The following is a 230686-nucleotide window of genomic DNA, read 5'->3' on the forward strand; positions in this document are numbered from 1 at the left end:
ATGGAGGGCTTCGTCCGCGTACCGGGCGACGCCTTCTGAGGTCCGCCGGCGCCGAGCCAACCCGCGCCCCCGTTGCCGACCGGCAGCGGGGGCGTTGCGTTTCCGGCGGCTAAGCTTTCTTCCGGCCATGCTGGAGGAAGCCCCGATGTCCGCCACCTTCGATCTCAACGTCCGCCCCGACTACGACCGGGTCCTGCAGGACATCGCCGACTACGTGCTGGACTACCGGGCCTTCTCCGCCGAGGCGCTCGATACCGCGCGTCTCTGCCTGATGGACAGCCTTGGCTGCGGCCTGCTGGCGCTGCGCTTTCCCGAGTGCATCAAGCACCTCGGGCCGCTGGTGGAGGGTACGGTGGTGCCGCACGGCGCCCGCGTACCGGGCACCAGCTTCCGTCTCGATCCGGTCAAGGCCGCCTGGGACATCGGCGCCATGGTGCGCTGGCTGGACTACAACGACACCTGGCTGGCTGCCGAGTGGGGCCATCCGTCGGACAACCTCGGCGGCATCCTTGCCGTCGCCGACCACCTGTCGCAGTTGCGCCTGTCGCGTGGCGAGGGGGCGCTGAGCATGCGCACGGTGCTGGAGGCCATGATCATGGCCCACGAGATCCAGGGCGTGCTGGCGCTGGAGAACTCCTTCAACCGCGTCGGCCTCGACCATGTGATCCTGGTCAAGGTCGCCTCCACGGCGGTCTGCGCTAGGCTGATGGGCGCAGACCGCGCGCAGTTGCTCGCCGCGCTGTCGCACGCCTTCGTCGACGGTCAGGCCCTGCGCACCTACCGCCATGCGCCCAACACCGGCTCGCGCAAGTCCTGGGCGGCGGGCGACGCCAGCAGCCGCGGCGTGCGCCTGGCCGACATCGCCCTGCGTGGCGAGATGGGCATTCCCGGTGTGCTGAGCGCGCCGCAGTGGGGCTTCTACGACGTGCTGTTCAGCCATACCAACAAGGATCTGGCGACCAAGCCGGTGGAGCTGCGGCAGTTCAGCCTGCCGCAGCCCTTCGGTAGCTACGTGATGGAGAACGTCCTGTTCAAGATCAGCTTCCCGGCCGAGTTCCATGCACAGACCGCCTGCGAGGCGGCGCTCAGGCTGCATCCGCAGGTCAGGGATCGTCTGCACGAAATCGAGCGTATCGTCATCACCACCCACGAGTCGGCGATCCGCATCATCTCCAAGGTCGGACCGCTGGCCAATCCGGCCGACCGCGACCACTGTCTGCAGTACATGACCGCGGTGCCGCTGGCCTTCGGCAGCCTGGTGGCCGAGCACTACGAGGACGACTTCCACGCCGCCCATCCGCTCATCGACGAGCTGCGCGCCAAGATGGCGGTGGTCGAGGACGCGCGCTACAGCCGCGAATACCTGGAGGCCGACAAGCGCTCGATCGCCAACGCGGTGCAGGTGTTCTTCAGCGACGGCAGCTCGACCGGGCAGGTGGCGGTTGAGTACCCGCTCGGTCATCGGCGCCGCCGCGCGGAGGGCATCCCGCTGCTGGAGGAGAAGTTCCGGGCCAACCTGGCGAGCCGTTTCCCGGCGCCGCGCTGCGCGCGGATTCTCGCCCTGTGTCGCGATCAGGCGCGTCTTGAGGCCGCCGCGGTCGATCGCTTCATGGAGTTGTTGGTGATCTGAGCACGGCCGCGAAGCCGCGGCCGTCAGTGGTTGCTGACGCCGATCAGCGCGCCGCCGGCGCCGATGAAGAAGGTGCCGGTGGTCTTGTTCAGGCGGCTGACGCCCTTGGCGGTTCTAACCAGGCGGCGGATCTGCATGCCGAACAGCGAATAGGCCAGCGAGCCGACGCACAGCTCCATCAGCAGGTAGGTGCTGCCCAGGTAGAGGAATTGCTCTGCAGTGGGTTGGTCCGGCCGGATGAACTGCGGAAAGATGGCGGCGAACAGCAGGATGGCCTTGGGGTTGCTCATGCCGACCAGGAACTCGTTGCGCATCAGGCGCAGGATCGGCGCCTTGCGGCGGCCGGAGCCCTCGGCCGACTCCGGCTGCGCTTCCAGGCCGCTGAATTCGCTGCTGCGCCAGGTCTTGATGCCCAGGTAGACCAGGTACAGGGCGCCGGCCCACTTGATCGCGGTGAAGGCCTGCTCCGAGGCGAGCAGCATGGCGCCCAGGCCGACGGCCGAGATGAACAGGAAGATGGCATACGACGCCAGGCGCCCGAAGGTCGCCAGCAGGGCGGCACGGACGCCGTAGTTGATGCCGTTGTTCAACGCGCAGAAGTTGTTCGGCCCCGGCCCGAGGGCGATCAGGGCGGCAATCGGAGCGAAGAGTACGGCGTCCATCAGCGTCATGGTGGTCACCAGGGGGGCGAGGGTTATTTCAAGCGGCGTTCGACACCCTTTTCCACCAGGATCTTGGCGGCGATCTCCTCCACGGAGAAGTGCGTGGAGTTGATGAAGGGGATGTTTTCGCGACGGAACAGGTTTTCCACCTCGCGCACTTCGAACTCGCACTGGGCGTAGCTGGCGTAGCGGCTGTTGGGCTTGCGCTCGTTGCGGATCGCCGCCAGGCGGTCGGGGTCGATGGTCAGGCCGAACAGCTTGCCCTTGTGCGTCTTGAGCGGCAGGGGCAGCTTCAGCTGCTCCATGTCGTCCTCGGTCAGCGGGTAGTTGGCGGCGCGGATGCCATACTGCAGGGCCATGTACAGGCAGGTCGGCGTCTTGCCGCAGCGCGACACCCCGACCAGGATCAGGTCGGCCTTGTCGTAGTAGTGGGTGCGGGCGCCGTCGTCGTTGTCGAGGGCGAAGTGCACCGAGTCGATGCGCTCCATGTAGTTGGGGTTGTGCGCGATCGAGTGCGACTTGCCCACCGAGTAGGAAGAGTGCGCCGACAGTTCCTGCTCCAGCGGCGACAGGAAGGTGGAGAAGATGTCGACCATGAAGCCGTTGCAGTGGGCCAGTACGTCGCGGATTTCACTGTTGACGATGGTGTCGAAGATGATCGGTCGCACGCCGTCCGCCTCGGCAGCAGCGTTGATTTGCTGTACCATCGCACGGGCTTTTTCCACGGTATCGATGTACGGTCGGGTCAGCTTGTGGAAGTTGATGTTCTCGAACTGAGCGAGCAGGCTCTGACCCAGCGTCTCGGCAGTGATGCCGGTACCATCGGAGATGAAGAAAGCGGTGCGTTTCATGGGCGCCCTGGCCTTGGGGGAGTGATTCCCGGCGAGCATGGGCGAGCCATCGCACACCCAGTGCCGTTTGCCGGCATTGTTACTGATTTTGCCGGGCCCGGCCACAAGCACGGGTCCGACCGAGAAGCTGTATCCGCACACACATAGGGGAGAGGTCACCTTGGTAGAGTACGTAGTTTCCCTCGATAAGCTCGGCGTCCACGATGTAGAGCACGTAGGGGGCAAGAATGCCTCGCTGGGCGAGATGATCAGCAATCTCGCCGGAGCGGGCGTTTCCGTACCTGGCGGCTTTGCCACCACCGCCCAGGCCTACCGCGACTTCCTCGAGCAGAGCGGTCTGAACGATCGCATCCATGAGGCCCTGGACGCGCTGGACGTCGACGACGTGACCGCCCTGGCCAAGACCGGCGCGCAGATCCGCCAGTGGGTGATGGACGCCGAGTTCCCGGCCCGTCTGGATGCCGAGATCCGCACCGCCTTCGCCGCCATGGCCAATGGCAACGACAACATGGCCGTGGCCGTGCGTTCCTCCGCCACCGCCGAGGACCTGCCGGACGCCTCCTTCGCCGGCCAGCAGGAAACCTTCCTGAACATCCGTGGCGTGGACAACGTGATCCGCGCGGCCAAGGAAGTGTTCGCCTCCCTGTTCAACGACCGCGCCATCGCCTACCGCGTGCATCAGGGCTTCGACCACAAGCTGGTCGCCCTGTCCGCCGGCGTGCAGCGCATGGTGCGTTCGGAAACCGGCACCGCCGGCGTGATGTTCACCCTGGATACCGAGTCCGGCTTCCGCGACGTGGTGTTCATCACCGGCGCCTACGGCCTCGGCGAGACCGTGGTGCAGGGTGCGGTGAACCCCGACGAGTTCTACGTGCACAAGCCGACCCTGGAAGCCGGCCGTCCCGCCATCCTGCGCCGCAACCTGGGCAGCAAGGCGATCAAGATGGTCTACGGCGACGAGGCCAAGGCCGGTCGCTCGGTCAAGGTGGTCGACGTCGACCTCGCCGACCGCGCACGTTTCGCCCTGTCCGACGCCGAGGTCACCGAGCTGGCCAAGCAGGCGCTGATCATCGAGAAGCACTACGGCCGCCCGATGGACATCGAGTGGGCGAAGGACGGCGACGACGGCAAGCTGTACGTCGTCCAGGCGCGTCCGGAGACCGTGAAGAGCCGCGCCAACAACGTGATGGAGCGCTACCTGCTCAAGGAGAAGGGCAAGGTGCTGGTGGAAGGCCGTGCCATCGGTCAGCGCATCGGCGCCGGCCCGGTCAAGGTGATCCACGACATCGCCGAGATGGACAAGGTACAGCCGGGTGACGTGCTGGTCTCCGACATGACCGACCCGGACTGGGAGCCGATCATGAAGCGCGCCAGCGCCATCGTCACCAACCGCGGCGGGCGCACCTGCCACGCGGCGATCATCGCCCGCGAGCTGGGCATTCCGGCCGTGGTCGGTTGCGGCAACGCCACCAGCGTGCTGAAGGATGGTCAGCAGGTCACCGTGTCCTGCGCCGAGGGCGATACCGGCCTGATCTACGAAGGTGCGCTGGGCTTCGACATCCGCCAGAACTCGGTGGACGCCATGCCCGAGCTGCCGTTCAAGATCATGATGAACGTCGGCAACCCGGACCGCGCCTTCGACTTCGCCCAGCTGCCCAACGCCGGCGTCGGCCTGGCGCGTCTGGAATTCATCATCAACCGCATGATCGGCGTGCACCCCAAGGCGCTGCTGAACTTCGCCAGCCTGCCGGCGGAGATCAAGGACAGCATCGAGAAGCGTGTCGCCGGCTACGGCGATCCGGTGGACTTCTACGTCGAGAAGCTGGTCGAGGGCATCAGCACCCTGGCCGCCGCCTTCTGGCCGAAGAAGGTCATCGTGCGCATGTCCGACTTCAAGTCCAACGAGTACGCCAACCTGATCGGCGGCAAGCTCTACGAGCCGGAAGAAGAGAACCCGATGCTCGGCTTCCGCGGCGCCTCGCGCTACATCAGCGAGAGCTTCCGTGACTGCTTCGAGCTCGAGTGCCGGGCGATGAAGAAGGTCCGCAACGAGATGGGCCTGACCAACGTCGAGATCATGATCCCGTTCGTGCGCACCCTGGGCGAGGCTTCGCAGGTGATCGACCTGCTGGCCAGCCACGGTCTCAAGCGCGGCGAGAACGACCTGCGCGTGATCATGATGTGCGAGCTGCCGTCCAACGCGCTGCTGGCCGAGGAGTTCCTCGAGTACTTCGACGGCTTCTCCATCGGCTCCAACGACCTGACCCAGCTGACCCTCGGTCTGGATCGCGACTCCGGTATCATCGCCCACCTGTTCGACGAGCGGAATCCGGCGGTGAAGAAGCTGCTGTCCAGCGCCATCCAGGCCTGCCGCAAGGCCGACAAGTACATCGGCATCTGCGGTCAGGGGCCTTCGGATCACCCGGACCTGGCCAAGTGGCTGATGGAGCAGGGCATCGACAGCGTGTCGCTGAACCCGGACTCGGTGCTCGATACCTGGTTCTTCCTCGCTGAAGGTCAGGACTGATCCAGAGCCTGAGCTGATGCGGTGAAACGAGAGGGCGGGGCAATCCCGCCCTTTTTGTGCGTCCAGAAAAAGAACGGCATGCAAAGCAGTAGCAAACTCTTTCCCGTCGCGCTGATCAGTGCGGAACTGCGCGGCGATCTCACCGAGGACGTCTATCTCCTCAAGCCCAACAACAGTCCAGACAGCTCGGTCGAACTGGCGCTGACCCGCCTGGGCCGCGCCGATGCCCCGTCACGCGCCGTGCCGCTGGTGCTGGTGCATGGCGGTTTCGCCAACCGACGCTTCTGGTACACCAGCAACGGCCACGGTCTGGGCGCCTGGCTGGCGCGCGCCGGTTTCGATGTGTGGCTGGCGGAGATGCGTGGCCACGGCCTGTCGCCGCGCAACCGCGGCTATCGGCACAACAGCGTGGTCGACTACGCACGCCATGATCTGCCTGCGATCGCTGCATTCGTCGGTGAGCAGTGCGGGCAGCCGGTGCACTGGCTGGGGCACTCGCTGGGGGGGCTGTCTCTGGTTGCTGCACTCGCCGGCGGCCATCTGGCCGCTGATGGGGTCGCCTCGCTGACCCTGGCGTGTTGTCAGGTCAGCCGCCTGCACTGGGCGCTCAAGGTGCCGCCGCTGAACTGGGCGGTTCGTCTGAGACTCTTGCGCGCGGAGGCGGTCGCCCCGGGGTGGCTGGGGCAGGGGCCCGAGGAGGAGGCGGTTGGCGTGGTGCGCGAGGCGCTGCGCTGGTTCGGTCTGTTCGGCCGCTTCGGCGGCGGCGGACAGGACTGGTCCGCCGGCCTGGCCGCGGTCGAAGTGCCGGTGCTGGCGCTCGCCGGCGGCGGCGACCTCACCGCTCCGCCCGGCGCCTGCCGGCAGTTGCTCGAGCGTTTCGGTTCGTCGCGGCGCGAGTTCGTCCGGCTTGGCCGGGCGGAAGGTTTTGCCGAGGACTATGGTCACGTCGAGTTCCTGCAGGGCAAGAATGCCCAGCGCGAGGTCTGGCCGCTGCTGGAGGGCTGGCTGCGACATGGCCGCCTGGACCTTCCGCGGGCGGAGCTTGCCCCTACGTTTGCCTAGTTTCCCGTCGGTCGGCTTGCGGCTAGGATCAATGACGCGACGAAGCTGTGCGTCGTGCTGCCGGGCGGCAGGCGCGCGGTCTCGCGGAATGGCAGTGCCGGGCGTGCTTCCGGTGCTGTCTGTGCGCCGCTGATATGGCGGTCGCGGCTTCGCCGCGGCCACTCCGGCGCCGACCTCCAACTGCAAGGAACCTGACATGCAATACGTTACCCCCGATCTGTGCGATGCCTACCCCTACGTCGACGTGGTCGAGCCGATGTTCAGCAACTTCGGCGGCCGCGACTCCTTCGGTGGCCAGATCGTCACCATCAAGTGCTTCGAGGACAACTCGCTGGTCAAGGAGCAGGTCGAGCAGGATGGTCGCGGCAAGGTGCTGGTGGTCGATGGCGGCGGTTCGCTGCGTCGCGCCCTGCTCGGCGACATGCTGGCCGAGAAGGCGGCGAAGAACGGTTGGGAAGGCATCGTGGTGTATGGCTGCATCCGCGACGTCGACGTGATCGCCCAGACCGATCTCGGTGTGCAGGCGCTGGCGGCCCATCCGATGAAAACCGAGAAGCGCGGTATCGGCGACCTCAACATCCCGGTTACCTTCGGTGGCGTGACCTTCGTGCCGGGCGAATACCTGTATGCCGACAACAATGGCATCATCGTCTCCCGCGAAGAGCTGAAGATGCCCGAGTGACGGGCCTGCGCAGCCGTCCGACCGTTGCCGGTCTGGCGGCTGCGCATCGCGGATTGCGGACGGGGCTGGGAATGCAGGCGTACGAAGACGACAACGAGCGCGGCCTGGTCTATGGCTTCGTTCTGGATGGCGAGGGGCGGGCGCGCAGGATCCAGCGCAACGAGCTGGAGGTTCTCGATCTGCGTCCCGGGGAGTGTCTCTGGCTGCACTGGGATCGCAGCGTTCCGCCGGCGCGCCAGTGGCTGCGTGAGCTCAGCGGGCTCAACGCCTTCGCCTGCGATCTGCTGCTGGAGGAGGCGACCCGCCCGCGGCTGGTGTCGTTGGGCAAGGATCGTCTTCTGCTGTTCCTGCGCGGGGTCAATCTCAATCCCGGCGCGGACCCCGAGGACATGGTGGCGTTGCGCATCTATGCCGATGAACGGCGGGTCATCTCCCTGCGCATGCGCCCGGTCCGGGCGGCCGGTGCCCTGTGCGAAGCCTTCGAGCGGGGCGAGGGGCCGAAGACCGCCTCGGAGCTCGTGCTGTTTCTCGCCGATGCGCTGACCGACGGCGTCGACCGGCTGGTGGCGGAGCTTGCCGAGCAGATCGACGAGCAGGAGGAGTTGCTCGACCTCAGCGAGAAGCGCACGCCGAGTCGGCAGCTGCTGCTCGCCATGCGGCGGAGGGCGGCCAGCCTGCGCCGGTACCTGGCGCCGCAGCGGGAGATCTATGCCCAGCTCGGGCGCAGTCCGTTGCCCTGGTTCGCGGGCGACGACACCGACTACTGGAACGAGCTGTTCAATCGCCTGACGCGGAATCTCGAGGAGCTCGACCTGGCGCGCGAGCGGATCAGCTTGCTGCAGGAGGCCGAGCACCGTCGCATCACCGAGCGGATGAATCGCACCATGTACATGCTGGCGATCATCACCGGTTTCTTCATGCCGATGAGCTTCGTCACCGGCTTGCTCGGCATCAATCTCGGCGGTATCCCCGGCGCCGAGCATCCCTACGGTTTTGCCCTGGCCTGTCTGCTGATGGGGGCGATCGCACTGTTCCAGTGGTGGTTGTTCCGGCGCTTGCGCTGGTTGTGATGTGACCCGCCGGCGTGCCGGCGCGTCTCGGAGTTAGACACCGCGGAGGCTGGTATGCACGATCCCTTCGAAGAATCACTGCGTGACCTGCTCAGGGGCGCTCCGACCGAAACGGCCGACAGCGCGCGCCTGGATCGCGTGCTCAAGGCGGCCAATCGCCAGGTGGGTGCTGGCGATCTGTTCAATCTGCTCGGACACTGGTTCGAGGCCCTGATGATCGGCCTCGAGAGCGGTGCCGTCCGCAAGGTGCCCGTCACCCGTCGACTGAATCCCGCTGCGCGGCGCGCGCATGAGGCTGACTAAGCATGGAATTCGATATCTGGACGCAAAGTCTGCTGACGGCCATGAGCACCCTGTGGGGCAAGCTGGCTGGCTTCATTCCCAACCTGCTCGGCGCGCTGGTGGTCGTGCTGCTGGGCTTCGTGGTTGCCAAGCTGCTCGATACGCTGCTCTCCAAGCTGCTGGCCAAGCTCGGTCTGGATCGCCTGATGAGCGGGGCCGGCCTGACGCGCCTGCTGGAGCGCGGCGGGGTTCGCGTGCCGGTGTCGACGTTGGTGGGCAAGATCGTCTACTGGTTCGTCCTGCTGGTATTTCTGGTGTCGGCGGCTGAATCGCTCGGCCTGCAGCGCGTCTCGGGGACGCTCGATCTGCTCGCCCTGTATCTGCCCAAGGTCTTCGGTGCGGCGCTGGTGCTGCTGGCCGGTGTGTTGCTTGCCCAACTGGCCAATGGCCTGGTGCGGGGGGCCGCCGATGGGGTCGGCCTCGAGTACGGCGGCAGCCTGGGGCGGATCGCGCAGGGGCTGGTGATCATCATCAGCATCTCGGTGGCCATCGGCCAGCTCGAGGTGAAGACCGATCTGCTCAATACCGTCATCGCCATCGTGCTGGCCTCGGTCGGTCTGGCGCTGGCGCTGGCGCTGGGGCTGGGCAGTCGCGAGGTGGTCGGGCAGATCATTGCGGGCATCTACCTGCGAGAGCTCTACGAGGTCGGGCAGCAGGTCCGCATCGGTGAGGTCGAGGGGGTGATCGAGGAGATCGGCACGGTGAAGACCATACTGCTCACCGAGGATGGCGAGCTGGTGACGCTGTGCAATCGCCTGCTGCTGACTCGTCGGGTCACTAGTCGCTGAGGCGGGGCTTTCCCGCGCGGTTTCTGCTAGATTATCCGGTCATCTTCGCAGGCTGCGTGTTGCGCAGTCTGCTTCCCTCTATCCGATCGCGATCGGTCTGCCTCGCTTGAACAAGCCGCACTCACTGCCCCAGCGCTACGATCCGCACGAGCTTACCGACGAGCAGTTGGTGGAGCGGGCGCACGTTGAGCTCTTTCATGTCACGCGTGCCTACGAAGAATTGATGCGTCGCTACCAGCGCACGCTGTTCAACGTCTGTGCGCGCTATCTGGGCAACGATCGGGATGCGGATGATGTCTGCCAGGAAGTCATGCTCAAGGTGCTCTATGGTTTGAAGAACTTCGAGGGCAAGTCGAAGTTCAAGACCTGGCTGTACAGCATCACCTACAACGAATGCATCACCCAGTACCGCAAGGATCGGCGCAAGCGGCGCCTGATCGATGCGCTCAGCCTCGACCCTCAGGAGGAGGCCTCCGAAGAGAGAGCGCCGAAAGTCGAGGAGCGCGGGGGGTTGGATCGCTGGCTGGTGCACGTGAATCCGATCGACCGGGAAATTCTGGTGCTGCGCTTCGTGGCGGAGCTGGAGTTCCAGGAGATCGCCGACATCATGCACATGGGGCTGAGTGCCACCAAGATGCGCTACAAGCGGGCGCTTGACCGCTTGCGTGAGAAGTTCGCTGATCCAAATGTGGACTGATTCTCGCCGGAAATGTCTGGCTCGGTGGTCTTGTGTTAAACTTTTGGTCTAGCTGCATGTCCAATGTAACGCTGCAGCTAAACTTTTCTTGCTGGGGATTTAACGGATGAAACTGAAAAACACCTTGGGCTTTGTCATCGGCTCCATCGTTGCCGCTTCCTCTTTCAGTGCGCTGGCGCAAGGCCAGGGTGCGGTCGAGGTCGAGGCTTTCGGCAAGCATTACCTGAGCGACAGCCAGCGTGGCTTCGAGGATGAGGGTGAGCTGTACGGTGCTGGTATCGGCTACTTCCTGACCGACGACGTTTCGCTGTCCCTGTCGCACGGCGTCTACAGCGATGTGACCTCCGATGATCCGGTGGGTGCCGATGGTCACAAGGACATCAAGGGCAGCCTGACTTCCCTGGATGCCGCCTATCACTTCGGCGCGCCGGGTGTCGGCCTGCGTCCCTACGTTTCCGGCGGCGTTGCGCACCAGAGCATCGGTCAGGCTGACCGCAGCGGCCGTAACAACAGCACCTTCGCCAACGTCGGTACCGGTCTGAAGTACTACTTCACCGAGAACGTCTTCGCCAAGGCCAGCGTCGATGGCATGTACAACATCGATCAGGGTGATTCCGAGTGGATGGCTGGCGTTGGTGTCGGTCTGAACTTCGGTGGCGGCAGCGCTCCGGCTCCGGCCCCGGTTGCCGAGCCGGCTCCGGTCGTCGAGCCCGCTCCGGTTGCTGAGCCGGTGCCGGAAGTCGTGCGCGTCGAGCTGGATGTAAAGTTCGACTTCGACAAGGCCCAGGTCAAGTCGGAAAGCTACGGTGATATCAAGAACCTGGCTGACTTCATGAACCAGTACCCGCAGACCTCCACTACTGTCGAGGGTCACACCGACTCCGTCGGTACCGACGCCTACAACCAGAAGCTGTCCGAGCGCCGCGCTGCTGCCGTGCGTGACGTGCTGGTCAATCAGTACGGTGTTGCCGCCGGTCGCGTGAGCTCCGTTGGTTACGGTGAGTCCCAGCCGGTGGCCGACAACGCTACCGAAGCCGGTCGCGCCGTGAACCGTCGCGTCGAGGCTGAAGTGGAAGCCCAGATCCAGCAGTAAGCTGCTGCGGTCTGTCCAAGAAAAACCCGGCGAAAGCCGGGTTTTTCTTTTTCTGTGCGCGCTGTTTGCGTCGGCTGAGTGGGTATCTCAGTCGTGCAGTTTTTCCGCGGCGTACAGGGTGTTTTCCAGCAGGCAGGCGCGGGTCATCGGGCCGACGCCGCCGGGTACCGGGGTGATCCAGCTGGCGCGCGCGGCTGCCGGCTCGAACTCGACATCGCCTACCAGGCGGCCGTCGGCCAGGCGATTGATGCCGACGTCGATCACGATGGCGCCGTCCTTGATCCATTCGCCCTTGACCAGTCCGGGCTTGCCGACGGCGACCACCACGATGTCGGCCTGGCGCACGTGGCCGGGCAGGTCACGGGTGAATCGATGGGTCACGGTGGTGGTGCAGCCGGCCAGCAGCAGTTCGAGGGCCATCGGGCGGCCGACGATGTTGGATGCGCCGACGACCACTGCGTGCAGGCCGTGGAGATCTTTCCCGGTGCTGTGCAGCAGGGTCATGATGCCCTTCGGAGTGCAGGGCTGGAGGACAGGCATGCGCTGCGCCAGGCGACCGATGTTGAACGGATGGAAGCCATCCACATCCTTGTCCGGGTGGATGCGCTCGAGCAGCTGGGAGGCGTCCAGGTGCGCGGGCAGGGGGAGCTGGACGAGGATGCCGTCAACCGTCGGGTCCGCATTGAGGTTGTCGATCAGGCTCAGCAATTCGCTCTGCGAGGTATTGCTGTCGAGGTCGTAGGCGCGGGAGATGAAGCCGACTTCCTCGCAGTCCTTGCGCTTGTGGGCGACGTAAACCTGAGAGGCGGGGTCGCTGCCGACCAGAATGACGGCCAGGCCGGGGATGCGCTGCCCCTGCTGGCGACGTTCGGCCACGCGCTGGGCTATCTGTTGGCGGAGGCGGGCGGCGATGGCTTTGCCGTCGATCAGTTGTGCGGTCATGACGCTTGGAGAACCGTAAGAGTCAGTTAGGAAGGTGCGCTATTCTCGCACGGGGCGGCAGTGGGGCAAAGGCGGGCACCGGGCAAATCCGCTCGAGCGTCCTATGTGTTTGAAAATTTTCAGAAAAAAGGTTGACGGCTGCTTCGGCTATCAATAACATGTGCCTCGCTTGACCGGCACAGCCCAGGCAGCGATAGCTGAGCAAGGTTGGTTCGGTGGTTGGCCAACTTGCAGGCGATCGACAGATCGCTTCGAGATCCGGCTAGAGGGTTGCAGCCACAAACGCGCCCGTAGCTCAGCTGGATAGAGCATCCGCCTTCTAAGCGGATGGTCGCAGGTTCGAGTCCTGCCGGGCGCGCCAGTACGGCGCTTTGGCAAGCATAAAATATGGTGGGCGTAGCTCAGTTGGTAGAGCACAGGATTGTGGCTCCTGGTGTCGTGGGTTCGATTCCCATCGTCCACCCCATATTCCGAATCGCCAGGCCTAGCCTGGCGTTTTCGTTTCTGCACCGGTCGCGCGGACGTGGTGAAATTGGTAGACACGCTGGATTTAGGTTCCAGTGCCGCAAGGTGTGAGAGTTCGAGTCTCTCCGTCCGCACCATCTCTCGTTGAAAGTGCTTCCTCTTGTTGAGCGTCGGTCTCGCCTCGCGAGCTCTGCGTTCGTTCTGTCCGCATCCGTTTTTCGGCAGGGTCTTTTCTGTCGCCGGGCGGGTGACTTCTCCGGAATCCCCTACTAGAATGCACGCCTTATTTGTGGGCCGGTAGGGCCGGCTTTGTCTGTGCAACGAGGATTACCCATGCAAGTTTCTGTTGAAACCACCTCCGCTCTTGAGCGTCGCATGACCGTTGGCGTGCCTGCCGAGCGCATCGAGACCGAAGTCAACAAGCGTCTGCAGCAGACTGCCCGTCGTGCCAAGATCCCTGGCTTCCGTCCTGGCAAGGTGCCGATGAGCGTCATCCGTCAGCGCTACGAGGATTCCGCTCGCCAGGAGGCTCTGGGCGACCTGATCCAGGCGACCTTCTACGAAGCCGTGGTGCAAGAGAAGCTGAATCCGGCAGGCGCGCCTTCCGTTGAGCCGAAGGTGTTCGAGAAGGGCCAGGCGCTGGAGTACGTCGCCACCTTCGAGGTCTTCCCCGAGTTCCAGGTGGCTGGCTTCGAATCGATCGCCGTCGAGCGTTTGCAGGCCGAAGTGTCTGACGCCGATGTCGACAACATGCTCGAGATCCTGCGCAAGCAGAACACCCGTTTCGAGGCGGTCGAGCGTGAAGCGCAGAATGGCGATCAGCTGAACATCGATTTCGTCGGCAAGATCGACGGTGAAGCCTTTGCCGGCGGCAGCGCCAAGGGCACCCTGCTGGTGCTGGGCTCCGGTCGCATGATTCCCGGCTTCGAAGATGGCCTGGTCGGTGCCAAGGCGGGTGAGGAGCGCGTGCTGAACGTGACCTTCCCCGAGGACTATCAGAACCTGGATCTGGCCGGCAAGGCTGCCGAGTTCGCCGTGACCGTCAATGCGGTCGCCGAAGCCAAGCTGCCCGAGCTGAACGAGGAGTTCTTCGCCCTGTTCGGCGTCAAGGAAGGTGGTGCCGAGGGCTTCCGCGCTGAAGTGCGCAAGAACATGGAGCGCGAGCTGCGTCAGGCTGTCAAGTCCAAGGTCAAGAACCAGGTGATGGAAGGCCTGCTGGCCAGCAACCCGGTCGAGGCTCCGAAGGCACTGATCGGCAACGAAGTGAATCGTCTGCGCGTGCAGGCCGTCCAGCAGTTCGGTGGCAACATCAAGCCCGACCAACTGCCGGCCGAGCTGTTCGAGGAACAGGCCAAGCGTCGCGTCCTGCTGGGCCTGGTCGTGGCCGAAGTGGTCAAGCAGTTCGAGATCAAGCCGGACGAGGCGCGCGTGCGTGCCATGATCGAGGAAATGGCTTCTGCCTACCAGGAGCCGGAGCAGGTTGTGGCCTGGTACTACAAGAATCCGCAACAACTGGATGAGGTTCGTTCGGTTGTTCTGGAAGAACAAGTCGTGGATACTGTCCTGCAAAAGGCTAATGTCACGGACAAGCAGGTCTCCTACGAGGAAGCGGTCAAGCCGGCAGAAGCACCCAAAGCCGAGTAAAGACTTCCTACTTGATAGGGTCCTACATAAGCCAGCCTCGTGCTGGCTTATGTGTCTCAGGACATAATTAATGGGGAGTGACCAGGAATGTTCCGTAATTCGTTCGATTCTAAGCTCGATGTGCAGGCCGCTGGCGGCCTGGTGCCCATGGTGATCGAGCAGTCTGCGCGCGGTGAGCGTGCATTCGACATCTACTCGCGGTTGCTCAAAGAGCGGGTGATTTTCCTGGTTGGTCCGGTCGAGGACTACATGGCCAACCTCGTGGTGGCCCAGTTGCTGTTCCTCGAGGCGGAGAACCCGGACAAGGACATTCATCTGTACATCAACTCGCCGGGTGGCTCGGTCACTGCCGGCATGTCGATCTACGACACCATGCAGTTCATCAAGCCCGATGTGTCGACCATCTGCATCGGTCAGGCCTGCAGCATGGGCGCGCTGTTGCTGGCTGGCGGCGCCGCCGGCAAGCGCTACTGCCTGCCGCATTCGCGCATGATGATTCACCAGCCGCTGGGCGGCTTCCAGGGTCAGGCTTCGGACATCGAGATCCATGCCCGCGAGATCCTCACCATTCGCGAGCGTCTGAATCGCATCCTGGCCGCCCATACCGGTCAGCCGATCGACGTGATCGCCCGTGATACCGATCGCGACAATTTCATGAGTGGCGAGGAGGCGGTCAACTATCGTCTCATCGACCAGGTGCTGAGCAAGCGCCAGCTGCCCGTCTGACCACCCGCATTACCCGGCCGGCGTCGCCGGCCTGTCGCGGGGTTGAAAAACCCCGCGATAGCCTTCATCTTGTGTTCATGCCTACCGGATTGGATTGATCGAATGACAGACACCCGCAATGGCGAGGACACCGGCAAATTGCTCTACTGTTCCTTCTGCGGCAAGAGCCAGCATGAAGTACGCAAGCTGATTGCCGGTCCCTCGGTCTTTATCTGCGACGAGTGCGTCGACCTGTGCAACGACATCATCCGCGAGGAGGTGCAGGAAGCCCAGGCCGAGAGTAACGCCAACAAGTTGCCGGCCCCCAAAGAAATCAGTGCGATCCTCGATCAGTACGTGATCGGTCAGGAGCGTGCGAAGAAGGTCCTGGCGGTTGCGGTGTACAACCACTACAAGCGTCTCAGCCAGCGCGAGAAGAAGGACGACGTCGAACTCGGCAAGAGCAATATCCTGCTGATCGGGCCGACCGGCTCGGGCAAGACCCTGCTCGCCGAGACGCTGGCGCGCCTGCTCAACGTGCCTTTCACCATCGCGGATGCCACCACGCTCACCGAAGCCGGCTATGTCGGCGAGGACGTGGAAAACATCATCCAGAAGCTGCTGCAGAAGTGCGACTACGATGTGGAGAAGGCCCAGATGGGCATCGTCTACATCGACGAGATCGACAAGATTTCCCGCAAGTCGGACAACCCCTCCATCACCCGGGATGTCTCCGGTGAGGGCGTGCAGCAGGCACTGCTCAAGCTGATCGAGGGCACCATCGCCTCGGTTCCGCCGCAGGGCGGTCGCAAGCACCCGCAGCAGGAGTTCCTGCAGGTCGACACCCGCAATATCCTGTTCATCTGCGGTGGTGCTTTCGCCGGGCTGGAGAAGGTCATCCAGAATCGTTCGACCAAGGGCGGCATCGGCTTCAGCGCCGAAGTGCGCAGCAAGGACTCCGGCAAGAAGGTCGGCGAATCGCTGCGTGAGGTCGAGCCGGATGATCTGGTCAAGTTCGGTCTGATTCCCGAGTTCGTCGGTCGCCTGCCGGTGATCGCCACCCTTGAGGAGCTCGATGAGGCGGCGCTGATGCAGATCCTCACCGAGCCGAAGAACGCGCTGACCAAGCAGTACGCACGGCTGTTCGAGATGGAGGGCGTGGAGCTGGAGTTCCGCAGCGACGCCCTGCATGCGGTGGCGCGCAAGGCGCTGGAGCGCAAGACCGGTGCCCGGGGGCTGCGTTCGATCCTCGAGGGTATTCTGCTCGACACCATGTACGAGATTCCCTCCGCCACCGATGTCAGCAAGGTGGTGATCGACGAGAACGTCATCGAGGGCGCCTCCAAGCCGCTGCTGATCTACAAACGCAGCGAGCAACCCGCCAAGGCTGCGCCAGACGCGTAAGCATCTTCAAGGGGCCCTCGGGCCCCTTTGTTCTTTCTGTGCGCCGCAAAAGCTTGTTTTTTCCGGGCGCGCCCCCCATCTTGGATCCATGTCCAACGCCCGTGCGTGGTTAATGCGGGCCCTGCAAGAGTTGAAAGCATGAAGACGATCATCGAGTTGCCCCTTTTGCCGCTGCGCGATGTGGTGGTCTATCCGCACATGGTCATCCCGCTGTTCGTCGGGCGCGAAAAGTCCATCGAGGCTCTCGAGAACGCCATGGCTGCCGACAAGCGGATCCTGCTGCTTGCCCAGAAGAACCCGGCCGACGACGATCCGGGACAGGATGCCCTCTACCAGATGGGGACCGTGGCCAGTGTGCTGCAGCTGCTGAAGCTGCCGGACGGTACGGTGAAGGTGCTCGTCGAGGGTGGGCAGCGTGGCCAGGTGACACGTTTCATCGACGCTGGCAGTCACGCGCGCGCCGAGGTCGAGCTGATCGAGGAGGGCGGGATTCCCGAGCGGGAGTCGGAGGTGTTCTGCCGCAGCCTGCTCAATCAGTTCGAGCAATACGTCCAGCTGGGCAAGAAGGTGCCGGCCGAGGTGCTCGGCTCGCTGAGCGGCATCGACGAGCCGGCGCGATTGGTGGATACCATGGCCGCCCACATGGCGCTGCGTATCGAGCAGAAGCAGGAGATCCTCGAGATCACCGACCTGCCTGCGCGTATCGAGCACGTGCTCGGCCTGCTGGATGCCGAAATCGACCTGTTGCAGGTTGAAAAGCGCATTCGTGGTCGGGTCAAGAAGCAGATGGAGCGCAGCCAGCGCGAGTACTATCTGAACGAGCAGATGAAGGCCATCCAGAAGGAGCTGGGTGAAGGCGAGGAGGGCCACAGCGAGGTCGATGAGCTGAAGCGGCGGATCGACAGCGCCGGGATGACCAAGGAGGCACTGCAGAAGGCCAATGCCGAGCTGAACAAGCTCAAGCAGATGTCGCCGATGTCGGCCGAAGCCACGGTGGTGCGTTCCTACATCGAATGGCTGACCAACGTGCCGTGGCAGGCCGAGAGCAAGGTGCGCCTGGATCTGAAGCGCGCGGAGGAGATTCTCGATGCCGACCACTATGGCCTGGACGAGGTCAAGGAGCGCATCCTTGAGTTCCTCGCCGTGCAGAAGCGCGTCAAGAAGCTCAAGGGGCCGGTGCTCTGCCTGGTCGGCCCGCCTGGCGTGGGCAAGACCTCGCTGGCCGAATCCATCGCCCGCGCGACCAATCGCAAGTACGTGCGCATGGCCTTGGGCGGCGTGCGTGACGAGGCCGAGATCCGCGGGCACCGGCGTACCTACATCGGCTCCATGCCTGGTCGCCTGATCCAGAAGATGACCAAGGTCGGCGTGCGCAACCCGCTGTTCCTGCTCGACGAGATCGACAAGCTGGGCAGCGACATGCGCGGCGATCCGGCTTCGGCCCTGCTCGAGGTGCTGGACCCGGAGCAGAACCACAATTTCAACGACCATTACCTGGAAGTCGACTACGACCTGTCCAACGTGATGTTCCTGTGCACGGCGAACTCGATGAATATTCCGGCGCCGCTGCTCGATCGCATGGAGGTCATCCGTCTGCCCGGCTATACCGAGGCCGAGAAGATCAGCATCGCCACCAAGTATCTGGTGCCCAAGCAGGCGGCGGCCAACGGCCTGAAGAAGACCGAGCTGAGTGTCGAAGAGGACAGCCTGCGCGACATCATCCGCTTCTACACCCGCGAGGCCGGTGTGCGCAGCCTGGAGCGCGAGATCGCCAAGGTGTGCCGCAAGGTGGTCAAGGAGCACGCCCGCGAGAAGAGCTTCCACGTCACCGTCAGTCCCGACGACCTCGAGCACTACCTGGGCGTGAAGAAGTTCCGTTACGGCAAGGCCGAGCTGCAGGATCAGGTGGGGCAGGTGACTGGCCTGGCCTGGACCCAGGTGGGTGGCGAGCTGCTGACCATCGAGGCTGCGGTCGTGCCGGGCAAGGGGCAGCTGATCAAGACCGGTTCGCTGGGCGACGTGATGGGCGAGTCGATCACCGCCGCGCTGACCGTGGTGCGCAGTCGTGCCAAGAGCCTGGGGATTGCCCAGGACTTCCACGAGAAGCGCGACATCCATATCCATGTGCCCGAGGGGGCCACGCCCAAGGATGGTCCGAGCGCGGGCATTGGCATGTGCACAGCGCTGGTTTCGGCGGTGACCGGGATTCCGGTGCGTGCGGATGTGGCCATGACCGGCGAGATCACCCTGCGTGGCCAGGTACTGGCCATCGGCGGTCTGAAGGAAAAGCTTCTGGCGGCTCACCGCGGTGGTATTACCACGGTGATCATCCCCGAAGAGAACGTGCGTGATCTCAAGGAAATCCCGGAAAATATTAAGCAGGATTTGCAGATCAAACCGGTCAAATGGATTGACGAGGTCCTGCAGATTGCGCTGCAATACAAGCCTGAGCCCTTGTCTGACGCGGCCCCCGAGCGAGTGGGCGCGGATGACAAGCGGGATGCTGAGGCCCAGGAGCGAATCAGCACGCACTAGCTAAGAGGCTTCCTTGACACTGTTTTCGAGCGCTTGCTATAAAGCGGCCCTTACGTGTCGGCAAGCCCAGACGTACGCAGAATTAGCTGTAGTGAATTCAGATACGAAATACGAACTCAACAGGAATCAAGGGGACTTAGAGTGAACAAGTCGGAACTGATCGATGCCATCGCCGCATCTGCTGATATCCCGAAAGCTGTTGCCGGCCGAGCGCTGGATGCCGTGATCGACTCCATCACTGGTGCCCTGAAGGACGGTGATTCGGTCGTGCTGGTCGGCTTCGGCACCTTCGCCGTCAAGGAGCGCGCTGCCCGTACCGGCCGCAACCCGCAGACCGGCAAGCCGATCGAGATCGAAGCGGCCAAGATCCCTGGCTTCAAGGCCGGCAAAGCCCTCAAGGATGCCGTCAACTAAGCGTCTTTCTGGCTTGTGTTCCCGGATCGCAGGGCGATCCGGTTGCGGAGCGAGTGGGAGAGGCCGAACTGGCATTCCCGCCTGCCAAGGAGAGGGAACGAGATTCCCGCTCCATCCGCCAGTTCTCAAGAAGGCGCATCCTCGGATGCGCCTTTGTTTTATTTCACTGCCATAAACCCACGCTGGTACTTGCCTGGGTAGGGTGCCGGCCACGCTGGGGGGCTGCATGCTTCAATCTATCAGGGACAATTCGCAGGGGTGGATCGCCAAGACCATCATCGGCGTGATCATCGTACTCATGGCGTTGACCGGTTTCGACGCCATCATGAATGCCACCAGCAATAAGGAAGATGCGGCCGAGGTCAACGGCGAGAGTGTCAGCAATGCCGAACTCAACCGCGCCGTCGACATGCAGCGGCGGCAACTGGCCCAGCAGCTGGGTGGTCAGTTCGATGCCTCCCTGCTGGATGACAAGCGTCTGCGCGAGGGCGCGCTCAAGGCTCTGATCGACCGCAAGCTGCTTCTGCAGGGGGCGGACGATGCCGGTTTCGGTTTCTCCCAGCAGGCGCTCGACCAGTTGATCCTGCTCACCCCCGAGTTCCAGCAGGACGGCAAGTTCAGTCCTGACCGTTTCGATCAGGTGATCCGCCAGATGGGTTACAACCGTCTGCAGTTCCGCGAGCTGCTGCAGCAGGAGATGCTGATCGGCCAACTGCGCGCCGGTCTGTCCGGCAGCGGTTTCGTCACCGATGCGGAGGTGCGTGCCTTTGCCGCCCTGGAGCGCCAGACCCGTGACTTCGCGATGCTGTCGATCAAGGCTCGTCCGGAGCAGATCGAGGTCAGCGACGAGCAGCTCAAGGCCTACTACGACCAGCATGCCGGCGAATTCATGACGCCCGAGCAGGTGGTGGTCGAATACGTCGAGCTGAAGAAGGAGGCCTTCTTCGACCAGGTCAAGGTGTCCGACGAGGACATCCAGGCCGAGTACGAGAAGCAGATCGCCAACCTCGGCGAGCAGCGCAAGGCTTCGCACATACTGCTGGAGACCGGCGACAAGCTGAGCGACGAGCAGGCCAAGGCCAAGCTCGAAGAGCTGGCCGGGCGCATTGCCAAGGGTGAAGACTTCGCCGCGCTGGCCAAGGAATTCTCCAACGACCCGGGCTCTGCGGCCAGCGGTGGCGATCTCGGCTTCGCCGGCAAGGGTGTCTACGATCCGGCGTTCGAGGAGGCCCTGTTTGCCCTCAAGGCCGGTGAAGTATCGGCCCCGGTCAAGAGCCAGTTCGGCTGGCACCTGATCCGCCTGGACGACGTGCAGGCTGCCGAGATCCCGGCGCTTGACAGCATGCGTCCGCAGCTGGAGCGCGATCTCAAGGCCCAGCAGGTCGAGCAGCGTTTCGTCGAAGTGAGCAAGGAGCTCGAGGACGCTGCCTTCGAAGCGGCAGACCTGAGCCAGCCGGCCCAGGAGCTGGGGCTGGAGGTCAAGCAGACCGCGGCCTTCGGACGTGAAGGCGGCGAGGGCGTGGCGGCCAATCGCCAGTTCATCCAGGCGGCCTTCAGCCCGGAAGTGCTGACCGAGGGAGCCAACAGCAACGCACTGGAGCTGGATCCGGACACCGTGGTGGTGCTGCGCGTCAAGGAGCACCGCAAGCCGCAGCAGCAGTCCCTGGAGCAGCTGGCGGACAACTTGCGCGAGCGGATCCGCCAGGAGAAGGCCGGCGAGGCCGCCAAGGCGCGTGGCGAGGCACTGCTGGCCGAGCTGCGTCAGGGCAAGACTCCGGTGATGCAGGCCGAGTCGGGTGAGTCCTGGCAGGTGATCGAGGCGGCCACGCGCAGTCAGGACGACGTCGATCCGCAGGTGCTGCAGGTGCTGTTCCGCATGCCCAAGCCGAGCGCCGCCGACAAGCCGACCTTTGCCGGTCTGTCGCTGCCTGGCGGCGACTATCAGGTCCTGCGCCTGAACGGCGTGAGCGCGTCTGAGGCCGAACTGTCGACCGAGGAGCTGGCCATGTACCGCCGCTTCCTCGCCTCGCGCAGTGGTCAGCAGGATTTCCAGTCCTTCATGCGCCAGTTGCAGGCCGGGGCTAAGATCGAGCGCTTCTGATTCGCGCGGTCGAGCCGGTATGACGCAACGCCTCCGCAAGGGGGCGTTGTGCATTTCGGTTCGGGGAAAGTGAGCAGCGGGGAGGAGGGGGCCGACCCGCGCCCAGGCGGGTCGGCGAGGAGCGCTTATTCTTCCAGCGCACCCATGGCGGTGGTGTTGAAGCCACCGTCGACGTACATGATTTCGCCGCTGATACCCGAGGCCAGGTCCGAGCACAGGAAGGCCGCGGCGTTGCCGACTTCCTCGATGGTCACGTTACGGCGCAGCGGGGTCTGGCGCTCGTTGGCGGCCAGCATCTTGCGGAAGCTGGCGATGCCGCTGGCGGCCAGGGTGCGGATCGGGCCAGCGGAGATGCAGTTGACGCGGGTGCCTTCCGGACCGAGGCTGCCGGCGAGGTAGCGCACTCCGGCCTCCAGCGAGGCCTTGGCCATGCCCATCACGTTGTAGTTGGGCATGGTGCGCTCGGCGCCCAGGTAGGACAGGGTCAGCAGGCTGCCGTTGCGGCCCTTCATCATCTCGCGGCCGGCCTTGGCCAGGGCGACGAAGCTGTAGGCGCTGATGTCGTGGGCGATCTTGAAGCCCTCGCGGGTGGTGACTTCGGTGAAGTCGCCGTTGAGCTGGTCGCCCGGGGCGAAGCCGACCGAGTGGACGATGCAGTCCAGGCCGTCCCACTTCTTGCCCAGCTCCTCGAACACGCGGACGATGTCGTCATCGTTGGCGACGTCGCAGGGGAAGCACATCTCGGCGCTGGAACCCCAGCCGGCAGCGAACTCCTCGACGCGGCCCTTGAGCTTGTCGTTCTGGTAGGTGAAGGCCAGTTCAGCGCCTTCGCGGTGCATCGCGGCGGCGATGCCGGAGGCGATGGACAGCTTGCTGGCGACGCCGACGATCAGCACGCGCTTGCCGGTCATGAAACCCATTGTGTACTTCCTCTTGCTGGTTAATCGGCAGTGCCCGGCGCCATGAAGGCGGCTTCGAGCAGCTGCTGTGTGTAGGGGTGCTGCGGCGCGTGGAAAATCGCGCCGGCCTCACCCTGTTCGACCACCTTGCCGTGCCGTACCACCATCAGGTGGTGACTGAGAGCCCGGACCACCGCCAGGTCATGGCTGATGAACAGGTAGGTCAGATTGTACTTGTGCTGCAGGCTGCGCAGCAGCTCCACCACCTGACGCTGCACCGTGCGGTCGAGCGCCGAGGTCGGCTCGTCGAGCAGGATCAGCTGCGGCCGCAGGACCAGGGCGCGGGCGATGGCGATGCGCTGGCGCTGGCCGCCGGAAAACTCGTGAGGGTAGCGGTGCCGGGTCTCGGGATCCAGCCCCACTTCGCCCAAAACGTCGATGATCGCCTGTTCGCGCTCTGTCGGCGTGCCGACACCGTGGATTTCCAGGCCCTCGCCGATGATCTGACTCACCGACATGCGGGGGCTCAGGCTACCGAACGGATCCTGGAACACCACCTGCATCTGCCGGCGCAGTGGGCGCACCTCATGCTGGCTGAGGCCGTCGATGGCCTGGCCGGCGAAGCGGATTGCGCCTTGGCTGCCGATCAGGCGCAGGATCGCCAGCCCCAGCGTCGACTTGCCGGAGCCGCTCTCGCCGACGATACCGAGGGTCTGGCCCTGCGGCAGGCTGAAGTTGACCCCGTCGACCGCCTTGACGTGGTCGACGGTGCGGCGCAGCAGGCCCTTCCTGATCGGGAACCACACGCGCAGGTCGTCGACTGCGAGCAGCGGCTTGCCGGGCGGGTTGTTCGCCGGCCCGCCACTGGGATCGGCACTCAGCAGTTCGCGGGTATAGGGATGCTGCGGCGCGGCGAACAGCTGCGCGCATTCGGCCTGTTCGACGATGCGGCCGCGCTGCATGACACACACGCGGTGGGCGATGCGTCGGACCAGGTTGAGGTCGTGGGTGATCAGCAGCAGGGCCATGCCCAGGCGCGCCTGCAGCTCCTTGAGCAGCTCGAGGATCTTCAGCTGCACGGTGACGTCGAGTGCGGTGGTCGGTTCGTCGGCGATCAGCAGTTGTGGTTCGTTGGCCAGCGCCATGGCGATCATCACCCGCTGGCGCTGGCCGCCGGACAGCTCGTGCGGGTAGGCCTTCAGGCGCTTGGCCGGATCGGGGATGCCGACCAGCTCGAGCAGCTCCAGCACCCGTGCGCGGGCTGCCTCGCCGGTCAGGCCCTTGTGCAGGGCGAGCACCTCGCTGATCTGCTTTTCCACCGTGTGCAGCGGATTGAGCGAGGTCATCGGCTCCTGGAACACCATGGCGATGCGGTTGCCGCGGATGGCGCGCAAACGGCGCTCGGGCAGCTGCAGCAGGTCCTCGCCGGCATAGCGGATGCTGCCGCTGGGATGGCTGCTGCTGCGCGGCAGCAGACGCAGGATGGAGTGGGCGGTCACCGACTTGCCGGAGCCGCTCTCGCCGACCAGGGCGAGGGTTTCCCCGGGCTGGATGTCGAAGCTGACGCCGTGCACCACGGTCTGCGGCGCGGCGCCGTGGTTGAAGGCGACCTGCAGGTCGTGGATCTCGATCAGGGGTTGGCTCATCGCCTCACTTCCTCGGGTCGAAGGCATCGCGCGCGGCCTCGCCGATGAACACCAGCAGGGTCAGCATCAGCGCCAGCACGGCGAAGGCGCTGATACCCAGCCAGGGCGCCTGCAGGTTGGACTTGCCCTGGGCGACCAGCTCGCCCAGCGACGGCGAGCCGGGCGGCAGGCCGAAACCGAGGAAGTCCAGCGCGGTGAGGGTGCCGATGGCGCCGGTGAGGATGAACGGCATGAAGGTCATGGTCGAGACCATGGCGTTGGGCAGGATGTGGCGGTACATGATGGCGCCGTTGCCCATGCCGAGGGCGCGGGCGGCGCGCACGTACTCGAGGTTGCGCCCGCGCAGGAACTCGGCGCGCACCACGTCGACCAGGCTCATCCAGGAAAACAGCAGCATGATGCCCAGCAGCCACCAGAAGTTCGGCTCGACGAAGCTGGCGAGGATGATCAGCAGGTAGAGCACCGGCAGGCCCGACCAGATCTCCAGGAAACGCTGGCCAACCAGGTCGACCCAGCCGCCGTAGAAGCCCTGCAGGGCACCGGCGGCGACGCCGATGAGCGAGCTGGCCAGGGTCAGGGTCAGGGCGAACAGCACCGAGATGCGGAAGCCGTAGATCACCCTGGCCAGCACGTCGCGGCCCTGGTCGTCGGTACCCAGCCAGTTTTCGGCCGAGGGTGGCGCCGGTGCCGGTACCTTGAGCTCGAAGTTGATGCTGTCGTAGCTGAAGGGAATGATGGGCCAGAGCATCCAGCCATCCTTGGTCGCGATCAGTTCGCGCATGTACGGGCTCTTGTAGTCGGCCTCCAGCGGGAATTCGCCGCCGAAGGCGGTTTCCGGATAGCGCTTGAGCACCGGTACGTACCATTCGCCGTCGTATTTGATCAGCAGCGGTTTGTCGTTGGCGATCAGCTCGGCGCCGAGGCTCAGGGCGAACAGGCCGAGGAACAGCCACAGGCTGTACCAGCCGCGCTTGTGCGCCTTGAACAGGGCGAAGCGGCGTCGGTTGATGGGCGAGAGGGCCATCGCTCAACCCTCCCGGCTTTCGAAGTCGATCCGTGGATCGACCAGGGTATAGGTCAGGTCGCCGATCAGTTTCACGATCAGTCCCAGCAGGGTGAAGATGAACAGGGTGCCGAACACCACCGGATAGTCACGGTTGATCGCCGACTCGAAGCTGAGCAGGCCGAGGCCGTCGAGGGAGAAGATCACCTCGATCAGCAGGGAGCCGGTGAAGAAGATGCCGATGAACGCCGAGGGGAAGCCGGCGATGATGATCAGCATGGCGTTGCGGAACACGTGGCCGTAGAGCACGCGGTTCTCCGACAGGCCCTTGGCGCGTGCGGTGATCACGTACTGCTTGCCGATCTCGTCGAGGAAGCTGTTCTTGGTCAGCAGGGTCAGGGTGGCGAAGTTGCCGATCACCAGCGCGGTCACCGGCAGCGCCAGGTGCCAGAAGTAGTCGGTGAGCTTGCCCCACAGGCTCAGCTCGTCGAAGTTGTTCGAGGTCAGGCCGCGCAGCGGGAACCAGTCGAAGTAGCTGCCGCCGGCGAACAGCACGATCAGCAGGATGGCGAACAGGAAGGCGGGGATGGCGTAGCCGACGATGATCGCCGTGCTGGTCCACACGTCGAAGTGGCTGCCGTGGCGCATGGCCTTGGCGATGCCCAGCGGGATGGATACCAGATACATGATCAGCGTGCTCCACAGCCCCAGCGAGATCGACACCGGCATCTTCTCGGCGATCAGTTCGATCACGGTGGCGTCGCGGAAGAAGCTCTGGCCGAAGTCGAAGTGCAGGTAGTTCTGGATCATGATCCAGAAGCGCTCGCTGGCCGGCTTGTCGAAGCCATACATGCGCTCGATTTCCTTGATCAGTTCGGGATCCAGGCCCTGGGCGCCGCGGTAGGCGTTGCCGGCCGCCGCCACTTCGGCGCCGCCGCCGGCGATGCGGCCTGTGGCGCCACCGGCGGCGGCATCGAAGCCTTCCAGCTTGGCGATCATCTGCTCCACCGGACCGCCGGGGGCGGCCTGGATGATGATGAAGTTGATCAGCAGGATGCCGAACAGGGTCGGCACGATCAGCAGCAGGCGCCGCAGGATATAGGCCAGCATCCGGCGTTACTCCTTCTGTCCGGCGTCAGCCGCGGACGCTGCGGCGGCGGGCTTGGCCCACCAGGTGTACAGGCCGATGTCGTACAGTGGCGCCACCTGCGGATGCTCGAAGTGGTTCCAGCGCGCCACCCGCCAGGTCTTGATGTGCCAGTTGGGGATCACGTAATGGCCCCACAGCAGCACGCGATCCAGGGCGCGGGTATGGGTGATCAGGCTATGCCGGCTGTCGGCATTGATCAGCCCTTCCACCAGTGCATCGATCACCGGGTCCTTGAGGCCGATCAGGTTGCGGCTGCCGGGGTTGTCGGCGCTGCTGGAGTGCCAGTACTCGCGCTGTTCGTTGCCCGGAGAACTGGACTGGCTGAAGCCGCCGACGATCAGGTCGAAGTCGCGCGAGCGCAGGCGGTTGATGTACTGCGAGACGTCGGCGCGGCGGATCTGCAGCTCGATGCCGAGGCTGGCCAGATTGCGCTTGAACGGCAGCAGCACGCGCTCGAACTCGACCTGGGCGAGCAGGAACTCGATGGTCACCGGCTTGCCGCTGGCATCGAGCATGCGGTCCTTGTCCAGGCGCCAGCCGGCCTGCTGCAGCAGCTCGAAGGCGCGCCGGCGCTGGTCGCGGATCACTCCGCTGCCGTCGCTCTGCGGCGGCTGATACTCGCTGGTGAACAGCTGCGGCGGCAGGCGCTCGCGCCAGGGCTCGAGCAGCTTGAGTTCGGCCTTTGATGGCAGGCCGCTGGAGGCCAGCTCGGAGTTTTCGAAGTAGCTGCGCGTGCGGGTGTAGGCGCCGTAGAACAGCTGACGGTTGGTCCACTCGAAGTCGAACAGCAGCCCGAGCGCCTCGCGTACGCGCGCGTCCTGGAACAGCGGACGGCGCAGGTTGAAGATGAAGCCCTGCATGCCGGCCGGATTGTGGTTGGCGATCTCCTCCTTGAGCAGGCGGCCTTCCTTGATCGCCGGCGAGTCATAGGCGGTGGCCCAGTTCTTCGCGCTGCTTTCCACCCAGAAATCGAACTGACCGGCCTTGAGCGCCTCGAGCGCAACTGTGTTGTCGCGGTAGTAGTCGACCACCATGTTGTCGAAATTGTACTGGCCGCGATTGACCGGCAGGTCCTTGGCCCACCAGTCCCTGACCCGCTCGTAGCGGATGCTGCGGCCGGCCTGCACTTCGGCGACCCGGTACGGACCGCTGCCCAGCGGCGGCTCCAGACTGGTACGGGCGAACTCCCGGCCTTGCCAGGCATGTTTCGGCAGTACCGGCAGCTGGCCGACGATCAGCGGCAGCTCGCGATTGCCGTTGTGGCGGAACACGAAGCGCACGCGATGCTCGCCTTCGGCCACGGCCTTTTCCACATCGGCATAGTAGGCCTTGTACTGCGGCGCGCCGTCCTTCATCAGGGTATCGAAGCTGAACACCACGTCTTCGGCGGTCACCGGATGGCCGTCGTGGAAGCGCGCAGCGCGGCGCAGGGTGAAGCGCACCCAGCGGTTGTCCGGCGCCTTCTCGATCTTCTCGGCCAGCAGCCCGTATTCGGTGAACGGCTCGTCCAGGCTGCGCCGGGTCAGGGTGTCGTAGACCAGGCCGATCTCGTCGGCGGCCACGCCCTTGTTGATGAACGGGTTGAGACTGTCGAAACCGCCGAAGCCGGCCTGGCGCAGGGTGCCGCCCTTGGGCGCGTCGGGGTTGACGTAGTCGAAGTGCTGGAAGCCCGCCGGATACTTGGGCGGCTCGTCGTACAGAGTCACCGCATGGCGCGGGGCGGCCACGGCCTGGCCGGCGAGGCTGATCAGCAGGGCGCCGGCGGTCAGACGGGCGCTGCGCAGGAGAGCAGTCATCGTGGAGCCTCCGAGGTCTTGAGCCACCAGGCACGCAGGCCCAGGGTATAGGGCGGTGTGGTGGCGTGCGCGAAGCGGTTGCGCCAGGCCAGGCGATGGCGGTCGATGTACCAGTTGGGGATGCTGTAGTGCTGCGCCAGCAGCACCCGGTCGATGGCGCGCGCGGCCGCCACCTGCTGGTTGCGGGTCTGCGCGGCGAGCAGCTTGTCGAGCAGCGCATCGATCACCGGGCTTTTCACCCCTGCATAGTTCTTGCCGCCGCGGACATCGGCCTGGCTGGAGTGGAAGTACTGCCACTGCTCGAGACCGGGGCTGAGGGTCTGCGGCAGGGTCATCAGGATCATGTCGTAGTCGTAGCCGTCGATGCGCTGCTTGTACTGGGCGCGATCGACGGTGCGCAGGCTGGCCTGCACGCCGATGCGCGCCAGGTTGTCGCGGTAGGGCTGCAGGATGCGCTCGAGGCTGGGGTTGACCAGCAGGATCTCGAAGCGCAGCGGCTGGCCGCGACCATTGACCAGGCCCTCGGCGGTGAGTCTCCAGCCCGCGGCGGCGAGCAGGTCGAGCGCGCGGCGCAGGGTCCGCCGCGGCAGGCCGTGGCCATCGGTGACCGGCATCTGCGGCGGCCGGGTGAACAGCTCAGCCGGCAGGTCCTTGCGGTGCGCCGACAGCAGCAGCCACTCCTCACCCTCCGGCAGGCCGGTGGCGGCGAACTCGCTGTTGGGGTAGTAGCTGGCGGAGCGGGTGTAGGCATTGTTGAACAGGGTGCGGTTGCTCCACTCGAAGTCGAACAGCAGCCCCATGGCCTCGCGTACCCGCACGTCGCTGAAATGGCCGCGGCGGCTGTTCATGAACAGCGCCTGAGTCTGCGTCGGGATACGGTGAGGGAGCTCAGCCTTGACGATCTCGCCGCGCGCCACGGCCGGTATGTCGTAGCCGTTGGCCCAGTTCTTCGCCTGGTTCTCGAGATAGAAGTCGAACTCGCCGGCCTTGAACGCCTCGAAGGCCACATGGTTGTCGCGGTAGAACTCCACCTCGACGCGGTCGAAGTTGTACTTGCCGCGATTGACCGCCAGATCCTTGCCCCACCAGTCCTTGACCCGCTCGAACACCAGGCGTCGTCCAGGGGCCACTTCCTTGATCCGATAGGGGCCGCTGCCCAGCGGCGGCTCGTAGGTGGTGGCCTTGAAGTCGCGCCCGCGCCAGTAGTGCTCCGGCAGCACCGGCAGTTCGCCCAGCCGCAGGATCAGCAGCGGGTTGCCGCTGCGCCTGAGCACGAAGCGGATGCGCTGCGGCGAGAGAATGTCGACGCGCTCGACCTCCTGCAGGGAGGTGCGGTACTGCGGATGGCCGTCGCGGATCAGCACGCGGTAGGAAAAGGCCACGTCGCTGGCGGTGATCGGGTGGCCGTCGTGGAAGCGCGCCTCGGGGCGCAGGTTGAACACCACCCAGCTGCGATCCTTGCTGTATTCCACCGACGCGGCGATCAGGCCGTAGCTGGAGGTGGGTTCGTCGCCCGACGGATCGTAGGCGCCGGTGCCGACCATCAGCGGCGCATTCAGCTCGGTGATGCCGTACTGCAGGAAGTTGGCGGTACCGCTGGGGCTGGTGCCCTTGAGCGTATAGGGGTTGAGGGTGTCGAAGGTGCCCGAGGCCATCAGGCGAACGCTGCCGCCCTTGGGGGCATCCGGGTTGACCCAGTCGAAATGACTGAAGTTGGCCGGATACTTGAGGGAACCGAACTGGGCATAGCCATGCCGTTCCATGACGGCGGCAGCGGCCGGCAGGCAGGCAGCCAGACCGAGCAGCAAGGCGAGGAGACGACTCATCGGGCGAGGGTCCGGTCCGTGGCGATCTTTTAGATTGAGAAACCTACAGTAACAGCTTGTATCCGCAGGAAAAAGGGCAGGCTGGGAGGTGCGTCGCAGCTCAGCGACGCCCGAGGTACAGCGTGAGGGTCTGGCCCGCCTTGAGCGTCTTGCCGAGGCTGGGATTCCACTGCTTCAGGTGGTGGGTACCGACCGAAAAGCGGCGGGCAATGACCGATAGCGAGTCACCGCGGCGCACCTTGTAATAGGTGACCGCTTCGCGCCCCTTGCTGCCGGTGGAGGGCGCTTGCGCGCCACCCCGGATGGTCAGGACCTGGCCGGCATGCAGGGCCTTGCCCTTGATGTTGTTCCAGCGCTGCAGATCGGCCATGGTCACGTCATGGCGCTTGGCGATATCCCACAGGGTATCGCCACGGCGCACGCGGTAGCTGCGCGCGGCCGCCTCGGCGCGGGGCGCCGGGGCGGCCGCGAGGGGCGGCGCGCTGCGTTCGTACAGGGGGCCGGCGGGCAGGCTGCCCGAGGTCTGCGGGATCAGCAGGGTCTGGCCGACGCGCACGCTGTTGCTCGGCAGCTTGTTGATATCGCGCAGGGTGTTGACCGTGACGTGGTGACGGTTGGCGATGCCATGCAGGCTGTCGCCGCTGCGCACCTGGTAGCGCTGCCACTGCACCAGGCTGGCCGGGTCGAGGCGGGACAGGCTCTCGTTCAGCTCGTCGGCCTTGTCGACCGGCACCAGCAGGTGGCGGGGGCCGTCGAGGGTGATGCCGCGCTTGAAGGCAGGATTGAGCTGGTACAGTTCGTCCTTGTCGACGTCGGCCATGTCGGCTACCCGCGCGAGGTCGAGCTGGTGGCGGATGACGACCTTCTCGAAGTAGGGCTCGTTGGCGATCGGCGCCAGGGTCACGCCGTAGGCGGTCGGGCTCTGCACGATCTGCGATACCGCCAGCAGCTTGGGTACATAGTCCTGGGTTTCCCGCGGCAGCGGCAGGTTCCAGTAGTCGGTCGGCAGGCCCTGGCGCTGGTTGCGCTCGATGGCGCGGCTGACCGTGCCTTCGCCGGCGTTGTAGGCCGCCAGGGCGAGCAGCCAGTCGCCGTTGAACATGTCGTGCAGGCGCTGCAGATACTTGATCGCCGCACCGGTGGAGGCGGTGATGTCGCGACGACCGTCGTACCAGTTGGTCTGGCGCAGGTTGTACAGACGGCCGGTGGAGGGGATGAATTGCCAGAGTCCGGCGGCCTGGGCGGGCGAATAGGCCAGCGGGTTGTAGGAGCTCTCGATCATCGGCAGCAGGGCCAGCTCCAGCGGCATGCCATGCTCTTCCAGCTGCTCGACGATGTAGTGGATGTAGGGGCTGCTGCGTTCGGCGATCTGCTGGATCGATGCCGGGCGGCTGGCGAAGCTGAAGCGCTGGCGCTCGATGCGCGGATTGGTGCCGATCTGGTCCTGCAGCTTGTAGCCGGCACGGATGCGCTCCCAGATATCTTCGTGGCGCTCTTCCTTGGGCGCCTGCAGCTCCTGGTTCCACTCGATCTGCTTGCCGACGCTGACGGCGCGGTCGGTGTCGCGCTCGGTATCGCCGCCACCGCGGGTCTGACAACCCGCGACAACCAGCAGCAAACTCACCAGAACGAGCCGGCAGGCGCGCGTCAAAACGTCTGGAGCGGGGCTCGGTGGCGTCGGCTGGGGCATCGGCTGGTGACTTTCTCGGATAAAAAGTCGGGGGATTCTAGGAATCGAGGTCCCGACTGGTCAAGTTTTCGCCAGCCGACATTTGTTACCGAAATGTGTCCTTCCAGCTACGCAATGCCGCGAACACTGCGCTGGGCGTGGCCAGCGGGACACCCGCATGTCCGGCGCACTGGTCGCGGACGGTCGACTCGCTCACCCGCAGGAACGGGTTGGTCGCCAGCTCCAGGGCCAGGTTGGAAGGCAGGGTCGGCAGATTGCGTTCGCGCAGGGCGCTGGCCTCGGCCTGGCGCTGCCGCAGCGCAGGGTTGTCCGGTTCGACCGTCAGGGCGAAGCGCAGGTTGCTCAGGGTGTATTCGTGAGTGCAATAGATACGGGTCTGCTCGGGCAGTCTGGCCAGGCGCTGCAGAGAGGCGTGCATCTGCTCGGCGGTGCCCTCGAACAGGCGACCGCAACCGGCGGCGAACAGGGTATCGCCGCAGAACAATACCGGCGTGCTGCCATCCGGTTCGCCGAACAGGGCGATGTGGCCCGCGGTGTGCCCGGGAACGTGCAGCACCTGCCAGTCGCAGCCGAGGAGGGTGATCGACTGGCCGTCCTCGAGGGCGACTTCGCGGGCGGGAATGCTCTCGAGGGCCGGGCCGAGCACCCGGGCGCCGGTCCGCTGCTTGAGCTCGTCGATCCCGCCGGTATGGTCCGGGTGATGGTGGGTCACCAGGATGTCGCTGAGCTGCCAGCCGGGATGGGCATCCAGCCAGGCCAGCACCGGGGCGCTGTCGCCGGGGTCGACCACCGCGCAGCGGCGGGCAGAGAGGTCCTGCAACAGCCAGATATAGTTGTCGGTGAAAGCGCGCAGGGCATCGATCTGTATCATGGGCGGATGAGCCGTTATGCTGAAGTGATCGGCCATATTAGGGCGCCAGTCGCGTGTGGCGCCAGATGAGGGGAGGAGTCATGAGCGAGCAGTCGTTCGGGGCCGCCACCGGGGCCTGGCTGACCTTGCAGCGAGATGCCCGGGCCTGGTTCGCCGGCCCCTTGGGTCGCCAGTTGCTGGATTGCCAGCAGGAGCTCCTCGCCGAGCAGCTCGACAAACTGTTCGGCAGCTTCCTCCTCCACTACGGCATTGCCGCTCCCGCATTGCCGCCCCTGCAGCAGATCAGCCACAGTGTCTGCCTGGGGCCGCCGCTGCCGGGGGTGGAGATCGCCTGCGAGGAGGGGGCCTGGCCGGTCCTCGAGCATGCCGCCGATGTGGTCCTGCTGCAGCATGCCCTGGACTTCGCCCACTCGCCGCATCAGCTGCTGCGCGAAGCCGCGCGCTGCGTGCGGCCGGGCGGACACTTGCTGGTGGTCGGCATCCATCCCTGGAGCCTGTGGGGGCTGCGCCGCTACCTGGCGGGCGACGTGCTGGCGCAGGCGCGTTGCATTTCGCCGTCGCGCCTTGGCGACTGGCTGCACCTGCTGGGCTTCGCGCTGGAGAAACGACGGTTCGGATGCTATTGTCCGCCGCTTTCCTCGCCGCGCTGGCAGGAACGCTTGCGGGGCGTCGAACCTTGGGCCGAGAGCCTGCAGTTGCCTGGCGGCGGCATTTACCTGCTCGCAGCGCGCAAGCTGGTTGCCGGACTGCGGCCGCTGCCGCAGCCCAGGCGAGCGGCGGTGACCCAGCTGCGACCGGTTCCCGTGGCCAAGGTCGGCCGTCATCCAGGCAGCAAGAAAGAAACATGACTGATAGTGTCGAGATCTATACCGATGGCGCCTGCAAGGGCAATCCCGGTCCCGGTGGCTGGGGCGCCCTGCTGATCTACAAGGGCGTCGAGCGCGAGCTGTGGGGCGGCGAGCCCGACACCACCAACAATCGCATGGAGCTGACCGCGGCGATCCGTGCGCTGGAGATCCTCAATCGCCACTGCCGGGTGCAGCTGACCACCGACTCCGAGTATGTGATGAAGGGCATCAAGGAGTGGCTGCCGAACTGGAAGAAGCGCGGCTGGAAGACCGCGGCGCGCCAGCCGGTGAAGAATGCCGATCTCTGGCAGGCGCTGGATGCCCAGGTCAGTCGTCACGAGGTGCATTGGCACTGGGTGCGTGGGCACAATGGCCACCCCGGCAACGAGCGTGCCGATCAGTTGGCCAACCGCGGTGTGGCCGAGGTCAACGGCGCGCGCCGGGCCGTGTAAGCCAGCCCTCTATTTTCTTGGATCCATTTGCAGGCCATTTCCCATGCGTTTTGTCATGTTGTTCTGCCCACTTGTCAGCAGTGTAAACGGGCATCGAGTGAGTGAGTGACAGGCCTCAAGGCTTGATGTAGTGGGGCTTTGCAGTCTAGGTGGGGGCTGAGTCTTGATTCCTCATGATGCCAAGGTGTAAACGGTGAGCTGTTTTGGGCCTCCACCGTTTACATCTTGAAATCAGGACGTGTTTGATGGGGCGAGACGCTGACCGCCGCTGTCTCAAGTCTCGACCAGATACAGCGAATCCCCAGAGAGGAGACCGAGGCGCTGCACTATGTCGGCAGACAGGTGCGAGGCAGGTATGTTATCCCTGTCTGCGGTCGACTGATGGGCATGATTGCCTCTCGCTCACTGGTGGGCATGAGGTGTGCTCGGGGGCATGATGGCATTTCTTCAAGTTGCTGAATTTTGAACTGGATGGCAGCTTTCGGCCAATAGCGGCCCTTGGCTGCGGGCGCGCGGTACGCGACTCGGTAGCGATACAGTCGAATCGCACCTACCATGACGCACTAGAATCAGTAGATTGGTTTCCGCTAGACAAGGAGGGTCGAAGTGCATCTTGTGCGTGTTCGCGTCCGGAACTTCAGAGGCATCGCCTACGGTGAGGTCCACCTCGATGGACACACTGCTTTTATCGGTGACAACAACGCCGGCAAGTCCACATTGCTGGAAGCGGTGGACTTGGTACTTGGCCCGGAGCGCCTGAGTCGTCGCCCTGTAATCGATGAGCACGATTTCTATGCCGGTACGTACGTAGACCCGGCCAAGAACGAGGTCGTCCCGATCCAGGTCGAGGTTATTGTCGCGGGACTCTCTGATGAGCAACTGCGGCATTTCCGGGACCATATCGAGTGGTGGGATACACAGACCAAGGCATTGCTTGTAGGGGCCCCCCCGGAGGGAACAGACGCGCCCCATGTCGGAGCGGCAATACGCGTCTTCTTCAACGGTTGGTATGACGTAGACGAGGACGACTTCGCTGGGGATACCTATTACGCCACTCCCGAAATGCCGGATGGCTCCTACCCCCGGTTCTCTGCGCCCGACAAACGAAAATGCGGTTTTCTTTATCTGCGCACGCTGCGGACCGGAGCTCGCGCACTCAGCCTGGAACGAGGCTCTTTGTTGGACGTGATCCTTCGGCTGAAGGAAACACGACTGACTATGTGGGAGGATTTGCTCGACCAGCTGAGGGCACTGCCAGTTGGAGAGACCGAGGACATCGGCGAATTGCTTGTCGCAGTCCAAGATGCAGTACGGCACTACGTACCATCCGACTGGGCAGAGCAACCCCACATGCGGGTTTCGGACCTCACTCGCGACATGCTCCGTCGAACCCTGACCGTCTTCATGGGTACTGGAGCGAAAAGGCCGGACGGCTCAGTCTATTCCGCCCCATATCAGCACCAAGGCACTGGCACGATTAACACGCTGGTATTGGCTTTGCTTTCGATCATCGCCGAACTCAAGCAAAGCGTGATCTTCGCGATGGAAGAGCCAGAGATCGCGCTTCCGCCGCACACCCAGAAACGAATCATCAATTCGCTGCGCCAGAAGTCGGCACAGGCCATCTTCACCTCCCACTCACCGTACGTGCTGGAGGAGTTCGAGCCTGCCCAGGTAGTGGTTCTCAAGCGCACGGCCGGTGTTATGACCGGGGTTCCCGCTACATATCCGCCAGCAGTCAAGCCCAAGGCCTATCGCACAGAATTCAAAGCACGGTTCTGCGAAGCCCTGCTGGCCCGCTACGTACTTGTACTTGAGGGCCGTACGGAGTTCGACGCATTGCCTGCCGCTGCCCGCCGGCTCGCCGAGCTGGATCCCACGCGATTCAAATCGCTCGAAAACCTAGGAGTGGCTATCGTCGACGCCCGCGGCGAGACCAATGTCGCGCCACTGGGTGCATTCTTCCGCTCACTCGGCAAGGTCGTGTTCGCCGTATTTGACAAGCAAACGCCGGAGGCGCTCGCAACCATCACTGCCTCGGTCGATCATGCCTATGAGTCTGCGACTAAGGGCTTTGAAAACCTTGTCTTGTATGGTGCCTCTGAGGTGGCGCTCCGCAGCTATGCTGCTGTTGTGGTTGTTGGCGGTGATTGGCCGCAGCATCTCGCGGCATACACACCAACACCCGCAACGCCTCTGGCCAATCTGCAGGTAGCTCTGTCGCACTATTTTGGCTGGGCCAAAGGCGGTGGCGACGCCGGCGACTTGCTCGCCTCCTGTCCAACCGCCAATGACATGCCCGAATACGTGAGAACCACGCTGGCAGCCATCAAGAACGTCATTGAGCCACCTCAGCTGCCTCCATTACCTCCCCAGCTAGCCGGCGTGCCTCCTCTCCCAGAGGCTGCAACCAAGCCACCGCCATTGGCAGCAGCCTATGGGAAGTTCCAACCGTCCCCGCCCCAGCCTCTGGCATGACGGAAGTGTGGAGCGATCAGAAGCGCGGCTTCCTGGCGTGCGCCGGGCACACCTTGGCGCTAGGTGGTCCTGGTGCAGGCAAAACACACGTCGCGCTGGTCAAAGCTCGTGATGAGATTCGCTCAGGGGTACTCAAGCCAGGCCAGAAGATCCTCTTCTTGAGCTTCGCCAGGCCTACCGTAGCGCGCATCATCGAAAAGGCTTCTGAGCTGATTTCTCGCGAGGACCTGAAGCAACTTGAGGTCAGCACGTACCACGGTTTCGCTTGGAGCATTCTCCGAAGCCACGCCTATCTGTTGAATGGCAGGCCGAGCTTGCAGCTTCTGCCACCACCCGAGGCAGCAGCGCATTTGGCAGATATCGATAAGGCCCAGCACGAAAATGAGAAGCGACGCCTATTCGAGCACGAGGGCCGCCTGCATTTCGACTTGTTCGCAAGCTTGGTCAGCGAACTGCTGAGCCGCAGTGACCGGCTAAGCGCCATCTTCTCCGACGCCTATCCCATTATCATCCTCGACGAGTTTCAGGACACAAACAGTGATGAATGGGCTCTGATCCAGCAGCTTGGAAAGCGTAGTCGCCTCATTGCTCTGGCCGACCCTGAACAGCGGATCTATGAGTTTCGAGGCGCTGATCCTAGGCGGGTTGGCGAGTTTCTGGAGATCTTCGGCGCCGTCCACTTCGATTTCGCTGGTGAAAACCACCGCAGCAGCGGTACCGATATCACGACCTATGGGAATGACCTGCTCACTGGCGCAAACAAGGGCAAGGTCTATCAGCAGGTAAAAATCACGCGTTACGGCTTCATGTATGGAAAGAGCCTGCACTTCAATGCCAAGGCCGCAGTGCTCTCGGCGTTGGATCGTCTCAAGGCAATACCGGACAAATCGATCGCGATCTTGGTGCCATCCAAGCGGCTGATGCTCGAGCTTTCTGATTACCTTTCTTCTGCAGCTGATGGTCTGCCAGAGCTACATCACGACGTTGCAATGGATGCTGAACCGCCGGCTCTCGCCGCTGGCGTTATCGCCACGTTACTGGAGGGGGGGCGGCTGGCGATGTGGCGAGCCGCATGCTTGGTGCACTTCACTCGCACATTCGTGGACGCCGCGGAGGCAAGCCTACCCCCCAGTCCGAGCTGGACCTGGCAGGTGCTCTTAGCGGATTCCTCTCCTCGGGAAAGATCCGCGGTGCCAAACGCCAGCTGATTGTCAGCGAAGTTCAGCGTATCGCAGAGTTGCGGCAGCAACTGCAATTAACGGGCGACCCTGCGGAGGACTGGTTGCAGCTGCGCGGCCTGTTGCAATCATCCGCTGCGGTAGCCTTGAAGCAAGTAGCAACAGATGCTCGCTACCTTCGACTTCTTCATCGTGGCTCGGTACTGCGGGCTAACTTGGGTGCGCTGTGGCGTGCCCAGGGAGAGTACAAGGGGGCTGAAGAAGCAGTCCGCAGTGCCTTGATGCAGGAGCATTTCGCTGCAGCTCAAAAGGACTGGCGCGGCATCCACCTAATGACGATACATAAGTCCAAAGGGAAGGAGTTCGACGAGGTCATCATCTACGACGGCCTATACCAGCGCATTGCCAAAGCCCCGCAGGATCCAAAAATCTGCGCTCAGGATCTTTTAGTGCTGCGGGTGGGAGTGACTCGGGCGATACGTCGAACCACCATTCTGACTCCGAAGCGCGATACCTGCCCTTTCCTGTGAATCAAGACGTCCCCTGCTTACACCTCTCCCTATTGATCCGGCCGCAGCTGAAAGCGGTCGTAGGCGCGCCTATCTGAAGAGGTAAAGAGCTTCTCAGTCTCAAAATTGCTAGCACAGAATGGTTCACGTTAAGTCCGCTTTTGGCCGATCTCTGCCGTTCCCCACCAGCAACCTCGGGTCGGATAGCGATGGTCTAGAGTCGACCGTCGCAGATAGGGGGCACACCTCAGTAACCGTCCGGGCATCCCGTCTGGTTTGACCCCGCCAAGCTAAGAGATGGTGTCCACCTATTTATCGTGGACACCATCTCAAGGCTTTCAAGCGGGAAATCATGCAGCGACGTTCTTATTCCAAGGCCTTCAAGGCGCAAGTCGTGCAGGAGTGCAGCCTGCCTGGCAACTCGGTTGCCAGCGTGGCTCTGAGCCACGGCATCAACACCAACGTGGTTCATCGATGGCGAAGACTGGCGGCGGCCTGCCCATCGTCGACCGAAACACTGCCCGCATTTCTCCCGGTGATGCTGGAGCCGCCCGCTCAATCGGTGGTTTCCAATCAGGCAGAGATCCGCATTGAGATTCCCCATCGCCGCACGACCGTGACCATGCACTGGCCGGCGGCAGATGCCGAAGGCTGTGCCCGGTTCATGCGTGAGCTTTTGCAATGATCCGCATTGATCGCATCTGGCTGGCCACCGAACCTCTGGACATGCGCGCCGGAACGGAAACGGCTCTGGCCAGGGTGGTGGCGGTCTTCGGTGCGGCGCAGCCGCACTGCGCATATCTGTTCGCCAACAAGCGGGCCAACCGCATGAAGGTGCTGGTGCATGACGGCTTCGGCGTCTGGCTGGCCTCGCGCCGGCTGAATCAGGGCCGTTTTGTCTGGCCGGGCAACTGGCAGGGCACACAGATGGAGTTGAATCCCGAGCAACTTCAGGCGCTGGTGGTCGGACTGCCGTGGCAGCGGGTCGGTGCCGGAGCCGAAATCCGCCTTCTGTAGTGAGTCCTGCGGTGGTGCTTGCTGCGCAATTGACCGAACGACCTATCGTCGGTCGCCGTCGAGGCCGGCACAATCACGGCCATGGCTTCTTCTGCTTTCGACCACCTCACTCCCGAGCAACTGCGCGTACTGGCGGCGCAGTTGACGGAGCGTGTCGCCAGCCTCGACCAGCAAGTCCAGTATCACCGGACGCGCAACGAGCAGCTGGCTCACGAGATTGCCATCCTCAAACGCCACAAGTTTGCCCGGCGCAGCGAGCAGCTCAGCCCTGACCAGATCAGCCTGCTGGACGATCTGCTCGACACCGACATCGCGGCCATCGAGGCCGAACTCAAGGCGCTGAATCCCGCGCCGGCACCCGCCGAACCCCGCCAGCAACCCAAGCGCACCGCCTTGCCGGCGCAGTTTCCGCGCACCCTGATCCATCACGAGCCGGATACCACGCAGTGTGCCTGCGGCTGTCAGCTCAAGCGCATCGGCGAGGATGTCAGCGAAAAGCTCGACTACACCCCGGGCGTCTTCACGGTGGAGCGGCATATCCGCGGCAAATGGGTCTGCGCGCAGTGCGAAACGCTGATCCAGGCACCGGTACCGCCCCAGGTGATCGACAAGGGCATCCCGACCGCCGGCCTGCTGGCCCAGGTCATGGTGGCCAAGTACGCCGACCATCTGCCGCTGTACCGCCAGGAAAAGATCTTCGGCCGCGCTGGCCTGGCCATCCCGCGCTCGACCCTGGCGCAGTGGGTCGGCGGCTGTGGCGTACAGCTGCAACCGCTGGTCGATGCGCTGCGGGACATCGTGCTGGAACAGCGCATCGTCCATGCCGACGAAACCCCGGTGCAGATGCTGGCTCCGGGGATGATAAAGACCCAGCGCGCCTATGTCTGGGCCTACGTTCCCAGCCCGTTCGCTGATCTGCGTGCGGCGGTCTACGACTTCAGCCCCAGCCGTGCCGGCGAGCATGCCCGCGCCTTCCTGGGCGACTGGAAAGGCCAACTGGTCTGCGACGACTTCGCCGGCTACAAGGCCTGCTTCGAGCAGGGCGTGACCGAAATCGGCTGCATGGCCCATGCCCGCCGCAAGTTCTACGACCTGCATGTCGCCAACAAGAGCCAACTGGCCGAACAGGCCCTGCGCCACATCGGTCAGCTATACGACATCGAGCGCGAGGTACGCGATCTGCTGCCCGATGAGCGACAGCGAATACGCCAGGAAAAAGCCAAGCCCATCGCCGCCGCCCTGCACACCTGGATGCTCGCCCAGCGCCAGTTGGTGCACGAAGGCACGGCCATCGCCAAGGCGCTCGACTACAGCCTCAAGCGCTGGACGGCCCTGGTGCGCTATCTCGATGACGGCATGGTGGCCATCGACAACAACTGGTGCGAAAACCAGATCCGCCCGTGGGCCATCGGCCGCTCGAACTGGCTGTTCGCCGGCTCGCTACGCAGCGGCAAGCGTGCGGCTGCGCTGATGACGCTGATCCAGTCGGCGCGACTGAACGGGCATGATCCGTATGCCTACCTGAAGGACGTGCTGACTCGGCTACCGACGCAGAAGGCCAGTGAACTCAGCGAGCTGCTGCCGCACAACTGGATCCCCACCAGCAAGGTGTGATGCCCGCTCGCTTACGAATTATCGCCCTCAGCCGCCAGTTTCATGAGGCGCGCCTTGCGAGCCGTGACCAGCGCGATTTCGGACATGGCGAAGAGGCCGTTCAGTACGACCAGACCGATCAGAATCAGGATTTCCATTGCTGGCCCCGAGCGTTGGCAGAGAGGGGAAGACGTGCACACCTGGAGGCCAACGGGTGTTTGCCGAGAGCAGTGGTGTGGGAGGTACAGCAGGGAGGGAAAACGGTGAGCGCGACTGACGGCGAATGGGTTCGCCAACTATGACTGTCCATAAATGAGCCGGGAATGCCCGGATGCTCCTCGCATGACAAAGGGCCATCATCCTACAAATAGGGCGAAATAGCGTCAAACCACTTCATTTGGGCAGCTGGTTGCCAGTTGTTTCTGTTCGACTGAGGGGCTGTGTCCTGCTCTCGCCTCATGGACGCCAGAGCGAAGCCTAACTGACTCCGACACCCGCACGCCCAGGACGGTCATCCTGCTTCGCTCGACTCATAACCACTGCAACCCACCCAGGGTTAGTCCTGTCAGAACCAAATAGCGGCCAGCCTTGGCCACGGTAACGATGGCGAGAAAGCTCCAGAAAGGCTCTTTCATCACGCCCGCCATCACAGTCAGTGGATCACCAATGACTGGAACCCAGCTCAGCAGCAGAGACCAGCGCCCGTATCGGTGATAACCAGCTTGGGCCTTGGCCAGCTTTTGCGGACTCACCGGAAACCAGCGTCGATGACGCCAATGCTCGATGTAGGTGCCCAGCCACCAGTTGACGGCTGAGCCGAGCACATTCCCGAGGGTCGCGATGACCAGCAACGCTGCAACGGAATACTCGGCCTGAAGCAGCAGGCCAACCAGTACGGCTTCGGATTGCAGAGGCAGCAAAGTCGCTGCGCCGAAAGCCGAGAGGAACAGCCCGGCAAATGCCATCAACTCCATTTAACAGTCGGCCAGATCACAGTAGCTCGATGCCGAAGCGACGCACCGCAAGCGCGAACAGGCCGAAGCAGACGACCGTGATGACCACGCAGGCCAGCAGTGTCAGCCAGAAACCCAGGCGCGGCAGCAGCGCCGGGAAGGCCAGGAACATCGGCAAGGTCGGCAGCACGTACCAGAAGGTGTACCAGGCGTGGTTGGCGATCTTCTCCGGCGATTGCTTTTCCAGATAGAGCCAGATCAGCGTCAGTACCGTGATCATCGGCAGGGCAGCGATCAGTCCGCCAAGCCTGTCGCTGCGCTTGGCGATTTCCGATACCAGCACCACAACGGCGGCGGTCAGTGCGTATTTGGTGATGATCCAGGTCATGGATTCCCCCAGGGGGCAGGCCTCAATGGCGGTAGCGCAATTGCGCTGGAGCTTTCCCGCTCTCCTTCGGACAGGCCAGCCCTGGCGGGCTGGCCGTCGCCAGATAGACGACCAGAGACCCTTGGCACTTTCAGGTATCTCGTTATCTGCTATCCGGTCGTTTCCAGTTAGTCGTGCGAATGCCCATGGCTGTGGCCATGACCGTAGTCGAGACCGTTGCTTTGGTTCTGGCTGCTCGATTGGACTTCCTTGGCGTCCTTGACCTCTGTTACTTCCTTGGTTTCGACGGCTACGTTGGACGCTTTGCCTTCAACGGCTTTTTCGCTTTCAGCAGCGTAGGCCGAAAGAGGGCCCAGCAGGCAGGTCATCAGCAGGGCGCGGCCCAGGGTAGTGGTGGTTTTCATTGGATAGTCCTCAATCGTTGAATTCATGGTGGGGGTGAAGCAAATGCCCTCCCACCGCGTGGTGGGAGGGGCGGAGCTCTTACATCATTCGTTTGAAGCTCAGGTACTCGCCTGTGGTCTTCAGGGTGATGGTCACGTCCTGATTGCTGCGGTTGCGCCAGAACCAGCCGTGAGTACCGTCAAAGATGGCACTGAACTCCCCCTTGTCGCCTTTCACCTGCTTGCCTTTGCTGTAGCTGTGGAAATAGCCGTTGGGGCCGTTATAGGGCTCGCCGTGGGTGTCGTGATTGACCGGCACGCCGTTGGTCGACCACTCATAGCTGACCGTTGCCTTGTTCAGCATTTCCAGCTTGACCTCGCTGGCCTCGCCCGGTTTCAGGGTCAGCGTCAGCTCGTCGGACTTCAGCGTTGGTTTGGCTTCTGCAACCGGCTCGGCAACAGGTTCTGCCACTGAGACAGCCGCGACCTGCTGTTGAGGGGCTTGCTGCACCGGGGCTTGGGCAGGGGTGGTCGCGACCGGTTGAGCCGCTTCCTCTGCCGCAGCTTCCTGCGCCAGGGTTGCCTTCAGCTCACCCATTTGCGTCAGCCCGAGGACACGACCGACGCCCGTGGGGTCGAGAGCGTATTCCGACGGCATGACCACGGTGACCAGCAGGACGCCGGCAGTGATCAGGGCGATGACGGTGGAGCGCAGCAACTGGGTGGTGCTGGGCAGATCGTTGGTATCAGGGCGTTGGTTATTGAACATGAAGAAAATTCCTTACTGGGACACGATCAGGCCGGTGAGCTGGTAACCCATCAACAGGAAACCGGCGCTCATCATGGCGACGTTGGCGGTGTAGGCGTGGCGCCAGAAGCCGGCGGTGCGCCGCCAGTAGCCCATGGCGATCAGAATGGCGCTAAGGGCCAGCAGCTGGCCGATCTCGACGCCGACATTGAAGGCGATCAGGTTGGGGATCAGGCCATCGGCGGCGATCTGGTAGTCGAGGATCTTGGTGGCCAGGCCGAAGCCGTGGATCAGGCCGAACACCAGGGTGGCCGTGCGGGTATCCGGCTGGTAGCCGAACCAGCGCTGGAAGGCGCCCAGGTTGTCGAGCGCCTTGTACACCACCGAGAAGCCGATGATGGCGTCGATGACGTAGGCACTGACACTGATCTCCATCAGCACGCCGAGCAGCAGGGTGACCGAGTGGCCGACCGCGAACAGGGTGACGTACAGGCCCACGTCCTTGAGCCGGTAGAGGAAGAAGATCACCCCGAAGAGGAACAGCAGGTGATCGTAGCCGGTGATCATGTGCTTGGCGCCCAAGTAGATGAACGGCAGCAGCATCACCCCGGAGCTTTCCTGGATGAAGCCCTTGTCGCCCTCGGCCACGCCATGGGCCAAGGCTTCGGGGGCGGCCAGGAACAACAGGGCGCTGAGCACGGGCAGCAGCAACGAGCGACGCAGGCGCGCGACGAGCGCACCTACCCCGCGCAGGGATTGCGAATGCATGGATAAGTCCTAAGTTGCAGTGGTCTTGGGCCGCCGTGGGGGCGGCCGATGTCAGAGCACGAAGCTCGGACGTGGTGGGCGCTCGATCAGAAAGACCGGGCTAGCGGGCAGGAAATGGTGAAGTGCGACTAGCGGTTGGCTGCGCTCAGCCAATGTGTGCACCTTGATCAGCGAGGTTGGGTATGGCGTTTCGTGCAGATGGTCGGCATTCAGCGGGGAGTGCTCATGCTGCAACTGGCACAGGGCGCAAGCACCGACTTGCTCATCGCCCGCATATTCATGCTGGTGGTGATGGTCGGTAGGCTCGAACGCAGGATGAGACGAGTCCGTCAGCCAGGCAGCCGCATGCCCACCCCATGCCACGACCATGGCCAGGAGCAGCGCAACCACCAGCTTGATCTTGAGGGCTTGGCTGAACATATCAATCTCGGAACGCCTGGAGGCAGCATGTGGGCCATTAAGCGGCTTTGAACCATCCTCCCCCAGGGGATAGGATGCAAGCCTAGATCATACGGACAGTGGGCTCAAGTCATGCATGAAGGCCATCACCACCATGAGAGTCACGGCGACATCATCAAACGGCTCAAACGCGCCGAGGGCCACCTGCGCAGCGTCATCGCCATGATCGAGGATGGCCGTGCCTGCGTGGATATTGCCCAGCAGCTGCATGCGGTGGAAAAAGCCGTTTGCCAAGCCAAGCGCACCCTGATTCAGGATCACATCGACCATTGCCTGGCACACACGTTGAATGACGTCCCGGACGTTGGACATGTTTCGCTGGACGAGTTCAAACAGATCACCCGGTATTTGTAGACCGGGTCATCCTGAGCCTCGGCAAGCAAGCCGAAAATAGGACAAGGGCGGGGGAAGCCTACTGCCATGGTACGAGTCACGTATGGCGCGCTTTCATCTCCCCCCAATCGATTGTGGTTGGCTATAGCCATGTTTTGGGGAGCGCTACAACTCCTGCTGGTGGTCGGGACAGGGATAGCCCGCAGGATTTGGAGAAAATCGTACGCTCAGCTCAGGCGCGTCATCCCTCCCGTTGCGTGTGAGCGTTCTCAGGAGCATCTACCGCGTAATGTCGGAAGCCACGCCAGAGCGCCAGGTCATAGGCGATCTTGAGCAGGCCGCATGCCACCAGCGGCACGGCCAGCCAGCCGGCGGCGAACAGTGCCCCGCCAATGGCCGGGCTCGCCGCCGCCGCAAGGCTCCTGGGCACCGCGGTGAAGCTCGCGGCGGCGGCGCGTTCGGCCGGCGTCACCACTGCCATCACGAAGGCTGAGCGCGTCGGCACGTCCATCTGCGACAGCGCGCTACGAAGGAACAGCAGCGAGAGCGCCACTGGCAGGCTGTCGGCGAAAGCGGCGAGGATAAGGCAGATGCTCGACGGGATATGGGTGAACACCATCGTGTTGACAAGGCCGATGTGGCGCGCCACCCATGGCGCGGCGAGCTGGGAGCCGGCCGACAGCAGCCCGGCCCAGAAGAAGAACTGACCGGCGGCGGCGAGCGAAAGCTCGAAGCGCTCGAACAGCCAGAGCGCGAGCAAGGTGTTGACGATCAGCCCGCCGGCGAAGGCGTCGATCGAGAACAGCGCGGCGAGACGGACGACGATGCCGCGCGAGGACCCCAGGGGCGTGGGTGGCGTCATCTGCTGAGGTAGGGTGTGATCCGGCAGGGCGCGATACAGGAAGAAGATCGCCACGCCGGTGATCCCATAGGCAACGAACATCAGGCGCAGCGCGTCGAGCTGTGCCATGCCGGCGTCCGTCAGGGCTTGCGGGATGGCCGTCGCCAGCGCACCTACTGCGGCACAAAGGGCGCCGACGAAGGTGTAGCGCGCGAAGAGGTAGGTGCGCGCCTCGCCTTGTGCCGCCTCGGCCAGCCGGCCATGTTCCAGCGGCAGGAAGACGCTGACGTCGCCGGAGCTGGGATTCATCGTGCCGACGAAGGCGACGAGCAGTAGCGGCCAGAATCCGCCAAGGCCGGCCAGCAGTAGGCCGGTCAGGCACATCAGGCAGGCGGCAGCCAGCAGCAGCCGGCGCTGAGGGAAGCGATGCCCCCAATAGCCGACCGCCAGGGTCATCAGCGCCGAGCCGAGCAGCGTTGCCGTGCTGATCAGCCCGACCTCCCACTTGCCAAAACCGATGGCCAGCAGATAGATCGGCAGCAGGATGGCCACAAATCCGTCGGTAAAGGCCCGCAGTGCCCGGCCGATCAGCAGCAGGCGTGCTTCGGGCTCGACACCGGCGGGCAGCAGCATCACTTCATACCAGGCAGGCGCTCGACCTTCTTCAGCGGTGTGTCGGCGCACCAGGCGTAGAGCGCGTCGTACACCACCATGCCTGCCTTCAGCATCTCGTGGTCGTCTGCGAAGTTGAGCGATAGCCCTTTCGAGATAGCGAGCAGGCCAGCTGCCTCCTTCGCTAGTTGCGGCTGGCTGCAGTCGGCGGCCCGCACGATCAGCGCCAGCTTGTTCAAGGCCGGATCGTCGAGTTTGTATTTCTCGATGAAGGCATCGAAGCTGCAGCGGTCGCCGTGGTGGCCAAGTTCGACATTGGGCACATCGTAGGGGATCGCGCCGGTGTCGGTGGCGACCTTCAGGACGTCGTCAGCCGGCACGTAGAGGAACTCGGGGTCCTCATCGATGAAGCGCGCCACCAGCCAGGGGCAGGCGATGCGGTCGATCTTGGGCCGTTCGCGGGTGACCCATTTCATGGTCAGCCCTCCACTTTGACAAATGCAGCTTCGGCAGCCGCCCAGGACAGGTTCTGCATGAAGGCGTCCACATAGGCCGCAGCTTTGGCCCCGAAGTCCATGTGGTAGCTGTGTTCGTACATGTCGAGGGCGATGAGCGGCGTGGCGCTGGCGAGATTGTGCGCGTGGTCGGCGGCCCAAGCGTTCACAAGACGCCCTCTGCGCTGGCTCCAAACCAGCACGGTCCATCCGGAGCCGCCGCCTTGGGCCTTGCCCATGGCCGTGAACTCGGTACGCCAAGCGTCCATGGAGCCGAAGTCCCGCTCGATGGCCCGCTTCAGCGCCCCGCCGGGGTCGCCTCCCGTGCTGCCGAGAGAATCGAAGTACACCTCGTGCAGGATCATTGAGCCGCTGGCGATCATCTCCTCGCGCTTGAGTCCGTTGATCTCGAACACCGGGGCGCTGGCCCAGTTCAGTTCGGCCAGGCGTTGCTCGATGGCATTTAGGCGCTTTACCGCCCCGCCGTAGTTATTTTCCCAGTGGCTGACGAGCAGCCGCTCGGACAGGCCATTCAGCTTCGCCGGATCGAAAGCAAGGGGTTTCACTTGGTAGGGCATGGCTCTCTCCTCACGCGAGGTAGGTGTAAACAAGGCCGATGACGGCGCAGGCGCCGATTACTTTCATGATGTCCTGCTTGTACTTCCACAGAGCAATGAAGGCCACCACAGAGACCAATGCGTAGAACCACTCGAAGCCGCCGGAGAATGGCGCGGTCTCGGTCGCCCTCGGGAAGATCACATGCCAGCCGAAGAACAGGGCTAGGTTGAGCACCACGCCCACCACGGCGGCGGTGATGCCGGTCAGCGGCGCGGTGAACTTCAGGTCGCCGTGGGTGGACTCCACCAAGGGTGCCCCGGCCAGGATGAAGACGAAGCTGGGCAGGAAGGTGAAGAAGGTAGCCACCGAGGCACCGGCGAAGCCGGCGAGCAGGAGCGCATCCGGGCCGAAGACTTCCTTGGTCCAGGCACCGACGAAGCCGACAAAGGACACCACCATGATGAGCGGCCCCGGCGTGGTTTCCCCCAGCGCCAGGCCGTCGATCATCTGCGTGCCGGTCAGCCAGCCGTAGGTCTCGACGCCGCCCTGATAGACATAGGGCAGCACGGCGTAGGCGCCACCGAAGGTCATGAGTGCCGCCTTGGTGAAGAACTCGCCCATGTCCCTCAATACCGGGTTATCCAGCAAGGCCATGGCCGCGCCCCAGAGCGCCAGCGCCACCAGCACGAGGGTGATGAGATAGGGCCAGCGGAAGCGGGTATGGGCGATGGGCGGGGTGTCGTCGTCGATCAGGGCGGGCCCGTAGCTCTTGTCCGAGGCGCCATGCCCGCCGCCTACCCTGAACTTGTCAGGCATCAGCTTGCCGCCGATAAAGCCGAGGATGCCGGCTGCCAGGACGATGTAGGGGAAAGGCACATTGAACACAAAGATCGCCGTGAAGGAGGCCGCCGCCAGTGCCCAAAGGACGTTGTTCTTCAAGGCCCGCGAGCCGATACGCCAGGCGGCGAAGACGACGATGGCCACCACCGCCGGCTTGATGCCGTTGAACACACCCTGCACGAAGGTCAGGTCGCCGAAGGCCAGGTAGACGTAGGTGAGCGCTGCGAGGATGAAGAGGGACGGCAGCACGAATAGCACGCCGGCGACTATGCCGCCCCAGGTGCGGTGGAGCAGCCAGCCGATGTAGATGGCGAGCTGCTGCGCTTCCGGGCCGGGCAGCAGCATGCAGTAGTTGAGTGCGTGTAGGAAACGGTGCTCGGAGATCCAACGGCGTTTCTCCACCAGCTCCTGGTGCATGATGGCGATCTGCCCGGCGGGGCCGCCGAAGCTGATGAAGCCGAGCTTTAGCCAGTAAACGAAGGCCTCCCAGAACGAGGGATGGGCGGGCCGCAGCTGCGGCGGGGTCTGGGCGTTCATGTCGTTTTGTCCTCGTAACTCTTCAGTAGCCAGTCAAAGACTTCGCACGCGCGGGCGAGCAGCGTGTCATCGTCGGGTTCGGATTCGCGCAGGCCGGCGAGCAGGGACTCAATGCCCGGCGCCTGTGCCACAGGCAGTCCACCCACATCCAGGCAATGCACGAGCTCGCCCAGGCGCACCAGTGCAGGGGCCGACTCCAGACCAAAGCTCGCCAGCAGGGTCTCGAAGGTGACCTTGGTGCCGACGTGGCTGAACGCTGCACCATCGAAATCGAAGCCGAGCCAATCGGCTTTGCAGTCGGAGGGACTCGCCAGCCAGACGATGCGGGCATCCGGGTCGATGAACCGCCGGATCAGCCAGGCCGAGGCGAGCCGGTCCACCCAAGGACGTGCCCGCGTGGCCCAGACGCGGCCCTGATAGTCGTCGCGCGCCAGTCTGGGAATGTCGGCCTGTCGGGCAGTCGGTTCGTCGGGAGACATGCGGCGGGTGAGCGCGTCGCGCAGTTCGTCCAGCAGGCCCAAGGTCTGCCGCTGCGCCTCGCCGGGGAAGAAATCGATGCGCACCACCTGCTCGAAGCGCCGTACGAGCGGTTGGAGTTTGCGCGCAGCGGCTGCGCCATCCAGGGATGCCAGGCTCCGTCCAAGCTCCTTGATCTCCTCGGCGAGGCCGGCGTATTCCTCGCCCCGGTCGAATAGGGCGCGTAGCGTAGCCTCTTGGGCATCATCACAGCCCGACAGGCGATAGACCTCGCCGCTGCCTCCGGCCTCCGCCGCTTGCGCCGCCACTTCGCCCAGCGTCGCAGCGCTGTTGGCCGAGTCGGGTAGCAGATAGACCCCGTCGCGTAGCGTCGCGCAGCCCAGCGCCTTGACGGAGCGCCAGACACGCATGCGGCCGGTCGATGCCTTGGTGGGCAGACTCACGAAAAGAGCGAGAAAGCTCAAGTGCGGGCTCCTTGGTCAGCAAGAGATTGTCTGTGTAATAGATAATACACAGCGTTATAGATAAAACTTCAATCGCATGCAATCACATGTGGCTAGTCAATTTGAGGCATACCCTATCCATACACGCCGGAAGCCCACTCCCGAGTGTATGGATAGGGTCATTTTCTGCATTGTTTGACATATGTCCAGCAGCTCTTTAAGGTTCATCCATACACATTAACCCTGGAGGCGGCATGCACGGACAGCGTATCGGCTACATCCGGGTCAGCACCCTCGACCAGAATCCTGATCGACAGCTCGAAGGCGTCCAGGTAAGCAAGGTGTTCACCGACAAGGCCTCCGGCAAGGTCATCCAGCGTCCCCAACTCGACGCGCTGCTCGGTTACATCCGCGAGGGTGACACCCTAGTGGTGCACAGCATGGATCGTCTCGCCCGTAACCTGGATGACCTGCGCCGCCTGGTGCAACAGCTCACCGGTCGCGGTGTGCGCATCGAGTTTGTTAAGGAAGGGCTGACCTTCACCGGCGAGGATTCGCCGATGGCCAACCTGCTGCTGAACGTCATGGGTGCCTTCGCCGAGTTCGAGCGCGAGCTGATCCGCGAGCGGCAGCGCGAGGGAATTGCCTTGGCCAAGCAGCGCGGCGCCTATCGCGGCCGAAAGCCAGCCTTGAACAGCACCCAGGTCGCCGAGCTGCGCCGACGAGCTGAGGCCCGCGAGCCGAAGGCTGCCCTGGCCCGCGAGTTCGGCATCAGCCGGGCCACCCTCTATGAGTACCTGCGCGCCGGCGAGTAGGTGTCCGCATCCAATTTGATTTCGTTACAAAACCAAAGGAGATGAAATGTCCAAACTTGCCGAATTTCGCCGCGTCGAGCGTGAGCTGCAGGAACAGCTGGCCCTGCTGGAGAAGCTCCAGGCAGACGCCGGCCTGCAGAGCGAAATGGAGTTCGAAGAGAAGCTGAAGGCGCTCATGGATGAGTACGGCCTGGATCTGGCGAAGGTGGTAGCCATCCTCAATCCGCAGCCGGTCGAGCTTGAGCCGGTTGCCCCGGCTTCCGTGACGCAGCGCCGCCCCCGCCAGGTGAAGGTGTATGTGCAGCCGGTTACCGGCAAGCGCATCGAGACCAAGGGTGCAAACCATGCCCAGCTCAAGGCCTGGAAGGCTGAGTTTGGGGCTGAGGTCGTCGAGGGGTGGCGGCAGGACTGATGGTGGGTCTTGGTGGGTAAACAAATGAGTCTACCTACCAAGGCAATTGCTGAGTATCTGACTGCACGCCTAGGCTGAGCTCTGTGCAGGTGGCTTGGGGGGAGCCTCCCTCTGGCTGAGCTCAGTGCGAATACGGGAGAAAAGCTCATCCAGCGTGAGCTTCTCATCCAGGAGCAGGTAGCAGTCAGCAAGGATCGTCAGGGGATGCACGTCCATGGCAGAGGCTATAGCGTCGAGCTTTTCAAGTGTCGGCCTTTTGGCGCCGCCCTCCAGCATGCTCAGGTAGGTCTGGCTGCTGACGCCTGCCAGGTCCTCTTGGCTGAGCTGCTTGGATTTCCTTGCCCTTCTCAGGGCCATGCCGAGCGCCGTCTTCAGCTCCATCTTTTTCATCATCCCCGGAAAAGAGATGATGAAGCCGTCTTGAACGTCGGATCGCCATTAACTATAGTTAATATTTTTGCAGGAAAAGCCATGTTCATGACGTATCGACACGCGGAGCTGCCTCTGGGCACGCTTTTTGGTGACACCCGCGTGCAGCATTGGCAGTTCGTCGAGCAAGACGTCCACTGGCCGTGGTTTTACATAGAGTTCATCCGGGAAGTGGGTGACGACAGGATAAGCAGCATGCTGATGATTCCATCAGTACCAGCGCTTCAGCGCTTGCTCGACGAGCAAGATGATCGCTCTTGGTTGGCACAGGCATTGCTGGTCACGCCGGGGCACTTGAATGGCAGTCAACGCTGGCTGATGGAGCCCTTGGTGGAGGTGAGCGTGGCTTCAGATGAGAAAGACAACCAACTAGGCTATGTCTACAGAGTTGAAGGGGGGCGAAGCTACAGTACCCATCCCTATGCAGAGGATGCCGACCTGCAAACCTCTCACGTCATATTTTCCGCAGGCGAGCATCTTCGCAGCAGCTGAACCGCGAGAGTTTTCATGGAAGAGTTGTGCCGTAAAATAGATCGCTCAGTCATTGAGCAGAATAGATTTCTGGATCATTGTCTGGCACATGGAAAGCAATTGACAGTTTTCCTTGAATCAGGGGTGCAGTTCATCGGTATCGTGCGCGAGCATGATCGAAAATCAATCCTGCTCAGTGGGCGAAGCCGGAACAAAGAGCCACGGATGATCCTCAAGAGCTGCGTTGCTTATATTCGAGCCGAAGATAACCTCGAACTTTTCCTGCCATACAGAGGGTTGGGGACGGCGCTGCAGAGGCGGAGGCGTAGACGTTTACAGCTTCGGAGCCCAAGGAAAGGAGTTTGACAGCGCACACTGACTCTTTTCAGGAAGGAGTATCTCGAGCTGAGCGGGATTGCAGGCAATCCGGACGCAGAGAAAGGCCTGTCGGCTTTCTCAGGATGCACTCGCGCTGGCCTGCAGCATCGACCGCAGCTATATAGGGCTCATCGAGCGTGGCGATGTGAACATCACCGTCGAGAAGCTGTACCGCATCGCCAGCCTGCTGAGCTGCGATCCAGCTTCCCTCCTGCCTCCAGTGTCGGAGATACAGGGCTAATCGATCCTGGAGCTCAGGAAAACCCACGGCAGGCCGTCTCCGCGCTGCTCCTCCATCTTCCCGGCAAGCAGCACTTCATCGGCGGCCGGGTAATGGCGCAACAGGCGACGCGCCTCAGTGCGCACCGCCTCAGGTAGCGCCTGGTCACGAGACAGGTCGACCAGAAACTCTCGGGTTTGAATGATTGCGCGGGTGCGCTCACTCGGCATCGTCATTCCGTTCTCCTTGTATCAATCTCATCTGGCCAAAGTGCTCTGCCTGACCATGTGTGCATGGAGTCAGACCGGCGGAGGGCCGGCCAGAGCCTTGCTCATCCAGGCGGGCATTTTGCAGGCTGCCAACTGCTTGAGTTCGGCCGGGGTCAGCTCGCTCTTGATCTTCGCCACAGAAGTCGGATTCACGCCATTCCTGCCCAGGTAGAAAAGCGCTACTAGGGCCAGTCCCACCTTGCTTCCGGCATGCTGCAACTTTCCTGGGGAAACGTGCCGGAGCCGTATCGTCAGGGCTCCGATTCGAATCTCTCGACTGGAGCCGCTCGTATACAGCACGGGCTGTGTTTGCATCTGGGTGCTCAAATGAAATGCCCTTGCAGCCTCGGCACCATGCACCTGGATCGTTTCGTGATTCTGCTTGGCGATGACCCGGATCACGGCCAAGGCACTGGGGCGGACACGGCCGACATGCGGACTGATCTTCGGCCGCATGTAGATCCCGCGCGTGACCCGCTCCAGCTCGCCAGCGCTCACCAGCCGGGCTATCGCCTTGCCGACAGCAGAGCGTGACCCCAGCCCTGCAAAACGTCGAGAGCTGAACGGTCGCCCCTTGGGCAGGTATTTCACCTGTTGCCAGAGGGTGGAGGCTATGGACATGGTGCATTCGTGCCATCAGAAAGCGTGCGGCTCATGGGGGGCCAACCGACGCTACATACCAAACTTGCCGGTGTTGTCGCCGCCGCCCAACCCTCCCGCCGTCGTCAGCAGCTTGTAGATCACCCTGGCGAACGCCCGGCTCTTGACCACGTTGTCGAGCACTTCCAGCGACAGCTTTTCGTGGTCGGTCATGGCGTCGAGCACGATGTCCTCCACGCGCTTGGGGAACAGGCCGTGCATCACCTGTTCGGCGGGTTGGCTGTTGACCTGGGCCATGACGTCTTCCTCGCGGCTGATGCGCTGGGCGATGCCGGTGAGGAAGTGCAGCTGGTCCTCGTCGCTGACTTCGGCGCCGAAGATGTCGTTGAGCGCCTCGATGATTTCCGAGAGCTGTTTCTTTTCCGGGTCGTGGGGCTTACCGCTGCCCACCGCGCTGGCCGGGTCGAGGCTGTAGTCGCCCTGTTCATCGCTCAGGTGCAGGTCATGCTCGGCACGTTTGGTCAGGCGGTAGTGGGTCAGTTGCAGTTCGCTGACGTCCACGTCGTCCCGATCCAGGCGGTCGACACGCAGCAGCGGGTGCAAGTGCTTGGCGAACACGCAGAGCTGCTCCAGCTCGCGATCCTCGTAGGCGACGATCTGCGACAAGAACTCGTACAGGCGCACGAAGCTCAGCAGGTTCTTCCTGAACAGGTCGAGCTGGTCGATCTGCTCGCCGGCCTCCTTGAGGGCATGCTCGGCCTTCTTCAGGCCGGCGCTGTCGCCGTTCTGCTCGGCCGTGCGCTTGAACTCCAGCGCCTGGCGGCGCGCTTCCTGGCCGAACTGGTAACGCTTAGCGAAGCGCTCGCGGGCCGGCTTGCTGTAGTAGCTCAGCTTGCTGGCTGGTGCCTTGGGATCGAAGAACGCGGTGGCGAAGGCCTCGACCTCTTCCCAGTGGTAGATACCCTCGGCGTCCAGCTTCTTCTGCACGTCGTAGACGATCTGCGGATCGGTGACATCGCTCAGCTCGGCCTTGGTGTAGTAGGGCAGGAAGGCGTCGAGGATGTCCTGGGCGTCGTTGAAGAAGTCGAGGATGAAGGTTTCCTTGCCGGGGAAGGTGCGGTTCAGCCGCGACAGGGTCTGCACGCAGTCCACGCCCTGGAGCTTCTTGTCCACGTACATGGCGCACAGCTTGGGCTGGTCGAAGCCGGTCTGGTACTTGTTGGCGGCGATCATCACGTTGAAGTCCGGGCTGTCGAGCGCCTCGGCCAGGTCGCGACCATTCACGCCGGCATTCAACAGGCTGCTGCTCTCGGTCACTTCCTCGGGGATCACCGCGTCCGGCAACACGCTGCCGGAGAAGGCCACCAGCGGATGCACGTCCTGGTAACCCTGGGCCTTGATGTAGTCCTTCATTGCCAGCTGGTAGCGCACCGCCTCCTGGCGGCTGCTGGTGACCACCATGGCCTTGGCCTGCCCGCCGAGCAGATGGCGGATATGGGCGCGGAAATGCTCGACGATGATCTCGACCTTGCGGTCGATGTTGTACGGATGCAGGCGCACCCAGCGGGCCAGCGCCTGGCGAGCCTTCTTGCTGTCCACTTCCTCGTCGGCGCCGTCCGGGTGGGCGATCTTCCAGGCCGTGCTGTAGGTGGTGTAATTGCGCAGCACGTCGAGGATGAAGCCTTCCTCGATGGCCTGGCGCATGGAATACAGATGGAACGCCTCGGGCTTGTTGCTCGCGCTGGCCGGCAGCTCCGGCTCGGGGCGGCGGCCGAAAAGCTCCAGAGTCTTGGCCTTGGGCGTGGCGGTGAAGGCGTAGTAGCTGATGCGCTGGTTCGGCTGGCGGGCGGCCACGGCGGCATCCAGCAGCAGTTCGGCGCTGATTTCCTCGCCCTCGTCCGGCGCGTCGCTGCCGAGGATGGCCTTGAGCTTGCTGGCCGAGGAGCCGGTCTGCGACGAGTGCGCCTCGTCGGCGATCACCGCATAGCGACCGCTGGCCAGCTTGGGATGCTTGTCCAAGGTATCGAACAGCGCCGGGAAGGTCTGGATGGTGACGATGATGATGCGCGTCTGCGCGGCCAGGGCCTCGGCCAGTTGCTCGGACTTGCTCTGGCTGCCGATGTCGCGAGTGATCGGCCGCACCACGCCCTGGGCGTGCTCGAACTGGTAGATGGTGTTCTGCAATTGGCTGTCGAGCACGGTGCGGTCGGTGATGACGATCACCGAGTTGAACAGCTTGTTGCCGTCCGCGTCGTACAGCGCTGCCAGTTGGTGCGCGGTCCAGGCGATGGAGTTGGACTTGCCAGAGCCGGCACTGTGCTGGATCAGGTAGCGCTGACCGGGGCCTTCGCTGCGGGTGCTGTCGATCAGCGTGTTGACCACTTCCCACTGGTGAAAGCGCGGGAAGATCAGGGTTTCCCTGGTGGTCAGCTGGCCGTCGAAGCCCTCGCTGGTCTTGCGTTGCAGGTGCAGGAAGCGGCCCAGCACCTTGAGCCAGGCATCCGGCTGGAACACCCGCTGCCACAGGTAGCCGGTGGCGTACTGGCTGTCGTCGGCCGGCAGCGGGTTACCGGCGCCGCCTTCCTCGCTGCCCATGTTGAAGGGCAGGAAGAAGGTGTCCTTGCCGGCCAGCTGGGTGGTCATCGCCACCTCTTCCTGGCTGACGGCGAAATGGACCAGCGCGCCGCGCTTGAAGGTCAGCAGCGGCTCGGGCTTGCGGGTCAGCGGGTCTTTCAGCGGGCGGTCGTGGCGGTACTGCTGCTTGGCCTTCTCCACCGACTGCTTGAACTCGCTCTTCAGCTCCAGGGTCGCCACCGGCAGGCCGTTGACGAACAGCACCAGATCCAGACGGGGGTTATAGTTCTTGCCAGAATCCTGGACGTGCGGCGAATAAGACACTTCAGCCACCACGCGCAGGCGGTTGCACTGGTAACGGTGCAGGGAATCCGGGTTCATGCCGTGGTCGGGCTGGAAGCTGCACAGCTCGACCTTCACCCCCGGCAGCTTGAAGCCGTGACGCAGCACCTCCAGGGTGCCGTCCTGCTCCAGGGCGCGCACCACCTTCTGTACCAGCACGCCGTCCGGGTCGTTGGGGTTGGCCTTGGCGAACTTGTCCCAGCGCTCCGGCCAGGCCTCCTTGAAGTAGGCCAGCAGGTCTTCGGTGTACAGCGCACTGCGCCGGTCGTAACCGCTGGCCGGGCCGGTGAGCCAGCCCTGGGCGGTCATGGCCTTGATGATGTCCTGTTGGAATTGAGCTTCCTTGCTGTCGGCCATTACGCGGTCTCTTGTACTCGGATGGGGTCGGGCGTGCTGGCTGGCGGTTGCCAGCCGCGCAGGTCGATCTTGCCGGTGACGGCGGCGGAGATCAGGGCGGAGCGGCGTTCTTGGAGCAGGGCGTTAGTTTTCTCAGCCTCGCCTAGCAATTCATCAAACTGAACACTTGCGTCAGCCACATAAGCGGCAATCTGAACCTGTTCGTTAACCGGCGGCAGCACAATCTTCATTTGGCTGAGATGTGTCGGCCCAAAATGCTGGATTGTCGAGCCTGCCTTTAACAAATCAATCTGAGCATAGAATTGGTACGAGCCAACCACCGACCGAATAAAATCCCGAACCGAGATTTTCGCTCTAGGCTTGAGCTTTATCAGCCCCGTATAGGCCACCGCTCCGGCAACATCCTCTCCCACTTCACTAACCAAGCCCATACTGGCACTTCCACTTATGATCAAATCCCCCTTGTCCAGCCGGAAGTGGGCCCACTTTCCCTGTACTTTAGATGGCTCTAAATAATTGCATCCATCTAGCGTCACCCATCTACCTTGGATGCCGGAGATTCTAATTAGGGGGACGCCCTCATCCCTAAAATCGACCGCCATGATGCCGGGGCCTTCCTGATATTCAAAAGCGAGTCCAAATGGGACGACTGGCCAATGCGCCGGCACCTCACCCAGCCACTCCACCCCGGAATCTTTCATCGGCACGCTCGGGTCGAGGCCCTTGGTCACGGCATGGGAGATCACCGTCTGACGCTTTTCCTTGAGCAGTTCGATCAGGCGCTGCTGCTCCTCGATCAGCGCGTCGATGCGGGCGGTTTCGTGGTCGAGGAAGCGAGCAATCTGGATTTGCTCCTCACACGATGGCAATGCCACAGCAAGGCCTGCCATGTCTTCCCAACCGACCCGGGGCATTTTGGCCCCAATGGTAGATGCATTGAGGTCGTCGATTACAGAGGGAGACAAGATGTACTTGTGCAAAAACTCACAATTGATCGCGTTAGGACGGAGCACGAAAAAATCACCAACCGCCTGCCCTGATCTGTCAGCCAACCAGACCTTTGCCAAGTAGGGTCTCAGCTTTCCAAATAGGACATCTCCCTTTTGAAATTCGACCCCATCGCCCGAAAACTCCGCATCAGTTTCAATAAAGCGGCCAGTCCAGCCTTCTATGTTTTCCAGCCCAACCTGAAAACTTGATGTGATTGCCTTCTCAGTAATCTGCTCAACAAGCCACTTTAAAGGCCTAACATCCCAATGCTTCGGTACTTCACCCAGCCACTCCACCCCGGAATCCTTGTACGCCGGATACTTCGGAAAGCTCATGCCGACAGCTCCTCGATCATAAGCTTGATCCGGTCGGTGCAGGCCTTGAGGTCGCGGTCGATTTCCTCCAGCGGGCGCGGTGGCTGGAACACGTAGAAGTGGCGGTTGAATGGGATCTCGAAACCGACGATGCCGACCTCGCCGTCCTGCTCGTCGCGCTTGCTCTCATCGATCCAGGCGTCCGACACGTGGGGCTTAACCTCGCGCTCGAAGTAGGCGTACACCGATTCGCCAAGCGGCACGTTCTCGAAGTCGCGCAGGCCGCTGTCCGCCTCGGGCTGACCCTTGGTCAGGCAGATATCGGCCTCGGGGTCACGCTCGCCCAGGGCGTTGAGCAGGGCCTTGAGCTCCGGCGTGCCGGGGGTGACGCCTTGCAGCATCAGGGTCTTTTTCAGCAGCTTGCTGAACTGCTCGCGGTTGCGGTGCAGAGCGCTGGCATCCATGGACTGCAAGGCCTCGACCAGCTTGTGGCGGGCGGCGGCGTCGAGCTTCTGGATGGCCTTTTCTTCCGTCACCTTGACGATGCGCTCGGCGCTGGTCTGGAAGCTCAGGCGCAGCGGGCGCTCGACGGTGATGCGCCGGTAGCCAAAGGCGTCGATGTGGAAGATCTTGCTCTGCGCGTTTTCCGCGAAGCTGCCGTACAGGCGCACCAGGTCGCGGATCTGTTCGTCGTCGAGGTACTGGCGCTTGCTGCCCAGTGACTTGCGCATCTTGCTGGCGTGCTGGCTGCCATCGATCAGCTGCACCTTGCCCTTGCGCTCGTCCGCCTTGCAGTTGGAGAGCAGCCAGACATAGGTGGCGATGCCGGTGTTGTAGAACATGTCGGTGGGCAGGGCGATGATCGCCTCGACCAGATCGTTCTCCAGCAGGTAGCGGCGGATCTCCGACTCGCCCGAACCGGCGCCGCCAGTGAACAGCGGCGAGCCGTTGAGGATGATGCCGATGCGCGAGCCGCCGTCGCGCGGGTCGCGCATCTTGCTGACCAGGTGCAGCAGGAATAGCAGCGAGCCATCCGACACGCGCGGCAGGCCGGGGCCGAAACGGCCGCCGTAGCCCTTGACGGTGTGCTCGTCGGTGATCTGCTTCTGCACCTTCTTCCACTCCACGCCGAACGGCGGGTTGCTGAGCATGAAGTCGAAGGTGTTGCCGGCCAGCTGGTCGTCGGACAGGGTGTTGCCCAGCTTGATGTTGGCCACGTCCTGGCACTTGATCAGCATGTCCGCCTTGCAGATGGCATAGGACTCGGGGTTGAGCTCCTGGCCGTGCAGGGAGACGGTGACCTTGTCGCTGATCGACTGGATGTACTCGTCGCCCTCGGACAGAAAACCACCCGTCCCCGCAGTCGGGTCATAGATGGTGACGATGCTGTTGGGCTTGAGCTTGTCGCCCTGATCGGTCACCACCAGCGAGGTGGTCAGGTGCACGATGTCGCGCGGGGTAAAGTGTTCCCCGGCCGTTTCGTTGGAGCTTTCCGCGAACTTGCGGATCAGCTCCTCGAAGATGATGCCCATGCCGAAGTTGCTGATGTGGTCGGGGCTCAGATCGGCAACGGCGAAGCGCTTCACCACCTCATACAGCAGGTTGGCGCTGTCGAGCTGCTGGACGAAGTCCTCGAAATGGAAGTGCTCGAAGATCTCGCGGGCGTCCTTGCTGAAGGACTGCACGTAGCTCATCAGGTCGGTAGCAGTCTGCTGCTCGGACAGAGTGGCCAGGGTCAGCTTGGAGGCGTTGAAGAACTGCTGGCCGGCAGCGCGCAGCAGCAGCTTCTCGCGCACCAGATCGGGCTTGTTCCAGTGCTCCTGGGCCTGCGCCAGAACCGCGTCCTTGGTCGGGGACAACACGCACTCCATACGCCGCAGCAGGGTGAACGGCAGGATGATGCGACCGTACTGCGACTGCTTGAAATCGCCGCGCAGCAGGTCGGCGATGGACCAGAGGAAGGCGGCGGTCTGGGAGTGATTTTCCGTGTTCACGGGGGCGTGTCCTTGGCGGGGCAAAAGGGGGAGTTTACCCGCTGGAGACGCTCCGGAAGAGCCCGATGTGCTGGGCTCCTATGTATGCAAGCCACTGGGGCTTTTTCAGACCCTCAGCATCTCGCTCAGCCCCACCTGACGGCCGAATGCTTTTGGCGGCCGGGCAACGGCATCCCTGACCGCATCCTCATTGCCCACCAGGATGACTTGCACCTGAGCCCTGGTGACGGCGGTGTAGATAAAGGTTCTGTCCAGCAGCCGCGATTTGCGCACCGGCACGATCACTCGCCGGAACTGGCTGCCCTGGCTCTTGTGGACGGTGATGGCGTAGGCATGCTGCATCACATCCACGTCGCCTTCGAAGATGTAATGGTCAACGCCCTCGTAGACGGCGCGGCCCAGCGCGGCACGCATTTCCGGTCGTTCATCGTCGCCGATATTGACCTTGACCGGCTCGTCGAACACTTCCAGCAACCGGCCCAGACAGCCGTTTTGCAGGTTCCTCTGCCAATCATTGGCGGTGTAGAGCAAGAGGTCTCCCACGCAGAAGCCCGTTGCTTCGACTTCGCCGGTTTCCTCGTTCATGGCCATCAATGGCCTGCCCGTACTCGCATAGCGGCCATGGCAGACACGGTTTAGGGTCTCTACACCGGCAAAGTGGCAGGAGCGGGTGGCACCGAGAATCTGCGTATTGTCCCGGTCCAGTTCGTACAGCCTGAGCACGGTTGGGATGATCTGTTCGTCAGCACACGGCAGGAACACGACCTCGCCACTGTCATCCGTGGCGAATGTCGGCCATTGACCCTCGCGGATAGCTAGGGAGGCCGCAGGAATGGCCGACTCCCTGGCCTGACGTTTGACCTCGGTGAGCTGCGTTGTCGGGATGTTCGGGAGGTCGCAGAGCACATGCAGGACCAGACCCGCGCCGATAGGCGGCAGTTGGTAAGGATCGCCGACCAGGATCAGGTGCGTGCCGGATGGCAACTTGCAGACCAGCCGGTGGAAGGTCACCAAATCGAGCATCGAGGCCTCGTCAATGACGACGACCGGCGCTGGCCCCATTTCTTCGGCGCTGACATTGCGCAGGAAGCCGGCAATAGTCGTGGCCGGCTGCTGCGTAGCCTCGATCATGCGGGCTGTAGCGCGGCCCGACAGCGCCATCTGGAAGCGGGGGCGATCCAGTGTGTCGAGCGCTCGGTACAGCGCCTTCAGTACCGTGGTTTTGCCGACACCGGCACCGCCCGTAATGATGCTGAAACGGTTCTCGAACGAAACCTTCACCGCCCGGCGTTGCGCGTCGTTTAGAGCAAACTCGGGGATGCCCAAGAGCAGGCGTTCCTCGCGCTCGAAGCCTGCGATCAGGGCATCGATATCGGTCGGGAATAGTTGCTGCTGGGTTTCCGGATTGCGTAGCAGCGCCAAGATGAACTCGGCGCACTGCCGCTCCATGATGTAGGTGCCTGGTGCATGGAGCATCAGCTCGCCATTAGCCACTTCACGGCTGATGAACTGGCCCGTAGCCTTACCCTGGAGCAGAGCCTTGGCCAGGGCTGCAGATGGAGCCGAATAAGGCTTGACCAGCCTGCCGACCGTATCCTGAAGGTCATTCAGGGTTGCACAAGTATGGCCTCGCTCGGCCACCCGATACAGCGCCTCTTCAAGAGCCGCAGCCAGTCGCCGAGGATCGCCCAAGGCAATACCGAATTTGTCTCGAGCGATGCCGTCCACGCGCGCCCAGCTACCCTCGAAACTCAGCAGCCGGTACGGGTCTTCGGTCAGGGCTGCAATGGTGTTCTTCTTGTGAAACCGGACGGCCTTGCGGGCGAGATCGAGCGGAATGTCGCGCTCCTGCACGAAGCGCAGCGTCTTGGCGTCGCCGTCCTCGGCCCACTTGTCGAACAGGCCATCACGTATCTGTTCGGACGGGATGATCGATCTGATCGCTTCGTGATCGCGGTTGTTGAGCACGTCATACAGGTACTCGCCCAGGGCGTCCCACAGCTTGGTTGCCTTGACCTCGCGGATGCCTGCCACCTGGTCGGCCAACCACTGGATCACCTGGCTGCCGGAAGGGCGAACCAGCTTGATGTCCTGCACTTCGATCTGCGTTTCTGAGGCGACGTAGGATCCGTGGGCGCGCTGGATGGTGAGAGCTTCGCCATACACATCATAGATGCCACCAACCGCAATTTTCGTGGGCTCGGCAATAGCGACGGGCACCCTGACGACCAACGCACTCGACCTGTCGTTCAACCTCGTTGACAGCTCAACCTTGTGGCCAAAGGCGATGCAGCAGTAGCGGTTCCTCACGCGAATTTTAGTGATGCGAATGGTGGTATTGATCAGATCCGGAGATGGGGTGTTCATCGTGGTAAGCGTCCCGTTTCCTCCATGAATGAAGAGAGCAGCCTGTAGCGATCCAGCATGGCCTTGGCCTTGGCCAGTTCGGTGCGCAGAGCCGCGTTCTCCTGTTCCAGCGCGTTCAGTCGTTGGCTGTCCTGGCGACGTTGTTTGGCATCTTTGTCGCGCACAGGCGGCGCGGCATCCCTCGCTGTGTCGTTATCCAGCGGCAGGATGCCGCGCTTCCGCAGGCCGTCCTCCAGCTCCTTCAGGGCGCTCTTGATGGCGGGGTTCTGAACCAGTGCGCTTTTTCCGAAGCCGCACTCAGCGGCGATCTCGGCGCGCTTCAGCTTGGCTCTATGCACGTACTCACGGAAATCGTCATCGGATTTCACAGAAGCCCAGGCGAGAAAGGCTGCATGGTTCTGTTCCGAAACTTGTTGCCCGTTGGCCATGGCTCAAATCTCCAGGAGACATTCCGGGGTATCGTTCACTGTTTAGCCCTTCCTGAGCTTTTGCTGCGGCTCACGGACAGTTGGGAGAGGAGCCATCAGACGTTCTCGTGAAAGGCCTGCCAAGGACGCGTTGTGGATGAATCGGTTAGCTACTTCGGCCATTTTTGCAAGTTCTTCCCTCAGTTCGTCGTTTTCTTTCTGAAGTCGAGAGATCTTTTTCATTGCATCCAGCGTGCTTCGCGGCTTGGGAATACCCTGGATTTTTTGTTTTTCAAGCCTCAGTTGCTTCTTCTTGGTCTGGTAAGCGACCTTTATCGCCACTTTTTTGTCGAGTGCCTGACGTGTCGGCGGTTTGCTCCACCCCAATATACCTTGCGCGCCGAGGCATACCGCATTCCATTCCAGAGAGTGTTCGGCCGACCAGTTGCGGATCATCTGGGCGATTTTTCTTTCATGCTGGTCAGTGATCGTTTTAGTCATCATCGGGACTCTGCAGTAGATCCAGGCAGGCGAGCAGGTCGTCGCCGTAGGTGATACTCAGTTCACTCCTGTCCAACAGCCTCACACCTAGCGCTTCGGCCTTCTCGGACACAATTATTTTTTCATGGCTAAAGTCTGCTCCGGCTATTTCGATAGGGCTGCCGTTAGGAATGTCAGGGTTGTGCAGGATGACCAACAGTTGATCGATTCGTTCGATCTGAGGTCCTGCTTTTTCCGTCCAGCGCGATGCAGCTCGCTCGCCGTTTGCAATCGCTTGCTGGGCTGCTGTGTATGTCCGAACGAGGTTGTTGCGGTCCTGCTGGATGACTTCAGCGGCGAGTTTGTCACCTTTGCACATCAGCAGTTCTGAGCAATTGAGGCAGTCGGCAAATTTGTTGCACGGCCCGGCACGCCAGCTACGGCGACAAATACCATAGCGGCTGCGATGGTACGGGCCTTGGCCGTAAAGTGCAGCTTCTTCGTTTGTGACCGGATCTTGAGGCTCTTGCTCCTGGATTGTCCCGAGCACGACAGCTCCTTTGGCGGCAGATTTGGCCGGGTCATCGTGCAAATAAGTACGGGTCTGCTTGGTGGTGGCGCGACCGCTCCATTCAGTGAGCACGCCTATGGGGATGCCGCTGCTGCGCCCAAGCCTATTTAGCAGGTGGCGGAAGCTGTGGGATTTGAGCCTGATAGTCTCGTAGCCGTTCCGAGCGAAGAAGTTCATGGACTCCACTCTGTGATTGCCGGTCTTCAAGCGGCCAGAATAATAACCCCCGTCGAAGGGGGCCAGCAGTACGGGGCTTGTGCTAGCCCGCGTTCCCAGCTGGAAGCGACGAAAACATAAAAGGGACTCAGACATTTTGAGTGGTGGATGAAGCGAGCTTTCTGGGGATTCCTGATAGGGGAAGTACGGGTTGAGTGCACGGTGTTCGGTTAATACCATTTGCCACAAGTCATTCAGCGTAAAGCCTGTCAGTGAATGGTATCCGGTATGCCTCTTAATGAAGCTTTCGCAGCTGCCCAAGCTGGAAAGCCCCAGTGCTTGCATCACCTGATCACGCATTAGTTTCTGGTCTTCAGGAACATTAGGGCAGTTCGCGTGGCGGTAAAATTTCGTTGGATTGGTCTCGAAGTAGTGCGCCAGGCGACGGCCTTCCTCGGTTATGTAAGTTAGTCGCTTGATCGACTCTATCGTGACCTCAACCATTGATCTTGGAATGGCCTTGCGAGTGAATTGCTGGATCTTCGGTACCCAGTACGCCAAGTAGTGCTGGATTTCACTATTCTTGTCGTAGTCATCGCGCAGACAGTCGGTGCGAAGGCGCAGGGTCTCGCCAATACGCGTGGGTGCGCTTAGCAGAAGTCCAGTGATGCAACTAACCATGATGTCAGCGTCTTCGTGCGTTTCACTGGCGCCTCGTGAGAAAACCTCGGCAATGGCCAGGAGTGCATCCTGATCGGGTATTTTCGCCGCCTTGGCTTCATTCGGTGCACCTGCACCGTTAATGGCTTCGTAGCTGTGCCGCCCCACGTAGGGATGCCTCCAGAACCGCGGATCGACAGTGAGGATGCAAAGGTCTGCTAGCATTTTCAGTATGCCCAACAAGATAGTGCAAATTGTTTGGCGGGATGCGATCGGCTCAACGGCGCTGACAGCAATATTCCAGTGCCGCTGTTTGAACTTGGTGATATCCGGCACGGCCATTTCTTGGCGCAAGGCAAACTCTATTATCCGAAATGCGCGAATTTCATGGTTGATGCCCTTGTGTGGGCGCAGTGTATGTTTGTAGCGCAGATAGGCCTTGGCAATCTCGGTTAAGGCTGGGTGAATCAGTTGATGAGGCTCGGGAGACTTACTGTGATGGAGGTCGCTGTGTTCAAAGTTGACGAAGCGGATGGCACTGTGCGTCGTTGGCCATTTGTTTGCGTGCCAGGCAAAACCCTCCAGATCAGACCAAATCGACAGGTGATCGCGAGCTAGGGCAATGAAGGCGTTTAGGTTTTGCTGAGCAGACAACTCTCGCTTGGGGATGAACTCGATAACCTGGCTCATGGGATTCTCTCTAGTTCGGCTTTGCGGGCGTTGCAGCGCGCAATGCAATTTTCGACTGCACGAATGTCAGCCGTGAGGTCAATGGGTATCAGCAGGTTTCGCGGACTGCCGATTTTCAGCGCCTGGTCCTCGGCAGCCTGTCTCTGCAACAGTGCTTCTAATACCTCTTGGTGGGGTGCGTCGAGCAAAGGTTCGAATCTATTGCAGCGGTAGCAAGGAATGGGCACCGAAGTTGTGGCGCAATAACTGTGCTTTCCACAGTGGCCGACGCGCTTGAGTTCACCTGCTCGGTCGAACTCCAGCTTGCTGGTCGGGTCGCTGCACCTCGTTGCCTGATCCTCTGAGTCGATTAGCGTTCCGGAAAAAGCCATGGCCAGTGGTGTCAATGCTGGGGCCATTGCTTCATCGAGTTGCCGCGCCTGCTCGGCAGGATCGTTGTAGTACGCATCAAGCGATTTCTCAGATGTATGACCCAGCCAGTGTGAGAGCATGTGCTTGGGCACGCCCTGTCGGGCGAGCTGGCGCGCCCGCGTATGGCGCATCCGAGTTGCAGTGACAACCATTGTCTTGCCGGTGCGGGGGCTAATCGGGGGCTTTGGTCGCAACGAGCGCTGTGGGTGATCTGATCCATAGCTACAATTAGGGGTGTTATTTTCCCATCTGATAATATTTCCAATCTGAATTTTTCGTAGATGAAATAGCTCGCTGTCTAGGTTGTCAACAAAATTTTTTTGGTAGTGTTTTTCTATTATTTTGATGGCTTCTTTTATTCGCGCTTCGCTGCAAAAGAGTGGTAGCTTTTTAAATTGGTCGTTCGATAGCGAAAATCCAAAAGTGCATTCGTAAAGCACTTTTACTTCATGGAGCTGTAGTTTGGATAAATCCCACAGGTGATCGGGTAGTAGGTGAGGCTCGAATTTGCTGTCACGAAAATCGGATTCGGAGTTTATGTCTTTGATGCCCGGGAATTCGATAATTCGCCCTGTGAGTCCTTGGCTATCCGAACCATCAGCTTCACGAATATCACCAACTTTGAGAAGGGCGATCTGTCGAGGTCTTCTCGAATATTGCATCGATAACAACTTTATGAGTGTCACTTGTGTGCCGGATTTTTCGCTGTCGTAGTTGTTCCAGGCGGCGCTCAGCAAACTCTCATACTCCTCATCGGTGAGCCAGCTTTTTTCCGGGTCGTCCGATAGCACATTTCGCGGTGCCAAAGGGTGTGCAGATGTATCATTCAGCAGGCGCAAAGCATCATGGTTAATAGCAGAGCTGTCGCGCTCCTGCCAGTGCAGGAAAAACTGAGTGAGCCCGCTCTTGTATCTATGGAATGAGGAGTTAGTCAATGCCTGTGCTATCCACTTGGTGTCAAAGGTGCGGGTGGGGTATTTCTTTAGTGCTACATTTAGCGCTGCGAAGAATGCGAAGTAACTGTTTGGTGAATAGTTTCCTTGCTTTGAGAAGGAGATGAGATGCTGTTTGAATGACGCCTTGATCAAGGGGCTTAACGGTGACATGGCTTTTGCCATTTTGGATCGCCCTTGGCCTGTATGAACAAGAGAATCGCCGTCCCAATAAAACGTCTCGTTCTGTTGGTCTGGACGTTCAGTCCGCTTGAGGTCAACCTCAAACAGCGCGGGCGCGCTTGGCAAGGATTCTTCGGTGTTCATTCGATTGTCCTTGATGTGTCGGAAGCCAATTTTCGGCAAAGTTCATGAGATTTTTCTTCAATATGACGACGGTTGTAGATTCTTGACATAGGCGAGTCTGGCACCCAGCCCATCAGTTGCTCCCTCGTAGTGCGTTCCTCCTCAATAGACATGCCTAAGCTGTCTGCAAGTTTTGAAAAACGGTAATTCCAGTCGTGTCGCAACAGGTGGGGGTGAGTCGGCGCGAGGGCGCGAAAGGATTTCTTGAGGTTTTTAAGTCCTGAATCAAATGCCTTTTTGGGGAGTGCTCGGCCCTGGCTGCGCCCGCCACGGTGGACGACGAAAATGAAATCCTCATCCGAGAATCCGACCCTGGGCACCTCTGCACGCCACTTGTCTAGATATTCCTTCAGTTGTTCTTCGAGGGTTTTCGATATCGGAACAATACGCCCCAGTGTTTTGGCGACGGGTTGATTTAACCTAGTATCAAAAGCATCATGGTGATTGCGCTCTATGACTAAGTAGGCGCTATCATCGCCACCAGCTTCGATAAAGCTTTTGAGCTTCAGGCTTAGTATTTCGCCGATTCGCATGCCTGTGTCATAAAGAATGCGAAGTATCAAAACATTGCGCAGTCTCGGTCCAAGGTCTTGTGGTTGCCGAAGATCCACAAATGGCTGGTTGAATAGATTAAGCAACTGGTTGCAAGCCTCGTTAGATAGTCTCGCTGACAAAATTCGTTGTTCGTTTGCTGACTTTGAGCCGGCTTTGCGTATCTTTTTTCTCCGCAGCATGGCATCTTGCGCTGAAATCCCATCCTTTACATCGGGCGTATTGGCGTCGGTGATAACCTCTTGCGCGAGCCAGTGCAGATATTCGGCGGCATAGACTACATAGGTGTTATACTTTGAGTTGCTGATGACGTCCCCCTTGGCGCCCAACTTTTTGGCGCGCAGATAGTTTGCTAGGTCGTCAATCTGCGCAGCACTGAGAAACATGCGCCGATGGAAACTCAGGGCAAGATCGATTTTTCTGCTGGATTCCCATTCGCAGACTCGCTTTATCGCCGCAAGATAGACCTTCTGAGTCTCGTGCGTAACGGAGCTTCGGATTGAGCGGGCGATGAAAGCGGTTGGGTGGAACAGGGGGAAGCCGGGTTCGCCCGCTTTGTAGAGTTGAGATAAACGTTCGCCGCTACTCGTAATGAAGGTTTTTGTTGTGTAGTTCATGGGGCGATGTTCCTCTAACTGAAAATGCCATACAGAGACCGGCCGGCACGTTGGGCGAAGAGAGTTCTCGCTTGTCGCGATAATTTGCATAGTTGAGATGAGTGGGCGGTCAGTTGGTTTGGCGCTAACTAAGGGGCGCAGAATTCTGGGTGGTAAGGGAGAATATTTGACGTACCCCAAAAAAGGCGAAAGGTTGCAGTATTGGATCTTGTGCATCCCCTTTGCTTAGTTATGGTTCAGTAATCATATGTCGATCATATAAAAAACTCTTCTAGCCAGTTTTATTATAAGGAGATTTTTACTCTGGTTGGTCTTTGGCTAGCTTCGCAAAAATACCCGGAGAGCTCAGCCGCTGCCTGGCAATCCAGGCAGCAACATCCCTGGCTAGGGCGAATCGGCCGCGACGGTGTTCTACCTCAAACACTGGCAGATCCAGGGTTCCTCGGAGCAATGCTTGGCGGAAGGCATTTGCTGAGCGATAACCAAGTTCCCGCCACAAGTCCTTACTGGCTAGCATCGTCCCGTAACGAGTGGTCAGTTGGTGCTCCAGATCGGTAGATAGGGCGAGGAGGTCGTTCTGTAGGGGCATGATGCGCTTCGTTTCGTCTGGTTGCGCACATGGTAGGGAAGATTTCTGAGGCTGTCGTAAGTAGAATTTGGCTCCTAGGCTACTGTAAAAATCGGCTTTGGAGTGAGCTAAGTGACTGATATAGAAAGAATTACTTCAATTTTCGAAAGTGTAGAGCCGTTTTTGCGGAATTTTTTTTCAACACCGGAGTGCCTGTTCTGGCGGGAGCCACTGGACGGCATACGCACCCGCTGCTGGTATGAATCGCTGAAGCAGCGATTCGCCTTTTCGGGGCCGGCTGAGATGGAACGCCACCTCGAGCCGGACGCAGTCAAATGGCATGCTGACGGTCGTTTCAATTACAGCTCGAACAAGTGGCCCCGCTTCCGAGATGGCAGCCCACCAGGGGCGAGGACCTTGGAGAAGGTGGAAAAGAATGCGCCAGGCTCAATGCGCATTTTTTATCACCCTCTTTGGGATGTGCTTGATTTTGATAATAAAGACGTTATGGAGGGGCAGGCGCTGCTGCGGCGGTTGTCCACTGAGGTTCAGGCTGTTCTGTTTAGGTCAGAGCGAATTGGAATTTTCAGCTATGTGAGGCGGGCTCCTGTTAATCGATCACTCCTCAAGAAGCTCGAATTAATGGCTGATCTAGATGTATTGGCCTGCCTGACCTGGCTGCTACGAGAGGCAGTGGAAAATAAATGCAGTGGCGTCCAAGCGATTGGGCGTAGCTTGCACAAGGTGCTTACGATGATGGCTTTGGAGCTTCATGCTCTGAAGATCGGTCTACCTCTGCTGCAGCGATTCATCGATCTGGTCCTGCCGCTGGCTTTACCCCGTCATCATCGAATAGCAAGCACGCCGCTCGACTACATATGTGATTCTGGTGTGCTGAACGAGCTTTCCTTTAATATAAAAGGGGAGCCCAAAACGCTCGATTGGAAGCGTCGAGTTAAAAATATGGAGAGATTGTTGGAGGGGTGGCGTGGGGTTGATGTGCAGTTTGCCTTGGGGCTTAGGACTGCGCTGGATGATAAGCATCCTTGGGTGCCTTTCAATGTGGTGAAGGAGATAAAGAGTTTCGCGTTTATGCGAAATTATGGCTGGGCGGAGATTCTTTTTAAAAGCCAGGATGGGCCAGGTTGCTGTAGAGGGTTGCGGATGTCATATATGTGGTCAAGGATTGCATTTTCAGACCCTCGCTTGTTAAGGTTTCAGCCAATTATTCATAAAAAGGGTAATTGCCGATTGCATCCGTATGTCAGGGTTGCCTCATTTGGTATTGTCAAGTTGGCTAGGGGTGGTTAGCTGGTCTTCGAGTGGAATAGAAAATTTGAGCGCGTCGTCATCGTCAGTCACTATGGGTATTTTCACTGGCAGCCCATGGCTAATATTTCATGGCTGCGGTGGGTACGTTTACTTTTTGACGTACTTGAAGAGAATGCTCGGCGCTGTTTACACCTGATCATCGGTCATTGCGATGGTTTTCGGCCGGTATGTTATGATTTGGCGCGCATTTGCAGGGGGGAGAATCGATGACGGTTTACAAAAAAGCTGCTGACAGGATGGTAGTCCTCGATACCGAAACCACCGGCCTCGAGCCTCGCGAGGGGCACCGCATCATCGAGATCGGTTGCGTCGAGCTGATCGGCCGGCGTCTCACCGGGCGTCATTTCCACGTCTACATCAACCCCGACCGGGAAGTCGACGAGGGCGCCATCGCGGTACACGGCATCACCAACGAGTTCCTGGCCGACAAGCCGCGCTTTCGCGATGTGGTCGATGAGTTCTTCGAGTTCATCAAGGGCGCCGAGCTGATCATCCACAACGCAGCGTTCGATATCGGCTTTATCAACCACGAGTTCGCCCTGCTGCGCGATCGCCCGGAGCTGGGCGAAGTGCTCGACCACTGCAGCGTGCTCGACACCCTGCTGATGGCGCGCGAGCGTCATCCGGGGCAGCGCAACAACCTGGATGCTCTGTGCAAGCGCTACGGGGTGGACAACTCGGGCCGCGATCTGCACGGCGCGTTGCTCGACGCCGAGATCCTCGCCGACGTCTACCTGGCGATGACCGGCGGGCAGACCAGCCTGTCGCTGGCCGGGCAGAACAGCGAAGGCGAGGGTGGCAGCGGGCCGCAGGTGTCGGAGATCCGCCGTCTGCCGGTCGACCGTCCGCGTACCCGGGTGATCCGCGCCAGTGACGAGGAGCTGGCGCTGCACGCGGCACGCTTGGCCGCGGTGGCCAAGTCCACGGGCGGGCCGGCGCTCTGGCAACAGCTCGAGCAGCCAGCCGAGGATGAGGCACCGACCGTGCATTGAGGCACGGGCCGATTTCCCCGATCGGCCGCAGCAACTACCCTGAAGGCAGGGATGGTTGGCCCATGCGGCTGCGGGGGAAGGCACATGTACAAGGATCTGAAGTTTCCCGTTCTCATCGTCCACCGCGACATCAAGGCCGACAGCGTGGCCGGCGAGCGGGTGCGCGGCATCGCCGCCGAGCTTGAACAGGACGGCTTCACCATCCTGTCCACCGCCAGTGCCCGCGAAGGGCGGATCGTCGCCTCCTCGCAGCACGGGCTGGCCTGCATCCTGGTCGCCGCAGAGGGCGCCGGTGACAATCCGCGCCTGCTGCAGGATGTCGTCGAGTTGATCCGCGCCGCCCGGGTGCGCGCGCCGCAGCTGCCGATCTTCGCCCTCGGCGAGCAGGTCACCATCGAGAATGCGCCGCCCGAGGCGATGGCCGAGCTCAATCAGCTGCGCGGTATCCTCTATCTGTTCGAGGACACCGTGTCCTTCCTCGCCCGTCAGGTGGCGCGGGCGGCGCGGGGCTACCTAGATGGTCTGCTGCCACCGTTCTTTCGCGCGCTGGTGCAGCACACGGCGGAGTCGCACTACTCCTGGCACACGCCCGGGCACGGCGGTGGCGTCGCCTATCGCAAGAGCCCGGTGGGGCAGGCTTTCCATCAGTTCTTCGGTGAGAACACCCTGCGCTCCGATCTGTCGGTATCGGTGCCGGAGCTGGGCTCGCTGCTCGATCACACCGGGCCGCTGGCCGAGGCCGAGCGCCGCGCGGCGCGCAACTTCGGCGCCGACCACACCTTCTTCGTCATCAACGGCACATCGACGGCGAACAAGATCGTCTGGCAGGCGATGGTCGGGCGCGACGACCTGGTGCTGGTCGACCGCAACTGTCACAAGTCGGTGGTCCATGCCTTGATCATGACCGGCGCCATCCCGCTGTACCTGCATCCGACGCGCAACGAGCTGGGCATCATCGGCCCGATTCCGCTTTCCGAATTCAGCCCGCAGGCCATCGCCGCGAAGATCGCCGCCTGCCCGCTGGCCGCTGGTCGCGAGGCCCGGGTGAAGCTGGCGGTGGTGACCAACTCGACCTACGACGGCCTGTGCTACAACGCCGAGCTGATCAAGCGCGAGCTGGCCGGCAGTGTCGAGGTGCTGCACTTCGACGAGGCCTGGTATGCCTATGCGGCGTTCCACGAGTTCTACGCCGGGCGCTTCGGCATGGATACCTCGCGCGTGGAAGGAGCACGCGAGCCCCTGGTGTTCAGTACCCACTCGACCCACAAGCTGCTTGCCGCCTTCAGCCAGGCCTCGATGATCCACGTGCGCGACGGCGGCCAGCGCCACCTCGACGTGGCGCGCTTCAACGAGGCGTTCATGATGCATACCTCCACCTCGCCGCAGTACGGCATCCTCGCCTCACTGGATGTGGCCTCGGCGATGATGGAGGGCCCGGCCGGGCGCTCGCTGATCCAGGAGACCTTCGACGAAGCCCTGGCGTTCCGTCGCGCCATGGCCAACCTGCGCCGCAACCTGCCGGAGAGCGACTGGTGGTTCGCCATCTGGCAGCCCCGCGATGCCGAGGCCTCGGCGCAGATTCATACCGCCGACTGGCTGTTGGCGCCTGAGGCCGACTGGCATGGCTTCGGCGCGCTGGCCGAGGACTATGTACTGCTCGATCCGGTCAAGGTGACCCTGGTGATGCCGGGGCTGTCCGCCGACGGCAGTCTGGCCGAGCAGGGCATTCCGGCCGCGGTGGTGGGCAGGTTCCTCTGGGAGCGCGGTGTGGTGGTGGAGAAGACCGGCCTGTACTCGCTGCTGGTGTTGTTCTCCCTGAGCATCACCAAGGGCAAGTGGAGCACCCTGGTCACCGAGCTGCTGGAGTTCAAGCGGCTCTACGATGCCAACACTCCTCTGGCAGAGGCTCTGCCGTCGATCGCTCAGGTCGATCCCGCGCGCTATGCCGGCCTGGGGCTGCGTGACCTGTGTGCTCAGCTGCATGCCTGCTATCGCGACAATCGCGTGCCGCGCGCCCTCAGCCGGATGTACGGCCAGTTGCCGGAGCTGGTGCTCAAGCCGGCGGACGCCTACGACCATCTGGTGCGCGGCGAGGTCGAGGCGGTGCCGCTGGATGCGTTGGAGGGGCGCGTCGCCGCGGTCATGCTGGTGCCCTATCCGCCGGGCATTCCGCTGATCATGCCGGGGGAGCGCTTCACCGCCGCGAGTCGACCGATCATCGACTACCTGCGCTTCACCCGCCGCTTCGAGCGGGACTTTCCCGGTTTCGATTGCGAGGTGCACGGCCTGCAGCCGGCCCCTGGTGGCGAGCCGGATCGACACACGGTCGACTGCATTCGTCTCTGAAGTGCAGGTGCTCGTGATCTGGGTCACTCAGGTCGGATTCGCCTTTTGCCTGCGGCTTGTTATAGTGCGGTACCCAAAGGCTGCGCCGCTCAGGTGCCGCCACCGAATAACTGCCAGGAGGCGCGCCCGTGTCGCGATGGCTTGAGGCGATGGTTCTCAGCAGCTTTCAGGAAGATTCTTGCATGTACAGCGCAGGGTTTCAGGATGTGCCCCGGCCGCTGGATTCGTACTGCGCGGGAGGCGTACAGAGCGCATGGTAACCGGAGCCACTTCCCTCGGTCTGGTGCGCAACGAGCTGTTCGCGACCATCGAGCAGGCTGAGCAGAGCCTGGAACAGTTCATTGCCGAACGACTCAATGTCAGTCTGCTGCAGCAGGCGGTCGAGTATCTGCAGCAGATCCGCGGCATCCTCAAGCTGATCGAACTGGCCGGTGCCGAGCTGCTGGCCCAGGAGGCCCTGCTGCTGGCCACCGACATTCCGGCGGGCGCCGGACAGGAGCGCGACGGCCAACTGGCCGCGCTGGGCAAGGCCCTGTTCGTTCTGCGTCGCTATCTGGAAGGCATCGACAGTCATCGCCAGGAAATCCCCGAGCTCCTGCTGCCGGTGATCAACGAGCTGCGCCAGTCGACCGGCCAGCCGACTCTTCCGGAGTGCTATTTCTTCAGCGTGCGCCTCGATCAACCCCGCCCGCTGCGGCGCAGCGTGGAGATTCAGCCCGGCGTGGCCAATCGCGATGCGAGCCGACTGCGCCAGATGTACCAGCTGGGGCTGACGAACGTGCTGCGCGAGCAGAATCTGAGCGCCGCGCTGAAACTGATGTCCCGCGCGCTGGGACGCCTCGACGATCTGCTGGGCGGTCGCGAGCGTTCGCGCATGTGCTGGGTAGGTGCCGCAGCGCTGGAGGCCATGGCCGATGGCCAGTTGCGGCCGACCAAGTCGCGCAAGCAACTGCTCTCGCGCCTCGACCGCGACCTGCGTCAGCTGCTGACCAACGCACAGTTCGAGGCCCCGCGCAGCCTGCTCAAGGAGCTGCTGTACCTGGTGGCGCTGGCTGGAACCCGGGGCGAGCGTGCCAGCGAGATGCAGCGGGTGTTCGGTCTGGCCCCGCTGCCCTTCACCGATCACCTGTTGGGCGAGGAGTCGCGTCGGCTGTCGGGGCCGGGCGAAGATGTCATGCGCTCGCTGTCGGTGGCTATCCGCGAGGAGCTGACCGGCGTCAAGGACATTCTCGATCTGCTCGAGCGTGGCGCAGCCACCCCCGAGGGCAGGGTCAACCTGCACGCTCAGATTGGCAGGCTGGCGAAGACGCTGGGCATGATCGGCCTCAGTTCGGCCGCCAACACCCTGCAGGCGCAGGTGGAGCTGGTCGGCGGCTGGTGCGAGCGCAGCGACAACCCGCCTGCCGCTGAGCTGCTGCGTCTGGCCGATGCCCTGCTGTACGTGGAAAGCATGGTGGCCAACCTCGAGCAGAACGAGAGCTTCAAGCGGCAGATGCGCAACGCCGAAGCGGCGGGCGCTCCCGCGGCGAGCGGGGATACCTCCTACGCTTCGCATCAGCTGGTCGAGGCTCGGATCGTCGTGATGGACGAGGCCCAGGCCGGTCTGGCCCTGGCTAAGCGCGCCATTACCGCCTACCTCGAGTCCAGCGGCGACAAGCTCAACCTGGCCAACGTGCCGACCAGCCTGCAGGCGGTGCGCGGTGGGCTGTGGTTCCTCGGTCTGGAGCGCGCGGCCGAGCTGGTCGGCGCCTGTGCCGACTACATCCAGGCCAACATGATCGAAACCCAGCAGATTCCCTCCGAGCAGATGCTGGAAACCCTGGCCGACGCCCTGACCAGCCTCGAGTTCTTCCTCGAAGGTGGGGCCAACCTGCGGCCTGAAGGTCAGCAGGATGTCCTCGACCTAGCTGCCGACAGCGTGCGTGCCCTGGGTATGCAGGTCGCCGCCTGATGGCCGACAGTTCCTGGCAGCCGGCGGTCGTCGACCCCGCGCAGCCGGGGGGCTGGGCGCTGGCGCACTGCCGGCAGCGCTTTCTTGCCGACGCCAACGGCGTCCTCTTTCCCCGCGAGTGGTTGAAGGCGCAGCTGCCCGAGGCGCTCGCCGAGCAGGGCATCGGCTGGCTGCAGGGGCAGCCGGTATTCGTGCTGGAGCTGGCGGATGCGGTCGGCGAGCCTGCGCCCGGCTGCACCTGGAAGGGCCTGCGCCAGTTCCTGCTGGAAGGCGATTTCGCCACTTTCCGCCTGTTGGGCTACGCGGCGCAGATCGGTACCTGGGCGCGCCAGAACCGTTTTTGTGGCAGTTGCGGCGGACCGCTGCAACCCTTGGCCCATGAGCGGGCGATGGCCTGCAGCGCGTGTGAACTGCACCAGTACCCCCGGCTTTCGCCGAGCATCATCGTGCTGATCACGCGTGGCGACGAGCTGCTGCTGGCGCGCTCGCCGCGCTTTGCCGCCGGGATCTACAGCACGTTGGCCGGCTTCGTCGAGCCCGGCGAGTCGATCGAGGCCTGCGTACACCGCGAGGTGCGCGAGGAGGTGGCGATCGAGGTCGGCAACCTGCGCTACATAGCCAGTCAGAACTGGCCCTTTCCCCATTCGCTGATGCTCGGTTTCCATGCCGACTACCAAGCTGGCGAGATCGTGCCGCAGCCGGAGGAGATCGAGGATGCCCGCTGGTTCCGCGTCGATGCCTTGCCGGCGCTGCCGCCGCAGGGCTCCATCTCCCGCTACCTGATCGAGCTGTACCTGGCACGCCGCTCAGGCGCCACCGAACCAGTGTTGCCAGGCTAGCCGCAGGGTCAGCGCCAGTACCACCAGGATGAACACCGGGCGGATCAGCTTCGAGCCGCCACGGATGGCCGTGCGTGCGCCGAGAAAGGCGCCGAGCATCAGCGCCAGGCCCATGCAGATGCCCAGCAGCCAGGACACCTGGCCGCCCAGCGCGAATACCGTCAGGGCCATGGCGTTGCTGATGAAGTTCATGCTGCGCGCCACGCCGCTGGCGCGCAGCAGGTCGAGCGGGTAGAGCAGCAGACTGCTAACCGTCCAGAAGGCCCCGGTCCCGGGACCGGCGATGCCGTCATAGAAGCCGAGCGACAGTCCATGCGGAAGCTGGCGACGCCTGCCGAGCGGCCGCGTCGTGCCGCCCGCTGCCGGTGTCGGATTGAACAGCAGATACAGCCCGCAGCAGAGCACGACCACCGGCAGCATGCGGTTCAGCCAACTGGCCGGAAGCAAGTGGGCACCCCAGGCGCCGAGCAGCGCGCCAATGGCGGTCGCGAGCAGGGCGCCGCGCCATTGCATCGGGTCGAACAGCTGGCGGCGGTAGAAGGTCCAGGCCGCCGTGGCCGAGCCGAAGGTGGCGCACAGCTTGTTGGTTCCCAGGACCAGATGAGGGGGGAGCCCGGCAGTCAGCAGCGCCGGAATGGTCAACAGGCCGCCGCCGCCGGCGATGGCGTCGATGAAACCCGCGGTAAAGGCCACGACGATCAGCGCCGGGAGGAGGACGGGGTCCAGGGCAAGCTCGAAAGGCATACAAACCTTGATCTGTTAGTGATTGTGCCGCGCGCGTACTGGCCGCCATTCGCGGGGTGTCCGCATAATGCCGGCGATTTCGTCAGGAGGAAAATCCCATCATGCAATACAACGGACTGACCTGGGCAATCGCCCTGCTGGCGCTGCTGGTCGTGATGCTGGCCTGGCGCGTGTTGCGCCGTCCTGGCTGGTTTCTCGGCTGGCTGCGGGGAACCTGCGGGTTGCTCATCCTCGGCTTGGCCGGGGTGGTCGCAGTGGTGGCCTACGATCTGTACAGCTACTCGGAGCTGCCGCCATCGGGGCAGTCGCTGGTGTCGCTCAAGTTCACGGCCGAGGGACATCAGCGCTATCGCGTGTCGATTCAGGAGGGCACTCGCGAGCGCAACACCATTCTCGATGGCGATCTGTGGCAGCTGGATGCCCGGGTGCTCGGTTGGCACAAGCTGGCGACCCTGATCGGCCTGCGCCCCGGCTATCGTCTGGACGCCCTGACCAGCACCTACCGCTCCGCCGCGCAGCAGGCGGTGGCCGAGTCGAGTCGTGCCATGCTGGGAGCCAGCCCCTACGGCATCGATCTGTGGCGCTGGTTGCGCGAAACCGGCAACGGCTTTCCCCTGTTTGACGCACGAGGCGCGCGAGTCGCTTTCCTGCCGATGGTCGATGGCGCGGTGTTCGAGGTCAGTCTGACTTCGGCGGGCCTGGTGGCCGAGGCCAGGAACCAGGCAGCGCGCGATGCGTTGGCGCACTGAAATCGCGGGCAAAGAAAAACCCCGGTCGATGACCGGGGTTTTTTGTTGCAGCCTCGTCCCGGGTGGGGCGAGTGAGCCGGTTCCTTAGAACTGGTTCATGGTGTTGTCTTTGCCACCAGCCTTCAGAGCGGCTTCACCGGAGAAGTACTCCTTGTGGTTGTCGCCGATGTCGGAACCAGCCATGTTCTGGTGCTTGACGCAGGCGATGCCCTGACGGATTTCCTGACGCTGCACGCCCTTCACGTAGGCCAGCATGCCCTGGTCGGCGAAGTAGCCCTTGGCCAGGTTGTCGGTGGACAGAGCGGCGGTGTGGTAGGTCGGCAGGGTGATCAGGTGGTGGAAGATGCCGGCCTGAGCGGAACCATCGCGCTGGAAGGTGCGGATCATCTCGTCGGCAACCTGAGCCAGTTCGGTCTCGTCGTACTCGGCGCTCATCAGCTGGGCGCGGTCGTAAGCGGAAACGTCCTTGCCTGCGGCGACCATAGCGTCGAACGCCTGCTGACGGAAGTTCAGGGTCCAGTTGAACGACGGGCTGTTGTTGTACACCAGCTTGGCGTTCGGGATGACTTCGCGGATGCGGTCAACCATGGCCTTGATCTGGCCAACGTGCGGCTTCTCGGTCTCGATCCACAGCAGGTCGGCGCCGTTCTGCAGGGAGGTGATGCAGTCCAGGACGCAGCGATCTTCGCCGGTGCCCTTGCGGAACTGGAACAGGTTGGACGGCAGACGCTTCGGACGCAGCAGCTTGCCTTCGCGCTTGATCACGACGTCGCCATTGCCCAGTTCGGCTTCGGAGATCTCTTCGCAATCCAGGAAGGAGTTGTACAGGTCGCCCAGGTCGCCCGGCTTGGCGGTCACGGCGATCTGCTTGGTCAGGCCGGCGCCCAGGGAGTCGGTACGGGCAACGATCACACCATCGTCAATGCCCAGCTCGAGGAAGGCGTAGCGTACGGCGTTGATCTTGGCGAGGAAGTCGACGTGCGGAACGGTAACCTTGCCGTCCTGGTGGCCGCACTGCTTCTCGTCGGAAACCTGGTTCTCGATCTGGATGCAGCAGGCACCGGCTTCGATCATCTTCTTGGCCAGCAGGTAGGTGGCCTCCGGGTTGCCGAAGCCAGCGTCGATGTCGGCGATGATCGGGACAACGTGGGTTTCGAAGTTGTCGATCTTGGCCAGGACTTCTTCTTCCTTGGCCTTGTCGCCAGCTTCGCGGGCAGCGTCCAGAGCGGAGAACAGCAGGTCCAGCTCGCGGGCGTCAGCCTGGCGCAGGAAGGTGTACAGCTCTTCGATCAGACCGGAAACGGCGGTCTTCTCGTGCATGGACTGGTCCGGCAGCGGGCCGAAGTCGGAGCGCAGGGCAGCGACCATCCAGCCGGACAGGTACAGGTAGCGCTTGTTGGTGGTCTTCAGGTGCTTCTTGATCGAGATCAGCTTCTGCTGACCGATGAAGCCGTGCCAGCAGCCCAGCGACTGGGTGTAGACGGAGGAGTCGGCGTCGTACTCAGCCATGTCCTTGCGCATGATGGCTGCGGTGTACTTGGCAATGTCCAGACCGGTCTTGAAGCGGTTCTGGATGCGCATGCGAGCGGCGGATTCCGGGTTGATGGCGCTCCAGCTGCTGCCGAACTTCTCTTTCAGTGCGGCTACGGCCTTGATCTCGTTTTGATAAGCGGACATGGTCAATCCTTCAGAGAGAATGTTGCGTTGACACCGACTTCACCATTCAACACCGCAGTGCTGAAGGTTTTGTTGCAAGGGGGCTCACCGCAGAGCGTCGAGGTCGCGATCAGTACGCTGGAGTCAGGAGAGGGGATTTGTAGTGGCTGCCGGGGGATTCGCTACACGACCTTGGTCGAGTGGTCGGAACCGGGTCCGCTCTGCCAGCTACTGCCCGTCATCCGGAACGCCCTGCGTTCCTCTCGAAACCTTGTCGCACCGCCGTGTGGGTGGTACTGACACGGGTTCCAGCCTGGGTGTAGCGGCTGCGAACCCGGGGGCCTTGCAGGCCTCTGGTCAGCGGGAGCGAGGCCATGATGCTAGCTGACGAGGAGAGCGTCAATGGATTTTGTAGTTTTTTTTTGGAGCTACTACAAAAGTCCTATGTCACTCGAGAAGCTCGACCTTGAGGCGTAGAGCCTGGGTCTGACTGCTGGCGCCGGCCTGGCGCGAGAGGAGGGTGGAGCGGCTGTCCCGGCCGCTTTCGCTGATGCCGCCGAGGTCGATCCATTCGCCGAGTCGGCCGCTGACCCGGGTGTCGGTGCGCTGGGTGGCGATGGCGCCACGGGGGCTGGCCAGGCGATCCTGCTGGCTGTAGATGCTCAGCTGGACCTCCTCGCCCTGCACGCTGGCGACCACCTGGAAACCGCGGCTGGCGTCGCGGTACTCGATGACCTCGCGCGGATAGCCGTAGGCATCGCGAACCAGCGTGCGTACCGGCACGCTCTGCCCGACCATGATCTGCGCGGGATAGCCTTCGGTGGCCTGCACCTGTTGCAGGGAGCCGTCGCTGCCCTGGCTGCTGCGCCGGATGATGCGCAACTGGTCCTGGCCATGACGCTCGTCGCGTCCGCCGACGATTTCCACGTTGCCGGCATCGATGCCGCCATCGACCCGGTAGCCGCGCTGGCGGGAATCACGCTGTTGCTGGCTGTCGACGCTGATCAGCAGGCGCCGCGGGCGGGTGTCGAGCTGCGGCAGCAGTGCCTGCAGTTCGGCGATCTTCTCCGGTTCGGCATTGACGATCAGCTGGTTGCCGTAGGCGCTCACCCGGCCTTCTCCGCCGAGCACGGTCTGCACCGTCGGCAGCAGCTCGTCCGCGGTGCGGTAGTGCAACGGCAGGATCTCGGTGCGCGGCGCTGCCTGGGCGGTGCAACCCAAGAGCAGGGCGAGGAGCAGAGGCCAGCGGCGCGAGATCACAGCAGGAAGCTCCTCAGGTCGGGATCGCTCAGGCTGGCATCCCAGGCCTGGTCGAACTGGCGCTGCAGGGCGCGGACGCGCACGGGGTTGCGATAGTGCGCCTGGCCGCTCAGCAGGGGCGGGGCCGGCCTGAGCAGCAGGCCGCAGTCGTCGACGAGGAGGAAGGCTGCCTCGTCGTTTGGGTAGTCGGGATTCGCTTTGCGGATCTGGCAGTTGCTGGTGAGCAGGCGGGCGAGGCGGAGCAGGCCATGGCCGTCGCCGACGGCGCGGCGGCTGTCGCGCAGCAGGATGCGCAGGCGGTTGCGCGGGTGGCTGCGCAGGAACTGGCCGCAGGTCTCGACGATGGCGCGCTGATCGTACAGCCAGGGCTCCAGGTCCGGGGTGTACAGGCACAGGCTGTGACGTGCCTGACGGAGCAGCGCCAGGGCATGGCTGCGCAGCTGCTCGGGGCCGCTGCATGCTTCGGTCTGCTCGTGCCGACCGAGGAGAAAGGGGGCCGGCTCCAGCTGTACGGTCGTCTCGACGCCCTGGGCGGGAGGGTTGTGTATGGCAAAACGCCCCGGAGAGCGAAATTCGAGGGCGGGCAGTTCGCTGCCGTGGTCGTTGTCGCTGTCCGGGGCGTTGCTCATCGGGTGGCCTCTCAGGCGCTGTCGCGCACCATGTCGACGTGGGGGATGCCGGCCTCGAGGAATTCCTCGCTGGCTACCCGGAAGCCTAGCCGCTCGTAGAAGCGAATGGCGTGGGCCTGGGCGGTGAGCATCTGGCGCTTGAGTCCGCGCCGCTCGGCCTCGGCGATGGTTGCCTGCATCAGCATCTCGCCGATGTGCAGGCCGCGCCAGTCCTTGAGCACCGAAACGCGACCGATTTGGCCATCCAGCAGCAGCCGGCTGGCGCCGACGGCGAAGTCGTCCTCGAAGGCCAGGAAGTGCACGGCGTCGACGTCGTCGGCGTCCCACTCCAGCTCCGGCGGAACGCCCTGCTCGACGATGAACACCGCTTCGCGGATGCGGCGCAGGTCGGCGTTGTCGGCATGCCAGTCGGCGACACGAACGCTGATCTTATTCATCGGCGGCAAACTCCAGGCTGCCCTGCTTGGCCAGTTCATGGAGCAGGGTGAGGGCTTCGTCGTTCTCCAGCCAGGGCACCAGGTTCTCCAGGTGCAGGGCCTCGGCGCTGCAGATCAGCTTGAGCAGGTCGCGCAGCGAGCTGTCCAGGCGGCGGCTGTTGCCGCTGGCGAACAGCACCAGGTAGTCGTCGACCTCGCTCCAAGCCAGACGGGCGCTGGGGTTGCGCACCAGCACGGCGCCATCGCCGAGGGCGGCGAAGAACTCCTCGGCGGGAATTTCGTCGCCGGCCACCAGCTCCGGGTAGCGCGGCTCGGTCATGAACTGGCCGAACCAGGTCAGCAGCAGCTTCTCGTCGCTCATGTGGCGGTCGATCAGGCCGCGCAGGCGTTCGAGGGCGTCGCGCTGGATCTGGTTGGGATCCTCGGCAGGCTGGCAACCGGCGTCGCTGTAGCGCTCCTCGTCGGGCAGGAACTGGCCGAGGAAGTCGGTGAAGTGGGTCAGCACCTCGCTGGCGCTGGGGGCGCGGAAGCCGACCGAGAAGGTCATGCAGTCGTCCTCGGCGATGCCGTAGTGGGCCAGGCGCGGCGGCAGGTAGAGCATGTCTCCGGGCTCCAGCACCCACTCCTCGTCCTGCTCGAAGTCGGCGAGAATGCGCAGGTCCGGATGCTCGAGCAGCGGGCTGTCGCTGTCGCACAGCTGACCGAGCTTCCAGCGGCGGTGGCCGTGGGCCTGCAGGAGGAACACGTCGTAGTTGTCGTAGTGCGGACCGACGCCGCCGCCCGGGGCGGCATAGCTGATCATCAGGTCGTCGATACGCCAGCTGGGCAGGAACAGGAACTGCTCCATCAGCTCGCGCATTTCCGGCACGAACTGGTCGACCGCCTGCACCAGCAGGGTCCAGTCGCGTTCCGGCAGGTTCTGGTAGGTCTCCTCGGTGAACGGGCCGCGGCGCAGCTCCCAGGGGCTGTCGCCGTGCTCGAGGACGATGCGCGACTCGACTTCCTCCTCCAGCGACAGGCCGGCGAGCTCGTCGGGGCTGATCGGGCTCTGGTAGCCGGGGATGGCCTGGCGCACCAGCAGCGGTTTCTGCTGCCAGTAGTCGCGGAGGAATTCACGGGGCGTCAGGCCGCCCAGCAGTTGCAACGGGGTATCGGGTGCCATATCCAACTCTGCAAATATGAAAACGCCCGACCTCGAGACCGGCGGTGGCTTGCCAGTCTGGACGGTCGGGCGAAGGGCCGTTCAGGCTGGGATCAGATGCGCTTGGCCTGGGCCACCGCATTGCCGATGTAGCTGGCCGGGGTCATCACGCGCAGCTCGGCCTTGGCGGCTTCCGGGATCTCCAGGGTGTCGATGAACTCGCGCAGGGCGTCGGCGCTGATGCCCTTGCCGCGGGTCAGCTCCTTGAGCTTCTCGTAGGCGTTCTCGACCGCGTAGCGGCGCATCACGGTCTGCACCGGCTCGGCCAGTACTTCCCAGCAATTGTCGAGGTCCTCGGCCACGCGCGCGGCGTTCAGCTCCAGCTTGCCGATGCCCTTGAGGCTGGCCTCGTAGGCGATGACGCTGTGGGCCAGGCCGACGCCGAGGTTGCGCAGCACGGTGGAGTCGGTCAGGTCGCGCTGCCAGCGGGAGATCGGCAGCTTGCTCGCCAGGTGCTGCATGATCGCGTTGGCGATGCCGAGGTTGCCTTCGGAGTTCTCGAAGTCGATCGGGTTGACCTTGTGCGGCATGGTCGAGGAGCCGATCTCGCCGGCCACGGTCTTCTGCTTGAAGTAGCCGAGGGAGATGTAGCCCCACACGTCGCGATCGAAGTCGATCAGGATGGTGTTGAAGCGGGCGATGGCGTCGTACAGCTCGGCGATGTAGTCGTGCGGCTCGATCTGGGTGGTGTAGGGGTTCCAGGTCAGGCCGAGGTCGCCCTCGATGAACTCGCGGGCGTTGGCTTCCCAGTCGATTTCCGGGTACGCGGACAGGTGGGCGTTGTAGTTGCCCACTGCGCCGTTGATCTTGCCGAGCAGCGGCACGGCGGCGACCTGGGCGATCTGGCGCTCGAGGCGGTAGACCACGTTGGCCAGTTCCTTGCCCATGGTGGTCGGCGAGGCCGGCTGGCCGTGGGTGCGCGACAGCATCGGCACGTCGGCGAACTGCACGGCGAGTGCGCGGATGGCGTCGGCCAGCTGGCGCATCAGCGGCAGCAGCACCTGGTCGCGGCCTTCGCGCAGCATCAGCGCGTGGGACAGGTTGTTGATGTCCTCGCTGGTGCAGGCGAAGTGGATGAACTCGCTGACCGCGGCCAGCTCCGGCAGCTTGGCGGCCTGCTCCTTGAGCAGGTACTCCACGGCCTTGACGTCGTGGTTGGTGGTGCGCTCGATTTCCTTGATGCGCTCGGCGTGCTCGAGCTGGAAGTTTTCCGCCAGCTCATCGAGCAGGGCGTTGGCTTCGGCGGAGAACGGCGCAACCTCCGGGATGCCGGCATGCGCGGCCAGGCGCTGCAGCCAGCGCACTTCGACCTTGACGCGGTTACGGATCAGGCCGAATTCGCTGAAGATCGGCCGCAGGGCGCTGGTTTTGCTGGCATAGCGGCCATCAACGGGGGACACCGCAGTGAGCGAGGAGAGCTGCATGAGGACGTTCTCGACAGTCGGGCTACAGAAAGGGGCGAAATTATACACGGAAACGTGCCGTCAGGCCGCAGTTCGCGGCGAACGGCGCAGCAGAGGCATCAGGCTGGCGGCGAAGATCAGGCTGGCGCCGAGGATGGACGCGCTGCTGGGCACCTCGTTCCAGCGCAGCCAGGCGATGATGCCGCCGAACACGATGGCCAGGTAGGCGACCGGGCCGATCAGGCCGGGTGGGGCGCAGGCGTAGGCATGCGACATGGTCAACTGGCCGAAGCTCGCCACCACGCCGGCGGCCAGCAGCAGGAACAGCTGCTGTCTGTCGAGCGGCTGCCAGGCCCACAGCAGCGGCAGGGCGGAGACCAGCGCGCTGAACAGGGCGAACCAGAAGACTATGCGAAACGCCGGCTCGGTGTTGCTCATCTCGCGGATCGAGACGAAAGCGCAGGCGGCCATGATGCTGGCGAGGATGCCGATCAGAGAGATCCCGGAAACCAGTGCGCCGCTAGGCTTGGCCACCAGTACAACACCGGCGAAGCCGATGGCGGTGGCCAGCAGCATGCGCCGGGTCAGCGACTCCTTCAGCCACCACCAGCCGATCAGCGGGGTGAACACCGGGGCGGCGTAGCTGAACAGCATGGCGTCGGTCAGCGGCAGGTGGGCGAGGGCGTAGAAGTAGCAGTACATCGCCGCCAGGCCGCAGAAGGTACGCTTGAGGTGTGCCCACGGGCGCGTCGTGCGCAGCGGCGCCAGGCCGCGGGTCAGCGCCAGCGGCAGGAAGAACAGCACGCCGACGGCGTTGCGGAAGAACACCACCATCTCGTTGCTGACGCCCGTCACGGTCGCTTCGCGGATGCATACGCCCATCAGGGCGAAGAACAGCGCGGACAGCGCCAGCAGGGCGGCACCCCGTCCCGGCTGGTGCTGCCGGGCGGGGGAGGTCGAGGCGGAGGGCATCGCTCAGCCGCGCAGCAGCGGGTAGAGGTCGGCCAGCAGCTTGCGCCGGCTGAACAGCAGCTGCCAGCGGTGGCCGCCGAGCTGGCGCCAGAGCATGGCGCTGCGGATGCCGGCGAGCAGCAGGGCGCGGATCTTCTCGGCATTGCGGCTGTTCTGCAGGTGCTGCATCTCGCCGTGGACCTGGATGCGCTGGCGGAAGGTGCTGATGGTGTCCTGGTACAGCGCGGCGCAGGCGGCGATCACGTTGTCGTGGCTGATGCCGAACAGCTGCGCCTGGCCTTCGATCTGCTGCAGGCGGTTGCCGATGACCTGGAGCATGTCGCCACGCTTGTCGAGCTGGCGCTGCAGGGCGAGCAGGGCCAGGGCGTAGCGCAGCGAATCGCGTGGCAGGTTCTGCGGATTGCGCTCCAGCGCGCCGGCCAGGGCGCGCAGACCGTCGCGCAGGTTGAGGTGGTCGCCGCCGTAGACCTCGAGGGTGTCCTTGGGGTTGCGCACCAGCAGGCTGCCGAGCAGACAGGTCAGCGGCCCCTCCTGCACCTGTCCGGTCTTGGCCAGGCGCTCGACCAGGGCCGCGGACTCGAACACGCCGGCAAGGGCGATCAGGCGTTCCTGTTCGCGGGTCATGGACGCTGGATTCCTTCATCCCAGGGGGTGGCGGTCTCGATCACGCCGCCGCCGAGGCACACCTCGCCGTCGTAGAACACCACCGACTGGCCGGGGGTGACGGCGCGTTGCGGCTCGTCGAAGGTGGCGACATAGCCGGTCGCGGTGTGCGTCAGGGTGCAGCTCTGATCCTGCTGGCGGTAGCGTACCTTGGCGGTGAGGCGCAGCGGCTGGCCGAGGTCGACCGGATTGACCCAGTAGATCTGCGAGGCCTGCAGGCTGCGCGACATCAGCCACGGGTGGTGGTGCCCCTGGCCGACGATCAGCACGTTGCGCGACAGGTCCTTGGCCAGTACGTACCAGGCATCCTCGCCGGCATCCTTCATGCCGCCGATGCCGAGTCCCTGGCGCTGGCCGATGGTGTGGTACATCAGACCGTGATGGCGGCCGATCACCTTGCCCTCGGTGGTTTCGATGTCGCCCGGCTGGGCCGGCAGATACTGCTGCAGGAAGTCGCGGAAGCGCCGTTCGCCGATGAAGCAGATGCCGGTGGAGTCCTTCTTCTTCGCGGTGGCCAGCCCGTGCTGTTCGGCGATCTGGCGCACGACCGGCTTCTCCAACTCGCCGACGGGGAAGAGGGTGCGCGCGATTTGCTCGCCACCGACCGCGTGCAGGAAGTAGCTCTGGTCCTTGTTCGGATCCAGGCCCTTGAGCAGTTCGCTGCGCCCGTCGAGGTCGCGGCGGCGCACGTAGTGACCGGTGGCGATCAGGTCGGCGCCGAGCATCAGGGCGTAGTCGAGGAATGCCTTGAACTTGATTTCCCGGTTGCACAGGATGTCCGGGTTCGGGGTGCGGCCGGCCTTGTATTCGGCGAGGAAGTGCTCGAACACGTTGTCCCAGTACTCGGCGGCGAAGTTGGCGGTGTGCAGCTTGATGCCAAGCCGGTCGCACACGGCCTGGGCATCGGCCAGGTCTTCCCTGGCGGTGCAGTATTCGGTGCCGTCGTCCTCCTCCCAGTTCTTCATGAACAGGCCTTCGACCAGGTAGCCCTGCTGTTGCAGGAGCAGGGCCGAGACGGAGGAGTCCACGCCGCCGGACATGCCGACGATCACGCGGGTGTGGGCTGGGTCACGCATAGTCATCCGGGAAACCGTTGCAGGAATGCAAAGCGGCAATTCTATCAGGTCTGCCGGCCGTCGCGGGACGACGGGGTGCCGGCCTGCTGGTCGGTGGGCAGCAGGGCCGGTTCGCGGATCAGCTCCAGCGGATAGCAGCCGCCGGCCAGATAGTCGTCGATGCAGCGTGGCACCAGGGCGCTGCGCCATTGCTCGCGGCGCTCTTCCAGCTCTGCGCGGGTGAGCCAGCGCGGGCCGATGATGCCGTCGTCCAGCTGCAGCTCCGGACGATGGCGCAGCGGGCGGGCCGCGAAGCACACGCGCTGGTAGGTCACGCCGTTGGTCGGCGCGGTGTACAGGTAGATGCCGGTCACGCCGGTCAGCTCCACTTCCCAGCCGGTTTCCTCGAGGGTCTCGCGCAGGGCGGCTTGCGGCAGGCTCTCGTCGGCTTCCAGATGGCCGGCCGGCTGATTGAGCACCACGCGGCCTTCGGCATGTTCCTCTACGAGGAGGAAGCGGCCCTGGTCCTCGACCACGGTGGCGACGGTGACATGGGGAATAAAGCGTTTCATCGTGGACTCTGCTCCGGTTCGGCGATTGTTCTCGCGGCAGAGACAAGAACCCCGGCGCGGGGCCGGGGTTCTTGTCAGCTCACGGGCAGGCGGGGCCGCCCGTCATGCCGTTGCGCTTAGGCCAGCGCGGCGAGGGCCGCGTTGAAGGTGGCGCTCGGACGCATGGCCTGGCTGGCCAGCTCCGGGTTGGCGTGGTAGTAGCCGCCGATATCCACGACCTTGCCCTGCACTTCGTTCAGCTCGGCAACGATCTTTTCCTCGTTGTCGGCGAGGGTCTTGGCCAGGCCGACGAACTGCGCCTGCAGCTCCTTGTCCTCGGTCTGCTCGGCCAGGGCCTGGGCCCAGTACATCGCGAGGTAGAAGTGGCTGCCGCGGTTGTCGAGCTGGCCGACCTTGCGCGACGGCGACTTGTTGCTGTCGAGGAACTTGCCGTTGGCCTGGTCCAGGGTCTTGGCCAGGACTTCAGCCTTGGCGTTGCCGTAGACGTTGGCCAGGTGCTCCAGGGAAGCGGCCAGGGCCAGGAATTCGCCCAGCGAATCCCAGCGCAGGTGGTTCTCTTCGACGAACTGCTGGACGTGCTTGGGCGCGGAGCCGCCGGCACCGGTCTCGAACAGGCCGCCGCCGTTCATCAGCGGAACGATGGACAGCATCTTGGCGCTGGTGCCCAGTTCCATGATCGGGAACAGGTCGGTCAGGTAGTCGCGCAGCACGTTGCCGGTGACGGAGATGGTGTCCTTGCCGGCGCGGATGCGCTCCAGCGAGAACTTCATCGCTTCGACCGGAGCCATGATGTGGATTTCCAGGCCGTTGGTGTCGTGGTCCTTCAGGTACTTCTGCACCTTCTCGATCACCAGGGCGTCGTGGGCGCGCTTGGCGTCCAGCCAGAACACCGCCGGGGTGTTGCTCAGGCGGGCGCGGTTGACGGCCAGCTTGACCCAGTCCTGGATCGGGGCGTCCTTGACCTGGCACATGCGCCAGATGTCGCCGGCCTCGACGGCCTGCTCCATAAGCACGTTGCCGGCTTCGTCGCTCACGCGAACCACGCCGGCGGCGGCGATTTCGAAGGTCTTGTCGTGCGAGCCGTATTCCTCGGCCTGCTGGGCCATCAGGCCGACGTTCGGCACGCTGCCCATGGTTACCGGATCGAAGGCGCCGTTCTTCTTGCAGTCCTCGATGACCACCTGGTACATGGTGGCGTAGCAGCGGTCCGGGATCAGTGCCTTGGTGTCGTGCAGCTGGCCATCTGGGCCCCACATCTTGCCGGAGTCGCGGATCATCGCCGGCATGGAGGCGTCAACGATGATGTCGCTCGGCACGTGCAGGTTGGTGATGCCCTTGTCGGAGTTGACCATGGCCATGGCCGGGCGCTGGGCGTATTCGGCCTCGATGTCGGCCTTGATTTCCGCCTGCTTGGCTTCCGGCAGCGACTGGATGCGCGCATACAGGTCGCCGATGCCGTTGTTCGGGTTGAAGCCGGCTTCGGCCAGCACGTCGGCGTGCTTGGTCAGGGTGCTCTTGTAGAACTCGGCGACGATGTGGCCGAACATGATCGGGTCGGAGACCTTCATCATGGTGGCCTTCAGGTGGGCGGAGAACAGCACGCCCTGGGCCTTGGCGTCCTCGATCTGCTCGGCGATGAAGGCGCGCAGGGCCTTCTTGCTCATCACGGAGCTGTCGATGATCTCGCCGGCCAGGACCTTGGTGCTGGCCTTCAGCACGCTGACGCTGCCATCGGCGGCGACGTGCTCGATCTTCACCGAGCCGGCATTGTCGATCAGGGCGCCCTTCTCGCTGCCGTAGAAGTCACCCTGGCTCATGAAGGCGACGTGCGACTTGGAGTCGGCGGCCCAGGCGCCCATCTTGTGCGGGTGCTTGCGGGCGTAGTTCTTGACCGACAGCGGGGCGCGGCGGTCGGAGTTGCCTTCGCGCAGCACCGGGTTCACGGCGCTGCCCTTGATCTTGTCGTAGCGGGCCTTGACGTCTTTTTCGGTGTCGTTGCCCGGCTCTTCGGGGTAGTCCGGCAGCTTGTAGCCCTGAGCCTGGAGTTCCTTGATGGCGGCCTTGAGCTGGGGAACCGAAGCGCTGATGTTGGGGAGCTTGATGATGTTGGCTTCGGGGGTGGTAGCCAGCTGGCCCAGCTCGGCGAGGTGGTCGCCGATCTTCTGGTCGTCGCTCAGGTACTCGGGGAAGTTTGCGAGGATGCGGCCTGCGAGGGAGATGTCGCGTGTTTCTACGGCGATGCCGGAGGAGGCAGTGAAGGCTTTGATGATCGGAAGCAGGGAGTAGGTCGCCAGGGCGGGTGCTTCGTCAGTGAACGTATAGATGATCTTTGAGCGAGTGGACATCTTCTAATCTAACCCTCAGTTTTGCTGTGGTTATACAAAGTCTAGATGCGCTCAAGAGGATGTTTCTTGAGGCGATTTTGAGCGCATCGGCTTTTGGCCATGGGCGGCTATTTATTATGTGGCGTACACCGGTATACGCCGGATTGAGGGATCAGAACCCCGCTCGAGCCGGACTCCGCTCCCTCTGCCACCGCAGTCGCGCGCGCAGAATAACACGGATGCCGCGCGCGATCATGGCGCTGAGGTCAGCTGGCGCTTGCCTGGCGCGTCGGTCGCTGGGGGCGGGAGGGCTGGCGTGCTTGCCTTTTGGGGGCGTCGAAGCCGCCCTCGCGGCGGCATTCCCCCATCAGGGCAAGGCATGGGAGATCGGCTGCGAGACATGGATGGTCCACGACGATGACTGAGTTGGTCATGGCTCATGAACGGCATCGGGCGGCGGCAGGGACGCGAAGATCGTTGGCGATACCGGCAAGTCACCGGGTTTTTCCTGCAAGCGCTTGCCTGTTGCCCGGGGCGAATGTCGGCGCGCTGTCGGTAGCGTTCTACTCCCTTCGGCAGGCCTGGCTCGCCTAGCCGCAAGGCTGATGGGGCGTGATGTGCAGGCGCTCTCGGAGGGATGTCGGCGGTGCTGAAAAGGCGACTAATGTCTATAGGGCTGGGTGAGGCGGAGAGCCAGCGGCTGCGCGCAGGATATTCTTGATGGGAGCACTCTCCGGAATGGCTCGCGGCAGGGCGGCAATCCGGGCGGGGCGGTTGTCGGCTGGGCGGGGTCAGGCGCTGGCGGCTTCCGTGGCGCGTTGGTTGCGTGTCCGGGGATCCCGGGCGCAAGCATCGCTCATTTCGGAGTGCCGGCCTGGGGGCCGGCGCTTCCTGTGTGGCGTCACGGTTGCGGAAGGTGCACTCACCCCTCGCTGGTGTGGAGGCGTGCGTTGCTGCCGAGCGGCTGGATGTTGATCGCGTGCAGGCCCTTGGGGCCCTGGAGGATCTCGAAACTGACCGGCTGGCCAGCCTTGAGTGTCTTGTAGCCATCGCCCTGAATGGCGGAGTAGTGGGCGAACAGGTCCTCATCCCGGCCGTCGGCCAGAATGAAGCCGTAGCCCTTGGCGTTGTTGAACCACTTGACCTTGCCGCTGAGCATGCTGACTTTCCCTCTGCAAAGGACTCCATCGCTGGAGTATCATCCATTCAGGCTGCCTGTCAGGGGCGTGGCTCCCTCCAGGTAATCCCTTGTACCCAGTGTGGGTATGCTTTTGTTTTGTAACACCGATTTGCCGATAGTCAAGGCGGGGCGGCATTCGGTTGTCGAACGGTTCAAACTCGACCTGCCACCCCCATCCATACAGCCAGTGTCGTCCATCCCAGCATGCATGCAAGCCGCCAGATTCGACTAACATTCAATCAGGACTCTCCGGACGCGTACCCGGATGATGATTCCGGGCTCGCGGTTCAGGAGGCGAAGCCGGCTCTCAAGCCGCCGTCGATGTACAAGGTGATCCTCCTCAACGACGATTACACGCCTATGGATTTCGTAGTTGAGGTGCTGGAGGGCTTCTTTGGTATGGATCGCGAGAAGGCCACCCGGGTCATGCTGGCCGTGCATACTGAAGGTAAGGCCGTATGTGGGGTCTATACCCGGGATATCGCCGAGACCAAGGCGATGCAGGTCAACCAGTATGCACGGGAGTGTCAGCACCCCCTGCTCTGCGAGATCGAGAAAGACGATTGAAGTGGGCCCCTGAGAATGAGGTGAAGTGAGGTGCCGTATGTTGAACCGCGAACTTGAAGTCACCCTCAATCTCGCCTTCAAGGATGCTCGGGCCAAGCGTCATGAGTTCATGACAGTCGAGCATCTCTTGCTGGCCCTTCTGGACAATGGTGCAGCTGCAACCGTTCTGCGGGCCTGTGGGGCCAACATGGACAAGTTGCGGCAGGATCTGCGCGAGTTCATCGACTCGACCACTCCGCTGATTCCCATCCACGAGGCCGAGCGCGAAACCCAGCCTACCCTTGGTTTCCAGCGCGTGTTGCAGCGCGCGGTATTCCATGTGCAGAGCTCCGGAAAACGTGAAGTTACCGGTGCCAACGTGTTGGTGGCGATCTTCAGCGAGCAGGAAAGCCAGGCGGTGTTCCTCCTCAAGCAGCAGAACGTGGCCCGCATCGATGTGGTCAACTACATCGCCCATGGCATTTCCAAGGTGCCGGGAGAGGGCGAGAGTCACGAGCAGGAGCAGGAGTCCCAGGAGGAGGAGGGCGGCGAAAGCTCGGTCTCCGGCAATCCTCTGGATGCCTACGCCAGCAACCTCAACGAGCTGGCGCGCATGGGGCGCATCGATCCGCTGGTCGGCCGCGAGCACGAGGTCGAGCGGGTAGCCCAGATCCTCGCTCGCCGCCGCAAGAACAACCCCTTGCTGGTCGGCGAGGCCGGTGTCGGCAAGACGGCTATCGCCGAGGGGCTGGCCAAGCGCATCGTTGACGGTCAGGTGCCCGATCTGCTGGCCAACAGCGTGGTCTACTCACTGGATCTCGGTGCCCTGCTGGCGGGGACCAAGTACCGCGGCGATTTCGAGAAGCGCTTCAAGGCGCTGCTCAATGAGCTGCGTCGGCGGCCGCATGCCATCCTGTTCATCGACGAGATCCACACCATCATCGGTGCCGGCGCTGCGTCCGGCGGGGTGATGGATGCTTCCAACCTGCTCAAGCCGCTGCTGTCCTCCGGTGAGATGCGTTGCATCGGCTCGACGACCTTCCAGGAGTTCCGTGGCATCTTCGAGAAGGATCGCGCGCTGGCGCGGCGCTTCCAGAAGGTCGATGTGCTCGAGCCGTCGGTGGAGGACACCGTCGGCATTCTCAAGGGGCTGAAGAGCCGCTTCGAGCAGCACCACCGGATCAGCTATACCGACGAGGCGCTGCGCGCCGCAGCGGAACTGGCGGCGCGCTACATCAATGACCGGCACATGCCGGACAAGGCCATCGACGTCATCGACGAGGCGGGTGCCTACCAGCGTCTGCTGCCCGAGGAGCGTCGGGCGGCCTGCATCGACGTGGCCCAGGTCGAGGACGTGGTGGCGAAGATCGCGCGTATCCCGCCCAAGCATGTCACCACGTCCGACAAGGAGCTGCTGCGCAATCTCGAGCGCGACCTCAAGCTGACCGTTTTCGGTCAGGATGCAGCCATCGATGCGCTGTCCACCGCGATCAAGCTGTCGCGCGCCGGGCTCAAGGCGCCGGACAAGCCGGTCGGCTCCTTCCTGTTCGCCGGTCCCACCGGGGTCGGCAAGACCGAGGTGGCCCGTCAGCTGGCCAAGGCTATGGGCGTCGAGCTGCTGCGCTTCGACATGTCGGAGTACATGGAACGGCATACCGTATCGCGCCTGATCGGTGCTCCACCCGGCTATGTGGGCTTCGATCAGGGTGGCCTGCTCACCGAGGCGATCACCAAGACGCCGCACTGCGTGCTGCTGCTCGACGAGATCGAGAAGGCGCATCCCGAGGTGTTCAACCTGCTGTTGCAGGTGATGGATCACGGCACGCTCACCGACAACAACGGGCGCAAGGCGGACTTCCGCAACGTGATCCTGATCATGACCACCAATGCGGGGGCGGAAACCGCGGCGCGGGCGTCGATCGGTTTCACTCACCAGGATCACGCCAGCGATGCGATGGAGGTGATCAGGAAGAGTTTCACGCCGGAGTTCCGCAACCGCCTGGATACCATCATCCAGTTCGGTCGGCTGGATCACGCGATCATCAAGAGCGTGGTCGACAAGTTCCTCACCGAGCTGCAGGCCCAGCTGGAGGACAAGCGGGTATTGCTGGATGTCAGCGAGGCCGCGCGTGGCTGGCTGGCCGAGCGCGGCTACGATGCGCAGATGGGCGCGCGGCCGATGGCGCGGCTGATTCAGGAGAAGGTCAAGCGTCCGCTGGCCGAGCAGATCCTGTTCGGTGAGCTGGCCGACCATGGTGGCACCGTGCACATCGATGTGCAGGACGGCGAACTGGCGTTCGACTACGAGACTCTGGCCTTGCCGGCCTGAGTCACTGGCCCATAACGACAACGCCCGGCTCTGGCCGGGCGTTGTCGTTCATGACCTTGCGCTGATCAGCGAGCGCGGTAGGTGATGCGACCCTTGCTCAGGTCGTAGGGCGTCAGTTCGACGCGCACCTTGTCGCCGGTCAGGATGCGGATGTAGTTCTTGCGCATCTTGCCGGAGATGTGCGCGGTGACGACGTGCCCGTTTTCCAACTCCACGCGGAACATGGTGTTGGGCAGGGTGTCGATGACAGTGCCTTCCATTTCGAAGCTGTCTTCTTTCGACATGCAGTAAAGCCCTCGATTACTTATAGGATGGCTCGCCAGCCAGGCAATAGGGCGAGCGAAAGCGGCGGGCATTGTGCCCGAAAACCAGCTCGAACGCCAAGTGGCCTCAGGTCAGCGCGACCCAGCGCTGGTTGACGTACAGCTCCAGCGGGCGATATTCGCTCTTGTAGCTCATCTTGCGGCAGTCGCGAATCCAGTAGCCCAGGTAGACGGCGGGCAGGCCGCGGCGCGCTGCCTCTGCAACCTGCCAGAGGATCGCCAAGCGGCCGAGGCTGCGCTTTTCCTCGTCGGGGTCGAAGAAGGTATAGACCGCCGACAGTCCATTGGGTAGCACGTCGGTGACGGCGACCGCCAGCAGGCGCTCACCCTGGCGGAACTCGAAGAACACGCAGAAAGGCAGGTCGCTCACCAGAAAGCCGATGAACTGCTCCCGGCTGGGCGGGTACATGTCGCCGTCGGCATGGCGCTGCTCGATATAGCGGGCGTAGAGCTGGTAGTGCTCTTCGTTGAAGGTGGGGCGCACGGCGCGTACCCGCAGATCCAGGTTACGCTTGAGGATGCGCTTCTGCATGCGGTTGGCCCGGAAGCTCGCGGTCGGTACGCGGGCCGGAATGCAGGCCTGGCAGTTCTGGCAGTGGGGTCGATAGAGGTGCTCGCCGCTGCGGCGGAAGCCCATTTCCGACAGCTCGGCATACATCTGGGTGTCGATCGCCTGACGCGGGTCGAGAAACAGGGTGGTCGCCTTGCGGTCCGGCAGGTAGCTGCAGTCATGTGCCTGGGTGGCGTAGAACTTCAGTTCGGCGAAGTCGGTCATGGCGCAATCCCCGCGACTGCAGGCTGGGCGAGAGGTCCACGATAAGTGTAAGTCACGCCCTGTTCCTCGCCCAGGGGGCTGGGCCTGGCTGGTCGATGTATTGATTCAGGTAGCGGGCGAACTCGCGGCGGGGGATCGCTCTGGCGCCGAAGCTGGCCAGGTGGCCGGTGTGCATCTGGCAGTCGATCAGGACGAAACCGCTGTCGCGCAAGCCTTCGACGAGAGTGATGAAGCCGATCTTCGATGCGTCGGTGGCATGGCTGAACATCGATTCGCCGAAGAACAGGCGGCCGATAGCCAGTCCGTAGAGTCCGCCCACCAGTTGGTCGTCCTGCCAGACTTCAACCGAGTGGGCGATGCCGCGACTATGCAGCTCGCGATAGGCTGCCTGCATGTCGGGGGTGATCCAGGTGCCGTCGGCATAGCGTCGCGGGCCGGCGCAGGCCTGGATCACGGCCGCGAAATCGCGGTCGAAACTGACTTCGAAGCGCTGCTGGCGCTGGGTCTTGCGCAGGCTGCGCGCTACGTGCAGCTCCGCGGGGAAGAGGACCATGCGCGGATCGGGCGACCACCAGAGGATTGGCTGTCCCTCCTGGAACCAAGGAAAGCAGCCGTGCCGGTAGGCGCGCAGCAGGCGGTCGGGGCTGAGGTCGCCGCCGACCGCGAGCAATCCGTTCGGCTCGCGCAGGGCCTTGTCGAGTGGTGGGAAGTCGTGGGAGCGCCGAGACAGCCAACTGAGCATGGTGGTAGGGGAAGGCGGGCCCGTGGGGCCCGCTCTGCCTCAGTTATCGAGATAGCGTTCGGCGTCGAGGGCGGCCATGCAGCCGGCACCGGCCGAGGTGATGGCCTGGCGATAGACGTGGTCGGCCACGTCTCCGGCTGCGAACACACCTTCGATGCTGGTGGCGGTGGCGTTGCCTTCGCTGCCACCCTTGACCTTGAGGTAGCCGTCGCGCATTTCCAGCTGGCCGGCAAACAGCTCGGTATTGGGCTTGTGGCCGATGGCGATGAACACGCCGGTGAGCGGCAGTTCGCTGGCGGCGCCGCTGTTGACATCCTTGATGCGCACGCCGGTCACGCCGCTGGCATCGCCCAGCACTTCGTCCAGGGTATGGTTCCAGTGCAGGCGGATATTGCCGTTGGCGGCCTTGTCGAGCAGCTTGTCCTGCAGGATCTTCTCGGCACGCAGCTTGTCGCGGCGATGGATCAGGTGGACTTCCCTGGCGATGTTGGACAGGTACAGCGCCTCCTCGACGGCGGTGTTGCCGCCGCCGAGGACGCACACCACCTGGTTGCGGTAGAAGAAGCCGTCGCAGGTTGCGCAGGCGGATACGCCGCGGCCCATGAAGGCTTCCTCGGAGGGCAGGCCGAGATACTGGGCGGAGGCGCCGGTGGCGATGATCAGGGCGTCGCAGGTATAGGTGCCGCTGTCGCCCTTGAGGACGAACGGGCGCTGCTGCAACTCGGCGGTGTGGATATGGTCATAGACGATGTCGGTGGCGAAACGCTCGGCGTGCTCGCGCATGCGCTCCATGAGTGCCGGACCGGTCAGGCCTTCCACGTCCCCTGGCCAGTTGTCGACCTCGGTAGTGGTGGTCAGCTGGCCGCCAGCCTGCAGGCCGGTGATCAGCGTCGGCTTGAGATTGGCGCGGGCAGCGTACACCGCGGCGGTGTAGCCGGCCGGACCGGAGCCGAGAATGACCAGCCGCGAATGTTTCGATTCACTCATAAAACACCCTATAAGTCTTTGTCACAAAAGGGAATGCGTGCTCCAATTGAGCCGCTCTGGAATGCCTGAGGCTCATGCTACACCGCCCTGCGGGCGTCGCAAAACCCCGAGTGCGCCCCCTCGCATGGCATCCGCCGAGCAAAGTCTTACAATAGGCTGTAATTTGCAGTTCACTGTTTTTCAGGCGCGGGATGCGCGCAGGAACGCCACGTTTTGAAGATTTCCGCCAATACCGCCAAGGCCAGATCCCGCTCCGGGGGGGCGCGCAGCACGCCCAACGAAGTCGCCAGCGCCTGGAGCCAGCAGCTGCATTACCGGCTGAAGGAGGCTGCCATGCTGGCGCTCTGCGTCCTGGCGGCCTATCTGTGCATGGCCCTGTTGAGCTACTCGCCGTTCGATCCGGGCATCAACATGGCGACCGGCTCCGCCCAGGTGCAGAACTCGGCTGGTCGGGTCGGTGCCTGGGTCGCCAGTCTGAGTCTGGAAGTGCTGGGGTATGCCGCATACCTGCTGCCGGCTCTGCTGGCGGCGAAGGTCATCGACCTGTTCGTCACCCGTCACCGGATGATGCGCTGGAATGGCTGGCTGCTCTCCTGGCGGATCATCGGCCTGTTCTTTCTGTTGACTTCCGGGGCTGCCCTGGCTTCGATCCAGTTCCAGACGCTGGAGATGAACCCGCAGATTCCGGCCGGCGGCATTCTCGGCCAGAGCCTCGGCGCTTGGGCCGAGGATGCCCTCAACGTGCAGGGCAGCACGCTGGTGTTCATCGCCCTGTTCCTCTTCGGTCTGACGGTGTTCACCGATCTGTCGTGGTTCCGCGTGATGGACCTGACCGGCAAGATCACTCTCGACCTGTTCGAGTTGCTGCAGAGTGCCGCCAGCCGCTGGTGGAGTGCCCATCAGGCGCATCGCCAGGTCAAGTTGCAGTTGCGCGAGCTGGATGCCCATGCTGAGCCGGTCGCCGCTGCGCCGATGCGTTCCCGTCCCGCGCCTGCTCCCACTCCCGTTTCCGCGATAGCCTCGGCGCCGCTGGCCGGGGTTGCCGCTGCCAGGAGTGAGCCTGCCGCTGCGGCTCCGCTCCCGGCTGCGGCAGTGCGCTCGCCACTGGGGGAGCGCATCGAGCCGGTCGTCGGGCTGACCGCGCTGGAGGATGACGAAGAGCCGGATGTGCTGGGCGACGCTCCCAGCGTCGAGGTCGCGCCGGTCAGACCGCTCATGGCTCCGTCGAACCCCGCAACGCGTGTGGACGCCGCTCCAGTCTCTCCGCCTTGGGCCGATCCGGAGCCCGCGCTGGAGGAGTTCGAGGAGGCGCTGCCCGTCACGCCTCCCCGGGCCGAGATACGCTTGCCCGAGCCGCCCCGCACCGTGGTCCGGCGCCCTCCGGAGCCGCCCAAGCCGGTCTTTGTGGTGGTCGATGAAGCCCTGGCGGGGACCTTGCCGCCGCTGTCGCTGCTCGACCCGCCGCAGGCCAAGCCCAACAGCTTCTCGCCGGAGGCGTTGGAGTCGATGTCGCGCCTGCTGGAGATCAAGCTCAAGGAGTTCGGCGTCGAGGTACAGGTGGTCGCCGCCTATCCGGGGCCGGTGATCACCCGCTTCGAGATCCAGCCGGCGCCTGGCATCAAGGTCAGTCGCATCACCAATCTGGCCAAGGACCTGGCGCGCTCGCTGGCGGTCATCAGTGTGCGGGTGGTCGAGGTGATCCCCGGCAAGACCACGGTGGGTATCGAGATTCCCAACGAGAACCGGCAGATCGTGCGCTTCTCCGAGGTGCTGTCCACCCCGGAATATGAAGAGGCCAAGTCGCCGGTGACCATCGCCCTCGGTCACGATATCGGCGGTCGCCCGGTGACCGCGGATCTGGCGAAGATGCCGCACCTGCTGGTGGCTGGCACCACCGGCTCGGGCAAGTCGGTCGGGGTCAACGCCATGCTGCTGTCGATCCTCTACAAGTCGACGCCCGAGCAGGTACGCCTGATCATGATCGACCCGAAGATGCTCGAGCTGTCGATCTACGAAGGTATCCCGCACCTGCTGTGCCCGGTGGTCACCGACATGAAGGAGGCGGCCAACGCCCTGCGCTGGAGCGTGGCCGAGATGGATCGCCGCTACAGGCTGATGGCGGCCATGGGCGTGCGCAATCTCGCCGGTTTCAACCGCAAGATCAAGGATGCCGAGGAGGCGGGGGCGCCGCTGACCGATCCGCTGTTCCGCCGCGAAAGTCCGGACGACGAGCCGCCGCTGCTGGAGGCCCTGCCGACCATCGTGGTGGTGGTCGACGAGTTCGCCGACATGATGATGATCGTCGGCAAGAAGGTCGAGGAGCTGATCGCACGTATCGCGCAGAAGGCGCGTGCGGCCGGTATCCACCTGATCCTCGCTACCCAGCGCCCGTCGGTGGACGTGATCACGGGCCTGATCAAGGCGAATATCCCGACGCGGATCGCCTTCCAGGTTTCCAGCAAGATCGATTCGCGCACCATCCTCGACCAGGGTGGCGCCGAGCAGTTGCTGGGGCACGGCGACATGCTCTACCTGCCGCCGGGTACTGGTCTGCCAATCCGCGTGCATGGTGCTTTCGTCTCCGACGACGAGGTGCATCGCACGGTCGATGCGTGGAAGCAGCGTGGCGCGCCCGACTACATCGAGGACATCCTGGCGGGAGCCGAGGAAGGTGGTGGCGGCTCCTACGAGTCGACTGGTGGTGAGAGCGGCGAGGGTAGCGAGGAGGATCCGCTGTACGACGAGGCCGTGCGCTTCGTTACCGAGAGTCGCCGGGCTTCCATTTCTGCCGTGCAGCGCAAATTGAAGATCGGCTATAACCGCGCCGCCCGGATGATCGAGGCGATGGAAATGGCCGGCGTGGTCACTCCCATGAATACCAACGGCTCCCGCGATGTGATCGCGCCGGCGCCGGTTCGAGACTGAGCGAGGTTCTATGTATCTGGTTCGCGTGTTGTTGCTGGCGGCGCTGGCGGTGGTCGGTCTGAATGTCCAGGCGGCGGAGGATGAACAGTCGGTCAAGCGTCTGACCGAGTTGCTCGGGCAGGCGCAGACCCTGACCGGACGTTTTTCCCAGCTGACGCTGGACGGCTCCGGAACCCAGCTGCAGGAAGCCAGTGGCGAGATGGCTCTAAAGCGTCCGGGCCTGCTGCGCTGGCATACCGATGCGCCTATGGAGCAGCTGCTGGTTTCCAATGGCGAGAAGGTCTGGTTGTACGATCCGGACCTGCAGCAGGTGACCATCCAGGATCTGGATCAGCGCATGACCCATACCCCGGCACTGCTGCTTTCCGGTGATGTGTCGAAAATCCGCGAGAACTTCACCATCAGCCACAAGGAAGGCGGCAGCGTCGTCGACTTCATCCTCAAGCCCAAGGCCAAGGACACCCTGTTCGATACCTTGCGCCTGTCGTTCCGCAACGGGGTGATCAACGACATGCAGCTGATCGACAGCATCGGTCAGCGCACCAACATCCTGTTCCTGGGCGTGAAGCTGAACCAGCCGCTGGCGGATAACCAGTTCACCTTCCAGGTGCCGGAAGGTGCCGATGTGATCGAGGAGCAGTAAGGCTCAGCTCATGGGTCTCTTCGATCGTGCCCCGGCTGTTCAGCCTCTGGCCGCGCGCATGCGCCCGACCAGTCTGGACGATTATGTCGGTCAGGAGCACATCCTCGGGCGCGGCAAGCCGCTGCGCGAGGCTCTGGAGCAGGGTGCCCTGCACTCGATGATCTTCTGGGGACCGCCTGGGGTGGGCAAGACCACTCTGGCGCGGCTGTTGGCGCAGATCGGCGATGCACACTTCGAGACCATCTCGGCCGTACTCGCCGGGGTCAAGGAGATCCGCCAGGCGGTGGAGGTGGCCAAGCAGCAGGCTGCCCAGTACGGGCGACGCACCATCCTTTTCGTCGACGAGGTGCATCGCTTCAACAAGGCGCAACAGGATGCCTTCCTGCCCTACGTCGAGGACGGCACGCTTATCTTCATCGGTGCCACCACCGAGAATCCGTCCTTTGAGTTGAACAACGCGCTGCTCTCCAGAGCGCGCGTCTACGTATTGAAGAGCCTCGATGAGAGTGCGCTGCGTCAGATGCTGGCGCGCGCTCTCACCGAAGAACGCGGGCTTGGTGGACGGCTGCTGCGTATCAGCGAGGAGGCGATCGGCATGCTGTTGGCCGCTGCTGATGGTGATGGACGGCGACTACTCAATCTGCTGGAAAACGCTGCCGATCTAGTGGAGGACGGCGAGGAGATCGGCGCCGGGTTGCTGGAGAATCTGCTCGGCGATAGCCGCCGCCGCTTCGACAAGGGCGGCGAGGCCTTCTACGACCAGATCAGCGCCTTGCACAAGTCGGTGCGTGGCTCTAATCCGGATGCCGCGCTCTATTGGTTCGCGCGCATGCTCGACGGTGGCTGCGACCCGCTGTATCTCGCGCGCCGGGTCGTGCGCATGGCCAGCGAGGATATCGGCAACGCAGACCCGCGTGCGCTCAACCTGTGCCTGGCAGCCTGGGAAGTGCAGGAGCGCCTGGGCAGTCCCGAGGGAGAGCTGGCCATCGCGCAGGCCATCGTCTATCTGGCCTGCGCGCCCAAGAGCAATGCAGTCTACATGGGCTTCAAGGCCGCTATGCGTGATGCAGCCGCTCATGGTTCGCTGGAGGTGCCACTGCATCTGCGCAATGCCCCGACCAAGCTGATGAAGAGCCTCGGCTATGGCGATGAATACCGCTATGCCCATGACGAACCAGAAGCCTACGCGGCCGGGGAGGATTATTTTCCGGAAGCGCTCGAGCCCCAGCGCTACTACCAGCCGGTACCTCGCGGGCTGGAGCTGAAGATCCGCGAGAAACTGGCGCACTTGGCCGAGCTCGACCGCAGCAGCCCCCGGCAGCGGAGAAAACCATGATCGGAGTGACTCTTGCCGTCGCGGCTGGAGGTGCGGTGGGGTGTCTGCTGCGTTTTGCCACAGCCAACTGGGTCAGTGCCCATTGGCCGCAGCACTTCTACTGGGCGACTCTGGCGGTCAATCTCGTCGGCTGTCTGGTGATCGGCTGTCTGTATGGCATGTTCCTGCTGCGTCCCGAGTTGCCGCTGGCGCTGCGGGCCGGTCTGGTGGTCGGCTTTCTGGGAGGGCTGACAACCTTCTCCTCGTTCGGGCTCGATGCGCTCCGGCTGCTGGAAAGCGGGCAGTTGGCCGCGGCAATCGGCTATGTGGGGCTCAGTGTGTTTGGCGGTCTGATCGCCACCTGGGTCGGTTTGTCGATTGCTCGAGTGCTGTGAGGCGCGCCGACAAAATGTTGCGGGCTGCCCGCTGCTGGCTTTCGCGGTTAAACTCTCGCACCTGATCATGCGTATTCTGCTGCGACAGGCAGCGCAGCGGGATGCCAATGCAGCTGCATGCTGCCCGATAATCCCTATTTCGACTGCTTCGACTGAAGAGAATTCTCCATGCTCGACTCCAAACTGGTCCGTGGCCAACCGCAGGAAGTGGCCCAGCGTCTGGCGACCCGTGGCTTCCAACTGGATGTGGCGCGCCTCGAGGCGCTGGAAAGCCGTCGCAAGGAAACCCAGACTCGCACCGAACAGCTGCAGGCCGAGCGTAACGCCCGCTCCAAGAGCATCGGTCAGGCCAAGCAGCGCGGAGAGGACATCGCCCCGTTGATGGCCGACGTCGAGCGCATGGGTGCCGAGCTGAGTGCTGGCAAGCAGGAGCTGGATGCGATCCAGGCCGAACTGGATGCGATGCTGCTGACCATCCCGAACCTGCCGCACGACTCGGTGCCGGTCGGGGCTGGCGAGGAGGAAAACGTCGAGGTGAGTCGCTGGGGGGCTCCGCGCGTATTCGACTTCGAGATCAAGGATCACGTGGCTCTGGGCGAACAGCATGGTTGGCTCGACTTCGAGACGGCGGCCAAGCTGTCCGGTGCGCGCTTCGCGCTGATGCGCGGCCCCATCGCCCGGCTGCATCGTGCCCTGGCCCAGTTCATGCTCAATCTGCATACCGGCGAACATGGCTACGAGGAGGCCTACACTCCTTATCTGGTTCAGGCTCCCGCCCTGCAGGGGACCGGTCAGTTGCCCAAGTTCGAGGAGGATCTGTTCAAGATCAGTCGCGAGGGCGAGGCTGACTTCTATCTGATCCCGACCGCTGAAGTTTCGCTGACCAATATCGTCTCCGGCGAGATTCTCGACGCCAAGCAGCTGCCCCTGAAGTTCGTCGCCCACACCCCGTGCTTCCGCAGCGAGGCAGGTGCCTCCGGTCGCGATACCCGCGGCATGATCCGCCAGCACCAGTTCGACAAGGTCGAGTTGGTCCATGTGGTCGAACCGGACAAATCCTTCGAGGCGCTCGAGGAGCTGACCGGGCATGCCGAGAAGGTTCTGCAGCTGCTCGAGCTGCCATATCGCAAGCTGGCGCTGTGTACCGGTGACATGGGTTTCGGTGCCACCAAGACCTACGATCTGGAGGTCTGGGTGCCGAGCCAGGGCAAGTATCGCGAGATCTCTTCCTGCTCGAACTGCGGAGACTTCCAGGCGCGTCGCATGCAGGCGCGCTGGCGTAATCCTGCCACCGGCAAGCCCGAGTTGGTGCACACCCTCAACGGTTCCGGTCTGGCCGTCGGGCGCACCCTGGTTGCCGTGCTGGAAAACTATCAGCAGGCCGACGGCGGCATCCGTGTGCCGGAGGTGCTCAAGCCTTACATGGCCGGCATCGAGGTGATTGGCTGAGCGTCAGCCTGAATGCAGAGCGCTTTTGCAGCGCTCAGCAAAGCCTTTCCTGCTTGAAAGGTGCATGACGGGCCGGTGATATTGATCTCCGGCCCTTTTCTTTTCGCTCGGCAACCGCTGTGAGGCTGTCCATGGACTTTCTTCCCCTGTTTCACAATCTCCGAGACCGTCTGGTGCTGGTGGTCGGTGGTGGCGAGATCGCCCTGCGCAAGGCTCGCCTGCTCGGCGAGGCTGGTGCCCGGCTGCGGGTCGTGGCGCCGCAGATAGAGACCAGCGTGCGGGGGCTGGTCGAGCAGGGGGGCGGCGAGCTGCTGGAGCGTGGGTATCAAACCGCGGATCTCGATGGTTGCGTGCTCGTGATTGCGGCAACCGATGATGAGCTGCTCAATGCTCGGGTATCGAGGGAGGCTGGTGAGCGCAATCTGCCGGTCAATGTGGTCGATGCCCCGGCACTGTGCAGTGTCATCTTTCCAGCCATCGTCGATCGTTCGCCGCTGATGGTTGCCGTGTCCAGCGGTGGTGATGCTCCGGTGCTCACTCGCTTGATGCGCGCTCGTCTCGAAACGCTGATCCCGGCCGCCTATGGTCGCCTGGCCGGCTTGGCCCAGAAGTTTCGCGAAGCAGTCAAGCAGCGTTTTGCCGATGTCCAGCAGCGCCGGGTGTTCTGGGAGGAAGTGTTTGAAGGGGGCATCGCTGAGCGGATGCTGGCCGGGCGTGAGGCCGAGGCCGAGAGGCTTCTGGCCGAAAAGCTGGTTGGCAGTCATGACCGTGAGCTCGGTGAGGTTTATCTGGTCGGAGCTGGGCCTGGTGATCCCGATCTGCTGACTTTTCGCGCTTTGCGGCTGATGCAGCAAGCGGATGTGGTGCTTTACGATCGTTTGGTCGCCCCGGCGATCATCGACATGTGTCGTCGCGACGCCGAGCGCATCTATGTCGGCAAGCGGCGCAGTGAGCATGCCCTGCCTCAGGAACAGATCAACCGCCGGTTGGTCGACCTGGCCAAACAAGGCAAGCGTGTACTGCGTTTGAAGGGGGGGGATCCATTCATCTTCGGGCGTGGCGGTGAGGAGATCGAGGAGCTGGCCGCCGAGGGCATCCCCTTCCAGGTGGTGCCGGGGATTACCGCTGCGGCAGGCTGTGCCGCCTATGCCGGAATTCCTCTGACTCATCGTGACTATGCCCAGTCGGTGCGCTTCGTTACCGGACACCTCAAGGACGACAGCTGCAATCTGCCGTGGGCTGACTTGGTGGCGCCTGGGCAGACGCTGGTGTTCTACATGGGGCTGGTGGGGCTTCCGCTCATTTGCAGAGAGCTGATCGGGCATGGACGATCGGCTGATACTCCTGCTGCCTTGGTGCAGCAGGGTACCACTCGTAATCAGCGGGTCTTCACTGGCACATTGGGTAATCTGCCGCAGCTGGTGGCTGAGCATGAAGTTCATGCGCCGACTTTGGTCATCGTCGGGGAGGTCGTTCGCCTTCGCGACAAGCTGGCATGGTTCGAAGGGCTGAGTTGAGTTTGCGGAGCTACCTCATTAGGGGTTGACGTCCAGATTTGCCGCCCTATAATGCGCACCACTCCCGGCGACGAGCTGAAAGTCCTTGAAAATCAAGGAGTTATCTTCAGGTTGTGGTCGGGAGCGGCAAGGCTTCGGTCTTGCCGGCGCTGTTCCGCGAAGCGGATGGCGCTGCGGAGGTGAGGTTGACAGTGGCTCCGGTTGCTGTATGATTCATCTCCCTCGCTTCGGTGGTCTGGTTGTTCGCTGAAGCGCAAGCGGTTGAATCGAAAAGAAAATTTTCGAAAGTCGCTTGACAGGTTGAAAGGCTGCTGTAGAATGCGCGGTCTCGGTTGAGACGAAAGCTTCCGCTGGGTCTGACCGAAACGCTCTTTAACAAGTTGAATCAAGCAATTCGTGTGGGTGCTTGTGGGGTAAGACTGGTGATCGCAAGATTATCAGCATCACAAGCAACACTCGTGAATTCGAGAGTTTTTTGCGATTGCTGAGCCAAGTTTAGGGTTTTCTCAAAACCCGGATTGATTTGAACTGAAGAGTTTGATCATGGCTCAGATTGAACGCTGGCGGCAGGCCTAACACATGCAAGTCGAGCGGATGAGGGGAGCTTGCTTCCTGATTCAGCGGCGGACGGGTGAGTAATGCCTAGGAATCTGCCCGATAGTGGGGGACAACGTTTCGAAAGGAACGCTAATACCGCATACGTCCTACGGGAGAAAGTGGGGGATCTTCGGACCTCACGCTATCGGATGAGCCTAGGTCGGATTAGCTAGTTGGTGGGGTAATGGCTCACCAAGGCGACGATCCGTAACTGGTCTGAGAGGATGATCAGTCACACTGGAACTGAGACACGGTCCAGACTCCTACGGGAGGCAGCAGTGGGGAATATTGGACAATGGGCGAAAGCCTGATCCAGCCATGCCGCGTGTGTGAAGAAGGTCTTCGGATTGTAAAGCACTTTAAGTTGGGAGGAAGGGCTGCCGGTTAATACCCTGCAGTTTTGACGTTACCAACAGAATAAGCACCGGCTAACTTCGTGCCAGCAGCCGCGGTAATACGAAGGGTGCAAGCGTTAATCGGAATTACTGGGCGTAAAGCGCGCGTAGGTGGTTCAGCAAGTTGGATGTGAAAGCCCCGGGCTCAACCTGGGAACTGCATCCAAAACTACTGGGCTAGAGTACGGTAGAGGGTGGTGGAATTTCCTGTGTAGCGGTGAAATGCGTAGATATAGGAAGGAACACCAGTGGCGAAGGCGACCACCTGGACTGATACTGACACTGAGGTGCGAAAGCGTGGGGAGCAAACAGGATTAGATACCCTGGTAGTCCACGCCGTAAACGATGTCAACTAGCTGTTGGGTTCCTTGAGAACTTAGTAGCGCAGCTAACGCGATAAGTTGACCGCCTGGGGAGTACGGCCGCAAGGTTAAAACTCAAATGAATTGACGGGGGCCCGCACAAGCGGTGGAGCATGTGGTTTAATTCGAAGCAACGCGAAGAACCTTACCTGGCCTTGACATGCTGAGAACTTTCCAGAGATGGATTGGTGCCTTCGGGAACTCAGACACAGGTGCTGCATGGCTGTCGTCAGCTCGTGTCGTGAGATGTTGGGTTAAGTCCCGTAACGAGCGCAACCCTTGTCCTTAGTTACCAGCACGTTATGGTGGGCACTCTAAGGAGACTGCCGGTGACAAACCGGAGGAAGGTGGGGATGACGTCAAGTCATCATGGCCCTTACGGCCAGGGCTACACACGTGCTACAATGGTCGGTACAGAGGGTTGCCAAGCCGCGAGGTGGAGCTAATCTCACAAAACCGATCGTAGTCCGGATCGCAGTCTGCAACTCGACTGCGTGAAGTCGGAATCGCTAGTAATCGTGAATCAGAATGTCACGGTGAATACGTTCCCGGGCCTTGTACACACCGCCCGTCACACCATGGGAGTGGGTTGCTCCAGAAGTAGCTAGTCTAACCTTCGGGGGGACGGTTACCACGGAGTGATTCATGACTGGGGTGAAGTCGTAACAAGGTAGCCGTAGGGGAACCTGCGGCTGGATCACCTCCTTAATCGAAGATCCCAGCTTCTTCATAAGCTCCCACACGAATTGCTTGATTCACTCGCGAAAGGCGATTGGGTCTGTAGCTCAGTTGGTTAGAGCGCACCCCTGATAAGGGTGAGGTCGGCAGTTCGAATCTGCCCAGACCCACCAATTGTCGTGGTGCGCAGGCCGATCGAAAGATGGGGCCATAGCTCAGCTGGGAGAGCGCCTGCTTTGCACGCAGGAGGTCAGGAGTTCGATCCTCCTTGGCTCCACCATTTAATCGCCGAAAGCTCAGAAATGAGTATTCAGTCAGTTCGCCAGGTGCGGCTGATGTAGGAATACTGATTTCTGGTCTTTGCGCCAGAACGTTCTTTAAAAATTCGGGTAAGTGATAGAAGTAGACTGGGTGAGTGTTTTCACTGCACTCATCCACGTCAAGGTAAAATTTGCGAGTTCAAGCGCAAGTTTTCGGCGAATGTCGTATTCACGCACAATGACCGCAGGAAATCGGATCTTCGGATTGCAGATTGCTTGGGGTTATATGGTCAAGTGAATAAGCGCATACGGTGGATGCCTTGGCAGTCAGAGGCGATGAAAGACGTGGTAGCCTGCGATAAGCTTCGGGGAGTCGGCAAACAGACTTTGATCCGGAGATCTCTGAATGGGGGAACCCACCCGGCACAAGCCGGGTATCTTGTACTGAATCCATAGGTGCAAGAGGCGAACCAGGGGAACTGAAACATCTAAGTACCCTGAGGAAAAGAAATCAACCGAGATTCCCTTAGTAGTGGCGAGCGAACGGGGATTAGCCCTTAAGCTTCTTGGATTTTAGCGGAACGCTCTGGAAAGTGCGGCCATAGTGGGTGATAGCCCCGTACGCGAAAGGGTCCTTGAAGTGAAATCGAGTAGGACGGAGCACGAGAAACTTTGTCTGAACATGGGGGGACCATCCTCCAAGGCTAAATACTACTGACTGACCGATAGTGAACCAGTACCGTGAGGGAAAGGCGAAAAGAACCCCGGAGAGGGGAGTGAAATAGAACCTGAAACCGTATGCGTACAAGCAGTGGGAGCCTACTTTGTTAGGTGACTGCGTACCTTTTGTATAATGGGTCAGCGACTTATATTCAGTGGCGAGCTTAACCGTATAGGGGAGGCGTAGCGAAAGCGAGTCTTAATAGGGCGTTTAGTCGCTGGGTATAGACCCGAAACCGGGCGATCTATCCATGAGCAGGTTGAAGGTTAGGTAACACTGACTGGAGGACCGAACCCACTCCCGTTGAAAAGGTAGGGGATGACTTGTGGATAGGAGTGAAAGGCTAATCAAGCTCGGAGATAGCTGGTTCTCCTCGAAAGCTATTTAGGTAGCGCCTCACGTATCACTCCAGGGGGTAGAGCACTGTTTCGGCTAGGGGGTCATCCCGACTTACCAAACCGATGCAAACTCCGAATACCTGGAAGTGTCAGCGTGGGAGACACACGGCGGGTGCTAACGTCCGTCGTGAAAAGGGAAACAACCCAGACCGTCAGCTAAGGTCCCAAAGTTGTGGTTAAGTGGTAAACGATGTGGGAAGGCTTAGACAGCTAGGAGGTTGGCTTAGAAGCAGCCACCCTTTAAAGAAAGCGTAATAGCTCACTAGTCGAGTCGGCCTGCGCGGAAGATGTAACGGGGCTCAAACCACACACCGAAGCTACGGGTTCATCCTTTGGATGAGCGGTAGAGGAGCGTTCTGTAAGCCTGTGAAGGTGAGTTGAGAAGCTCGCTGGAGGTATCAGAAGTGCGAATGCTGACATGAGTAACGACAATGGGAGTGAAAAACTCCCACGCCGAAAGACCAAGGGTTCCTGCGCAACGTTAATCGACGCAGGGTTAGTCGGTCCCTAAGGCGAGGCTGAAGAGCGTAGTCGATGGGAAACAGGTTAATATTCCTGTACTTCTAGTTACTGCGATGGGGGGACGGAGAAGGCTAGGCCAGCTTGGCGTTGGTTGTCCAAGTTTAAGGTGGTAGGCTGATTTCTTAGGCAAATCCGGGAAATCTAGGCCGAGAGCTGATGACGAGCGTTCTTTTAGAATGCGAAGTGGTTGATGCCATGCTTCCAGGAAAAGCCTCTAAGCTTCAGGTAACTAGGAACCGTACCCCAAACCGACACAGGTGGTCGGGTAGAGAATACCAAGGCGCTTGAGAGAACTCGGGTGAAGGAACTAGGCAAAATGGCACCGTAACTTCGGGAGAAGGTGCGCCGGTGAGGGTGAAGTATTTACTACGTAAGCCCATGCCGGTCGAAGATACCAGGCCGCTGCGACTGTTTATTAAAAACACAGCACTCTGCAAACACGAAAGTGGACGTATAGGGTGTGACGCCTGCCCGGTGCCGGAAGGTTAATTGATGGGGTTAGCGCAAGCGAAGCTCTTGATCGAAGCCCCGGTAAACGGCGGCCGTAACTATAACGGTCCTAAGGTAGCGAAATTCCTTGTCGGGTAAGTTCCGACCTGCACGAATGGCGTAACGATGGCGGCGCTGTCTCCACCCGAGACTCAGTGAAATTGAAATCGCTGTGAAGATGCAGTGTATCCGCGGCTAGACGGAAAGACCCCGTGAACCTTTACTATAGCTTTGCACTGGACTTTGAGCTTGCTTGTGTAGGATAGGTGGGAGGCTTTGAAGCGTGGACGCCAGTTCGCGTGGAGCCATCCTTGAAATACCACCCTGGCAATCTTGAGGTTCTAACTCTGGTCCGTTATCCGGATCGAGGACAGTGTATGGTGGGTAGTTTGACTGGGGCGGTCTCCTCCCAAAGAGTAACGGAGGAGTACGAAGGTGCGCTCAGACCGGTCGGAAATCGGTCGCAGAGTATAAAGGCAAAAGCGCGCTTGACTGCGAGACAGACACGTCGAGCAGGTACGAAAGTAGGTCTTAGTGATCCGGTGGTTCTGTATGGAAGGGCCATCGCTCAACGGATAAAAGGTACTCCGGGGATAACAGGCTGATACCGCCCAAGAGTTCATATCGACGGCGGTGTTTGGCACCTCGATGTCGGCTCATCACATCCTGGGGCTGAAGCCGGTCCCAAGGGTATGGCTGTTCGCCATTTAAAGTGGTACGCGAGCTGGGTTTAGAACGTCGTGAGACAGTTCGGTCCCTATCTGCCGTGGACGTTTGAGATTTGAGAGGGGCTGACCTTAGTACGAGAGGACCGGGTTGGACGAACCTCTGGTGTTCCGGTTGTCACGCCAGTGGCATTGCCGGGTAGCTATGTTCGGAAAAGATAACCGCTGAAAGCATCTAAGCGGGAAACTTGCCTCAAGATGAGATCTCACTGGAGCCTCGAGCTCCCTGAAGGGCCGTCGAAGACTACGACGTTGATAGGCTGGGTGTGTAAGCGTTGTGAGGCGTTGAGCTAACCAGTACTAATTGCCCGTGAGGCTTGACCATATAACACCCAAACAATCTGATTGTTTGCGTGAGACAGGCCGAAAGCTTGCAGAACCGCAAATTACCGAATACGACTATCACGTACCCGATTCGGGGTAGCGCCACGGCGATGCCCCAACCGAATTGCTTGACGACCATAGAGCGTTGGAACCACCTGATCCCATCCCGAACTCAGTAGTGAAACGACGCATCGCCGATGGTAGTGTGGGGCTTCCCCATGTGAGAGTAGGTCATCGTCAAGCACCTATACAGAGACCCCGATCAGCTCACGCTGGTCGGGGTTTCGTCTTTTAAGCCCTGAAAACCGGCCATTCGGGATGCAGTCGCTAGGGCGTCCTTTTGCTCGATCTGACACGGAAATGAAATGTGTCGACGCGGAAAATGACGACTCAGGGCGGGAGCCCCCACCTACAATCAGCACGCAGGGAGAATCACGTTGGCTGGAAGCAGTTTGCTCGCTTTGATTGATGACATAGCCACCATCCTCGATGACGTCTCGGTGATGACAAAGGTGGCCGCCAAGAAAACCGCCGGTGTGCTCGGTGATGACCTGGCCCTGAATGCCCAGCAGGTGACCGGCGTGGCAGCCGAGCGTGAGTTGCCGGTAGTGTGGGCGGTCGCCAAGGGCTCTTTCCTGAACAAGCTGATCCTGGTGCCGGCCGCGCTGCTGATCAGCGCGCTTGCGCCTTGGGCAATCACGCCCTTGCTGATGCTGGGGGGCGCCTTCCTCTGTTTCGAGGGGGCCGAAAAGCTCGCCCATAAGTATCTGCATAGCAAGGCCGAAGAGGAGGCCAGCCACGTCCGTCAGCTCGAGGCGCTCGGCAATCCGGCCGTCGACATGGTGGCCTTCGAGATGGACAAGATCAAAGGTGCGGTACGCACCGACTTCATTCTGTCAGCCGAGATCATTGCCATTACTCTGGGAGCAGTCGCGGCAGTTGGTTTCATGCAGCAGCTACTGGTGCTATCGGTCATTGCTGTCGTAATGACTGTTGGCGTGTATGGGTTGGTGGCGGGAATCGTCAAACTGGACGATCTCGGTATACACCTCTGCCGGCAGGCATCTCCGCTGGCTCAGCGTTCAGGGCGGATCATACTCAGCGCCGCACCTTATCTCATGAAGGGGCTCTCGGTGGTGGGTACTGCGGCCATGTTCATGGTCGGCGGCGCTATCCTGACCCATGGCATTCCGCTGGTACACCATGCCATCGGGCAACTGGCGCAAGTCGGCGAGTCCTTATCGGTTGTCGGAGCTGTGATCGGTGCCACTGTACCGACCCTGCTCAATGCCGGCTTCGGAGTCTTGGTGGGCGCCGCCGTGCTGGCCGGAGTGAGTCTGTTCGGCAGGTTCAGGGACAAGGCCGACCATAGACTCTGATCGCCACGAGAGTGAGATCAGTCGGTGTGCGCGAGAAGCCGGCGATAGACCAGCAGATCGCTGCGAGAGAAGCAGCAGAACACCACCGACTCGATTTCCGGGAGTGCCGACAGGCTCTCCCGGACGGTGTTCACGGCGATGCTCGCCGCCTGCTCGAAGGGATAGCCGAAGATTCCGGTGCTGATACTCGGAAATGCCAGGCTTCGAGCGCCTGCCGTGGCGGCGACCTCACATGAGCGGCGGTAGCAAGAGGACAGCAACTGCGCTTCCCCTTCGCCTCCGCCATGCCAGACTGGTCCTACCGCGTGAATTACGAAGCGCGCAGGAAGGTGGTAACCAGCGGTCAGTTTGGCATCCCCGCTTGCGCAGCCACCAAGGCGCCGACAAGCCTCGACAAGCTCCCTGCCTCCAGCCCTCAGAATAGCGCCGGAAACACCACCATCGCCGAGCAGCGATGGGTTGGCGGCGTTGACGATGGCATCGATCGCGAGCGTCGTGATATCGGCTTGAATGGCATGCAGTTTGGCGGGCATATCATCGAGTTCTCACATGGCGAAGCGGTTCACTGGCCCCGGAGTGGCAGGCAGCCTTGATTCCGGGCTCATCGCGCAGCGGCCGCGCTATCCTGTTCTGCGCGTTGTTGCTGCAGACGCCACATCCGGGCATATTGCCCGTTCAGATCCAGCAACTCCGCATGAGTCCCGCGTTCTACGATATGTCCGGCGTCCATCACCAGGATCTGGTCGGCATCCATAACGGTGGAAAGGCGATGAGCAATAACCAAGGTGGTGCGGCCGATCTGGATCCGATCCAGCTCTTCCTGAATGGCTCTCTCGGATTGCGAGTCTAGCGCCGAAGTCGCCTCGTCGAAGATCAGGATGCTCGGATTTTTGAGGATTGCTCTGGCGATGGCTACACGCTGCTTTTCTCCACCGGAAAGCTTCAGGCCGCGTTCGCCGACCTGCGTTTCATAGCCATCCGGCAGACTTTGTACAAAGTCGTGGATATGGGCGGCGCGCGCAGCTGCTTCGACTTCGGCGCGGCTGGCAGTCGGCTGGCCATAGAGAATGTTGTAGTAGATGCTGTCGTTGAACAGCACGGTATCCTGTGGAACGATGGCGATTGCACCGCGCAGCGAGGCCTGCGTCAGCTGCCGGAGGTCCTGTCCGTCGATCGTTATTCGTCCCCCATCCACATCGTAGAAACGATAGAGCAGGCGAGCGAGAGTCGACTTGCCACAGCCGGAGTGGCCGACTACCGCGACGGTTCCGCCCGCGGGAATTTCGAACACCACGTCGTGCAGGATCTGGCGGCGCGGATCGTAGCCGAAGCTAACGTTCTCGAAGCGCACAGATGGTCGGCTTGCCGCCAGTGGCATCGCGCCCGGAGCGTCCTGTACGTCCTGTCGCGCGTCCAGCAGGCCGAACAATCGTTCCATGTTGGTCAGTGCCTGCTTCACCTCGCGGTACATCATGCCGAGCAGAAACAGCGGTGCAGAGAGCTGCAGCAGGTAGGCGTTGACCAGCACCAGATCGCCAACGGTCATGCTGCCATCTGCTACACCGGCTGCGGCCAGCCACATCATGGCGGTCACGCCAATCGCGACTATGGCACTCTGGCCCAGGTTGAGCGCCGCCAGGCTGATGGTCGCCTTGACCTTGGTATCCTCGAGATGCTTCAGGTTTTCGTCGTAGCGTGCTGCCTCGTGTTCCTCGTTGTTGAAGTACTTGACCGTTTCGTAGTTCAGCAGTGAGTCGACCGCTCGTTCGTTCGCGCGCGTATCGGCCTCCACCGAAGCGCGATAGTAGGCGGTGCGCCACTCGGTGATGGCAAACGTCCACACTCCGTAGGCCAGCAGGGTGGCCATTGTGATCGCTGCGAAGCGCCAGTCGTACGCCCACACGAGTACCGCTGTGACCAGAATGACCTCCAGCAGGATCGGGATGATCGAGTACAGGGTCCAGTCGAGCAGGTCGGCAATCGCGCTGCCGCCGCGCTCGACGTCCCGGGCGACTCCGCCAGTACGTCGGCTCAGATGGAATCTCAGACTGAGTCCATGCAGGTGTCGGAAGACCCGGAGGGTGACCTCTCGCGAGGTACGTGCCATGACCCGGGCAAACACCACCTGACGCAGTTCAGTGAACAGGGTGACTCCGATGCGTGCGGCGCCATAGGCGAGCAGAAGGCCTGTCGGAAGCAGCAGTAAATTCGGCTCGACATTGAGTCCGTCGACGATTTGCTTGAGGAGGATGGGCACCCAGAGGTTGAACAGCTTGGAAGCGAAAACCAGGCCCAGGGCGAGGAGAATTCGCCAGAGGTAGGGGCGCAGATAGGGTAACAAATCACCGATCACGGAGATTTCGCTGCGCGTCTGGCGCTTGGTGCGCGGTGTGGCGGAGGTCGGGCCTTGCTGAGCTTCGCTCGTATTCATGTCGGGTAGCCAGAGCATTCGGAAGATGAACTATGACGATTTATGCTGACCTTGGCGTGGCTGTCGTGCAACGTCACGAACTGATCGACTCTGATCGGGTCAAAACAAGTGAACGGCAAGACTCTGCGGACTCACCTATTCTGCGGAGGAACCTCTGTCGCGCTGCGACGGTCTAGAGCGGATCCACAAAAGGAGAGCCCCATGATCAAGCGTGCTTTTTTCCGTCCGCTGGCCACGGCGTTGGTCGCGACCCACCTGCTGCTGGTCGTGCAGATTCCGGTCGCCCAAGCCGGTATGATCGGTACTTCCGAGGCCCTGCAAGCCCAGCAACAACAGGTTGATCGTCAGCAATTGCTGGCCATGCTCGATGACCAAGGCGTGCAGGACAAGCTTGCCTCGCTGGGTGTCGAACGTGCCCAGGTCGAGCAGCGGATCAACAGTCTCACCAACGCCGAACTGGCGCAGTTCAACCAGCAACTGAGCGAAGCGCCGGCTGGCGGTATCATCGGCATCATCGTGCTGTTCCTGGTTATCTTCATCATCACCGACCTGCTCTGTGCCACTGATCTGTTCACCTTCGTCAAGTGCATCAATCGATGACCCTTGGCAGGGGACTGTGCGTTCTGCTGGTGAGTGCATGGCTTGCCGGCTGCGTGAGTCAGCCGGCGTTGCCTCCTCTGGCGCGGGATCTGCCGGAGCGGGTCGAGCTGAGCGAGGTGCCGTTCTTTCCTCAGGCAGAGTTCCAGTGTGGGCCCGCTGCGCTGGCGACCATGCTCAACCAGCGAGGGATAGCGACGACGCCGGGTCTGCTCAAGGAGCGCGTCTTCCTGCCCGGTCGCGAGGGCAGCCTGCAGGTCGAGCTGGTGGCGGCCGCTCGGGCGCACGACCTGCTGGTCTACCCGTTAGCTCCGCGCCTGGATGCTCTGCTCGCAGAGGTGGCGGCGGGCAACCCGGTCCTGGTGCTGCAGAATCTGGCCTTCGACTGGTACCCGCGCTGGCACTTCGCGGTGCTGGTGGGCTACGACCGGCAGAGAAGCGAACTGGTGCTGCGCTCGGGCACCTCCCGGCGCTGGGTGACCGACTTTGCCAGTTTCGACGCGACCTGGGCGCGGGGGGGGCGTTGGGCGGTAGTGACCATGCCGCCCGACAGGCTGCCGGCCCGGGCCGAACTGCGGCCCTGGCTGCAGGCAGCCGCCGATCTGGAGCAGACCGGACATGCCCCGGCTGCGCAGCAGGCTTACCAGACCGCCGTGCGACGCTGGCCGGAGGAAGGCATGGGCTGGTTCGCTCTCGGCAACGCGCGCTATGCGGCTGGCGATATTGCCGGTGCGCGGGTGGCGTTGCAGCGCTCGGTTACGGTCGAGCCCCTTCTGGCGCCGGGCTGGGGCAATCTGGCTCATGTGCTAGCCGAGCAGGGGTGTGCGAGCGAAGCCGAGCGTGCCCTGCAGTGTGCTCGTCAACAGGCGCCGGGGGACTCTCGGTTTGTCGAGACGCTGCCGGGGGGCAAAGCGCAGGGCGGTTGCCCGGTCCTGCCCACATGCCCCCAGCCAGTCTCGAGCCCCTGATTCGGCAACGGCACTCTCGGGGGCCTGCCGTGCTACACGCCGAGTCGGTCGCGCAACTGGTAGTACCAGGCCCCCAGCGCAGTGAAAGGCACACGCAGCAGGCGGCCGCCGGGGAAGGGGTAGTGACGCAGGCCGGCGAAAGCGTCAAAACGTTCGGCTTGGCCGCGCAGAGCCTCGGCCAGCACCTTGCCGGCGAGATGGGTATAGGTGACGCCGTGGCCGCTGCAGCCCTGGGAGTAGTAGATGTTGTCGCCCAGGCGGCCGACCTGCGGCAGGCGCGACAAGGTCAGCAGGAAATTGCCGGTCCAGGCGAAGTCGATCTTCACATGTTTCAGCTGTGGGAAGGTCTTGAGCATCTTCGGGCGGATGATGGCCTCTATGTTGGCCGGGTCGCGCGCACCATAAACGACACCGCCGCCGTAGATGAGCCGACGGTCGCCTGAGAGGCGGTAGTAGTCGAGCAGGTAGTTGCAGTCCTCGACACAGTAGTCCTGCGGCAACAGCGACTGAGCCAGCTCCTCGTCCAGAGGTTCGGTCGCGATGACTTGGCTGCCGCAAGGCATCGACTTGGCTGCCAGCTCGGGTAGCAGATTGCCGAGATAGGCGTTGCCGGCTACCACCACGAACTTGGCCCGCACCTGGCCTTGGGCGGTATGCACCAGTGGATTGGCGCCGCGCTCGATGCGCAGCACCGGCGATTGTTCGTGGATCGTGCCGCCCAGGGACTCCACGGCAGCGGCCTCGCCAAGGGCAAGATTGAGCGGGTGGACATGCCCGCCGCTGTGGTCGAGCATGCCGCCGATATAGTTGTCGGTGGCCACCACCTGGCGGATGGCCTGACGATCCAGCAACTCCAGCTGGGTGTGGCCGTGGCGCTCCCAGAGTCGCTTCTGCGCCTCCAGATGACTCATCTGCTTGGGGGTGAAGGCGGCGAATAGCCCACCATCCTTGAGGTCGCACTGAATCTGATAGCGCTGGATGCGCTCGCGAATGATGCGCCCGCCTTCGAACGCCATCTCGCCGATCAGGCGGGCAGCCGGGGCGTTGGTGCTGTGTTCGATGACGTCGATGTCGCGGCTGTAGCTGTTGACGATCTGTCCGCCATTGCGTCCCGATGCGCCGAAGCCGACCTTGGCGGCTTCCAGGACGGTCACCCGGAATCCATGCTCGCAAAGGAACAGGGCCGTCGACAGACCGGTATAGCCGGCGCCGATGATGCACACGTCGGTTTCGCATTCCCCTTGCAGCGGGGAACGCTTGGGGGAAGGGGTGGCGGAAAAGGCGTAATAGGATTGCGGATAGGAAGTGTGCGTCATATTGCAACCTCTGTTGTATATCCTTTACGTTCGTTTTGATCCTACGCGGGATTTTTCCTGCCTGCCAGTGACTGTTCAGTGCTCCAGATCCGGCCGCTAGCGAAAAGATGGTGTTTTTTCAGTGGGTTAGCGAAAAAGGAGTTGACGGGGTGGCGTCGGCTCCGTAATATTCGCGGCCACTGCAGGCGCATAGCTCAGTTGGTTAGAGCACCACCTTGACATGGTGGGGGTCGTTGGTTCGAGTCCAATTGCGCCTACCAAATTGCAGGCACATAGCTCAGTTGGTTAGAGCACCACCTTGACATGGTGGGGGTCGTTGGTTCGAGTCCAATTGTGCCTACCAAAAACAGAAAAGCCGGTCAGACGACCGGCTTTTCTGTTTTTGGTATTCCGGAAATTGTGTGCGAGGGCGGACGGTGGATACCGCGGCTTGGCATCTGGCCGATTACGAACTGCAAGGCATCGAGCGGGGTGCTGGTGCGCCGTTGCTGCTGGTGCATGGCTCGCTGTGCGATTACCGCTTCTGGTCGGCGCAGATCCCGGCGTTCGCCGAGCGCTGCCGGGTGCTGGCCCCGAGCCTGCGGCGCTGTTATCCCGAGCATTGGCGTGGCCTGGGTGGCGGATTTTCCACCGGGCAGCATGTGGCGGACCTGATCGAGCTGATCGAGCGTCAGGGCGAGCCCATGCATGTGCTCGGGCATTCGCGTGGCGGCAACCTGGCCCTGCGACTGGCTGCGCTGCGGCCGGATCTGGTGCGCTCCTTGTTGCTGGCTGATCCTGGGGGCGAGTATGCGCCTGAGTTGTTCGAGTCTGTGGGGGAGTCGGCTCCGCTTGCGGCCGACGAGCGCAACCGCTTTCGTCTCGAGGCCCTGCGGATGATTTGCGCAGGCGACGTGGAAGCTGGTCTGCAGCTTTTTGTCGATACCGTCAGTGGCGCCGGGATCTGGCAGCGCTCGTCCGCACGCTTCCGGCGCATGGCGTTGGACAATGCCTATACCCTGGTGGGGCAGGTCGAGGACCGCCCAACGCCCCTTGCGCGCGAGCAGTTGATGGTGGTCCGCTGTCCGGTGTTGCTCCTCGGCGGCGAGCGCAGTCCGCCGCCGTTTCCGGCAATCCTGCGCATGCTGGGGCAGCATCTGGCCGATGCGCGTTGCGAGGTGTTGTCTGGAGTGTCGCATGGCATGAACGTGCAGCGTCCTGCGCTGTTCAATCGCCTGGTCGGCGAGTTTCTCGATTCGCTGTGAGCGTTTTGTGAGTGAGGTGGGGCTTTGCCTTGCGCCACCCCGTCTTTTCTGAAACGATTACGGCCCTATTTTTTCCAGTGATCTCCGCTCAGGTTTCGGGAAGGCCATCTTCGGTCCTGCCATCGTGAGGCAGTTTTCCCGCCGGGCGCCGCTTACTGGCTCATCCCACCCCATGTGGCCTTTGGTAGGGGTCACCACTGAGAGAGGAGGCGCCATGCCCACCGTTACTCTTCCCGACGGTAGTCAGCGTTCGTTCGAGCAGCCGGTCAGTGTGGCCGAGGTTGCCCAGTCCATCGGTGCCGGATTGGCCAAGGCGGCCCTGGCCGGCAAGGTTGACGGCCAATTGGTGGACACCTCGTATGTCATCGAGGGCGATGTCGCGCTGTCGATCATCACCGCGCGGGATGCGGAGGGCGTCGAGGTGCTGCGCCACTCCTGTGCCCACCTGATGGCCATGGCCGTGCAGGAGTTGTTCCCCGGTACCCAGGTCACCATCGGTCCGGTGGTGAATGACGGTTTCTACTATGACTTCGATTGCGAGCGTCCCTTCACCAGTGAGGATCTCGAGAAGATCGAGGCGAAGATGAACGAGCTGGCCAAGGCGGACCTTGTGGTCAGTCGCTCGCTGATGTCGCGCGACGAGGCGGTGGCCTTCTTCGACAATCTCGGCGAGAAGTACAAGGTCGAGATCATCGAGTCCATCCCCAGCAATGAGCCGCTGTCCTTCTACAGTCAGGGCGAGTTCATCGACCTGTGCCGCGGTCCGCACGTGCCGTCCACCGGCAAGCTGCAGGCGTTCAAGCTGATGAAGGTGGCCGGCGCCTACTGGCGTGGCGACTCGAAGAACAAGATGCTGCAGCGCATCTACGGCACCTGCTGGGGCAGCAAGCAGGACCTGAAGGATTACCTGCATCGTCTCGAAGAGGCCGAGAAGCGCGATCACCGCAAGATCGGCAAGCGCCTCGATCTGTTCCACACCCAGGAAGAAGCGCCCGGCATGGTGTTCTGGCACCCCAATGGCTGGACTTTGTACCAGGTGCTCGAGCAGTACATGCGTCGCGTGCAGCGTCAGCACGGCTACCTGGAGATCAAGACGCCGCAGGTGGTCGACCGCGTGCTGTGGGAGAAGTCCGGCCACTGGGCCAACTACGGTGACCTGATGTTCACCACCGAGTCGGAAAGTCGCGACTATGCGGTCAAGCCGATGAACTGCCCGTGCCACGTGCAGGTGTTCAATCAGGGCCTGAAGAGCTACCGCGAGCTGCCGATGCGTCTGGCCGAGTTCGGCGCCTGCCACCGCAACGAACCGTCCGGTTCGCTGCATGGCATCATGCGCGTGCGCGCCTTCACTCAGGACGACGCGCACATCTTCTGCACCGAGTCGCAGATGCAGGACGAGGCGGCGGCCTTCATCAAGCTGACCCTGGACGTCTACTCCGACTTCGGCTTCAAGGACATCCAGCTCAAGCTCTCCACCCGTCCGGAGAAGCGCGTCGGCTCCGACGAGCTGTGGGATCGCGCCGAAGCCGCCCTGCAGTCCGCGCTGGACAATGCCGGCCTGCCGTGGGAGCTGCAGCCGGGTGAGGGCGCCTTCTATGGCCCGAAGATCGAGTTCTCGCTGAAGGATTGCCTCGGTCGTGTCTGGCAGTGCGGTACCCTGCAGCTCGACTTCAACCTGCCGATCCGTCTGGGCGCCGAATACGTCAGCGAGGACAACAGCCGCAAGCACCCGGTGATGCTGCACCGTGCGGTGCTGGGCTCCTTCGAGCGCTTCATCGGCATCCTCATCGAGCACTACGAGGGGTCCTTCCCGGCCTGGCTGGCGCCGACCCAGGCGGTGGTGCTGAACATCACCGACAAGCAGGGCGAATTCGCCGCCCAGGTGGCCAAGGAGCTCGAGGAAAGCGGATATCGTGCCAAGGCTGACTTGAGAAACGAGAAGATCGGCTTTAAAATCCGCGAGCATACTTTGCTCAAGGTTCCCTACCTGCTGGTTATCGGGGATCGCGAAGTCGAATCGCAGACCGTCGCCGTGCGTACGCGCGACGGTCAGGATCTGGGCTCCATGACCGTTGGCGAGTTCCAGAATCTGCTGGCCGAAGCCGTTGCTCGGCGCGGTCGGTAACCCATCGGAGTAATCACTATTAAGCAGCGCGACATGAGACAAGACAGGCGAGTACAGTCCCGGCCCCCGATCAACGAAAATATCACCGCGCGCGAAGTCCGCCTGATCGGTGTCGATGGTCAGCAGGTCGGCGTGGTTTCTCTCAACGAGGCCCTGCAGGCTGCCGAAGACGCCAAACTCGACCTGGTTGAGATCGTTGCTGACGCGGTTCCGCCCGTATGCCGGATCATGGATTACGGCAAGCACCTGTTCGAGAAGAAGAAGCAGGCTGCCGAGGCGAAGAAGAACCAGAAGCAGGCACAAGTCAAGGAAGTGAAATTCCGTCCCGGTACGGAAGAAGGGGATTATCAGGTAAAACTACGCAACCTGATACGTTTCCTTAATGATGGGGACAAGGCCAAGGTATCCCTGCGATTCCGCGGTCGTGAGATGGCCCACCAGGATCTGGGCATGGAGCTGTTGAAGCGGGTCGAAGCCGACCTCGCCGAATACGGCACCGTTGAACAGCATCCGAAGCTGGAAGGACGCCAGCTGATGATGGTCATCGCTCCCAAGAAGCGTAAATAACCTCCAGGGCACTGGCAGGCCTTGTGGTTATGTGTAATCAATGAATGCGGAGTACCAAACATGCCAAAGATGAAAACCAAGAGCGGTGCCAAGAAGCGCTTCAAGCCGACTGCTAACGGCTTCAAGCACAAGCACGCTTTCAAGAGCCACATCCTGACCAAGATGACCACCAAGCGTAAGCGCCAGCTGCGTGGCACCTCGCTGATGCATGCATCCGACGTTGCCAAAGTAGAGCGCATGCTGCGCGTTCGTTAATCCGGTCAAGATAATCAAGAGGTTCTAAAGCATGGCTCGTGTCAAGCGTGGCGTTATCGCTCGTCGTCGTCACAAGAAAATTCTGAAACTCGCCAAGGGCTACTACGGTGCGCGCTCGCGCGTATTCCGCGTTGCCAAGCAGGCGGTGATCAAGGCCGGCCAGTACGCCTACCGTGACCGCCGTCAGCGCAAGCGTCAGTTCCGCGCTCTGTGGATCGCCCGTATCAACGCGGGTGCGCGCATCAACGGTCTGTCCTACAGCCGTCTGATCGCCGGTCTGAAGAAGGCCGCCATCGAGATCGACCGTAAGGTTCTGGCCGATCTGGCAGTGAACGAAAAAGCGGCGTTTGCTGCGATTGTCGAGAAAGCCAAAGCCGTTCTGGCCTAAGCCCCACGACAATCATCGGGCCCTCGGGTCCGGGCAACGTCACCGATAGGGGAAGGGCCTCGTGCCCTTCCCCTATTTTGTATCTGGAGTCCGTACATGGAAAACCTGGATGCGCTGGTCTCCCAAGCCCTGGAGGCCGTGCGACACACCGAAGATGTGAATGCCCTGGAGCAGCTCCGGGTCCATTATCTCGGCAAGAAGGGCGAGCTGACCCAGCTCATGCAGACCCTGGGCAAGCTCTCGGCCGAGGAACGCCCGAAAGCCGGCGCGCTGATCAACGCCGCCAAGACCAGCGTTCAGGATGCCCTCAATGCGCGCAAGGCCGACCTCGAGTCCGCCGCCCTGGCCGCCAAGCTGGCCGCCGAGCGCATCGACGTGACCCTCCCGGGCCGCGGTCAGGCCAGTGGTGGCCTGCACCCGGTGACCCGCACCTTCGAGCGTATCGAGCAGTTCTTCACCCGCATCGGCTACAACGTTGCCGAGGGCCCGGAAGTCGAAGACGACTACCACAACTTCGAGGCCCTCAACATCCCCGGCCACCATCCGGCCCGGGCGATGCACGACACCTTCTACTTCAATGCCAACATGCTGTTGCGTACCCACACCTCGCCGGTCCAGGTGCGCACCATGGAAAGCCAGCAGCCGCCGATCCGCATCGTCTGCCCCGGCCGCGTCTACCGCTGCGACTCCGATATCACCCACTCGCCGATGTTCCACCAGGTCGAAGGCCTGCTGGTCGACGAGCACGTCAGCTTCGCCGACCTCAAGGGCACCATCGAGGAGTTCCTCCGCGTGTTCTTCGAGAAGCCACTGGGCGTGCGCTTCCGCCCGTCGTTCTTCCCCTTCACCGAGCCGTCGGCCGAGGTCGACATGGAGTGCGTGATGTGCTCCGGCAAGGGCTGCCGCGTGTGCAAGCAGACCGGCTGGCTGGAGGTGATGGGTTGCGGCATGGTGCATCCGAACGTGCTGCGCATGTCCGGCATCGACCCGGAGAAGTACCAGGGCTTCGCCTTCGGCATGGGCGTCGAGCGTATGGCCATGCTGCGCTACGGCGTCAACGACCTGCGCCTGTTCTTCGACAACGACCTGCGCTTCCTCGCGCAATTCCGCTAGGTCGATCGGTCAACCCGCTTTCAGGAGAACAGGATGAAATTCAGCGAACAATGGCTGCGCACCTGGGTCAACCCGCAGGTGTCGCGCGATGAACTGGTGGCCCGTCTGTCGATGGCCGGCCTCGAAGTGGACAGCGTCACCCCGGCTGCCGGTGTCTTCACTGGCGTGGTGGTCGGCGAGATCCTCTCCACCGAACAGCACCCTGACGCCGACAAGCTGCGCGTCTGCCAGGTGAGCAACGGCGGCGAGACTTTCCAGGTGGTCTGCGGTGCGCCCAACGCCCGCCCGGGAATCAGAATTCCCTTCGCCATGCTCGGCGCCGAACTGCCGGGCGACTTCAAGATCAAGAAGGCCAAGCTGCGTGGCGTCGAGTCCTTCGGCATGCTCTGCTCGGCCTCCGAGTTGCAGATCAGCGACGATAACTCCGGTCTGTTCGAGCTGGCCGCCGATGCGCCGGTCGGTCAGGACATCCGCAGCTACCTCAATCTCGACGACGCCAGCATCGAGGTCGATCTGACCCCGAACCGAGGCGACTGCCTGTCGGTGGCGGGTCTGGCCCGCGAGGTCGGCGCCCTGTACGACGCCCCGGTCGCCCGTCCGGCCATCGCCGCCGTGCCGGCGGCGCACGACGAAGTGCGCAGCGTCGAACTGCTGGCCCCCAAGGCCTGCCCGCGCTACCTCGGCCGGGTGATCCGCAACGTCGACCTGTCGCGTCCGACGCCGCTATGGATGGTCGAGCGCCTGCGCCGCTCCGACGTGCGCGCCATTGATCCGGCGGTCGACGTCACCAACTATGTGATGCTCGAGCTGGGCCAGCCGATGCACGCCTTCGATCTCGCCGAGATCAAGGGCGGCGTGCGCGTGCGCCTGGCCGAGGCCGGCGAGAAGCTGGTGCTGCTGGACGGCCAGGAAGTCGAGCTGCGTCCCGACACCCTGGTGATCGCCGACCACGAGCGCGCCCTGGCCATCGCTGGCGTGATGGGCGGCGAGCACAGCGGCGTGGCCGCCGGCACCCGCGATCTGTTCCTCGAGAGCGCCTTCTTCGACGCCATCGCCATCGCCGGCAAGGCCCGCTCCTACGGCCTGCACACCGATGCCTCGCACCGCTTCGAGCGTGGCGTCGACTCGCAGCTGGCCCGCGAGGCCATGGAGCGCGCCACCGCGCTGCTGCTGGAGATCGTCGGCGGCGAGCCTGGCCCGATCGTCGAGGAGGTCAGCGCAGAGTACCTGCCGCAGGTCGCCCCGGTCACCCTGCGTGCCGAGCGCATCGAGCAGATGCTCGGTCTTTCGCTTCCGGCCGCCGAGGTCGAGCGCCTGCTGACCGCGCTGGGCCTGAAGGTCGCCGCCAGCGGGGCAGGGCAGTGGCAGGTGGAGATCCCCAGCCACCGCTTCGACCTGTCCATCGAGGTCGACCTTATCGAGGAGCTGGCCCGCCTGTACGGCTACAACCGCCTGCCGGTGCGCTACCCTGAGGCGCGCCTGGCGCCGCAGCCGCAGAACGAGGCGCGCGCCGAACTCGGCCAACTGCGCCGTCTGCTGGTTGCCCGCGGTTACCAGGAGGCGGTCACCTTCAGCTTCATCGATCCCAAGTGGTTCGAGCTGTTCCACCCGGGTGTCGCACCGCTGACCCTGGCCAACCCGATCTCCGCCGATCTGGCAGCCATGCGCGCCTCGCTGTGGCCGGGTCTGGTCAAGGCGCTGCAGCACAACCTCAACCGCCAGCAGAGCCGTGTGCGTCTGTTCGAGTCCGGCCTGCGCTTCGTCGGCCAGCTCGACGGGCTCAAGCAGGAGGCCATGCTCGCCGGGGTGATCTGCGGTAGCCGTCTGCCGGAGGGCTGGGCCAACGGTCGCGAGGTAGTGGACTTCTACGACCTAAAGGCCGACGTCGAGGCGCTGCTCGGCTATGCCGGTGCCGGCTCTGCCTTCGCCTTCGTCGCCGGCGAGCACCCGGCTCTGCACCCGGGACAGACCGCGCGCATCGAGCGCGACGGCCAGCTGGTCGGCTTCCTCGGTGCCCTGCACCCTGAGCTGGCCAAGGCGCTGGACCTGGAGCAGCCGGTTTACCTGTTCGAGCTGGTGCTGGCCGAAGTGGCCGCCGGCCGCCTGCCGCAGTTCCACGAACTGTCGCGCTTCCCCGAAGTGCGCCGCGACCTGGCCCTGCTGGTCGGTCGCGAAGTGCCGGCACAAAGCATGCTGGACGAGATCCGCAGTCAGGCCGGCGAGTACCTCACCGACCTGCGGCTGTTCGACGTCTATCAGGGCAAAGGTATTGATCCACATAGCAAAAGTGTGGCAGTCGGCTTGACCTGGCAGCATCCATCGCGCACTCTTAATGACGAAGAAGTCAATGAGAATCTGCAGAGAATCATTGCTTCCCTGGGAGAGCGGTTCCAAGCCACGTTAAGGAAGTAGCGTATGAAGGCCCTGACGAAAGCCGAGATCGCCGAACGCCTCCATGAGGAGTTGGGTCTGAACAAGCGGGAAGCCAAGGAGCTGGTCGAGCTGTTCTTCGAGGAAATTCGTCAGGCGCTGGAGCACAACGAGCAGGTCAAGTTGTCCGGCTTCGGCAACTTCGACCTGCGCGACAAGCGTCAACGACCAGGGCGCAACCCCAAGACGGGTGAGGAGATCCCCATCACTGCCCGTCGCGTGGTTACCTTCCGGCCAGGTCAGAAGCTGAAGGCGCGAGTCGAGGCCCATGTCGGACCAAAGTCCTGACGGTGAACTCCCTCCCATTCCCGGCAAACGCTACTTCACCATCGGTGAGGTAAGCGAGCTGTGTGCGGTCAAGCCGCATGTCCTTCGCTACTGGGAACAGGAGTTCCCCCAGCTCAGCCCGGCCAAGCGCCGTGGCAATCGCCGCTACTACCAGCATCAGGATGTACTGCTGATCCGCCAGATCCGTGCGTTGCTCTACGACCAGGGCTTCACCATCGGTGGCGCACGTCAGCGTCTGTCCGGCGAAGAGGCGCGCGACGACAGCAGTCAGTACCACCAGTTGATCCGTCAGATGATCGCCGAGCTGGAAGAGCTGCTGCACATCCTTCGCAAGCCTCACTGATGTGCAAAAAAAACTTCCACAATTCAGATGCTTAGGGTATAGTCCGTCTCGTTTTCGGGTTACCGTGAACATGTCGGGGCGTAGCGCAGCCTGGTAGCGCACTTGCATGGGGTGCAAGGGGTCGAGTGTTCGAATCACTCCGTCCCGACCAAAAATCCCTAGAAAATCCAAGCACTTACGGGTGCTTGGATTTTTTTATGCCTGCTGTTTTGGCTGGCTGATCGGAAGTTGTCAGTTCCGGTGACCGTTTGGTGACCGTATGTGCTTGGCTAGGGCATCAACACAGTTTCCAGTCAGTGCTGTAGCTTCCGGCTCTGGTAGTTGGTCCGGTGGGCAAGTACGCATGCACTCTAGTGGTAGCCGGCAAGTCAGTCGGAGTCGGCTGTCTTCCCAGCCGCTACCATGCCGCTCGGCACTGTTCTCCAGCCCTTCGATGGTGACCAAACTGACTAGGCTGAACTAGCCTCCCTAGTCGACCCGCTCCCGGTGCACTTGGTTGATGTTCAGCAGATCGGCCATCGCCTCGAGGCTCAGTGCCAAGGCATAGCCTTCGCTGTGCTTGAGTACCAGCACGCGGCCAAGTATTCAAGCACAGAGATCACGCGTGACAGCTCCTCGGTGCGGTAGTCGCAGCGCCTGCTGCCCCAGGGCATCGGTACGCCGCTGTGTGAAGGGGGCGAGCCGATGCAGCTTGCTGGCCTGTCGGCGCAGGGTGTAGCAAGATGCTCAGCCGGTCACGGGGTGGGGCCGGCTTATTGCCGATGGAGGTCAGCGTGTTGACCGGGGGAATTGGTGCTTATGCTGTCAACTCTCCAGAGTGTCGGCGTCCGACCAGCGCCAGCGCGCTTCGGCCAAGGCTTCGGTGCGGGTACGGGGGACGCCGACCATGCTGCAGATCGGCCTGCCCCCTCGGGTGATAGTCCAGGCGTTGTGCGTGGGCTCTCTGGCGGCCGTTGGTGCGTTTGCCTCGTTGGCAGGGGTTCCAGTGCCTGTGCCGCTGGTGGCGCGTCTGTGGCGCTTTGCAGAGCGGTGTTCTCCAGCAGGCATAGGTTGGGCGGACTGGTGTCCGGTTTGCCTATGCTGGCGATCAATTCAAACAGATAGCCCATGCGTGGCATCCTTTGATGTTTTGCCGTACCACGGGTACCACGGGTACCACGGGTGCCACAAGCATGGGCGTCTGTGGCACCTGTGGCACGCGCCTGTTTGCCCTGTGCCATAGCTGGAAGCCATGTGGCTCTAGGCTGTGGTACATGTGGCGCGCGTGGCACGCACAGAGCGGTGATATGCGCTCAGCCTTCCGGCTCAGGGCGGGACGGATCTATCCAGTACAGCCACTGCATCGAGCCATCAGGCATTCGTCGCTTTGCCTGATTCTTCCCGGCTGCCCGCTTGGCGATGCCTCACACGCTGTCCAGGGCACGTTTGATGTTTTGTCGTACCACAGGTGCCACAGGTGCCACGCCCAGTAACTGCGCGGTATGTAGCTGTGGCATGGGTGTTTTTGGCAGGTGCCACAGGTGCCATAAACATGGGCGTCTGTGGCACCTGTGGCACACACATAGCGGTGATACGCGCTCAGCCTTCTGGCTCAAGGCGGGACGGATCAATCCAGTACAGCCACGGCGTCGAGCCATCAGGCATGCGTCGCTTCGCCTGATTCTTCCCGGCTGCCCGCTTGGCGATGGCTCCCACGCTGTCCAGGGCACGCACCACGCGAGGCAGCTCGAAGTCCTTGGCGGCTTCCTCCAGGCCTATGCGGGTGAACAGGTACAGCGGGCCGGCCTCGGTGATCTCCCGATACCCGGCACGCTCGCGCACCTCGATGGCATCGTCCTTGACGGACTGGAAGCGGCTTCCGCCATGCCGGTCGATGAAGTTGGCGATTGCGCGCAAGATCTTCCCGTCCTCACTCGGGCCGTCGCCGCGTTCAGTCTGCCAGCCCTTGAATAGCTCCACCATGTTGGTTGTGCCCTCGAGCTTCTCCAGCGGCAATAACCCCATTCCGGCGGCCAGCTCCAGCGCTAGGGCGATGATGGCGAAGCGTTCAGCCACGCGGGCCGACTGGCCGGTCACCTCGGGGAAGTGCTTTTTGATGGTTTCCAGCATGGCTTGGAGGCTCTCAAAGTCGCCGCTCTCGATTAGCATTCGCACGAACTCCGGGCCGGCGTGACCGTAGTGAGTCACGCTGGTGTGCTTGAGCACATCCGACAGGCTGACGCCGTTCGGGTGGCCATGCAGGTGGTCCCAGGCGCCAAAGCTGCGGCCTGCCGATACGGTGACCAGTCGCACCTCCTGGCCGGCGCGGGTGCGCTTGCCGGCATCGGCCATCTTTTTTTCGAGGGTGATTTCCCCGCTCGACAGCAGCATGACGCGCCAGCGGCGCACCTTGCGGGCGTTGGTGGAGCGGCTGGCGCGCTGTTTGCCGATGCCATCCGCCACCCCATAGACGACGTCGCCGACATAGCTCGGATCGGCCTGCCCCAACTCGTCAAGCGCCAGCATACTGTCATTACGCAGGGCGGCGATGCCCTCCAGGCCGTTGGCAGTAGCGTTCCACTTCCGGTTGAAATGTACACCATGCCCCCAGACCGAGGCGGCGCACTGCACGGCGGTGGTTTTGCCGTTGGAACTGTCCGACAGCAGATGGAAGCCCCCGCCTGTGTGGATGTCTAGCGGGTGCAGAAGCGCGCCAGCCAGCGCAGTACCGATGGTCAGTTGCAGGATGGGATTACCCGGCAGCAGTGCGGCAATGCCGTCGCGCCAACCCTCCAGGCTGCCGGCCTTGGCATAGTCGCCATCGTCGTTGCTCTCGGCCTGATAGATGGCCTCGCCGTCGCCGATATTCTCCAGGGGGGTAACGAATAGCCTACTGCCGTGCCAGCCGGTAGCGGTGACGGCAGTGACGCGGCGCTTCGGATTCTGCTCGGCGATGTACTCCACCACGCGGGCTTGGTGTTGGTGAGCGATCTTCAGGCCCATACCGAGCAGCACCCGGAGAACATCGGCGTATTGGCCGGCCAGCATCTCGCCGGGCATCACCCAGGTCAGCCAGCGATCGTCCAGATTGCGAAAGCGTAGCAGGCGGCCATAGTCGGTGCCCTTCGACTCGCTGCGGGTCACGGCCTCCACGCGCAAGGGGCCGCACAGCCACTCATCCACAGGCGTCAGGTTGCCATCCCTGTCGCGCTTGCTGCCGTGGTGCCAGACGCCCGGCATGAGCTGCTTTCCGTCCAGGGGGGTGGCGTGGTCGTAGGCGCGGAAGCACGGGCGCTTCAGGGGCGCCGCTTCGGGGTCGGGGATCAGCTCGATGACGTTGATCACTGCTGGGCCTCCCGCCATTGGCGCAGATCGTTAAAGTCGGACAGCTCCAGCGGTTCTGCGCCGCTCCAGTTCGGGAATACCAGCTTACAGCCGAGTGCGTTGGCGGCCTTGGTGGCAGCAGTGCGCCCAGGGTTGCCCTTGCCCTTGGCATCGGTCTTGCGGTCGTCGTCGCCGGCCATGACCAGCGGATTGTCCGGGTAGGCAAGGCGCAGGCGGTCGCCCACGGCAAACAGGTTGCCGGCGTTCATGGCGCAGGCCACGGCGGCACCATTGTGCTCGTGAAGGGTGGCGCCGGTTGCCCAGCCCTCGCAGATGTAGATGAGCTGGCCCGCTTCCAGGGGTTTGCCCTGCGCCTGAATCGGGCTGTACGCACCGGTCACCCGCCCACCGGACAGGAAACGCTTGGTGCCCTCCGGGTGGATGCGTTGCAGGTTCACCAGTTGGCGGGCGACGAACAGCGGCACTAGCAGTTCGGCCCCGAGCTGGCGAAGGCCGTGCGGCTGGCAGCCCTTGCTGACCAGATAAGGGTGACCAGAGTCTGCAGGCTCTGCGACCGACCACAGGTCAACCGCCTCTACAGCGGCGACCTGCTGGCGCTGGCGCTTCTCAGCCTCATGCTGGCAGCGAGCCTGCTCGATGCGAATGGTGATTAACTGAGCCTCGCGCTGATCGGCGGGATGGCGACTGCTCCAGGATTTCCATTCCCCAGTACTCCAGCTGCCAAGGGCGCCCCAGGCGATCACGTCCAGATGCAGGACGTACCAGCCATTGCGACGGCCGGCGCGGTCGCCGGGGACGTGGAAACGGTGAATCTTGCCGTCAGGGATCGGCAGGCAGTCCAGCGGGCCGAGGGTGGCGGCCAGAGCGTCACGAAACAGCATCACAGGGTCAGTCATGGCGGGCCTCCAGTTGTTCAGCGTGCTTCAGGGGGGCGATGGTCAGGCTCTCGGCGGCGGTTTGCCATGCAGGCAGTGCTGCAGCGCGTAGGCCGTCTGTGGCGTTTGGATTGGTAGCTCGATGGAGCGCCTGCCTGGCTTTGTGGATCAGTTCCAAGTGGCGGGGGGCGATCAGGCTGGTGACTTTCGCCGGGCAAGCCGAAGCCGTCGCCGCCTGGTGGCAGCATTGAAGATCGATCATTGGTTATCCCTCTGCGGTGTCTGAAGCGACGGCCTTGGTCAGGCGTGCAAGGGCGCGGCAGCGGGCGATTCTGCTGAGGACTTCATCGGTAGCTGCGTCATGCTGGCCGTGCGTGCGGCTGATCAGTTTGTCTGTGCGGGTGGCCGTTTTCATTATCGTGTCGGCTCGCCCAGTCGCTCGGCAATCCACGCCTCGATCTCCAGGGAGTCCCAGCCAACCGCACGAGTGCCAATTTTGCGTGCTTGGGGAAATTTCCCCTGCCGCATAAGAACGTAAATCCACGCTCGGCAATAGCCGGTGGCGGCTAGCACTTCCGGTCGGCGCATGATGCGTCGGTTCGCTTTGTTCACAATACTCATAGCCAATACCTCCGTCAGTTGATGGTCTCGAATGGAACTGGCTGGTATTTAATCTGAGCTTGAAATTCTTGTATTCACTCGGTTTTTCCAAAAATATAGGGGTTGAAAGTCCATGGCTGATATTGTAGGGGGTGCTTTGGTGGGCTGTGAGCAGTTAATAAAACAGGGCTTGAACGCTAGGGGCTTCATGTCACGGATAACCGCATGAAGCACCGCAAACAGATCAGTGCGCTCGGGAAGCGGATCAAGCTGCTGTCTGAAGCGGGACTCAAAGTTACAAAACGGTCGCCGCGGACAGATTCCCAACATGATCAGCATTCACGTGCGCGCGCCGGAGATCGAGAGTTGCGTGATGCCTGGCCACTGGAAAGTGATCCGATAAAGGGCAAGGGCAACGCCTCGGCGGAGGGAACTTTGGTCGAGTGCACCAGCGGCTACCTGATGCTGATGAAGATGAACGATGCGACGACGAACTCGGCTGCGGAGGGTTTCAGCTCGGCGTTGAATCGCCATACCGATGGCGGGGTGCAAGAGCATGACCTGTGACCAAGGACGGGAGATGGCAGGCCATGCGGAGATCACCCTCAAGACCTGGGTAGCGATCTATTTCTACGACCCGGACAGCCTTTGGCAGCGTTGTAAGCTGGATGCGATTGCCTACGAGCTGAGCATCCGACCGCGCAAGCGCTTCGGCTTCATGTGGCCCATCGAGGACATGACGAGTTGATGGCCAAGCATCTCGAGGCACCTGCTTCACTCCAGTAACTGGGTTGAACTCAGCTCCAGCAACCGCCACTGCTCTGAATCCCAGCACTGATCGGTGTCCTGATGTGGTGTTTCTATCATGTCGGTCGGGGCGTTTTTTTCAGGTGGTGGGTCTGGATCCGATTGGCGGCTCATCAAGAGGGAAATGGAGGGTGGTTTTTGCTGAGCGGATCCAGCGAGCTTGATGCTGCATAGGAGCAAACGTAAGCGAATGGCTTGAAGCGATAGCCTCTTGTATCGAAGGGTTGGCAAGGGTTTCGTTGATTTGCGCATTGGTTCCGCTGGAAATGCTCTCATCGCCAATGCGAGCTTCTGCAAGCTCTGCTGGAGCCACTTACGGATCAGATCGTGCCAGCAGTGGTCGTGATCGCTTACTTCGATAACTCGGTAGCCAGCCTGCTGTACCTGACGAAGTTCGTCGGATAACGGTCCGACGAGCCGCAACTGCAGAGTTGGCCGTAAAGGAGTTGTTGCTGCGATCCTGCCGGGATAGGAGAAGGTATTCCCTCCGCGGCTGAGTACCGTCAGTGTATCCGGCTGGTCGGAGAAGAACATCGATTCGTGGGGCGCAGGGGGGAGTGATTTTGCGGCAGGTATGGCATTCAGAGCACAGGCCTTGCTCCTGAAGTGGGATGTGTGGCCGGCGAACACAATGTAATCTGCTGCGTCTAGATAAAACCTTGCAGGTTGCCGTGATCGTGTGAAGGCCACGTATGCGGCACGACGAGTGCTCATTGCGCTTCCAAGATAGAGGGCGTGATCAACAGTCAATCCCTGGCTCTTGTGGACGGTCATTGCGTAGCCGTACTGGAAGGCAGCGTATTTGCTTAGCGCAACGGTGATCTCCTGCGGCCCGCGATCCAGGCGCAAGTGCAGCATGATTTCCGGGGCCATGTCGGCGGTCGGGCCTGGGCGTTCATCAATACCCAGCAGCACCGCGCGGTCACCGTTGTAGAGCCGCTGGCCGGCTATTTCGGCATTCTTGCGTAGCAGCAGACGATCACCTGGGGCTATGAGCAGCTGGCCGCTCCCCTGCTTGGGTAGTTCGACACGAACAGTGCGCTCCTCCGTGACATCGAGTTCGCCAGCGGCCACCCGGGCTTCCCGCACCCGCTCGTTGAGCTGGCGTACGTCCTGGTTGCGGTCGGCCAGCAGCAGAACCTGCTGCCAATCGGTGCCGCTGGCAGTGAGCTGCAGGGCGTCGGCCAGCAGTCGCTCGCTGGCGGGGCTGTCACCACTGATCCTGAGCAGGTCGCGGTTCTGCATCATCTGCAGAGCCTGCCCTGGCTCTCCCTCGTACCATGCCTGCGAGATGGCCCGGTCAGCCGGATCCGCCTGGCGAGCGATCTCGATGATTTCCGCGCGACCGATCTGCTGTCCCAGCATGGCGAAGGTCGATGCCGAGCCGACAGCCTCCAGCTGGCGCTCATCGCCGACCAGCACCAGCTTGGCGTCAGCCTGGGAAGCATGGCTGGCTAGGCGATGCAGGGTGCGGGTGTCGATCATGCCGGCCTCGTCGACGATCAGCACGTCGCCTGCTTGGAGCTGAAAGCGCTTGTCGCCCTTGCCCAGCTCCAGCTTCATTAGCAGCGCATGTATCGTCGAGCTGGCAATGCCCGAGCTCTTCTCCAGCTCAGCTGCGGCAGCCCCGCTGGGGGCGAGGCCAATGACCCGGCAGCCATTGGCTTCATAGGCGATTTTCAGCGCAGCCAGCGAGGCCGACTTGCCGACACCCGCTGCGCCCTGGACCAGCGCCAGGCGGTTGCCCTGGGCTGCATGGTGGACGGCATGGGCCTGCTCATCGCGCAGCTCAAATCCACGCTGTGCCTGAAATGAAGCCAGTGCAGCTGTCACCGAGTTCGACTGCAGGGCAAATTGAGGGGCGAAGCGGCTGGCGCCGGCGAATTGCAGCAAATCGAGCTCCATCTCGATCATGTCCAGTGTCGTGTAAAGCTGGCGCCCATTGCTGATGGGGAGCGGGATGATGCGCATCTGACGGATCAGCTCGCTGCGCAGGAGCTCCAGCGCATCCAGGCCTCCATGGTCGATGGCCAGTTGTGCTGCTAGGCGATCCAAGGCGAGACCATCGAATACCGATGCGCCCTTGAAAAGCAGCGCCTCCAGTAGGAGCAGGCTGGGAGGCTGGCGCTCGGCAGGTGCAAGGCGGATGTCGGTGAGTGCCTCGAACCAGTGCTGGCGCAAAAGAGAGGTGTCTACGGCCTGTTTGCGGCTCCTGGTGCGTTTGGCTGCAGCCCGCTTCGCCGCTGCGCCGATTTCCGCCATGTCCTGCACGCAGCTCAGGATCTGTGCCCGGCGGCTGGAGAAATGGCGGATCTGCTCCTCGCCAATGCCGGCAACCGTCAGGCCGAACTGCTCCATGTCATTGTGCAGACTGGCCGCCAGCTCCGGCGCATCACGGCGCAGCGCGTGAGCCAGGGCCGCATCGAAAAGCAATGCGATCTCGCGTTGCCGGTCGAATAGTTCACTGGCGTCCAGACTCAGCCAGGTACCGTCGGGAGCCAGCACCATGTTGGGTATTTCCAGGTGGACGTGCAGATGCGGATCGAGATCGCGGGAGGTGAAATGTAGGTACTGCATTGCCAGCAGGCCGGCCTCTTCCTCGATGGCGCCGCCAGCTCCGCGACGGGTACGGATCAGCCAGCGCTGTTCGAGATTTTCAAATGCGCGCCGTGAGGCTTCCAGGACGGCCGATTCGATTTTTTGCTGCACGGGCCGGCTGGCGGCCGCGTAGGCCAGGGAAACCGATTTGTCGCAGTTCAGTGATGTCGAGTAGCCCGCCACGCAGCGCTCGGAGGACTGCAACTCGGCAAGGCGACGCGGCGAGAGCAAAGGCAAGCCTGTGCGTGGGTGTATGCCGGAGAAGATCTGCACATAGTCACCAGTCTGTGGTTCGCCATGCAGACCCAGACTTGCGGCGGCGGAGCCGATGAAGCTGGCCAAAGGAATATCGCTGTCCACCTGATGGAAGTAGTCCTCGCGCCCGCTGTTAGGAGCAGGGCCAGCCTGCTGCAACTCGCCTCGCTCGTGATAGTCCGCCCGCGACTGCACGGCATCGGCATAGAGTTTGTCGACACTAAAAACGCTCACTCGCGGTCTCCTTCTGCCCCGACAAGCAGCTCCTGCATTGCGCTGGCCACGCCCAGCCGGGCGGCTTCTCGCACGATGTGTTCGTTGACCGTCGTCAGCGCTTCGAGGTGATCGCGAACGGCTGCGGCGATAGCCAGGCGCAGGTCGCTGTCGATCAGGCTCTTGCCTCTGACGGTCCTGTGCAGTCGGCCTGAATGTCCCTCGATTGCTGCCGCCAGATCGGCCTCATCAATCGTGAGCAGGGCTTCCAAAAGTCGGGACTTGGGCACCTGCAAGCGTGCCGAGAGACGGCGCAGGCGGGCCTCCGTTGCTGGATCGGTGAGCGTTTGCGTCAGTGAAGTCCCCATGCCGAGTTCCTCCAGGCCGCTCACATGAGGGCCTCGTTAACCATTTGTTATCCCGAATCGTGCTTCAGGCGCGCGTCGCGCCTGGCCTCCGGCCGTGCCCGACATCTCGGAGAGTGCAGCCGTGTTAGCAAGGTATTCCTCTCTCTGTGCTGGTTATAGATACAGTCTTTAATTTTGTGACATTGATCTCATGTTTAAATTGACGGTCCTGTGTTTACAAGTAATATGGGTCGTGACGGAGCGGTGATCCCATGTTTACAAGCATTTCCAGGGGGTGCGGTCGCCCGTCATACTGACTTGCAACCAGTTGAAGCAGCACGGAACAGGTGCGTGGATAGGAGCAAGTCAATGTCTGGTGATGATGTAGAGCGCAGTGGGGGAGAGATAACCACTGAGGCAGAGCAGGCTGCGCGCCTGCAGCAAGATGCCGATGAGATGACTCGAGCTTTGCGCGAGGCTCTGGAAAGGCGCAAGCAGCGAGCAGCCGCGGGCTTGCAGGATGTGCGCAGAACCAAAGGGTGGGCGGTGAGGGCCTTGTTGCCGAGGATCGAGATACTCCGCGAGGCGACCCGGCTGGCAACCCCCATTCGCGAGCAGCAGGTCATGTTGAGTGAGGTCGGGATCATCGTCTCGTACAACTCGTTACGACGATTTCTGATGGACTATCTGCCCGATGAATACATGAAGTACCTGGCCAACGTACGAACGACTCGGCAGCGGCCGTCAGCAGGGCAGAAGAGTGATGTGGTTGAGGTTGAACAACAGAAAGTGGAGTCCGTGCGAAAGCCAGTCATATCCGAAAGGCATGCGCCGGTAATTGATGACCCTGCAGCTCTACGTCGTGTGCGTGACGAAGATGTGGATCTGGAGGACTACGACATGTAGAGAGGGTGTATGGCGAACTTGTGTCTTTTTAGCCTAGCGGGTAGCAATGGGAAATCAACGATCGCGGCGCATGGCTGTTCCCCACGGATGCCGGGTGCCAGTTTCTTTGCGGTAGAAACGGTCAATGAGACCGCGGGATCCCTTGGGGTTGATGTAGAGAAGATTGATGGTGAGCGATTTTCGACACTTTATAAGCAGTTGTTGGTCGCGGATGGTGCGATTATCGATGTCGGAGCATCGAATGCCGAAGAGTTTTTGAATGGACTGGTCAAGTTTGATGGTGTTCAGGCTGAGATTGATCGCTTTGTGATTCCGGTTTTGGCTGGAACGAGAGAGTTCAAAGAGGCGATCAGAGCCGTGCGTACTCTGGCCGGATTGGGTGTCTCACAGGATCGGATCCGCATCGTTTTCAATAGAGCTGGCGATGATGTTGAGGAGCAGTTCGCACCACTGGTTTCCTTCAGCCAAAAGGAGAGACTTTGTATGGCGAGCCCTCAGCTTGCCGTCTTCGAGAACGAAGTCTATGACATGTTGGCGGCGAAGAGGTTGACGATGGCGGCCGCCTTGGCAGACCAGCATGACTATCGTGCAGAACTGCGCAGCATGCGTCGTGAGGATGATCCGAAGCGTTACACTCACGTGGGCGACATGCTGGTTATCCAGGCTCTGGCAAGAGCCGCCAACCGTAACCTGGATCGCGTTTTTGCATTGATCATGGAGTGAGCAAAATGGATCAGCGAGCACGCGCTGCGGTTTTCTATGAGTTTCTCCTGGGGGATGTGCATGAGCTCATGACTCGTACCGAGAAGCTCATTGAAATCCTGGTAGGAGACCCCCAGCGTGCGAGTCCTGACGAGCCAGGGTTACTGAGTCTGGTCACACTGATCCAGGATTCTACCCGTGGAATGCTTCACGAGCTCATGCGTGACGATGGGGCGGTTGGCCTGACTGTGCAGCGAATGAGGATGATCGGTTCGGATGTCGATGTGCTGTCCTCTCGGCTGGTAAGCCTGATAAACCAGGTCGAGGCTGCCGATGTTGCGAGAGGTGAGTTGAAGTCCCTCTTGCGTGCACAGGGAGAAGAACTGAGTCAGCTGTCTCGGCGGCTTGAGGCCTTGCAGCGGCAGTCGGCAATGCTGGAGGAGATTAGGCACGACTTGTCGTGGTGGCCGCGCTACGGTGTGCCTCTCGTACTGAACTTTTCAGTGATTACCATTTTTATGATTGTGTTCGATTTTTCGGTGCGTAACTGGGTTGTGGATCTGTCAGGGTTTTGACTGCCTGGGAACAGGTGTTCCGATAGGGTGATCTTGTGGGGGAAGTCATGGAAGGAATCGAGCTGAGATCTTGTGCTTTTTACGATGTGGATGAGTCGAACGCTGTTCCCTATGTGAAGCTTGACGTTGGTTTCAGTTGTGGGGCTGTCGTTCCATATATCATCACCACAACAGGTGAAAACTACGAATTCAATTTTTACTCTGGGATTGGGTTTCCGGAAGAGGCTGGGGCTGGGCTTTCAGAGTTGAGTGAGGATGATCGTCAGCGGCTGGTTGGTGATGATCCTTTGGCTGGCTACGATCAGTTGTTGAACCAAATTCGCGAGGCATTGTGCAAAGAGATTCAACAAGCCGAGGATAGGATCGCCAATCTGTGGTTCGAACGTCGTATCCCTGCTGGTGAGTGTTGAGGTCGGGGTCAAGGGTCTGGCGCGGCCCGCAGCCAAAGGCGAGGACTCGGGCCCTTGACGCCGTGCTCTTGAATACCCTGCCATTCCTCACCGGGGCTGATGTTTTCCATCAGCCCCGGTGAGGACGCCTTCCGGCGAGGGATTGAGCAGGTCCATCGGTCGTCACTCGGAATCGAACAATCTGGGTATTGACCTGATATTGCAGCAGTACCTTGACGAACTGAGTTGGGAGTTTGATGAATGGCTCGGCTTAAACTCGACTGGACTGCGGTCCTGTCCCCTGCGGCACGTCATATGGTTTTAGTGGATCTCGAGGCGACTGCCAGTGGAGATCAACCTGCTGCCGATGAGCCGCTGATTACCGATGACAATCGCGAGATCATCGAGATCGGCGTGGTCGTGATTGATCTCGAAAGCGATCAGGAAGATCCGATTGCCAGTTTCTCGACGGTAGTTCGCCCGCTACTCAACCCGACTCTGACGCGGTTCTGTCTGGATTACACGGGTATCAGCCAGGCCGAGGTCAATGCGGGGGTGAGCTACCTCGAAGCCAGCACTGCGCTGACCAATTTCGTCGCTCAGCTCGACACGTTGCCCGGCGGGTGGTGTTGGGGAAGTTGGGGGGTGTCCGACCTCAAGCTGCTGGAGCAGAACGCAACACGCAGCGGCATCGCCAATCCGCTGCCGGCTGATCGCTATTTCGATCTGAAGGCCACATTTCAGGCCATGCGTGGGGAGCGAGGCGGAACCGGCCAGACGGATGCCCTGAAGCGTCTGGGTGTTGTGCAGCGGGCGAGAGCCCATCGAGCGCCAGGCGATGCGCTAAACCTGGCCGCCCTGTGCCGCGTGATGCGTCGCTACGCCATTGCCCAGGCTGCTGCAGCCGAGCATCTGGGCCTCGAAGCTGCGCAGGCCTGGATGCGCGAGGACAATCCCGATCTGGCTGGTCGGCGCCCGGCGGTCATGCTGCAAAACGACGACCAACTGGCTAAGGTGCTTGAGTTGCTCCAGAGCCTGGCGATCGGCGGGCCGGCTATGGAGCAGCCACCATGCAACTACTGAAAGCCTTCTGGTTTGGGGCCGGCCTCTCGCTGGGCTCTCTACCCACCCATTGCTGATGGGCTACATCGCGATTGCCTCGACGGCGATCCCCATCCGGTACGCGCCGGATCTGGTCGGTAAGTTCTACGCGGTCACCTTGGTGCTGGCCGTCCTGAGCTCTGCGCTACTGACCGTGACAGCCTGGTGGCGATCTATTTATCGCAAGCGCTCGGCGGGGTTGCTGACGACGATCCTGACCGGCGTAGCCGCCTATCTGGTGGCTGAGGCTATTGGCAATGGCCACTTCGGAACAGCCTGGCTCGCCCTAGTGCTGATTTTCGTAGTGCTGTACGCCGGCATCGGCAGCACCCGAGAACTGGTGCGTGAGCTGAAGCCAAGCTCGACCCAAATGGAGGGGAGGGGCTTCTGATGTCGTTTCTGATCACGGCGACAGATCTGCCCGGGGCGAACCTGGTCGCTAACGTGCGCCTGTTGGCCGGTCGAGGTTGGCTATCGCTGGTGCGCGCAGCGTTGGCCGATTTGAGCGATCTGAAAATTATGGCTGTCCGCGAGGACGCTGGCGCCTTGGTCATCGACACGACCAGTGGCAGCGACGCCCAGCGCATGCGCCTGGCCGAGATTCGCGAGGCGTCGCTGCATGTCTGCGAGCTGTGCGGCCTACCCGGCGAGCTGGTCTTCGAGGGATTGATGGACGGCCGCCCGGCCGGCTGGCACCGCACCCGCTGCCCAGCACATCGAGATTGGCGTACCTGCCCGCCGTTTCCGCTTGGGCAGGCGAGAGGCCTGCTCGACAGGGAGACCGAAGCGGCAGCCCGCCGCTTCCTGAGCCCGATCGCAGACCGCTACGACATCGCGGGAGCGCTGCTGTACGGCAGCCGCGCACGCGGCACCCATCGACCCGATAGTGATGCTGACCTAGCCGTGATCCTGCGTGGCGAGCATCAACACTTCCTGTCCGCCAAGCTGGCCATGGCCGATGTCGCCTTCGATGTCCTGCTCGAAACCGGCATCCTCATCTCGCCGTTGCCGATCTGGCTCGACGAATGGAAGCATCCGGAGAACTACTCGAATCCCGCCTTGCTGCACACCATCGCAGCGGAAGGCATTCCGGTGCAGACCGAGCAGGGCAACGGAGGCACGCCATGACGGTTTCCGAACTGATCGAGCTGCTGCAACGCCTTTCGCCCGACCTTGACGTGATGGTCGAGGGATACGAGACGGGCTTCGATTCGATCCACGCGCTGGAGATCCGCGTGGTTGAGCGGAACGAGGCAGCTGATGATTGGGACGGCGAATTCGACGAGTCGCACGGCGCTGGCCGGCAGGCACTGCTGATCCTGGGGCGTCGCGGGCACCGGAGGGACTGAGATCATGATCCTATTTCTCGACTTCGACGGCGTGCTCCACCCACTGTTCACCCTTCCGGAATTGTCTCCGGAGGAATCCCGCCCGTTTTGTTACCTGCCGCGGTTCGCGGCGGTACTGCACGACTACCCACACGTCGAGGTTGTGATCAGCAGTACCTGGGGCTCAAGCGCGACCTCGAGCAGTTGCGTGAGCCGTTCCCGCATGACCTGCGTCTACGGGTGATTGGCGCAACGCTGCACCTTTTCGACGACGAGCGATTCGGAGCCCGGCAGCGCGAAGCGCTGCACTGGTTGGTACTTCATCGGCCAGGCTCTCCCTGGATTGCCCTGGACGACCTGACCACCTGCTGGCCTGAAGTAGGGCGCCTCGTCTGGTGCGATGACGGTTTTCGCGAGCGTGAGGAAGCCGAGCTGCGTCGCCTGCTGGACGAGCTGCTTGCAGGCCCAATGGCACAACAGGAGTGAGCTGGATGCGTACCTATGAATCGCTTTTTGGCTGGGCTGATCACGATCTCATCGGCCACCCCGCCCGGGAAATCCTCGGCCTGGCCGAGCGACACGGCAGGCCACATGCATCGACCGGGATGCCGCTGGAGATCCCTGTCCCCTTCGAGCTGCCGGATCTAAACAAGCTGGTCGATCGGCCGGATGCATACATGTCCGCCGTGCAGTTGGAGGAGGCTATCCGTGTGCTGTACGGCGCCGTCGACTATCACTGGTTCCCGCATCGCCAGATTTTTGCCACGACCAGGCCGTTTGAGGTGCTTCCGGCCTGGGCCACTCCAGAGCATGGGCTCGTGATCGATCCGAACTGGCTGCCGTTCCAGCGCGAGGCGCTCGAAGTGGTGCAGCGCTTCGTGGACGAACTGGCCAGCCGTGGCTTGGTTCGCTATGTCGCCCGCGAGGTGGGCAGCCTGAAAGCATGAGGTAAGCTCGATGCGGATTCACCCCCTCTCTGACCTGCACAACGAATTCGCTCCCTTCACGCCGGAGGTGACGGACGCTGATGTCGTGATCCTAGCGGGCGATATCGACCTCGGCGTGCGGGGTATCGAGTGGGTCAGGCAGGCATTCGACTGCCCGGTGCTGTACGTGCCGGGCAACCATGAGTTCTATCGTGGTCACCTTGGCAAGGCGTTGCAGGCGATGCGGGCTGCCGGTGACGAGCGTGTGCACGTCCTGGACCGGGATGAAGTCGTAATCGGCGGCGTGCGTTTTCTCGGCGCGACGATGTGGACCGACTTCGCCGCCACCGGCATCCCGCCTCTGGCTGCGCTGAACGCGCAGCAGGCGCTGAGCGATTTTCGCCAGATCCGCACGGACAACTACCGCCGCATCCGGCCGGCGGATCTGATCGAGCTGGCGGAAAAGACCCGCAACTGGCTGCGCAGCAAGCTCGCCGAGCCCAATGACGGGCCGACCGTGGTGATCACCCACCACGCCCCAACGCTGCGCTCCCTGGAGGAAAGCCCACACGCCGGCGGCCTGTTGGATGCGGCGTTCGCGAACGCCTGGGAGGACCTGATGGGGGCTGACCGTGTGGTTCTGTGGGTGCATGGTCACATGCATACCTCGGTCGACTTCGAGGTGGCCGGGACGCGGGTCATTGCCAATCAGCGGGGCTATCCAGGGGAGGAATCTGGGTTCCAGCCATCCCTGGTCATCGACCTCGAGGCCCTGCTGCCAGCGGACGATGAGCAATTATTGTCGGGGGAATAATTGCCAATAATCGAAGCGAATACAGCCTAGTCATCCCGCATCGGCGGCGGCGCCATGCGTTGTCGGCGGCCACCTTTCGATGCACGCATGACGGCCCTGATCTTCTCGGCTTCGGCCTCCAGCTCTTCGGGTGAGGCGGCTCGAATCGCATCGATCAGCTCCAGCTGCCGCCTGCGCTTGGCTTCCAGGATGTCTTTCATGGCGCCCCTTCCACGACCACAACGAAATCGGTATTTATTTCAAACTTGGCCTGCCATGCATCATGTATACAGAGGGGGATCATGTATGCAAAGGGAGGGGCTGCGGAGCTGTTGGGGCTGGAGTCAACCACCGTGGCATCGCGATTGAAGCGAATGGGCATTTCGGTCGACTGATGCTCAATCTGCGACTGTGGAGGCGCGGAAGTGGCTGCTGGTTGGAGACGGACCGCGAGGAACAGGTAGCGACGTAGATCGGGGGCTTTGTTCATGCGCGACATGAACTGTCGCACGGCCATGCCATCTTGGGCGTTCGTTTGCCTCCCCAACCCAAGGAGCGTTCGGCATGCCTACCGTCAATTCTGATGCGCAACCATCCGCCAATGCGGACAAGGTTCGCACCGTCTTTGCGAGTTTCGATTTTTCCAGGCAACCCGCCCCCACACCCCTCGACCAAGTCCTGCACGAGCTGCTGGCGCCTTACCTCGCCAACGAGCCGGGACCGGATGCGTCTGGCTGCCTGGCCCTGCTGCCGGTGCAGACCGGCTTGGGCAAGACCCACAGCAGTCTGGGCCTGTTGATCGAGCAGATGCTGGCGCAGGTGCAGCGGCGTATCGAGGATCCCTCCGCATCTGTGTGGCGGCTGATCTACATCACCGACTCGATCGACAACACGCGGCATGCCCGCGACAAGCTGCTCGAGCTGATCGACGCTCAGACTGTCGACGGCCAGCTCCGCTTCAGCACCGAGCAGCGCGCTTGGCTTAAGGCGCAGGTGCTCTACCTGCCGAGCCAGGCCAACCAGCTGGAGAGCTGCAGCGACGAGCTGGTGCATGAGCTGGTCGAGCGTTTTGCTGGCGCAGACCGTAAGCTGCTGGCGCAGTGGGCGGAGTTCCGCCGACTCTCCCTCATGGCCAGGGAACGCCGCGAGCTGGCGAGTGCCTTGCGCGACAATCTGCAGGAACGGGCGCAGGCGATTCACAAGACCCTGCTCAAGGAGATCCAGACCTGCCTGCTCGAACGTCAGAGGCGTGGCGAGCCGCTGACCTCATCGCGGGAGCAGACACTGCTCGACCAGTTCCTGCCCGCCGAGCGGCTGCGCCGCGGCGAGGCGCATGTGCTGTTCATGACCACCAGCAAGTACCTGCACGGCTGCGACCATGCGCTGGGCAAGTACCAGCCGCTGCTGGACCTGCAGGGCCAGTTGCTGCTGATCGACGAGATCGACCGCCAGAGTGGCGAGATCCTCAAGCTGCTGGTGCGGCGCAAGGCGGTGGACCTGATCGAGGTGATGCGTACCCTGCATGCCAACCTCGGCGTCCACCACCTGGACAACGGCCCGCTGTATCGCGACATCGCCCGCCGTTTCGACGAGCTGGCCGCCGATCTGCGCACATTTGCCGAAGAATGGCATCTCGACTGCGCCTACGATGTGGAAAATCTCGAGGAGCTCCAGGGCCCGCTGAGCCTGTTCTCCGACCGCAGCTACACCCACGTGCATTCGCTGAAGCATGCTTTCAGCCGGCTGCAGCATGACGAGGAGCGCCAGAAGAACCTGATCCAGGTCCTTGAGCGGGCAGATGGCGAGCTGTTGCCCCTGGACGAGGATGCCTTCAGCCGCTTCCTCAATGGTGCCGACCAGTTGTTCCAGCGCTTCATCCGCCTGATGGAAGTGGCGGTCTATCAGCGCCAGGCCAATGCGCGACACAGTGAGGCGGAGGGTGCCCGCGAGCGTTATTTGGATTCGCAGCGCCAGCAGGTGATCGGCTCGATCCTCAGCCACTACAACCTGCGCGGGCTGATCGAGCCGGTGCGCGAGGCACTGGCCAGCCATGCGCTGAGCCCCACTCGACAGACGCAGGCGCGCGAGCAGCGCAGCTACCATGGGCGCGGCTTCAAGTTCATCGAGGTGCGCCGTCACGCCGACAGTCAGGACACGGTGGCCGCGCAGCTCAGCGGCCTGCGCTGCTCACCCAGCGGCTGGCTGGCCGAGCTGGTCGAGGGCGGGGCGGTGGTGCTCGGCATCAGTGCCACTGCCGAGGCGCAGACGGTGGTGCACAATTTCGACCTGCACTATCTGGCGCAGCGTCTCGGCAGCGCCTTGCGGCGAGTTGACGGAGCCCAGCGCCAGCGGCTGCACGAGCACTATCAGCAGCGGCGCGACTATGCCGACCGAGTCCGCTTGGAGGTGGCGTTCCACTCCGCCGACGAGGTGTGGCTGTACGACCAGCTGCTGCTCTGGCGCAGGGTGCGCAACCCAGGACTCGAGCTGGACCGATTGCTCGGCGGCGAAGAGGATTGCACCTACCAGCGCCAGCAGCTGAGCAAGCTGCTGCTGGCTCTGCAGCGCTTCGCTGCCAGTCCCGACAATCGCTACCTGCTGGTGCTGCGCAACAGCTTCCGCAGTCTACAGAACGACGAGCTGCGCGCCTTTGTGGAGGACTGCCTGCAGCGCTGGAGTCCGGCGCGGCGGGTGCGGGTATTCCACGAGGTGAATGCCGGTGCGCTGCGCGCCGATGTCTATGACCAGGTGCTGGAGGTGCTGCACCACACCCTGGACAAGGTGGTGGTGTTCAGCAGCTACAACACCATGGGCACCGGCAAGAATCCCGACTACCGGGTCGGCCAGCCGGCGGATCGCGAAACGCTGGTCTGGGTGGGCACGGGCGAGGCGGACTTCCGTGCTGCCGATATCGACGCACTCTACCTGGAGAAGCCTACCCACCTGCTGCCTGGCGACGAGACTGCGCCGGACAGCGAGCGGCTCATCCGCCTGCATTGCACCTTGGCTCTGCAGGAGCGCGATGAGCTGTCGGTACGCGAGGCGCGCCACTGGATCCGTCGGCTGCTGCGTAACGACACCCGGCAACTGCTTGGTGACTATTACCAGACCCGCGACTACCCGGCGGCGGTCTGGCGCATCGTCGAACAGGCTGTCGGCCGTACCGCACGCACCGCCTGCAAGCGCCGGCAGATCCTCCTGCTCGCCGACGCCGAACTGCGTGAGCTGCTCGCCGCCGACGATCGCGATCCGCGCCTGCTCTCCCATGAGTACCTGGCTCTGCGCGAGCGGGCCGGCACGCCGTCTACTCAGCAGCGCGCCGCGTTGCAGGAGCGCCGTTGCCTGAACCTCGCTGTGCGCCACACCGAGAATTCCCGCCAGTACATCCGCTCCCTGCTCAAGCACCTGTACCAGGGCGATGAAGCCACCATTGCCGCCTGGGAGGGGCTACGCCGTCAGGTGCTGACGCAGCCAGCTCTGGCCGCCGAGCCGGTCGAGCAGGCCTTGCTTTACCTGCAACTGCCGGGTGAGTCAGCTGAGGGCTACGCGTTCAGCGGCAATCCCGAGCATGCCGTCGCGGACCTGTGCTTCTTCTCCGGGCTCAAGCGGCCGCGGGAGGTCAGCGCCCGTGCCGCTGGGCTACCGGTACTGATGGCCAATCGCCAGGTGCGCGAGCACTTCATTGCCAACGACTTCGCCTGCCACTGGCCCGCCTCACCCTGGCTGCTCAATCCACTGGTGTTCCAGGCCATCTATCAGGGCGCGGTGGGTGAGCAGGCGGCCCGTGCTGTGCTGGAGGCGCAGGGTCTGCAGTGGCAGCCCCTGCCGGCCGAGCACTACGAGCGCTTCGATGCGCTGGTCGAGTACCGCGGCCAGCGGGTATTGCTCGACGTCAAGCACTGGCGTGGCGCACAGGACAGCGAAGCGCAGGAGCTGGAAGCCTGGACGGCGAAGATCCGCCGTGTCGGCGCAGCGCTGGGCGTGCGCAAGGTGATCTACCTGCGGGTGCTGGGCCCGGCCGGACAGTCGGTGCGCTTCTGCGACGAGCAGTTCCGCGGTTGCCCGCCCGAGCAGGCGACGGTGATGGACTGGCCGGCGCTGCTCGACGAGCGTACCGGACAGCTGTTGGAAGACAACCTGATCGAGTTTCTCACCTGGCTGGAGGCCAACGCATGAGCCGTATCGAAACCACCCTGATCGAGCGCTACACCCTCGACCGCGAGCGCATCGCCGAGCGCTTCTCCCTGTGGTGCATCGGTTACCGCGACTACGCTGGTCGCGAGCAGCGGGCCCGCATTGCTACGTTGGCGCGGGATATCTATGCCAGTGGCCCGGTGCTGGCGCTGCATCGCTATGGCGGGGAGAAGGCCTGCTATGTGCTGACGCCCAGGGGCGAGTCGTTGAGCCTGGCCGATCCTCGGCTGACCTGCTCGGAGCGCGATATCGTGCAGGAGCAGCATGGCTGGCTGCTGGCCTGCCTGCTGATCAAGGCCCTGCCCAGCCAGTTGCCGGAACTGGCTTTGCAGGAGGCGAGCCGCTTCGAGGCCGAGGGCCTGTATTACCTGGTCAGGCAACGCAAGCTGCAGCGCAGCGAGAGTCCGCAACTGGTGGCTGTGGAGGTGGCCATGCAGCCGCAGAAGCTCGACATGGGCAGGCAGCAGCTGAAGATCGCCGTGCAGACCTTCACGCCATTGTCTGCACTCCTGAACCAGGACGGCGAGCTACCCGCGCGTCTGCGTCGCAAGCCGCGCTATCGGCTCGATCGCTACAGTCAGCTATTGCACAAGTCGCTGGAGGGGGACTACCTCAAGTGCAGCCTTCCGCGTCAATCGCGCCAGCGAATAGCTATGCTTGACCTCGGCAAACAGAGCCTCAGCGACTACCAGTGCTGCAAGCTCGGCATCTTCGCGCTGTTCCTTGAGGATCTGCAGCGTGCCTACGCCGGGGCACTGAGCCTGGAGCTGCAACAGATCCAGGTCGACGAGCGTTACCAGCCGACTCCAGCCGTTCTCAAGCGCGAGTACGCGAAGATCGATGAGATCCTCCGCGACTGGCCGCTGTACATCATCGACACGCTCGGTACGCCGGATACCGTCGCAGCCCTGCGTGAAGCGCTGCAGGTACGTGGCTTCGCGCTGCAGCAGGTGGATACACCGAAGCCTGGCGCTTGCCACCTGCTGATCGTGCCGCCGGCCGAGCGCTTCGAGGCGGAGCCCGAGCGCGATCCCTACCGGCAGATCAAGCGCACCCATGCCGATGCGGTGATCCAGGCCTGCACTGTCGAGAAGCTGTTGCCGGAGGGACAGGACGAAGTCTCGCCCCATGTGCTGGACGTGCTGCTCAAGGAGCTGCTGTTCAAGCTTGAGCTGCAGCAGGGACGGCAGCTGCTGGACGGCTATCCGATCCCGCCGGATGCGCTGTTCGTCCTGCCCTGGCGGCTGCGTCGCGAGGAGGACGAAGAGGAAGAGCAGGACGAGGGACAGGAGCGGCCGGCCGCCAACCTGTTCCTGACCCTTGAACAGCGTGACGGTCGGTTGCATGTGGAGCGGCTGGAGCCGGAGGCCTGTCTGGCGCGTGTGGATGCCCTGGATACCTCGCTGCTCAGGCGTCTGCGCTCACCCTACTGGGCGCAGGCCAACATCCCGCTGGTCTACTGGCCCAGCACCGGCGACGTGCTGGCCTTCATCGACAGCGAGGCGGTCGCCCTGGCCGATTTCCGTGGCATCGGCGAGACCCTGCGGGCGTTGGCGCAGGGGCGCAGTCAGCGCATCCCGACAGAGCTGCTCAGAGCGTTTCGCGCAGCCAACCCGGTACTCGACCAGGCGGGCGTGGTTCTCGACGCACTGCTGTCTCAGGATTACGACAGCTACGGTTATGCCGAGCTGCAGAAGATACCCGCCAAGGGCTCGGGAAAACTGTTGTTCGCCTGGCTGGAGGATGCGCTTGGCGCGCCGCTCAAGGCTGTTGGTCTGCAGGGACAGGACGGCCCCCTGGAGCGAGTGACTGGTCTGAACTTGGATAACGGCGGGCGCCTGTACTTCGCCGGCAGCGTCGGTTCGCCACAGCGCCGACAGGAGAACTTCAGCCACCTCTACCACCTGTACGGCACGCACGAGACGGTTCCCGAGGAGATCCTGCGCCTGATGCAACCGCTGCACATCAGGCACAAGGGGCTGACTGTCTATCCTCTGCCGTTTAAGTACCTGCGCGAGGTCGGTCAGGCACTCGAACTGCAGCAGGGCGAAGCCTGAGTGGGCGCGTCGGCATCTGGTGCCATGGCGTCGCGATACTGCCGGAGGCTGGTTTCCAATTGGCTCAGCAACTCCTGGCGCAGCGCTTGCGGCTCATGCACAACGATCTTGCCGGTGTGCGACAACAGCCACCAACGCAGTTGCCAGCTGTCTTGCAGGGTAGCGCTCAGTCGGTAGCCGTCGCCGTCGATCTCAAGGCGCATGTCGTCGGCCAGCGGGGTTTCTCGCAGCTGGCGCGCCAGCTCCTCGCTGATCCAGGCCTGCAGCTTCATCATGCCCGCCCCCGGGCTTGTGAACTGCAGGGCGCCGCTGGCGATGTATTCGTCCAGGCTGAAGTCGTCCGGCCGGCGGCATGGCACATCGAGCAGATCAACCTGCTGGAAGCGGTGCGCCGCGTACAGCCGCACGTCCTCGTAGGGTTCGGCGATGGCGGCCAGGTAGGTGATGTTGCCGCGCTGGATCAGCGCCAGCGGATTGAGCCTCAGCTCAGTTACCTTGTTGCGGTGAGCGGCGAAGTAGCTGCAGTCCAGCTGACGATCCTCGAGCAGCGCCTGCTGGATGCGCTCGAGCAGCTCGCCGTTTATCTCGGGCGCTAGTAGCGCCAGCTCTGGCGGCACGCTGGCGATCTTGTCGATCCAGCGCGCCGCCGGCACCTGGTCGCCGAGCGCCAGCAGTTTCTGGTGAGCCTGGGCGAAGCGCGGCTCCAGGCTCTTGAGCAGGTAGGCGGGCAACAGTGGGCGCAGGCTGTCCTCGACCAGACGCAAGGTCAGCGCTTCGCTGAGCGTCAGGCCGGGCAGCTCGGCGGTAGCGCCTGGTGTCCAGTACCAGCCATAGGGGGCGCTCTTGTCGTTGCATTGCAGCGGAAACAGATTCGACAGTTCGATCAAGTCGCGCTCGATGGTGCGCTTGCTGACCGTGAAGCCGGCGTCGTCGAGCAGTTTGACCAGATCCTGCGCGGTGATGCCCGGCGGGCGTGCCGGCAGGCTGCGCAGCAGCTCCCACTGGCGGCTGATGGTGTTGCGGGTGGCGGTAGCGGACATGGTTCTTCCTTGAGTTGGGGGCTTCAGTTGCTGGTGCTGACCGGCAGGTGCGGGCCGACGTAGGCGATCACCACCTGGCCGTCGATGATATCGAAATACACGCGCATGCCTTCCAGCCCGGTCTGGTTGCTGACCCGCAGATGGCGCACGAACAGCCGCTTCTCACCCCGCCAGGTGAACTCGCGCAGGGCGCGCAGACGGGCGTCGCTGAGGGTGGTCTCCGACTCCTTGGCGCAGTAGGCCTTGCTGCCGAAGATGCCGCGCGCCTGGGTATCCGGAGTGCCGGAGTTGATCGCGTCCAGGTAGGGGAACAGCAGCTTGTCGAGCAGATCGAACAGCCGCTCGGTGGCCGCGAACTGGCCCGGATACTCGGCTGCCGAGTCCCAGGCGCTGTCCAGCACCATTAGGCGCGAACCGGCAAGCTGGCTGAAATAGGCCAGTACCTCGCTGGGGCTGAGGCTGTCGCGGGCGCTGGCGACCCGGCGCAGCAGAGTGGTATCGACCGCAGGAGCCGCGACACGCGGGGGCAGGGCGCCGACCGCATCGGCCATGCGCTGCAGGCGATGCTGTTCGCCGCGGGCATCCTTCAGCTCTTCGCGCAGTTGTGCAGTCGCGTGGCGGGCGTCGTGCAGTTGCTGGCGCAGTTGCAGGATGACCTCGTTTTCATTGCCGGCCACAGTGATTGCTGTGCCGAGCGCTGACTCGGCAGCCTTTTGCTCGCGCTTCTCGCTCTTGCTCGTCGGAGTGGTCTGACGCTGCAGCTTCTCGATGCCCGCGTAGAAGCCCTCCCAGAGCGCGACATAGGGGCGTGTCTCGGCCAGCGAGCGGGTGAACCAGTCGCGGTTGGCGAGGATTTCCTGGCGAGCGGCCTCGGCCAGCTCGGCGATCTTCAGCAGGCCGGAGACCGATGGCGTCTGCCCCAGCGTCACGATCTGCGCGTGCATAGCCTGCAGGCGGTCGAGACGCTGCTGGCTGGCGGCGAGCAGTCCGGGGATGTCGATGCACTCGGCTTCCTGCTCGACCAGCGCGCGCAGGCGCTGCTGCAGGGCCGCGTGGTCGGCGATACGCTCGAACTGCAGTGGCCGGCCGATCAACTGCGCCGGCAGCGCGCCGGCCTCCAGCTTGATCTCCAGGGCGGCGCTGTAGCGCACGAAGGCCTCGCGCAACTGGGCGTAGCGCGGCCCGGCGTCCTTGGCGCAGAAGTGCTGGTAGAGGCTGGCGAAGGTGCGCGGCAGGCTGCCGTGCTGGACCAGACGGGCCTCCAGCTGGCGCACCTGATCCAGCGCCGTGCGCGGGCCTTCGCTCCGGTTGCCGGCGTCGGCGCACAGCAGATAGGCCAGGGTGTCGCGGGCCACCTGCGCGTCCATCTGCTCCCAGACCGGGCGTGCCGGGGCGAACGTCTCGCCGTTCAGGCCGAAGAAATGGAAGGGCTGCGCGCCGCACTCCCTGAACGGCGAGGCATGGATGGCCAGCAGGGCGGCCAGGCGCGGCGGCAGGCCATACAGCAGCAGGCTGGCAGCCAGAATGGCGCGGGAGCGGTCGGCTCCCGACCAGGCGCCGGCCTGCAGGCGTTCGCGCAGCAGGCCCAGCTGCAGGAGGGGCTCGACCAGATGTGGCTGATAGGCGCCCTGGTCATGCAGCCAGGCCATGCACGGCCAGTGTGCCTCGATACGCCCGGCCAGCTCGACGGCGGTGCTGTCGCGGCATTGGCTTGCCAGCTCGCCATGCGCCTCGCCGAGCAGGCTGCGCAACTGGCCGGCCAGACGGCGTGCCGGATCGGCCTGTTCGCGATCAGCGGGTGGCAGTTGTCGCAGCAGACGCTCCCCCAGGCGTGGATTGCCGAGCAGCATCGACAGCACCACCGCCGGGCTTGAGCGCTGGGCGTTGCGGGCAAAGGCGGCGGTTTCCGGGGAGCGCACCTTGAGCAGCAAATCCATAACCCGGGTCACCTGGCGCTGGCTGCCGTACCAGTGATTCCAGACGATGGCTGCGCTGCCGGGATTGCGCAGGCACAGCGGCAGCTCCAGCAGGTCGCCGAAGCCGCAGCCGATGCTGCCGTTGGCGAAGTCGCTGGCGATCCACTGCTGCAGGGTCTTCCGGTCGGTAGCGGACATGGGGCGCGAACTGGCGGCATCCGGCAGCGCGGCGCTGTCCTGCAATACCCCGGAAGGAGCGAGGTCGGTCAGGAACCTGTGCCAAGCGTACGTCTGCAGATCATCGTCCAGGGTGCTCGGGGGGAGTGCGGTCACTGCGTTGTTCATGGGGGACTCCTGTCTCAGGCCGTGGCAAAGGTGGGGACGCTGGCAGGGTATCGGGTGGCAGCGACAGCTTGTGTCGCGAGGCGTTGTGATGGGGGCGGGAGTCGGGCGCGACGCAGGCTGTCGCGTAGGGCGAGCATACTGATCATCCCTATCCTTCATGGAGAGATCAGTCATGCCCAGATCCGAAAGGACGCGCGCCTGCATGTCACCCCGCTCACCCGACGCCATCCTCGGCTGCCTGCTCGTCGGCGCCGTAGGCGATGCCCTTGGCGCGCCGGTCGAGTTCCTCACCTGGGCGCAGATCCGCCAGCAGTTCGGCGAGTGCGGCATCGTCGACTTCGTGCCGGCCTACGGTCAGCTCGGGGCCATCACCGACGACACCCAGATGATGCTGTTCACCGCCGAGGGCCTGCTGCGCGCCCATGTGCGTGGCGCCTTGAAGGGCATCTGCCATCCGCCGAGCGTGATCCACCATGCGCTGCTGCGCTGGCTGCTGACCCAGGGCGAGCGTGCGGCGACCGAAGTGGGGGAGGATGGCTGGCTGTTTGCCGAGCGCCGCTTGTGGTCGCGCCGCGCGCCCGGCAATACCTGCCTGTCCGCCCTGCGCGCCAGCCGCCACTTCGGCGAACTGGCTGACAACGACAGCAAGGGCTGCGGCGGCGTGATGCGTGTGGCCCCCTGTGCCTTCTTCCCCGATGCCTTTGCCAATGCTGCCGAATCGGCGCACCTGACTCATGGCCACCCCACCGGTTACCAGGCTGCCGGCCTGTTCGCGGACATCCTCGCGCGGATCTGGGAAGAACGCCTGCCGCTGGCTGAGGCCGCCCGCGCCAGCCTCACTGCCCACGGCAACAAATCCGGCATGGAGGAAACCCGCCAGATCGTCGAGCAGGTGCTCAGGCTGCACGAGGAAGGCCTGCAGCCGACACCACGGCGCATCGAGCAGCTCGGCGGCGGCTGGGTTGCTGAGGAAGCGCTGGCCATCGGCCTGTGGTGCGCACTGGCGGCGGACAGTCTGGAGCAGGGCATCGTCTGGGCGGTCAACCACAGCGGCGACAGCGACAGCACCGGGCTGATCGCCGGGCACTTCCTTGGCCTGATCCATGGCCCCGACGCCATTCCCAGCCGCTGGCTGGACAAGTTGGAACTGCGCGATGTGATCGAGCAAGTGGCGCGGGATATCGGCGAAGTGCCCGAGCGTTACCAGGGCGGCGGGAGTGACATGGAGCGTGCCATCTGGGCGCGTTATCCGGGGGGGTGAGGAAGAGACGCATACCCCGTCATGTGGGGTATGCGTCAACCAGGCTCAGGCTTTGGCGACCGGCGCAACCTGCTCCAGCAGGTTGGCGATTTCTTCCAGCTCCCGTTTCGAGGCGCAGCGCCTGCCGTTGTGCCTGAGTTCCTCGGCCAGCATCTGCAGGGCTTGCGGGTTTTCGATCAGGTACTCGACCCGCTCCAGGGGCGTCATTCCCTGGGAGTTGCGCTGCCAGGCAAGCTCGGGCGCCAGCTGTAGCAGACGCCTGGTCGCATGCAGGTTCCCGGTCCAGGCTGCGGTATGCAGTGGCGACTGGCCGTCGTCGGTGAGCTTGTCCAGGCAGCACGGATGATCGAGCAGGGCATCGACGCAGCTGTCCACACGAGACTTGATCGCCGAGTGCAGGGCGGTCATACCTTGCCAGTCCTGCATTTCCGGGTCGGCTCCAGCCTGCAGCATGATCGTGACCAGCTCGGTATCCCCGGCCTCGGTCATCAGCATCAGTGGGGTCTGCTTCTTGAAATCGGCAATGTTCAGCTGTTTTGGTGCTTGCTGTGCCAGCAGGCCGAAGAATTGCCTCCAGTGCTCCAGCATGGCCGCGAAGTTCTGTTGCTCTCCCTCCAACATGGCAGCCGGAAGCTTGTGCAGTCCTTGCGCAAAGCTCGTGCGCATCTTGATCAGGAGCATCAATACCGAATTGCCGTCGACGTCGGGCAGGCTCGACTTCAGCAGCTGGCGATTGGCCTTGATCCAGGCCAGCAAGCCGTCCTGATCGCCGGTAAAGAACAGCGGCAGCAGTTCACCGTACATCTTTCGGCCTACGTCGCTCGCGTGCCGCTTCTGGTGTGGGACTCCTGGATAGGGCTTGTACAGGGTGTCCCAGAAGTATTCGGAAGCCCAACGAGCCGTTTCCTCAATGCTGGGTATTTCCTCGCACTCAGCCATCATGCCGCCAGCCAGCATCTCCCTGTAGTACTTCTCGTGGTTGTTCACGATCAGCTTCTGATTGGCGACCTCCACAGCAAAACCGTCCCGAGCCACTTCTCCGCGCAGTGAGCCGTAGCAGCGCTTGCGCCCCGCTTCCAAAGCTTCCTTGAACAGTTTGCCGGCACCCTCGAAGTCATTGCAGGCCAGCAGGTGCTTGGCCTTGTATTGCAGAATGGCGGCCTCCCACAGCTCGTAGGCGGGGTTGGACTCTGCTTCCTCGAGCAGCTTCTGTACACGGTCGCGGGCATCCTTGGGCCTGTTGCTGCGCTCATTGTTCAGGTAGTCATCCAGCTCGAAGAGCGTGGCTTGCAGGATTTCCGAAGGAGTAGCTGCCAGCTCGCGCAGGCGCTGGATGGCAGCCTGACTGACCTTGGGGCCAAGATCCGTCCGTTGGGCAATCTGGTTGACTACCCCGTAGCGGCTTTCCCCCTGCAGTGTCCGCCAGGGCGATGCGGTTTTCAGGCGCTCGGCCAGCCCCAGCTCCGCCTTGAACTCCTCGGTAGTCGCTTTCATTCGTTCGATATTGCGCTGGATGATCGGGGCGGCCGATTCAGCGTCCAGCCCGACATGATCTTCAAGGGCTATGCCGGGTTGTATTTCGGCGAAGCGACGGGTCAACAGCTCGGCCAGCGCGGAATTCGCGGCTTTCCGCTGAGAGGGCAAAATCGAAAGGTACAACCCCTGCGCGTCCCATGGCGGCAGATGCTCCTCGAACCAGGCATTCTCTGCCGCCTCGCCCTGATCCCTGCAATTGCTCCAAGCTCCAATAGTCATGTTGTAGGCAAACTTGTAGATGGAAAACAGTTGCAGCAGCTTGTTCTGCCGGGCATCGGCACATTGCGAATCAACGCCCGGGCACAGGAACTTGAGAAGGCGGGTATAACCATCCTGTACCATGCGGGCAAACAGCAGGCGCTGGCGGATGGTGTGAGGCGAGGGGACAGCGTAACGCCTGGCCAGACACGCCACGAAAGCAGCCTTTTCGTCGTCATCCACACAGCCATCCAGAATCGCCTCAAGGCGGCCTGGCTGGGTCATCGGGATTTCCAGACGCAGTTGGTCGGCAGTCAGTTGCTTGCGCGTCACGAAGCCCAGGGCATCGGTGAATTGCTCGGCAGGCGAGCGGCTGCTGTCGAGAACGAACGCACCTTTGAAGTCCAGCACCGTGTTGTCCGAGAAGTACTTGCGGAAGGTGTCGGGGCGGATAGTGGTGTCCTTGCGCCAGTTGTACAACGAGCGCCGCAGGCCATCATGTCCACCGTCTGTGGACTCGCTGCGCACGTCGGCAAACTCCTCCAGCGGCATCCCCAACAGGTCCAGCAGCCAGTCCACCACCTGGGCCACCGGTAGATACAGGCTGGGCTTGCCGTCCACCTCGCGGGGCTCGGGCAGATACCAGAAGCGCCCGCCCGGCATGCCCTTGTCCACTGCTTCCTCGAGGTTCCAGAATGCCGCCCGGCGCGCCAGCCCGGGCATGTAGAAATAGCCCAGCAGCATCCAGATGATCTGTCGCTCATCGGCAGCGAAGGTCCAGGTGTTCAGCTCGAGATACTTGTAGGAATTCCCGAACTCGGTAAGGTTGTCGATGGCGTCAACGCGAGCCCGAGGATCCATATCCAGGGCATCGAAGATGGCATGCAGGACTTCCTCGCCCATGGCCTTGTGGGCTTCCAGGCTGTCCTGCCCGGTCGCGAACTTGTTCTTTTTGGTGGTCGGATAGCCTGGGCAGCCGAGACTCTGATGAATCTCCAGCAGGATGGCTTCTGTCAGTGGTAGGGTGCTCATGGCGCCTGTCCTTGGTGTTGTTGAAGGTGCGTTAATCCTTGCAAAGCCCGGTCACCTTACCACTGAAAAATCCCGTACCCCCCCCTCGCAGGCCAGCGATGGAGGAGGGGGTACGCGGTTCTTCATACAGGGCAATCCGGCCCCCTGACACCCTGCGCGGACCCCAATCCATGGAGTCCGCGTCATGCACAACCCCACCCCGCTGGTCCTCAACTGGCACCTCACCGAAGCCTGCAACTACCGTTGCCAGTACTGCTACGCCACCTGGAACGACTCCGCCTGCCCGCGCGAGCTGATCCACGACCCCGAACGAAGCGCGGCGCTGTTGAGCGAGCTGTACCGATTCTTCCGGCCGGGCAACCGTGCCAACCCGCTGGCCAGCCGAATGTCCTGGAGTTCCGTCCGCCTCAACCTGGCCGGCGGCGAGCCCTTGCTGCATGCCAATAAGCTGCCAGCCATCGCCAGCCAGGCCCGGGCACTCGGCTTTGAAGTCTCGATGATCAGCAACGGCTCTCGCCTGACCCGGGAGCTGCTGGACCGACTGGCGCCGCAGTTGACCTGGCTGGGCATCAGCATCGATTCGGCCAGCCCAGAGACCAACCGCACCATCGGCCGAATCGACCGTCGTGGCCGGCTGCTCGACCTGGATGATCTGGCGGCCGGCCTGGCCCTGGTTCGCCAGACAAACCCCGGCCTGCACCTCAAGCTCAACACCGTGGTCAACCAGTTCAACCACGCTGAAGACCTCAGCGCCCTGATCCGACGTTTCGCCCCCGAGAAGTGGAAAGTCCTGCGCATGCTGCCGGTGGTGAACCAGCATCTGACCGTCAGCGACGAGCAGTTCGCCGCCTTCGTCGCCCGTCACCGCACCTTCGCCAACATCCTCTGTGCTGAAGACAACCAGGACATGCGCGAGTCCTACCTGATGGTCGATCCCCATGGGCGTTTCTTCCAGAACAGCCCGCTGATCGCCGGGCAGGGCTATGCCTACAGCCGACCGATCCTCGAGGCTGGCGCCGAGGCAGCCTTCGCCCAGATGGCCTTCGCCCCCGAGCGCTTCAACGCGCGCTACAGCCCGGCTGTGGCAGGAGAGGGCGCATGAAGTACTGCTCGAACAAGGAGATCGACCAACTGATCCGCCAACTGGTCCGGCAAGGCTGGCGCTTCCATCGTGGCAGCAAGCATGGCCGCCTGACCCACCCAAGCGGTCGACCGACGCTGACCGTGGCCAAGTCCCCCAGCGACTGCCGCAGCCTGCAGAACTTCCGCCGCGACCTGCGCAGTGCCGAGAGCGTCCAGGTTGGGAACATGTTCCCAGGCCCGGACGCGACACAAACTGTCGCGCTCGTCGGGCAATATCACATCAGGACAAGACGTGCCCCTTAATGGTTCACTTCCCCGTTCCGCTAAGTGAATACTGAGGCGATAATGCCAGCCTTTGGGCATCAGTCGGGGCGGCTCTAGTCCGCGGTTCCAGGCCTGTGAAAGTAGATATCGAGACGCAATGACCAGCCAGCAGTCACTGATCAAGTTTGGCTTCAAGTTCGGCAAGAACGGCGCACATGCCGCTCGTACCATGATGTTTGCCGAATTGAAGGAGCTGTTCGCCTACACGCCGGTGGACGCTGGCCGCGACCAGTACCGCGAGCAGATTGTCGACTTCAACCGCCTCGACAAGCCGACCAGCAATGCCCGCGTGCTGACCTACGGTCACCTGCTCGACCTCTACGGCATGAGCCCCGAGGTTCCGCTGTTCCGCGTCTTCCGCACCCTCTGGGAGCAGGACAGCGCCGCCCGCCCGGTGCTGGCGCTGCAGCTGGCCATGGCGCGCGACCCCATCCTGCGCCTGTCGGTGGCGACCATCCTCGAACGCCAGCCGGGTCAGCCGCTGACCCGTGAGGAAACCGAAGCCGCACTGGCCGCACCCGATCCACAGCGCTTCAAGGTGACCACCCTCAAGTCCGCCGCCCAATGCGTCAACGGCAGCTGGACCCAGGCTGGCTACCTCAAGGGGCGTGTGAAGAAGCACCGCGACCAGCCGGTCATCACTGCCAGCAATGTCGCCTTCGCCCTGTTCCAGGGCTACCTGCACGGCATGAGTGGCCAGCGCTTGTTCGCCAGCGAATGGTGCAAGCTGCTCGACTGCCGTCTGGAGCGCCTGCTCGAACTGGCGCGCACAGCCTCCCAGCGCGGACTGATTACCTTCAAGCATTCCAGCGAAGTCATCGAAGTCGACTTCCCCGACTTCCTCACGGACGAAGAGAGAGCCTGGCTCAATGAGTAACCGCCTCGACAAGCTGATCAACAACTACACCAGCCACATCAGCATCCCCTGGCAGCACGGCCTGGCCAACGCCCAGCGCGTCCTGTTCGCTGTCTACCACAAGGAGGACGAACTCAAGCTGCGCGCCCGCCTGGAAGACTTCCGCGTCGCCGCCGAGGCGGCCGGGCACGTCTGGCTGCCGCTCGACATCACCCACGCCTTCCCCGAGTGGATGGCCGGGCAGAAATACCGCGACGACTACTTCGAAGACCCGGAGCTGCTCGCCAGCAAATACAAGCGCTTCGCCCAGGATCTGCTCGAACGCCTGCAACAGCAGATCGCCGCCCAACAGGTGGACGAGCACAGCGTCGTCGCTCTGATCGGCTGCGGCACGCTGTTCGGCTTCACCTCCGTGGCCGGCTTCGTCGAGGCGCTGGCACCCCACGTGCCCGGTCGCCTGCTGGTGTTCTTCCCCGGCGAACATATCGAGAACACCTACCGCTTGCTCGATGCTCGTGACGGCTGGGGCTACCACGCCACGCCGCTGACCTCCGACAACTAGCTGCCGCATTGTCGGCACGGACATCCGCTTTAAACGAATCAGGGAATAGACTCATGCTCAACCGCGACATCTACCAGCTCGACCCGTTGCAGAACCGCCTGGCCAACAACGGCGTCGCTGAAGTAAAGGACGACCTCTCGGTCCAGGCCCTCAATACCCTGCGCTACGAGCTGGAAACCTTCGTTTGCGATGGCGAATACGCCAAGGGCATGGACCTGATCCTCGGCAGCTACCTGCGCAACCTGACCACCGACCATGAGCAACCTGGCGTGTGGATCAGCGGCTTCTTCGGCTCCGGTAAATCGCACCTGGCCAAGATGCTGCGCACCCTGTGGGTCGACCAGCGGTTCCCCGACGGTGTCAGCGCCCGCCATATCGCCCGCCTGCCGGAAAGCGTCAGCGACCACCTCAAGGAACTCAGCAACCAGGCCCAGCGCTACGGCGGCCTGCATGCCGCGTCCGGCACCCTCGGTGCTGGCGCCAACAACAACGTGCGTCTGGCTCTGCTCGGCATCCTCTTCAAGTCCGCCGACCTGCCCGAGCAATACCACCTGGCGCGCTTCGTCCTCTGGCTCAAGCACAAGGGCTATCTCGACCTGGTGCGCCAGCGCGTGGAAGAGGAGGGCGAGAACTGGGAGCGCGAACTCGACGACCTGTTCGTCTCGCCGATCATCGCCCGCGCCCTGCTGGAGTCCGACCCGACCCTGGCCAGCGACGTGAAGGGCGTGCGAGTGCTGCTCAAGGAGCAGTTCCCCCAGGTCACCGACGTCACCAACGACCAGATGGTCAAGGCCATCTACGACGCCTTGCAGCGCGACGACAAATTCCCCCTCAGCCTGATCGTCCTCGACGAGGTCCAGCAGTACGTCGGCACCGACGCCGAGCGCGCCTACCTGGTCCAGGAAGTCGTGGAAACCTGCTGCAAGCACAAGGCCTTCGGCAACCGCCTGCTGTTCGTCTCCACCGGCCAGAACGCCCTGTCCGGCATGCCCAACCTGCAGCGTCTGATGGGCCGCTTCCAGGTCACCGTCATGCTCAAGGACACCGACGTCGAGTCGGTGATCCGCAAGGTCATCCTGCAGAAGAAGGAGTCCGCCCGCGCTGAGCTGCAGGCCGTACTGACCCGGCAGCTGGGTGAGATCTCCCGCCACCTGCGCGGCACCAAGGTCGAGTACCACCAGGACGACGAGAAGGTAATGCTCGCCGACTACCCGGTGCTGCCGGTGCGTCGGCGCTTCTGGGAGCGCGTGCTGCGCATCGTCGACACCACCGGCACCGTCTCCCAGCTGCGCAACCAGCTCAAGGTCATCCATGAAGCCGCCAAGGCCACCGCCGAGTACGAGCTCGGCCACGTCGTGCCCGGCGACTTCATCTACGGGCAGATCGCGCCCAACCTGCTGCAGACCGGGGTCATCTCCCGCGAAAGCTACGACACCATTGCCCACCTGTCCGCCGGCGATGCCGACCAGCAGCTGCAATCGCGCCTGCTGGCGCTGATCCTGCTGATCGGCAAGCTGCCCACCGACCCGGTGGCCGACTGCGGCGTGCGCGCCACCGCCGACATGCTCGCTGACCTGCTGGTCGAGGACCTCAACCACGGCAAGGATGAGTTGCGCGCCCGCGTGCCCAGGCAGCTCGAAGTCCTGGCCAAGGAAGGCCATGTCATGGCCATGCAGACCTCTGCCGGCGTCGAATACCGCCTGCAGACCCAGGAAAGCGCCCAGTGGTACGACACCTTCCGCCAGCAGGAGGCCGACCTGCGTGGCAACCTGCAGCGCGTCGACAACCAGCGCGTCGACCTGCTGCACGCCTTCATCAAGAAACAACTCGGCCAGGTGCGCCTGAGCCAGGGCGTCAGCAACGTCGCCCGGCCAATCACGCCCTGTTTCGACAGCGAATTGCCCAAGGACGCCGCCCAGAAGATCTACCTCTGGGTGCAGGACGGCTGGAGCACCAGCGAAGCCTCCTTCCACGCCGAGGCCCGTGGCGCCAACCCCGACCTGCCGACCATCTACCTGTTCATCCCGGCGCGTAACCGCTCCGAGCTGACCAACGCCATCATTGCCCAGAAAGCCGCCGACCTGACCCTCGAGCTGCGCGGCGTGCCGAGCACCGAAGCCGGCACCGACGCCCGCAAGGCCATGGAAACCCGCTTGCGCGATGCCGACAAACAGGTCGAGCTGCTGCTCAAGGAAATCTTCTCCGGCGTCCAGGTGCTCCAGGCCGGTGGCGCCGAAGCTCAGGGCAACAGCGTCGCCGCCTGCATCGAGAAGGCTGCACAGGCCTCCATGGTGCGCCTGTACCGTGAGTTCGACCTCGCCGACAACGTGCACTGGGGCAAGGTCTACGACCGCGCCCGCAAGGACGGCGGGCAGAACGCCCTCGAAGCCCTCGGCTACAATGGCGAGCCTGAAAAGCAACCGGTGTGCGCGGCCATCCTCAAGTTCATCGGCGCAGCCAAGAAGGGCAGCGAGATCCGCGACACCTTCAGCGCCGCGCCCTACGGCTGGCCGCAGGACGCCATCGACGGCGCTCTGTTCGCCCTGGTAGCTGCCGGCGTACTGCGTGCCAGTGACAGCGCCGACAAGCCGCTCGGTGCGCAGAGCCTCGACCGCCAGAAGCTCACCCAGACCACCTTCCGCCCGGAAACCATCACCATCCGCCCGGTGGATCTGATCAAGGTGCGTGGCCTGCTCAACGCCGTCGGCATCACTTGCCAGACCAACGAGGAGCAGCAGAAGCTCCCCGAGCTGATCAGTCTCGCCCGTACCCTGCACAACGCCGCCGGCGGAGATGCCCCGGCCCCGGCGCGCCCGGATGCCAGCCTGATCGATGCCATCGCCAAGGAGAGCGGCAACAGCCAGCTCAAGCTGGTGATCGACCATAAGGACGAACTCAAGCCGCTGCTCGACGCCTGGCGTGCCCAGGGCGATAAGCTCCAGCAGCGCCGCAACGACTGGCAACTGCTGCAAACCCTGCTGCGCCTCAGCAAGGGCCTGGCCTTCCACGAAAAGCTGCACACCGAGGTTGAGGCCATCAAGGCCAACCGCAGCCTGCTCGCCGAGCCCAGCCCGCTGGAAAGCCTGACCGACGGCACCATCGGCCAGCTGCGCGAAGCCATCAACCACCACGTCAAGGCCTGCCAGACCGAGTACGGCCTGCGTCTGGCTGAGCTCGAAGCCGACAGCCACTGGCAGCAGCTCGACGCCGCCCGCCGTCAGCTCATCCTCGAACGCCGCCAGCTTGCCGAGCAGCCCAGCGTCAGCCTGGTCAGCCGCGAGGATGTCATCGACAGCCTGGAAAGCTGCAGCCTCGAGCAGTGGAGCGACCGCACCGCTTCCCTGGCCGCCCGCTTCGAAGCGGCCCGCCAGGATGCCGTCAAGCTGCTGCAGCCCAAGGTCCAGCACGTCCCGCTGCCCAAGCGCACCTTCGAGAACGAAGCCCAGCTGCGCCAGTGGCTGGCCGAGGTCGAAGCCAGCCTGCTCGCCAAGCTGGCCGAAGGCCCGGTGATGGTTTGACCCGCCACAGGCCGTAGGGTGGAAAACGCCGTGCAGCGGTTTTTCCACCGCAATCCGCCCAAACCGAACCCGTAGGGTGGACAACGCCGCAACGCGGCTTGTCCACCACCGAATCCGTAGGTCGGGTTAGCCGCAACGCGGCGTAACCCGACGGCAACGCCGCCGTGCCAAGGAACCGCCCATGCGCCAAGCCCTCGACAAGCCGCTCCGCAAGCAACTGGAAAACACCGTCATCAAGGCCCGCGAGATCGCCGAGCAGGCCGCCGCCGAGGCCCTGGCCCGCCTCAGCGTCGGCGACGCCAGCGCGGCGAGCTACCTCGACGCCGATCAGCGCGCCCTGCGCAACCGCCTGCGCGCCCACGGCCGCCAGCTTGGCGATCTGCGCAGCAGCAACGGCCAGCAGGAAACCCGCCGCCTGTGCAGCGAAATCGCCTACGAGCACTGGCACCGCATGCTGTTCGCCCGTTTCCTCGAACAGAACCACCTGCTGATGTACGACGAATACACTGCGCTGACCCTCGACGAGTGCCAGGAGCTGGCCGCCGACGAAGGCTGCGCCGACGGCTGGGAGCTGGCCGGCAAGCTGGCCTCGAAGATGCTGCCCCAGGTGTTCCGCGCTGATTCACCGGCGCTGACCGTCACACTGGCCTTCAATCATGTGCGCGAGCTGGAAAAACTCATCGACGCCCTTGATCCGGATACCTTCCAGGCTAGCGACAGCCTCGGCTGGGTCTACCAGTACTGGCAGTCCAAGCAGAAGGACGCGGTCAACGCCGCCGGCGTGAAGATCGGCGCCGACGAACTCTCGCCGGTCACCCAGCTGTTCACCGAGCCGTACATGGTGCAGTTCCTCCTCGACAACAGCCTCGGCGCCTGGTGGGTCACCCATCACCCCGAGCAGCGCCATGTCCTGCCGCTCACCTATTTGCGTACTGCAGGAACTGATTCATTCGCGACCGATGCCGGCGCCGAACTCCCCGCCGCCGGCACCTTCGACGGCTGGCCGGAAAAACTCGCCGACTTCCGCATGCTCGACCCCTGCTGCGGCTCCGGCCACTTCCTGGTCGCCACCCTGCTGATGCTGGTGCCCATGCGCATGGCCGCCGAAGGCCTCAGCGCCAGCGAGGCTATCGACGCCGTGCTGCGCCAGAACCTCCACGGCCTGGAGCTGGACCAGCGCTGCGTCGAACTGGCCGCCTTCGCCGTGGCCCTGGAAGCCTGGCGTTACCCGGCGGCCGGTGGCTACCGCAGCCTGCCGGCGCTGAACATTGCCTGCGTCGGCCAGCGCATCCAGACTCCGCGCGAACAGTGGCTGGCGCTGGCCGGCGACAACCCCGAACTCAAGGCCGGCATGGCCCGCCTGTACGACACCTTCAGCGATGCACCGATCCTCGGCTCGCTGATCGACCCGGCTCGCAGCCTCAAGGGCGACCTGATCACCGCCGACTGGAGCGAGGTGCAGCCGCTGCTGGCCAGGGCGTTGGCGGTGGGCGAGGCAGAGGAAGAAGACCTGCACGAAGCGGCGATCACCGCCCAGGGCCTGGCGCGGGCGGCCGAATTGCTCGGGCAGCGCTATCAGCTGGTGATCACCAACGTGCCCTATCTGGCGCGGGGCAAGCAGTGTGAGACACTCAAGGAGTTCTCTGCCGAATATTACTCTCTGGCCAAGAGCGATCTGGCCAACGTGTTCCTCGAGCGTTGCCTGGAGCTGACCACGGCCAAGGGGGTGGTGCAGATCGTCATGCCGCAGAACTGGCTTTTCCTGACCAGCTACAGGAGGCAGCGTGAGCACCTGCTCAAGACTGTGCGCTGGAGTCTGTTGGCCCGGCTTGGGGAGGGCGGATTCGATAGCCCGCAGGCTGCAGGGGCTTTCATCATTTTGCTGACCCAGACAAATGCAAAGCCTACAGGGGATTTTATGCTGTGCGGGCTAGATGCTAGTGGGGCGCGTACGGCGGATAAGAAAGCTGACACTTTAAAAAGGGGTGAGCTGTTCTTTTTGAGTCAGGTTGGGCAGCTCGATAATCCATCGTCACGGATCTCCTTCAGCGACTTTGATAGTTCCGCAACGTTTAGTTCGATTGCTGATTATCATAATGGAATCCAGACTGGAGACTTTCCACGGTTTGGGCGTTGTGTTTGGGAGGTTTTGCCCGGGGGGAGCATTTGGAGCTTCCAGCAGAGTACCGTTGAGAGCACGCAGCTATATGGTGGTATGTCTTATGTAATGCGGTGGGAGTCCGGTCGAGGTGAGTACTGGGATTTTCTTGTTGAGCGGCTCGGCGAGTCTGGTGTTGTCGCTTGGCGGCGTGGTTTAGATGCCCATGGGCGGAAAGGGATTTGCGTGAGCGGCATGAGAAGCCTGCCAGCAAGCCTTTATACAGGCACTCTGTTTGATAACAATATTACAGTTCTCACTGTTGAGGATGAAAGTTACCTGCCTGCGGCTTGGTGCTATGTATCCAGTGCTGATTATTCAAAAGATGTTCGGGCTCTGAATCAGAAGGTAAGTGTTACTGACTCATCTTTTGTTGATGTCCAATTTGATGCTGATCAGTGGCTATCTATTGCTGCTAAGCGCTACCCCAATGGCCTGCCCAAGCCCTATTCCGACGATCCCACCCAGTGGATCTTCCACGGCCACCCGCAGCCCGCCACCGAGCCGCTGCAGGTCGCCGTCGCCCGCCTGCTCGGCTACCGCTGGCCGGCCGAGTCCGACAGCGAGATGGAGCTGTCCGACCAGGCCCGCGCCTGGATCGCCCGCAGCGCCGGGCTGAATGCGCTGGCCGACGACGACGGTATCGTCTGCCTGCCGCCGGTGCGCGGCGAAAAGGCCGCCGCCGACCGCCTGGAAAACCTGCTGGAAACCGCCTTCGGCAGCGACTGGACGCCCCAGCGCCGTAACCAACTGCTGGAAGAGGTCGGCGCCAGAAGCCTCGACGCCTGGCTGCGCGACAAATTCTTCGAGCAGCATTGCAAGCTGTTCCACCACCGCCCGTTCGTCTGGCACGTCTGGGACGGCCTCAAGGACGGCTTCAGCGCCCTGGTCAACTACCACAAGCTCACTCGCGCCAACCTCGAACGGCTGATCTACACCTACCTCGGCGACTGGATCCGCACCCAGCAGCACGGCGTCGAGCAGAAACTCGACGGCGCCGACATCCGCCTCAGCGCCGCCCAGAACCTCAAGGCCCGCTTGGAACAGATCCTCGCCGGCGAAGCCCCCTACGACATCTTCGTACGCTGGAAACCGCTGGCCGAACAACCCATCGGCTGGGACCCCGACCTCAACGACGGCGTGCGCCTCAACATCCGCCCGTTCATGACCGCCGAAGTCCTGCGCCACAACAGGAAGCCCAAGCTCAACATCGAGTGGAAAAAAGACCGCGGCAACGACGTCCCCAGCGCCCCCTGGTACACCCTGGGCCTGCAATACGGCGAAAAGGAAGGCGCCCGCATCAACGATCACCATCTGAGCCTGGCCGCCAAGAAAGCCGCCCGCACCTGAACACCAGCCCGGCCCGCCCCAGGGCTGGCCGGGCACACCCTGTCAGCGTTGCCAACAAGGAGTAGTTGTCATGAAGCAACAATGGGAAAGGCTCGAAGCCTGGCTCAAGGCCAACAACCCCGCACTACTGGCCGACCTCAACCCCCCCGCCACCGATGCCGAAATCCGTGAACTGGAGCAGAAGCTCGGCGTGACCCTGCCTGCCGATTATGTCGCGTGTCTGAAGGTGCATAACGGGCAGAAGGGCGGGTCCGACTGGTTGTTTTCAGGCTCGGAGTTCCTGTCGTCACGACGCATTCTGGATGAGTGGGCGATCTGGAAAGACCTGCTCGATGGCGGCGACTTCGACGGCGCCGCAGCCGAGTCTGGGGCCGGCATCCAGCCTGTCTGGTGGAGCCCGAAGTGGATTCCGTTCACCTACAACGGTGCGGGTGACCACCTGTGCCTGGATCTTGACCCGGCCACTGGTGGTCGGTCCGGTCAGGTCATCACCCTCTGGCACGATGATGGTGCCCGCAAGAAAAAGGCCGACAGCTTTGCCCAGTGGTTTGCCGAGTTTGTTGACAAGACCGTGTGATTTTTCGAGGCCGTGACCAGGCTCCTCCAGGAGGGAGAAATGGATCAGAGCATTACCGACCTGAAGCAGCAGCGCCTGCAAAAACTCTTTGATGACTGCCAGCAGCAGGTCATATCCCAGATCATCGGCCCCTTCGGCCTGTCGACGGCCATGTTCGAGGATCGGAATGGCGGCAACGTCACGACATTGCACAACTTCTCCCGAGAAGACGCCGATTACATTGCTGAAAAGGATGTATCCAGCCACGAGCAGTCAAGGAAGGATTACGACCGGGAGGAATACAGCGACCCCGCGTTCGCCAAGAAAAGCCAGGAGCATCGGGCCAAGGGCAAGGATGGTTATACCGGCAAGGATGTCGCGCCCGAGGACATGGATCTCGACCATGTGACCTCCCTCAAGACCATCTCGAAGAACAAGAAGGTTCATCTCGCCCTGGAGACCGGCGAGAGCCTCGACCGCGTCAAGGAAATGGCCAACTCGGACGAGAACCTGGTTGCCACCCACAAGTCGATCAACCGCTCCAAGCGTGACGGTAGCCTGGACGAGTTGGCGGAGCGGAAAGGGGAAGAGTATGAACTCGACCCGGAGCTGGTGGCTCAGGCCAAGCAGACGTCGGAGGATCACATTGCCTCCACGGTCGACACGGCGCTGATGAAAAAGCAGGGCATGGAACTGCTGCAGACCGGCGGCAAGCAGGCCGCGATGATGGGGATGCGCCAGGCCTTGGGGTTGCTGCTGACCGAGCTGGTCAACGGCCTGTTCAACGAGTTCAAGGTGCTGATCAAGCAGGGCGTCGAGGCCGGCAAGACCCTGTTCGAGGAAATCCGCCAGCGCCTGGCGCGCGTCATTCAGTCGGTCGTCAAGAAGATCCCCGACGCGGTGGGGCAGATGTTCCAGGGCGGCGTCAGCGGCTTCATGAGCAACCTGCTGACCTTCCTGATCAACAACTTCCTCTCCACCGCCAAGCGCTTCGTCACCGTGATCCGCGAAGGCCTGCTGGGCCTGTTCCGCGCCTTCAAGATGATCTTCTTCCCGCCCAAGCACATGACCGGCGACCAGGCTCTGCAGGAAGGGCTGAAGATCCTGACTACAGTGGTGGTCACCTCGGTCGGCCTGCTGCTCAACGAGACGGTGGCCACCTTCATGGCGACCGTGCCCTTCCTCAAGCCCTTCGCGGACCTGATCACCCCGGTGCTGATCGGCATCATGACCGGCCTGCTGTCGGCCTTTCTCGCCTATCAGATCGATTGCATGTTCGATCGCTACCGGCACTCCTTGAGTGAAAAGTTCATGGACGAGCTGCTGGCCGACGCCAAGCGCCGCGACGAGTTCGCCAATGAGCTGGTCACCCTGTCCGAAACCTCGCTGGGCAATATCGAGAACTACTCGAAATCGATCACTTTGTATCAAAGCATCGGTGTCACCTTAGGATCGGCAGGCCTTGCAGCTAGCGCGACCCTGGCCAGCCTGGAGCAGACCGTTGCCGAAACCGGTGAGCAGGTGGCCAAGAGCTTCGCGATGATCGATTTCATCAACGAAAGCCAGTCGGAAATCGAAGATTTCCTGAAAACCCTTTGAAAGGACAATGGATATGACCGCGTTGAACAAGCAGGAACTGCAAATCGTACAGGCCTTCTCCTCTGTGGATGTTCCAGAAAAGATCATCCGGGAGAGCAACATCAAGGATCTAATCCGGGGCATGACTGCTGAGCAGGACTCGGTTCAGTCCGATGCCCGGCGTCTGGAGCGGCTGCGTCAGGAAAAAAAGGAAGGAAACTTCATTGGCAACTGGTGGAACGATCGGGATGACAAGGTTCAGGATGCCCAGATCGACCTGAACAAATCCATCGGTCGTCTGACCCAGAAATCCTCGCAGCTGCTGATCGTCAACACGGCGATCTCCAAGGTGCTGAACGACCAGCAGCGCATCCTGCTGGATCAGCAGAACATCCTCAAGCAGCAGACGGACACGCTGAAGGAACAGAACAGCAAGATTCTCGAGCAGCAGAAGCTGCTGGAGAAGCAGCAGCAGGATATCAACAAGGCCAACCAGGGGCTGATGGAAGCCAAGGGCATCACCCAGGAGCAGGCGCAGCAACTGGTCGGCTGCGTGAAGTTGGTCAAGGAGGCTGAAAGCCGTATCGGCGCGGCCAACCAGGCCTTGAGGTCGGGTGTGGAGCAACACCTGCACGACTCGGTCGAGCGCTGCCTGGGGCGCCTGAACAATGGCTTTGCCGAGCAGGAACAGCGCCATGCTGATTTTGAGCAGCAAATCATCAGTGCATTTTCGGCTCAATCCCAGCAGGCTCAGGCTGAGCTGGAACACATCTCTGCCGAGAGTGCCCAGCTCAAATCAGCCCTCGAGGAGCAGCTGGCGTCGACCATCGCTGCGCTGGGGCAGCATCGTGAAGCGTTCGAGCAGCAGCTGACCACTGCGTTCTCTACGCAATCGCAACACGCCCAAGCTGAATTGGCACGTTTTGCCAGCGAAACCACCGAGTTCAAGGCCAACATCGGGCAGCAGCTGCAGACGCATATTCAGACCGTTCTGGAGAAAACGGCTGCTCAGGATGCCGCCGCCCAGCAACTGCGCGAAGCCATCTCTGCCCAACTGAAAAAGTTCCAGCAGGACATGGTTTCGGCCGTAGAGCAGAAAGTGCTGGCGCTGCGCGAGACAGTCAAGGGTGTCGAGCAGAAGCAGGAAACCGCCCAGCAGGAGCAGACCCAGGCATTGGAGGCACAGCGCGAGTCGCTGGAGCGTAGTCTTCAGCACTTGGAGGCCGACCTGAGCGGAAAGGCTGAAGCACTGAAGGCCGCCGAGGAACAGCTGGCCTCCCTGCAGGCAGAACAGCAGAAAGGCGCCAGCAGCAATCGTCTGGCCATTGCCGCGGTAGCCACCCTGGCCCTGGCTTCGCTGGGCTGGCAGGTCGCGCAACATTTCGCCCTGGTCTGAGGGGGCGAGAGTCGCCGGAGCTCATAGGCGGGCTCCGGCGATCAGCCGGCTATGATGGTTCCTGTGGCCTATGCGGTGGTTGCTGTCTGCATGGTCCGCCTTGCAGGGCTTGCACGCAATCCCGTGGCGTGGCGAACGCGGTGACGATAGTTGAGGTAAATGGATGACCTGGTATCTGAACTTTATCGACCCCGGCAATGCGGGAGGGAGTGTCACGATTCCCGAGTCGCCGCCCAGGGTGATCGCGCCAATCGTTTATGAATGCCCCCGCTGCAAGGCTCAGTTCGATAGCCCGGATGAGCGGCGGGAGCACTTTTTCGTAGCCCATCCCTTCCGGAAGCCAGCGCTTTTGCTGCAGGGGAGGGAGCTGAGTAGTACGGGGACGGTCGTCACCGAGCCTACCCGGGAAGTCGACTGGTTGTTGGCCAGTTGCAATCGCGTGAGGCTTAACGGCGTGGCTATTCAGCCAGCGGAGCTTTATAGGCAGCTGGCGGAGCTTCGGCAGGGTTTCCATGTGCTGGAGCTGGGCAACCTGGATGCCATGGAGCGCTTCGAGTTGAGCTTCTGCATCCCGGAGCCGGATGAGCTGCGGCGCCTCGAAGATATCTTTGGCATGCTGTTCACCGACAACGAGCTGAGCGTTGATGACATTCGGCGTTTTGCCGAGGCCTGTGCGCCGCTGGCAACGGCCCGAACCTATCTTGAAGGTATTTGCCAGTACCTCTACGGGGTGCTGGCCAAGGATCAGCGTGGCGACACTCAGATTAGTCACGCCCAGTACAAGGAGCGTTTCAATCGAGCGCTGGAGGCCTTGCGCCATGTGAACAGGCCTATGGCCAGTACGATCCGCGCAATCATCAATTTTTCATGCAACAGCTTTGCGCAACCGGCGGGCCAGCAATATGCGCCGGCGCTGGCCTCGGCTGCCGGTCGCTTCGCGACATGGGCCGGAAAGCCACTGACGGAGCTAGTGTCAGCCAATCATGAAGCTCAGGCCCGCCTGCCTATCGACCACGCAACCGACCAGATTTTGCGCTGGATGGAGCTGCCGTACGAGCGGATGGCGGAAGAGCTGGATGACCTGCGCCGGGCCAGTGCAAACGGTCTCTGGACGGCAGAGGATCGTGCCAAGGCAGCAGTGCTCTGGCTGGATCGGGCTTGCGGCCTCAGGTCTGTCGACGAGGTCCGGCCTATGGCACGCAGCCTGTTGAATGATGCGATCTTTGCTGCCTACGCCGAACAGGTGTTGGAGAACATGACACGATGAGTGACGAGAAAAACAAGTCCGGTGGCATTCCGGTTTTCAACCGGTCAACCGGAGCCAGGGATATCCGGCAGCCTGCCAGACGTCAGGAGACGCCGGCTCAGGTGGGGCCGGCGGAGCCAGCAATAGCCACGGCGGAGCCGGAGAGGGAGGACGCTGCTGTCCCTGTGCCGGAAGCGACAGCGTCGGCCTTCAGCGAAGCATCTGCAGAGGGCTCCCCGGATGACCTGGACAAGTCCAAAGCGAAGGACAAAGAGCAGCAGAAGATCGAGAGCCTGGCTGACTTCCTCGCTCATTTTTATGCTGGAAAGACAAAGACCCTGGGTGATGCAACGCTGCGCAAGGTGGTGAAGAACGCGCGCATCGAAGAGATCAAGCGCTACGAACTGCTGGCGCTTGCGGAAGAGAGCGATCCTACCCTGGAAAAAAGCCTCAATCTGATGCTGTTGGCTGCTGACTTGAGCGGGTACCGGAGCATTGAAGACCAGTTGCGCTTCTTTGCCGCCGAGATCGGGCGACGGGTCCAGGGGCAGGGGAAGCTCTCATTGGAGAGCTGGCTGCCGCGGACTTCGGAGGATGGGTTGGGCTTCGAGGCGATGGCTGCCGAAGCCCGTGAGGCGGCTCGGAAGGTCGCCGAGTCCGAGGTCGCCTCTGCTGACAAGAAGAAAGCGCTGAAGCGGCTGGAGTGCGGTTTCTATCTGGCCTGCCAATGGCGCTTCTACCTGGGGGCATCCCCGCGCGAGCTGGTGGGGGTACTGCGCCGACGTTTCTTCGAACCCAATCTGTTTTATCGCGAGCGCGGCGATGGTTTGATTCGCCTGCTTGCCAGTCAGCCGTTCGGCGACGCGCCTGGACTGGCCTGGCTGCTCGACGATCAGGCTCGCCAGGTTCAGCAGGCTGAAGCACGTGCTGATCAGCTGGAGCGCGAGTTGCGCCAGCTGGAGGTAGTGAAAAGCCAGGTTGAGGAAGAGCTCAAGGCGCGTGAAGCTTTGCTGGCCGAGCAGGGTGAGCAGCTGCGCGAGTTGCAGGCGCAGCTGGAGACGGCGAGGGAGCAGTCGCGTATTCAGGGCGTGCATTCAAATGACGATCTGTCGCGTTTGCGCGGACAGGTTTTGCGGCTGTTCGATAGCGAACTGCCCGTACTTCAGGATGTGCTTACCGCACTGGAGCGTGATCCGCCCAAGGTCGGGGTAGCTCGCGAGTATCTGGGCAGTGTGGTCGAGAACCTGAGCAAGGAAATCAGTCGTATCAAGGGATAGTAACGATGGCGATCTACGGTTTTGACTTTGGCACAACCAACAGCCTGATATCGGTCATCGAAGGTGATCGGTGTATTTCGTTTACCGATAGTGGTCTGCCCCATCCTTCGGTGGTGTGCTACGACGGCGATGAAGTGATCGTCGGTCGCAGGGCGCGGGAGCGCTTGGCCAGCGCCGGGCTCGGGGTGATCGGCAATGTGGTGCGCTCGCCGAAAACCTTGTTGGGCAAGCATTCGGTGCATGTCGATGGAGTCAGCCGTAGCCCGCGGCAAATGGTGGCGGATATCGTCCGCTTCGTGACGTCGCACGCCGAAGACGAGCGACAGGCTGATTACAGCCGCGCGGTGGTGACCATTCCGGTCGACATGAATGGCGAGCGCCGGCGAGACCTGCGCGAGGCGTTTCGCCTGGCGGGGGTGACGATCGACCAGTTCGTGCATGAGCCGCTTGCCGCTCTTTACGGGCATTTACGCACGCTGCCCGACTTTGCCAGCGAGATCCGCCGGCTGGATCGCCAGTACATGCTGGTTTTCGACTGGGGCGGCGGTACGCTCGATCTGACGTTGTGCCAACTGGTCGATGGCTATCTGGTGCAGATCGCCAACCACGGCTGCAGCCATCTGGGTGGCGATGTGATCGATGAGTCGATCATGCATGAGGTGGAGCGCCGACACTGTGCAAGGCATGCGCAACTGGAAAGCGTTGGAGTTGCGGCCGATGCCCAGAAGCGGCTGCTGGCTCGTGCCGAGCGGGCCAAGATCGAGTTGTCGATCAAGAGTCAGGCGCAGATCTATGTGCCGAATTACTTCCGTACAGAGGAGGGTGATCCTGACCTTGACTACGTGCTACCGCGTGAGGAGCTCGAGGAGATCGTCAATGCCAAGTTGACGGAAGGCCTGCAGATGATCGCCGCTTTGCTCGCCACGGTGGATTTCGAGCCTGCCGATATCAGCCTGTGCCTGGCCACGGGCGGTATGGTCAACATGCCGTTGATCAAGACTCGCTTGCTGGAAATGTTCGGCCCGCAGCGGCTGTGTGTGTCGGACCGCGGGCAGTTGATCATCTCCGAGGGCGCAGCCTGGATTGCTCATGACCGGGCCAATCTGCTGCTGGCCAAGAACATCGAGCTGGCGCTGGCGCGCGATACCCGACATGTGGCGATCAAGGCGGGTTCGGAGATGCCGCGCGAAGGCTCGATTCAACAGGCCGAGCGGCTCAATCTGTACTGCACCGACCCGAGGGATGGCGTGGCGAAGATCCAGCTGGAAGTCCCCGCTCGCCGGCATGGCCGATACGTGCAGGCCAGTGACGCACGCAACAATCTGGCCAGTCTCAGCGTCAGGGTGGACGGGAAGAGCGCTCGGTTGTTCGAGCGGGTAGAGCTGGATATGCGGGTGGATGAGAACCTCATTCTCAAGGTCGATGCGCGCTCAACCGTTGCCAATGACCATGACGCAACCGAGATTCATAACCTGGAGTTCGGGCTAAGTCTCGGCGGGTCGAGTGGCAAGGGGCAGTACCTGGGAGATGCTTCTGTAAAAAAGCCTAAAGACCGGAGCTCCAGCGACCATCAGGGTGCGGTGTTGCTTCGGTCGAATCTGGCTCTTCGCGAGGACAAGTCCCTGGTGCCTGGGGAGTATCTGCATGAGGTGCAGAAGCAAACACCGTACACGCGAGTCCCTCTCACGCCATTGCAGGATCGGGAAAAGCTCTACTACGCGCCCTGCAGCGGGTGTGGGCGGCGTAGCAATGATCCTCTCTGCAAGTGTGGCAGTGGTGGGACCGGAAATTTCCGTCGGGTGGTTTTCGATTTTTGATTTGGCTCCCGCAGGCTGCGGGACGTGACAGGTGAGCGATTCAGGATGAGCAAGAAGATCAGTGGTGCCGAGTACCCGCTGGCGAAGATTTTCAGTTCCGAGTTCGACTATGTGATCCCACCGTACCAGCGCCCCTATGCCTGGACGCGGGATCAAGCCGGTGAGCTATTCGACGATCTGTACGACTTCTTCGAGAAGGAGGCCGAGGACAGTTACTTCCTCGGTTCCATTGTGCTGATCAAGGACGAGGGCAAGCCGCTGGCCGAGGTGATCGATGGTCAGCAGCGCCTGACTACCTTGACCATCCTGCTGGCGACGTTGACCTCGCGGTTGAGCGGTGACAATCACTCGGCGTTCTACAGCTTCATTCGCGAGCCGGGAAACATTGCCCTGAAGCTCAACCCCAAGCCACGTCTGGCACTGCGCGAGCGGGACAGGGCCTTTTTTTCGGAGTATGTGCAGGGACTCAAGTTCGCGGCTCTGGCCGATATCGACCCTGCTCGGCTGGACAACGAGTCGCAACGCAACATCCAAGGTAATGCCGGCCTGCTGCTGCAGCGCATGGAGCAGCGCTTTGCCGGAGATGAGGCGCGGCTGGTGGAGTTCGGCTCCTTCCTGCTGATGCGCTGCTTCCTGGTGGCGGTGACCACTCCCAGCCAGCAGTCGGCGTTCCGAGTGTTCTCGGTGCTGAACAATCGTGGCCTGGATCTGCTGCCGACCGACATCATCAAGGCCGAGGTGATAGGCAAGCTGCCGGAGGAGCAGCGCGACGATTTCAACGAGCGCTGGGAGGAACTGGAGGTCGCTACCGGCCGCGATGGCTTCACCGAGCTGTTCAGCCATATCCGCATGATTTATGCCCGCTTCAAGGCCCGGCGCATGTTGCTGGAAGAGTTCCGCGAGCATGTGTTGAGTCGGGTCAGCTCGTCGGCGGCACTGATCGATCAGGTGGTGGAGCCTTACGCCAAGGCGTATCTGATTGCCAAGAACGCACAGTACGTTTCCACCAGCAGCGCCGAGAGGATCAATGAGCTGTTCATCTGGTTGAACCGGATCGACAACTCCGACTGGCTGCCGGTGGCGATCGCCTTCCTGGCCCGTAATGGCGGTGATGCGGCGGTGGCACTGGATTTCGTCACTCGTCTGGAGCGTCTGGCGGCCTACCTGCACGTGACTGCGAAGAACGTGAACCAGCGGATCGAGCGTTACGCATTGGTGCTGGAGGATCTCGACAAGGGGATTCTCGACGATCGTATCGAACTGGCGCCGGCCGAGTGCGAGGAGATGCTCCGGGCGTTGAATGGCAACGTCTACGAGATGACGGCGCGCCGGCGCAATTACCTGATTCTACGCCTGGACTCCTTCGTCTCGGCGATGGCGGCCAACTACACGCCGAACGTGCTGACCATCGAGCACGTGCTGCCTCAGACTGTCGATCCGAGCAGCGACTGGGCTTTGACTTGGCCGGATGCTGACGAGCGTGCGCGCTGGCTGCATCGCCTGGCCAACCTGGTGCCGCTGACCCGCGCGCGCAATTCCCGGGCGCTGAACTATGACTTCGACCGGAAGAAGTCGGCGTACTTCGCCGGGAGTAGCGGGGTCACCACCTATGCGCTGACCAGCCAGGTGCTGCATGCGGACAGCTGGACGCCGGAGGTAGTTGCTGCGCGGCAGGAGGCTTTGCTCGAGGTGCTGAGTAGTAGTTGGCGGCTTGATTGATCCCGTGATCAGGCTTGCACTGGCAGGCAAAGCCCATAAGCTTGCCTGTCTGCGCGGTGGTGGCCGCGATTACTTGGCAATTGGAGTGGTTTGATGCGCATCGATACCCTGCAACTGGAGAACTTCCGCGGGCTGCGGCAGGTTGACCTGGTCTTCCCGGGGCAGATGACCTTGCTGGTGGGGGTGAATGGTGTCGGCAAGTCGGCGGTCCTGGATGCCCTGGCCATTTTGTTGTCGGCCTTCGTCAGTCGTCTGCAGGGCAATGCCAACAAGGCCAGGAAATTCAGCCCGGATGATATCCGGGTCGGACAGTCCGGCCTGCGCACCTCCTTGCAGGTCAGCATTGCTGAGCAGACCTTGAGCTGGAGCATGGCTCTGAACCAGCGCGCCGGCCGCGATGCTGGCTACAAGTCGGAGCTGGAAGCGCTCAATGAGCTGACCAAGCCTTGGGCAGAGCAGATTGCTGGCGACCAGGCTCCGTTCAATCTGCCGGTGGCCGTGCATTACGGCGTGCAGCGCGCGGTGGTCGATACGCCGCTGCGTGTGCGTGACAGGCATGTCTATGCGCAGCTGGATGCTTACGATGAGGCGCTGGAAAACACGGCGACGGACTTCCATGCCTTCTTCAAGTGGTTCCGTCAGCGTGAGGATCTGGAAAACGAGCAGATCCGTGATCATGCGGGCTACCGTGATCCGCAGCTAGTGCCGGTGCGGCGTGCCATCGAGCAGTTCATGACCGGTTTCAGCGATCTGCGCGTACGCCGCAATCCGATGCGTCTGACGGTGAAGAAGGATCAGGTCGAGTTCAATTTGCAGCAGCTGTCAGATGGGGAGAAGTGCCTGCTGGCGCTGGTGGCCGATCTGGCGCAGCGTCTGACCCTGGCCAACCCTGGCCTGGCCGACCCGCTGGAGGGGAGTGGTGTGGTGCTGATCGACGAGATCGATCTGCACCTGCATCCGCGCCTGCAGCGGGAGGTGGTCAGCAAGCTGACCGGCATCTTCCCCAACTGCCAGTTCATCGTTTCCACCCATAGCCCGCAGATTCTCAGCCATGTGCCGGATGACAGTGTCTGGCTGCTGCGCCGGGACGAGACTAGCGCGGAGATCGTCTGCAGCCGACCGCCGGTGGGCACCTTTGGCCTCGACTCCAACAGCGTGTTGGAGATCATCATGGATGTGCCAGAGCGCGAGCCGCAGGTGAAGGCTCGCCTGCGCGAGTTGTTCGTGCTTGTCGATGGCAGTCAGCTTGAAGAGGCCAAGGCATTGATCGAGGACATCGAAAAGACATCTGGCGAGCTGGGCGAGTTGGTCAGGGCCAAGGCGCTGATTCGTCGCAAGGAGCTGATCGGTCGATGAGGCGTATCGTCAAGGGGGAGGAGCCACTGGAGCTGCGGGAGTGGAAGGGGATGGCGAGCGAGGAGTGGCAGCCGTCCTTTGCGAATTTGCAGAACCCGCAGAAGTCGGTGCTCAAGCAGGCACTGCTGCGTGAGCAGGGGTATCTGTGCTGCTACTGCAATGGAGTGGTCGAGGATCGTGATAGTCACATCGAGCACTTCCAACCGCAGTCGATGTTCCCCGAGCTGGAGTTGGAGTACGGGAATCTGCATGTTTCCTGCCAGAGCAATCAGGCAAGAGGCCTGGCCTTGCACTGCGGCATGGCCAAGGGGGAGTGGTTCGATCCGCAGCTGACCTTGTCTCCGCTGGCCGAGGATATCGAGCAGCGACTGCGCTACAGCGATGATGGGCATGTTTATCCGGCCGATCCTGGCGATGCAGCCGCTATGGCCAGCATCGGACATCTGGCGCTCGATTGTCCGGTGCTGATCGATAAGCGCGAAAACACCATTCGCGGTGTATTGGACGAGGAGTTCATCGCCAGCGCAGATGCAGAGGATCTAGAGCGCCTGCTGCATGCCTTGCAACTGCCGGATGGCAGGGGCCGTCTCATGCCTTACGTGCTGGCGCTGCGTCAGCAGGTCGAGGGCTTGCTCGGGGCGCAGCGTGGGTAACAGTCACGACGCACGCTAACATGGTCGTTGTTATCGTGCAGAAACAGCGTTATCGAGCGTATTTTCAGAAAAGTCTTTTATTTCAATAGATTATGAGCCTTTGAGTGGGATGCAAGAGCGCATCCTGACTCCAGGTGGTCATCGGCAAGCCCGGCAGATGGATGAGCGTGTGTTATGAAAGTGATTGAGGCCTTGAGCAAAAGCTTGCGGGGTGCTGCGCAGTACAACGCAAGCGCACAGGCCGCCCCTGCGGCGATTCTGTGGCCGGACAAGGAGCGCGAGTGGCTACCAGTATTGGGACAGTTGCAGGCGGTGTTGCCTGAGCTGTTCTGCCTGGGCGACTACGCTCCCGAGCGACGCCAGGGGCCGGCTGTGTGGCTCAAGTGTGTGATTGCCGGAACCTTGCCGGAGATAGTCCTGCCGGAGGGTGTCACGCCGATTCTCTATCTGCCGGGTGTCAGCCGTCAGGATCTGCGGGCGATTGCGTCCTGCCCGATCGAGCTGCAACCGCTGGCCGAGTTGCAGTATCGCGGTACGTTGTGGAGTCAGGTCAACGCCCGTGACTGGACGGCCAATGCCTTTCTGGTAACTGCCAAGGGCGGCCTGGCGCTGGATGTGGCGCAGGATGCGAAGACCCAGCAGGCCTTGTTGCGTGCGCTGGAAGCCATTCTCGACTGCGAGATTAGCCAGCTGCAGGGAAGACGGCTGGAGGCCAGCGATTTCAATCAGTTGCTGACAACCGATCCGGTGCGCGACCTGCTGACCTGGTTGAGCAATGCCAAGGTCGTGCAGGGCGATTGGTTGGGTCCACGCTGGGAGGCCTTCTGTGGTGTCTGCCAGAGCGAGTTCGGCTTCCATCCCGAGCGCGACGGCGAGTTGGTGGCGGCTGAACGTTTGTGCGCGCGTCAGGGAGCATGGACGAAGGTGTGGCAGCGCTTTGTCGAGAATCCACTGCCCTATGCGCGTTTGGGCAAGGTGCTGGCGCTGGTGCAGCCGGATCTTGCCGCGGATGTCGAGGGCTATCCGAGCGTCAATCAGCAGGACGAGGAGCGCCTGGAAAGTGACTTGCAGGCAGGCTGCGCCATGGCGCCGGCGGCTTTGCGCAAGCATCTGCTGGCTCTTGAGGAGCAGCATGGCATCAGGCGCACCTGGATCTGGGCGGAGCTGGGTATGGCTCCTCTGGCCCTGCTGTTGGAGCCTCTGGCGCAGATAGCGCATCTAGCTGGGTCGCCATTGTCCGGTGCTACGGTGGAGGAGATGGCCAGGCATTACCGTGAGCAGTACTGGCAAGTGGATGACGCGGCTTTGCGTGCGTTGGCGCAAGCGCGAGAGGCAAAGATCCAGACGCTGGTTCAGTCGCTGCTCGACACCATCTATACCCCCTGGCTGCACGAGACGGCACTCAACTTCCAGGATCTGGTGCGCAACCAAGGGTATCCGGGCAGCCAAGGTGTCAACGAGGCCGTGAGTGGCTACCAGGCAAGTGGCGAAGTGGTCTTCTTTGTTGATGGCCTGCGCTTTGATATCGCCCAGCGCCTGCTGCAGCGTCTGCAATCCTTCGGTGAGGTGCGCCAGACGTTCAACTGGTCGGCTTTGCCCTCGGTTACTGCAACGGCCAAGGCGGCAGTGATGCCGATTCATGCCCAGGTAACCGGACGTAGCAGCGATGCTGACTTCCAGCCCAGCCTGCTGACAGAAGACAAGCCGCTGTCGAGCCATTATGCCCGCAAGCTGATGGAAGAGGCCGGCTGGCAGGTGCTGGATGCGTCCGAGACGGGGAGTCCCGCGGGCAAGGCCTGGGTGCAGACTGGCGACATTGACGGGGAAGGGCATGCTCGCCAGGTCAAGCTTGCCAGCCGTATCGATGCGTTGCTCGACGAAGTGGCGGCGCGTGTCGAGGAGTTGCTGCAGGCTGGCTGGCGCAAGATACGCCTGGTGACTGATCACGGCTGGCTGCTGACGCCGCAGCCGATGAGCAAGGTGGAGTTGGCCAAGCATCAAACCGACAGCCGCTGGGCTCGTTGTGCCGAGATCAAGGAGAGCGGGCAGGTAGGCCTGCCGACAGTGAACTGGCACTGGAGTCCCGAGGTGACCATAGCGGTTCCTCCTGGTGCCAGCGCGTTCCAGGCTGGAAATCATTATGGCCATGGTGGTTTGAGCCTGCAGGAGTGTCTGACTCCGGTGATCGAGGTGATCAACACGCGCCAATCGCAGAAGGCCTTGACCAAGGTCCGCATCACAAAGTCGCGTTGGGTGGGATTGACCTTCAAGGTCGAGATCGAAAGCGAAGCATCGGGCTTGTCTGCCGACTTGCGTACCAGTCCAGCAGATGCTGATAGTTCGATTGTGCGAGCCAAGCCGTTGAAAGACGGCAAGTGCAGCCTGATGGTGGCGGACGAGGATCTGCAAGGTTCTGCAGCGGTTTTGGTGGTGGTTGATGACGCCGGTGCAGTCTTGGCCAAGCAGGCGACAGTGGTAGGAGAGGATGCGTGATGGAGCTTGATGCCCTGGATGTGAAGGCGGCCGAGGTTCTTGAAGGCTATATCGTGCGCAAGGATCTGGTGCGTACCTTTGCCCGCCAGTTTCCGGTGCCGACCTATGTGGTGGAGTTCATGCTCGGGCGCTATTGCGCCAGTACTGATCCGAACGAGATCGAGGAGGGGATCGAGATTGTCGAGCGCCAGCTTTCGTCGCGCACTGTGCGTGCCGGTGAGGAAGAGCTGTTCAAGGCGCGGGCTTACAAGAATGGCACAGTCAAACTCATCGATCTGGTCAGTGCGCGCTTCAGCCAGAAGGACAATGGCTATCTGGCCACGCTGCCCAGCATCCAGCTCACCAACGTACGCATCGCCGACAGGCTGGTGGACGACAACGAGCGTTTGCTGACCGGGGGCTTCTACGCCGAGGTCACCCTCGAGTACGACGCTGCCATTGCCGAAGAGCGTGGCAATCCGTTTGGCATCCAGGATATCCGTCCGATCCAGCTCTCCAAGCGCGATGTGCTGGACAGCCTGGGAGCAGCTCGCCAGGCCTTCACGACCGAGCAGTGGAAGGACTTTCTGCTGCGCTCGATCGGCCTGGAGCCAGAACGACTGGACAGCCGGGCCAGGGATGCCTTGCTGCTGCGCATGGTTCCCTTCGTCGAGCGCAACTACAACCTGGTCGAGCTGGGGCCGCGCGGTACCGGCAAGAGTCACCTGTTCCAGCAGATCTCCCCCTATGCGCATCTGATTTCCGGCGGCAAGGCGACTATCGCCAAGATGTTCGTCAACAATGCCAGCGGACAGCGCGGCCTGGTCTGCCAGTACGATGTAGTGTGCTTCGACGAGATCAGTGGCATTTCCTTCGACACGAAGGAAGGCATCAACATCATGAAGGGGTACATGGAGTCCGGCGAGTTCAGTCGCGGCAAGGAAAGCATCCGTGCCGATGGCTCGCTGGTGTTCGTGGGCAACTTCGATGTCGATGTCGAGCACCAGCAGCGCGTGGGGCATCTATTCGGGCCGCTGCCGGCCGAGATGCGTGACGACACTGCCTGGATGGATCGCATCCATTGCTATCTGCCGGGCTGGGATGTGCCAAAGATGAATCGCGAACTGACCACCGACCACTTCGGTCTGGTCAGCGATTTCTTCTCCGAGTGCCTGAGCCGTCTGCGTTACCAGAGCCGGGTCAGTGTCCTGCAGAACCGCGTACATCTGGGCGGTGCCCTCAGTGGTCGCGATACCAACGCGGTGAACAAAACTGTGTCCGGCTTGCTCAAGCTGCTGTACCCAGATGCCTCGACTCCGGTCAGCGACGAGGATCTGGAGTGGGCGGTGCGCCTGGCTCTGGAAGTGCGTCGCCGGGTCAAGGAGCAGCAGAAGCGCATCGGCTCAGCCGAGTTCCGCAACACCCACTTCAGCTACTTCATCGGCGACGATGGCGTGGAGAAGTTCGTGGCAACCCCAGAGCTGCGTGCCGACAACGAGATTGGCGATGACCCGCTCGAGCCCGGCCAGATCTGGACGATCAGCGAGGGGGGTAGCGATATCGATGACAACGCTGGCCTATACCGGATCGAGGTCAATGAAGGTCCCGGATCGGGCGTCAAGATCCTCAACAATCCGGCGCCGGCCGCATTCAAGGAGTCGGTCCGTTACGCCGAGCAGAATCTCTATGCCCGCGCCGGCCAGCTGATCGGCGACCGCGACCCGCGGGCCCACGAGTTCACCATTCAGCTGCGCGCCTTTGATGCCGCCAAGCGTGGCTCCAAGCTGGGCGTTGCGGCGCTGATCTCTATGTGCAGTGCGCTGCTGAAAAAGTCGGTGCGCGGAGGGCTGATCGTGGTTGGCGAAATCAACCTGGGTGGCTCCATCGAACCGATCCGCAATCCGGTCAGCATTGCCGAGCTGGCGGTGGAGAAGGGTGCTAGTACGCTGCTGATGCCGGTGACGGCGCGGCGCCAGCTTTATGATCTGTCTGACGAAATGGCAACGAAGATCGATATCCAGTTCTACCAGGATGCAAGGGATGCGTTTTTGAAGGCGATTGTGGAGTGATGACCTTGATCGGTCGTTTTGTGTAGTCAGACAGGGAGAGTTGTGGTGTCTAATAGGAGCAAATATAAGCAAGAACTTCCAGAATGGTTTTCGCGTGATAACTACAACCTTGTTTCAGGGTTTGGTATTTTGGAGTGGCGAAATGAACTTCTGGTTAGGGCAATCATTGCAAAGAGCCTGAGGGCTCCAGGCTTTGAGTTTTTGATGGATTTGGATCTGATTAGATGGGTCCCTGATGACGTGGTCGCTAAATGTCTTGATCATGCGCGGGGATTGGTTACCGGGAAGTTTTCTCCGGTTCCACTTTCAGAAGCCCCCCCTTTTGGGGTTGCCAGGTTCGGGGATCTTCGATTTCAAGCTCTTCAGGATAGGGCTGCAGTTGAGAGTGGTCATGCGGATCAGATTTCAATTGATAGATGGGGGATGACTCGCCCTGGTATTTATCTCGACAAGAATTTTCTGGCTGCCATGAACTCTAATGTTTCTGTGGAGTATGGGGTTGGGGTGAGATTTCCTTATCTTTTGAAGGTTGATCTAGGTGCTCCAGACTCTGTGCTTGAGAAGGCTTTTTCTGACTGGTTGTTGTGTGCTAGGAAATCTCGAAAAAAGGAGCCTGTTGAGGTCGTTAAGTCGAAAAATACTGGAACTAGCATGTATGATTCGTGGCGTATTTGTGGGGTTCTTCCTTATCTTGACTTGCATCTTTGGAGTGTTGAGCATGGTGCTTCAATATCCTCGGGTGTTATGGCGGGGGCGGTTGTTCCTCATAGGAGTTCGGGCTATAGATTTATGATGGAGCGTACTGTCCCGGATGTGAAAAAGCTCATGGCAGGTTTGGAATCTATAGAGATTACCTGCTTTTATGAGCAGAGGGTTTCTGGGTAGGGTAACGGCAAGAGATGAGTGCAACACCTGACCATTCGAGTGCGGTTTTTCCGTATAGATGAACAGCCCAGGCTGCAGACCACAGGCCATCGTCGAGTTTGCCAGGATTGAGGTGCTGCCTGGCATCTGGCCATCTGGGCAGCCAGTATAGGGCGTCGGTAGATGCCGCTCATCGTGAGAGCCTTAAATTATGAAAATTTAATAATTATAGATTTGGCATAAAATATTATAAGGCTGTCAGATACTTTTGTTTCCAGGGGGGCACCACACCGATACCAGGCTGCAGCCGTACTCATGGTTCCGTTGACGTTAGCTGCTCAATGCGCTCTCCCAAGCGCATCCAGGCCTCAGTCATCTCAGCGGTGTAGCTATGCCGCTGATAGGTACGCTTCACTTTGTTTTCCTCGGTGTGGTTCAGGCAGCGCTCGGCAACTTCCGGCAGTACGCCGAGCGCAGTCATCAAGGTGGCTCCGGTTCTGCGCAAGTCATGCGGCGTCCACTTTCCAGCTGGTAGCAACAAAGCTTGGGCCTTGGCGCTGCGTCGGCTCATGGTGCCCTGCTCAGGTGAGCGCTGGCGATCGCCCAGCTGCTTGGTCACGGTCTTCGGACATACTGGCCCGCTGTTGTCAGTATTGGGGTAACACCAGAGGGAGGAGCCGTTGATGTCCTGCATCTTCTTGAATTGCTTGATGGCGAACGGCGACAGCATCACGGTGTGCGATCTGCCGTTTTTGCTGTTCTCGGCAGGGATCAGCCAGGTGCTTTTCTCCCAGTCGATGTGCTCCCAGCGTGCGGCCAGCAGTTCACCGATTCTGCAGCACGTTGAGAGGGCGATCCAGATTGCGGCTTCGGATGTGGCCAGTAGCCCGGCCTCGGGTGCTTTCTGGGCTAGGAGGCGGATCTCGTCATCACTTAGAACACGGTCGCGTTCGACATCTTTGCCGCCGATCTTGGCCTTGCGGATGTTGGCTGTGGGGTCATGCTCAATCAGGTCACGGTCGACAGCAAAGCGAAACATCTGGCGCATCAGGCTGAAGATCAGCTTGGCCATGCGATTGACGCCGCGGGCGAGCAGGGCATCGGTCACTTCGGTGATATGCCCTTTCCTCACGTCAGCAACCGCGAGATGACCAATGAAGGGGAGTACGTCCTTCTGGAACATGCGGCGGACTTCAGCCCCCTTATCCTTACGCTTGATCAGGTCGACCCTGGCCCAGTCATCGAAGAGCTCGCCAACGCTTTTGCGGGCGGCCTGGCGCGCTTGCTCGGCTTCGGCAGCGGCCTTCTCATCTGCCAGTCGCGCCATTTCGGCATCGCGCGCGGCAATACGCGCAGCTTCCTCGGCCTGTAGGTGCTCCCGTAGGTCAGTAATGCCATTCAGATAAAGATCCGTCAGTTCACGTGCCCGCTGACGTGCTGACTTCAAGGTCAGCCCCGTGGTGCCGTCGCGGTCGTAGGCACCGAGTGGGAGTCGAACGCGTTTGCCGGCAGAGTCTGTGTAGCGGTAGTAGAAAAGGCGATCCCCACCGGGAGTGATGCGTGCGATGAAGCGTCCATGCCCTTTGGGTGCTGACTCGTTCAGCCAGATATCCTTTTCCGCGGGCTTGGTGCTCATCTGCCTGTCGGTGATTTCGCCCATAGTTTTCCTCCTCGTGACCGTTTGCCCAATCCCGTGACCGTTTGGTGACCGTTTGAGCGTAGCTTGAGGCGAATCCTAATGGATGCTCGTGGACGATTGAAAGGCTACAGCCCTTTATTTTCAAGGGTTGCAGAGGATTTGATAGAAAGCGGGAGATCGTGGTGGACGGGTAATTACCCTTATGGGGTGCAAGGGGTCGAGTGTTCGAATCACTCCGTCCCGACCAAAATTCCCCAAAAGGCTCAAGCACTCATTGTGTTTGGGCCTTTTTAGTTTCCGGCTGCTGCGCAATCCAAGTGCGAGAGCGGCGCACGACTCGGCCCTGATTTCGCGGATATCCGGATCGGGAGCAACCTCCGACCAGGCGACATCGGCATGGTCGCGCTGCCGGTCGCTTTTCTCCATTTCCTCGCCGGCGTGGCCGGCAGATACCCTGCCAGTTCTTTTCGGCCAGCCGGTACTGTCACGCTGAGCGGGTGCGTATCTCGCGAAAACTCGGTGTCGAGGCTGACCAGCCGCTCGAATGTCTCTTTCGAAACATTTCCCTGCGCTTGCAGACATCTCCCCGCATCACCTTCTCCCGACAATGTCGTCCTGATTCCATGGGATGACCGATGCCCGATGAGCCAGCTGAAAAAGGCGCTGCACGATAAAACCTTCGTCTGCGTCATGGAGTTCGTCCCCAAGTCCTCCGGCGAGAGCTTCGCCAGCATCGAAGCGCTCATGGCCCGCGCGCACCTGTGCGGCTGGCCCATGACGGTGGCCATCGCCGACCGAGTCGGCAGCCCCGTGGAAATGTCGCCGCTGGATGCGTTCGCCAGCTTCAAGCGACCGCTCCCCGCGCTGCTGCACTTCGCTGGCAAGGACCGCGAACGCCGCCACCTGCTGGCGCAGCTGCAGCAGATGGATGCCGCCGGTCTCGACCAGCTTCTGCTGCTCACCGGCGACCGGCTGCCGGGGCATGAGCCCGGCCAGCGCCCGGTGCGCTATCTGGAGTCGGTGGCCGCGCTGCAGATGGTTCGCCAGGCACGTCCGGACTGGCTGCTGGGCGCCGCGATGCATCCGTTCAAGTACCGCGAGGAGGAGGGCGGCGCGCAGTACTTCAAGGCCGAGAAGAAGCTCGCCGCCGGCGCGGACTTCCTGTCCCTGCAACTGGGCTACGACGCCTGCAAGCACCAGGAAGCCATGCACTGGATGAGCCGCCAGCCTGCGCCCAGGCCGCTGCTCGCCTGCGTCATGGCCCTGACCCTGAGCCGCGCCAGGATCTTCAGGCAGGTAGCCGGTATCGTGGTCACGCCCTCGATGCTCGGCCTGCTCGAAGCCGAGGCGGCCGTATCCAGGGCCCATGCCCAGGCGCGCAGCCTCGACAGGCTTGCGCTGCAGATCATCGGCCTGCGCTTGATGGGCTACGCCGGGATTCACCTGTCCGGCATTCATGGTTTGGAGCAACTGCTGACGCTGGAGCAGGCGATCAACGACTGGCAGGCGCGAATCCACTCGCTGGAGGAGTGGGCCCCGGCCTGGGATGCCTGCTGGCGGATGCCGGGGGGGCCGGCGGTGACCTTCCACCCGCCAGAGGCGAACTGGCGGCTGGGTGAGGCCAGCGTCAGCGCCTCGAGCAGGGAGATGCTGCGCTACCAACTGCTGTCCGGCGTGCATGCGCTGCTGTTCGATCGCCGCAGATGGCTGAGCCAGGCGTTTGGCTGGACGCTGCAGCGCCCGGTGTGGTCGACCCCCGCGGGGGCGCGCCTGCTGCATCGTCTGGAGCGCGGCGTGAAGAGGCCGCTGGTGGGTTGCGATACCTGCGGACGCTGCCGCCTGCAGGACACCCTCTACATCTGCCCCGAAACCTGTCCCAAGGGCCTCGCCAACGGACCCTGCGGCGGCACCTCGCTCAACCGCTGCGAGTTTGGCGACCGGGAGTGCATACATAGCGTCAAGTACCGCACCGCCCAGGCCGTGCGCCAGACCGCGGTACTGAAAGACCGTCTGATACCGTGCGTGGAAGAGGGCACGCGCCACCAGAGTTCCTGGCCGGCCTGGTTTGAGTCATCACGCTGAGCTGGCCTGGCCGCAGCGCCTGCCCAGCGGTGGGACAGGGTCGGCCATCTCCGATGGCTGGCTTTGCACCTTGGCGGAAACAAAAAGCCCCGCGGGGTGGCGGGGCGAATAGGGGAAACTCTCAGTCCCTGTAGATTAGCGCCCGGGGCGTGAAGATTTCGTCATGCGGATGTAGGCGCCTTGCGAAATTCAGCGCTGGCTCTGCAACTGCCCCGAGGTCCAGGCTGCCTCGAACTGCTGCCAGGCCTGACTTTCCGCTGCCTTGCAGGCGGCAACGCGCTTGTCCGACTCGGGGTACCGGCAGGAAGAGGGCATTGAGTAGAAGCGCTCCCATGCCTCTTCCTTCTTGGCGAGCTCAGCCTGCTTCAGGCGTGCCGCTGTCGCCAGTTCGGCCTGACGGCGCCGTTCGGCTGTCTGGAGCGCCTGTTGGTGAACGAGCTGCTCAGGGCTGAGCGGAACCTGGGGCGCCAGTTGCTGCTGCCGGGCCTGCTGTTGCTGCTGGAGTTTCTGGGTGGTTGCCCTGGAATGCTCGATCTGCCGCTGGGCCATGTTCTCGATGGCAGCGGTGCGCGCCTGGTAGACGGTGTAGACGCCCGAGACGGAGATGATCACGCCCAGAAGCCAGGCGATGGGGGAGAGTGGTCTGCGGCGGCGTCGTGCCATGAAGGTTCGTCCATGATGTGATGCAGTTCACAGAATGATAGCTCATGGCTTTGGGCAGCGGGAGTGCCGGAAACGAAAGTCTCACTCGCTGGCGGCGCCAATGGCGCCGAGTGGGGCGAGGCGATCCACTTGCACAGCCGGTGGGCGTATCACCCCGTGGTGCCCATCAGCACCTTGCACCTTTGTACCTGCCGCTTTGGGCGCAGGGATCGACATCGAGCCGGCCGCCGGCCAGTTGCTGAGCCAATACCAGCCCCGCCGGCGTATCCACGTCCCACAGCACGCCGGGATCGTCGACCGGCAACTCGCGTAGCGGCCGCTCCTTCAGCAGTGCCCGTGCGCCGTGCTCGCCGGTCAGCTGGGCCAGCGCCAGGCCGTGGAGATTGCCGAAGCCTACCGGATGCCCCCGTCTGCCGCGGAAAGTCGGCGCCACCAGGCTGTCATGCTCCAATGCAGCGACGACCAGCGCCACGGTGTCCGGCTGGATGAACGGCATGTCACCGAGGGCGATCAGCCAGCCGCGGCTGTCGGCGCTATGGCGTATGGCGGCGGCCAGGCTGTCGCCCATGCCTGCCGAGGCCAGGGTGAGCACCTCGAGGTCGAGGCGACGGGCGAGGGTCAGCACCCCGGTGTTGTCCGGTCGGGTGACCAGCAGCAGGCGCTCCACCGAGCCGTGCAGCGCTCGCACGGCGTGTTCCAGCACCGGCCTCTGGCTGCCGTCGCGGCCGCTGCAACTGGCCAGCAGCTTGTCCTGAGCGGCGCCGGCCTGTTCGCGGTAGCGGCTGCCGAGACCGGCGGCCAGCAGCACGGCGCACACGCCGTTCATGCCGGTTGCCCGCAGACATCCTGACGGGCGGGGCGAGCGACGGCCGCGCCGTTCTTCAGTGCGACAATCTCGGCGAGCAGCGACAGGGCGATCTCCGGCGGCGTGTGGCTGCCGATCGGCAGGCCGATCGGGCCGTGCAGGCGGGCGATGTCGGTGGCCGGCAAACCGAGGCTGGCCAGCCGTTCGCGGCGCCTGGCGCTGTTGAGCCGCGAGCCGAGCGCGCCGACGTAGAAGGCCCGCGAGCCGAGTGCGGTGAGCAGGGCCATGTCGTCCAGGCGCGGATCATGGGTGAGCGCGACTATGGCGGTGCGCTCGTCGGGCGCGATGGCCAGCACGGCGTCGTCCGGCATGCCGGGAACGAAGCGCGCGTGGTCGTCCGCCCAGCCGTGGGCGAACTCCTCGCGCGGATCGCAGACCAGCACCTCGAAGTCGAGCATCCGCGCCATCGCGCTGACGTAGCGCGACAGCTGGCCGGCGCCGATCAGCAGCAGACGCCAGCGCGGGCCGTACACCGCGCGCAGGCGCGCGCCGTCGAACTGCAGCGTCTCGGTGGGTACGGCGTCGTGCAGGGTCACCCGGCCGCTGGCCAGTTCCAGCTCGCGGGCCACCAGCCGATGTGCCGCGCAGCGCGCTAGCAGCTCCTCGACCCAGGCGCAGTCGGCGACCTCCTCCTCGGTCAGGCGCAGGGTGCCGCCGCAGGGTAGGCCGAAGCGCGCCGCTTCCTCGCGGCTGACCCCGTAGGTCAGCAGTTGCACGCCGGCGGTGGCGCGCGCCGCGCGGCCGTCGCGCAGGCGCGCGAGCAGGTCGTCCTCGATGCAGCCGCCGGACACCGAGCCGACCAGCAGGCCGTCGCCGCGCACGGCGAGCATGGCGCCCGGCGGACGCGGCGCGCTGCCCCAGGTCTGCACCACGGTGTACAGCAGCACACGCTGGCCGGCGCGGCGCCAGGCCAGCACGCGGTCGAGCACGTCGAAGTCGACGCTGTCCATCAGACCTTCCAGTCCATCAGCTGGTTGCGGATCGGCAGCTCGCGGATGCGCTTGCCGGTGGCGGCGAAGATGGCGTTGCACAGCGCCGGAGCGATCGGCGGCACGCCCGGTTCGCCGACGCCGCCCAGCGGCACCTCGCCCTCGGGGCGCATCAGGTGCACGGCGATCTCGCGCGGCGCCAGCGGCATGCGCGCCACCTGGTAGTTGTGCAGGTTGCTCTGCTCGACACGGCCCTGGTGGAAGCTGATCTCGCCGAGCGCGGCGTTGCTCAGGCCCATCACGCAGGCCCCCTCCATCTGCGCGCGGACACGCTCGGGGTTGACCACCGGGCCGCAGTCCACCGCCATGGTCGCCTTGTTGACGATCAGCACGCCGTCGGTACGCACCTCGACGTCCAGCACCACCGCCACGTAGCTGACGAAGCTGTAATGCACCGCCAGGCCCAGGCCGTGCCCCGGCGGTAGCTGCTGGCCCCAGCCGGCCTGGCGGGTGGCCTCCTCGATCACCGCGCGCAGGCGCCCGGTATCGAGCGGATAGAGGCTGGGCGACTCGCCGTAGTTGGTGGTGTCGGCGAGCAGGGCCGGATCGATCTTGCGTGGCGAGCCGATCAGTTCGAGCAGGAAGTCGCGATGGTCACGGCCGGCCGCCGCCGCCAGCTCGGCGACGAAGCTCTGGATGGCGAAGGCGTGGGGGATGTTGACCACCGAGCGATACCAGCCGACCCGGGTATGCACGGCCGCCTCGGGATTCTCCTGGCGCAGGTTGGGGATGCGCCAGGGCAGGCCGACGAAGCCCATGCCCAGCTCGAAGGGCTGCAGGTTGCGCGCCTGCGGCCCGAACAGCGCTCCGATGCTCGGTGCCACGCTGCGGTGCAGCCAGGCGCTGGCCTGGCCCTTGTCGTCGAGGGCGCCGCGCAGGTACTGCACCGACACGGTATGGAAATAGGAGTGCTGCAGATCGTCCTCGCGGGTCCACTGCACGCGCACGTGGCGCCCGGGGAACTCCCTGGCCAGCAGCGCCGCCTCGATGATGAAGTCGGGCTTGGACTTGCGGCCGAAACCGCCGCCGAGCAGGGTGACGTTGAGCGTCACCTGCGCGAAGGGAATGCCCAGGCGTTCGGCGATGCGCTGGCGTGCCGCCTGCGGCGCCTGGCTGGGGGCCCACACCTCGCAGGCGCCGTCGGTGAAGATGGCGGTGGCCACCGGCGGCTCCATCGGCGCCTGGGCCAGGTGCGGCAGATAGTACTCGGCCTCGAGCACCTGCTTGCCCTTCTTGAACGCGGTATCCACGCTGCCCATGCTGCGCAGGCGCTTGCCCGGCGCCCGCGCGGCCTTGCTCAGCTCCTGGCGGTAGGTATGCGAGTCGTAGCCGGCGTTGGCGCCATCGTCCCATTCCAGCTGGAGAGCCTCGCGGCCCCGGATCGCCGCCCAGGTGTTGCTGGCCACCACGGCGAGGCCGCCGAGCGGCTGGAACTCCGAGGGCAGGGGCGTGGCGCTGATCTCCACCACCCGGAGCACCCCGGGGACCTGCAGCGCGGCGCTGGCGTCGTGGCTCTTCAGGGTGCCGCCGTACACCGGCGGGCGGGCGATCACCGCGTAGAGCATGTTGTCGAAGCGCACGTCGGCGCCGAATACCGCGCGGCCGCGGACGATGTCTGCTCCGTCGATGGCGCGGTTGGAGTCCTTGCCGATGTAGCGGAATTCCTCGGCCTTCTTCAGCCGCAGCTTGTTGCGCGGCGGCACCTCCAGCGCCGCCGCGGCCTCGGCCAGCGCACCGTAGCCCAGGCTGCGTCCGCTCGGTACGTGCAGCACCTGGTGGCCCGCGGCGCGGCACTCGGCCAGTGGCACCTGCCACTGGTTGGCCGCGGCCTGCTCGAGCATCTGCCGGGCGGCGGCACCGCAGCGGCGCAGCGGGGCGAACCAGTGGCGCATGCTGCGCGAGCCGTCGGTGTCCTGGTTGCCGAAACGTTCCTCGTCGCCTGGCGCCTGCACCACGCGCATCATCTCCCAGTCCGCTTCCAGCTCGTCGGCCACCACCATGGCCAGGCTGGTGCGCACGCCCTGGCCCATCTCGGCGCGGTGGCAGACGAAGGTCACCAGACCATCGGCGGCGATGCTGAGGAACACCTTGGGGTTGTCGACCCAACCGTGCGGCATGGCGTCGGCGCCGAAGGCGTTCCTCTTGCTGGCGGCGAAGGCCTCGGGCATGCCCCAGCTGGCAGCGACCACCAACGCACCGGTGGCGGCGATGCCCTTGAGGAAGCCGCGACGACTGAGGTTGACGACCACCAGCTCGTCGCGTTCGGGTGCGTCCTGCTCGTGCTGGCTCATGCCTGTGCCTCCTGCAGCTTGCCGGCCGCGCTCTGGATGGCCGCGCGGATGCGCGTGTAGGTGCCGCAGCGGCAGATGTTGCCGACCATCGCCGCCTTGATCTGGCCGTCGTCGGGATTGCGGTTGCCCCTGAGCAGCGCGGTGGCGGCCATGATCTGCCCGCCCTGGCAGTAGCCGCACTGGGCCACGGCATGCTCCAGCCAGGCCTGCTGGACCACCTTGCCCACCGGGTCTTCGTGCAGCGCCTCGATGGTGGTGACCCGTTTGCCGAGCGCCTGGCCGACCGAAGTGAGACAGCCGCGCACGGCCTGGCCGTCGAGGTGCAGTGTGCAGGCGCCGCACTGCCCCATGCCGCAGCCGAACTTGGTGCCGGTGTAGCCGACGACGTCGCGCAGCGCCCACAGCAGGGGCATCTCCTCGGGGACATCGAGCTGGTGATCCGTACCGTTCAGGTTGAGGGTGATCATCGCCGCATTATCCTTGTGGTGGTCACGGTGCTGTCGCGGCAGGGGAGCTGTCAGCAGTAGGCGCCGGTCGACAGACGGTCGAGTGAGACTTTAGCCCAATCGGGGGGCGCAACGTCGAGAGGCAAATGCTGCAAATGCAAAACGCCGCCGGTGGGGCCGGCGGCGTTGCGGGTGCACATTGTGAGGCTGGTGATCAGCGGGACTGCAGCCAGGCCCGCCAGCCGCCGAAATGGCTGATGTCCTCGGCGCCCACCAGGCCGTAGCCGTCGCAGATGAAGCCGGTTTCCCAGCGGCCGTCTTCCAGCTCGACCTTGCCCAGCCCCAGCGGCGCCGGGATGCCGGCGAGGAAGGAGCTCAGCTCGCGGCTGGGCAGTTCCCAGACCTCCACGGCGATGGCCGCGCCGCCTTCGCCGACGCGGACCATGCCCGGGCGCAGCGGCGGGCCGCCGGCCAGCGCGTACAGTTTGTAATGGGGCGCGCTGCGGGTGGCCTCGACCAGCCGGCCGCCGCGCTGGACGAGTTGCCAGTTGAGCGGCAGGCCGGCCAGATGCGCGCCGCATACCACCACGCGGGCCAGGTCGTTGCGTGCCGGGGTCGCCGGTGCCGGCAGGTCGAGGGCGCGGCCGCCGGCCAGCGGCAGGGCGTGCCGGCGCTGCACGGCGTCGGCCAGGCCGAGCAGGTACTGGTCGGTGAAGGCGCGGCCGAACAGGGTCACGCCCCACGGCAGGCCGTTGGCCATGACCCCGCTGGGTACCGCCACCGCCGTGTAGTCCAGCAGGTTCATGAAGTTGGTGTACCAGCCCAGCTCGGAGTTGCGCAGCACCGGTTCCGCGTGCAGCTCGGCCAGGGTCACCGGGCGGCCGATGGTCGGGGTGAGCACGCAGTCCAGCTCGGCGAGGATGCGGTCGCACTGCGCCTTGAGCGCCTGCAGGCGGTACTGGGCGCGGAACGCCTCGACCGCCGTGGCGCCGGGCGCCTGGGCCAGCACCGCACGGATCACCGGCAGCACCGCCTCGGGCTCGCGCTCGACCAGCTCGCCGGCCACGCTGTAGCGCTCGGCCACCCACGGCCCCTCGTAGAGCAGCCGCGCGGCTTCGAGGAAGGGCGAAAAATCGATCTCCACCGGCGTGCCGCCCAGGCTTTCCAGCTGGTGTATGGCGGCGGCGAACTGCAGCGGGCCTTCGCTGCAGCCGAAGAACCGCAGGTCCTGTGTGCGCGGCACGCCGAAGCGGAACGGGCGCGGCGCGCCGAAGGCCGAGGCGTCGTTCCACAGCGGGTTGGCGCGGCTGTAGTCGTCGCGCGGATCGAACCTGGCGGTCAGCGCCAGCAGTTGGCTGGCCTCGCGGGCGGTGGCGGTGAAGAAGGTTACGCAATCCAGCGTGCGGCAGGCCGGCACCACCCCGGCGGTGGAGATCAGCCCCTTGGTCGCCTTGAGGCCGACCAGGTTGTTCAGCGCCGCCGGCACCCGGCCGCTGCCGGCGGTGTCGGTGCCGAGGGCGAAGCTGGCCAGGCCCAGCGCCACCGCCAGCGCCGAGCCGGAGCTGGAGCCGCCGGCCGGGTAGTCCGGGTGCAGGCTGTTGCGGCACGCGCCGTAGGGCGAGCGGGTGCCGTTGAGGCCGGTGGCGAACTGGTCGAGGTTGCTCTTGCCCAGCGGCACGGCGCCGAGGGCGAGCAGCTGCTCGACGATGGTGGCGCTTTGCTGCGGCACATAGGCGAAGGCCGGGCAGGCGGCCGTCGTGGGAATCCCGGCCAGGTCGATGTTGTCCTTGATGGCGAAGGGCACGCCGTACAGCGGCAGCTCCGCCGGACTCCTGCCGTCGAGGGCGGCCAGATAGGGTTCCAGCTCCTCGGCGCTGAGCAGGTGGATGAATAGCCTGAATTCCGGGTTGAGCTGGGCGGCCCGCTCGCGCAGCGCGGCGAGCAGCTCGCGCGGGGTGGTGCGGCCGTCGAGATAGGCGGCGCGCAGGGCGTCGAGGCGCAGGTCGAATGGATGGTGCATGGTCGGTTTCCTTGTTCCGGTCGTGCCATGGCACGGCGTAGGGTGCGCCGTGCGCACCCATGAATCTGGTGGTGCGCATGGCGCACCATACGGTTGTCTCGGCGCTCCGATGGCTCCCACGCGGACGGTTCGACGTCTCAACGTGGGAACGATCAGCAGCGACTTATGCCTCCTCGAGCACCACCACCCGCTGGCCGGCGCGCACCGGCGAGCCGGGCTGCACGCGGACCTCGCGGACCACGCCGCCGACCGGGGCGGTGAGGGGGATCTCCATCTTCATCGACTCGAGGATCACCAGCACGTCGCCGGCCGCGACCGTTTCGCCCTCGCTCACCTGCACCTGCCAGAGGTTGCCGGCGATGTGGCTGTCGATACCGTGCTGGCCGGCGCCGAGCGGGCTGTCCTCGCCCAGATCCGGGCCGACTTCCTCCACCTCGAAGTGCGCCTGGCCGGAGTCGATCCAGCGCTGGCGCTCGGCGGCGAAGGCGCCGCGCTGCTGGGCGCGGAACGCGGCGATGCCCTCGGCTTCGTCCTGGAGGAACTGCTGGTAGTCGGCCAGCGCCAGTTCGCTGTCCTCGATGCGCAGCTCGAAACGGCCGAGCGGGAAGTCGCGGCGGATACGCAGCAGCTCGTCGGCGGACACCGGGTAGAAGCGGATCTGGTCGAAGAAGCGCAGCAGCCAGGGCTTGCCGCGGAAGGCTTCGACCTCGCGGTAGCGGTTCCACATCTGCAGGGTGCGGCCGACGAACTGGTAGCCGCCGGGGCCTTCCATGCCGTACACGCACATGTAGGCGCCGCCGATGCCCACCGAGTTCTCCGCGGTCCAGGTGCGCGCCGGGTTGTACTTGGTGGTCACCAGGCGGTGGCGCGGATCGAGCGGGGTGGCCACCGGCGCGCCGAGATAGACGTCGCCGAGGCCCATCACCAGGTAGCTGGCGTCGAATACCGTGCGGTACACCGCGTCGAGGTTGGGCAGGTCGTTGATCCGGCGGATGAACTCCAGGTTGCTCGGGCACCAGGGCGCGTCCTTGCGCACCGTGGTCATGTACTTGTCGATCGCCAGCTGGCAGGCCGGGTCGTCCCAGGACAGCGGCAGGTGGACGATGCGCGACGGCACCTTCAGATCCTGCGCGGCGCACACCGCGTCCCACAGGCCGGCGACCGTCTCCAGCAGCACGGCCAGCGGCAGGGTTTCCGGCTGGTAGTGCACCTGCAGCGAGCGGATGCCGGGCGTCAGGTCGATCACCCCGGCGAGGTCCTTCGCCTGCAGCGCCTGCATCAGCGCATGGCCGCGAAAGCGCAGCACCAGGTCCAACTCCGGTGCGCCGATCTCCAGCAAGAGGTGGGTGTCGCCGGACAGGCGGGCGACCAGGCGGGTGTCGTCACTACCGAGGTCGAGGACGATGGGAGTTGTAGGGGCGCATTCATTCGCCGCTTTTGCAGCCTCGATGTAGGCGAATGAATTCGCCCCTACTTCATCGCGGCGGGCCTTGGCCAGTTCGCGGGCGGTTTCCAGGCTGACCGGCACGAAGCGCAGCTTGTCGCCGGCCTTGAGCTGGCCGAGCTGCCAGAGGTCGGCCTCGATCACCGTCACCGGGCAGACGAAACCGCCCAGGCTCGGCCCGTCCGGGCCGAGGATCACCGGCATGTCGCCGGTAAAGTCCACCGCGCCGATCGCATACGGGTTGTCGTGGATGTTCGACGGATGCAGGCCGGCCTCGCCGCCGCTGTCGCGCACCCACTCGGGTTTCGGCCCGATCAGGCGCACGCCGGTGCGGCTGGAGTTGAAGTGCACTTCCCAGTCGCTGGCGAGGAAGGTGTCGATGTAGGCCGGGGTGAAGTACTCCGGCGCGCCGTGCGGGCCGTAGATCACGCGGATCTCGCGCACGGCGGGCAGCGGCGCGCACAGCTCGGCGGCCAGCGCGGCGCCGGCGCTGGCGTCGGCCAGCGGCGCCAGGTGCAGCACGTCGCCGGCGCGCAGCGCGCGGCCGCCGTGGCCGCCGAACTGGCCGAGGGTGAAGGTGCTCTTGCTGCCCAGATAGTCCGGCAGCTGCAGGCCGCCGCGCACGCAGAGATAGGAGCGCGCGCCACTCCCCGCGATGGTGCCGAGGCTCAGGGTGGCGCCGGAGGGGACGAACAGCGCGGTATGCATCGGCTGTTCGATGCCGTCGAGCTGCACCGGAATGGCCGCGCCGGTCACCGCCACCACCGCGTCGGTGTTGAAGCGCAGCAGCGGGCCGCTCATGGTGATTTCCAGGCCGGCGGCGCCTTCGGCATTGCCGAGCAGGCGGTTGCCCAGGCGCAGGGCGCGGTCGTCCATCGGCCCCGACGGCGGCACGCCGACCGCCCAGTAGCCGAGGCGGCCGGGGAAGTCCTGCACGGTGGTCTGGGTGCCGGCGCTGAGCACCTCGAAGGTGCTGGCGCGGTAGGCGAGGCCTTCCAGGCAACGGGTCCAGGGCGAGCCGCTGGCGAAGGGCGCATCCTGGATGATCTGCCGCAGGTAGTCGCGGTTGGTTTCCACGCCGTACAGCAGCGAGTCGGCCAGCGCCTGGTCCAGTGCGGCGCGGGCCTCGTCCCGAGTGGGCGCCCAGGCGATGACCTTGGCGATCATCGGGTCGAAGTAGGGCGGAATCTCGCAGCCGGCCTCGACCCAGGTGTCGATGCGCAGGCTCCGGCCGTCGGCCGCCGGGAAGTCCACCGCGGTGAGCAGGCCGGGGCTGGGCTGGAAGTCGCGGCCCGGGTCCTCGGCGTACAGGCGCGCCTGGATGGCGTGGCCGCTGGGCGCGAGGGTCTTGGCCAGCTCGGCGAGCGGCGCCAGCGTGCCGGCGGCCAGCTCGATCATCCAGCGCACCAGATCGACGCCCCACACCTGCTCGGTGACGCCGTGCTCGACCTGCAGGCGGGTGTTCACTTCGAGGAAGTAGAAGCGCTGGGCCGCGCTGTCGTAGACGAACTCGACGGTCCCGGCGCTGCGGTAGTTGACCGCCTTGGCCAGCTTGATCGCCGCGGCGCAGAGTTCCTCGGCCATGCCGGCCGGCAGGTTGGGCGCCGGGGTTTCCTCCAGCACCTTCTGGTTGCGCCGCTGCACCGAGCAGTCGCGCACGCCCAGGGCGAGCACCTCGCCGGCGCCGTCGCCGAACACCTGCACTTCCAGGTGGCGGGCGCGCTCGATGTACTTCTCGATGAACACGCCCGAGTCGCTGAAGTTGTTCTGACCGAGGCGCTTGACCGCCTCGAAGGCCTCGGAGAGTTCCGCGGCCGAGCGGCACACGCGCATGCCGATGCCGCCGCCGCCGGCGGTGCTCTTGAGCATCACCGGGTAGCCGACCGTTTCGCCCGCAGCCAGCGCCGCGTCGAGGCTTTCCAGCAGTTCGGTGCCTTCGAGCAGCGGCACGCCGTGCTGTTTGGCCAGCGCGCGGGCGGTGTGCTTGAGGCCGAACACCCGCAGTTGCTCCGGGGTGGGGCCGACGAAGGCGATGCCGGCGGCCTCGCAGGCCTCGGCGAAGGCGGCGTTCTCGGAGAGGAAGCCGTAGCCGGGGTGGATGGCCTGGGCGCCGCTCTGCTTGGCCGCGGCGAGGATCTTGTCCACCACCAGGTAGGTGGCGGAGGCCGGGCCTTCGCCGAGGCTGAACGACTCGTCGGCCTGCCGGATATGCAGGCTGGCGGCGTCGGCTTCGGAGTAGACGGCCACGCCGCCTACGCGCAGTTCGTGGAGGGTGCGCAGGATGCGGCAGGCGATGGCGCCGCGGTTGGCGATCAGGAGTTTGTCGAACATGGAGGAGGCCACCATGCAGTGGCGGGTCGTCCCGCCGGAAATCTTCTGCACCACGGTCGTCCGTGGTTGGTATTCGGTGCCAGCCGATGGCGTGGCTCGGTGGGAAAGGCTTCGCCGTTTCCCACCCTACGTTTGCCGGGGCTTTCGCAGGGTGGATGACCGCGCAGGGTCATCCACCGTCAGTCCCACACCAGCACCTGCGCCGGTGTCGGGTTCCAGCCGTTGCACGGGTTGTTCAGCTGCGGGCAGTTGGAGATCAGCACGATCACGTCCATGTGTGCCTGCAGCTCCACGTACTTGCCCGGCGCGGAGATGCCGTCCTCGAAGGTCAGGCCGCCTTCCGGGGTGACCGGCACGTTCATGAAGAAGTTGATGTTGGCGCCGATGTCGCGCTTCTCCAGGCGGCCGTCGGCGAGGCTGGCGCGCAGGAAGTTGTCGCGGCAGCTGTGCATGTAGCGCGTCTCCAGCGCGTAGCGCACGGTGTTGCTCTCCTGGGCGCAGGCACCGCCGAGGGTGTCGTGGCGGCCGCAGGTGTCGGCGACTATGGTCAGCAGCGGATTGCCGAGGTTGGAATACAGCACCGTGCCGGCGCTCAGGTAGACGTTGTTCTGCCGGCGCAGGGTGCGCTGCGGGTCGTAGCGCTCGCGCGGATTCCTCGCGCTGTAGAACAGGGTGTCGACCGCCTGGTTGCCTTCCAGGTCGAGCAGGCGCAGGGTCTGCCCGGCCTTGACCTCGAACAGGTAGGGCTCGCCGGCCGGGATGACGTGGCGGAACGCGGCGGTTTCGGGATGCAGGGAGCTTTCGACGAGGCTCATGTCGGGTCCTCAGATGTACAGACGTTCGGTGTTGTGGAAGCCGCGGCCGTTCTCCGCGCGCGAGGTGCGGCACAGCACGCTGATGCCGTCGCTCTCCACCCGGTGCCAGGTGAGCTGCAGCGGCTTGGGCGAGTACACCGGGTTGGGGTCGAGCGGGTGCTGCAGGGCGGTGAGCACCACCAGGGTGTCCATCGGCGCGTACAGCTCGACGTAGTCGCCGGCGCGCGAGTTGCCCGGCTCGAACTCGAAGCTGCCGGCGCCGTCCACGCTGACCTTGCTGAACAGGTTGAGGGGCATCAGCAGGTCCTGCAGGTTGAGGTTCCACTTGCCCAGCTCCACCAGCAGGTTGTCCACGCCGTTGCGGTAGAAGGCGTTGCGCAGCTCCTGGTAGCGGCCCTGGCCGTACTTCTCGCGCACCTCCTCGGCATTCAGCACGCCGCCGAAGCTGTCGTGCCAGCCGCAGGTGTCGGCGGTGATCGCCGCCAGCACCCGGCCCATGTCCGAGTACAGGCAGTGGCCGGCGGTCAGTTTGGCGGTGTGCTGGCACTTGAGGGTGTCCGGCAGGTTGAGGCGCTCGCTCTTTTCCTGGGCGTTGAGCAGCAGCAGGCTGACGTTGGCGCCGCCTTCGAGGTCGGTGATGCGCAGCACCTGGCCGCGCTTGAGCACGAAGGAGGTGTGGCCGCCGCCGGGGACGAGTTCCTCGTACAGGGTCGGGCGCAGGGTCAGGGATGCAGTCATGGGGTAGCTCCTTTACAGCGCGGATTGCAGCCCGGCGCCGAGGTGCGCGGGCAGGGCGTCGACGGCCGCGCGCGCGGCGCGGCGGTCGGCGTTGAGGGGGATGTCGTAGGTGACGCGGGCGCCGTAGGCGCCGGGGGCGTGCGGGTCGACGCGCACCTTGTCGAACACCAGCAGGCGCGTGCCGAGGCTGAAGCCCTCGGACAGGTCGTGGGTGACCATGAACACGGTGAGCTGGGTCTCGCGCCACAGCTCCAGCAGCAGGGCGTGCATGTCCTTGCGGATGCCCGGGTCGAGCGCGCCGAACGGCTCGTCGAGCAGCAGCACGCGCGGTTTCATCACCAGCGCCTGGGCGATGGCCAGGCGCTGCTGCATGCCGCCGGACAGCTGGGTGGCGTACTTGTCCAGCGCGTGGCCGAGGCCGACCTTCCTGAGCATCGCGGCGGCCTGCTCGCGGGCCTCGCGCTTGGCTGCGCCGAACAGCCGGCCGAGCAGCGGCGCGCGCGGCAGTTCCAGGCCGAGGGCGACGTTGTCCAGCACCGACAGGTGCGGGAACACCGTGTAGCGCTGGAACACGATGCCGCGGCTGGCGTCCGGCTCGCCGGCCAGCGGCGCGCCGTCGAGGAGGATCTGCCCGCGGCTGGGGCGCTCCTGGCCGAGCAGCAGGCGCAGGAAGGTCGACTTGCCGCAGCCGGAGGCGCCGACCAGGGTGCAGAACTCGCCTTCGGCGACCTTGAGGTCGAGGCGCTCGATGACCACCTGGTCGCCGTATTCCTGCCAAATGTTCTTGACCTCGATGAAGCTCATGCCTTGGCTCCTTCGTACCAGGGGAAGGCCAGCCGGGTCAGCCGGCGCAGGCCCAGATCCATCAGCCAGGCGAGCAGGGTGATCCACGCCACGTAGGGCAGGATCACGTCCATCGCCATGTAGCGGCGCACCAGGAAGATCCGGTAGCCGAGGCCGTCGGTGCTGGCGATGGCCTCGGCGGCGATCAGGAACAGCCAGGCCGAGCCGATCACCAGGCGCAGGGCGATCAGCAGGCGCGGCAACAGCTGCGGCAGCACCACGCGCAGGATCAGCGTCCAGGTGCTGGCGCCGAGGGTCTGCGCCTTGATCAGCAGCTCGGCGGGAATCTCGCGGGCGCGCTGCTCGAGGTCGCGGGCCAGCACCGGGGTGATGCCGATGACGATCAGCATCACCTTGGCCAGCTCGCCGAGGCCGAAGACGATGAACAGGATCGGCAGGATCGCCAGCGGCGGCACCATCGACAGCACGGTGAGCAGCGGCGACAGCGGCGCGGCGAACAGCGGCAGGCTGCCGGCGGCGATGCCCAGGCACAGGCCGGCGACTGCGGCGATGCCGATGCCCAGCCCCAGGCGGGTCAGGCTGGCGCCGGCGTCCTGCCAGAACAGGTAGTCGCCGCTGCGCTTGTCCGGGGTGAAGGCCAGGCGCTCGACCGCCGCGGCCATCTGCGTGGCGCTGGGCAGCAGCTTGTCGTTGGGGTTGTCCGCCAGCCGGCTGGCCGAGCCGCTGAAGTAGGCCATCAGCAGCAGGGCGAAGGGCAGCAGCACCAGCAGCAGGCGGCCGCTGCGGCCGGGGTGTCGGTTGATCAGGCGCATGGGGTTACCTCATGGCGTTCGAGAGCGACGGTAGGGGGCGCCGTGCGCACCGGGCGCGAGGGCTGGTGCGCACGGCGCACCCTACCGGGGGGTCAGAGCTTGCCGTCGGCGGCCAGCTGCATGTAGCTGGGATCGAAGCGCAGCTTGACGTTGCCCTCGTCGCCGCGGGTCAGGCCGCCGGCGAAGCTCATGCCCACCGCGTCGGCGCTGGGCGCGCCTTCGCCGAGCAGGCCGTGGGCGAAGGAGAAGTCGGCGACCTTGCCCATGGTTTCGCGCAGGCGCGGGCTGGTGGCGAACTCCACGGCGTCCTTGGCCGAATAGAACATCCGCGTCGCCGCCAGCTGCGCCTCGAAGCCGGCCAGGTCGGTGCCGGAGGCCTTGGCCATGTGCTCGCGGGCGGCCTTGCCGGCAGCATCCTGGGCGCTCATGGTGGCCATGATTTCGTACCAGGCGCCGGTCAGCGCCTTGCCCAGCGCCGGGTTGTCCCTGAGGGTGTCGCTGTTGACCACCATCAGGTCGATGATCTCGCCGGGGATCTCGCTGGAGTCGAACACCTTGCTCACCCCCGGGGTGGCGGCCACCTCGGCGAGCAGCGGGTTCCAGGTGGCCACCGCCTTCACCTCGTCGCTGGCGAAGGCCGCCACCAGGTCGGCGTCCGAGGTGTTGACCACCTTGAGGTCGCGCTCGCTCAGACCAACGCGCTCCAGGCCGCGGGCCAGCAGGTAGTGCGATACCGACAGCTCGACCAGGTTGACCGGAGTGCCCTTGAGGTCGGCGAGGCTCTGGTTCTCGCCCTTGATGACGATGCCGTCGTTGCCGTTGGAGAAGTCGCCGACGATCAGCGCGGTGGAATCCACGCCGCCGGCGGCCGGGATGGTCAGGGCGTCCATGTTGGTCATGGTGCAGCCGTCGAACTGGCCGGCGCTGTACTGGTTGATCGACTCGACGTAGTCGTTGAGCTGCACCACGTCGATGTCGATGCCGTACTTCTTCGCCCACTTGTCGACGATGCCCTGGGTGGCGCCGTACTCCCACGGCATCCAGCCGGCGTAGATGGTCCAGCAGACGCTGAAGTGGTCTTTCTGGGCGGCGTGGCTGCCGAAGCTGATGGCGGCGGCGAGACTGGCGGCGAGGGCAGCGAGAAGGCGGGGCTTGCGCATGGTGTTCCTCCGAGGCGGTTGGTGGCGGCAGGAGCGGGGCGGCGTAACGGATACGTCGTTCGTCTCCCGGGCTTTTGTCCCGCCGTGTAACCTCGCTGGAGGTCGCCAACTCTCGGACCAGCCGCCCGCGATCGTCTCGATCGGCGGGCCGGAACCCTAGTCGGCCATTTGCAGATTGTGGTGCCGCGGCCCGCATGGCGGGTGACTCCTGCACGGAGATGGATTAGCGAAAGGCGTGCCAGTTTCGCCGGAGCCGCGTGGCGCGTGGCCTGCAGGGCTGCCGGCGGTTTCCCTGCGCGGCGCTGCCGTCTTGTGGGGCGCAGGGCTGGTGCGGCCGTGCACCAGGATGAGGCGTTTGCCGCGCCGTGGACGGCCGCGTATGGTGGCGGCCGTTTTTTCGCCCTCGTGGAGCGTCCCGTGAGACCGCCCTTGCCCCTGCTGATCGCCCTGCAATTCCTCACCCGTCTGCCGATCCGCCTGCCGGGGATGCCCGCGCCGGAGCAGCTCGGCCGCTCGTTGCTGTGGTATCCGCTGGTCGGCCTGCTGCTCGGTGGCGTGCTGGCGCTGGCCGCCCTGGCGCTCGGCGGCGTGGCCACGCCGCTGGCCGCGGCGCTGCTGCTGGCCCTGTGGCTGCTGGCCAGCGGCGGCCTGCACCTGGACGGCCTGGCCGACACGGCGGACGCCTGGGTCGGCGGCTGCGGCGACCGCGAGCGCACCCTGGCGATCATGAAGGATCCCTGCTGCGGGCCGATCGCCGTCATCACCCTGGTGGCCCTCCTGCTGCTCAAGTTCGCCGCCCTGTGGGCGCTGCTGGCGGCGGGGCAGTGGGCGGCGCTGCTGCTGGCGCCGCTGCTCGGCCGCAGCGCGCTGCTGCTGCTGTTGCTCGGCACGCCCTACGTGCGCGCCGGCGGGCTGGGCAGCGCCATGGCCGCGCATGTGCCGACGCGCGCCGGCTGGCGGGTGCTGCTGGCCACCGGCCTGGCCTGCCTGCTGGCCGGCTGGCCCGGCGTGCTGGCGCTGGGCGTGGCGCTGGGCCTGTTCGCCCTGTGCCGGCGTGCCCTGCTGCGGCGCATCGGCGGCACCACCGGGGATACCGCCGGGGCCGTGCTGGAGCTGATCGAGTGCGGCGTGCTGGTGGTTCTGGCCGTGTGAGCCCGGCGCGCGGCTGCGCCGAAAGGGTGCGCCACCCCCGTCGATAATCGGGCGGCGCGCTTCGGATTGGTGCTTCGGCCGCGCCGACTACCGCCAGGAGCGGGCTTTTCGGGCGTTGGCGCAGATCTTGCGTAGCCGGGCTATCGTTCTGGCTCGCAGGAGGCCGCCGTGTCGATCCATGTCGCACTGCATCACGTCACCCACTATCGCTACGACCGCCTGGTCAATCTCGGACCGCAGATCGTCCGCCTGCGTCCGGCGCCGCACAGCCGCACGCGCATCCTGTCCTACGCCCTCAAGGTGCAGCCCGAGGGCCACTTCATCAACTGGCAGCAGGACCCGCAGGGCAACTACCTGGCGCGCCTGGTGTTCCCGGAAAAGACCGACGAGCTGAAGATCGAGGTCGATCTGGTCGCCGAGATGGCGGTGTTCAACCCGTTCGACTTCTTCCTCGAACCCTACGCCGAGCAGATCCCCTTCCGGTACACCGACGGCGAGCGCGTGGAGCTCGCTCCCTACCTGCACACCCTGCCGGCCACGCCGCGGCTGGCCGACTACCTGGCGAGCATCGAGCGCACGCCGACCCCCAGCGTCAACTTCCTGGTCGAACTCAACCAGCGCCTGGCGCGCGACATCCGCTACCTGATCCGCATGGAACCGGGGGTGCAGACGCCCGAGCAGACCCTGGAGAAGGCCAGCGGCTCCTGCCGCGACTCGGCCTGGCTGCTGGTGCAGCTGCTGCGCCACCTGGGCCTGGCCGCGCGCTTCGTCTCCGGCTACCTGATCCAGCTCACCGCCGACGTCAAGGCGCTCGACGGCCCGTCCGGCACCGAAGAGGACTTCACCGACCTGCACGCCTGGTGCGAGGTGTACCTGCCGGGCGCCGGCTGGATCGGCCTCGATCCCACCTCCGGGCTGTTCGCCGGCGAGGGGCACATCCCGGTCGCCTGCAGCCCCGAGCCGTCCTCGGCGGCGCCGATCAGCGGCGGGGTGGACAAGTGCGAGGTGGAGTTCGCCCACGAGATGCGCGTCGAGCGCATCTGGGAAGCGCCGCGGGTGACCCTGCCGTACAGCGACGACCAGTGGCGGGCCATCGATGAACTGGGCCGCCAGGTCGACGCCGACCTGCAGGCCGCCGACGTGCGCCTGACCATGGGCGGCGAGCCGACCTTCGTCGCCATCGACTACCCGGACGATGCCGAATGGAACACCGCCGCGCTCGGCCCGAACAAGCGCCGCCTGGCCGCCGAGCTGTTCCACCGCCTGCGCGCGCACTACGCGCCGCAGGCGCTGGTGCACTTCGGCCAGGGCAAGTGGTACCCCGGCGAGCAGCTGCCGCGCTGGTCGCTCAACTGCTTCTGGCGCAAGGACGGCGAGCCGGTGTGGCGCAATCCCGAATTGCTCGCCGACGAGGGCCTGCACTACGGGGCCGACGAGCGCCTCGCTGCGCGCTTCCTCGCCACCCTGGCCGGCCAGCTCGGCCTGTCCGGCGAGCACGCCTTCCCGGCCTACGAGGACTGGCTGTACTACCTGTGGCGCGAGCGCCGCCTGCCGGCCAACGTCACCCCCGAGGACGCGCGCCTCAGTGACCCACTGGAGCGCGAGCGCCTGCGCAAGGTGTTCGACCAGGGTCTGGAGCAGGTGGTCGGCCATGTGCTGCCGCTGGCGCGCAGCGTCGACGGTTCGCACTGGCAGAGCGGCCCCTGGTTCCTGCGCGACGAGCACTGCCGGCTGATCCCCGGCGACTCGCCGCTCGGCTACCGCCTGCCGCTGGATTCGCAGCCGTGGGTGAGCAGCAGCGACTATCCCTACGTGCAGGCGCCCGATCCCAATCAGAGCTTCCCGCCGCTGCCCAGCCACACGGCGATCCGCGAGCAACTGCGTTACGCGCCGTCCGGTACGGCTGCGGGCGCGGCTGCTCCGCGCGCCGTGGAGGGCAGCGGCGTCGGCGTTGGTGACCGTGGCGCGCTTGCCGCCAGCGCCGCGACCCAGGCCGCGCCAGCGCCGTTCCAGTCCGCCGCCGGCATCGTGCGCACCGCGCTGTGCGCCGAGCCGCGCGACGGCCGCCTGTACCTGTTCATGCCGCCGCTGACGCGTCTCGAGGACTATCTGGAGCTGGTCGCCGCCATCGAGGCGACCGCCGCCGAGCTGCGCTGCCCGGTCATGCTGGAAGGCTACGAGCCGCCGGCCGACCCGCGCCTCGCGCACTTCCGCGTCACCCCCGATCCGGGGGTGATCGAGGTCAACATCCACCCGGCGGCGAGCTGGGACGAACTGGTCGAGCGCACCGAGTTCCTCTACGAGGCTGCGCGCCTGACCCGGCTGTCGTCGGAGAAGTTCATGATCGACGGCCGCCATACCGGCACCGGCGGCGGCAACCACTTCGTGCTTGGCGGCGCCACCCCGGCCGACTCGCCGTTCCTGCGCCGCCCGGACCTGTTGCGCAGCCTGATTTCCTACTGGCACAACCACCCGTCGCTGTCCTACCTGTTCAGCGGCCTGTTCATCGGCCCGACCTCGCAGGCGCCGCGCGTCGACGAGGCGCGCAACGACGCGCTCTACGAACTGGAGATCGCCTTCGCGCAGATGCCCGAGCCGGGTGCCGACTGTCCGCCGTGGCTGGTCGACCGCCTGCTGCGCAACCTGCTGGTCGACGTCAGCGGCAATACCCACCGCGCCGAGTTCTGCATCGACAAGCTGTACTCGCCGGACTCCAGCAGCGGCCGCCTCGGCCTGCTGGAACTGCGCGCCTTCGAGATGCCGCCGCACGCGCGCATGAGCCTGGCCCAGCAGGTGCTGCTGCGTGCGCTGGTGGCGCGCTTCTGGAACGAGCCGTACCGCCCGCAGCGCCTGGTGCGCTGGGGCACCGAGCTGCACGACCGCTTCCTGCTGCCGCACTTCGTCGAGCAGGACCTGCGCGACGTGCTGCACGAACTCGACGCGGCCGGCTACGCCTTCCGTCCCGAGTGGTTCGCCCCGCACCTGGAGTTCCGCTTCCCGCAGCTCGGCGACTTCGCCGTGCAGGGCATCGACCTCGAACTGCGCCAGGCGCTGGAGCCCTGGCACGTACTGGGCGAGGAGGGCGCCGTCGGCGGCACCGTGCGCTACGTCGACTCCTCGCTGGAGCGACTGCAGGTGCGTGTCAGCGGCATGGCCCCCGACCGCTACGTGCTGACCTGCAACGGCGTGCCGGTGCCGCTCACCCCCACCGGCACGGTCGGCGAGTTCGTCGCCGGTGTGCGCTTCCGCGCCTGGCAGCCGGCCGCCTGCCTGCAGCCGACCATCGGCGTGCACGCGCCGCTGGTGTTCGACCTGGTCGACACCTGGATGCAGCGCTCGCTCGGCGGCTGCCAGTACCACGTCGCCCATCCGGGCGGGCGCAACTACGCAAGCCTGCCGGTCAACGCCTACGAGGCGGAGAGCCGGCGGCTGGCGCGCTTCTTCCGCCACGGTCACACGCCGGGGCGCGTCGAGGCGCCGCAGCCGGTCGCCAACCGCGAGCTGCCGATGACCCTCGATCTGCGCCGAACCTGAGTCGCGTAGGGTGGGTTAGCCGCGCAGCGGCGTAACCCACCACCGATGCCGCAGGCATCGCCCCGGGCCGGCCTGGTGGCCGGTCGGTGGGTTACGGCCTCCGGCCTAACCCACCCTACGATCGAGCTTTCCCCGCCATTGGTCGCGGGACGCGCGAAAGCGGGGGCTGCTACCCTCGCCCCACCCGACCCCGTGCGCGGGGCCGGAGATGCACTACAACAGGATGTCCACCGGGTACCCCATGTCCGACCTGCTTGCCCACTACCGGCGTAGCGACGCCGTCTACCACGAGCTGCTGGATGCCGAGGGCGAGGTGCGCCCGCACTGGCGGCAGCTGCTCGGCCACCTGCGTCGCTGCACGCCGGCGCAACTGCGCCAGCGCCAGGCCCTGCTGGCCCGACAGATCCAGGAGAACGGCGTCACCTACAACGTCTACGCCGACCCCGACGGCGCCGACCGGCCGTGGGAGCTGGACCTGCTGCCCAACATCATCCCCGCCGAGGAGTGGCAGGAGCTGGCCGCCGGCGTGGCGCAGCGCGCCACCCTGCTCAATGCCGTGCTCGCCGACATCTACGGCCCGCAGCAGCTGATCGCCGATGGCCTGCTGCCGGCCGATCTGGTCTACGGCCACAACAACTACCTGTGGCCGTGCCAGGGTCTGCAGCCGCCCGGCGGCACCTGGCTGCACGTCTACGCGGTGGATCTGGCGCGCGCCGCGGACGGTCGCTGGTGGATCACCGCTGACCGCACCCAGGCGCCTTCCGGCGCCGGCTACGCGCTGGAGAACCGCCAGATCGTCTCGCGCGCCTTCCCCGAGCTGTACCGCGACCTGCGCGTGCAGTACCTGGCCGGCTACTTCCGCACCCTGCAGGAAACCCTGGCGCGCCAGGCGCCGAGCGACGGCGAGACGCCGCTGGTGGTGCTGCTCACCCCGGGACGTTTCAACGAAACCTACTTCGAACACCTCTACCTGGCGCGCCAGCTCGGCTATCCGCTGGTCGAGGGCAGCGACCTGACGGTGCGCGACGCCACCGTCTACCTGAAGACCCTCGGCGGCCTCAAGCGCGTGCACGCGCTGCTGCGCCGCCTCGACGACGACTTCTGCGATCCGCTGGAGCTGCGCAGCGACTCGGCGCTAGGCGTGCCCGGCCTGCTCGACGCGGTGCGCCAGGGGCGCGTGCTGGTGGCCAACGCCCTCGGCAGCGGCGTGCTGGAGTCGCCTGGCCTGCCGGGCTTCCTGCCCGGCATCTGCGAGCAGCTACTGGGTGAGAAGCTGCGCCTGCCGTCGATCGCCAGCTGGTGGTGCGGCGAGCCGCCGGTGTGCGAGGAGGCGCTGGAGCAGCTCGACCGGCTGCTGTTCCGCGCCGCCTTCCCCTCGCAGCGCTACGCGCCGCAGTTCGGCCCGGACCTCGACGAGAAGCAGCGCGCCGCCCTGGCCGAGCGCATTCGCCTGCGTCCCTACGCCTACGTCGGCCAGGAGCGCCCGCTGCTGTCCCAGGCGCCGGTGTGGAATGCCGCCAGCGCGCGCCTGGAGACGCGGCCGATCGGCATGCGCGTGTTCGCCGTGGCCGGCCCGGACGGCTACCGGGTGATGCCCGGCGGGCTGACCCGGGTGGCCGCCAGCGCCAGCGCCACCACCCTGTCGATGCAGCGCGGCGGAGCGAGCAAGGATACCTGGGTGCTCGGCGAGCGCCACGCCAGCAGCGAGCCCTGGCAGTGGGCGCGCAGCCTCGGCGTCGCCGACGTGGTGCGCAGTGACCCCTACCTGCCGTCGCGGCTGGTGGAGAACCTGTTCTGGTTCGGCCGCTATTGCGACCGCTGCGAGGGCAGCGCGCGCCTGCTGCGCATCATGCTCGCCCGCTACGTCGACGACGGCGACGATCCGGAGGCGCTGCAGGCCGCCGTGGCGGTGGCCGAGAGCCTGGGCCTGCTGCCCGATGCGCGGACGCGCGCCGCCGGCAAGGGCGACAAGGACGCCGCCGAGGTCGAGCTGAGCCTCGAGCAGCGCCTGCTGCAGGCGGCGACCAGCAAGGACTGGCCGTTCAGCCTGCGCGCCAACCTGCTGCGCCTGCAGTGGGCCGCCGCCAGCGTGCGTGGCCGGCTGTCGCGGGAGAACTGGCAGGCGCTGGTCGAGCTGCACCAGGAGGTGCAGGGCCTCGACCAGGAGGCGGCCGATCCCGGCGCGCTGCTGGAGTTTCTCGACCGCCTGCTGATGTCGCTGGCTGCGCAGTCGGGCTTCGCCCTCGACGACATGACCCGCGACGACGGCTGGCGCTTCCTGATCATCGGCCGGCGCATCGAGCGCGTGCAGTTCCTCGCCGAGAGCGTCGCCCGCCTGCTGCAGAGCCCGGCGGCGCAGGACCAGGCGGCGCTGGCCTGGCTGCTCGAGCTGGGCAACAGCAGCATCACCTACCGCACCCGCTACCTGGCCGCGCCGCAACTGGTGCCGGTGCTCGACCTGCTGCTGCTCGACGGGCAGAACCCGCACGCCGTGGTGTTCCAGCTGCGCCAGTTGCACCGCTCGCTGGAAATCCTCGGCGAGCGCCTGGAGCTGGGCGCCTTGCCCGACCTCAAGGCCCTCGACGAGCGCCTCACGGCCTGGGATCTCGGCCATCTCGAGTGCAACCCGCTGGGCGAGGGCAGCGCCGCCGCCGCTCTCGCCGCCCTGGCCGAACAGTTGCTGACGGTCGCCGCCGTCGCCGGCCAGCTCTCCGATCACCTTGGCCTGCGCTTCTTCGTGCATGTCGACGCCAGCCAGCAGACCCAGTCGCTATGACCAGCGTTCGCTATCTCGTTCTTCACGACACCCACTACCGCTACTCGGCGCCGGTATCCATCGCCCAGCAGCTCGCCCACCTGTGGCCGCGCGAGAGCCCCTGGCAGCGCTGCCTCGCCCGCGAGCTGACGGTCAGCCCCGAGCCGACCCGGCGCGTCGATAGCCTCGATGTGTTCGGCAACCCGCTGACCCGCCTGGCCTTCGAACGCCCTCACGACGCACTCGAGGTCGGCGCGCGCCTGGAGGTCGAGGTGCTGGCGCGGCCGACCCTGCGCCTGGCCGACTCGCCGGCCTGGGAACAGGTCGCCCACGATCTCAGCTACTCGGGGCAGCCGCTCAGCGCCGAGGCAATGGAGGCCGAGCGCTACCGCTTCCAGTCGCCCTACGTGCGCATCAAGCACGGCTTCGCCAGCTTCGCCGAGGACTGCTTCAGTCCCGGCCGGCCACTGCTGCTGGCCACCCAGGCGCTGATGCGCAAGATCTTCCGCGAGTTCACCTACGATGCCGCCGCCACCCAGGTGGCCACGCCGCTGACCCAGGTGCTGGAGGAGCGGCGCGGGGTGTGCCAGGACTTCGCCCACCTGATGCTCGCCTGCCTGCGCTCGCGCGGCCTGGCCGCGCGCTACGTCAGCGGCTACCTGCTGACCCAGCCGCCGCCCGGCAAGCCGCGGCTGATCGGCGCCGACGCCTCGCACGCCTGGATCTCGGTGTGGTGCCCGCGCCAGGGCTGGGTCGACTTCGACCCGACCAACAACCTGCTGCCGGCGCTGGAGCACATCACCCTGGCCTGGGGCCGCGACTTCGCCGACGTGTCGCCGCTGCGCGGGGTGATCCTCGGCGGCGGCAGCCACGATCCCGAGGTGCGGGTGACGGTGATGCCGCTGGAGGAGGCGCTGGCGCGCGGGCTCTGAGCCCCGCGTGCGGGGCCTGTCGGCCGGCACGGCGCCAGGGTGCTGGCCAGCCTCAGCCGCTGAGGAACGACTGGTGGATCTCGCTGCCGTAGCGGCGAATGATGTCCAGCTTGGCCTTGTGCAGCGCCGTGGCGTCGTCGGCCTTGCCCAGGCGCTCCACCGTGCGTCGCGCCAGCTCGTCGGAGATCACGTCCATGAACAGCTCGGCGAGCAGCAGCCGGGCGGTGTCGCGAAAGTGGCCGCGACCGTCCACGTACAGCTGCACGGTGGGCGCGGCGGTGTTGATCAGGATCTTGCGCTCGGCCGGGCTGTACACCGCGCGGTCCAGCTCGTTGTGCAGGCTGCGGAACTCGTAGCCGACGAACATGCGTTCGCCGTGGTCGCGTGGCGCCCGCTGCCGGGCGGCATGGGCCGCCGTACCATGGCTGTGCCGCGCGGCGGCCTGCTCGGCCACCACCAGCTCGCACCAGGCCCAATAGGTGCCGGCGCGCACCAGGATCTCGCCGCGGCTGGCGGGCGCGTCGCCGCTCACCGTCCACTCCAGGCTCTCGCGCCCGCCCAGCTCGCCGACCGGGATCTCCACCGGGTCCGGCTCGATGTGCAGGCTGTCGGGCAGCCGGTAATCGAAGCGCAGCACCTCGCCGGCCGCCAGCTGGGTGGGGTCGATCAGCAGGGTGACGTGGAAGGGATGTCCCGGCTGGCGGTAGTAGAAGGGCGTGGAAAAACGCAGCGCCGCCGGGCGCTCCGCCGCCGACGTCCCCGCGACCGGCGGCAGGCTGAGGCCGAAGTCCTGGATCGCCGCGCGGCTCATGCGCTCGAGCAGGCGCTCGATCATGTGGCTGGTGCGCCCTGAGGCGGTGGCATGCTCCAGGTGCTTGAGCTTGTCGCGCTCGGCCAGCACGCAGGGCGCGATCAGCGCGCTGACCGCGCTGGCGAAGGCCGCGACGAAGGGCTCCTTCTGGTTAAGCCCCTCGCGCTCGTCGCTGATCACCGCCAGCCCCTGGCCGAGGCGGTCGAGCAGCGCCGGGCACTCCACCGTGCCGAACAGGTACTCGGTGCCCACCTGGTTCTCGTAGTCGAACAGCTGGCAGTCCAGCACCGCCGTGCCGGACAGCACCAGCAGGCCGTTGCTGCGCTCGTCGCCGCGGGTGGTCAGCTCGGCGTCGAGGGCGCGTTTGAGGGTCAGGGTGAACGGGTGGCTCACGCCGTCGTGGACGAACTGTCCGGGCTGGTCGGGGCCGATCAGCACGCTGGCGGCCGGCTCCTGGTAGCGCACCGGGCCGCTGTGCTCGACCGCCTTGCCGTGCTGCATGTGCACCAGTTCGACCGTGCGCCGGCGCAGTACGTCGCGCAGGTAGATGTTGTTGGCCACCGCCTGCACCAACGAGCGGAAGTGCGGGATGGTGATCTGCGGGTGGTCGGTGACGATGCTCACCCGCGTGCCGTTGCCGGGCGCCTCCAGTCGCTCGTGGTCCTTGTCGCGCGCCGGGCGGTCGCAGTCGCCGTCGTCGTAGAGGTAGCCGCCGTTCTCGTCGCGGAACAGCTCGATGCGCGAGTAGCGCCCGCCGCGGATGGTCTCGATCCAGCCGTAGCCCAGCCCGTAGATGGCCTGCTTGAGGCCGCGGCCGAAGTAGCCGCGCCCGCCGCCCTCGCCGCGCGCCAGCGGGCTGTGCGCGCCGCCGTAGGCGAGGATGAAGCGCGCCTGGTCGAAGGCCATGCCCTCGGCCTGGTCGGCGACTGCCAGCACGGCGCCGGCCTGGTGACGTTCGTAGCGGATGCTGATCCGCCCGCTCACAGTCGCGCCGGCCTGCTCCAGGCGGCCATAGCTGTCGTCGGCGTTGGTGATCAGCTCGACCAGGGCCTTTTCGACGGAGGCGAAGCGCCGCGAGTCGATGTCGATCACCCGCTGGTCGACCGGGATGGGGGAAATGGCCATGTCGTGCTCCTTGCGCAACCGAGCGGTGGTCGGCTCAGGGAAAGGGTAGTCAAAAGCCGCACAGGCGGATTGTGCCGGAGGGCAGGGCGATCCCGTACTGCTCCGGCAGCGACTTGCGGCAGTGCGCGCGTCGTCGGTACGGCAGCCCGGCCCTGCGCACCACGGGCGCAACGCTGCGACAGGCCGCGCCGGCGAACGCTGCCGCTTCGCCGGCATGCACCCTCACAGGCTGCGCGCGATCTGCTGCGGTCCCCCCCGGGGCTCATCACTGGCGGGCTCCCGGGGCTGCGATTGGCCGTCGCCGTCCGTGTCGGGCGGGTCGGGCGCGATCCGCACGCGCGTGATCCAGGTGATGTCACGGCTGTCGCCGCGGCTGATCCGCGCCCCGGAAAAGGCCCACAACGACCCCCGCCCCGCCGTCAGCGCGTAGACCGGGTAGCCGATTTTCAGCGGTGCAGCGGCCGCGCGGAAGGTGCCGGGGGCGGCCTGCACGATGGCATCGACCCGTGTGCTGCCGAGCCAGGCGGTCTCCTCCCCGAGGAAGAGGACGACGCCCTCGCTGGCGAACTGGAAGGGCTCGGACGCGAGGCGGTTGCCGCCGGGGTCGATCGCCCATGCGGTCGTCCGCAACGCCTCCCAGGCGGCGGGCAGGTCGGCGCGCTCCTTGACCTGGCGCACCAGATAGAGCCCGCCCGCGGACGTCGCGAGCTGGAAACTCGCGCGGCGCCCGTGATTCCCGCCGGGCAGCGGCAGGCTGGCGACGATCCGCTTCGTGCGCGGGTCGACGCGCACGACCTCGCCCGCCGGCGTGGCGATCCAGACCGCGCCGGCCGTGGTCGCGATCGAGCCGCTGGTCAGGCCGCGGGCATCCGGCACGGGAAGCGGGATCGTTTCGACGATGGCGTTGGCGACGGGGTCGATCCGGGACAGCGCGAGTCCGTCGACGCGCAGCAGGATGCCGGCGCGGCGCGGTGCCTCGCTGGCGGCGATGACCCAGACGGCGTTGTCGTCGACGGCCAAGGCCACCGGATTGCGCGGGAACGCGAAGCTCGCCACGATCCGCTGCGTGCGCGGATCGATGCGGTGAACCTTGGTGCCGCCGTGGCCCTCGGCAACCCAGATGGCGTCATGGCCGGCCGTCATGGCGCCGGCGGCGAAGCCGTCCACGGCGAACAGGTCGTTGAAGCGATTGCTGGCGAGATCGATCCGCACCACGCGGTTGACCGGCAGGCTGCGCCGGGTCGGCACGGCCACGAGGGCCCACAAGGCATCGTCGGTGAACGCGGTGGCGTCGACCCGGCCAGCCACGGTAAGGCTGCCGATCGCGTCGGGCCCCACCGGTGGCCGCATGTCGAGGGTCGCCGTGCGCCATCGCCAGTCGAGTTCCTCCGGCGTGACGCAGGCGGCCAGCAGCGCGATGGCGGCGATGAGGAACAGGATCGCTCGGAAGGATGGGCGCACGTTCGATCCCCTGCAGTTCTGACGGCGGCTGGCACCGGCGTGCGCCGCCTACCAAGGATAGCCAAAAGCCCGCCATTCCTGCGTCGAGCGCGCAGTGAGGCGCGGAGGCGCGCGTGCGCGGGCTGCCGGCGGCGGCTGGCGATTCCGGCGGGCGGTTTTGACAGGGGGGAGGTGCAGTCCTACGCTGCACTGGCATCGGCTCGATGCATGGGTGTTCCGGGCGGCCGGCGGCTGGTCCCAGCGCGGATTGGTCGGATGCTGCCCGCGCGGTGGTCGGGGTGTCGAGGCGGTGAGCGGGGCGATCCTCGCCGCGGCGCGGCGCTCGCCCTGTCCGGGCAATCCCGGGGTGGCTCCGCTCGCAGGCGCTGCCCCGCATCGAGGAGTGCGCCATGAAACCTCTGTTGCCGGCCCTGCTGGCACTGCTGTCCACCTCCGCGGCACTGGCTGCGGACCCCGAGGTTCCCTATCCCGCCGGTTACCGCTTCTGGCAGCACGTCAAGAGCATGGTGATCGAGCAGGGGCACCCGCTGTACGAGTCCTTCGGCGGCATCCACCACATCTACGCCAACGCGGCGGCGCTGGAGGGTTACCAGGCCGGCAAGTTCCCCGATGGTGCGGTGATCGTCTTCGACCTGCTGGAAGCGCAGCGCGCCGACAGCGCCATCACCGAAGGCAAGCGCAAGGTGGTCGGGGTGATGCACAAGGACGCCGCGAAGTACGCCGCGACCGGCGGCTGGGGCTTCGAAGGCTTCGCCGGCGGCGATCCCGCGCAGCGCGCGGTCGGCGCCAACGCAGCGACCGCCTGCTATGCCTGCCATGCGCCGGAGAAGGACCACGACTACGTGTTCAGCCGCACGCGCGACTGACCGGACGCGGCGGGGCAGGGCGATCCGGCCGGCACGCTCGCCGGCCTGGACGCCACTACCCTTGCCGCAGTCGGCGCCTCGCGGCCGGTCGTTTCGCCTTGCGCGCGTTCAGAGCGTATCCAGCGCCGGCAGGGCCTCGCCGAAGATCGACAGCACCTGGCGGAAGCTCTCCTCCGGGGCGGCGTGCAGCTGCAGCGCCTCCCCGGTGACCGGATGGCGGAAGGCCAGGCCGGTGGCCGCCAGCATCAGCCGGCTGTAGCCGAAGCGCTCGGCGAAGTAATGGTTGTGGCGGGTGCGGCCGTAGTTGGTGTCGCCGATGATCGGGTGGCTGATGTGCTGCATGTGCCGGCGCAGCTGGTGCTTGCGCCCGGTTTCCGGGTACAGCGCCAGCAGGCTGTAGCGGCTGGCGGGGTAGCCCTCGATCTGCACCGGAATTTCCGTGGTCGCCAGGCGGCGATAGCGGGTCAGCGCCTCGCGCACCGGCTGCGGCTCGTCCTTGTCGCGGCGGTCGATGGCATGCTCGCGCAGCGGATGGTCGATCAGCCCCTGCTCGGCGGCCCAGCCGCGCACCATGGCCAGATAGGTCTTGCGCACCTCGCCGGCCATCATCGCCTTGCCCAGCACGCTGGCGGTGGCGGGGTCGCGGGCGAACACCAGCAGCCCGGAGGTCGGGCGGTCCAGGCGGTGCAGCGGATAGACGTGCTCGCCGCCGTTCAGCTCGCGGGCGTACTGCAGAGCGAACTCGGTTTCGTGCCGGTCGATCGGGCTGCGATGCACCAGCAGCCCGGCCGGCTTGTGCACGGCGAGCAGCCAGTCGTCGCGGTAGACCTCGCTGAGCGGGTTGGTCGATGGCGGCATGGGCGGGGTGGAAACGGGCACGGGCAGGCTCTGGCATGGGTGGCCGGGGAACAGGGGGAGGGGAAGGTACGGGGTTTGCGGGTATTTGGCCAGCAGGATGCAGTCGCAACCCGCGGCAGGCCGCGTGGATGCCACAACTACCCGTACCGCGCTAGAGCCGCCGGCAGATCGGCAGCGGTGCCTGCTAACGATCCGTCTTCTGCCCGTCTTTACGCCACATGTAGACGCCAAAAAGCGACCAGGCGGTTACGAAGAACGGGACTGAAAACGCCAGCGCCTGCAGAACGTCGTAGCCGGGGGCCGGGCGAATGTAGGCGTTGAGCAGCGGAATCGCGAGGCCTGTCGTCAAACCCAGCCCGATGGCATGGCGCATGACCACGAAACGCACCCAGGCTTGCGCCTTGTTCTTGTCCTTCATCGTATCGAGTCCTCCATGATGGTGAGACTGGCGGTCTTGCACACCCGACAGGGGTTCAGTCGCGGTGCCGAGGTCGCGCAGAAGTGGAAGGGCTGTCGGCTGCGGAGCCGTGCTGGGGCATGGGTCCGCGCCTGCGCATGGCAAACCGTTTCAGGCCGACGCCATGTCGGATCACGTGTTGCTCCTCGGTGATCTCGAAGCCATGTCGCGCGAAGAAGGACACGGCGACCAGGCTCGCTTCGGTGAATAGTTCGGTGACCGCCCAGGTGCTCGACAACTGCGCTGCTGCCTCCCGGAGCAGCGCGGATGCGACACCTCTCCGTGCGCCCCGGGGGGAGGTGTAGAGCAGGTCGATGTGGCCGTTCGACTCATACGATACAAATCCCAGGTACGCAGCGTTTTCCTCCGCGACTATGGTGTGCAGTGCGCCGAGTCGAGAACGCCACGCCTCCAGATCGGGTCGATCCGGCGCCCAGGCATGACGTTGCTCGGCAGCATAGTGCGGCTCTGCCAGGGCATGCACAGACGCGGTGAACACGTCCACCAGTCCCGCCAGATCCGTATCCTGGTACAGGCGCAGCTTCACGATGCGGCTCTCCCGAGGTCCGGCGTCTGGCTCAAGCCGAGCGTCCGCCAGAGGCGGGCGGTTCGGCGCGAAGCGTGGGGCGGGCCTCGCCATGGTGCAGATACTTCTTGAAGTAACCGGCCCGGGTGGAATAGCCGAGCGCCCGGTAGAAGTCCGCAGCGCCGGCAGTTGCCAAGGACGTGAGTGTGCACCCAGCCTCCGCAGCCCAAGCCTCGAACGCGTCCATGAGCATTCGGCCGACGCCACTGCGCCGCTTGGCGTCGAGCACGAGAATTTCGTCTACCCAGGCCGTATCACCGGCGGCATAAAACGCCGCGTGCCTGTGGCCCGAAACGTAGCCGACAAGCGCCCCATACAGCGTAGCCACTGCCACGAGCGAGCAGGGATCAATGAGCTTGTGCCGGAACATGCGCGAGTACACGTCCGTAGCGATGGGCGTTGGCGTTGGGAACGCGCGCACCAACTCCAGCAACATGGCTTCGTCTTCCTGAACTGCCGAACGGATCCGGATCATCTCTATGGCCTGATATGAGGTTGCAGGGCGTGCCTCCGGCGCGCCCCATTCGTAAGCGCTCCATAAACCCCACCGTCGGCAGCTGGGCAAGATCAGACAGGGTTGGCAAGGCTTTACTCACTACTTGTGGGGAGAGTCCATATACGCATTGTTATGTTTACCAAACACCAAGAGTTTCAAGCAGCTCATCATGCCCCTCCAGCAAGGCTGATTTTGTAATGATTTCTGGATCAATACCGTATTTTTTACATATTGCAATGGTGCTCGATATGAAAGGTTCACTTGCAAATGGGGATATGTGTATTTTTTCAATTAGCTCTTTAGCATTGAGCGCTATGGATTCTGCTTTTGGCTCAAATCCACCAAGAGACTTATGGTCAATTTCTGGGATGGTGAATAGTCTTACTTCTTTTTCATGGCTAAAGGATGCGCGTTTTAGCAAGGGTGACAAGTGACCGTCAATCACACAGTCTTTTGGTGAAATATCCTGATCGTAAAAATCTAGATATTTTACGGCTCCGATTTGCACAAGCAAATCTTGCTCCACTGATTCTATCGATTTCTTAAGTGAATCTATGCTGGTTTGAATGGCGATTCCTTTGCCGTTTTCTGAGTATAGCCTCCACATGGCTTCAGATTCATGCAAGCTGCTATGCCAGCAATTTACTGTTATGCCTCTTGCTATTGCTTTATATGCTTCTTTAACAAAGTCGTTTTGTGAGTCTAGCCTCGTGCGAAGCTGCATAAGCAACTCTTCGCCGACAGTGTTGATAACTCCTGAGGTTCTTGAGTTGTCGGCCAATATTTTTAGTTGGTCATAGACGCTTTCAAGCTCTTTGTAAGACGACCCCAAAACCGTGGCCAAAGCTTCAAATGCAACTTTAGGTAGATAGCCCTCAAAAGGATCAGATTTGGCGTAAGTAGAGAGTGGCGTAAAATAAAGCGACTCGACTTCTAGCAAGTTTACGAGCTTATCTATAGACATGTAGCGCCATAGAGGAATCTGGCTTGTAATACTTGAACCCAGTTTCACTATTGCCATTTGAATCACTCCATGACTTCGTGGGAAACATAACGATTAAGCTAACGGGCAGACAAAGCGTAGCTTTTGGTTGTCCAGCGAACGAAGTGAGCGGCAGTTGAGCGCATTGTTATGCGCGCATACCTTTGATTATTGCCCCAGGTACTGTGGCAAAGCCTTTGGCTGTGTTTTGATCCGTAAAAATAGTTGTGCGTATGAACTCGCACTCTTCAACTGTGCAATTTTTTAAAACAACAATTCCTGTAAGAAATACATCTTCAGGCAGTGCAACGATGTCGCCGCACTCAGAGAAGCCACTGTTCACATAGTTTCCGCCCAAAATGGCCACGGCTGCTGGGCCGACAAATTTACACCTTTTGAAGTGTTTGTTTTCATGCAGTTGAACTGTAGGGAGCCTTAGGTCCTCAATCGGAATTATTGAGTCTTTAAAGCTCTCTAATAGAGGGTTTATTGAGCTTTTAGGTGTCAATAAGGCACGGTGAAGGTCTGCCGAAGCCTGCTTCAGTACTGCGGACTTAATTAAGTAGAGAATAATGGATACGACCAATGCTGTTATGCAGCCAGCCGCAACCCAGTAAATTGGCCCTAGCTGTTTAAGGATAGGGTCTGCTTTGGCTACAAATGCAGTCAACGTCCCGCTGCCACCTATGAATAGTAAAGTGGCAATTCTCCACCCCCATTCGGCAGCGGATAGCCCCGTTTCAAATAGTGATATTGAATGCCAGAGGCTCTGTCTTTGCACGTTACTCTCCTGTGTGCATAACTATAAATAGACGTCAAATGGTGTATAACTCCCCGGTCGGGGCTGGTGGATAACATTCCTTGTCATTTTTACTGTCCCTGTCTACGCTGCGGGTTCTGCGGTCAGGATGACCGCTTCGGGGAGTTATGCACCATGGATGGCAAGCCCAGGCTGCTCGACCAGATGCGTGAGCGGATTCGCGTCAAACACTACTCCATTCGAACCGAGAAGGTCTATTGCGAGTGGGTGAGGCAGTTCATACGTTTCCACCAGTACCGTCATCCGGTGGAGATGGGCGCACCGGAGGTGGAGGTTTTTCTGACCGATCTGGCTGTACGGCGCAAGGTGTCGGCCTCCACGCAGAACCAGGCGCTGGCTGCCTTGCTGTTTCTCTACCGCGAAGTGCTGCAGATCGATCTGCCCTGGTTGAAGGATGTGGTGCGGGCGAAGAGGCCGCAGCGCCTGCCGGTGGTGCTGTCGGTCGAGGAGGTGCGCAGCGTTCTGGCCGGTCTGCAGGGCGATCTCTGGCTGCTCTGTAGTCTGCTGTATGGCACCGGCATGCGGCTGATGGAGGTCTTGCGCCTGCGGGTCAAGGATGTGGATTTCGCCCGCGGGGAGATCCTGATCCGCGACGGCAAGGGCATGAAGGATCGCGTGACGGTGTTGCCGCGTAACCTGCAGCAGCCGTTGCGCCAGCATCTGGCGGTGGTGCGCTCGCTGCACCAGGCCGAGCTGGCGGCCGGGCTGGCTGTACTGAGTCCGCTGGATCGGCCTTGAGCTTCACCCGCACTTGCTGTGCCCGCAGTTCAGGCAGGTGGCGCAGCCTTCCAGCTTGACCACCGCCTGGGTGTGGCAGTGGCCGCACAGTTGCGCACCGGGCGGGAAGCCTTCGCCGGGTTCCAGGGCCGCCGCGCCCTGGCTGGCCTCCCAGGCGGCGCGGCGTTCGGCCAGGTAGCGCTGCTGCGCCGCGTCCGGCGTGTGTTCGTGGAGCAGGCCGATGGCGATCAGGTGGCGCTCCAGTACGGCGCCGATCTCGGCGACGATCGACGGCATGTACACGCCGCCCTTCTTCAGGTAGCTCGACGGCATGTACACGCCGCCCTTCTTCAGGTAGCCGCCGCGCGGGTCGAACACCGCCTTGAGCTCCTCGACCAGGAAGGTGCAGTCGCCGCCCTTGCGGAACACCGCGGACATGATGCGGGTGAGGGCGACGATCCACTGGAAGTGGTCCATGTTCTTCGAGTTGATGAAGATCTCGAAGGGCCGGCGCTGCTCGAAGGGCGTGCCGGCGTTGAGCAGGATGTCGTTGATGGTCACGTACAGCGCGTGCTCGAACAGCGGCGACTTGATCTTGTAGGTGGTGCCGGTGAGCAGCTCCGGGCGCTCGAGGGTTTCGTCGAGCTGCACCGGCGGCTGCCCCGGCGCCTGGGCGGGGCGCTGGCCGGCGACCACTTGGAAGCTCTTGATGCGCTGGCCGATCTTCACGGTCATGGGGTTCTCCCGAGGTAGGGTGGGTTAGGCCCCTGGCCGTAACCCACCAACCGGCCGCGAGGCCGGCCTCTGCCAGCCTGGCGGCATCGATGGTGGGTTACGCCGCGGTGTGGCTAACCCACCCTGCAAATACTCCGGCACTGGCCTTCAGTATTTGCCGTAATAGCCTTCCTTGAGCGCGTCGAACAGGTTGGCGGCGCTGTTCACCTCGCCGTCGTACTCGACCAGTTCGTTGCCGCGCAGCTCGATCACGCTGCCGTCCTCCAGCTCGAAGCGGTACAGGGTGTTCTCCAGGTCCGCCTCGCGCACCAGCACGCCCTGGAAGGCCGAGGGATTGAAGCGGAAGGTGGTGCAGCCCTTGAGGCCCTGGCGCCAGGCGTAGCGGTAGATGTCCTTGAACGCCTCGAACGGGTAGTCGCTGGGCACGTTGGCGGTCTTGGCGATCGACGAGTCCACCCACTTCTGCGCCGCGGCCTGCATGTCGACGTGCTGGGTCGGGCCGATATCGTCGGCGCCGACGAACCACTCCGGCAGGCGGTGCGCCGGGTCGCTGCTGTCCGGATCGGCCAGCGGGTCGACCAGCGCGCGGTAGGCCAGCAGTTCGTAGCTGAGCACCTCGACCTTCTCCTTGGCCTTGCGCCCGGGGCGGATCAGGTTGCGCGAATACCTGTGGGCGAAGCTCGGTTCGATGCCGTTGGAGGCGTTGTTGGCCAGGCTCAGGCTGATGGTGCCGGTGGGCGCGATGGAACTGTGGTGGGTGAAGCGCGCGCCGGTTTCGGCCAGCGCGGAGACCAGCTCGGGGTCGACCTCGGCGATGCGCTGCATGTAGCGCGAGTAGCGCGCGTGCAGTACGCGCCCCGGCAGGCGGTCGCCCACCTGGTAGCCGTCGGTGGCCAGCTCAGGGCGCTGCCCGAGCATCCGCGCGGTGATCTCGAACTCCTCTGCCAGCAGCGGTGCGGGGCCTTTCTCCCGAGCCAGTTCCAGCGCCGCCCGCCAGCCGCCCAGCGCCAGCTCGCGCGCCACGTCCTCGGTGAAGCGGCAGGCCTCGGCGCTGCCGTAGCGCAGGCGCAGCATGGCCAGCGCCGAGCCGAGGCCGAGAAAGCCCATGCCGTGGCGGCGCTTGGCGAGGATCTCCTCGCGCTGCGCCGCCAGCGGCAGGTTGTTGAGTTCCACCACGTTGTCGAGCAGGCGGGTGAACACCTGCACCACCTGACGGAAGCGCTCCCAGTCGAAGCGCGCGCGCACGTCGAACGGTTCGTCGACGAACAGGGTGAGGTTGACCGAGCCGAGCAGGCAGGCGCCGTAGGGCGGCAGGGGCTGTTCGCCGCAGGGGTTGGTGGCGCGGATCTCCTCGCACCACCAGTTGTTGTTCAGCTGGTTGACCCGGTCGATGAGGATGAACCCGGGTTCGGCGAAGTCGTAGGTGGAGGCCATCAGCATGTCCCACAGGTGGCGGGCGCGCACCTTGCCGTAGACCCGGCAGGCCACCTTGCCGTCGTCGCGGCGTGGATAGCCCTCGTGCAGCGGCCAGTCGCGCCAGACCACCTGGTCGGAGTTGGCGAGGTCGAGCCGGGCCGCCTCGCGCGGATGCAGCGGAAACACCAGCGGCCAGTCGGCGTCGTTCTCCACCGCCTGCATGAAGTCGTCGCCGATCAGCAGGCTGAGGTTGAACTGGCGCAGGCGGCCGTCCTCGCGCTTGGCGCGGATGAACTCGCGCACGTCCGGATGGGCAACGTCGAAGGTGGCCATCTGCGCGCCGCGCCGGCCGCCGGCGGAGCTGACGGTGAAGCACATCCGGTCGAACACGTCCATGAACGACAGCGGCCCGCTGGTGCGTGCGCCGGCGCCTGCGACCTGCGCGCCGTGCGGGCGCAGGGTGGAGAACTCGTAGCCGATGCCGCAGCCGGCCTTGAGCGTCAGCCCGGCCTCGTGGAGCTTGCCGAGGATGTCGTCCATCGAGTCGTGGATGGTGCCGGACACTGTGCAGTTGATGGTCGAGGTGGCCGGCTTACGCTCCTGCGCGCCGGCGTTGGCGACGATCCGTCCGGCCGGGATGGCGCCGTTGCGCAGCGCCCAGAGGAAGCGTTCGTACCAGTGCTCGCGCAGTTCAGCGCGCTCGACCCCGGCCAGGGCGCGGGCGACCCGCTGCCAGGTGGCGTCGAGGTCGGCGTCCACCGGCGTGCCGTCGGGCTCGACCAGCCGGTACTTCTGCGCCCAGATGTCGGCCGCGGCGGGCTGCAGGGGAATGCCGGCGACCTTGTGCGGCGCGCGGCCGCCGTGCCTGGCCATCGGAGGGAGTCTCCCGTCGGGCAGAGGATGCCTTTTACCTTAGCCGCTGGGCGGCGGCTGTGCCCGGCCGTGGCGGCGGGCTGGCGCGCAGCGGGCCAGCCCGGACAGCTTCAGTGCATCTTGCGCGTCGAGGCCTTGCGCGTGCCGGTTTCCTTCGGCGCCAGCAGGTGCAGGTAGTCCTGGAAATAGTCTTGCAGGGTGGTGCTGATCGGCATCGCCCCGGTGGTTTCCTTGAGCGTGCTGGCTGCCTCCTTCTGCCAGGTGGAGATCGCTTCCTGGGCGGCATTGCTGAAGGTGCTCTGGTTGGCCAGGCTGGTCTCGGCGACCTGCTGGATCACATCGGTCTGCAGCTGCAGCGCCTTCCAGTACAGGTCGGCGGCGATGCCGTTGAGGCTCTGCCAGTCGCTGGCGTCGAGCATGCGGGTGGCGGCGCTTTCCAGCTCGGAGGTGCAGCTGTTGACCGCGCGGTTGCCCGCCTCGCTCCAGCGCAGGGCGCTCTCGCGGGTCAGGTCGCAGAGGCGGAAGTACAGCTGCAGGTTGACCTTGAACAGGGTCAGGGTCGATTGCGGATCGAGGTACATGGGGGAGCCTCCCGCCCGTCGGGGCGTATGCCAGGGAAAGGACTGAAACTCACTGTTCGCGCACGTACTGCCCCGGCGCGTCGTCAATCACCGCGTAGCCGCGCTCCGGCGCGCCGGTGGCCGGCGGGGCGGCCGGCGCGGCCGAACGCTCCTTGAGCCAGCGCGTCCACTCCAGCCACCACGAGCCGTCGTGGCGCGGCGCGCTGGCCAGCCAGGCGTCGGGGGCCACGTAGTTGCCGCCGGCCGGGCGCTCCAGCACCTGGTAGTGGCGCTTGGCACGCCCCGGCTCGCTGACGATGCCAGCGTTGTGGCCGCCGGTGGTCAGCACGAAGGTGATCGGCGCCGGGCTGAGGTAGTGCAGCTTGAACACCGAGCGCCAGGGCGCGACGTGGTCCTGGGTGGTGGCCACGCAGAACACTGGGGTGGAGATGTCGCTCAGCGACACCGGGCGTCCGCCCACCGGATAGCGGCCCTCGCTGAGGTCGTCGTTGAGGAACAGGCGGCGCAGGTACTGGGCGTGCATGCGCGCCGGCATGCGCGTGGCGTCGGCGTTCCAGGCCATCAGGTCGATCATCGGCGCGCGGTCGCCCATCAGGTATTCGCCGACCATGCGCGACCACAGCAGGTCGTTGGACCGCAGCAGCTGGAAGGCGCCGACCATCTGTCCGGCGGTCAGGTAGCCGGTTTCCGCCATCTGCGCCTCGAGCAGGCTGACCTCGCTCTCGTCGATGAATAGCGCCAGTTCGCCGGGTTCGGTGAAGTCGGTCTGCGCGGTGAACAGGCTGATCGAGGCCAGGCGGCGGTCGCCGTCGCGCGCCATGGCGGCGGCGGCGATCGCCAGCAGGGTGCCGCCCAGGCAGTAGCCGGTGGCGTGCACCTTGCGTTCGGGGACGATGGCGTTGATCGCGTCGAGGGCGGCGAAGAAGCCGAGCTGCAGGTACTCGTCCATGCCCAGGTCGCGGTCCTCGGCGCCGGGGTTCTTCCACGACAGGCAGAACACCGTGTGGCCCTGGTCGACCAGGTACTTGACCAGCGAGTTGTGCGGCGACAGGTCGAGGATGTAGTACTTCATGATCCATGCCGGGACGATCAGGATCGGCTCCGGATGCACCGTCTCGGTGGTCGGCGTGTACTGGATCAGCTCGATCAGGCGGTTCTTCAGCACCACCTTGCCGGGAGTCACGGCGAGGTTCTCGCCCACCGCGAACTTCTCGGTGCCGGCGGCCGGGCGACCGGCGGCCAGGCGTTCGAGATCCTCCAGGTAATGGATCATGCCGCGCATCAGGTTGGCGCCGCCGGATTCCAGGGTGCGTTGCAGCACCACCGGGTTGGTCGCCAGGAAGTTGCCGGGCGAGAGCATGTCGAGCAGCTGGCGGGAGGCGAAGGCGACCACCTCCTGATGGTGGCGCGACACGCCGCGCACGCCGCTGGTGGCCGCCTGCCACCACTCCTGGGTGAGCAGGAACGACTGGTGCATCAGGTTGAACGGCCACTGGTGCCACTCCCTGGCGGCGAAGCGACGGTCGCGCCGCGGCGGCTCGACGCACTCGTGCGCCGGGCAGTCCGGCGAGGCGAAGGCGACTTCGCTGGCGTAGCGGCTCATGCGGCCCATCTGCTCCAGCGCCAGGTTGAGCAGCTCCAGCTGCTTGCCCGGCGAGCCGGCCAGGTGGCTGGACCAGTCGAGCATGGCCAGCAGCAGCGCGGTCGGCGAGAGCGAGGAGGTGGCGCGGGCGATGGCCGCGTGCACCTTGAGGTCGAGGGGATTGGCGTCGGGTGCCTTGGGCGCTGTGCTGGCCGGTGGCATCGCGGCTTCGGGAGTGGGCATGTTCATGTGCTGATCCTCGACTGGCTTCACGGGACGCCGTGGCTGCAGCCCGGCGCCGGAAATCCTCTCGGCCGTGCACCGCGCGGTCCTTGCGGGCATGGGCCAGGGGCGGTTCCAGCATGCCTGACCGGTCCCGGTGCTGCCAGCTTTAATTGCGGTGCAGCATGGGCGGTTGGTGCGGCAAGCCTTGATATTAGCTGGTGATTCCGGGTTCTGATTTCGGATTGTTGAATTTTTTCTTGCAGTGCGATGCAGGGGAGGGCTGGCGCGGCCCGGGGTGATGGGTCGAGGCGCGGGGGCGAGGGCTTTTGTATCCGGCGCGGGGCGGCCACACTGAAGGCTGGCGATGCCGGGTGAGGAGGCCGATAGGCAGGGCGGCTCGTCGGATATGTTGTTTTTATAACAACATAATATTCAGGTGAATCCTTTCACTTTGATTTTTCATGGTACATTGTTTTTTACAAAAACAAGGTAACCCGCATCCTGGAGTCGAACCAATGCATCCTCGTGTCCTTGAGGTCACCCAGCGCCTGATCGAACGCAGCCGCGCCACCCGCGAGCGCTACCTGGCGATGATCCGTGCGGCGGCCAGCGCCGGGCCGCAGCGCGGCAAGCTGCAGTGCGCCAACTTCGCCCATGGGGTGGCCGGTTGCGGCGGTGGCGACAAGCAGCGCCTGCGCCTGCTGGACTCGGCCAACGTGGCCATCGTCACCGCCTACAACGACATGCTCTCGGCCCACCAGCCCTACGAGGACTATCCCGAGCGCATCCGCCAGGCGCTGCGCGACATCGGCTCGGTCGGCCAGGTCGCCGGCGGCGTGCCGGCGATGTGCGACGGCGTCACCCAGGGCGAGCCGGGCATGGAGCTGGGCATCGCCAGCCGCGAGGTGATCGCCATGTCCACCGCCGTGGCGCTGTCGCACAACATGTTCGACGCCGCGCTGTTCCTCGGCGTGTGCGACAAGATCGTCCCCGGCCTGCTGGTCGGCGCGCTGCGCTTCGGCCACCTGCCGGCGCTGTTCGTGCCCGCCGGGCCGATGCCCTCCGGACTGTCGAACAAGGAGAAGGCCGAGGTGCGCCAGCGCTACGCCGAGGGCAAGGCCAGCCGCGAGGAGCTGCTCGAGGCGGAGATGCAGGCCTACCACAGCCCCGGCACCTGCACCTTCTACGGCACCGCCAACACCAACCAGATGTTGATGGAAGTGATGGGCCTGCACCTGCCGGGCTCGTCCTTCGTCAATCCGGGCACGCCGCTGCGCGATGCGCTGACCATCGAGGCGGCACGCCAGGTCACCCGCCTGACCCAGCAGAGCGGCCAGTTCCTGCCGCTGGCCGAGATCGTCGACGAGCGCGTGCTGGTCAACTCGGTGGTCGCCCTGCTCGCCACCGGCGGCTCGACCAACCACACCCTGCACCTGCCGGCCATCGCCCAGGCCGCCGGCATCCAGCTCACCTGGCAGGACATGGCCGACCTCTCCGAGGTGGTGCCGACCCTGGCCCACGTCTATCCCAACGGCAAGGCCGACATCAACCAGTTCCACGCCGCCGGCGGGGTGGCCTTCCTGGTGCGCGAGCTGCTCGACGCCGGGCTGCTGCATGAGGACGTCAATACCGTGCTGGGCCGCGGCCTGCGTCGCTACACCCGGGAGCCGTTCCTCGACGGCGAACGTCCGGTGTGGCGCGAGGGCGCCATCGAGAGCCTCGACGAGAGCATCCTGCGCCCGGTGGCGCGGCCGTTCTCGGCCGAAGGCGGCCTGCGGGTGATGCAGGGCAACCTCGGTCGCGGGGTGATGAAGGTCTCCGCGGTGGCGCCCGAGCACCAGGTGGTCGAGGCCGAGGCGCGGGTGTTCCACGACCAGCAGGCGCTGGCCGACGCCTTCAAGGCCGGCGAGCTGGATCGCGATCTGGTGGCGGTGATGCGCTTCCAGGGCCCGCGCAGCAACGGCATGCCCGAGCTGCACAAGATGACCCCCTACCTCGGCGTGCTGCAGGATCGCGGCTACAAGGTCGCGCTGGTCACCGACGGACGCATGTCCGGCGCCTCCGGCAAGGTGCCGGCGGCCATCCATGTCTGTCCCGAGGCGTTCGACGGCGGGCCGCTGGCGCGGGTGCGCGACGGCGACCGCATCCGCGTCGACGGTCACACGGGCACCCTCGAGGTGCTGGTCGACGCCGCCGAGTTCGCCGCCCGCCAAGCGGCGCCCTGCGACCTGGAACCCAACGTCGGCACCGGCCGCGAGCTTTTCGCCTTCATGCGCCAGGCGTTCAGCAGCGCCGAACAGGGCGCCAGTGCCTTCACCGCCAGCCTGGAGAACCTGAAGTGAAGCCGGTGCTGGTGGGGGACATCGGCGGCACCAATGCGCGCTTCGGCCTGTGGCGCGCCGAGCACCTGGAGGCGGTGCAGGTGCTGGCCACCGCCGACTTCGCCGGCCCGCAGCAGGCCATCGAACACTACCTCGCCGAGCAGGGTCTGGCCGCCGGCGACATCGCCGCGGTGTGCCTGGCGGTGGCCGGCCCGGTGCACGGCGAGCACTTCCACTTCACCAACAACCACTGGAGCCTCGCGCGCGGCGAGCTGGCCGCCGCCCTCGGTCTGCTGCCGGACGACCTGCTGCTGGTCAACGACTTCACCGCCATGGCCCTCGGCATGACCCGCCTGCGCCCGCACGAGTGGCTGCAGATCTGCCCGGGCGTGGCCGAGGCGGGCAGCCCGGTGGTGGTGATCGGTCCGGGCACCGGCCTCGGCGTCGGCACCCTGCTCCCGCTCGGCGGCGGGCGCTGGCGGGCGTTGCCGGGGGAGGGCGGTCACGTCGACCTGCCGGTCGGCAATCCGCGCGAGATGGCGCTGTGGCAGGTGCTGTACGAGCGCCTCGGCCACGTGCGCGCCGAGGACGTGCTTAGCGGCAACGGCCTGCTGCAGTTGTATCGCGCCAGCTGCAGCGTCGACGGTCACGAGCCGGTGCTGGCCTCGCCGGCGGAGATCACCGCCGCCGCGCTGGACGGCGACGCCCAGGCCGTGGCGGTGCTCGAGCAGTTCTGCGTGTGGCTCGGCCGGGTCGCCGGCAACAACGTGCTGACCCTTGGTGCGCGGGGCGGCGTGTATATAGTGGGGGGCGTGGTGCCGCGCTTCGCCGAGTTCTTCAAGGCCAGCGGCTTCGCCCGCGCCTTCGCCGACAAGGGCTGCATGAGCGGCTACTTCGACGGCATCCCGGTGTGGCTGGTGACCGCCGAGTACCCGGGGCTGGAGGGCGCCGGCGTGGCCTTGCAACAGTTGCTGTAGGGAGCGTCCAGCGCACCACGGGCCCGCGCGGTGCGCATGGCGCACCCTGCGTTGGTTGGGTGAATCAGAACAACAAGGAAGGCCACCGTGAGCCAAGCCGGAAAATCCATCCTGCTGGTCGACGACGACCAGGAAATCCGCGAGCTGCTGGATGCCTACCTGAGCCGTGCCGGCTTCCAGGTGCGCGCCGTCGCCGACGGCGCGGGCCTGCGCGCGGCCATGGCCGCCGAGCCGGCCGATCTGGTGATCCTCGACGTCATGCTGCCCGACGAGGACGGCTTCAGCCTGTGCCGCTGGGTGCGCGAGCACCAGCGCTTCGCCGCGGTGCCGGTGATCATGCTCACCGCCAGCTCCGACGAGGCCGACCGGGTGATCGGCCTGGAGCTGGGCGCCGACGACTACCTGGGCAAGCCGTTCAGCCCGCGCGAGCTGCTGGCGCGGATCAAGGCGCTGCTGCGCCGCGCCGGCTTCGGCCAGGAGCGCACGGCCGGCGAGGTGCTGGCCTTCGACGAGTGGCGCCTGGACATGGTCAGCCACCGTCTGTTCCACCACGACGGCGAGGAGGTGATCCTCTCCGGCGCCGACTTCGCCCTGCTCAAACTGTTCCTCGACCGCCCGCAGCAGATCCTCGACCGCGACACCATCGCCAGCGTCACCCGTGGCCGCGAGGTGATGCCGCTGGAGCGCATCGTCGACATGGCGGTCAGCCGCCTGCGCCAGCGTCTGCGCGACACCGGCAAGCCGCCGCGGCTTATCCGCACGGTGCGCGGCGCCGGCTACCTGCTGGCGGCGCAGGTCACGCCGCGTGCCCATGCCTAGCCGCTGGCGCCTGGTGCCGCGCTCGCTGCTCGGGCGCATGCTGCTGCTCACCCTGCTGGCGGTGCTGCTGGCGCAGGTGCTGTCCAGCCTGATCTGGCTGTCGCAGCTGCGCGCCAGCCAGATGGAAGGGCTGGTCAGCACCGCGCGCAGCCTGGCGCAGTCGATGGTGGCCAGCGTCAGCTACTTCCGCTCGCTGCCGGTGGGCTACCGGCCGATGGTCCTCGACCAGCTGCGCAGCATGGGCGGCACGCGCTTCTTCGTCTCGCTCAACGACAAGCCGCTGGAGATGCCGGTGCTGGCGGAAACCCCGCGCAAGCGTGCGGTGATCGACGAGGTGGAGAGGGTGCTGCGCGAGCGCCTCGGCAAGCAGGTGGAGATCTCGCTGCACTTCGTCAGCCCGGACGACCTGCGCGTGTTCAACAGCGGCCTCAAGCTCAACGAGCTGCCGCGCTCCTGGGCGCACTACGCGCTGAGCCTGGAGCCGCTCGATCCGCCGATCCTGGTCACCCAGATCCGCATCGGCGAGGGCGAGTGGCTGTACCTCGCCTCGCTGCTGCCCGAGCCCTACGCCAATCTCGAGGATGATGGCCTGCCGCGCCAGCAGCTGTGGTTCATCCTGCTCACCAGCGGTTTCCTGCTGCTGTTCATCGGTCTGCTGGTGCACTGGCAGAGCCGCCCGCTCAAGCGCCTGGCGACCGCGGCGCGGGAGATGTCGCTGGGCGCCGAGGTCGAGCCGCTGGCCGAGGCCGGCGGCAGCGAGGTGGTCGAGGTGAGCCGCGCCTTCAACAGCATGCGCGAGCGCATCAGCCGCTATCTGAGCGAACGCAGCCAGCTGTTCAGCGCGATTTCCCACGACCTGCGCACGCCGATCACCCGTCTGCGCCTGCGCGTCGAGCTGCTCGACGACGAGGGGCTGCAGGCCAGGTTCAGTCGCGACCTCGACGAGCTGGAGCTGCTGGTCAAGGGCGCCCTGCAGTGCGTCAAGGACACCGACATCCACGAGAACATCGAGCAGGTCGACCTCAACCATCTGCTGCTCGGCCTGGTCGAACCCTACCTCGGCAGCGGCCGGGTCAGCCTCGACGGTGCGGCACTGACCGCCTATCCCGGCAAGCCGCTGGCCCTGCGCCGCTGCATCGGCAACCTGCTGGACAACGCGCTGAAGTACGGCCAGCGCGCCCACCTGCACATCGAGGACGACGCCGAGGCGTTCGTCCTGCACGTCGACGACGAGGGGCCGGGGGTGCCGGAGCAGAAGCTCGAGCAGGTGTTCGAGCCGCACTTCCGCCTGGCCAGCCAGCAGCAGGGCTACGGCCTGGGCCTCGGTATCGCGCGCAACCTGGCGCACAGTCACGGCGGCGAGCTGAGCCTGCGCAACCTGCGCGAGGGCGGCCTGCGCGTGACCCTGTGGCTGCCGCGCCAGGGCGCCTGAGTTCTTCCATTCCCTGTAGGGACGAATTCATTCGCCTTGGCGGGGCATTTTGGCGAATGAATTCGCCCCTGCGCCATGCCATGGGGGCGTGACAAATCCCGCCTTTTGTAACCAGTCCGTGACCTTCCACCATCCCTTTGTTACCCGCGCCGCTGCGGGGCGTGGGTAGACTTCAGGACAAGGCAAGCACTCCGACTTGCAAGCGATAAGAACAAAAAGGTAAGCCATCGATGAATGCCATCTCCCGCCTGACCGCTGTCGTTTCCCTCGCCTCGCTGTTGCCGCTGTCCGCCCTCGCCGGCGAAGTGGAAGTCCTGCACTGGTGGACTTCCGGCGGCGAGAAACGCGCCGCCGATACTCTGCAGAAACTCGTCGAAGAGAAGGGCCACAGCTGGAAGGACTTCGCCGTCGCCGGTGGCGGCGGCGAGGCGGCCATGACCGTGCTGAAGACCCGCGCAGTGTCCGGCAACCCGCCGTCCGCGGCGCAGATCAAGGGCCCGGACATCCAGGAGTGGGGCGAGCTCGGTCTGCTCGCCGAGATGGACGAGGTGGCCGGCGAAGGCCAGTGGGACCAGCTGCTGTCGCCGCAGGTGGCCGACATCATGAAGTACGACGGCCACTACGTCGCCGTGCCGGTCAACGTGCACCGGGTCAACTGGCTGTGGATCAACCCCGAGGTGTTCGCCAAGGCCGGCGCCACGCCGCCGACCACCCTCGCCGAGTTCTTCGCCGCCGCCGACAAGCTCAAGGCCGCCGGCTTCATCGCCGTCGCCCACGGTGGCCAGCCGTGGCAGGACGGCACCCTGTTCGAGGACCTGGTGCTGAGCATCCTCGGCCCGCAGGGCTTCCACAAGGCGTTCGTCGAACAGGACAAGGCGACCCTCACCGGTGCGCAGATGGTCGAGGTGTTCGCCGCCCTCAAGAAGCTGCGCGGCTACATCGACGCCGACGCCGCCGGCCGCGACTGGAACACCGCCGCCGGCCTGGTGATCAACGGCAAGGCCGGCATGCAGATCATGGGCGACTGGGCGAAGAGCGAGTGGAGCGCCGCCGGCAAGGTGGCGGGCAAGGACTACCAGTGCCTGCCGTTCCCCGGCACCCAGGGCAGCTTCGCCTACAACATCGACTCGCTGGCCATGTTCGCCCTCAAGGACGACGCCGACCGCAAGGCGCAGGCCGACCTGGCGCGCACCGTGCTCGAGCCGCAGTTCCAGCAGTTTTTCAACCAGAACAAGGGCTCGATCCCGGTGCGCCTCGACCAGGACATGAGCAGCTTCGACGCCTGCGCCCAGCAGTCCATGCAGGACTTCAAGCAGGCGGCCGCGGGCGGTGGCCTGCAGCCCAGCCTGGCCCACGGCATGGCCGCCTCCAGCTACGTGCAGGGCGCGGT

At 63.7% G+C, this 230686-nt stretch carries 189 protein-coding genes, 9 tRNA genes, 3 rRNA genes, 2 pseudogenes and 1 riboswitch (2 of these 204 running past the window's edge); of the genes and pseudogenes, 113 read left to right on the forward strand and 90 right to left on the reverse strand.

The genetic code is table 11. The features are described 5' to 3' along the window. Both prpF and prpD read left to right on the forward strand, forming a co-directional pair. A protein-coding gene (gene prpF / locus BLT78_RS02420) for a 2-methylaconitate cis-trans isomerase PrpF (RefSeq protein WP_090347454.1) crosses the window boundary here: on the forward strand, positions 1-39 show its 3' portion. Its footprint begins 1140 nt before the window's first position; 39 of the gene's 1179 nt are visible here — the last part of the coding sequence; its start codon lies beyond the left edge, outside the window; its stop codon occupies positions 37-39. Positions 40-145: 106 nt separating this feature from the next. Further along, a complete protein-coding gene (gene prpD, locus BLT78_RS02425; protein WP_090347455.1) occupies positions 146-1630 on the forward strand; it encodes a 2-methylcitrate dehydratase in 1485 nt (494 codons plus the stop codon). A gap of 23 nt (positions 1631-1653) precedes the next feature. On the opposite strand, the gene BLT78_RS02430 is transcribed toward prpD, so the two are convergent. After that, positions 1654-2301 (reverse strand): LysE family translocator, encoded by a 648-nt coding sequence (locus BLT78_RS02430; protein ID WP_197673133.1) that lies wholly within the window; start codon positions 2299-2301, stop codon positions 1654-1656. Between the two features lie 23 nt (positions 2302-2324). Further along, positions 2325-3143 (reverse strand): posphoenolpyruvate synthetase regulatory kinase/phosphorylase PpsR, encoded by an 819-nt coding sequence (gene ppsR / locus BLT78_RS02435; RefSeq protein ID WP_090347456.1) that lies wholly within the window; start codon positions 3141-3143, stop codon positions 2325-2327. Positions 3144-3303: 160 nt separating this feature from the next. Between ppsR and ppsA the strand changes: the two genes are divergently transcribed. The 8 genes from ppsA to BLT78_RS02475 all read left to right on the forward strand — a co-directional run bounded on the left by ppsA (position 3304) and on the right by BLT78_RS02475 (position 11404). Continuing rightward, a complete protein-coding gene (gene ppsA / locus BLT78_RS02440) occupies positions 3304-5670 on the forward strand; it encodes a phosphoenolpyruvate synthase (protein WP_090347457.1) in 2367 nt (788 codons plus the stop codon). A 78-nt stretch (positions 5671-5748) separates the two neighbouring features. Further along, positions 5749-6732, forward strand: a complete 984-nt coding sequence (locus tag BLT78_RS02445; protein WP_090347458.1) for an alpha/beta fold hydrolase — start codon at positions 5749-5751, stop codon at positions 6730-6732. 196 nt (positions 6733-6928) lie between these two features. Beyond that, entirely contained in the window at positions 6929-7414 is a 486-nt protein-coding gene (gene rraA, locus BLT78_RS02450; RefSeq protein WP_090347459.1) for a ribonuclease E activity regulator RraA, read from the forward strand. Positions 7415-7485: 71 nt separating this feature from the next. After that, positions 7486-8484, forward strand: coding sequence for a zinc transporter ZntB (locus BLT78_RS02455; RefSeq protein ID WP_090347460.1), 999 nt, complete (start codon positions 7486-7488; stop codon positions 8482-8484). 54 nt (positions 8485-8538) lie between these two features. Next, on the forward strand, positions 8539-8787 hold the full coding sequence (locus BLT78_RS02460; protein ID WP_090347461.1) for a CrfX protein: 249 nt from the start codon (positions 8539-8541) through the stop codon (positions 8785-8787). A 2-nt stretch (positions 8788-8789) separates the two neighbouring features. Then, positions 8790-9614: a mechanosensitive ion channel family protein gene (locus tag BLT78_RS02465; protein ID WP_090347462.1), complete on the forward strand. Its 825-nt coding sequence runs from the start codon at positions 8790-8792 to the stop codon at positions 9612-9614. Positions 9615-9720: 106 nt separating this feature from the next. Continuing rightward, the gene (gene sigX, locus BLT78_RS02470; RefSeq protein ID WP_090347463.1) at positions 9721-10311 is read left to right on the forward strand and encodes an RNA polymerase sigma factor SigX; all 591 of its coding nucleotides are present in this window, start codon (positions 9721-9723) and stop codon (positions 10309-10311) included. Positions 10312-10417: 106 nt separating this feature from the next. After that, positions 10418-11404 carry an OmpA family protein gene (locus BLT78_RS02475; RefSeq protein WP_090347464.1) on the forward strand — a complete coding sequence of 329 codons (987 nt, stop codon included), beginning with the start codon at positions 10418-10420 and terminating at the stop codon, positions 11402-11404. A gap of 87 nt (positions 11405-11491) precedes the next feature. On the opposite strand, the gene folD is transcribed toward BLT78_RS02475, so the two are convergent. After that, on the reverse strand, positions 11492-12346 hold the full coding sequence (folD, locus tag BLT78_RS02480) for a bifunctional methylenetetrahydrofolate dehydrogenase/methenyltetrahydrofolate cyclohydrolase FolD (protein ID WP_090347465.1): 855 nt from the start codon (positions 12344-12346) through the stop codon (positions 11492-11494). 284 nt (positions 12347-12630) lie between these two features. Between folD and BLT78_RS02485 the strand changes: the two genes are divergently transcribed. The 9 genes from BLT78_RS02485 (at position 12631) to BLT78_RS02525 (ending at position 21614) form a co-directional block, all read left to right on the forward strand. Beyond that, a tRNA-Arg gene (locus tag BLT78_RS02485) sits at positions 12631-12707 on the forward strand. A gap of 29 nt (positions 12708-12736) precedes the next feature. Continuing rightward, a tRNA-His gene (locus BLT78_RS02490) sits at positions 12737-12812 on the forward strand. Between the two features lie 51 nt (positions 12813-12863). After that, a tRNA-Leu gene (locus BLT78_RS02495) sits at positions 12864-12948 on the forward strand. Between the two features lie 196 nt (positions 12949-13144). Next, entirely contained in the window at positions 13145-14455 is a 1311-nt protein-coding gene (tig, locus tag BLT78_RS02500) for a trigger factor (RefSeq protein ID WP_090347466.1), read from the forward strand. An 87-nt stretch (positions 14456-14542) separates the two neighbouring features. Beyond that, positions 14543-15181 (forward strand): ATP-dependent Clp endopeptidase proteolytic subunit ClpP, encoded by a 639-nt coding sequence (gene clpP, locus BLT78_RS02505; protein ID WP_090347467.1) that lies wholly within the window; start codon positions 14543-14545, stop codon positions 15179-15181. Between the two features lie 102 nt (positions 15182-15283). Next, on the forward strand, positions 15284-16564 hold the full coding sequence (gene clpX, locus BLT78_RS02510) for an ATP-dependent Clp protease ATP-binding subunit ClpX (RefSeq protein WP_090347468.1): 1281 nt from the start codon (positions 15284-15286) through the stop codon (positions 16562-16564). A 138-nt stretch (positions 16565-16702) separates the two neighbouring features. Further along, entirely contained in the window at positions 16703-19099 is a 2397-nt protein-coding gene (gene lon, locus BLT78_RS02515) for an endopeptidase La (RefSeq protein WP_090347469.1), read from the forward strand. 141 nt (positions 19100-19240) lie between these two features. Continuing rightward, positions 19241-19513 carry an HU family DNA-binding protein gene (locus BLT78_RS02520; RefSeq protein ID WP_090347470.1) on the forward strand — a complete coding sequence of 91 codons (273 nt, stop codon included), beginning with the start codon at positions 19241-19243 and terminating at the stop codon, positions 19511-19513. A 226-nt stretch (positions 19514-19739) separates the two neighbouring features. Beyond that, the gene (locus BLT78_RS02525) at positions 19740-21614 is read left to right on the forward strand and encodes a SurA N-terminal domain-containing protein (protein WP_090347471.1); all 1875 of its coding nucleotides are present in this window, start codon (positions 19740-19742) and stop codon (positions 21612-21614) included. 125 nt (positions 21615-21739) lie between these two features. Here the strand turns inward: BLT78_RS02525 and fabI are convergent, their stop codons facing one another. From fabI to gloB, 8 genes are all read right to left on the reverse strand, one after another. Then, complete coding sequence (gene fabI, locus BLT78_RS02530) at positions 21740-22534, reverse strand: enoyl-ACP reductase FabI (RefSeq protein WP_090347472.1); 795 nt, start codon at positions 22532-22534, stop codon at positions 21740-21742. Between the two features lie 20 nt (positions 22535-22554). Next, on the reverse strand, positions 22555-24159 hold the full coding sequence (locus tag BLT78_RS02535) for an ABC transporter ATP-binding protein (protein ID WP_090347473.1): 1605 nt from the start codon (positions 24157-24159) through the stop codon (positions 22555-22557). Positions 24160-24163: 4 nt separating this feature from the next. Continuing rightward, positions 24164-25183, reverse strand: coding sequence for an ABC transporter permease (locus BLT78_RS02540; protein ID WP_090347474.1), 1020 nt, complete (start codon positions 25181-25183; stop codon positions 24164-24166). A gap of 3 nt (positions 25184-25186) precedes the next feature. Then, positions 25187-26272, reverse strand: coding sequence for a microcin C ABC transporter permease YejB (locus tag BLT78_RS02545; RefSeq protein ID WP_090347475.1), 1086 nt, complete (start codon positions 26270-26272; stop codon positions 25187-25189). Between the two features lie 6 nt (positions 26273-26278). Then, positions 26279-28108, reverse strand: a complete 1830-nt coding sequence (locus BLT78_RS02550) for an extracellular solute-binding protein (protein ID WP_090347476.1) — start codon at positions 28106-28108, stop codon at positions 26279-26281. After that, entirely contained in the window at positions 28105-29934 is a 1830-nt protein-coding gene (locus BLT78_RS02555; protein WP_090347477.1) for an extracellular solute-binding protein, read from the reverse strand. The genes BLT78_RS02550 and BLT78_RS02555 overlap by 4 nt, the downstream gene beginning before the upstream one ends. 100 nt (positions 29935-30034) lie before the next feature. After that, a complete protein-coding gene (locus BLT78_RS02560; protein ID WP_090347478.1) occupies positions 30035-31624 on the reverse strand; it encodes a LysM peptidoglycan-binding domain-containing protein in 1590 nt (529 codons plus the stop codon). Between the two features lie 85 nt (positions 31625-31709). Then, on the reverse strand, positions 31710-32495 hold the full coding sequence (gene gloB, locus BLT78_RS02565; protein WP_090347479.1) for a hydroxyacylglutathione hydrolase: 786 nt from the start codon (positions 32493-32495) through the stop codon (positions 31710-31712). A gap of 80 nt (positions 32496-32575) precedes the next feature. Here gloB and BLT78_RS02570 point away from each other — a divergent pair, with 80 nt between their 5' ends. The 8 genes from BLT78_RS02570 (at position 32576) to tnpC (ending at position 40591) form a co-directional block, all read left to right on the forward strand. Continuing rightward, entirely contained in the window at positions 32576-33343 is a 768-nt protein-coding gene (locus BLT78_RS02570; protein ID WP_090347480.1) for a methyltransferase domain-containing protein, read from the forward strand. Next, a complete protein-coding gene (gene rnhA, locus BLT78_RS02575) occupies positions 33340-33795 on the forward strand; it encodes a ribonuclease HI (protein ID WP_090347481.1) in 456 nt (151 codons plus the stop codon). The genes BLT78_RS02570 and rnhA overlap by 4 nt, the downstream gene beginning before the upstream one ends. A gap of 606 nt (positions 33796-34401) precedes the next feature. Further along, on the forward strand, positions 34402-36273 hold the full coding sequence (locus tag BLT78_RS02580; RefSeq protein ID WP_090347482.1) for an ATP-dependent nuclease: 1872 nt from the start codon (positions 34402-34404) through the stop codon (positions 36271-36273). Next, positions 36270-37481 (forward strand): UvrD-helicase domain-containing protein, encoded by a 1212-nt coding sequence (locus BLT78_RS02585; protein ID WP_231975680.1) that lies wholly within the window; start codon positions 36270-36272, stop codon positions 37479-37481. Before BLT78_RS02580 ends, BLT78_RS02585 begins: the two co-directional genes overlap by 4 nt. Before the next feature lie 29 nt (positions 37482-37510). Further along, a complete protein-coding gene (locus tag BLT78_RS21620; RefSeq protein WP_231975681.1) occupies positions 37511-37981 on the forward strand; it encodes a 3'-5' exonuclease in 471 nt (156 codons plus the stop codon). A 331-nt stretch (positions 37982-38312) separates the two neighbouring features. Further along, positions 38313-38645, forward strand: coding sequence for an IS66-like element accessory protein TnpA (gene tnpA / locus BLT78_RS02590; RefSeq protein ID WP_090347483.1), 333 nt, complete (start codon positions 38313-38315; stop codon positions 38643-38645). Continuing rightward, entirely contained in the window at positions 38642-38977 is a 336-nt protein-coding gene (gene tnpB, locus BLT78_RS02595) for an IS66 family insertion sequence element accessory protein TnpB (protein WP_157719462.1), read from the forward strand. Before tnpA ends, tnpB begins: the two co-directional genes overlap by 4 nt. Positions 38978-39058: 81 nt before the next feature. Next, complete coding sequence (gene tnpC / locus BLT78_RS02600; protein WP_090347484.1) at positions 39059-40591, forward strand: IS66 family transposase; 1533 nt, start codon at positions 39059-39061, stop codon at positions 40589-40591. 11 nt (positions 40592-40602) lie between these two features. Here the strand turns inward: tnpC and BLT78_RS21240 are convergent, their stop codons facing one another. The 7 genes from BLT78_RS21240 to BLT78_RS02630 form a co-directional block, all read right to left on the reverse strand. Beyond that, a complete protein-coding gene (locus tag BLT78_RS21240) occupies positions 40603-40728 on the reverse strand; it encodes a CNNM domain-containing protein (protein ID WP_197673134.1) in 126 nt (41 codons plus the stop codon). Between the two features lie 372 nt (positions 40729-41100). Continuing rightward, positions 41101-41544, reverse strand: coding sequence for a YqaA family protein (locus BLT78_RS02605; RefSeq protein WP_090347485.1), 444 nt, complete (start codon positions 41542-41544; stop codon positions 41101-41103). 16 nt (positions 41545-41560) lie between these two features. Beyond that, a complete protein-coding gene (locus BLT78_RS02610) occupies positions 41561-41911 on the reverse strand; it encodes a DUF3147 family protein (RefSeq protein WP_090347486.1) in 351 nt (116 codons plus the stop codon). Between the two features lie 167 nt (positions 41912-42078). Further along, positions 42079-42315 carry a hypothetical protein gene (locus BLT78_RS02615; RefSeq protein ID WP_090347487.1) on the reverse strand — a complete coding sequence of 79 codons (237 nt, stop codon included), beginning with the start codon at positions 42313-42315 and terminating at the stop codon, positions 42079-42081. Positions 42316-42394: 79 nt separating this feature from the next. After that, positions 42395-43063: a transmembrane anchor protein gene (locus tag BLT78_RS02620; protein WP_090347488.1), complete on the reverse strand. Its 669-nt coding sequence runs from the start codon at positions 43061-43063 to the stop codon at positions 42395-42397. A 12-nt stretch (positions 43064-43075) separates the two neighbouring features. Further along, on the reverse strand, positions 43076-43810 hold the full coding sequence (locus tag BLT78_RS02625; protein WP_090347489.1) for a HupE/UreJ family protein: 735 nt from the start codon (positions 43808-43810) through the stop codon (positions 43076-43078). Between the two features lie 51 nt (positions 43811-43861). Then, the gene (locus tag BLT78_RS02630; RefSeq protein WP_090347490.1) at positions 43862-44230 is read right to left on the reverse strand and encodes a hypothetical protein; all 369 of its coding nucleotides are present in this window, start codon (positions 44228-44230) and stop codon (positions 43862-43864) included. Positions 44231-44341: 111 nt separating this feature from the next. Here BLT78_RS02630 and BLT78_RS02635 point away from each other — a divergent pair, with 111 nt between their 5' ends. Next, positions 44342-44623, forward strand: a complete 282-nt coding sequence (locus BLT78_RS02635; RefSeq protein ID WP_090347491.1) for a metal-sensing transcriptional repressor — start codon at positions 44342-44344, stop codon at positions 44621-44623. Between the two features lie 220 nt (positions 44624-44843). On the opposite strand, the gene BLT78_RS02640 is transcribed toward BLT78_RS02635, so the two are convergent. Genes BLT78_RS02640 through BLT78_RS02660 form a run of 5 tightly spaced genes read right to left on the reverse strand, consistent with a single transcriptional unit; the run spans position 44844 to position 49425 of the window. After that, a complete protein-coding gene (locus BLT78_RS02640) occupies positions 44844-46076 on the reverse strand; it encodes an MFS transporter (protein WP_090347492.1) in 1233 nt (410 codons plus the stop codon). Beyond that, positions 46076-46531: a chromate resistance protein ChrB domain-containing protein gene (locus tag BLT78_RS02645; RefSeq protein ID WP_090347493.1), complete on the reverse strand. Its 456-nt coding sequence runs from the start codon at positions 46529-46531 to the stop codon at positions 46076-46078. Before BLT78_RS02645 ends, BLT78_RS02640 begins: the two co-directional genes overlap by 1 nt. 2 nt (positions 46532-46533) lie before the next feature. Further along, positions 46534-47127 (reverse strand): superoxide dismutase, encoded by a 594-nt coding sequence (locus BLT78_RS02650; protein ID WP_090347494.1) that lies wholly within the window; start codon positions 47125-47127, stop codon positions 46534-46536. A 10-nt stretch (positions 47128-47137) separates the two neighbouring features. After that, on the reverse strand, positions 47138-48484 hold the full coding sequence (chrA, locus tag BLT78_RS02655) for a chromate efflux transporter (RefSeq protein ID WP_090347495.1): 1347 nt from the start codon (positions 48482-48484) through the stop codon (positions 47138-47140). Beyond that, positions 48481-49425 (reverse strand): chromate resistance protein ChrB domain-containing protein, encoded by a 945-nt coding sequence (locus BLT78_RS02660; protein ID WP_090347496.1) that lies wholly within the window; start codon positions 49423-49425, stop codon positions 48481-48483. The genes chrA and BLT78_RS02660 overlap by 4 nt, the downstream gene beginning before the upstream one ends. Positions 49426-49658: 233 nt before the next feature. Between BLT78_RS02660 and BLT78_RS02665 the strand changes: the two genes are divergently transcribed. Together BLT78_RS02665 and BLT78_RS02670 are read left to right on the forward strand one after the other, a co-directional pair. Further along, positions 49659-50219 carry a recombinase family protein gene (locus BLT78_RS02665; protein ID WP_090347497.1) on the forward strand — a complete coding sequence of 187 codons (561 nt, stop codon included), beginning with the start codon at positions 49659-49661 and terminating at the stop codon, positions 50217-50219. A gap of 46 nt (positions 50220-50265) precedes the next feature. Further along, entirely contained in the window at positions 50266-50631 is a 366-nt protein-coding gene (locus tag BLT78_RS02670; protein ID WP_090347498.1) for a histone-like nucleoid-structuring protein, MvaT/MvaU family, read from the forward strand. Positions 50632-50700: 69 nt separating this feature from the next. On the opposite strand, the gene BLT78_RS02675 is transcribed toward BLT78_RS02670, so the two are convergent. Beyond that, the gene (locus tag BLT78_RS02675) at positions 50701-51012 is read right to left on the reverse strand and encodes a helix-turn-helix domain-containing protein (RefSeq protein ID WP_090347499.1); all 312 of its coding nucleotides are present in this window, start codon (positions 51010-51012) and stop codon (positions 50701-50703) included. A gap of 90 nt (positions 51013-51102) precedes the next feature. Between BLT78_RS02675 and BLT78_RS02680 the strand changes: the two genes are divergently transcribed. Genes BLT78_RS02680 through BLT78_RS02690 form a run of 3 tightly spaced genes read left to right on the forward strand, consistent with a single transcriptional unit; the run spans position 51103 to position 52150 of the window. Then, entirely contained in the window at positions 51103-51552 is a 450-nt protein-coding gene (locus BLT78_RS02680) for a hypothetical protein (RefSeq protein WP_090347500.1), read from the forward strand. Between the two features lie 15 nt (positions 51553-51567). After that, positions 51568-51897, forward strand: a complete 330-nt coding sequence (locus tag BLT78_RS21910; RefSeq protein ID WP_090347501.1) for an RNA chaperone Hfq — start codon at positions 51568-51570, stop codon at positions 51895-51897. A gap of 49 nt (positions 51898-51946) precedes the next feature. Further along, the gene (locus tag BLT78_RS02690; protein ID WP_090347502.1) at positions 51947-52150 is read left to right on the forward strand and encodes a helix-turn-helix domain-containing protein; all 204 of its coding nucleotides are present in this window, start codon (positions 51947-51949) and stop codon (positions 52148-52150) included. On the opposite strand, the gene BLT78_RS02695 is transcribed toward BLT78_RS02690, so the two are convergent. The 11 genes from BLT78_RS02695 to BLT78_RS02740 form a co-directional block, all read right to left on the reverse strand. Continuing rightward, positions 52147-52365 (reverse strand): BPSL0761 family protein, encoded by a 219-nt coding sequence (locus BLT78_RS02695; protein ID WP_090347503.1) that lies wholly within the window; start codon positions 52363-52365, stop codon positions 52147-52149. The two genes, BLT78_RS02690 and BLT78_RS02695, sit on opposite strands and share 4 nt — an antisense overlap. Positions 52366-52428: 63 nt before the next feature. Beyond that, positions 52429-53019 carry a DUF6088 family protein gene (locus BLT78_RS02700; RefSeq protein WP_090347504.1) on the reverse strand — a complete coding sequence of 197 codons (591 nt, stop codon included), beginning with the start codon at positions 53017-53019 and terminating at the stop codon, positions 52429-52431. A gap of 51 nt (positions 53020-53070) precedes the next feature. Further along, positions 53071-56271: a type I restriction endonuclease subunit R gene (locus tag BLT78_RS02705; RefSeq protein WP_090347505.1), complete on the reverse strand. Its 3201-nt coding sequence runs from the start codon at positions 56269-56271 to the stop codon at positions 53071-53073. Then, entirely contained in the window at positions 56271-57596 is a 1326-nt protein-coding gene (locus BLT78_RS21245) for a restriction endonuclease subunit S (protein WP_157719463.1), read from the reverse strand. The genes BLT78_RS02705 and BLT78_RS21245 overlap by 1 nt, the downstream gene beginning before the upstream one ends. Next, positions 57593-59569 (reverse strand): type I restriction-modification system subunit M, encoded by a 1977-nt coding sequence (locus tag BLT78_RS02715; protein WP_090347506.1) that lies wholly within the window; start codon positions 59567-59569, stop codon positions 57593-57595. Before BLT78_RS02715 ends, BLT78_RS21245 begins: the two co-directional genes overlap by 4 nt. Before the next feature lie 105 nt (positions 59570-59674). Further along, positions 59675-61936: an AAA family ATPase gene (locus BLT78_RS02720; RefSeq protein ID WP_090347507.1), complete on the reverse strand. Its 2262-nt coding sequence runs from the start codon at positions 61934-61936 to the stop codon at positions 59675-59677. Beyond that, positions 61933-62364 carry a VPA1267 family protein gene (locus BLT78_RS02725; RefSeq protein ID WP_090347508.1) on the reverse strand — a complete coding sequence of 144 codons (432 nt, stop codon included), beginning with the start codon at positions 62362-62364 and terminating at the stop codon, positions 61933-61935. Before BLT78_RS02725 ends, BLT78_RS02720 begins: the two co-directional genes overlap by 4 nt. 42 nt (positions 62365-62406) lie before the next feature. After that, positions 62407-62844, reverse strand: a complete 438-nt coding sequence (locus BLT78_RS02730; protein ID WP_090352095.1) for a hypothetical protein — start codon at positions 62842-62844, stop codon at positions 62407-62409. Continuing rightward, positions 62837-64900, reverse strand: coding sequence for an integrase (locus tag BLT78_RS02735; protein WP_090347509.1), 2064 nt, complete (start codon positions 64898-64900; stop codon positions 62837-62839). The genes BLT78_RS02730 and BLT78_RS02735 overlap by 8 nt, the downstream gene beginning before the upstream one ends. Next, a complete protein-coding gene (locus BLT78_RS21250) occupies positions 64897-66570 on the reverse strand; it encodes a site-specific integrase (protein WP_157719464.1) in 1674 nt (557 codons plus the stop codon). The genes BLT78_RS02735 and BLT78_RS21250 overlap by 4 nt, the downstream gene beginning before the upstream one ends. Further along, complete coding sequence (locus tag BLT78_RS02740) at positions 66567-67778, reverse strand: site-specific integrase (protein WP_090347510.1); 1212 nt, start codon at positions 67776-67778, stop codon at positions 66567-66569. The genes BLT78_RS21250 and BLT78_RS02740 overlap by 4 nt, the downstream gene beginning before the upstream one ends. 700 nt (positions 67779-68478) lie before the next feature. On the opposite strand from BLT78_RS02740, the gene BLT78_RS21255 reads away from it, so the two are divergent. The 5 genes from BLT78_RS21255 (at position 68479) to nudC (ending at position 75806) form a co-directional block, all read left to right on the forward strand. Next, positions 68479-69657 carry a hypothetical protein gene (locus tag BLT78_RS21255; RefSeq protein ID WP_157719465.1) on the forward strand — a complete coding sequence of 393 codons (1179 nt, stop codon included), beginning with the start codon at positions 68479-68481 and terminating at the stop codon, positions 69655-69657. Positions 69658-69884: 227 nt separating this feature from the next. After that, a complete protein-coding gene (dnaQ, locus tag BLT78_RS02750) occupies positions 69885-70670 on the forward strand; it encodes a DNA polymerase III subunit epsilon (RefSeq protein WP_408003091.1) in 786 nt (261 codons plus the stop codon). An 84-nt stretch (positions 70671-70754) separates the two neighbouring features. Then, positions 70755-73016 (forward strand): Orn/Lys/Arg family decarboxylase, encoded by a 2262-nt coding sequence (locus tag BLT78_RS02755; RefSeq protein WP_090347513.1) that lies wholly within the window; start codon positions 70755-70757, stop codon positions 73014-73016. A gap of 253 nt (positions 73017-73269) precedes the next feature. After that, entirely contained in the window at positions 73270-74967 is a 1698-nt protein-coding gene (locus tag BLT78_RS02760; RefSeq protein ID WP_090347514.1) for a ferrous iron transporter B, read from the forward strand. After that, on the forward strand, positions 74967-75806 hold the full coding sequence (nudC, locus tag BLT78_RS02765) for an NAD(+) diphosphatase (RefSeq protein ID WP_090347515.1): 840 nt from the start codon (positions 74967-74969) through the stop codon (positions 75804-75806). The genes BLT78_RS02760 and nudC overlap by 1 nt, the downstream gene beginning before the upstream one ends. On the opposite strand, the gene BLT78_RS02770 is transcribed toward nudC, so the two are convergent. Next, on the reverse strand, positions 75774-76550 hold the full coding sequence (locus BLT78_RS02770; protein WP_090347516.1) for a TSUP family transporter: 777 nt from the start codon (positions 76548-76550) through the stop codon (positions 75774-75776). The two genes, nudC and BLT78_RS02770, sit on opposite strands and share 33 nt — an antisense overlap. A gap of 101 nt (positions 76551-76651) precedes the next feature. Between BLT78_RS02770 and BLT78_RS02775 the strand changes: the two genes are divergently transcribed. Next, a complete protein-coding gene (locus tag BLT78_RS02775; protein ID WP_090347517.1) occupies positions 76652-77299 on the forward strand; it encodes a hypothetical protein in 648 nt (215 codons plus the stop codon). Positions 77300-77383: 84 nt separating this feature from the next. On the opposite strand, the gene BLT78_RS02780 is transcribed toward BLT78_RS02775, so the two are convergent. The 12 genes from BLT78_RS02780 to cspD form a co-directional block, all read right to left on the reverse strand. Beyond that, positions 77384-78976, reverse strand: a complete 1593-nt coding sequence (locus tag BLT78_RS02780; protein ID WP_090347518.1) for an isocitrate lyase — start codon at positions 78974-78976, stop codon at positions 77384-77386. A 426-nt stretch (positions 78977-79402) separates the two neighbouring features. Beyond that, complete coding sequence (locus BLT78_RS02785) at positions 79403-80215, reverse strand: secretin N-terminal domain-containing protein (protein ID WP_231975682.1); 813 nt, start codon at positions 80213-80215, stop codon at positions 79403-79405. Further along, entirely contained in the window at positions 80212-80844 is a 633-nt protein-coding gene (locus BLT78_RS02790) for a DUF7931 domain-containing protein (protein WP_090347519.1), read from the reverse strand. Before BLT78_RS02790 ends, BLT78_RS02785 begins: the two co-directional genes overlap by 4 nt. Positions 80845-80855: 11 nt before the next feature. Further along, a complete protein-coding gene (locus BLT78_RS02795; protein WP_090347520.1) occupies positions 80856-81281 on the reverse strand; it encodes a GNAT family N-acetyltransferase in 426 nt (141 codons plus the stop codon). Then, the gene (locus tag BLT78_RS02800; protein ID WP_090347521.1) at positions 81274-82443 is read right to left on the reverse strand and encodes a ribosomal protein uL16 3-hydroxylase; all 1170 of its coding nucleotides are present in this window, start codon (positions 82441-82443) and stop codon (positions 81274-81276) included. Before BLT78_RS02800 ends, BLT78_RS02795 begins: the two co-directional genes overlap by 8 nt. Positions 82444-82535: 92 nt before the next feature. Beyond that, on the reverse strand, positions 82536-83906 hold the full coding sequence (gene purB / locus BLT78_RS02805) for an adenylosuccinate lyase (RefSeq protein WP_090347522.1): 1371 nt from the start codon (positions 83904-83906) through the stop codon (positions 82536-82538). 60 nt (positions 83907-83966) lie between these two features. After that, the gene (locus tag BLT78_RS02810; protein WP_090347523.1) at positions 83967-84857 is read right to left on the reverse strand and encodes a DMT family transporter; all 891 of its coding nucleotides are present in this window, start codon (positions 84855-84857) and stop codon (positions 83967-83969) included. A 3-nt stretch (positions 84858-84860) separates the two neighbouring features. Further along, positions 84861-85481: a high frequency lysogenization protein HflD gene (hflD, locus tag BLT78_RS02815; protein WP_090347524.1), complete on the reverse strand. Its 621-nt coding sequence runs from the start codon at positions 85479-85481 to the stop codon at positions 84861-84863. Continuing rightward, positions 85478-86596, reverse strand: a complete 1119-nt coding sequence (mnmA, locus tag BLT78_RS02820) for a tRNA 2-thiouridine(34) synthase MnmA (protein WP_090347525.1) — start codon at positions 86594-86596, stop codon at positions 85478-85480. Before mnmA ends, hflD begins: the two co-directional genes overlap by 4 nt. A gap of 44 nt (positions 86597-86640) precedes the next feature. Continuing rightward, entirely contained in the window at positions 86641-87147 is a 507-nt protein-coding gene (locus BLT78_RS02825; protein WP_090347526.1) for an NUDIX hydrolase, read from the reverse strand. Between the two features lie 116 nt (positions 87148-87263). Beyond that, positions 87264-89492, reverse strand: a complete 2229-nt coding sequence (locus tag BLT78_RS02830; RefSeq protein ID WP_090347527.1) for an NADP-dependent isocitrate dehydrogenase — start codon at positions 89490-89492, stop codon at positions 87264-87266. A gap of 901 nt (positions 89493-90393) precedes the next feature. Then, a complete protein-coding gene (gene cspD / locus BLT78_RS02840) occupies positions 90394-90630 on the reverse strand; it encodes a cold shock domain-containing protein CspD (protein WP_090347529.1) in 237 nt (78 codons plus the stop codon). Between the two features lie 225 nt (positions 90631-90855). Between cspD and clpS the strand changes: the two genes are divergently transcribed. After that, entirely contained in the window at positions 90856-91218 is a 363-nt protein-coding gene (clpS, locus tag BLT78_RS02845) for an ATP-dependent Clp protease adapter ClpS (RefSeq protein ID WP_090347530.1), read from the forward strand. Positions 91219-91255: 37 nt separating this feature from the next. Continuing rightward, entirely contained in the window at positions 91256-93526 is a 2271-nt protein-coding gene (clpA, locus tag BLT78_RS02850) for an ATP-dependent Clp protease ATP-binding subunit ClpA (RefSeq protein WP_090347531.1), read from the forward strand. Positions 93527-93591: 65 nt separating this feature from the next. Here the strand turns inward: clpA and infA are convergent, their stop codons facing one another. The 4 genes from infA to trxB form a co-directional block, all read right to left on the reverse strand. Beyond that, positions 93592-93810: a translation initiation factor IF-1 gene (gene infA, locus BLT78_RS02855; protein ID WP_016492441.1), complete on the reverse strand. Its 219-nt coding sequence runs from the start codon at positions 93808-93810 to the stop codon at positions 93592-93594. Between the two features lie 106 nt (positions 93811-93916). Then, positions 93917-94624, reverse strand: a complete 708-nt coding sequence (locus tag BLT78_RS02860) for an arginyltransferase (RefSeq protein ID WP_090347532.1) — start codon at positions 94622-94624, stop codon at positions 93917-93919. Positions 94625-94676: 52 nt separating this feature from the next. After that, positions 94677-95366: a leucyl/phenylalanyl-tRNA--protein transferase gene (gene aat / locus BLT78_RS02865; RefSeq protein WP_090347533.1), complete on the reverse strand. Its 690-nt coding sequence runs from the start codon at positions 95364-95366 to the stop codon at positions 94677-94679. A 39-nt stretch (positions 95367-95405) separates the two neighbouring features. Further along, on the reverse strand, positions 95406-96353 hold the full coding sequence (gene trxB, locus BLT78_RS02870) for a thioredoxin-disulfide reductase (RefSeq protein ID WP_090347534.1): 948 nt from the start codon (positions 96351-96353) through the stop codon (positions 95406-95408). Positions 96354-96659: 306 nt separating this feature from the next. On the opposite strand from trxB, the gene BLT78_RS02875 reads away from it, so the two are divergent. The 12 genes from BLT78_RS02875 to BLT78_RS02930 all read left to right on the forward strand — a co-directional run bounded on the left by BLT78_RS02875 (position 96660) and on the right by BLT78_RS02930 (position 111447). Beyond that, positions 96660-99278 carry a DNA translocase FtsK gene (locus BLT78_RS02875; RefSeq protein WP_408003102.1) on the forward strand — a complete coding sequence of 873 codons (2619 nt, stop codon included), beginning with the start codon at positions 96660-96662 and terminating at the stop codon, positions 99276-99278. Positions 99279-99288: 10 nt separating this feature from the next. Continuing rightward, a complete protein-coding gene (gene lolA, locus BLT78_RS02880) occupies positions 99289-99921 on the forward strand; it encodes an outer membrane lipoprotein chaperone LolA (RefSeq protein WP_090347535.1) in 633 nt (210 codons plus the stop codon). Positions 99922-99931: 10 nt separating this feature from the next. Then, a complete protein-coding gene (locus tag BLT78_RS02885) occupies positions 99932-101257 on the forward strand; it encodes a replication-associated recombination protein A (protein ID WP_090347536.1) in 1326 nt (441 codons plus the stop codon). Next, positions 101254-101631 carry a fluoride efflux transporter CrcB gene (gene crcB, locus BLT78_RS02890; protein ID WP_090347537.1) on the forward strand — a complete coding sequence of 126 codons (378 nt, stop codon included), beginning with the start codon at positions 101254-101256 and terminating at the stop codon, positions 101629-101631. The genes BLT78_RS02885 and crcB overlap by 4 nt, the downstream gene beginning before the upstream one ends. A gap of 168 nt (positions 101632-101799) precedes the next feature. Next, positions 101800-103080 carry a serine--tRNA ligase gene (gene serS / locus BLT78_RS02895; RefSeq protein WP_090347538.1) on the forward strand — a complete coding sequence of 427 codons (1281 nt, stop codon included), beginning with the start codon at positions 101800-101802 and terminating at the stop codon, positions 103078-103080. 131 nt (positions 103081-103211) lie between these two features. After that, positions 103212-104597, forward strand: coding sequence for a siroheme synthase CysG (gene cysG, locus BLT78_RS02900; RefSeq protein ID WP_090347539.1), 1386 nt, complete (start codon positions 103212-103214; stop codon positions 104595-104597). Positions 104598-105122: 525 nt separating this feature from the next. Further along, positions 105123-106659: ribosomal RNA gene (locus BLT78_RS02905) — 16S ribosomal RNA — on the forward strand. Between the two features lie 66 nt (positions 106660-106725). Continuing rightward, positions 106726-106802 (forward strand) — tRNA-Ile (locus BLT78_RS02910). A gap of 31 nt (positions 106803-106833) precedes the next feature. Further along, a tRNA-Ala gene (locus BLT78_RS02915) sits at positions 106834-106909 on the forward strand. A gap of 268 nt (positions 106910-107177) precedes the next feature. Next, positions 107178-110069 (forward strand): 23S ribosomal RNA (locus BLT78_RS02920). Positions 110070-110195: 126 nt separating this feature from the next. After that, positions 110196-110311 (forward strand): 5S ribosomal RNA (gene rrf, locus BLT78_RS02925). Together the 16S, 23S and 5S rRNA genes with 2 tRNA genes alongside form the textbook arrangement of a ribosomal RNA operon. A gap of 194 nt (positions 110312-110505) precedes the next feature. Next, positions 110506-111447 (forward strand): DUF808 domain-containing protein, encoded by a 942-nt coding sequence (locus tag BLT78_RS02930; protein WP_090347540.1) that lies wholly within the window; start codon positions 110506-110508, stop codon positions 111445-111447. Between the two features lie 17 nt (positions 111448-111464). Here BLT78_RS02930 and BLT78_RS02935 read toward each other — a convergent pair whose 3' ends face one another. After that, positions 111465-111980 (reverse strand): O-acetyl-ADP-ribose deacetylase, encoded by a 516-nt coding sequence (locus tag BLT78_RS02935; protein WP_090347541.1) that lies wholly within the window; start codon positions 111978-111980, stop codon positions 111465-111467. Positions 111981-112048: 68 nt separating this feature from the next. Next, positions 112049-113878 (reverse strand): ABCB family ABC transporter ATP-binding protein/permease, encoded by a 1830-nt coding sequence (locus BLT78_RS02940; RefSeq protein WP_231975683.1) that lies wholly within the window; start codon positions 113876-113878, stop codon positions 112049-112051. A 201-nt stretch (positions 113879-114079) separates the two neighbouring features. Here BLT78_RS02940 and BLT78_RS02945 point away from each other — a divergent pair, with 201 nt between their 5' ends. Both BLT78_RS02945 and BLT78_RS02950 read left to right on the forward strand, forming a co-directional pair. Beyond that, a complete protein-coding gene (locus tag BLT78_RS02945) occupies positions 114080-114478 on the forward strand; it encodes a PA2779 family protein (RefSeq protein ID WP_090347543.1) in 399 nt (132 codons plus the stop codon). Then, positions 114475-115443 (forward strand): PA2778 family cysteine peptidase, encoded by a 969-nt coding sequence (locus tag BLT78_RS02950; protein WP_090347544.1) that lies wholly within the window; start codon positions 114475-114477, stop codon positions 115441-115443. The genes BLT78_RS02945 and BLT78_RS02950 overlap by 4 nt, the downstream gene beginning before the upstream one ends. A gap of 32 nt (positions 115444-115475) precedes the next feature. On the opposite strand, the gene BLT78_RS02955 is transcribed toward BLT78_RS02950, so the two are convergent. Next, entirely contained in the window at positions 115476-116759 is a 1284-nt protein-coding gene (locus tag BLT78_RS02955) for an NAD(P)/FAD-dependent oxidoreductase (RefSeq protein ID WP_090347545.1), read from the reverse strand. Between the two features lie 183 nt (positions 116760-116942). Here BLT78_RS02955 and BLT78_RS02960 point away from each other — a divergent pair. The 12 genes from BLT78_RS02960 to BLT78_RS03015 all read left to right on the forward strand — a co-directional run bounded on the left by BLT78_RS02960 (position 116943) and on the right by BLT78_RS03015 (position 125663). After that, positions 116943-117019: transfer RNA gene (locus tag BLT78_RS02960), tRNA-Val, on the forward strand. 6 nt (positions 117020-117025) lie between these two features. Beyond that, positions 117026-117102: transfer RNA gene (locus tag BLT78_RS02965), tRNA-Val, on the forward strand. 73 nt (positions 117103-117175) lie between these two features. Next, the gene (locus tag BLT78_RS02970; RefSeq protein WP_231975684.1) at positions 117176-118003 is read left to right on the forward strand and encodes an alpha/beta fold hydrolase; all 828 of its coding nucleotides are present in this window, start codon (positions 117176-117178) and stop codon (positions 118001-118003) included. A 214-nt stretch (positions 118004-118217) separates the two neighbouring features. Next, positions 118218-120128 (forward strand): threonine--tRNA ligase, encoded by a 1911-nt coding sequence (gene thrS / locus BLT78_RS02975; protein ID WP_090347547.1) that lies wholly within the window; start codon positions 118218-118220, stop codon positions 120126-120128. 33 nt (positions 120129-120161) lie between these two features. Next, positions 120162-120695 carry a translation initiation factor IF-3 gene (gene infC, locus BLT78_RS02980; RefSeq protein WP_090347548.1) on the forward strand — a complete coding sequence of 178 codons (534 nt, stop codon included), beginning with the start codon at positions 120162-120164 and terminating at the stop codon, positions 120693-120695. 60 nt (positions 120696-120755) lie between these two features. Next, positions 120756-120950, forward strand: coding sequence for a 50S ribosomal protein L35 (gene rpmI, locus BLT78_RS02985; RefSeq protein WP_090215844.1), 195 nt, complete (start codon positions 120756-120758; stop codon positions 120948-120950). Positions 120951-120981: 31 nt separating this feature from the next. Continuing rightward, entirely contained in the window at positions 120982-121338 is a 357-nt protein-coding gene (gene rplT, locus BLT78_RS02990) for a 50S ribosomal protein L20 (RefSeq protein WP_090347549.1), read from the forward strand. Between the two features lie 96 nt (positions 121339-121434). Continuing rightward, a complete protein-coding gene (gene pheS, locus BLT78_RS02995; RefSeq protein WP_090347550.1) occupies positions 121435-122451 on the forward strand; it encodes a phenylalanine--tRNA ligase subunit alpha in 1017 nt (338 codons plus the stop codon). Between the two features lie 33 nt (positions 122452-122484). Continuing rightward, entirely contained in the window at positions 122485-124863 is a 2379-nt protein-coding gene (pheT, locus tag BLT78_RS03000) for a phenylalanine--tRNA ligase subunit beta (RefSeq protein ID WP_090347551.1), read from the forward strand. Between the two features lie 3 nt (positions 124864-124866). Continuing rightward, positions 124867-125169: an integration host factor subunit alpha gene (gene ihfA, locus BLT78_RS03005; protein ID WP_090347552.1), complete on the forward strand. Its 303-nt coding sequence runs from the start codon at positions 124867-124869 to the stop codon at positions 125167-125169. Then, complete coding sequence (locus tag BLT78_RS03010) at positions 125150-125512, forward strand: MerR family transcriptional regulator (RefSeq protein ID WP_090347553.1); 363 nt, start codon at positions 125150-125152, stop codon at positions 125510-125512. The genes ihfA and BLT78_RS03010 overlap by 20 nt, the downstream gene beginning before the upstream one ends. Before the next feature lie 74 nt (positions 125513-125586). Beyond that, positions 125587-125663, forward strand: a tRNA-Pro gene (locus BLT78_RS03015). A 1427-nt stretch (positions 125664-127090) separates the two neighbouring features. Here the strand turns inward: BLT78_RS03015 and BLT78_RS03020 are convergent. The 4 genes from BLT78_RS03020 to BLT78_RS03030 form a co-directional block, all read right to left on the reverse strand. Continuing rightward, positions 127091-128836 carry a DUF927 domain-containing protein gene (locus BLT78_RS03020; protein WP_231975685.1) on the reverse strand — a complete coding sequence of 582 codons (1746 nt, stop codon included), beginning with the start codon at positions 128834-128836 and terminating at the stop codon, positions 127091-127093. Next, positions 128833-129732 carry a toprim domain-containing protein gene (locus tag BLT78_RS03025; protein ID WP_090347555.1) on the reverse strand — a complete coding sequence of 300 codons (900 nt, stop codon included), beginning with the start codon at positions 129730-129732 and terminating at the stop codon, positions 128833-128835. Before BLT78_RS03025 ends, BLT78_RS03020 begins: the two co-directional genes overlap by 4 nt. Further along, positions 129725-129973 (reverse strand): hypothetical protein, encoded by a 249-nt coding sequence (locus BLT78_RS21260; RefSeq protein ID WP_157719466.1) that lies wholly within the window; start codon positions 129971-129973, stop codon positions 129725-129727. The genes BLT78_RS03025 and BLT78_RS21260 overlap by 8 nt, the downstream gene beginning before the upstream one ends. 152 nt (positions 129974-130125) lie before the next feature. Beyond that, positions 130126-130332 (reverse strand): helix-turn-helix transcriptional regulator, encoded by a 207-nt coding sequence (locus BLT78_RS03030; RefSeq protein ID WP_090347556.1) that lies wholly within the window; start codon positions 130330-130332, stop codon positions 130126-130128. A gap of 286 nt (positions 130333-130618) precedes the next feature. Here BLT78_RS03030 and BLT78_RS03035 point away from each other — a divergent pair. Next, positions 130619-131097: pseudogene (locus BLT78_RS03035) on the forward strand (IS30 family transposase); the annotation flags it as partial. Here the strand turns inward: BLT78_RS03035 and mobF are convergent. Both mobF and BLT78_RS03045 read right to left on the reverse strand, forming a co-directional pair. Beyond that, positions 131086-134205: a MobF family relaxase gene (mobF, locus tag BLT78_RS03040; protein WP_090347557.1), complete on the reverse strand. Its 3120-nt coding sequence runs from the start codon at positions 134203-134205 to the stop codon at positions 131086-131088. The pseudogene BLT78_RS03035 and the gene mobF sit on opposite strands and share 12 nt — an antisense overlap. Beyond that, positions 134202-134576 carry a hypothetical protein gene (locus BLT78_RS03045; protein ID WP_090347558.1) on the reverse strand — a complete coding sequence of 125 codons (375 nt, stop codon included), beginning with the start codon at positions 134574-134576 and terminating at the stop codon, positions 134202-134204. The genes mobF and BLT78_RS03045 overlap by 4 nt, the downstream gene beginning before the upstream one ends. 324 nt (positions 134577-134900) lie before the next feature. Between BLT78_RS03045 and BLT78_RS03050 the strand changes: the two genes are divergently transcribed. The 11 genes and pseudogenes from BLT78_RS03050 to BLT78_RS03100 all read left to right on the forward strand — a co-directional run bounded on the left by BLT78_RS03050 (position 134901) and on the right by BLT78_RS03100 (position 141272). Next, on the forward strand, positions 134901-135437 hold the full coding sequence (locus BLT78_RS03050) for a hypothetical protein (RefSeq protein WP_090347559.1): 537 nt from the start codon (positions 134901-134903) through the stop codon (positions 135435-135437). Positions 135438-135446: 9 nt separating this feature from the next. Then, a complete protein-coding gene (gene stbB / locus BLT78_RS03055; protein ID WP_157719467.1) occupies positions 135447-136160 on the forward strand; it encodes a StbB family protein in 714 nt (237 codons plus the stop codon). 5 nt (positions 136161-136165) lie between these two features. Beyond that, positions 136166-136714, forward strand: coding sequence for a hypothetical protein (locus tag BLT78_RS03060; RefSeq protein ID WP_090347561.1), 549 nt, complete (start codon positions 136166-136168; stop codon positions 136712-136714). Between the two features lie 47 nt (positions 136715-136761). Next, on the forward strand, positions 136762-137124 hold the full coding sequence (locus tag BLT78_RS21265; protein ID WP_157719468.1) for a hypothetical protein: 363 nt from the start codon (positions 136762-136764) through the stop codon (positions 137122-137124). Between the two features lie 240 nt (positions 137125-137364). After that, complete coding sequence (locus BLT78_RS03070; protein WP_090347563.1) at positions 137365-138186, forward strand: exonuclease domain-containing protein; 822 nt, start codon at positions 137365-137367, stop codon at positions 138184-138186. A 55-nt stretch (positions 138187-138241) separates the two neighbouring features. Further along, entirely contained in the window at positions 138242-138595 is a 354-nt protein-coding gene (locus tag BLT78_RS03075; protein WP_090347564.1) for a hypothetical protein, read from the forward strand. Next, a complete protein-coding gene (locus BLT78_RS21570) occupies positions 138595-139332 on the forward strand; it encodes a nucleotidyltransferase domain-containing protein (RefSeq protein ID WP_197673135.1) in 738 nt (245 codons plus the stop codon). Before BLT78_RS03075 ends, BLT78_RS21570 begins: the two co-directional genes overlap by 1 nt. Beyond that, positions 139329-139553, forward strand: a complete 225-nt coding sequence (locus tag BLT78_RS03085; protein ID WP_090347565.1) for a hypothetical protein — start codon at positions 139329-139331, stop codon at positions 139551-139553. Before BLT78_RS21570 ends, BLT78_RS03085 begins: the two co-directional genes overlap by 4 nt. 4 nt (positions 139554-139557) lie before the next feature. Continuing rightward, positions 139558-140018 (forward strand): annotated as a pseudogene (locus BLT78_RS21625) (HAD domain-containing protein). A 5-nt stretch (positions 140019-140023) separates the two neighbouring features. Then, entirely contained in the window at positions 140024-140479 is a 456-nt protein-coding gene (locus BLT78_RS03095; protein WP_090347567.1) for a hypothetical protein, read from the forward strand. Between the two features lie 10 nt (positions 140480-140489). Then, positions 140490-141272, forward strand: coding sequence for a metallophosphoesterase (locus BLT78_RS03100; protein ID WP_090347568.1), 783 nt, complete (start codon positions 140490-140492; stop codon positions 141270-141272). 26 nt (positions 141273-141298) lie between these two features. Here BLT78_RS03100 and BLT78_RS21275 read toward each other — a convergent pair whose 3' ends face one another. After that, the gene (locus BLT78_RS21275; RefSeq protein WP_157719470.1) at positions 141299-141472 is read right to left on the reverse strand and encodes a hypothetical protein; all 174 of its coding nucleotides are present in this window, start codon (positions 141470-141472) and stop codon (positions 141299-141301) included. 343 nt (positions 141473-141815) lie between these two features. Here BLT78_RS21275 and BLT78_RS03105 point away from each other — a divergent pair, with 343 nt between their 5' ends. After that, the gene (locus BLT78_RS03105; protein WP_090347569.1) at positions 141816-145427 is read left to right on the forward strand and encodes a hypothetical protein; all 3612 of its coding nucleotides are present in this window, start codon (positions 141816-141818) and stop codon (positions 145425-145427) included. Next, the gene (locus BLT78_RS03110; RefSeq protein ID WP_090347570.1) at positions 145424-147502 is read left to right on the forward strand and encodes a hypothetical protein; all 2079 of its coding nucleotides are present in this window, start codon (positions 145424-145426) and stop codon (positions 147500-147502) included. Before BLT78_RS03105 ends, BLT78_RS03110 begins: the two co-directional genes overlap by 4 nt. On the opposite strand, the gene BLT78_RS03115 is transcribed toward BLT78_RS03110, so the two are convergent. Both BLT78_RS03115 and BLT78_RS03120 read right to left on the reverse strand, forming a co-directional pair. Then, positions 147469-148542 (reverse strand): helix-turn-helix transcriptional regulator, encoded by a 1074-nt coding sequence (locus BLT78_RS03115; RefSeq protein ID WP_090347571.1) that lies wholly within the window; start codon positions 148540-148542, stop codon positions 147469-147471. The two genes, BLT78_RS03110 and BLT78_RS03115, sit on opposite strands and share 34 nt — an antisense overlap. 23 nt (positions 148543-148565) lie before the next feature. After that, positions 148566-150803, reverse strand: a complete 2238-nt coding sequence (locus BLT78_RS03120) for a hypothetical protein (protein WP_090347572.1) — start codon at positions 150801-150803, stop codon at positions 148566-148568. A 202-nt stretch (positions 150804-151005) separates the two neighbouring features. Here BLT78_RS03120 and BLT78_RS03125 point away from each other — a divergent pair, with 202 nt between their 5' ends. Next, positions 151006-152064, forward strand: a complete 1059-nt coding sequence (locus tag BLT78_RS03125) for an ADP-ribosylglycohydrolase family protein (RefSeq protein WP_090347573.1) — start codon at positions 151006-151008, stop codon at positions 152062-152064. A 45-nt stretch (positions 152065-152109) separates the two neighbouring features. On the opposite strand, the gene BLT78_RS03130 is transcribed toward BLT78_RS03125, so the two are convergent. After that, positions 152110-154830, reverse strand: a complete 2721-nt coding sequence (locus tag BLT78_RS03130; protein ID WP_090347574.1) for an ankyrin repeat domain-containing protein — start codon at positions 154828-154830, stop codon at positions 152110-152112. 184 nt (positions 154831-155014) lie between these two features. Between BLT78_RS03130 and BLT78_RS03135 the strand changes: the two genes are divergently transcribed. The 18 genes from BLT78_RS03135 to BLT78_RS21280 all read left to right on the forward strand — a co-directional run bounded on the left by BLT78_RS03135 (position 155015) and on the right by BLT78_RS21280 (position 181705). After that, a complete protein-coding gene (locus BLT78_RS03135; RefSeq protein ID WP_090347575.1) occupies positions 155015-155932 on the forward strand; it encodes a viperin family antiviral radical SAM protein in 918 nt (305 codons plus the stop codon). Continuing rightward, positions 155929-156216, forward strand: a complete 288-nt coding sequence (locus BLT78_RS03140; RefSeq protein ID WP_090347576.1) for a type II toxin-antitoxin system HicA family toxin — start codon at positions 155929-155931, stop codon at positions 156214-156216. The genes BLT78_RS03135 and BLT78_RS03140 overlap by 4 nt, the downstream gene beginning before the upstream one ends. 118 nt (positions 156217-156334) lie before the next feature. Continuing rightward, on the forward strand, positions 156335-157114 hold the full coding sequence (locus BLT78_RS03145) for a hypothetical protein (protein WP_090347577.1): 780 nt from the start codon (positions 156335-156337) through the stop codon (positions 157112-157114). Next, entirely contained in the window at positions 157107-157655 is a 549-nt protein-coding gene (locus BLT78_RS03150) for a DUF1788 domain-containing protein (RefSeq protein WP_090347578.1), read from the forward strand. Before BLT78_RS03145 ends, BLT78_RS03150 begins: the two co-directional genes overlap by 8 nt. A gap of 53 nt (positions 157656-157708) precedes the next feature. Further along, positions 157709-161173 (forward strand): BREX system P-loop protein BrxC, encoded by a 3465-nt coding sequence (gene brxC / locus BLT78_RS03155; protein WP_090347579.1) that lies wholly within the window; start codon positions 157709-157711, stop codon positions 161171-161173. Between the two features lie 181 nt (positions 161174-161354). Continuing rightward, positions 161355-164681: an Eco57I restriction-modification methylase domain-containing protein gene (locus BLT78_RS03160; RefSeq protein WP_090347580.1), complete on the forward strand. Its 3327-nt coding sequence runs from the start codon at positions 161355-161357 to the stop codon at positions 164679-164681. 70 nt (positions 164682-164751) lie between these two features. Beyond that, entirely contained in the window at positions 164752-165258 is a 507-nt protein-coding gene (locus BLT78_RS03165) for an SMI1/KNR4 family protein (protein WP_090347581.1), read from the forward strand. Between the two features lie 39 nt (positions 165259-165297). Further along, complete coding sequence (locus BLT78_RS03170) at positions 165298-166836, forward strand: hypothetical protein (RefSeq protein ID WP_090347582.1); 1539 nt, start codon at positions 165298-165300, stop codon at positions 166834-166836. A gap of 13 nt (positions 166837-166849) precedes the next feature. Then, complete coding sequence (locus BLT78_RS03175) at positions 166850-168211, forward strand: coiled-coil domain-containing protein (protein ID WP_090347583.1); 1362 nt, start codon at positions 166850-166852, stop codon at positions 168209-168211. Positions 168212-168374: 163 nt separating this feature from the next. Then, on the forward strand, positions 168375-169478 hold the full coding sequence (locus BLT78_RS03180; RefSeq protein WP_090347584.1) for a hypothetical protein: 1104 nt from the start codon (positions 168375-168377) through the stop codon (positions 169476-169478). Beyond that, complete coding sequence (locus BLT78_RS03185) at positions 169475-170734, forward strand: efflux RND transporter periplasmic adaptor subunit (protein ID WP_157719471.1); 1260 nt, start codon at positions 169475-169477, stop codon at positions 170732-170734. Before BLT78_RS03180 ends, BLT78_RS03185 begins: the two co-directional genes overlap by 4 nt. 5 nt (positions 170735-170739) lie before the next feature. Then, complete coding sequence (locus BLT78_RS03190; protein ID WP_090347586.1) at positions 170740-172551, forward strand: Hsp70 family protein; 1812 nt, start codon at positions 170740-170742, stop codon at positions 172549-172551. Between the two features lie 45 nt (positions 172552-172596). Next, complete coding sequence (locus BLT78_RS03195) at positions 172597-174270, forward strand: DUF262 domain-containing protein (protein ID WP_090347587.1); 1674 nt, start codon at positions 172597-172599, stop codon at positions 174268-174270. Between the two features lie 93 nt (positions 174271-174363). Further along, complete coding sequence (locus BLT78_RS03200; RefSeq protein ID WP_090347588.1) at positions 174364-175626, forward strand: AAA family ATPase; 1263 nt, start codon at positions 174364-174366, stop codon at positions 175624-175626. Then, positions 175623-176279, forward strand: coding sequence for a retron system putative HNH endonuclease (locus BLT78_RS03205; RefSeq protein ID WP_090347589.1), 657 nt, complete (start codon positions 175623-175625; stop codon positions 176277-176279). Before BLT78_RS03200 ends, BLT78_RS03205 begins: the two co-directional genes overlap by 4 nt. Before the next feature lie 174 nt (positions 176280-176453). Further along, positions 176454-178772 (forward strand): BREX-1 system phosphatase PglZ type B, encoded by a 2319-nt coding sequence (gene pglZ / locus BLT78_RS03210; RefSeq protein WP_090347590.1) that lies wholly within the window; start codon positions 176454-176456, stop codon positions 178770-178772. Continuing rightward, positions 178772-180820 (forward strand): protease Lon-related BREX system protein BrxL, encoded by a 2049-nt coding sequence (gene brxL / locus BLT78_RS03215; protein ID WP_090347591.1) that lies wholly within the window; start codon positions 178772-178774, stop codon positions 180818-180820. Before pglZ ends, brxL begins: the two co-directional genes overlap by 1 nt. A gap of 45 nt (positions 180821-180865) precedes the next feature. After that, complete coding sequence (locus BLT78_RS21280; RefSeq protein WP_157719472.1) at positions 180866-181705, forward strand: DUF6387 family protein; 840 nt, start codon at positions 180866-180868, stop codon at positions 181703-181705. 292 nt (positions 181706-181997) lie between these two features. Here BLT78_RS21280 and BLT78_RS03225 read toward each other — a convergent pair whose 3' ends face one another. Beyond that, on the reverse strand, positions 181998-183344 hold the full coding sequence (locus BLT78_RS03225) for a tyrosine-type recombinase/integrase (protein ID WP_090347593.1): 1347 nt from the start codon (positions 183342-183344) through the stop codon (positions 181998-182000). Between the two features lie 149 nt (positions 183345-183493). Between BLT78_RS03225 and BLT78_RS21285 the strand changes: the two genes are divergently transcribed. Continuing rightward, positions 183494-183570, forward strand: a tRNA-Ser gene (locus BLT78_RS21285). 395 nt (positions 183571-183965) lie between these two features. Further along, on the forward strand, positions 183966-185405 hold the full coding sequence (locus BLT78_RS03230; RefSeq protein WP_090347594.1) for a methylenetetrahydrofolate reductase C-terminal domain-containing protein: 1440 nt from the start codon (positions 183966-183968) through the stop codon (positions 185403-185405). 189 nt (positions 185406-185594) lie between these two features. Here the strand turns inward: BLT78_RS03230 and BLT78_RS03235 are convergent, their stop codons facing one another. From BLT78_RS03235 to BLT78_RS03290, 12 genes are all read right to left on the reverse strand, one after another. After that, the gene (locus tag BLT78_RS03235) at positions 185595-186068 is read right to left on the reverse strand and encodes a hypothetical protein (protein ID WP_090347595.1); all 474 of its coding nucleotides are present in this window, start codon (positions 186066-186068) and stop codon (positions 185595-185597) included. A 166-nt stretch (positions 186069-186234) separates the two neighbouring features. Beyond that, positions 186235-186894: a nucleotidyltransferase family protein gene (locus BLT78_RS03240; protein ID WP_090347596.1), complete on the reverse strand. Its 660-nt coding sequence runs from the start codon at positions 186892-186894 to the stop codon at positions 186235-186237. Further along, on the reverse strand, positions 186891-187883 hold the full coding sequence (locus tag BLT78_RS03245; RefSeq protein ID WP_090347597.1) for an XdhC family protein: 993 nt from the start codon (positions 187881-187883) through the stop codon (positions 186891-186893). Before BLT78_RS03245 ends, BLT78_RS03240 begins: the two co-directional genes overlap by 4 nt. Then, positions 187883-190213 carry a xanthine dehydrogenase family protein molybdopterin-binding subunit gene (locus tag BLT78_RS03250; RefSeq protein WP_090347598.1) on the reverse strand — a complete coding sequence of 777 codons (2331 nt, stop codon included), beginning with the start codon at positions 190211-190213 and terminating at the stop codon, positions 187883-187885. The genes BLT78_RS03245 and BLT78_RS03250 overlap by 1 nt, the downstream gene beginning before the upstream one ends. Next, positions 190210-190680, reverse strand: a complete 471-nt coding sequence (locus tag BLT78_RS03255) for a (2Fe-2S)-binding protein (RefSeq protein WP_090347599.1) — start codon at positions 190678-190680, stop codon at positions 190210-190212. The genes BLT78_RS03250 and BLT78_RS03255 overlap by 4 nt, the downstream gene beginning before the upstream one ends. A 193-nt stretch (positions 190681-190873) precedes the next feature. After that, positions 190874-192679: an allophanate hydrolase gene (atzF, locus tag BLT78_RS03260; RefSeq protein ID WP_090347600.1), complete on the reverse strand. Its 1806-nt coding sequence runs from the start codon at positions 192677-192679 to the stop codon at positions 190874-190876. Between the two features lie 163 nt (positions 192680-192842). Continuing rightward, positions 192843-196454: an urea carboxylase gene (gene uca / locus BLT78_RS03265; RefSeq protein ID WP_090352104.1), complete on the reverse strand. Its 3612-nt coding sequence runs from the start codon at positions 196452-196454 to the stop codon at positions 192843-192845. A gap of 179 nt (positions 196455-196633) precedes the next feature. Further along, positions 196634-197269, reverse strand: coding sequence for an urea amidolyase associated protein UAAP2 (locus BLT78_RS03270; RefSeq protein WP_090347601.1), 636 nt, complete (start codon positions 197267-197269; stop codon positions 196634-196636). A gap of 9 nt (positions 197270-197278) precedes the next feature. Further along, positions 197279-198007 (reverse strand): urea amidolyase associated protein UAAP1, encoded by a 729-nt coding sequence (locus BLT78_RS03275; protein WP_090347602.1) that lies wholly within the window; start codon positions 198005-198007, stop codon positions 197279-197281. 12 nt (positions 198008-198019) lie between these two features. After that, on the reverse strand, positions 198020-198811 hold the full coding sequence (locus BLT78_RS03280) for an ABC transporter ATP-binding protein (protein ID WP_090347603.1): 792 nt from the start codon (positions 198809-198811) through the stop codon (positions 198020-198022). Beyond that, positions 198808-199623 (reverse strand): ABC transporter permease, encoded by an 816-nt coding sequence (locus BLT78_RS03285; protein WP_090347604.1) that lies wholly within the window; start codon positions 199621-199623, stop codon positions 198808-198810. The genes BLT78_RS03280 and BLT78_RS03285 overlap by 4 nt, the downstream gene beginning before the upstream one ends. Before the next feature lie 92 nt (positions 199624-199715). Then, on the reverse strand, positions 199716-200783 hold the full coding sequence (locus tag BLT78_RS03290) for a putative urea ABC transporter substrate-binding protein (protein WP_090347605.1): 1068 nt from the start codon (positions 200781-200783) through the stop codon (positions 199716-199718). Positions 200784-200844: 61 nt separating this feature from the next. Further along, a riboswitch (guanidine-I (ykkC/yxkD leader) is annotated at positions 200845-200954 on the reverse strand. 246 nt (positions 200955-201200) lie between these two features. On the opposite strand from BLT78_RS03290, the gene BLT78_RS03295 reads away from it, so the two are divergent. The 4 genes from BLT78_RS03295 to BLT78_RS03310 all read left to right on the forward strand — a co-directional run bounded on the left by BLT78_RS03295 (position 201201) and on the right by BLT78_RS03310 (position 209156). Continuing rightward, complete coding sequence (locus BLT78_RS03295) at positions 201201-201935, forward strand: adenosylcobinamide-GDP ribazoletransferase (protein WP_269458067.1); 735 nt, start codon at positions 201201-201203, stop codon at positions 201933-201935. A gap of 168 nt (positions 201936-202103) precedes the next feature. Continuing rightward, positions 202104-205469, forward strand: a complete 3366-nt coding sequence (locus tag BLT78_RS03300; RefSeq protein ID WP_090347606.1) for a transglutaminase family protein — start codon at positions 202104-202106, stop codon at positions 205467-205469. Positions 205470-205710: 241 nt separating this feature from the next. Next, positions 205711-208245, forward strand: a complete 2535-nt coding sequence (locus tag BLT78_RS03305) for a circularly permuted type 2 ATP-grasp protein (protein ID WP_090347607.1) — start codon at positions 205711-205713, stop codon at positions 208243-208245. Beyond that, a complete protein-coding gene (locus BLT78_RS03310) occupies positions 208242-209156 on the forward strand; it encodes a transglutaminase family protein (RefSeq protein ID WP_090347608.1) in 915 nt (304 codons plus the stop codon). Before BLT78_RS03305 ends, BLT78_RS03310 begins: the two co-directional genes overlap by 4 nt. Before the next feature lie 52 nt (positions 209157-209208). Here the strand turns inward: BLT78_RS03310 and BLT78_RS03315 are convergent, their stop codons facing one another. Both BLT78_RS03315 and BLT78_RS03320 read right to left on the reverse strand, forming a co-directional pair. Continuing rightward, positions 209209-211092, reverse strand: coding sequence for an ATP-binding protein (locus BLT78_RS03315; protein WP_090347609.1), 1884 nt, complete (start codon positions 211090-211092; stop codon positions 209209-209211). 222 nt (positions 211093-211314) lie between these two features. Beyond that, positions 211315-212553 (reverse strand): NHL repeat-containing protein, encoded by a 1239-nt coding sequence (locus BLT78_RS03320; RefSeq protein ID WP_090347610.1) that lies wholly within the window; start codon positions 212551-212553, stop codon positions 211315-211317. A 389-nt stretch (positions 212554-212942) separates the two neighbouring features. Here BLT78_RS03320 and BLT78_RS03325 point away from each other — a divergent pair, with 389 nt between their 5' ends. After that, positions 212943-213419, forward strand: a complete 477-nt coding sequence (locus tag BLT78_RS03325) for a cytochrome P460 family protein (protein WP_090347611.1) — start codon at positions 212943-212945, stop codon at positions 213417-213419. Between the two features lie 108 nt (positions 213420-213527). Here BLT78_RS03325 and BLT78_RS03330 read toward each other — a convergent pair whose 3' ends face one another. The 6 genes from BLT78_RS03330 to BLT78_RS21290 form a co-directional block, all read right to left on the reverse strand. Next, entirely contained in the window at positions 213528-214298 is a 771-nt protein-coding gene (locus BLT78_RS03330) for a pseudouridine synthase (protein WP_197673136.1), read from the reverse strand. 163 nt (positions 214299-214461) lie between these two features. Further along, entirely contained in the window at positions 214462-214695 is a 234-nt protein-coding gene (locus tag BLT78_RS03335) for a hypothetical protein (protein ID WP_090347613.1), read from the reverse strand. Positions 214696-214750: 55 nt separating this feature from the next. After that, positions 214751-215281 carry a GNAT family N-acetyltransferase gene (locus tag BLT78_RS03340; protein WP_231975686.1) on the reverse strand — a complete coding sequence of 177 codons (531 nt, stop codon included), beginning with the start codon at positions 215279-215281 and terminating at the stop codon, positions 214751-214753. Between the two features lie 31 nt (positions 215282-215312). Further along, complete coding sequence (locus BLT78_RS03345) at positions 215313-215795, reverse strand: GNAT family N-acetyltransferase (RefSeq protein ID WP_090347615.1); 483 nt, start codon at positions 215793-215795, stop codon at positions 215313-215315. A gap of 157 nt (positions 215796-215952) precedes the next feature. Beyond that, positions 215953-216837 carry a DUF2971 domain-containing protein gene (locus BLT78_RS03350; RefSeq protein ID WP_090347616.1) on the reverse strand — a complete coding sequence of 295 codons (885 nt, stop codon included), beginning with the start codon at positions 216835-216837 and terminating at the stop codon, positions 215953-215955. Between the two features lie 109 nt (positions 216838-216946). Beyond that, the gene (locus BLT78_RS21290) at positions 216947-217579 is read right to left on the reverse strand and encodes a hypothetical protein (RefSeq protein WP_157719473.1); all 633 of its coding nucleotides are present in this window, start codon (positions 217577-217579) and stop codon (positions 216947-216949) included. A gap of 153 nt (positions 217580-217732) precedes the next feature. Here BLT78_RS21290 and BLT78_RS03355 point away from each other — a divergent pair, with 153 nt between their 5' ends. Next, positions 217733-218356 (forward strand): integron integrase, encoded by a 624-nt coding sequence (locus BLT78_RS03355; RefSeq protein ID WP_090347617.1) that lies wholly within the window; start codon positions 217733-217735, stop codon positions 218354-218356. Positions 218357-218359: 3 nt separating this feature from the next. Here the strand turns inward: BLT78_RS03355 and BLT78_RS03360 are convergent, their stop codons facing one another. The 4 genes from BLT78_RS03360 to BLT78_RS03375 all read right to left on the reverse strand — a co-directional run bounded on the left by BLT78_RS03360 (position 218360) and on the right by BLT78_RS03375 (position 223771). Then, positions 218360-219070: a TSCPD domain-containing protein gene (locus tag BLT78_RS03360; RefSeq protein ID WP_090347618.1), complete on the reverse strand. Its 711-nt coding sequence runs from the start codon at positions 219068-219070 to the stop codon at positions 218360-218362. A gap of 147 nt (positions 219071-219217) precedes the next feature. Beyond that, complete coding sequence (locus tag BLT78_RS03365; protein WP_090347619.1) at positions 219218-221359, reverse strand: adenosylcobalamin-dependent ribonucleoside-diphosphate reductase; 2142 nt, start codon at positions 221357-221359, stop codon at positions 219218-219220. Positions 221360-221469: 110 nt separating this feature from the next. Beyond that, positions 221470-221940: a hypothetical protein gene (locus tag BLT78_RS03370; protein ID WP_090347620.1), complete on the reverse strand. Its 471-nt coding sequence runs from the start codon at positions 221938-221940 to the stop codon at positions 221470-221472. Between the two features lie 49 nt (positions 221941-221989). Further along, complete coding sequence (locus BLT78_RS03375; RefSeq protein WP_231975687.1) at positions 221990-223771, reverse strand: PHA/PHB synthase family protein; 1782 nt, start codon at positions 223769-223771, stop codon at positions 221990-221992. A gap of 491 nt (positions 223772-224262) precedes the next feature. On the opposite strand from BLT78_RS03375, the gene edd reads away from it, so the two are divergent. The 5 genes from edd to BLT78_RS03400 form a co-directional block, all read left to right on the forward strand. Beyond that, the gene (gene edd / locus BLT78_RS03380) at positions 224263-226089 is read left to right on the forward strand and encodes a phosphogluconate dehydratase (protein ID WP_090347621.1); all 1827 of its coding nucleotides are present in this window, start codon (positions 224263-224265) and stop codon (positions 226087-226089) included. Beyond that, positions 226086-227045, forward strand: a complete 960-nt coding sequence (locus BLT78_RS03385; RefSeq protein WP_090347622.1) for a glucokinase — start codon at positions 226086-226088, stop codon at positions 227043-227045. Before edd ends, BLT78_RS03385 begins: the two co-directional genes overlap by 4 nt. Before the next feature lie 87 nt (positions 227046-227132). After that, positions 227133-227864 (forward strand): response regulator, encoded by a 732-nt coding sequence (locus tag BLT78_RS03390; protein WP_090347623.1) that lies wholly within the window; start codon positions 227133-227135, stop codon positions 227862-227864. Next, the gene (locus BLT78_RS03395) at positions 227857-229296 is read left to right on the forward strand and encodes an ATP-binding protein (protein WP_090347624.1); all 1440 of its coding nucleotides are present in this window, start codon (positions 227857-227859) and stop codon (positions 229294-229296) included. Before BLT78_RS03390 ends, BLT78_RS03395 begins: the two co-directional genes overlap by 8 nt. Positions 229297-229526: 230 nt before the next feature. Then, positions 229527-230686: the 5' portion of an ABC transporter substrate-binding protein gene (locus tag BLT78_RS03400; RefSeq protein WP_090347625.1), read on the forward strand. 94 nt of this gene lie beyond the right edge of the window; the window shows 1160 of its 1254 coding nt (coding positions 1-1160); its start codon is at positions 229527-229529; its stop codon lies off the right edge, out of view.

This window comes from Pseudomonas oryzae (assembly GCF_900104805.1).
Classification (GTDB): domain Bacteria; phylum Pseudomonadota; class Gammaproteobacteria; order Pseudomonadales; family Pseudomonadaceae; genus Geopseudomonas; species Geopseudomonas oryzae.

What these genes read in the sequence shown, in the direction of transcription:
- prpD (WP_090347455.1), top strand. Translation starts at nt 146, where the DNA reads ATGTCCGCCACCTTCGATCTCAACGTCCGCCCCGACTACGACCGGGTC.
- BLT78_RS02430 (WP_197673133.1), bottom strand. Translation starts at nt 2,301, where the DNA reads ATGACGCTGATGGACGCCGTACTCTTCGCTCCGATTGCCGCCCTGATC.
- ppsR (WP_090347456.1), bottom strand. Translation starts at nt 3,143, where the DNA reads ATGAAACGCACCGCTTTCTTCATCTCCGATGGTACCGGCATCACTGCC.
- BLT78_RS02445 (WP_090347458.1), top strand. Translation starts at nt 5,749, where the DNA reads ATGCAAAGCAGTAGCAAACTCTTTCCCGTCGCGCTGATCAGTGCGGAA.
- rraA (WP_090347459.1), top strand. Translation starts at nt 6,929, where the DNA reads ATGCAATACGTTACCCCCGATCTGTGCGATGCCTACCCCTACGTCGAC.
- BLT78_RS02455 (WP_090347460.1), top strand. Translation starts at nt 7,486, where the DNA reads ATGCAGGCGTACGAAGACGACAACGAGCGCGGCCTGGTCTATGGCTTC.
- BLT78_RS02460 (WP_090347461.1), top strand. Translation starts at nt 8,539, where the DNA reads ATGCACGATCCCTTCGAAGAATCACTGCGTGACCTGCTCAGGGGCGCT.
- BLT78_RS02465 (WP_090347462.1), top strand. Translation starts at nt 8,790, where the DNA reads ATGGAATTCGATATCTGGACGCAAAGTCTGCTGACGGCCATGAGCACC.
- BLT78_RS02475 (WP_090347464.1), top strand. Translation starts at nt 10,418, where the DNA reads ATGAAACTGAAAAACACCTTGGGCTTTGTCATCGGCTCCATCGTTGCC.
- folD (WP_090347465.1), bottom strand. Translation starts at nt 12,346, where the DNA reads ATGACCGCACAACTGATCGACGGCAAAGCCATCGCCGCCCGCCTCCGC.
- tig (WP_090347466.1), top strand. Translation starts at nt 13,145, where the DNA reads ATGCAAGTTTCTGTTGAAACCACCTCCGCTCTTGAGCGTCGCATGACC.
- clpP (WP_090347467.1), top strand. Translation starts at nt 14,543, where the DNA reads ATGTTCCGTAATTCGTTCGATTCTAAGCTCGATGTGCAGGCCGCTGGC.
- clpX (WP_090347468.1), top strand. Translation starts at nt 15,284, where the DNA reads ATGACAGACACCCGCAATGGCGAGGACACCGGCAAATTGCTCTACTGT.
- lon (WP_090347469.1), top strand. Translation starts at nt 16,703, where the DNA reads ATGAAGACGATCATCGAGTTGCCCCTTTTGCCGCTGCGCGATGTGGTG.
- BLT78_RS02525 (WP_090347471.1), top strand. Translation starts at nt 19,740, where the DNA reads ATGCTTCAATCTATCAGGGACAATTCGCAGGGGTGGATCGCCAAGACC.
- fabI (WP_090347472.1), bottom strand. Translation starts at nt 22,534, where the DNA reads ATGGGTTTCATGACCGGCAAGCGCGTGCTGATCGTCGGCGTCGCCAGC.
- BLT78_RS02535 (WP_090347473.1), bottom strand. Translation starts at nt 24,159, where the DNA reads ATGAGCCAACCCCTGATCGAGATCCACGACCTGCAGGTCGCCTTCAAC.
- BLT78_RS02540 (WP_090347474.1), bottom strand. Translation starts at nt 25,183, where the DNA reads ATGGCCCTCTCGCCCATCAACCGACGCCGCTTCGCCCTGTTCAAGGCG.
- BLT78_RS02545 (WP_090347475.1), bottom strand. Translation starts at nt 26,272, where the DNA reads ATGCTGGCCTATATCCTGCGGCGCCTGCTGCTGATCGTGCCGACCCTG.
- BLT78_RS02550 (WP_090347476.1), bottom strand. Translation starts at nt 28,108, where the DNA reads ATGACTGCTCTCCTGCGCAGCGCCCGTCTGACCGCCGGCGCCCTGCTG.
- BLT78_RS02555 (WP_090347477.1), bottom strand. Translation starts at nt 29,934, where the DNA reads ATGAGTCGTCTCCTCGCCTTGCTGCTCGGTCTGGCTGCCTGCCTGCCG.
- BLT78_RS02560 (WP_090347478.1), bottom strand. Translation starts at nt 31,624, where the DNA reads ATGCCCCAGCCGACGCCACCGAGCCCCGCTCCAGACGTTTTGACGCGC.
- gloB (WP_090347479.1), bottom strand. Translation starts at nt 32,495, where the DNA reads ATGATACAGATCGATGCCCTGCGCGCTTTCACCGACAACTATATCTGG.
- BLT78_RS02570 (WP_090347480.1), top strand. Translation starts at nt 32,576, where the DNA reads ATGAGCGAGCAGTCGTTCGGGGCCGCCACCGGGGCCTGGCTGACCTTG.
- rnhA (WP_090347481.1), top strand. Translation starts at nt 33,340, where the DNA reads ATGACTGATAGTGTCGAGATCTATACCGATGGCGCCTGCAAGGGCAAT.
- BLT78_RS02585 (WP_231975680.1), top strand. Translation starts at nt 36,270, where the DNA reads ATGACGGAAGTGTGGAGCGATCAGAAGCGCGGCTTCCTGGCGTGCGCC.
- tnpA (WP_090347483.1), top strand. Translation starts at nt 38,313, where the DNA reads ATGCAGCGACGTTCTTATTCCAAGGCCTTCAAGGCGCAAGTCGTGCAG.
- tnpB (WP_157719462.1), top strand. Translation starts at nt 38,642, where the DNA reads ATGATCCGCATTGATCGCATCTGGCTGGCCACCGAACCTCTGGACATG.
- tnpC (WP_090347484.1), top strand. Translation starts at nt 39,059, where the DNA reads ATGGCTTCTTCTGCTTTCGACCACCTCACTCCCGAGCAACTGCGCGTA.
- BLT78_RS21240 (WP_197673134.1), bottom strand. Translation starts at nt 40,728, where the DNA reads ATGGAAATCCTGATTCTGATCGGTCTGGTCGTACTGAACGGCCTCTTC.
- BLT78_RS02605 (WP_090347485.1), bottom strand. Translation starts at nt 41,544, where the DNA reads ATGGAGTTGATGGCATTTGCCGGGCTGTTCCTCTCGGCTTTCGGCGCA.
- BLT78_RS02610 (WP_090347486.1), bottom strand. Translation starts at nt 41,911, where the DNA reads ATGACCTGGATCATCACCAAATACGCACTGACCGCCGCCGTTGTGGTG.
- BLT78_RS02615 (WP_090347487.1), bottom strand. Translation starts at nt 42,315, where the DNA reads ATGAAAACCACCACTACCCTGGGCCGCGCCCTGCTGATGACCTGCCTG.
- BLT78_RS02620 (WP_090347488.1), bottom strand. Translation starts at nt 43,063, where the DNA reads ATGTTCAATAACCAACGCCCTGATACCAACGATCTGCCCAGCACCACC.
- BLT78_RS02625 (WP_090347489.1), bottom strand. Translation starts at nt 43,810, where the DNA reads ATGCATTCGCAATCCCTGCGCGGGGTAGGTGCGCTCGTCGCGCGCCTG.
- BLT78_RS02630 (WP_090347490.1), bottom strand. Translation starts at nt 44,230, where the DNA reads ATGTTCAGCCAAGCCCTCAAGATCAAGCTGGTGGTTGCGCTGCTCCTG.
- BLT78_RS02635 (WP_090347491.1), top strand. Translation starts at nt 44,342, where the DNA reads ATGCATGAAGGCCATCACCACCATGAGAGTCACGGCGACATCATCAAA.
- BLT78_RS02640 (WP_090347492.1), bottom strand. Translation starts at nt 46,076, where the DNA reads ATGCTGCTGCCCGCCGGTGTCGAGCCCGAAGCACGCCTGCTGCTGATC.
- BLT78_RS02645 (WP_090347493.1), bottom strand. Translation starts at nt 46,531, where the DNA reads ATGAAATGGGTCACCCGCGAACGGCCCAAGATCGACCGCATCGCCTGC.
- BLT78_RS02650 (WP_090347494.1), bottom strand. Translation starts at nt 47,127, where the DNA reads ATGCCCTACCAAGTGAAACCCCTTGCTTTCGATCCGGCGAAGCTGAAT.
- chrA (WP_090347495.1), bottom strand. Translation starts at nt 48,484, where the DNA reads ATGAACGCCCAGACCCCGCCGCAGCTGCGGCCCGCCCATCCCTCGTTC.
- BLT78_RS02665 (WP_090347497.1), top strand. Translation starts at nt 49,659, where the DNA reads ATGCACGGACAGCGTATCGGCTACATCCGGGTCAGCACCCTCGACCAG.
- BLT78_RS02670 (WP_090347498.1), top strand. Translation starts at nt 50,266, where the DNA reads ATGTCCAAACTTGCCGAATTTCGCCGCGTCGAGCGTGAGCTGCAGGAA.
- BLT78_RS02675 (WP_090347499.1), bottom strand. Translation starts at nt 51,012, where the DNA reads ATGGAGCTGAAGACGGCGCTCGGCATGGCCCTGAGAAGGGCAAGGAAA.
- BLT78_RS02680 (WP_090347500.1), top strand. Translation starts at nt 51,103, where the DNA reads ATGTTCATGACGTATCGACACGCGGAGCTGCCTCTGGGCACGCTTTTT.
- BLT78_RS21910 (WP_090347501.1), top strand. Translation starts at nt 51,568, where the DNA reads ATGGAAGAGTTGTGCCGTAAAATAGATCGCTCAGTCATTGAGCAGAAT.
- BLT78_RS02695 (WP_090347503.1), bottom strand. Translation starts at nt 52,365, where the DNA reads ATGACGATGCCGAGTGAGCGCACCCGCGCAATCATTCAAACCCGAGAG.
- BLT78_RS02700 (WP_090347504.1), bottom strand. Translation starts at nt 53,019, where the DNA reads ATGTCCATAGCCTCCACCCTCTGGCAACAGGTGAAATACCTGCCCAAG.
- BLT78_RS02705 (WP_090347505.1), bottom strand. Translation starts at nt 56,271, where the DNA reads ATGGCCGACAGCAAGGAAGCTCAATTCCAACAGGACATCATCAAGGCC.
- BLT78_RS21245 (WP_157719463.1), bottom strand. Translation starts at nt 57,596, where the DNA reads ATGAGCTTTCCGAAGTATCCGGCGTACAAGGATTCCGGGGTGGAGTGG.
- BLT78_RS02720 (WP_090347507.1), bottom strand. Translation starts at nt 61,936, where the DNA reads ATGAACACCCCATCTCCGGATCTGATCAATACCACCATTCGCATCACT.
- BLT78_RS02725 (WP_090347508.1), bottom strand. Translation starts at nt 62,364, where the DNA reads ATGGCCAACGGGCAACAAGTTTCGGAACAGAACCATGCAGCCTTTCTC.
- BLT78_RS02730 (WP_090352095.1), bottom strand. Translation starts at nt 62,844, where the DNA reads ATGACTAAAACGATCACTGACCAGCATGAAAGAAAAATCGCCCAGATG.
- BLT78_RS02735 (WP_090347509.1), bottom strand. Translation starts at nt 64,900, where the DNA reads ATGAGCCAGGTTATCGAGTTCATCCCCAAGCGAGAGTTGTCTGCTCAG.
- BLT78_RS21250 (WP_157719464.1), bottom strand. Translation starts at nt 66,570, where the DNA reads ATGAACACCGAAGAATCCTTGCCAAGCGCGCCCGCGCTGTTTGAGGTT.
- BLT78_RS02740 (WP_090347510.1), bottom strand. Translation starts at nt 67,778, where the DNA reads ATGAACTACACAACAAAAACCTTCATTACGAGTAGCGGCGAACGTTTA.
- dnaQ (WP_408003091.1), top strand. Translation starts at nt 69,885, where the DNA reads ATGACGGTTTACAAAAAAGCTGCTGACAGGATGGTAGTCCTCGATACC.
- BLT78_RS02755 (WP_090347513.1), top strand. Translation starts at nt 70,755, where the DNA reads ATGTACAAGGATCTGAAGTTTCCCGTTCTCATCGTCCACCGCGACATC.
- BLT78_RS02760 (WP_090347514.1), top strand. Translation starts at nt 73,270, where the DNA reads ATGGTAACCGGAGCCACTTCCCTCGGTCTGGTGCGCAACGAGCTGTTC.
- nudC (WP_090347515.1), top strand. Translation starts at nt 74,967, where the DNA reads ATGGCCGACAGTTCCTGGCAGCCGGCGGTCGTCGACCCCGCGCAGCCG.
- BLT78_RS02770 (WP_090347516.1), bottom strand. Translation starts at nt 76,550, where the DNA reads ATGCCTTTCGAGCTTGCCCTGGACCCCGTCCTCCTCCCGGCGCTGATC.
- BLT78_RS02775 (WP_090347517.1), top strand. Translation starts at nt 76,652, where the DNA reads ATGCAATACAACGGACTGACCTGGGCAATCGCCCTGCTGGCGCTGCTG.
- BLT78_RS02780 (WP_090347518.1), bottom strand. Translation starts at nt 78,976, where the DNA reads ATGTCCGCTTATCAAAACGAGATCAAGGCCGTAGCCGCACTGAAAGAG.
- BLT78_RS02790 (WP_090347519.1), bottom strand. Translation starts at nt 80,844, where the DNA reads ATGAGCAACGCCCCGGACAGCGACAACGACCACGGCAGCGAACTGCCC.
- BLT78_RS02795 (WP_090347520.1), bottom strand. Translation starts at nt 81,281, where the DNA reads ATGAATAAGATCAGCGTTCGTGTCGCCGACTGGCATGCCGACAACGCC.
- BLT78_RS02800 (WP_090347521.1), bottom strand. Translation starts at nt 82,443, where the DNA reads ATGGCACCCGATACCCCGTTGCAACTGCTGGGCGGCCTGACGCCCCGT.
- purB (WP_090347522.1), bottom strand. Translation starts at nt 83,906, where the DNA reads ATGCAGCTCTCCTCGCTCACTGCGGTGTCCCCCGTTGATGGCCGCTAT.
- BLT78_RS02810 (WP_090347523.1), bottom strand. Translation starts at nt 84,857, where the DNA reads ATGCCCTCCGCCTCGACCTCCCCCGCCCGGCAGCACCAGCCGGGACGG.
- hflD (WP_090347524.1), bottom strand. Translation starts at nt 85,481, where the DNA reads ATGACCCGCGAACAGGAACGCCTGATCGCCCTTGCCGGCGTGTTCGAG.
- mnmA (WP_090347525.1), bottom strand. Translation starts at nt 86,596, where the DNA reads ATGCGTGACCCAGCCCACACCCGCGTGATCGTCGGCATGTCCGGCGGC.
- BLT78_RS02825 (WP_090347526.1), bottom strand. Translation starts at nt 87,147, where the DNA reads ATGAAACGCTTTATTCCCCATGTCACCGTCGCCACCGTGGTCGAGGAC.
- BLT78_RS02830 (WP_090347527.1), bottom strand. Translation starts at nt 89,492, where the DNA reads ATGTCCACTCGCTCAAAGATCATCTATACGTTCACTGACGAAGCACCC.
- cspD (WP_090347529.1), bottom strand. Translation starts at nt 90,630, where the DNA reads ATGCTCAGCGGCAAGGTCAAGTGGTTCAACAACGCCAAGGGCTACGGC.
- clpS (WP_090347530.1), top strand. Translation starts at nt 90,856, where the DNA reads ATGCATGCAAGCCGCCAGATTCGACTAACATTCAATCAGGACTCTCCG.
- clpA (WP_090347531.1), top strand. Translation starts at nt 91,256, where the DNA reads ATGTTGAACCGCGAACTTGAAGTCACCCTCAATCTCGCCTTCAAGGAT.
- infA (WP_016492441.1), bottom strand. Translation starts at nt 93,810, where the DNA reads ATGTCGAAAGAAGACAGCTTCGAAATGGAAGGCACTGTCATCGACACC.
- BLT78_RS02860 (WP_090347532.1), bottom strand. Translation starts at nt 94,624, where the DNA reads ATGACCGACTTCGCCGAACTGAAGTTCTACGCCACCCAGGCACATGAC.
- aat (WP_090347533.1), bottom strand. Translation starts at nt 95,366, where the DNA reads ATGCTCAGTTGGCTGTCTCGGCGCTCCCACGACTTCCCACCACTCGAC.
- trxB (WP_090347534.1), bottom strand. Translation starts at nt 96,353, where the DNA reads ATGAGTGAATCGAAACATTCGCGGCTGGTCATTCTCGGCTCCGGTCCG.
- lolA (WP_090347535.1), top strand. Translation starts at nt 99,289, where the DNA reads ATGTATCTGGTTCGCGTGTTGTTGCTGGCGGCGCTGGCGGTGGTCGGT.
- BLT78_RS02885 (WP_090347536.1), top strand. Translation starts at nt 99,932, where the DNA reads ATGGGTCTCTTCGATCGTGCCCCGGCTGTTCAGCCTCTGGCCGCGCGC.
- crcB (WP_090347537.1), top strand. Translation starts at nt 101,254, where the DNA reads ATGATCGGAGTGACTCTTGCCGTCGCGGCTGGAGGTGCGGTGGGGTGT.
- serS (WP_090347538.1), top strand. Translation starts at nt 101,800, where the DNA reads ATGCTCGACTCCAAACTGGTCCGTGGCCAACCGCAGGAAGTGGCCCAG.
- cysG (WP_090347539.1), top strand. Translation starts at nt 103,212, where the DNA reads ATGGACTTTCTTCCCCTGTTTCACAATCTCCGAGACCGTCTGGTGCTG.
- BLT78_RS02935 (WP_090347541.1), bottom strand. Translation starts at nt 111,980, where the DNA reads ATGCCCGCCAAACTGCATGCCATTCAAGCCGATATCACGACGCTCGCG.
- BLT78_RS02940 (WP_231975683.1), bottom strand. Translation starts at nt 113,878, where the DNA reads ATGAATACGAGCGAAGCTCAGCAAGGCCCGACCTCCGCCACACCGCGC.
- BLT78_RS02945 (WP_090347543.1), top strand. Translation starts at nt 114,080, where the DNA reads ATGATCAAGCGTGCTTTTTTCCGTCCGCTGGCCACGGCGTTGGTCGCG.
- BLT78_RS02950 (WP_090347544.1), top strand. Translation starts at nt 114,475, where the DNA reads ATGACCCTTGGCAGGGGACTGTGCGTTCTGCTGGTGAGTGCATGGCTT.
- BLT78_RS02955 (WP_090347545.1), bottom strand. Translation starts at nt 116,759, where the DNA reads ATGACGCACACTTCCTATCCGCAATCCTATTACGCCTTTTCCGCCACC.
- thrS (WP_090347547.1), top strand. Translation starts at nt 118,218, where the DNA reads ATGCCCACCGTTACTCTTCCCGACGGTAGTCAGCGTTCGTTCGAGCAG.
- infC (WP_090347548.1), top strand. Translation starts at nt 120,162, where the DNA reads ATGAGACAAGACAGGCGAGTACAGTCCCGGCCCCCGATCAACGAAAAT.
- rpmI (WP_090215844.1), top strand. Translation starts at nt 120,756, where the DNA reads ATGCCAAAGATGAAAACCAAGAGCGGTGCCAAGAAGCGCTTCAAGCCG.
- rplT (WP_090347549.1), top strand. Translation starts at nt 120,982, where the DNA reads ATGGCTCGTGTCAAGCGTGGCGTTATCGCTCGTCGTCGTCACAAGAAA.
- pheS (WP_090347550.1), top strand. Translation starts at nt 121,435, where the DNA reads ATGGAAAACCTGGATGCGCTGGTCTCCCAAGCCCTGGAGGCCGTGCGA.
- pheT (WP_090347551.1), top strand. Translation starts at nt 122,485, where the DNA reads ATGAAATTCAGCGAACAATGGCTGCGCACCTGGGTCAACCCGCAGGTG.
- ihfA (WP_090347552.1), top strand. Translation starts at nt 124,867, where the DNA reads ATGAAGGCCCTGACGAAAGCCGAGATCGCCGAACGCCTCCATGAGGAG.
- BLT78_RS03010 (WP_090347553.1), top strand. Translation starts at nt 125,150, where the DNA reads ATGTCGGACCAAAGTCCTGACGGTGAACTCCCTCCCATTCCCGGCAAA.
- BLT78_RS03025 (WP_090347555.1), bottom strand. Translation starts at nt 129,732, where the DNA reads ATGACTGACCCTGTGATGCTGTTTCGTGACGCTCTGGCCGCCACCCTC.
- BLT78_RS21260 (WP_157719466.1), bottom strand. Translation starts at nt 129,973, where the DNA reads ATGATCGATCTTCAATGCTGCCACCAGGCGGCGACGGCTTCGGCTTGC.
- BLT78_RS03030 (WP_090347556.1), bottom strand. Translation starts at nt 130,332, where the DNA reads ATGAGTATTGTGAACAAAGCGAACCGACGCATCATGCGCCGACCGGAA.
- BLT78_RS03050 (WP_090347559.1), top strand. Translation starts at nt 134,901, where the DNA reads ATGTCTGGTGATGATGTAGAGCGCAGTGGGGGAGAGATAACCACTGAG.
- stbB (WP_157719467.1), top strand. Translation starts at nt 135,447, where the DNA reads ATGGCGAACTTGTGTCTTTTTAGCCTAGCGGGTAGCAATGGGAAATCA.
- BLT78_RS03060 (WP_090347561.1), top strand. Translation starts at nt 136,166, where the DNA reads ATGGATCAGCGAGCACGCGCTGCGGTTTTCTATGAGTTTCTCCTGGGG.
- BLT78_RS21265 (WP_157719468.1), top strand. Translation starts at nt 136,762, where the DNA reads ATGGAAGGAATCGAGCTGAGATCTTGTGCTTTTTACGATGTGGATGAG.
- BLT78_RS03070 (WP_090347563.1), top strand. Translation starts at nt 137,365, where the DNA reads ATGGCTCGGCTTAAACTCGACTGGACTGCGGTCCTGTCCCCTGCGGCA.
- BLT78_RS03075 (WP_090347564.1), top strand. Translation starts at nt 138,242, where the DNA reads ATGGGCTACATCGCGATTGCCTCGACGGCGATCCCCATCCGGTACGCG.
- BLT78_RS21570 (WP_197673135.1), top strand. Translation starts at nt 138,595, where the DNA reads ATGTCGTTTCTGATCACGGCGACAGATCTGCCCGGGGCGAACCTGGTC.
- BLT78_RS03085 (WP_090347565.1), top strand. Translation starts at nt 139,329, where the DNA reads ATGACGGTTTCCGAACTGATCGAGCTGCTGCAACGCCTTTCGCCCGAC.
- BLT78_RS03095 (WP_090347567.1), top strand. Translation starts at nt 140,024, where the DNA reads ATGCGTACCTATGAATCGCTTTTTGGCTGGGCTGATCACGATCTCATC.
- BLT78_RS03100 (WP_090347568.1), top strand. Translation starts at nt 140,490, where the DNA reads ATGCGGATTCACCCCCTCTCTGACCTGCACAACGAATTCGCTCCCTTC.
- BLT78_RS21275 (WP_157719470.1), bottom strand. Translation starts at nt 141,472, where the DNA reads ATGAAAGACATCCTGGAAGCCAAGCGCAGGCGGCAGCTGGAGCTGATC.
- BLT78_RS03105 (WP_090347569.1), top strand. Translation starts at nt 141,816, where the DNA reads ATGCCTACCGTCAATTCTGATGCGCAACCATCCGCCAATGCGGACAAG.
- BLT78_RS03110 (WP_090347570.1), top strand. Translation starts at nt 145,424, where the DNA reads ATGAGCCGTATCGAAACCACCCTGATCGAGCGCTACACCCTCGACCGC.
- BLT78_RS03115 (WP_090347571.1), bottom strand. Translation starts at nt 148,542, where the DNA reads ATGTCCGCTACCGCCACCCGCAACACCATCAGCCGCCAGTGGGAGCTG.
- BLT78_RS03120 (WP_090347572.1), bottom strand. Translation starts at nt 150,803, where the DNA reads ATGAACAACGCAGTGACCGCACTCCCCCCGAGCACCCTGGACGATGAT.
- BLT78_RS03125 (WP_090347573.1), top strand. Translation starts at nt 151,006, where the DNA reads ATGTCACCCCGCTCACCCGACGCCATCCTCGGCTGCCTGCTCGTCGGC.
- BLT78_RS03130 (WP_090347574.1), bottom strand. Translation starts at nt 154,830, where the DNA reads ATGAGCACCCTACCACTGACAGAAGCCATCCTGCTGGAGATTCATCAG.
- BLT78_RS03135 (WP_090347575.1), top strand. Translation starts at nt 155,015, where the DNA reads ATGCACAACCCCACCCCGCTGGTCCTCAACTGGCACCTCACCGAAGCC.
- BLT78_RS03140 (WP_090347576.1), top strand. Translation starts at nt 155,929, where the DNA reads ATGAAGTACTGCTCGAACAAGGAGATCGACCAACTGATCCGCCAACTG.
- BLT78_RS03145 (WP_090347577.1), top strand. Translation starts at nt 156,335, where the DNA reads ATGACCAGCCAGCAGTCACTGATCAAGTTTGGCTTCAAGTTCGGCAAG.
- BLT78_RS03150 (WP_090347578.1), top strand. Translation starts at nt 157,107, where the DNA reads ATGAGTAACCGCCTCGACAAGCTGATCAACAACTACACCAGCCACATC.
- brxC (WP_090347579.1), top strand. Translation starts at nt 157,709, where the DNA reads ATGCTCAACCGCGACATCTACCAGCTCGACCCGTTGCAGAACCGCCTG.
- BLT78_RS03160 (WP_090347580.1), top strand. Translation starts at nt 161,355, where the DNA reads ATGCGCCAAGCCCTCGACAAGCCGCTCCGCAAGCAACTGGAAAACACC.
- BLT78_RS03165 (WP_090347581.1), top strand. Translation starts at nt 164,752, where the DNA reads ATGAAGCAACAATGGGAAAGGCTCGAAGCCTGGCTCAAGGCCAACAAC.
- BLT78_RS03170 (WP_090347582.1), top strand. Translation starts at nt 165,298, where the DNA reads ATGGATCAGAGCATTACCGACCTGAAGCAGCAGCGCCTGCAAAAACTC.
- BLT78_RS03175 (WP_090347583.1), top strand. Translation starts at nt 166,850, where the DNA reads ATGACCGCGTTGAACAAGCAGGAACTGCAAATCGTACAGGCCTTCTCC.
- BLT78_RS03180 (WP_090347584.1), top strand. Translation starts at nt 168,375, where the DNA reads ATGACCTGGTATCTGAACTTTATCGACCCCGGCAATGCGGGAGGGAGT.
- BLT78_RS03185 (WP_157719471.1), top strand. Translation starts at nt 169,475, where the DNA reads ATGAGTGACGAGAAAAACAAGTCCGGTGGCATTCCGGTTTTCAACCGG.
- BLT78_RS03190 (WP_090347586.1), top strand. Translation starts at nt 170,740, where the DNA reads ATGGCGATCTACGGTTTTGACTTTGGCACAACCAACAGCCTGATATCG.
- BLT78_RS03195 (WP_090347587.1), top strand. Translation starts at nt 172,597, where the DNA reads ATGAGCAAGAAGATCAGTGGTGCCGAGTACCCGCTGGCGAAGATTTTC.
- BLT78_RS03200 (WP_090347588.1), top strand. Translation starts at nt 174,364, where the DNA reads ATGCGCATCGATACCCTGCAACTGGAGAACTTCCGCGGGCTGCGGCAG.
- BLT78_RS03205 (WP_090347589.1), top strand. Translation starts at nt 175,623, where the DNA reads ATGAGGCGTATCGTCAAGGGGGAGGAGCCACTGGAGCTGCGGGAGTGG.
- pglZ (WP_090347590.1), top strand. Translation starts at nt 176,454, where the DNA reads ATGAAAGTGATTGAGGCCTTGAGCAAAAGCTTGCGGGGTGCTGCGCAG.
- brxL (WP_090347591.1), top strand. Translation starts at nt 178,772, where the DNA reads ATGGAGCTTGATGCCCTGGATGTGAAGGCGGCCGAGGTTCTTGAAGGC.
- BLT78_RS03225 (WP_090347593.1), bottom strand. Translation starts at nt 183,344, where the DNA reads ATGGGCGAAATCACCGACAGGCAGATGAGCACCAAGCCCGCGGAAAAG.
- BLT78_RS03230 (WP_090347594.1), top strand. Translation starts at nt 183,966, where the DNA reads ATGAGCCAGCTGAAAAAGGCGCTGCACGATAAAACCTTCGTCTGCGTC.
- BLT78_RS03235 (WP_090347595.1), bottom strand. Translation starts at nt 186,068, where the DNA reads ATGGCACGACGCCGCCGCAGACCACTCTCCCCCATCGCCTGGCTTCTG.
- BLT78_RS03240 (WP_090347596.1), bottom strand. Translation starts at nt 186,894, where the DNA reads ATGAACGGCGTGTGCGCCGTGCTGCTGGCCGCCGGTCTCGGCAGCCGC.
- BLT78_RS03245 (WP_090347597.1), bottom strand. Translation starts at nt 187,883, where the DNA reads ATGGACAGCGTCGACTTCGACGTGCTCGACCGCGTGCTGGCCTGGCGC.
- BLT78_RS03250 (WP_090347598.1), bottom strand. Translation starts at nt 190,213, where the DNA reads ATGAGCCAGCACGAGCAGGACGCACCCGAACGCGACGAGCTGGTGGTC.
- BLT78_RS03255 (WP_090347599.1), bottom strand. Translation starts at nt 190,680, where the DNA reads ATGATCACCCTCAACCTGAACGGTACGGATCACCAGCTCGATGTCCCC.
- atzF (WP_090347600.1), bottom strand. Translation starts at nt 192,679, where the DNA reads ATGCACCATCCATTCGACCTGCGCCTCGACGCCCTGCGCGCCGCCTAT.
- uca (WP_090352104.1), bottom strand. Translation starts at nt 196,454, where the DNA reads ATGTTCGACAAACTCCTGATCGCCAACCGCGGCGCCATCGCCTGCCGC.
- BLT78_RS03270 (WP_090347601.1), bottom strand. Translation starts at nt 197,269, where the DNA reads ATGAGCCTCGTCGAAAGCTCCCTGCATCCCGAAACCGCCGCGTTCCGC.
- BLT78_RS03275 (WP_090347602.1), bottom strand. Translation starts at nt 198,007, where the DNA reads ATGACTGCATCCCTGACCCTGCGCCCGACCCTGTACGAGGAACTCGTC.
- BLT78_RS03280 (WP_090347603.1), bottom strand. Translation starts at nt 198,811, where the DNA reads ATGAGCTTCATCGAGGTCAAGAACATTTGGCAGGAATACGGCGACCAG.
- BLT78_RS03285 (WP_090347604.1), bottom strand. Translation starts at nt 199,623, where the DNA reads ATGCGCCTGATCAACCGACACCCCGGCCGCAGCGGCCGCCTGCTGCTG.
- BLT78_RS03290 (WP_090347605.1), bottom strand. Translation starts at nt 200,783, where the DNA reads ATGCGCAAGCCCCGCCTTCTCGCTGCCCTCGCCGCCAGTCTCGCCGCC.
- BLT78_RS03305 (WP_090347607.1), top strand. Translation starts at nt 205,711, where the DNA reads ATGTCCGACCTGCTTGCCCACTACCGGCGTAGCGACGCCGTCTACCAC.
- BLT78_RS03310 (WP_090347608.1), top strand. Translation starts at nt 208,242, where the DNA reads ATGACCAGCGTTCGCTATCTCGTTCTTCACGACACCCACTACCGCTAC.
- BLT78_RS03315 (WP_090347609.1), bottom strand. Translation starts at nt 211,092, where the DNA reads ATGGCCATTTCCCCCATCCCGGTCGACCAGCGGGTGATCGACATCGAC.
- BLT78_RS03325 (WP_090347611.1), top strand. Translation starts at nt 212,943, where the DNA reads ATGAAACCTCTGTTGCCGGCCCTGCTGGCACTGCTGTCCACCTCCGCG.
- BLT78_RS03335 (WP_090347613.1), bottom strand. Translation starts at nt 214,695, where the DNA reads ATGAAGGACAAGAACAAGGCGCAAGCCTGGGTGCGTTTCGTGGTCATG.
- BLT78_RS03345 (WP_090347615.1), bottom strand. Translation starts at nt 215,795, where the DNA reads ATGATCCGGATCCGTTCGGCAGTTCAGGAAGACGAAGCCATGTTGCTG.
- BLT78_RS03350 (WP_090347616.1), bottom strand. Translation starts at nt 216,837, where the DNA reads ATGGCAATAGTGAAACTGGGTTCAAGTATTACAAGCCAGATTCCTCTA.
- BLT78_RS03355 (WP_090347617.1), top strand. Translation starts at nt 217,733, where the DNA reads ATGGATGGCAAGCCCAGGCTGCTCGACCAGATGCGTGAGCGGATTCGC.
- BLT78_RS03360 (WP_090347618.1), bottom strand. Translation starts at nt 219,070, where the DNA reads ATGACCGTGAAGATCGGCCAGCGCATCAAGAGCTTCCAAGTGGTCGCC.
- BLT78_RS03365 (WP_090347619.1), bottom strand. Translation starts at nt 221,359, where the DNA reads ATGGCCAGGCACGGCGGCCGCGCGCCGCACAAGGTCGCCGGCATTCCC.
- BLT78_RS03370 (WP_090347620.1), bottom strand. Translation starts at nt 221,940, where the DNA reads ATGTACCTCGATCCGCAATCGACCCTGACCCTGTTCAAGGTCAACCTG.
- BLT78_RS03375 (WP_231975687.1), bottom strand. Translation starts at nt 223,771, where the DNA reads ATGAACATGCCCACTCCCGAAGCCGCGATGCCACCGGCCAGCACAGCG.
- edd (WP_090347621.1), top strand. Translation starts at nt 224,263, where the DNA reads ATGCATCCTCGTGTCCTTGAGGTCACCCAGCGCCTGATCGAACGCAGC.
- BLT78_RS03395 (WP_090347624.1), top strand. Translation starts at nt 227,857, where the DNA reads ATGCCTAGCCGCTGGCGCCTGGTGCCGCGCTCGCTGCTCGGGCGCATG.